Below are 229652 nucleotides of genomic sequence, written 5' to 3' on the forward strand. Positions count from 1 at the left end.
TTGGTAACGCTGGCACAGGTTCACCACTTGCAGAAACGCCTGGTGCAAATGGAACTCGGCATCAGGTCGGGCAGCCCAGGCAGGCTCACGAAACTGAACCAGGGCCGGGCCTTGTTGCAGAGCTTGTTCCAGTTGTTCCAGATAGGCGGGTAAGCGGGCTGGCTCGTCGATGTTGCTAATCAGATAGCGTTCGGGCAGTTGCAGCCATTTCAGCGGCGGTTCGGTAGCAGGCAGTACAGGGCCGACTTCCAATGGACCTTTAGGGTTGACCCAGGCAAGCTCCTGGCCTTCCAGGCACTGTGGTTCGCCTTCCCATTCCCGCACCAGACAGAAAGAGAGTTTGACGAAGTTCTTGGGGTATTCGTGTGTATAGGTGACCCAGGGGTGTGCGTGGGTCGTTTCAATGCCGAGTTCTTCGCGCAGTTCCCGTACCAGTGCCTGTACGACGCTCTCGCCCGCTTCAATCTTGCCGCCAGGCAATTCCCACCAGCCTGGCCAGGGTTTATCGGCTGGGCGTTTTCCCAGTAGCACTTGGCCGTGTTGGTTCAGTAAAACGCCAACGGCCACTTCCAACGTGGGTTTAGACATGTCTAGCGGTCCAATCTCTAGCAAATTGACGTGCTACCCGGCCGGAGCGCGAGCCACGTTCCAGAGCCCATTGCAAGGCTTCCGTACGCGAGCTTTCGATGTGTTCTGCAGGGCAACCCAATGCGCCCAGCCAGTAATACACAATGTCCAGATAGTCGTCTTGTTTAAAGGGGTAAAACGACAACCATAGTCCAAAGCGCTCAGATAGGGATACCTTTTCTTCAACGGCCTCACCGGGGTGGATCTCGCCGTCTGCGGAAGTGGAGGTGCTCAGGTTCTCCTTCATGTATTCAGGCATCAGGTGACGTCGGTTGGACGTGGCGTAGATCAGTACATTGTCGCCAGGGGAGGCCAGTGAGCCGTCCAGCACGGATTTGAGCGCCTTGTAACCGGCTTCGCCTTCTTCAAAAGACAGGTCGTCGCTGAAGATGATGAAGTGTTCGGGGCGCTTGCTGATCAGGTCAATGATGTAACCCAGATCGCCTAGATCGGACTTGTCCACCTCGATCAGGCGCAGGCCCTGGTCGGCAAATTTGGCCAGCATGGCTTTGACCAGCGAGCTTTTTCCGGTCCCGCGCGCACCGGTCATCAAGACGTTATTGGCGGGTTTGCCTGCCAGAAAATGGCGGGTGTTGCGCTCAATAATGCTTTTTTGGCGTTCGATATGGTGCAGATCGTCCGGTTGGATGGTGGCGACGTGCGAGACACCTTCCAACCAGCCACGCGTACCATTGGTGCGCCAGCGAAATGCCACGCAATCCCAGTTGACAGGAGGGGGAGCAGGGGGGAGCCAGGCTTCCAATTGAGCGAGAACCCGCTCGGCCCGGCTGATCAGGGTACTCAGGTCTTGCGAGCTCAAGACGGTCTCCGTTTCAGGTTGAAACGCTTATTATCGCTAATTTGGCACCTTTTTCTGCGATCACTGTTGTGCTGGACGCGTAACAATGGGCCCAAAGCGATTCAAGATCGTATAATCACTCAGTTATGGTTGGCCGCTACGGGCCCCCTCCCTTACTCGTCCGGAATTCTGTTTTGAACCTGTCCACCCTGATTGAACCTATTGCCGACGACATGAAGGCTCTTGATGTCGTCATTCGTGAGCGCTTGAATTCGGATGTGGTGCTGATACGCACAATCGGCGAATACATCGTTAGTGCGGGTGGCAAACGTATGCGTCCCGCGCTTTTGTTGCTGGTAGCCCGCGCACTGGCTTATCAGGGGAACACGCATCATTTGCTGGCTGGCGTTGTGGAGTTCATCCACACGGCCACCTTGCTGCACGACGATGTCGTTGATGAATCCGATATGCGTCGCGGTCGCCACACGGCCAATGCCGTCTATGGCAATGCAGCCAGTGTGTTGGTGGGCGACTACCTGTACTCGCGCTCTTTCGAGATGATGGTGCAGTCGAACTCCATGCCTGCCATGGCTGTGTTGTCAGCAGCCACCACGGTGATCGCTGAAGGCGAGGTCTTGCAACTGCTGAACGTACACGACCCGGACGTTTCTCTAGAGCGTTACCTGCAAGTCGTGCGCTACAAGACAGCCAAACTGTTTGAGGCGGCCGCGCAAGTTGGCGCGATTGTGGCCGGAGCTTCGCCCGAGATGGAAGAGGCCATGGCTGCGTATGGTCGTCACCTGGGTACGGCCTTTCAACTGGTTGATGATGTGCTCGATTACACCGGTGATGCCCAGGCATTGGGCAAGAACGTGGGTGACGATCTGCGCGAAGGCAAGCCCACTATGCCACTGATCCGTGTCATGGAAGTGGGGACACCCGAACAAGTCCAGTTGATCAAGTCCGCCATTGAAACCGGTGATGCGGATTTTGCGGCAGTGGCCCAGGCCATTGAGCAAACTGACGCGTTGGCGTACACCCGCGAAGCGGCCAAGGCGGAAGCCCAATTGGCGGTGCAGGCTCTGGCGGATGTGCCTGAGAGCGAATTCAAGCAGGTATTGCTCAGCTTGTGCGCGTTTTCCATCGAACGCGATCGCTAAGCATCACCTTTTCCCCAACCCGCCGGCAGGCGGGTTTTTTTGTAATAAGGCGGGCCGATTAACGGAAATAGGCGTCATTAGGCGTCTGTTCATGTTATTTTTCTCGGTTTTGCTACGCTGTTGGTGGTCATGCCTTTGTCCCACAAGGACGAAGTAGCAACGATAGACACGCCTATTTGAACAAACTGGTTTGAAGCCTCTGTCAGACACATAGGTGCAGGCCCCTTATTCCAAAGATGTAAGGAACGGATAGATGAATATTCAGCTCGATATAGCGCAAACGGTCGGTTTAGCGGCTGTTTTTCTCGTGCTGGGAGAATATATAAAGAATCGCGTTGCTGTGCTGGCCCGCTATTTCATTCCCAGCCCCATTATTGGCGGTTTGGTTTTTGCATTGATTGCCCTGGTGGGTCACGAGACGGGTTCGTTTCACTTCTCTTTCAACGACGATATACGCAACTTCTTGTTGATGGCCTTTTTTACCACCATTGGCTTTTCAGCAAGTTTCGAGCTGTTGAAAAAGGGGGGGCTGGCAGTGGCCCTGTTTTTGGGCTGTGCGGTTGTCCTGATTATTCTGCAAAACGTGATGGGTGTCACCCTGGCCGCTTTGATGGATGCCAATCCCTTGCTGGGCCTGGCGGCCGGTTCGGTCGCCATGACAGGAGGTCACGGGACCTCCGCCGCTTTTGGCCCCTTGCTGGAGAACGCAGGTGCTGTGGGGGCCTTGCCCGCTGCCATTGCCGCGTCGACCTGGGGGCTGGTGATGGGGTGTGTCATTGGTGGTCCTTTGGGCCGACGCCTGATGAAAAAACACAAGATTGACGGCCCTGCACCACACCGTCGTCATCGTCGCCAGCATGAAGGTGCAAACGTACCCCATGCTATGCAAGCCCAGGTTAAAGAAACCGTTCAGCTTGATGACGGTGGCTTTGAAATGCCGGTCTACGCGGTCGTTCTGCTGTCCATTGCGATTGGGGTGGGCAGTGTCATCATCGAATGGTTGGGTGAGCGCGGCATCGTGCTGCCTGCCTACCTGGGGTCCATGCTGGTGGCAGCCGTTATCCGTAATGTGATTGATTGGCGTCGTTACCGCTTGCCGGAAAAAGAGTTTGAAATTATCGGCAATGTGTCGCTGGCTTTCTTCCTGGTCATGGCATTGATGGTGATGAAGTTGTGGGAACTGGCTCAAGTGGCCGGTCCCTTGCTGGTGATTCTGATTGCCCAGACCGTGATGATGTACTTCTTTGCCCGATATGTGACCTTCAATGTCATGGGCAAGGACTATGACGCTGTTGTGATGTCGGCCGGGCATTGTGGTTTCGGCATGGGGGCAACGCCGAACGCCATGGCCAATATGCAGGCTTTTACGGAAGATAATGGCCCCTCGCGCAAGGCCTTTTTTGTGATTCCCTTGGTGGGCTCCTTGTTCATCGATTTTTTCAACGCCGTGATTATCACCGGCTTTGTAAACTTTCTGACGTAAGCGCGCAAGGCTCAGGCCGCGCCGAACGGCGCGGCAGTGTCTCGTGGCCGGACGCTTGGGCGTCACGGACAGGGGGTGTGGGGATTTTGCTCGGGACGGCTTGGGCCAAGGCGATGCCCGAACCTTAGCGTCCGCCGTTTTTTGATGGGCAAGATGGCAAAACCACCTCTGTAAACGATCCGTTCAGGCTTTGTTAAGCACATTCCTTAAGGCCTCGGACAGTTCAGGGTGACGCCAACTGAAACCCGCTTGCTGGGCGCGTTGCGGAATCAGTCGTTGTCCGCCCAGCAGCAGAACAGACATCTCTCCCAATGCCAGCCGTAGCACCCAGGCCGGGGCATGAAACAGGGCTGGCTTGCCCAGCTCTTGCGCCAGGATGCGGGTGAACTCCGCATTGCGCACAGGCTGCGGCGCACACGCGTTATAGGGGCCTTCACAGCTTTGATTGTGCAAAAGGTAGTCGATGAGAGCGACCTGGTCTTCAATGTGTATCCATGGCATCCACTGCTGACCATCACCTAGTCTGGCACCCAATCCCAGCTTGAACGAGGGCAGGAGTCGAGCCAATATTCCTGCATTGTTGGCCAAGACGGGTGCGGTGCGTAGCAAGACCACGCGTACCCCCCATTGGCGTGCCTGTTCGGCCTCTTGCTCCCAGGCCACACAAAGTTGGCTGCCGAAGTCTTTGTGGCTTGGTGCACTGTCTTCGGATAAAGGCTGTTGCCCACCGTCTCCGTACCAGCCTGTGGCTGAGCCCGAGATCAATATGGGCGGCACCGACGCTTGCTGCCCCATCCAGTCTACCAGGCGGCGAGTCAGATCCACACGACTACGCCACAGAAGCTGGCGGCGTGAATCAGTCCAGCGTTGATTGGCAATCGGGGCCCCAGCCAGGTTGATGACGGCGTCAAATGGCGCGTTGCCATTTAGCTCTTCAAGAGTGGCTACGCCTTTTGCGCCCGGGCATAACTGGGGAACTTGCTGCGGGGTGCGGCTCCATACCCAGAGTTCATGGCCCTGAGCTTGCCATTGTTGGCAAAGGGCCTGTCCAATGAGGCCGGTGCCCCCGGTCAGAAGGATGCGCATCGGATTCTCCGTGTTTAACAGTGAGCCGCCGGTGAAATTACATGCCGGTGACACGGCGTACCGCCCAGAAATACCAGCTATCTGGCAAGCATCGCATGAGTTTGACCCAGCCAGTGAAACGGCGAGGAAAGTTCATTTCAAACTGTCCCTGTTTCCAGCCGTGCAAGATATGCTGCGCCGCTTCTTCGGGGGTGATCAGTGCGGGCATCTTGAAACTGTTTTGTGCAGTTAATGGGGTGTCCACAAACCCCGGGTTGATAATGGAAACACCCAGCCCTAAAGGGTGCAGGTCCAGGTAGAGGTTTTCGGCCAGGTTGTTCAGCGCCGCTTTGGTGGGGCCGTAGGCCAGGGACATCGGCAGCCCTCGATAGCCGGCCACGCTGCCGACTAAAGCCAGGTGACCGCGTCCGGCTGCAAGCAACATCGGCAGAACCGTGTCCAGCAGGTGCAGTGCGCCGACATAGTTAACGGCCAGATGTCGCTGCATTTCAAGCAGATCGAAGTGCGTCGCTCGTTGAGGCTGGTATCTGCCAGCGCAATACAGCACCAGGTCCGGGGCCTTGTCCGCGTAGGCTTGAACCATTGTCTTGGCCGCCACCATGGAGTCGAGTTGGGTGACATCCAGCGGTACGGCCAGAAAGCCATCTCGGCCATCAGCCAGGGTGTGCAGTGCATCGGCATCTCTGGCCGAGATGATGACACGTGCCCCTTGGGCATGGAGTGCTTGTGCGGTGGCTTTGCCTATGCCCGATGAGGCGCCGACAATCCAGGCGCATTTGCCTTGCCATTGACTGATCGGCGGGTTGAGTTTTGTGTGCAGCATTGCCATCACACTTACTCCTTAGTGAAGGACAAGGTTACGTCACCAAGATGAAAACCAAATTTGCTCATGGCGGCGCGGTTGAGCATGGTGCGACCATCCATCAAATACATCCAGTCGTCCATGTTGACGTTCCAGACTTTGCCGTCCACGGGCAGTGCCAGCACATAATTCCAATGGAAGGCGTTGCCCGCGGTCTGCCCTTGTGCTTGTCCCACCACGTCGTCCGCGCGCCCGGTGTAATGGCCGTCACCCAGATATTTCAAATGCCAGATCCGTTGCTGTGTGGTGCCATCACTGTAGACAAAGTGCTCATCGAGCACGCCTTCATCGCCATTCCAGGTGCCTGTCATGCGCACGGTGAAGCGTTTGACCACTTTGCCGGAGCGGTCTGTGAACAAGCCGTGGGCGGTCAAGGGCCCGTTGAAATACTGACGCAGGTCCAGTTCGGGACGCTCCTGGGCATAGTCCTGTACGGTGGGCCCTACACACCCGGCCAGCAATCCGGTGAGTGTCAGTCCCAGAATGGCGCGCCGCCAGGGCAGGGTCGAGACACGGCATGTTGTCAATTTCATATCAGTCTCCAGGAGGTGTGCAGGTGCTCAGCGCGCCATAGGCATGCCCACGCCAGCAGTTTGAACAGGCAGGGAAGGCCACCATAGGTCCAGGCCAGTGCCTGCAGGCCTGCCGGGTCGGTCGTGCCGCTGTGGTAACCCAGAAAGGCGAGCAGCGGCAGACACAGCCCGGCGGCTAAAGCCAGATTGAGCTTGGTGGCACAAGCCCACCAGCCCAGATATCGTCCTTCGCCCGAGCCACCGTGACCGGACTCATGGATGACACCGGTCAGCAAAGCGCCTGGCAGTGCCAGATCCGCGCCAAGGGCAAGCCCGCTTGCCAGGCAGATAAGGATGAAGACCTTGCCGTCACCAGCATCAAGCCAGGGTGTTAGCGAAAAGGCGATGATGCTTGCCAGCATGCCAGCGCGCCAACTGGGGGCGAGGCCCCAGCGCGAAACGGCCTTGATCCACAGTGGCAGCCCGGCCGCCGCAGCACCGAAATAACACAAGAGGAAAAGTGGTTGCATATCGGCTGCCTGCAGACGGTCCGTTACGAAAAACGGGAGCAGGGTGGCGGGTATGGCAGCGGCCACACCGTTGAGCATGAAGACTGATAACAGCCGGCGGAAACTGGCATCTGCCCAGGGGGAGGCGGCCTGAGCAGGTCTGATGTGACGATGTCCGTAACGTGTTGGGCTTGCTGTGAATCGTTGCAGGCTATGCAGTCCGAGCAAGCCTAGGGCAAGAGCCAGAAAAAGCACGATACTGGTCACGTCAAAGCCCAGCCAGGTAGGCAAGATGCTGGCCAGCAGGACACCGGCAAGCGTGGCGCCTTCTCGCCATGCCGTCACGCGTGCGCGCCAATGGGGGTCACCTCCCCAACGGGTACCCCAGGCCTGATGCAGTATGCTCACGGCGCTATAGGCCAGGGTGCATACCAGTAGGCTGACCGCCAGCCAGATTAGCGCCGCCTCTTGAACAGCCAGGGGAGGATGCCACAAGGCGGCAAACCCCAAGACCATGATGACACTGCCCAGCACGGCTGCCAGCCAGGCTTGACGTTGTCCTCGATGCAAAAGGCGATCGGCCAGGCGTCCCAATGCGGGATCGAGCACCGCGTCAATGGCTCGAGTGGCAAGCAGTACGGCACCCAGACTGGCCAGAGGCACGCCCGCCACCGCTGCATAGTAATGAGGCAGGTTGACGTATAAAGGCAGCGACACAAAAGCCAGCGGTAGGCCAAGACTCCCGTAAGAGAGCCCTGTACGCCAGTGCAGCGGTGTGGAGGGGCCAAGGTCTTGGGAGGGCATGGTGTCGTGCCTTTCTTAGCGTTTGCTCAGCAATGCCGCGCGCAGACCGGGCGCCGACGTTTGCTCAGACAACCAGATTCCAAAAAACAGGCGCGCGTACTCTGCGTCCTGAATACGTGCTGTCTCGCGTCCATTGTGGAAAAAACGTACATCGCCGGCCCCGTCGGTTACCCCCAGCAGCCGATCCTGAGCCAGCACATCAGGAAAGGCTTTTGTCATCAGGAGCAACCATTGGCGTGCCTGTTGTTCAGAGAAGCTGCCGACGCGTCGCATTTCGGCTATTGAGCGCTCGGCAATCGCCTCTCCTTCCAGCTTGCGGTCGTAGATCAGTTCCAGCGCGAAAGGCTGGCGTGCATACTGTGCTGGCTCGAAGTCCGGCAGCGCCCACAGGCGCGCCTCGTAAACCCGCAGTCCAAAAAAGCGCATGGGGCCGCTGCCAAGCAAATGGGCAGCGGGCAGGGTGGAGCGCAGCTCCTGGGGGGCAGCCGGTGTGGCCGCCAAGACAGTATTAGTCATGGTAGTAAGGGTAGGAGCGAGAAGACTGATGCCCCAGATCAGGGTTTTGCGTCGTCGAAGATCAGGCATGGTCGGGCCTTCTCAATGTGAACTGGACCACATCGGTGTTGCCCATATCAAAGGCAGCCTCGCAGTAGGCCAGATAAAATCGCCAGATGCGTACAAAGCGTTCGTCAAAGCCCTGGCTTCGTACAGCATCGAGCTTGTGCTCGAAAGCCTGACGCCAGCGCCTGAGCGTTTCGGCATAGTCCTTGCCAAAGCTCATCTTCTTGACTATTTCCAGGCCTGCTCGTTGCGCCTCGCGCTCGAAGGCCGTGACACTGGGCAACAGTCCTCCCGGAAAAATGAACTGCTGAATGAAGTCGGAAGAGTGCAAATAGCGCTCAAAAAGGTCTTCGCGCAGGGTGATCGATTGCAGGCAAGCATGGCCCCCCGGTTTGAGGCAGTCATGTAAGGTCTGGAAGTAGGTGCGCCAGTATTCATGTCCGACCGCTTCAAACATTTCAATGGACACAATGGCGTCGAATGGCTGCGCCGCGTGTTCGGCAGCTAAGTCCCGGTAGTCCTGATAACGCAGATCCACCTGTGTTTGCAGGCCTGCTTGGGTGATGCGCTGCGTGGCCCAGTGAAGTTGTTCACGCGACAAGGTCACACCGCTGACCTGTGCGCCGAACTCTGTGGCCGCTGTCTGGGCAAGTGCCCCCCAACCGCAGCCGATTTCCAGCAGGCGTTGACCTGGTTGCAGCCTTGTCTCGCGCAACGCACGTCGTATTTTGTTCTGCTGGGCCTGCTCCAGATCTGCCTCTTGCAAGGCGCTGCCGCTGAGACCTTCAAACCACGCAGAGCTGTAACTCATGGTCGGATCCAGCCACAGCTGATAAAAATCGTTGCCCAGATCGTAGTGGGCATGGATGTTTTTGGCGCTGCCTGCCCGTGTGTTGCGGCGAAGCATATGCCGTAGCCTGAAGCCCAGACGGCCCCACCAGTGACCATATACCAGTTGCTCCAGGTGGTCGCGGTTGTCGATGCACAGGCGCAAGAGTCCGCTAAGGTCGTCACTGTCCCATAGGCCGTCTATATAACCTTCGGCAAAACCAATATCGCCCGAGCTTAGAACGCGCTCCAGCGCTTCCCAGTGCTTGATTGTGCAGCGTGCGTCTGCATCCGGGGCGCTCTGTTTGGGGCAATGCCGCAGTTGCCCATCGGGCAATTGAAGCTCCAATTGGCCATGAGGCAGATGCGTCAACAGCTTCAGGACGCGGTTCGCGCTAGGTGGCAAGACGCGTTTTGCATCGGCGGACTTGCGCAAGAGGGTGGCGGTGCTTGTATTCATCGTGTGACAGAGCGCTTGGGCGCTGGTGGTTTGCGATGGAAAGGAAGCCGCTTTGCCCACAGGCGCAGTGCTTGCCAGTGGATGCGGAAAATGACCCCAAGGGTCATGAGCGGCGTGCCAAAAAAGGCCCGGCGCACGGTCGTGGTGCTCAAGGGATGCAACACTCCTTGAACGCCCGTACGCAGCACGGGGCCTGCGTCGTCGTAAAGATCAATGAGTGCCAGGTTGGCGCGGTCACTGCGTTTGAAGCGGAAGCGATACTCTCCCTGAGTCTCGCAAAATGGAGACACATGAAATTGCTTGCTGGCCACTTGCTCACAGTCCCAGTCCAGATCCGGTCCGGCAAGAAGATAGGCATGGCGCTCACCAAAGGTGTTGTTGACCTCAGCCAGAATCGCCGCCAGCGAGCCGTCTGCCCGATGTGCGTACCAAAAGCTGACGGGCTTGAAGACATAGCCCAGGACACGGGGGAAGGTATGCAACCAGATTTCCCCATCGGCGTCCTGTATGCCTTCTTCTTGCAGCAAGGCCTCGAACCAGGCCAGAGCGTCATTGCTGCCGTCGCCGTGATCACTATCGTGAAAACTGATCCAGCCGCGCCGATTGCGACGTAGCACAGCAACGGGGTGCTCACGCAGGCTGCGCATGGGAAGCAGCAGGAAATAACCGGGGTAACGAAAGGCGTGATCGACCGGCCGTAGCCGGCGGTGCCAAATATGGCCAAAGCCAATAAGAGGGACGGTGCTCATACCGTTTCCTCCTCGTTGATCTCGATGGGGGGCGCTGGCTGTTTGTGCTCAAGAGACAGCAGGACCTTGTCGGCCGCATTCAGGCCAGAGCGCAAGCCGTCCTCATGGAACCCGTAGCCACACCAGGCGCCGCAAAACCAGGTGCGGCGTTGGCCTTGCAGTTGCTCGACAAGCGGTTGTGCCTGGATGGCGGCCTGGTCAAAGACCGGATGGTGGTAGCCAATACGGGCATGCACCTTGTCCGGGTCTATTGGGCGGGCTGGATTCAGGGAAACCAGCACGGCTTGTTGCCAGGGCAGGGGTTGCAATCGGTTGATCAGGTAGTGGAGACAAACCCCTGCCTCTTCTGAATTCACGCAGGAGGCGCGCTCGTAGTTCCATGCCGCCCAAGCCGCTGTGCGTTGTGGCAAGACGGAGGTATCGGTATGCAAAACCGCTTCATTGGCCTGATAGCGGATGCTGCCCAGTACGGCTTGTTCCTGTTGTGTCGCGTCTTTGCCAAGCAAGCGCAATGCCTGGTCACTATGGCAGGCCAGTACGATGGCATCGAACTGTTCCGACCCGTGGGGCATTTCTACTAAAACCCCCTGTGGCAGGCGTTTGAGGCTGAGCACCGGGGTATTCAAGCGTGTTTCATGGCGACCGTCTTGTTGCAGCCGTTCAATCATGCGACGCACATACTGTTGCGATCCCCCTCGAACGGTGTGCCACTGAGGCCGATTAGTGATCTGTATCAGCCCATGATTGTGGCAAAAGCGAATCAAGGTAGTAACGGGAAAACGCAGCATTTGATCTGTCGGGCAAGACCAGATACTGCCAATCATGGGTAGTAGATAGTGGTGGCGAAAGGCGCTGCTAAAGCCGTGCTGATCAAGAAAGGTTTCTATCGAGGCACTGAGCTGCGACTCGACCTGGCGCTGGGCAATGTCCGTGGTCAGACGATTGAAACGCATGATCTCGAGCAGCATGCCAATGAAGCGTGGGCGCAGCAAATTTTTGCGTTGTGCAAAAACCCCGTTCAAGGAGCTGCCGCTCCATTCCATACCCGGTCTGCCGTGGGCGTCGGGCACCTGCACTGAAAAAGACATTTCGGACGGTGCCGTTTCCACATCCAGCTCTTTGAACAGTTGCGTGAGCATGGGGTAGGTGCGGTGATTGAATACGAGAAACCCGGTATCTACACCATGACAAATTCCGTCCAGGCTTAGTTGGACGGTATTGGCATGTCCGCCGAAATAGCTGTTTGCCTCGATCAAGCACACGCGATGAGAGGTCTGCGTGCTGGCCAGACGAAAGGCAGCGGCCAGACCGGAAATGCCCGAACCTATGACAGCGATACGACGCATGGCAGCTCCTTGAGTATTGCTATAGTGCTCAATAGACCATAAGGATTAAAATGTGAACTGCTTAGTTCAAACTATAAACCCTAAATATTATTTTTGCACTATCTAGTGTTCAAGATAGTCCCATTCGTCCTAAAATGTGATGTATGAACGCTCGATCCTCAATCAAACAACAAATCCAGCGGGTGCGCGAAGAAGCTATCGTGACCGCTGTGAATCGGCTATTGGCTACCAAGGGCTACGACGCCATGACGGTCGACGAAGTTGCCGCCGAGGCGGGCATGGCCAAGGCCAGCCTGTATAAGTTATTCACGTCAAAGGAAGAACTTGCTGCGGCCGCAATGGTTGGTGTCTTGGATCGCGCCTTGGCTTTTGTGGACGAGTTGCGTAGACAGGCCAAGAGCGCGGCTGACTTGGGTGCGCCGATTGCAGCAATCGATCAGCTCAAATCAGTGGTGCGCTGGACAATGCACACCCAATTGCAAGGGGAAATGCCGTCGTTGCCCGCGCAGAACTCGAACCTTAGCACCTCGCTCCAATCGAATGACGAGTATATGGATCGTCTGATCGCCTTGAGTAATCGTCTGAGCACCTGGATTATCGAGGCACAGACAGCAGGCGGCCTCCAAACGGGTCTGCCCGTTGAGCTTGTGCTCTATACCCTATTTGCGCGCGCGTGCGATCCTGTGGTGGGTTTGCTCAAGGAGTCCGGCCAGTACACCCATGAGCAAATCATTGAATGGGTGACCAGCACCACGTTTGATGGTTTGGCAGGATCTGGCCTGAAGCCCCCCACTCCGTAGGGTGATCTCCAAACGCAAGCAGGGGCTTGTGTGTGTTCCGATTGCTTGTTGTCTCAAGAGGTAGCAAGCTTGCGTCGCAGCCAGCGCATCAATACGCCCAGTAGCGGCAGTTTTGCGTAAAGCTCCTCGGCCGCATCCCAATAATCGCGATGATGAGACACCCGTCCCTGTTCATCAAAGGACAGGAACGAAGCCCCCTTGATGCATTGTTCAACGTCCGGCTTCCACCGACGGAGTCGAAAACGGAACTCCCATTCCAGAAAGGCCCGGTGATCCTGGACGATCTGCTGCGTAATGACAAATCGTGGTGCTTGTAGCGCCGTAAACATATGTTCGAAGATGCGTCGAATGGCCGGCACGCCACGCACTTCGTTAAAGGGGTCCTTGAAATAGGCATCAGGCGCGTAACAGGCCTCAAGCTCGGAGAGCCGGTCTGGTGCCAGCTCTTGATAGAGCTGGACGATTCGGCGCACTGCCGCCGCACTATCATCGGAACCTGCGGGCAAGTCAGTCTTCATGGGTGTCAGCCTGAGGATTCAAGGGACGATGAGGAAACAACAAGTATAAGGCTCAAGCAACAGGCCAAAGAGCGGGTTGGATAATTTGACTTCTTGTAGACGCTGGTTGCCTTGGAGCAAGGACGCAATGTTCTCGCTACGTTTCAATGGTGATTGTCTCTAGGGAGTTCATAATGCGAAGCCATGTAGTGGGATCCGTGCTGTTAGTGGCCATATTGGCCGGATGTTCGGCTGGCGAGTCCAGCAATCCGTCCGCTTTGCCCGAGCTGGTGGAAGTGGCTGGCCCGGCACGTGAGCTCATGCAGGCTGGCGAGTACTTGCTCGATGGCCGCCTGGTCGCGTCCGATACGGTGATGTATGCCCCGGCCCCGACCCTGAAAGCGATGAAATATCAAGTCAGCCAGTACGAGTACGATCAGTGCGTTCGTGCAGAACGTTGCAAGGCTGCAGACGCAGTGGGTCGAGGGCAGGCCAAGAATATGCCGGTTGTCGGGGTGAGCTGGCAGGATGGACAGGATTACGCTGCCTGGTTAAGCGAGCGTACAGGCAAGACATTCCGTTTGCCGCAGTATCTGGAATGGAGCTATTTCGCCGATCAGAAAGTACCCGAATCGGCGCAGGGTGGGCTGGATGAGAATGAGCAGGCCGCTTTGTGGCTGCAGGAATATCAGGAAAGCTACAAGCGCAAACAGGAGCAAGAGGTGCCCTTAGCGCCCTTGGGCCAGGGCGTGGCCAATGCTTATGGGGTATTTGATGCCGGTGGGCAGGTGGCCGAATGGACCAATACCTGCCACGTACGGGTACACCGCATCAGCATGCCTCGTGCAGAATCACGCCTGGAAAACTGCGGTGTACGCACCTTGGGGGGCGAGCATATTGCGGTGATGCCCGACTTTATCCGCGATCCTAAAACCGGGGCGTGTTCGGTTGGTGTGCCACCGCGTTATCTGGGGCTGCGTCTGGTCACTGACGATTAGGCTGGCACTTAGCCACGCTCCAGAACGGCTTGTGCAAACTTGTCCAGGTCTGCAATCGTAATTTGTTTGCGGCCTGCCAGAATCAAGCCCTGGTGATCCCAGCTACTGACGACACGGCTGGCCGTGTACAAGGTGGTCCCGGCCAGGTCAGCCAGATCTTGCCGGGTCACCGGAATGCTCAAGGATGTGCCTTGTGCGCCGCTTTGGCCCACTTGGCGAATCAAACGCAGCAGGCTGTGAGCAAGCCGCTGCTCCACTTCCAGACTATGAATTTCCAACAGGCGATCATCCGCATCGCTGAGTCGTTGTGCGACGGTATCTTGCGCAGAATTGAGCAGGCACGGAAAGCGTTGCGTCAGGCTGTCCCAGGATTTCTCCGGCCAGGCCAATGCCGCGCTGGTGGTCACGCTGATAGCGGTAGCCGGGTAGTTGCGGCGGCGCAGTGCTGGGGCAATGCCAATCACATCGCCCGGTAAGGCAAAACGTACCAGCAGTTGCGAGCCATTGGGCATGGTGCGCACGACTTTGATCAGGCCTTGGAGCAGGACGAAAAAATGGTCGCTGCTTTGTTCCTGGCGAAAGACCTGGCTGTCCTTGTCGTAGTGGATCAGGCGTCCTTCTTGCCACAGCTCATCGATGCCGCTTGCGTCCAGCGTGGAGAAAACGGGCAGGTTGGCTAACAAGGAGGGGTAGGAGATGTCAGTCATCACTTAAGCTTTCTGAGCGGGTTTTTAGCCCTAGTTTGCTGGCCAGCTTGTGTAGATTGCTGGGGTCTATGCCTAGCTGCCGGGCAGCCTGGCTCCAGTTACCGGTGGTATCCTCCAAAGCCTGTCGGATCAGTTGGCTCTGTAGTTGCTCAACGGACTGACGCAAGGATTGGCGGGGGGGATCAATCGCCATACTGGTCGCTGCGACAGGCTGGTGGATAGAAGGTAACAAATTGAGATTATCAGCGCTAAGTGTAAATATTTGGTTACGTTCTGGCGTGTCGACCAGCAGGCGGATAGTTGCCCGACTGATCAAATGTTCCAATTCACGAACATTACCCGGCCAATGATAAGCCAGTAAAGCGGCTTCTGCGTCGGGAGATAAGCGAATTCCGCGTAATCCCAAACGGGATCGGTTGATTTCCAAAAAATGGCCTGCCAGCAGCAAGATGTCCTGATGGCGCTCGCGCAGGGCAGGGATGGTAAGTGGAAAAACCGACAAGCGGTGAAACAGGTCCGCCCGGAAACCGCCTTGGGCGATCTGCTGACTCAGGTCACGGTTGGTGGCGGCAACCAGACGCACATTCAGCTTGATGGGGTGGTCCGCCCCCAAGCGTTGAATCTCGCCATTTTGCAAGGTACGCAGCAGCTTGGCCTGAATCGTCAAAGACAACTCACCGATTTCATCCAGAAACAGGGTGCCGCCCTGGGCCGCTTCAAAGCGCCCGGCGCGATTTTCATGCGCCCCGGAAAAGGCCCCCTTTACATGTCCAAATAATTCGCTTTCCGCCAAAGACTCGGGCAGGGCAGCGCAGTTCACGTAGATCAAGGGACTGTTGTGACGTGGTGAGCGTTGATGCAGGCGCTGTGCAAACAGCTCTTTCCCTACCCCCGTCTCGCCCAGTAAAAGTACAGGCAGCTCTGAGGAGGCCACCGTGTCCAGCAACTGAATGACTTCCTGCAGCGGTTTGCTGTTGCCAATGATGGCGGCCGAGTTATGGCGTGACAAATAATCGGGCGGCAAGGTGGAGAGCAGTCGTAGACTGCGGTTCTCTTCTTCCAGTTCGCTGATGCGGATCGCGCTCTCCAGCACCAGGCACCAGTGCTTCAGTTCTATCAGCATGGAGGTTGAAAACGTCCCTGGCCGCAAGGCATCCAGCGTCAGAATGCCCCAGGGTGTGCCCTGGGCTTGCAAGGTAATCCCTACGCAATCGTGTACCGGCAAAGGCTGGCCCAGTTTGTCATCAAGCAAGCCGTCGTAAGGGTCGGGCAGGCCACAGTGGGGTTCAAAGCGGGTCAGGTTGGATGAGCTCAAAATTCGGTTCAAACGGGGGTGGTCTGCAATCACGAAGTGACGCCCCAGGGTGTCATGGCCCAAGCCGCTGGCTGCAACAATACGCAATACGGTGTCATCCAGTTTCAGCAAACCCGCTGCATCACAGCCAAAGTGCCTAGCCAGCAAATGCACCATGCGCTGTAGACGTAAGGGCCCGGGAATCTCGGTGGCAAGGTCGGCAATCAAAAGATCTAGCATGGGTGGAAAATACCCTTATGGTGAAAAATACCCAGTTTTGTTGGGGTAGTTTATACCTAGGATGGTGACAAACCATTGATCTATGTCGTCTTGGACTTGGCACGGTCTTTGCTTTAGAGGTCTTGTCATACATTTTTAAGGACTATGACATGACCCCCGACTTAGCAGAACATCGCTACAAGGCGTGTACTTCGGTCCGTCCCCCGTTCCGGGGCCGTACCCAAACAGGTTTTGACCAGGTAACTGGGTCCTGCCAGGACCTGTTTGGATTGGGTCGTTTGATTCATCAGCGAGACGGAGAAGAAAATGCGTAGCTATAAAAAACTATGGTGGTCCCTGGTGGCAGTCACCATGGTCACCTTTGCCATCCTGGGATGGACAGGTGTGGAGGTGTATCGTCAGGCACCCCCCATGCCGGTCAAGGTAGTCACACCGGATGGCCGTGAATTTACCTCACAGGAACAGATACATCGTGGCCAGTCCGCCTGGCAAAGTACCGGCGGTATGCAACTGGGCTCGATCTGGGGGCACGGGGCCTACCAGGCACCGGACTGGAGTGCCGACTGGTTGCACCGCGAGGCTCTGGCCTGGCTGGATTTGGCTGCCCAGCAAACCTACTCGCTGAACTATGATCAGCTGACATCCAGTCAGCAGGCCACCTTGCGGCAGGAACTGCAGGACGAATACCGTCCTAACCGCATTGATGAAGCGACGGGCGTGCTGCAGATCAGTGAACGTCGCGCCAAGGCCATCGACACTACCGCCCAGTACTACATTGACCTGTTTGGTGACGCGCCCGAGCTGAAATCCAGCCGCGAGAGCTTTGCCATGAAGGACAACACCTTGCCAGAGCTGCAGCGCCGTCAGGACATGACCCGCTTTTTCTTCTGGCTGTCCTGGGCCACGGTAACTGATCGTCCTGGCACCACCGTCAGCTATACCAACAACTGGCCGCACGAGCCCTTGGTGGATAACTATCCTTCCACGGCCAATATCGTCTGGTCCATCGTCAGTATCGTGCTCTTGCTGGCCGGTATTGGCCTGCTGGTCTGGATCTGGGCCTTTACGCACAAAGAAGAGGAAGCCCCTGTTGCCCCGGCTACCGACCCGGTTCTGGCTTTCCGCCTGACCCCTTCACAGCGTGCCCTGAAAAAATATGCCTTCCTGACGGTTGCCCTGTTTGTCATCCAGGTTTTCCTGGGTGGCTTTACCGCACACTACACGGTTGAAGGCCAGATGTTCTATGGCATAGACGTGTCGCAGTGGTTCCCTTATTCCCTGACCCGTACCTGGCATATTCAGGCAGCTCTCTTGTGGATTGCCAGTGGTTTTCTGACCGCCGGCTTGTTCCTGGTGCCCTTGATTAACGGGGGCGAGGATCCCAAGTTCCAGCGCCTGGGTGTGGACGTCCTGTTCGGTGCTCTGGTTGTGCTCTTTATTGGTTCTTTTGCCGGTAACTTCCTGACTATCAAAAACATCCTGCCTCCCGAGCTGAACTTCTGGTTTGGTCACCAGGGCTACGAATACCTGGATCTGGGGCGTTTCTGGCAGATCATCAAGTTCATTGGTCTGGCTTTCTGGCTGTTGCTGATGCTGCGTGGCATGTGGCCTGCCTTGCGTCGAGACAAGGGCGACAACCACTTGCTGGTCCTGCTGACCATCTCTACCGTGGCCATTGGCCTGTTCTACGGGACTGGCCTGTTCTACGGCGAGCACACCAATATCACCATCATGGAGTACTGGCGCTGGTGGGTGGTTCACCTGTGGGTTGAAGGTTTCTTTGAGGTCTTTGCCACGGTTGCCATGGGCTTTATCTTCCTGACCTTGGGTCTGGTTTCCAAGCGCAGTGCCACCATTGCTGGTCTGGCTGCCGCCTCGCTGTTCCTGGTTGGCGGGGTGCCGGGTACTTTGCATCACATGTACTTCTCGGGTACGACCACTCCGATCATGGCCATTGGTGCTTCTTTCAGTGCGTTGGAAGTGGTGCCTTTGATCATGTTGGGTTACGAAGCCTTCCATAACTGGAAAATGCAGAAACAAGCCGGCTGGATGAGCGATTTGCGTTGGCCCGTCATGTTCTTTGTGGCCGTGGCCTTCTGGAACATGCTCGGTGCTGGTGTGTTTGGTTTCCTGATCAACCCACCCATCTCGCTGTACTACATTCAGGGTCTGAACACGACACCACTGCATGCACACGCTGCCTTGTTTGGTGTGTATGGCTTTCTGTCTCTGGGCTTTGTCTTGCTGGTGGTACGTTATATCTCGCCCGAGGTTCGCTATAACGACCGTGTGATGAGCTGGGGCTTCTGGGCACTGAACGGTGGTCTGGTGCTGATGATGTTCGTCAGCTTGCTGCCTGCCGGGATTATTCAGGCTTGGGCCAGCATTTCGGAAGGCATGTGGTACGCCCGCAGTGAAGAGTTCATGCAGCAGCCCATCCTGCAATCTCTGCGTTGGTGGCGCACCTTGGGTGACGTCGTCTTTATTGCCGGTGCCTTGATCGTGTTCCAGCAGGTTTGGGTACGTATCTCTGCACGGCGTCGGATAACGCCGGCCAATGCAGTCGGTGCCATCAAAACATCCTGATTTTTTTTACTGGCGCTCTCTTTTTCTATGAGAGCGCATCGACAAGAAAACCGCCTTCGGGCGGTTTTTTTTATGTTGGAGGGACTGGTGTGCTCCGAGTACGAACGCCAAGCTGGTGGCCGTTTTGTCAGGCTGTGTGGATTGTGTTTGCGAGCACCTAGGGTTAACGCTGTATTGTGATGATCAATAATAGTTATTTATCATAATAATTATTGATTCAAATTAATTGGATAGAGATCCAGTTTCACAAGAGCAAGGAAGGCTGATGAATATTGAACGCACAGAAGAGCAAACCGTGTCTTGTACGGTAGAGAACCGTATCGCCTGGGTGAAATTCAATCGACCCGAAAAACGCAATGCCATGAGTCCGCAACTGAATCGTCAGATGATGCGTGTACTCGATGAGCTGGAGTTCCGTGAGGACGTGGGTGTCGTGGTGCTCAGTGGCGAGGGCTCGGCTTGGACTGCCGGCATGGACTTGAAAGAGTATTTCCGGGAGACCGAGGCCACAGGCCTGGAAGGGACGCGCAAGGCGCAACGTGAAAGTTACGGTTGGTGGCGCCGGTTGCGTTGGTTTCAGAAACCGACGATTGCGATGGTCAATGGCTGGTGCTTTGGTGGAGGCTACGGCCCCTTGTTTGCCTGCGACCTGGCGTTTGCCGCTGATGAGGCCACGTTTGGCCTGTCTGAAATCAACTGGGGTATTTTGCCCGGTGGTGGTGCCTCGAAGGTTGCGGTCGAGCTTTTGTCGTTCCGTAATGCGATGTATCACGCCATGATGGGTGAGAACATCGACGGGCGTACGGCAGCCCAGTGGGGGCTGGTCAATGAGTCCTTGCCCTTGGAGAGCTTGCAAGAGCGCGTGACGCAGGTTGCGCAAACCTTGCTGCAAAAGAACCCGATTGCCTTGAAGGCCACCAAAGATGCCATTCGTCGTGTGCGGGAAATGACTTACGACAATGCTGAAGATTATCTGGTGCGAGTTCAGGAAGCAGCCAACAGTTTCGATAACGAAGGCCGCAAAGAGGGTATGCGTCAGTTCCTGGACGATAAAACATACAAGCCTGGCCTGGGAACCTACGACCTTTCCAAACAAAAAGCCTGATAAACGGCACAGCAGGGGAGGCAGCCTCCTTGGTCTGAAGGAGAGCTGACATCACCCAATGGGAGACAACAGTGATAAGGACACAGAGGGTGGCCGCTCAGCGGCCGGATATCGGACGGCTGTTAAAGCCCGGTTCCATTGCTATTGTGGGCGCGTCTGCCACACCCGGCGCACTGGGTGCATCGGTACTGGGTAATCTGGAACGCAACGGTTTTGCCGGTGAGATTTACTTGATCAATCCCAAGCGCGCCCAGATAGCAGGCCGCCCTTGCCTGGCATCCGTTGAACAGCTTCCTGACGGCGTGGATGTGGCTGTCTTGGCGATTCCACAAACGGCCGTCCTGGATACCATTCGTGCGCTGGCCAAGCGGCGTGTCGGTGCGGCGATCATTTTCTCGGCAGGTTTTGCCGAGGCCGGAGAGCAGGGCCAAGCCGAGCAAAGCGAGATTGCTCGAATCGCGGCTGAGGCTGGCATGGTGATTGAAGGGCCTAACTGTTTGGGGAGCATCAATTATCAGCAAGGTGTGCCACTGACGTTTGTGCAAGTGGATATTCGCGACAAGACCTGCGCGTCGCAACCGTGCATCGGGGTGGTGTCGCAAAGCGGTGCCATGATGACGGTGCTGTGCACCACCTTGTCCAGCCGTCACTTGCCCTTGTCCTACGCCGTCTCAACGGGTAATGAGGCGGCCAGTGTTGCGGAAGATTATGTGGAGTTCTTGCTGGAACAAAGCCATACCCGCGTTATTGCGATGATTGTCGAGCAATTTCGTCATCCAGAGCGCATGCTGGCAGCCGTGGCCCAGGCACGTCGTCAGGGCAAGACGCTTGTCCTGCTTCATCCAGGCAAAAGCAGTGCGGCTCGCGCTTCTGCGGCCACACATACCGGGGTTCTGGCTGGCGACTACTCCTTGATGCGCACCAAGATGGAGCGTGCGGGTGCTGTTTTTGCAGAAACACTGGAAGAGCTAGGTGATATCGCCGAGATTGCCATTCGTTGTCCGGCCTTGCCGGCTGCGGGCGTAGCGGTTCTGGGAGAGTCAGGCGCCTTCAAAGCCTTGACCCTGGATTGGGCCGAGGCCTTGCAACTGGATCTGCCGGTGATCAGTGACCAGGACTCGCCGCAGCTAAGGGCGGTGTTGCCCGGTTTTGTGGGTGTGAGCAATCCCTTGGACCTGACGGCACAAGGTTTGGTCGATCCGGACCTCTATTACCGTACCTTGACGGCGTTGCTGGAGGACGAACGCTTCTCCACCCTTGTCATTGGTCTGATTCAGGGCGATGCGGTGACCTGCGGCATCAAAATGCCCCCGGTGCTGCGAGCCATACACGATTTGCGTCCCCGTAAAGCCGTGGTGCTGGCCGGATTGGATGAGGGGGCGGCTGTCCCACCCGAGTTCATTGAGCAACTGCGCAGCCTGGGCGTTCCGTATTTCCCCAGTACCGAGCGGGCCTTGCGTGCCGTGCAACGGTTGACAGCGTTGCAAGCACGCCGTTTTGAAAGCAGTCACAGTGAACCCAAAGCCTTAGCTTTGCCGGCAGATCGCACCGTTGTGCCTGAATATCAGGCCAAGCAAATCCTGGCCCAAGCGGGCATACCATTTGCTCGTGGAGAACTGGCTACTAGCCTGGAGCAGGCGGTAGAGACCGCCCAGGCGCTGGGTTGGCCTGTTGCGCTCAAGGCTCAGTCTGCGCAGTTAAGCCACAAGAGTGATGCAGGCGGTGTCATTCTTAACGTTGGCGATAGGCCATCTTTAGAGCAAGCCTGGATGCGTCTGCATGCCAATGTGGCCAACTACGACGGCAATATTGTCCTGGATGGTGTGCTGGTAGAGGCCATGGGACGGCGTGGCCTGGAGATGATTGTAGGGGCGCGTCAGGACCCGCAATGGGGGCCGGTCATTTTGGTAGGTATGGGAGGAGTTACGGCGGAAATCATGCGTGATGTTCGTCTGCTGGATGCTGATCTGTCCGTAAGGCAGGTATTGCATGAGCTCGATCAGTTGCAGGCAGCGGCCTTGTTGCATGGCTATCGAGGCTCCCCCAGGCTTGATCGGGAGGCATTGGCCGAGCTGATCGTCCGCCTCGGGCAGGTGTTGCGTGGCACGCCTGCTATTCGTGAAATAGACCTTAATCCGGTGATTGTGTTGCCCGAAGCTCAAGGTGTGCTTGCATTAGATGCCTTGATGCTGATTCAGGGTCAAAGCGGCTGAGGTCCACCAGGGCTGGCTGTTCATGCCAGCCCATTTAATTCCTTTCTCCATCCTTCACAGGAGCTTGCCTTGAGCCTGCCTTATTTGCCGGGCCGTGTACGCGTGCCCGCTTCCACCGAGCCTTCGACCTTGGGCTATGCGTATTACGTCACGATTGTCTTATTGCTGGCCTATACGCTGTCCTTTGTGGATCGCCAGATCTTGGGCCTGTTGGTGCAGCCCATCAAAAAGGATCTGCATCTGTCAGATTGGATGTTCAGTATTGTTCACGGTTTTGCGTTTGCCATTTTCTATACCTTTGTTGGGATTTTTCTGGGCCGCTTGGCAGACAGTTGGAATCGCCGCAACCTGATTGTGATCGGAATGGTGGTGTGGGTGTTGGCCACTGCTGCAGGGGGCTATGTGACTGGTTTCGCATCGCTTTTTGTCGCCCGCATGTTCGTGGGCATTGGCGAGGCCGCCCTGTCTCCGGCCGCCTATTCTATGTTGGCCGATTACTTTGCGCCCGAGCGCCGGGCCCGTGCCATGAGTATTTATACATCGGGGGTCTATATAGGATCGGCGACTGCCTTCATTGTGGGTGGGCTGGTCATTGAGGCGACCAGCCAGTCAGGGACGCTGGTGTTTCCGCTGCTGGGCAGCTTCAAACCCTGGCAGGCGGCCTTCATCTTTGTGGCCTTGCCCGGTATCCCCCTTGTTCTGCTGATGCTAACGGTGCGGGAGCCGGTGCGGCGGGGCCTGAAAGAGGCCAGCCCAACCGCGCGTGCCGGATCGACTTGCGCCCCGGATTGGCGCTATGTGCTGCGTCATAAACGGGCCTACTTTCCACTGCTGCTGGCTCCGGGGCTGACCGCCATGATCACGTTTGGCGTCACGGCCTGGCTGCCCGCTACCTTTATCCGCCAGTGGGGCTGGACTCCGGGTGAAATTGGCCCAGCTTACGGGGTCATTATTTTGACATTTGGGATTGGGGGCATGCTGGTCAGTGGCTTTCTGGCTGATCATCTGACCGCACGCGGCAAGCTGGTAGGCTCGATCCTTATTTCCTTGATCGCCACCAGCGTTCTGATCGTGACTGGCGTGACGCTGGCCTTTGCCCCTTCTGCTGAGTTTGCGTTGGTAGCGGTGGCAGCAACGACCTTCTTTCTGGGGATGCCCGTTGCCTTGGCTCCTCCTATCTTGCAGGCGATTACGCCCAATCAATTGCGGGGGCAGGTCACGTCGATTTATCTGCTTCTGATCAATTTGATTGGCTTGGGCATGGGCCCGTTTCTGGTCGCTTTTTTCACGGACTTTATTTTTTATGACGAGCAGAAAGTAGGGTTGTCATTGGGTTTGGTCTCAGCCTTGGCGGCCTTGCTGTCAGTCGTGTGCCTGGCCCGGGCGATTGGCCCTTATCGTCAATTGGTCGCCGGTTTGGCGCAGCAAGAGAGGATTTAAGTATGCAAGCATCACATTATCAGCCCCCCTTGGAGGATTTCCGGTTTGTGCAGCAGTATTGCTTACAGGCGGAAAAAGAGTGGTGCCGTTTGTCGGCGCACCAGGGGCTGGATCAGGAAACGGCAGATAGGGTGCTCGAGGCGGCCGGACGCTTCTGTGCTGACGTATTGGCCCCGCTCAATGGGCCAGCGGACTTGCAAGGCTGTCGTCTGGAGCACGGACGGGTCTTGACGCCAGACGGGTTTGCTAAAGCCTATGCCGATTTTGTGGAAGCGGGCTGGCCTGCTTTGGCCTGCGATCCCAGCGTGGGCGGCCAGGGTCTGCCTCAGTTGCTGGATACGGCCTTGCATGAAATGCTGGCATCGGCCAATCACGGCTGGGCCATGTATCCGGGAATTTTGCATGGTGCGTACGCCTGCTTGCATGCTCATGGTGATGATTACATCCGCCGCACCTATCTGCCGCCTATCGTTAGCGGGCGTTGGTTGGCCACGATGTGCCTGACAGAACCACAAGCCGGTTCCGATTTGGGTTTGTTACGTACCCAGGCACTGCCCGAACAAGATGGTTCCTACCGCTTGCATGGCAACAAGATTTTCATCTCTGGTGGCGATCAGGATATGAGCGAGAACATCGTTCATCTGGTGCTGGCACGTCTGCCCGATGCCCCTGCCGGTACACGGGGGCTGTCCTTGTTCCTGGCCCCACGCCTGATTCCCCAGGAACAGGGATTGGTTCCCAATACGATTTATTGCGATGGTATTGAGAAGAAAATGGGTATCAAGGGCAGTGCTACTTGTACGATGCGTTTCGAGGCTGCCCAGGCCTGGTTGCTTGGCAAGCCGCATCAAGGTCTGGCTGCCATGTTTGTCATGATGAATTCGGCTCGTTTGCATGTTGGCTTGCAAGGCTTGGGCCATGCAGAAGCTGCGTGGCAATTGGCACGCACTTATGCTCACGAACGTCATCAGATGCGGGTGCAACCTCGCCCGGCAACGGCCGAGGGAGCAGCGGACCCTATTGCCCATCATCCTGCCATGCAACGCATCCTTGCCGACTTACGCGTCTGGACGGAGGGTATGCGGGTGATGGCGGCGTGGATAGCGCATCAGCTTGATTTGGCGCAGAGCCTGCCAGAGGGCGACGAGCAGGCTCAGGCGCTGAGTCTGGCCTCTTTGCTGACACCGGTCGTCAAGTCGTTCTTTACAGAGCGGGGCTTTGCCCTGGCCAGCGACGCACTACAAGTTTTTGGCGGCTATGGGTACGTGCATGAGTATCGTATTGAGCAAACGCTTCGGGATGTGCGTATTGCCATGATTTATGAAGGAACCAACCAGATCCAGGCGCTGGATCTGCTGCAGCGCAAGATTGCCGCCGTCGGCCCCGAGGCCTTGCAGCCTTTGCTCCAGACCTGGCGCGGGGAGGCGGATGCTTGCCTGAGTGCGATGGCGGACTGTCCGTGGGGCAAAGCGTTAAGGCAGTGGAGCGACCATCTGCACGAAGTGACGACCCATTTGTGCTCCCGTGCTCAACACGATACGCAAGTGCTGGCGTGGTGCGCGGAGGATTATCTGCGCTTGGTCGGTACCGTGTGTATGGCATTTGCCTGGGCACGGGCAGGGCGGGTCAGTCGCTTGCAGGCCGATACCAGCTTGTGTGAGCGTAAGGTGGCCAGTGCTGATTATTTCTTTGATCATGGCTTGCTGGACGCCCGCTATTATTTGAGCAGGATAGAGGCGACAGCGGCAAGCACAGTGCCTATGCAAAAGCTCGTCTGAGACGGTTTACGGGTCTATGTTCTATGATTGATGTCTGCACCGATCAACGGTGTGCCGCTCAGGATAGTGTCGATAGTATGTCGACACTGTCTTGCTGGCGTTTTTCTCTTTTTAGTCAGACACCAACTCATGGACAGTGCTCTCGAATCCGCTGTTGACCAGTCGCGCCTTCTGCGCTTTCTGGGCTATCGCCTCACGCGTACGGAAATTCATATTCATAAGCTGTTTGCGCATCGTGTTGCCGAGCATGATCTCAAGCCCAGCGAGTTTTCTATTTTGATTTTGCTCGATGCCAATCCGGGAATCTATTTACGCCAATTGGGTGAAACGCTGGATATCTCGCCGTCCAATCTGGTGCCGGTGGTCGAGCGTCTGGTCAAGCGTGGTTTGATCCAACGCCATTCAGACCCGCGTGATCGACGTTTGCAGCAATTGCATCTGACTGCTCAAGGCCAGACTTTGCTCTTGCCTGCTGAAGAGCAGGTCGGAAAATTGGAGGAGGAATTGGAACAGATTCTCACCGCTACCGAGCGGCGCCATTTGTTCTCGGCCCTGGACAAACTGATGGCCGTCCAAGAGAGTCGCGAAAGCTGATCAGTTGCAGAATGGCTGAGCAGACGATCCTTGCGGATCGGGTTGCGGCGTATCGTTAACAGGTATTTTTTAAAACCGCCTTTGAGGCGGTTTTTTTTGTGCGCATCGCCAATGCTTGCGCTGCAACAAAGATGGCGTAGATTAAGTGCGTTCAAATACATCCTGTAACTGTTAGAGCAATCAACTATTTAATCAGCAGGCATTACGCCTGGATCAAACCGGAGGTAGTATGGAACGTCGTCATTTCTTGAAAAGTGCTGGCCTAGGTGTGGCCGCAGGAACCACTTTGTTGGCGGCGCAAGTACAAGCCCGCGAAACAGCCGCCCCCAAAAAGAATGCGCCCTGGCTGGCTGCACGTACAGAAGAGCAGATCGCCAAGCTGGAACGGGTCAAGGTGGATCTGGTTGCGCCTCCCATGGTCCATAAACACGAGCAAAAAGTGGGTCCCGAGCCGCGTGTCGTGGAATTTCGCATGACCATCTCCGAGCGCGAAATCGAGGTTGACCGTGACGGCACCACCATGCACGCCATGATGTTCGACGATTCCATGCCCGGTCCTACCATGGTGGTTCATGAAGGCGACTACCTGGAGCTGACCCTGGTGAACCCGGCCACCAACACCATGCCGCATAATATCGACTTTCATGCCTCGACCGGTGCGCTGGGCGGTGCCAAGCTGACCAACGTGAACCCTGGGGAGCAAGCCACACTGCGTTTCAAGGCCGACCGCAGCGGTACCTTCATTTACCACTGCGCACCAGAAGGCTCGGTTGCCTGGCACGTGGTTCAGGGCATGCACGGTACCGTCATGGTGCTGCCACGCGACGGCCTGAAAGACTCGGCTGGTAACCCCTTGCATTACGACCGTGTCTACAGCATTGGTGAGTTTGACCTCTACATCCCTCGTGATGAAAAGGGTAACTTTAAAAAGTATGGTTCATCGGCGGAAAGCTACGGTGATACCTTGGAAGCCATGCGTGGCCTGATCCCCAGCCATGTGGTGTTCAACGGTAAGGTCGGTGCCTTGATGGGTGACGGTGCCATGAAGGCCAAAGTGGGTGAAACCGTGCTGTTCATTCACTCGCAGGCCAACCGCGATACGCGACCACACCTGATCGGGGGGCACGGTGACTGGGTTTGGGAACTGGGTAAATTTGATGACCCACCCGCCAAGAACCTGGAAACCTGGTTCATTCGTGGCGGTTCGGCCGGTGTGGCGCTCTACACCTTCAAGCAGCCTGGAGTGTACGCCTACGTGAACCACAACCTGATCGAAGCCATGGAGCTGGGCGCCGCAGGTCACGTCCTGGTCGAAGGCGACTGGAACGATGACTTGATGAAACAAGTCAGCCCTCCCGGCCCGATCAAGGCTTAAGGCAGGAGTTGGTGCCCGGAGCGTGGAATTGAGGAACAGGAGTACGAATCAATTCCGTCCGGGCTTGCAGGCAGTATCGTAAACAAGCCAAGAACAAGCAGGGGGTATGGACTTTGAAAACCAGGTCCCTTGTTCTGCAAACGAAGTATCAGCCGGGCATGCGTTCATGCCGACTGTTTAAAGGGTAAAACCATGAGAATCTATAGCCCCGCCACCATGATGTCATCTGCAATGGCCGCTTTACTCTTGTTGGCCGCTGTTCCTGCAGCACATGCCGATTCCGACGAAGCCCTCAAACTATATAAATCGTCGTGTATGGTCTGCCACGCATCCGGTATGGCCAATGCGCCCCGTCTGGGTGATAAGGCTCGTTGGGCGCCCTTGATTGCTCAAGGCGAAGACGCCCTGATGGAAGTGGTTATCAATGGCAAGGGCGCCATGCCACCGCGTGGTGCTGCCCCCAAAGCCACGGACGAGCAATTGCGTAGTGTGGTGCGCTACATGATTGAGAAGGGCAGCTAAGGCGCTGACCTTCTCAGACTGGGCTTACAAGCTCCAGTCGTAATCAACCGTCAAGGGCGCATGGTCACTGAAACGCTCTTCTTTATAGACTGTGGCATGACGCGCCTTGGCAGCAATACCTGGGGTGGCAATTTGATAATCAATGCGCCACCCCACATTTTTGGCCCAAGCCTGGCCGCGGTTGCTCCACCAGGTGTAGCACTCGTCGGTGGTATCGGGATGCAGGCTGCGATACACGTCTACCCAGGACAGCTCGTCCAGCACTTTTGTCATCCAGGCACGTTCTTCAGGTAGAAAGCCGCTGTTTTTCAGATTGCCTTTCCAGTTTTTCAGATCGGCTTCGTGGTGTGCAATATTCCAGTCACCACAAATGATGAATTCGCGGCCAGTATCACGGTGCTCCTGCATCAAGCCATTAATCCACTGCTCAAAATGATCCAGAAAGCGGTACTTGGCCGTTTGACGCTCGTCGCCCGACGAACCGGAGGGTAGGTAGGCGCTGATGACACTCAGGTCATGCCAGTCGGCGCGAATGATACGGCCTTCGGCATCAAACTCCTCGCAGGCCATCCCTTCGACCACATTTTCCGCTTTGTGATTCAGATACAGGCCTACGCCGCTATAGCCTTTTTTCTGCGCGTGGTGGAAATGCCCGTGATACTGACCGGGGTGGGTCAGATCGGGGGTCAGATCAGGCTCGCTGATCTTGATTTCCTGCATGCAGACAATATGAGGTTTCTGGGCTTCCAGCCAGGCGGGCAGGCCTTTACGAAAAGCAGCCCGAATACCGTTGACGTTTAACGAGGTGACGCGTAACACGTGGCAATTCTCCTTATAGCGTCAGCACTGTAACCCGTAACCTGCCTGTATGTCAGTGGCCGTCAGAGCTTGTTACGTGGCCGAGCCAAAGCGGTAGCTGGACACGGTCAAGCCACCAAAGGCGTGTGTTTCATGGTGAAAGCGATGCGCGGTATCGCCACGTGCGGCCCCGGCAGCCACCATGACGGGGACCAGGTGATCCTCGCGCGGATGGGCAATACGTGCCGCCGGAGCTTGTTCCCAATCCATCAAGGCCTGACGGCGAACAGTGGGATCCTCCAGGCTTAGGCTCTGGTGTAGCCAGGCATCAAACTGGGCCGAGGGCTCCACACCACCGGGTCCCATATTGCGCAGGTTGTGGTAGCTCAGGCCGCTGCCAATAATCAGCACATCCTCGTCCCGCAAGGGGGCCAGGGCTTGACCCATGGCGTAGTGCAGGGCCGGGTCATAGTTGGCGTGAATGGACAACTGAACCATGGGCACTTTGGCCTGCGGGTAGATGACATAAGCCGGTACGAAGGCGCCGTGGTCAAAGCCGCGTTGCATATCCAGATGAGTGGGCAGGCCAGCGCCTTCCAGCAGGTTACAGACCTGCTGGGCCAATGCAGGATCGCCCGGTGCAGGGTAATGGATCTCGTAGGTATGGGGTGGAAAGCCATAGTAGTCGTACACCATGCTCGGTTGTGCTGCGGCTGCGACCAGCAAATGTGCCTGTTGGGCTTCCCAGTGGGCGGAGACCATCACGATTGCTTTGGGCGTGCGGCCCAGTTGGCGTGGAATGTCCTGCAAGGCAGTACGCAGCGGGGCGTACATGGTTTGTGCCTCGGAGATCCAGGGCCAGGGTCCGCCACCGTGCGAAATGAAATAGGTGGGCATTGTCATGATGATCTCCTGCCCCCCGCCAGATAGAGGCAGGGGTTAAGGGGTTGAGTGGGGCAATCAGTCTTTGCTGCGACCTGCGTCAATGCTCCAGGGGCCCGGGCCAGCAAAAGCCAGATAGAGGAACACAAAGCAGAACAGAACCGCCGCTTCGCCGCCGTTGAGAATTGGAGTGGCAAAGGTACTGGAGGTGGCGTGACCAATAAAATAAGCAAACGCGCACAGGCCCGATGCAACAAAGGCTGCAAAGCGAGAAAACAGCCCAAGCACCAGCAAGCCGCCCAGAACGAGTTCCAGGATGCCTGCAACCCCATACAGAGAGGTGATCTGCAGGTTGGCAAACATGTCTACTTTGGGGAAACCGAGGATCTTGGCAGTACCGTGTGTCAGCAGTAAATAGCCTGTGACAAAGCGCAGCAGGCTAAGGATGCGAGGAGTCCAGCTGGAAGTAAGGGCGCTCATGTGTTTTCCTTTGGAAAGTTGACAGTATCGGTAAAACAGCACCTGACCCGGGGAAGTGACATCGTTTCGATGTCAGCCTGGAGCTGGTCCCGCCCGTTCAAGGTCCAGACAGGCATCGGGTTGGCACTTTTTTTAGATTAATCAATTACTATCAGGAAATAAACAGGCCTATTTTCATTAGTTACTTTCTTATTAGGAAAGCATGGATACGATTCAGAGTTTGCGGGTGTTCAGAGAGATCGTGGTGGCGGGCAGTTTTGCCGCGGCGGCGCAACGTCTGGACATGTCAGCGCCTATGGTCAGCAAACACCTGGCCAATCTGGAAAAACAGCTAGGCACCCGCTTGCTCCATCGCAGCAGCCGTCGTTTGAGTCTGACAGAATTGGGGCAGACTTACTTTGACTATTGCCTGCAGGCGCTCGATACCCTGGAACGCGGGCAGCAGGCTTTGTCGGGTTCAGGGCATCAGCCGCAAGGGGCCTTGCGGGTGACGGCTCCGGTGTGGTTTGCAAATCGCAAAGTGGCGCAGTTGTTGCACGATTACCAAACACGCTTTCCGGAAGTGACTCTGGACATGAGCCTGAGCAATCACAAAGTGGATTTGGTGGCGGAAGGTTTTGATCTGGCTCTGCGGGTGATGCGTGAGCCTGCCCCGCATCAGATTGCGCGTCTTATTTGCCCCATGCCTTTTCATCTGGTGGCCAGCCCGGCGTTTGTGGCCCAGCACGGCATGCCGCGCAACTGTGCTGAGGTGATGCGTTTGCCTGCTATCAGTCCCAGTTATTTGCAGCAGCCCAGCTTCGAGCTGTTAGGGCCGGACGGGCCGGAGTCCTTGCGCCTGAATCCTTTTATGCGCTCGGACAACACGAACCTGACCTATTACAGCGCCTTGGGCGGAGCAGGGTTGGCCTATTTGCCCCAGTGGCTGGTCATGGATGATCTGAACAGTGGTCGTTTGGTTCGCTTGCTACCTGATTACACCGAAGAGCGGCAACAACTGCACGCTGTCTATGCCAGTCGTCGCTATTTGACACCTAAAGTGCGCAGTTTTATCGACTTCTTGTTAGAAGAACTGGCCGAACCTGCCAAGTGATGGCGCACAACACGCTAAAATGCTGTTCGTCTCTATCTTTTTCATACTCTGTCATGTCGGCTACTAACGATAATCGTCGCAATTTTGTGCGCTTTTCCCTGGAACAGGGAGTGCTGCGCTTTGGGGAATTCAAGGTCAAGTCTGGCCGTTTGAGTCCTTACTTCTTCAATGCCGGCCTGTTCAATACGGGACGTAGTGTGGGTCAACTGGCCCGTTTCTATGCCCAGGCTTTACTGGATTCGGGCGTGTCGTTTGACATGCTGTTCGGGCCTGCCTACAAAGGGATTCCTTTGGCTGCCGCGACCTCGATTGCCCTGGCTGAGCATCCTCAAATTGGTGATCGTGACGTGCCCTTTGCCTTCAACCGCAAAGAAGCCAAAGACCACGGCGAAGGCGGTACCCTGGTGGGAGCACCCTTGCAAGGCAAGGTCGTGATTATTGATGATGTGATCACAGCGGGTACGTCCGTGCGTGAATCCATGCAGATCATCAAGGCGGCGGGTGCAGAACCTGCAGCGGTGCTGATTGCTCTGGATCGCATGGAACGCGCTGGTAATGACCAGGAACTGTCCGCGCATTCTGCTGTGCAGGAAGTGGAACAGACTTACGGTATTCCCGTGATCAGCATTGCCTCGCTGGCTGACATCATGGCGGTATTGGCAGACGATACGACCTTGGCCGCTCATGCTCCCCAGGTGAAAGCCTACCGTGATCGCTACGGCGTCTGATCTCCCGCGTTTGTTAAGCAGGATTCAGTAGTAAAAAAAACACCAGGCCAAGGCCTGGTGTTTTTGTATCCGCTAAGCGCAGAGTCCGGACTTAAGCGTCCAGCTTTTGCTTGAGCATTTCATTGATTTGCTGCGGATTGGCCTTGCCCTTGGCAACCTTCATCACCTGACCGACCAAAGCGTTGAAGGCCTTGGGTTTACCGGCACGGTGTTGTTCGACGATGCTGGGGTTGGCGGCCAGTACTTCGTCCACCATGGCCTCAATGGCACCCACATCGTTGATCTGCTTCAAGCCACGGGCGTCGATAATGGCATCTACATCGCCATTGAGCTCGCCATCCCACTGCGCCGCAAAGACATCGCGGGCAATCTTGTTGGAGATGGTGCCGTCAGCAATACGGGCAATCAGCTGAGCCAATTGTGCCGGGCTGACTTTGGACTGTTCGATGCTGATTTCTTCACGGTTCAAGGCAGCCGACAGCTCGCCCAGCACCCAGTTGGCAGCCAGTTTGGCATTGGCGCTGGAACCTGCTTGCAAGATGGCTTCAAAGAAGTCGGAAGTGGCGCGGTCTACCGTCAGTTGCGAGGCGTCGTAACGGCTCAGTTCAAACTCTTGCTCGAAGCGGGCCTGTTTCTGGGCGGGCAGTTCAGGCATGTTCTGACGAACCTGCTCGATCCATTCTTCACTGATAAACAGAGGTGGCAGGTCAGGGTCGGGGAAGTAGCGGTAATCGTGTGCATCTTCCTTGCTGCGCATGCTGCGGGTCTCATCGCGATCCGAGTCGTACAGGCGGGTTTCCTGAATGACCTTGCCACCATCTTCGATCAGTTCGATCTGGCGACGTGCTTCGTATTGAATGGCACGTTCCAGGAAGCGGAAGGAGTTGATGTTTTTCAGTTCGCAACGGGTGCCAAATTCTTTCTGGCCTTTGGGGCGCACCGATACGTTGGCATCGACGCGGAACGAGCCTTCCTGCATATTGCCGTCGCAAATACCCAGCCAGACTACCAGGCTGTGCAAGGCGCGGGCATAACCCACGGCTTCAGCAGCCGAGCGCATTTCAGGTTCGGACACGATCTCCAGCAGCGGAGTGCCTGCTCGGTTCAAGTCGATCCCGGTGCTGGACTCGCCGTAAGGACCACGGAAGTTTTCATGCAGGGATTTACCGGCATCTTCTTCCAGGTGGGCGCGTGTCAGATTGATGGTTTTTTCTTCGCCATCCAGCATGAAGCTGACTGTGCCGCCGCTGACGACGGGGATTTCCATCTGGCTGATCTGGTAGTTCTTGGGTAGATCAGGGTAGAAGTAGTTTTTGCGCTCGAACACGGAACGTGGCGCAATGTGGCCACCAACGGCCAGACCCAGACGGATCGCCCGTTCGGCAGCACCACGGTTAAAGACGGGCAGCGCGCCAGGCAGGGCCATATCGACTTCGTTGGCTTGCGTGTTGGGCAAGGCTCCAAAGCGGGTGCTGCTGCTGGAGAAGATTTTGGATTCGGTCGAGAGCTGGGTATGGGTTTCCAGCCCGATCACAATTTCCCATTCCATTATTGTTGTCCTGGTTGACGTTGATGCCAGTCGGTGACTTGCTGGAAGCGGTCGGCAAAGGCCAGCAATTGGCCTTCACGGAAGTAGTTGCCAATGATTTGCAGGCCGATGGGCAAGGGGCGCTCATCGTTACTGAAGCCGCAAGGAATGGACATGGCGGGCAGGCCAGCCAGACTGACGCCCAGCGTGTAGACATCGCCCAGCCAGTCGGTAGTGGGGTCCTCGATGGTGGCACCCAGCTTGCGGCCCAGGGCCGGTGTGACGGGGCCAAGGATCAGGTCGCACTGTTCAAAGGCTTTTTGGAAGTCGTCCACAATCATGCGGCGTACGCGTTGGGCTTGCAGATAGTAGGCGTCGTAGTAGCCGTGCGAGAGCACGTAAGTGCCAACCAGAATGCGGCGCACCACCTCAGGGCCAAAACCTTCCGAGCGCGAACGCGAGATCATGCTGTTCAGGTCGGTGTACTGGCTGGCGCGGTGGCCAAAGCGTACACCGTCAAAGCGTGACAGGTTGGTTGAGGCCTCAGCGGGGCTGATGACGTAATACGTAGGGACAGACAGCTCGGTCAGGGGCAGTTGCACGGTGACACGTTCTGCACCCAGGCTTTCGTAGGTTTTCAGGGCGGCTTCGATGGCGTCGGCAACGACCGGGTCCAGGCCGGGGCCAAAGAACTGGGCGGGCACACCAATACGCAGGCCTTTCAGTGGCTGACTGCCTTGGGCTTCTTGCTGCGACTGTTGCTGTTCAAATTGCTGACGAATCCGCGCGCCGTTATTGGGCTGATCGTCGCAAAATTCCAGGCTGGTAGCATCTTGGGGGTCGAAACCGCACATGGTCTCCAGCAGATCGAGCAAGTCGCGGGCATTACGGGCGATAGGGCCGGCCTGATCCAGGCTGGAGCCGTAAGCAATGATGCCAAAGCGGGAAATCGTGCCGTAGGTGGGCTTGATGCCGCTGACACCGCACAGGGCGGCAGGCTGGCGAATCGAGCCGCCGGTATCGGTTGCGCTTGCACCAGCTACCAGACCAGCGGCCACCGCAGCGGCGGAACCACCTGACGAACCACCGGGCACCATGGTGTGATCCCAGGGGTTACGTACGGGACCGAATACCGAGCTTTCGTTGCGCGAACCCATGGCGAACTCGTCACAGTTCAGTTTGCCCAGCGAGACAGCACCGGCTGCCTGCAGCTTGGTCACCACCGTCGCGTCAAAGGGGCTGACATAGCCTTTCAGCATTTTGCTGCAGGCGGTGGTCTGCCAATCCTTGGTGACAAACAAATCTTTGTGGGCGATCGGGATGCCGGTCAGTGGACCGGCCTTGCCTTGGGCAATCAGGGCATCGGCGGCATCGGCCTGTGCCAGGGTCAGGGCGGCGTCTTGCTGAACAAAGGCATTGAGCTCTTTTTGACGGGCGCTGTTGTCCAGGGCTTGCTGGGCCAGCTCGCGGGCACTGACGGTTTTGTTTTGCAGAGCTAGTCGCAGCGCTGCAATAGTCGCGAATTCAGGGGTAAAAGACATGGTTTTGCTTTATTCGATGACCGTGGGCACCAGAAACAGGCCATCCTGCTCGGCGGGGGCGTTGCGCATCATGGCCTGGCGGCTTTCTACCGTTCCGCAAGGCAGGGCCTTGTCCTCGCGCAGACGCAGACTGATCTGCTGGCGGGCGGACAAAGGGTGGGCCATCGGCTCAACGCCTTGAGTATCAACGGTTTGCAAGGTCTGGATCAGGCCCAGGATGCGCGTCAAATCGTGCTCGACCTGGGAGGCTTGTTCAGCAGAAAGATCAAGGCGCGCCAGTTGCGCTATACGGGCAACATCCTGTTCAGTGATAGACATGTGGGTGGGTACTGGAAAATAAGTAATAAAAAAAAGCGGAAATCTGTCAGTTAAGGACAGTTTGGCACTTTTACAGCAAATGCGGGGGTTACAGAACTTAACTGACCATTAAAACAGTCCTAATGTAGTGCAATTATAAGTTATCATTGATCGTTTTCTTTCCAGGTATTTTTGAATTCGTTGCCTGGTTCTTGTGCCTGTCGTTTTACGCTTGAGTTCCGCGCCGAATTTACCTGTCTTTTCCCCCAAACACTTTACACTTTGCGCGCCCATGTTCGGATTCCTACGCAGTTACTTTTCCAGCGATATGGCAATCGACCTCGGTACGGCCAATACCCTTATTTATGTACGCGGCAAGGGTATCGTACTGGATGAACCGTCCGTTGTAGCCATCCGCCATGAAGGTGGACCTAATGGTAAAAAAATCATTCAGGCCGTTGGGCAGGAGGCCAAGCAAATGCTGGGTCGGGTGCCTGGCAATATTGAAGCCATCCGGCCCATGAAGGATGGTGTGATCGCGGACTTTACTGTGACCGAGCAAATGCTCAAGCAGTTTATCCGCATGGTTCACCCCCGCAGCATGTTTGCCCCCAGCCCACGTATTATCGTGTGTGTGCCTTGTGGCTCTACCCAGGTAGAACGCCGCGCCATCAAAGAATCTGCATTAGGCGCGGGCGCCAGCAAGGTCTACCTGATTGAAGAGCCCATGGCGGCAGCAATCGGTGCCGGTCTGGCCGTGTCCGATGCCAGTGGTTCCATGGTGGTGGATATTGGTGGTGGTACTACCGAGGTGGCTGTGATCTCTTTAGGCGGCATGGTCTATAAAGGATCGGTGCGCGTTGGTGGCGACAAGTTCGACGAAGCCATTATTAATTACATCCGTCGCAATTACGGCATGCTGATCGGTGAGCCCACCGCTGAATTGATCAAAAAAGAGATTGGCTCCGCATTTCCTGGCACTGAAATTCGTGAAATTGAAGTCAAGGGTCGCAATTTGTCCGAAGGGGTGCCACGTAGTTTCACGGTTTCGTCCAACGAGATCCTGGAATCGCTGACCGATCCCTTGAATCAGATCGTCTCTGCGGTTAAAACCGCTTTGGAACAAACTCCTCCTGAACTGGGTGCGGATATCACCGACAAGGGCATTGTCCTGACCGGGGGTGGTGCGCTGGTTCATGATCTGGACCGTCTATTGCAAGAAGAGACCGGTTTGCCCGTTGTGGTGGCCGAAGATCCTCTGACGTGCGTGGTACGGGGTTGCGGCGAGGCTCTGGAGCATTTGGAGCGTCTGGAGTCCGTATTCATTTACGATTGATCCTTGCTTGGCCCCTACGGCAATGCCTGTTCGTTGGGACAAGTGATCGAGTGTTTGAGTAATGCGAGAACAAGGCTCCATCCGGCTATTTAGGCGTGGCTCATCTGCTGAGCTGCGTTTGGCCGCTCTTTTGGTGCTGACAGTGGGCCTGTTGATCACTGATGCTCGTTACTCTGTGCTTGAGCCTGTACGTCAGGCGATTGCCACTGTGCTCTACCCCTTTCAGCGCGTCATGCTCGCGCCGCGTGATCTGGTTACGTACTTCAGTAGCTGGACGGATGCGGCCTCGACCGCCCGTTCTGAAAAAGAGGCCTTGCAACGCCAGCGCATCGAGCTGGCTCAGCTCTCTACCCATGCCGCTCAGCTTTCTGCTGAAAACGAACAATTGCGTCGTTTGTTGCAAGTGGCCGATACCGTCACCCAGCCCTCTGTAGCGGTTGAAGTTCTGTACGAACCGCCCAATGGGTATGCGCGTCACCTGATTTTCAACAAGGGCTCGGCAAGTGGCATTCGTCCCGGTATGCCCGTTATTGACGAAGGCGGGGTTGTGGGGCAGGTGGTGCGTGTCACGCGTTTTACCTCGGAGGCCGCGCTTATTACTGACGACAAAGTCTCGGTGCCGGTACAGGTGCTGCGTAATGGCCTGCGTTTGATTGCCTTTGGTGGCAACCCCGGTGGCAAGGTAGAGGTGCGTTTTCTGACCAGTGACGTGGATCTGGAGCCAGACGATACCTTGATCACGAGTGGTATCGGCGGCTTGTTCCCCGCTGGTTTGCCGGTCGGGACGGTCAGCAGTATCGAACGCGATGATGCCTCCGGTTTTGCGCTGGCTTTGGTGACGCCCTTATCGCACCCCGAGCGTTACCGTCATTTTCTCATTTTGCTGGTGCCCGAGAGCGAACGCTCTCTTGAACAGGACGATGCTGATGACGCGACACGCTGAGTCCTCGGACACCCCTAGCCGCAAAGTCCGGTCTTCATCTCTGGGCAGTTTGCAGCCTATTGATAGCAGCCCGTTTTCGCGTGCTTCCAGCCCGTGGCTGGTGTGGGGCTCAGTTCTTTTGATGTGGCTGGGGTCCATGTTGCCCTGGCGCCTGCTGCCCTTTGCGCCGGACCTGTTGATGCTGGTACTGGGCTTTTGGGCCGTGCATGAGCCACGCCGTGTTCCCATGTCCCTGGCTTTCGTGCTGGGTATTTTGGTGGATGTGCATGATGGCAGTCTCCTGGGCGAGCATGCCCTGGCCTACGTGCTGGTCGTGTATGGTGCCTTGCTTTTGCGCAAGCGCATCTTGAACTTCGGTATGTGGATTCACTTTCTACACATGGCAGTCGTCATGTTGCTGGCACAGTTGATCGTGCAGGTGTTGCACGCCTGGCTGGTGGGGGAGTGGTCTGGCTGGGAGTGGGCGGCTGGCACCTTGCTGACAGCCGCTTTGTGGCCGCTGGCCGATAGTGTGCTGTTCTTGCCGCAGCGACGTCTGGACGAATCCGACTCCGGTTCGTCCTGATTGGTAGGGCGGCCATGTTTGAATTCAAAAAAACCTCACACCAGTTGCGCCAACGCATTTTTTTTCGTGTTCTGGTGGCCGCCGTTCTGGCCTGCGTGCTGCTAGGAATTTTGGGCGTGCGCTTGTGGTACTTGCAAGTGGTGCGCTACGAAGGCTTTGCCGCTCGAGCTGATCAAAACCGTATTGCTGTCATCCCGATTACTCCCCGACGAGGCGAGATTCTGGACCGCAATGGCGAGGTTTTAGCTCGTAATTATCGGGACTACACGCTGTCGGTGGTGCCCGCCAGTCTGGGCGAGCCCGTAGACGATATGCTGGATCGCGTGGGTGAATTGGTGGAGCTAAGTCCACGCGATCGTCGCCGATTCAAGCAGAACGCCGCCCAAAACAGCCGATATTCCGAGATTTTACTGCGCAATAACCTAAGTGATGATGAAGCGGCCTGGTTTGCTGCCCATGCTTTCAAATTCCCCGGAGTGACCTTACAGGCCCGCTGGGTGCGCGAGTACCCGCACGGCGAGTCAGCGGCGCACGTGCTGGGGTATGTAGGCCGTATTTCCGAAGGCGACCAGCAGCGTCTGGAAGAAACCGGGCAAACCGGTAACTACCGAGGCACGCAGGTGATTGGCAAAAAAGGGATTGAGAAAACCTGGGAAAAGACCCTGCACGGACGCACGGGTATTGAAGAGGTGGAAGTGGCCGCTTCAGGTCGTCCTGTGCGTACCTTGAGTCGCGTGGACCCTGTACCGGGTGCCAGCCTGCGCCTGTCGCTGGATATTGGCCTGCAAAAGATGGCCGAAGGTTTGTTTGCCGGGAGACGTGGTGCGTTGGTGGCGATTGAACCCAGCACGGGGGAAGTGCTGGCGTTTGTGTCCGCACCGTCCTTTGACCCGAACTTGTTTATCGACGGTATCGACGTAGAGAACTGGCGCAAGTTAAATGACTCGCCCGATCATCCGCTGATTAATCGTCCCCTGTACGGTACATATCCGATTGGTTCGACCTACAAGCCCTTCGTGGCGTTGGCGGCTTTGGAGACCGGCAAGCGCAAGGCGACCGATCGTATTTCCGATCCTGGCTATTTTGAGTTTGGTGGTCAGCGTTTCCGTAACGCGGGTGGGGCGGTTTACGGGTCTACCGATATGCACCGTGCCTTGGTGGTGTCCTCGGATACGTACTTCTATTCCTTAGGCCCGGAAATCGGCGTCGATAATCTGCACGACTTCATGAAGCAGTTTGGCTTTGGCCAGCATACTGGCATTGACCTGGATGGTGAACGCCAAGGCATTTTGCCTTCTACCGAGTGGAAACGTAAGGCTTATCGCAAACCGGCGCAACAGCGCTGGTATGCCGGGGAGAGTATCTCCGTGGCGGTAGGCCAGGGCTATAACTCTTTTACCGTGTTGCAACTGGCTCATGCCACGGCTGTGCTGGCGAGCAATGGCATTGTGCGGCCTCCGCACCTGGTCACCCAGACGCTAAGTCCCCACGACCCGGAAATTGAGCAGCCCGTGCGTATTGATGCCAAGCTGATCCCCTTGAAGCAGGCTAATGTGGATGTGGTCAAACAGGCTTTGGTTGATGTGGTGCGCCAAGGCACGGCACGGCGCGCTTTTGCGGGAGCAGCCTATCAGGCTGCTGGCAAGACAGGGACCGCACAGGTCTTTAGCCTGCGCGGTGCCAAGTACAATGCGAACGCCATTGACGAACGGTTGCGTGATCACGCCTTGTTCATGTCTTACGCCCCGGCAGAAAACCCTAAAATTGCAGTTGCCCTGATTGTGGAAAACGCAGGATGGGGTGGTTCGGTTGCAGCACCGATTGTGCGCAAGGTCTTTGATTACTGGTTGGTAGAGCGAGGGCAGATGCAATGAAGCGACTTTTGCAACTGGGCCTGAAAGCTGTCACTGCCTTTGACTGGCCCTTGCTGCTGTTGCTGGTGCTGATGGCTGCGCTGGGCATGACGATCATGCATTCAGCCGTCGGGGGGACGGACTGGCGCTTTGCTGACCAGGTTCGCAATTTCCTGCTGGCCTTTGGTGTGATGTGGGTTGCGGCCTTGATTCCACCGGCGATGTGGATGAAGTTGGCCCCAGTCGTTTATTCGGTTGGGGTGGTACTGCTTTTGGGGGTGGAGTTCTTTGGCGAGACCAGCAAAGGCGCGACGCGTTGGCTGGATCTGGGGGTGGCGCGTATTCAGCCCTCGGAAATGCTTAAGATTTCTGTGCCCTTGATGCTGGCCTGGTATTTTCACCGCTATCAGCGGCCCAAGATGAGCCTGCTGGATTTTGTGGTGGCGGGTATTTTGCTGATGATTCCGTTCCTGCTGATTGTGCGTCAGCCGGATTTGGGTACCGCCTTGCTGGTGTTTGCTGCTGGCTTTTGCGTTATTTATTTTGCAGGCCTGTCCTTCAAGCTGATTGTGCCGATTGTGGTCGTGCTGGTGCTGGGCATCAGTGCTTTGCTTTACTACGAAGACTATATCTGCGTGCCTGACCTGGATTGGGTGGTGCTGCACGATTATCAGAAACACCGGGTCTGCACGCTGCTGAATCCGGGTAGCGACCGTCTGGGCAGGGGCTTTCACACCATTCAGTCCATGATTGCGATTGGCTCGGGCGGGGTTTACGGCAAAGGCTATATGATGGGTACCCAGTCTCATCTGGACTTTGTTCCCGAACGTACCACCGACTTTATTTTTGCGGTGTTTGCCGAGGAATTCGGTTTGTATGGCGGCATCATGCTGCTGGTGCTGTATGCCTTGCTGATTCTGCGCGGCTTGTCGATTGCCGCTGTGGCTCATACCCAGTTCAGCCGTCTGCTGGCCGGTTCCATGTCCATGATGCTGTTTGTCTATGTGTTCGTGAACATAGGCATGGTAACGGGGATTTTGCCCGTGGTAGGCGTGCCTTTGCCATTTCTAAGCTACGGCGGCACGGCCTTGATGACGCTGGGTGTGGCCTGCGGAATGCTGATGAGCATCAGCAACGATAAGCCCGCGCGACCTTCATAGTGCTTGACCTTGGGTGCTCCTGGCTTGGTGCTGCGCGTAGCCAGGGGCTGTCTCGCTTACCCCGGATGATACCGGGGGTCTTGGCATCAAGGTAGAAGCAGTTGTTCACTATCTTGGTTTTGATACAAACCCAGCAGTAGCTTGCGTATAGGTGCAGGTAAAGCGGTTTGCTCCAGAGCTTCATGATCCTGCCATTGCTGGCCTGCCATTGGCTCGGCCAGGGTAGATTCGTCCACTTGCAGCAGCCACGGTGTGATGTGTAGCTTGAAGTGTGAGAACACGTGCTGGAAAGAGGCCAGCGCAATCGCTTCTTCATGAGACCAGTGCAGTGCCGCCGTTTGCAGGCTGACGGCATCGTCAAACTGGGGCAGAGTGAGCAGGCCACCCCAAATACCTTTGTCAGGCCGTTGCTCCAGCAAGACCTGACCGTTCAGCTCCAGAATCAGCACATGCGCATAGCGCTCATCCTGGCGGATACGCTCTTTGGGGCTGGGTAGTTCGGACTGGGCCTGATGGGTATGGGCATAGCAGTTGCTTTGCAGCGGGCATAGGCTACAGGTGGGCTTGCTGCGCGTACAGCATTGCGAGCCCAGGTCCATTAGCCCTTGGGTGTAGGCCGCCATATCCAGGCTTGCCGGAGCAAGCTCGACGACTTCATCCGCCTTGGCCCACAAGGTGTTTTCCACGGCCTTTTTCTGCGTGGGCCCATAAATTCCGAAATAGCGCGTAAACACACGTTTTACGTTGCCGTCCATGATGGGGCTGCGTTCGCCAAAACAGAAGGCGGCGATGGCACAGGCGGTGGAGCGACCTATGCCGGGCAAGGTCGCCAGATCCGTGGCATTGCCCGGGAAACGGCCGCCCCATTTTTCCATGACCTCTTGGGCACAGCGATGCAGGTTACGGGCGCGAGCGTAATAGCCCAAACCGGCCCAGTAGGGCATGACCTCGTCTTGCTCGGCAGCGGCCAGATCCTTGACGGTAGGAAAGCGTTCCAGAAAGCGCTCGTAATAACCCAGGACAGTGGCGACCTGGGTTTGCTGCAACATGATTTCGGAAAGCCAGACGCGGTAAGGGTCTTGCGTGTTCTGCCAGGGGAGGTGGTGGCGGCCGGAGGTTCTTTGCCAGGCCACCACTTTTTCGGCCAGATTTTGGGGACAGGGTTCAGGAAGCGACATCAATATTGGGTACTACGGGTAACAGACCAGCGAGCCGCCAGTGCGCCCAAAATGGCGACCAATATAGCAGCTGTCAGCAAAAGAGAAAATTCCGGCAGCTTGAGCGCTAGCTGGACGCCATAGCTTTGGGCCAGACTGGATAGGGCCTTGTTCAGCGGAGTCAGGGCCAAGAGAGCCAGGCCACATGCCAGTGCGCTGGCAAGCAGGCCGGTTAGCGCACCCATGTACAGAAAAGGGCGGCGTACAAAGGCTTCGGTCGCGCCGACCAAACGGGCCACGGCAATTTCTTCACGCTGGTTCAGGGCTTGCAGGCGCACGGTATTGAACACGGTGGCAATCACCACCACGCCCACACCTGCCATCAATATCCATAAGCCAATGCGGATAAAACTCAGGATCGCGGCCAGACGCTGCACCCATTCGCTATCGAGCAGCACGCTATCCACGTCTTGGCGACCTTGCAGGGTTTTGGCTAAGGTATCGGCCCGCGTGACCAGATCTGGTGTTTCATGCAGGGTCAGCACAATGGCGTGGGGCAAGGGGTTGCTGGGCAAGGCGCCCAAAGCCTCTGTCCAACTGGGGTTGCTCTGCAATTGCTTGAGCGCCTGCTCCTTGCTGACCAGCCTGATATTGGCCAGTTCAGTTTGAAACTCTTTGCCCACGGCCTGGCTGAAGGCCTGGGCTTGCTCCAGCGTGCTGTTCTGTTTCATGAACACGGTCATTTCGGGCGAGGTAGGGATTTCGCGCACGACAGGCTGGGCGGCCAGCAAGATACTGGCTCCCAGCACAGGTACTGCCAGAGTCAGGGCAATGACCAGCAGATTGGACAGGGAGGAGAAGGGTTGCACTTTCAGACGGCGCAAAGCCACCAGGAAAGCATATTGGTGATGACGCAGCCAGGTTCTCATGCCAGCACTCCTGGATGATCGGAAAAGCGGCCGTCCTGAATCAGCAGGGTGCGACGCGCATAGCGTGCCATCAAATTCAGATCGTGCGAGGCAATCAGGGTGGTGACACCCACCCGGTTAAAGTCCATCAAAACATCCATGATGCGCTTGGCGTTATCGGCGTCCAGATTGGCGGTAGGCTCGTCCGCAATCAAAATAGCCGGACGATTGACAATTGCACGGGCAATGGCCAGCCGTTGCTGCTCACCACCGGACATTTCCACCGGCTTTAAATCTTCTTTGCCGCGTAGCCCCACTTTTTCCATGGCGGCGCGGGCACGTGCCTGGGCTGTGCCGGGCTCCAGGCCTACGACTGCCAGAGGCAGGAGCACATTGGCCAGGGCGCTGCGGTCTTGCAGCAAGTGTGTATCTTGTAAAACCACGCCCACAGCGCGTCGCAGATAGGGGCGTGCGCGGGCGGGCAGCTTGTCCAGCCTGTGTCCGTTGACCTGGACCGAGCCACGGCTAGGCAGCTCCAGCCCCCCGATCAGACGCAATAAAGTGGATTTACCTGCTCCCGATGGGCCGGACACAAAAATGAATTCGCCGTCATCAATGCGAAAATTAATGTCGGCTAGAATATTTTTACTGCGGCCATACGATTTAAAAACGTGTTGGAACTCGATCATCGCGACGCACAATTAAAGAGGAGTCTGCTTGAAAAGCCCCTAGGGAATGGCTATGGGGGCCTGCTTGAAAGTGTCGACGTAGGTAAAAGTATTCGTCAGATTGTTAGAGGGAAACCCCCGATGCGTGTTTGCACAGTCTGGCTCTACGATTGGACACCACAGCTTAGCTGCAATTGTAATCTGCATCCATTTACCAAAAGTAAACAGGAGGTGATATTCCATGACCTTAGTGAAAACCATTGCATGTAGTGTTGCGTTGATGGCCCTGGCCGCTAATGCACAAGCAGGTGAAACCCTGGACTCGGTCAAGAAAAAGGGCTTTGTCCAGTGTGGTGTCTCAACAGGTATTGCAGGATTCTCGCTGGCCGATAGTAAGGGAGCCTGGTCTGGTATTGATGTGGACATGTGCAGTGCGATCGCCGCTGCTGTTTTTGGGGATGCTAAAAAATACAAGGTGACGCCCTTGACCACCCAGCAGCGCTTTACCGCCCTGCAATCGGGGGAAGTGGATGTGCTAACCCGCAACACCACTGCGACGATCTCGCGCGACACGACCTTGGGCTTGGTCAGCGCTGGCATCAACTACTATGACAGCCAAGGCGTGATGGTGAAAAAATCCCTGGGTGTCAAAAGTGCCAAAGAGCTGGATGGAGCTGCTGTGTGTGTACAGCCTGGCACGACAACCGAGTTGAATCTGGCGGACTGGTTCCGGGGCCAGGGTATCAAATTCAACCCTGTGGTGATCAACAATCCTGAAGAGGCGATGCGCTCCTTTACCTCCGGTCGTTGCGACGGCTTTACCAGCGATAAATCCCAGCTGGCTGCCATGCGTGCTGCCCAGACGACACCGGACGAGTTCGATATCCTGCCTGAGGACTTCTCCAAAGAGCCGCTGGGCCCGTTCGTGCGTCAGGGTGACGATGACTGGTTCACGCTGGTGCGATGGACTCTGAATGCCATGCTGGAAGCGGAGGAATATGGCATTACCAGCGCTAACGTGGATGAAATGACCAAGAGCAATAACCCCAATATTCAGCGCATTCTGGGCGTGTCCGGAGAGCTGGGTAAAGGTCTGAAGTTGGATAACAAGTGGGCCTACAACATCATCAAACAGGTTGGCAATTACGGAGAAAGCTTCGAGCGTAATCTGGGTAAATCGACAGCACTGAAGCTCGATCGCGGTTTGAACGCACAATGGCGTGACGGTGGGGTGATGTACGGCTGGCCAGTGCGGTAAGATTTCGGTCTTCGCTGTTTGTTTTTGCGTCTGGCTTCGGCCAGACGTGCGCCACCTCGCAGGGCTACGCGTAGTGCTGCATCCATGGGTTTTACGCTATGGCACAAAATACACCTGCCGTGCCAGCGCCCCCTAAACGGCGCCTGTCCTGGAATGATCCGTTCACACGCGGCATTATCTACCAGGTGCTGATTTTGGGTGTGCTCGGTTTTTGTGTGTGGTATCTGGTTTCCAATACCTTGCACAACTTGGCTGTCCGCAATATTTCTACAGGCTTTGATTTCCTGGACCGAGAGGCAGGCTTTGCCATTGGCGAGTCGGCTCTGGCGTATACGCCCTCGGACACGTATGGGCGGGCCATTCTGGTCGGCCTGGTCAATACGCTGAAAGTGGCGGTGATCGGCATTATTGCCGCCACCGTGTTTGGCACCTTGCTGGGCATTGCACGCCTGTCCAAGAACTGGCTGGTTTCCCGTTTGGCGGGCTTGTACGTGGAAGTGATGCGTAACGTGCCACTACTGCTGCAACTGTTCTTCTGGTACGCCCTGATTACCGAGACCTTGCCCGGACCCCGGCAGGCTTTGAACCCGATCAGTGGCGTATTTCTATCGAATCGCGGTTTGAAGCTGCCGACCTTGCAGGGCGATGGCATGGACTGGATCTTCATGGGTCTGGGTCTGGCCGTGGTGTTGTGGGTTCTGATGGCGCATTGGGCGCGTCGTCGTCTGGAAAATACGGGCCGTCCTTTTCCCACCCTCCGTTTTGGCATTTTGCTGCTTGTTGTGCTGCCGGTTCTGGCCTTATTGCTCAGTCCCGAGCCCTTGGCGTTGGATATGCCCCGCCTACAAGGTTTCAACTTTGTCGGGGGCGCGACCTTATCGCCTGAATTTGCCGCCTTGCTGGCCGGTTTGGTCACCTATACTTCGGCCTTTGTTGCCGAAGTGGTGCGCTCCGGTATTCAGGCAGTGGGTAAAGGACAGTGGGAGGCGGCGCAGGCGCTGGGTCTGTCTCGTGGCCGCATGATGCGTCTGGTGGTTCTGCCTCAGGCATTGCGTGTGATTGTGCCGCCCATGACCAGCCAATACCTGAACCTGACTAAAAACAGCTCTTTGGCCGTGGCCATTGGCTATCCCGATATTGTGTCTGTGGTGAACACCACCTTGAACCAGACAGGGCAAGCGATTGAAGGCATTTTGATCATCATGGCGGCCTACCTGACGGTCAGCCTGTCGATTTCGGTTTTCATGAACTGGTACAACAACCGCATTGCTTTGGTGGAGCGATAAATGAGCCATACGCCTACATCCACCGTAAGCGGGCCACCGCCGCTGCAGCGGGGCACATTGGGTTGGCTGCGCCAGAACCTGTTTTCTTCCCCCTTGAACGCCATTTTGACGGCGCTGTCGGCCTGGTTGTTGTTGATGACCGTACCAGCGATGATCGATTGGTTGTTCATCAAGGCCAATTTCGATGCACAAACCGCACAGGACTGTCGGGCCAGTGCCGGGGCGTGCTGGGCTTTCATTCGTGAAAAGCACCGCCTGATCCTGTTTGGCATCTATCCCTATGACGAGCAATGGCGGCCCTTGCTGGCCTCTATCTTGCTGACCCTGCTGATTGTGTGCAGTTGCGTGCGCTGGTTTTGGAAACCGTGGCTGCCTTTGCTATGGCTGGTCGGCCTGATCGTCGTGGGTATTTTGATGTGGGGCGGCGTGCTGGGTTTGAGCTATGTAGAAAACAGCCTGTGGGGCGGCTTGCCGCTGACCTTGATTCTGGCTACCTTCGGCATCGCTTTCGCCTTTCCTTTGGGCTTGCTGCTGGCCCTGGGGCGTACCTCGCGCTTGCCGGCCGTCAAGGCGGTGTGCGTGGTCTACATCGAACTGATTCGTGGCGTACCACTGATCAGTTTGCTGTTCATGTCCTCGGTGATGCTGCCGTTGTTCATGCCCGAGGGCTTTAACATCGACAAACTGCTGCGTGCCCAGATCGCGATTATTTTGTTTGCGGCGGCCTACATTGCGGAAACTGTGCGGGGTGGTTTGCAGGCTATTCCCAAAGGACAGTATGAAGGGGCCGCCTCGCTGGGTTTGAGCTACTGGCGCACCATGCGCCAGATCATTTTGCCGCAGGCTCTCAAGATCGTGATTCCGCCATTGGTAGGTATCTTTATTTCCTTGTTCAAGGACACCTCCCTGGTCGTGATTATCGGTATCTTCGATTTGACCCAGGCCGCCAAAGTCGCTCTGGCCGATGCGGCCTGGCGCGGCTTTAGCCGGGAAGCCTATCTGTTCATCGCACTGATTTATTTTGTGTTCTGCTACTCCATCTCTCGCTACAGTCGTTCGCTGGAGCGACGTTTGCAAACGGGTTATGAACGCTGACACAGGTGGCAAAGCCTTGGGTAGCACCGGGGCTTTGCTGGCCAGACAAGGAGTTTTGCATGGCAGACGCCATTATTCAGCTAAAGAACGTCAATAAATGGTATGGGCAGTTTCATGTGCTGCGCGACATTACCTTGGATGTGGCCCCAGGCGAGCGCATCGTTATTTGTGGACCCTCTGGCTCGGGAAAATCCACCCTTATTCGGTGTATCAACCGCTTGGAGGAGCATCAGCAAGGGCAGATTATTGTGGCCGGTGAGGAACTCACCAACGATGTGCGTCAGGTTGAGGCCATTCGGCGTGATGTGGGCATGGTGTTTCAGCACTTCAACCTGTTTCCTCACCTGACTGTGATGGAAAATCTGACTTTGGGGCCGATGTGGGTACGTCGCAAGACCAAGGCCCAGGCTCAGGAACTGGCCATGCAATACCTTGAGCGTGTGCGTATTCCAGAGCAGGCCAACAAGTATCCTGGACAGCTTTCCGGTGGGCAGCAACAGCGCGTGGCGATTGCCCGTTCCTTGTGCATGGAGCCAAAGATCATGCTGTTTGACGAGCCGACCTCGGCGCTGGACCCGGAAATGGTCAAGGAAGTGTTGGAGGTAATGGTCGAGCTGGCGCATACCGGTATGACGATGCTGTGTGTGACCCACGAGATGGGTTTTGCACGTAAAGTGGCAGATCGGGTCATTTTTATGGATCAGGGCGAAATCATCGAGCAAAATACGCCTGATGAGTTCTTTGACTCGCCACGCAGTGAAAGAACACGCGAGTTCTTAAGCCAGATCATCCATTAAGGGTCAGTGGTTGCTCTGTACGGGCTGCTTTACGCAGCCCATATGCATTTTTATTTCAAGGAAAAAAGTGATGTTTCGTGTCTGTAAGTGGCTGCTGGCGGTCTCTGGTGTTGCGGCTGTCATGGCTGCCCCGGCTGTCATGGCAGAGGATTCCTATCCTTCCAAACCGATCCAGTTCGTGGTGCCGTACCCGCCGGGTGGCCCCTTGGATAGCATGGCGCGCTTGCTGGCTGAACGTGTCAAAGACGATCTGGGTACGGTCGTGGTGGAGAACAAATCAGGAGCAGGTGGCAATATCGGTGCCAGCATCGTGGCCAAGGCTGCGCCAGACGGCTACACCTTGATGATGGGTGCGGTGGCGATCAACGCCATCAACCCCTGGTTGTACAAGGCGATACCGTTTGACCCAGTCGAAAGCTTTGCGCCCATCGCGCTGGTTGCCTCGGTGCCTAACATCTTGATCGTAAACAAAGAGTTTGCCGAGCAAAACAAGATTGCTTCGGTGCAGGACCTGATCAACTACGCTAAAGAGCATCCTGGTCAAATGAACTTTGCCTCGGGCGGTAATGGCAGTGCAGGCCATCTGGCCGGTGAGGTTCTGAATACCCGTGCCCAGATCAATTCCGTGCACGTCCCTTACGCGGGTGCCAATCCTGCCAAGACAGCATTGCTGGCTGGCCAAGTGCATTTCATGTTTGACAACCTGGCTTCGGCCGCGCCGTTGATCAAGGCCGATACCGTAAAAGCCTTGGCTGTGACGACTCTGGATCGTTCCACTTTCTTGCCTGAGGTTCCCACTATGGAACAGGCTGGCGTGAAACCATTCGACCTGGGCACTTGGTTCGGTGTGTTCGCCACCGGCGGTACACCTCAGCCCGTTCTGGACAAGTTGCATGCCGCTTACGCCAAGGCTTTGATGGATCCCGCTGTACGTGAAGCCCTGGCTACCATGGGCTCGGATGTTGAGCCTGGCACCATGGCCGAGTTCAGCGAGCTTGTCAGCAATGATCTTAAGAAGTACAAAGAAGTCGTTGCTGACTCGGGTGCAGAGTTGTTTTAAGTATTCAAGGGCGTAGCCCCCAAGGCAATGGGTGACTGAAGTTGGCATGGTCGCTGGCAAGATCAAGAATTGTTAAACAAGGCAGTGAAGTCTGTTTTGAAGTACCTGCTTGGTGTGCCTCTTGCTAGTATTAGAGGCATTCAAGCGGTCTTGGTACTTAACTTAAGATTACGGAGCCAATAATGACAATTTCCATTCGTTCTGCAAAATTAGCAGCATGTGCGGGTGCTCTTTCCCTTTTGGCCGCTTGCGGCACTATGGACAATATGAGCACAGGCGGTCGTACCGCAATGGGTGCCGGCGGCGGTGCTGCTGTGGGGGCGGGTATTGGGGCCTTGATCGGAGATAGCAGCAAGGCAGCCATGATCGGTGCAGGTATCGGCGCCCTGGCTGGTGGTATTGCTGCGTATAACTGGTCTGGCATCAAAAAGGATGTTCAGCAGTCTGGGGCAACTGGGCTGGGTGTGGATGTGACCGAAATGGCTGATGGCAGCTTGCGGGTCAATATTCCTAGCAGTGTGTCTTTTGATACGGGTCGCTATCAGTTGAAACCCGCTTTGCTGCCTGTGCTCGACAGTGTTGCTCGTGCGATGAATCAGCATCCCGAGTTGCGTGCTAAGGCTGTTGGTCATACCGATAGCACCGGTTCGGCGCAAACCAACCAGACTTTGTCGGTCAACCGTGCCAGTGCGGTAACCAACTACCTGACACAGCAAGGTGTGGGGCAAGGTCGTCTGATGGTGGAAGGCCGTGGTCCGAATGCTCCTATTGGCGATAATGCCACGGCTGAAGGCCGCGCCATGAACCGCCGTGTGGAGTTGTATTTGTACGCTCCGCAGAAGTAAGTCTCTGCTTGCCGGCTTAAGGCGTGCTGACAAAAGGCCCGGTTTTTTAACCGGGCTTTTTTTGTGCTCGATCGGGGAGTAATGGGGTTTTAGGGCAGGGTCCTCTGCTTGTTGCTTGTTGTTAGCTGTGAGCTGCCAATTGGTGCTTATCTGTTGTCGCTGATGGCGTCACCGTTGCTTTGGGGGTAAGGCTGATTATTGAGTAGAACCCAGTAATGAGCACGCCCTTGGGGGCGGTGGGGACCCGGAGGGGCTTGAGCACTTGCCGGTGCTGCGCACCGGTCCCCTTGTCGAGGTTCTCATCCGGGCGCACTCTGAACTCGCGGGGTGGTTCGTCCCCCGGACGAACCACAAGCGTCCCGCTCAAACAGCAGAGTGCTTGCATCCCGGATGATGCCCCCGCCTGCGGCAAGTACTCTGAATCGCCCCTCCGGGTCCCCACCTCCCCCAAGGACTTATACCGTGGCTATTCACGTAATCATGTATTGAGGATCTGGGATCTGGGATCTGGGTCTAAGATCTGAGGTCTGAGGTCTGAGGTCTGAGGTCTGAGGTCTGAGGTCTGAGGTCTGAGGTCTGAGGTCTGAGGTCTGAGGTCTGAGGTAAGAGGTGAGAGGTAAGAGCAAGAGGTCTGAGGTGATATGTCATAGATTCGACGCAGGCCAGGAAAGTGTCATACACCATCCAAGCATGCGGTTTGAACTGTCCAGAAAAAAACGATTGTGAGCCAGTTGAGCCTAGCTTCAGGGTGTCCGGTCGGTTTAGAGGGTTTGCCGCAGGCGGGAGATAGCGTAGGGGTGCAAGCATCCTGCTGTTTGAGCCGGACGCTTGTACTTGGTCCGGGGGACCAAGTACCCGGTGAGTTCAGGATGTGCCCGTAGCTATCTTCCGACAAGGGCACCGGTGCGCAGCACCGGCAAACTCTCAGGCCGGATACCCTGAAGCTAGGCTCAATTGGCGTCTTCTGCAACGATCTCTTTTGCCTGACAAGCTTCGCGTTCCTACAAATGAAGCAATAAATGAAGCAACGAACCCCGCAAAAAAAGCCCCAGGCAGAAAAAATCCACCCAGGGCTTTAACCCATCAAGGCCTGATCAAACAACGATCATGTTCACACCAGGCCCGTCTTCAATAAAGCTTCAAGCCTCCTGATACAGCTTGCTGCCCTGCTGAACGAACTGTACTGACATCTCCTTCATCCCCTGATCCACAGCGGACTGCTCATCTAGGCCGTTAGCTTTGGCATAGTCACGTACATCCTGCGAGATCTTCATGCTGCAGAACTTGGGCCCACACATGGAGCAAAAGTGCGCCACTTTCATCGAGTCTTTAGGCAAAGTCTCGTCGTGGAACTCACGCGCGGTATCCGGGTCCAGCCCCAGATTGAACTGATCATCCCAACGGAATTCAAAGCGCGCCTTGGACAAGGCATTGTCCCGGAATGCCGCCGAAGGATGCCCCTTGGCCAAGTCCGCGGCATGTGCCGCGATCTTGTACGTGATGATGCCGTCCTTCACGTCTTTCTTGTTCGGCAAGCCCAGATGCTCCTTGGGTGTCACATAGCACAACATCGCCGTGCCTTGCCAGGCAATCATCGCCGCGCCCAAACCGGAAGTGATGTGATCGTAGCCCGGTGCAATGTCGGTTGCCAAAGGCCCCAAGGTATAGAAGGGGGCCTCATGACAGTGCTCCAGCTGCAACTGCATGTTCTCTGGAATCAGATGCAAAGGCACATGACCTGGGCCTTCAATCATGACCTGAACATCATGCTTCCACGCAACCTGAGTCAACTCGCCCAAAGTACGCAGTTCCGCGAATTGCGCCTGATCATTGGCGTCATAGCCCGAACCGGGGCGCAAGCCGTCACCCAGTGAGAAAGCCACGTCGTACTGCTTCATGATCTCGCAGATGTCCTCGAAATGCTCGTACAGGAAGCTTTCGCGGTGATGCGCCAGACACCACTTCGCCATGATGGAACCACCACGCGACACAATGCCTGTCATGCGACTGGCTGTCATGGGAATGAAGGGTAAACGCACACCAGCGTGAATGGTGAAATAATCCACACCTTGCTCGGCTTGCTCAATCAGGGTGTCGCGGAAAATATCCCAGGTCAGATCCTCGGCAATGCCGCCGACCTTTTCCAGTGCCTGGTAAATAGGCACGGTGCCCACCGGAACGGGTGAGTTGCGAATAATCCATTCGCGCGTCTCATGGATATTCTTGCCCGTGGACAAATCCATGATGGTGTCTGCACCCCAGCGAATCGCCCAGGTCATTTTCTCGACCTCTTCGCCAATGGTGGAGCCCAGGGCCGAGTTACCGATATTGGCGTTGATCTTCACCAGGAAATTGCGGCCAATAATCATGGGCTCGGTTTCCGGGTGGTTGATATTGGCGGGCAAAATGGCTCGGCCACGCGCAATCTCATCGCGCACAAACTCGGGTGTTACCGTGGTGGGCAAGCTGGCTCCGAAGCCCTGACCGGGGTGTACCTTGGTCAGGCGGCGGGCCATCTCTTCACCTTGTGGGCCACTGGCGCGCAAACTTTCAATGTATTGCTCGCGCCGCAGATTTTCCCGAATCGCCACAAACTCCATTTCAGGGGTGATGATGCCGCGCCGTGCGTAATGCATTTGCGTGACATTGGCACCCGAAGTACTGCGTCGGGGTTGACGCTTCAGTTCAAAGCGCAAGGTGTCCAGCTCCGGATCAGCCTGGCGGGCCTGACCGTACTGGCTATTGAGTCCTGCCATCAACTCGGTGTCATTGCGCTCGCTAATCCAGGCTTGGCGCAGTGCAGGCAGACCTTTGCGAATATCGATCTGTACCGAGGGGTCTGTGTAAGGACCGCTGGTGTCATAAACGCTTAAGGGAGGGTTTGGCTCGGCGCCAAAGTGGCTGGGCGTATCAGCCAGAGAGATTTCCCGAAAAGGCACACGCAGATCAGGCCGTGAGCCGGTTTGATAGGTCTTTCGGGAGTTGGGTAAGGGCTGGATCGCAGCCGGGTCTACGCTGGCCGCAGTGGCCGTAAAAGAAGGGGTTTTGCTTGTCATTGCAGCTCCAAGGAAATGGTGGAGCCGATATAGGAAGAAGTGCCGTGCAGGCATTGCACCTGTGGCACACGCTCCCAGCATCGGCATTATCCGTACTGGTACGAGGGTTTATCTCAACCCGCCAAATGGCGAGTACCCCTGCGTGCCGACAAGTATAGGTACTTTAGAGCTGCTTGTGGACGTATAAGGCTTATTTTCTTTTCATGCCGTTGAGCAGGTGACGGATGGTTTGATCCAGATGGTCACGCTCTTTGGGGGGTAAAGCCACAATCTCGTCCACGGAAAAGCGGTTGAAGGGCCAGGTCACAATGGGCGGGCCTTCGCCGGAGTCTTGCAAGGTGGCCGCATGGCTTGTGCTTAACTCCATATTGCCCAGCCCGTTCTTGAGCCATTGGGCGCTGATGTTCAGGGCTTTGGCCAGATCCAGAATCTCGCGCGCGTCACGCCGCGTGCCACTCTCATAATTGGAGATGGCGCTTTGGCTAAGGTTACACAGGCGGGCCAGTTCGGCTTGGGAAAAGCCGCGTTGCAGGCGGGCGTGACGGAGGCGATCAGAGAAGTGTTTCACACTACAGATTGTTCATGGAACGCCCTGCACGATGGTTTTCAAGAAAAACCCCGTATGTGATAAAACGATCCGGCCCCATCTGCTTCGCTAGGCAAAGAGAAGGTTAGGATAGGTGTGGGCGCAGTCTGGTATCACGCTGTGTGTACTACCAGCCACTGAGTAGAGTGCGACGCTTGGCGACAGCAGGTAGGGGGCAGAAACGAGTAGTGTCTAGCGCTTTTTCATGCCGTCCAGCAAATGACGCAAAGTGCGATCGAGCAAATCCCGTTCGCTATCGGCTAGCGCAACCACCTCATTGACGGAGAACAGACGGAACGGCCAGGAGACAATCGGAGCGCCTTCCTGAGGTTCGGACAAGGTATATCTGTCGTCCAAGAACTCCATCTGGCCGACACCTTTGCGCAGCCATACCGCGCTGACATTCAAGGCTCTGGACAGCTCCAGTATTTCGCGGGCATCTCGACGAGTACCGTTTTCGTAGTTGGAGATGGCGCTTTGAGTCAATCCGCATAGACGTGCCAAATCCGCCTGAGAAAGACCGCGGTATTGACGTGCATGGCGAAGGCGTTCGGAGAAATGTTTCACACAACAGATTGTTGATGTAACTGCCAGCACGATGGTTTTGATAAAAAATCACAGTCGTGATTTATACTGTCCGACATAGTCATCAGATGTCATTATAGTTAAGGTTTCAACTATGTCGGTTGCAAATGAAATTGCTGGCGGTCCTGTTGTGCTCTACCTGGCCACGGCTATCCCTGATCGGAATTTACTAGAACAAAAAATTCAGGCACTGGCTGAACGTGGTTATCGTCTTATTTTTTGTCCGGATGTAACGGCTTTATTGCAGTTGGCTCAAACGCGCGGGCGTCATGCCGGTTCACTATGTATTGCCTGGCTGGGAGGCACTTTGGCAGAGATTTGCTCTGCAGCCGTGCGCTTACGGATGCTGTGTCCGCAAATCGGGATCTTGATGCAGTCCGACGCCACGGACTCGGCCATGTTGCAAGCCTTGCACAGTGGCGGCGATCAGTTTTGTCCCAAGGATGCGTCTTTGGAGTTGCTGGCGGCCAGTTTGCAGAGTCTGCAACGGCGTTTGATGCAGATACCCATTATTCCTGAACCCTCCTTGATTCAGGAGTGGGTGCTGGATCAGGAAGGCTGGACCTTGATATCACCGGTTGGCATGTCATTTAGTCTGACCAGCACGGAGCGCGCCTTTATGGTCCGTTTGCTGCGAGAGGAGGATCGCCGGGCTAGCCATTACGAGCTGATGCGGGCTGTTGCCAGTAAAACAGATGTCATCAGCAATCCGCCTGGCGCCTTGCATATCAATCGCCTGGGTGTGTTGGTCAGCCGTATGCGGCGCAAATTCAGCCAGGGTGGGACGGTTTTACCGATACGCTCTATCCATAACTGGGGCTATATGTTTGCGGCCAATTGCCAGTTGCTGGCCGAACCGGCGCGCCATTAGGGCAGGGGAGTTGAAAAAGGCTTTGCCGGTTAAACCCGGCAAAGCCTTTGTTGATGCTCTAGAGCAGGGGCTTAGTAGTAACGCTGCACCGACAAGTCGTCAGCACGGATTGCAGGCTCTTTGTTGCTGATCAGATCAGCCAGCAATTGCGCACTGCCGGTAGCCAAGGTCCATCCCAGTGTGCCGTGGCCGGTGTTCAGGAATAGGTTGGAGTAACGGCTACGGCCCACGATCGGGGTGCTGTCCGGTGTCTTGGGACGCAGGCCGGTCCAGAAGTGCAGGTCCGCATCGCTTTGGTAGCTGCCGGGGAACAGGTCATTCAAGACCATCAGCAAAGTCTGTTCACGGCGTGGATTCAGGCGCTTGTTAAAACCCACCACCTCGGCCATGCCACCCACACGAATACGATTGTCAAAGCGTGTCAGGGCGATCTTGTAGCTTTCATCCAGCAGGGTGGATTGGGGCGCACGGGAGGCGTCCGCAATCGTGGCGGTAATGGAGTAGCCCTTCAATGGGTAGACCGGAATGGCTTGCAGGTCTTTCATCAGACCCGTAGACCAAGAGCCCAGGGCTACCACATAGGCATCGGCGGTCAGCAAGCCGTCGGAGCTTTGCACGCCGCTGATCTCTGTGCCATTGCTGTGAATACGCTGAATATTCTGATTCCAGCGAAACTCCACGCCTTCCTGCTCAGCTAATTCGCTAAGACGGCGGGTGAACATCTGACAGTCGCCGGTTTCATCTTCAGGGAAACGCAGGCCACCGCTCAATTTGTGCTCTACATGCCGCAGCGCCGGTTCAATCGTGTGCAGCTCGGACGCTGACAGCAGCTCGTAAGGGACACCTGCTTCTTTCAGCACCTCGATGTCGGCAGCAATGCCATCCAGTTGCTTTTGCGTACGGAAAACCTGCAAGGTGCCTTGGGAGCGGTGCTCGAACTGAATATCGGTCTGGGCGCGCAACTCGGCCATGCAATGGCGACTGTATTCAGCTAGACGCACCATGCGTTCTTTATTGGTGGCGTAGCGATCTGCCGTGCAGTTGCGCCACATGGCCAGCAGCCATTTGATTTGTGTCAGCGTGCCATCGGGGCGAATCGTCAGGGCAGGGTGCTCGTCGAACATCCATTTGATGGCCTTGCGCGGGATACCCGGCGCGGCCCAGGGGCAGGCATAGCCAAAGGAGAGTTGACCAGCATTGGCAAAACTGGTTTCCAGAGCGGGCCCAGCCATGCGGTCAATGACCGTTACGCTGTGTCCTTGGCGGGCAAGATAATAAGCGCTGGTTACGCCTTCTACGCCAGCACCTAACACGAGGATCTTCATACGGTTCCTTGGGCGCATCGCCCGAAAGGGGAAGTGTTGCGATCAGGCGCGGACAGTTCGCACGGACCGTCGCAATTCGATACGTTTTATCCGTCTATTTCAACAGGCGGGCAGGGCAGGGGTCAAGGCTTAGTCCTGATCTGGCCCACTGCGCGGGAACACCATATTGTTGCGGTGGATCAGCTCCGTATCGTGTTCGCTACCCAGCAACTCATTGATCAGGTGGCTAGGCTGGCCCATGATGCGGCGGGTGTCGTCCGAGGAGTAATTGACCAAGCCACGGGCGTACTCCACACCGTGTTTGTCCACGCAGGCAACGACATCGCCACGGTCGAATTCGCCCTCGACATGGGTGACACCTACGGGCAGCAGGCTCTTGTGGCCGTCTACCAGGGCACGTACTGCGCCTTCGTCCAGCGACACGCGACCACGCACACGTAGTTGGTCGACCAGCCAACGTTGACGGGCCGAACGTACAGGCAGGGTGGCACGCAACTCTGTGCCTATGCGCTCACCTTGTGCCAGACGCGACAGGACTTGTTGTTCCCGACCCGAGGCAATGATGGTGTGGCCACCGCTTTGTGCGGCGCGCTTGGCGGCCAGAATCTTGGTGATCATGCCGCCGGTGCCGATATTGCTGCCCGAGCCGCCTGCCATGGCTTCCAGCGTCGGATCGCCCGCTTGTCCCAGCGAGATGAATTGCGCATCGGGATTGCTGCGCGGGTCGGCGCTATACAGGCCAGCTTGATCGGTCAGAATAATCAGTGTTTCGGCTTCGATCAGATTAGTGACCAGAGCGCCCAGAGTATCGTTATCGCCCACACGGATTTCATCCGTGACCACCGTGTCGTTCTCGTTCACGATGGGTACCACCCCCAGATCCAACAAGGTGTTGATAGTGCCGCGTGCGTTCAGGTAGCGATGGCGGTCTGCCAGGTCTTCATGGGTCAACAAAATCTGGGCGGTGCGTACACCGTGGCGAGCAAAAGCCACCTCATAGGCTTGAATCAAACCCATCTGGCCTACGGCGGCCGCTGCCTGCAACTCATTCATGGCCTTCGGTCGACGCGGCCAGCCCAGGCGGGCCATGCCTTCGGCAATGGCACCGCTGGAGACCAGCACCAATTGCTTGCCTTGGGCATGCAGTTGAGCAATCTGGGTAGCCCATTGCTCTACGGCATCCAGGTCAATCCCTTTGCCCTCGTTGGTGACCAGGGACGAACCTACTTTAATAACCAATCGGCGCGATTGTGCAACGGCCGATTCAGAATGAGAAGAGTGCTGCATGACGAGTTCAGAAATCCATCGCTTGGCGTGTAAATAGAGAAAATGCCAGGAGTAGGGCGGCTGGTTTAACCGCGTCTTCCGGGCATTTTGGGGTTCGGTCCTGGAGTCTAAGCCCGGGACCTATGTAGCACGATCAGTCTGGGGCAAACCTCTCGTCGTAAATATGGGTGCCGTCGGCAATATCTTGCTCGATATGCTCTTTGCGGCTTTCTTCGTCCAACCAGGATTGCAGCTGATACACCAGATCTTGCGTGCCCACACCGGTTAGAGCGGAGATGCCGAATACCGGGCCTTCCCATTTCAGCTCTTTGAGCAGGCGGGCTTTCAGGTCTTCAGGATCAGACACCATGTCCAGCTTGTTCAGCACCAGCCAGCGTGGCTTGGCGTACAACTCCTCGCTGTACAGACGCAGTTCTTCAACAATGGCACGGGCTTCCGCAGCTACTTTGGCCACAATATCCTCGTCCGGATCCAGGCTGGATACGTCCAGAAGATGCAGCAAAATACGGGTGCGAGTCAGGTGACGCAAAAACAAGTGGCCCAGGCCAGCACCTTCAGAGGCACCTTCGATCAGGCCAGGAATATCGGCAACCACAAAGCTGTGTGCTTCGGACGAACGCACCACACCCAGGTTAGGATGCAAGGTGGTAAAGGGATAGTCCGCAATGCGAGGCTTGGCGTTGGAAATGCGGGTGATCAGCGTGGATTTACCGGCATTGGGCATGCCCAGCAGACCGACATCGGCCAGTACCTTCAGTTCCAGGCGCAGCTTGCGATGCTCGCCTTCCTTGCCATAAGTAAATTGACGTGGGGCTCGGTTCACACTGGATTTGAAGTGCAGGTTACCCAAACCACCGGCGCCGCCTTGGGCCAGGGTGATTTTCTCGCCATGGCGCTTCATGTCAAACAGCTGCTCGCCGGTTTCCGCGTCAAAAATCATGGTGCCTACCGGCACACGCAGGGTGATGTCCTCACCACCCGCGCCGTACTGGTCGGAGCCACGGCCATTTTCGCCGTTGCGAGCGCGGTGCAGGCGGGCGTAGCGGTAGTCGATCAAGGTGTTGACGTTGCGATCGGCCTGAGCATAAATGCTGCCACCGCGTCCGCCGTCGCCGCCATTGGGGCCACCTTTTTCAATAAATTTTTCTCGGCGGAAACTGGCAGCGCCGTTTCCACCTTTGCCTGCGACCACTTCAATGGTCGCTTCGTCTACGAATTTCATGGTGATGAGTGCTGTATAGGTCCAGGGGCCGCAGAACCGTACGGGCTGCTGGTCTGGGAGCAGACCATTTTAAACAAAAACCCCAATTGCTTAGTGTATAGGAGATTGGCTTAGCTGCCGGTATGTGCCGTGATAGTGGCCGATTTTTAATCTCTTGCTGTGGCCGTAGGGAGACTGGCTAAGCCGGGTGGGCGGGTTTTCAGGATGGCACAGGGGCCATGCATAAAAAAAGCCCTGCCTAGGGCGGCAGGGCTTTTTCGCAGCGAGTACGCTTGGATCGGGTGGCTTATTCGCCAGCAACGACCGAAACGGTACGCTTGTTCAGAGCACCAGTGACGGAAAATTTGACTTTGCCATCGACCAGGGAGAACAGGGTGTGGTCTTTACCAATACCCACGTTCACGCCGGGGTGAAACTGAGTGCCGCGCTGACGAACAATGATGCCGCCAGCCGAAATTACCTGACCGCCGTAGACTTTAACGCCCAGACGTTTGGCCTGTGAGTCACGGCCGTTCCGCGTAGAGCCGCCGCCTTTCTTCTGTGCCATTTCTTTAGCTCCTAGATGAAGAAAATACCAAATTCGCTTTTAGCAACAACTTAGGCGTTGATCGCTTCGATGCGGATTTCGGTGTAGTTTTGACGATGGCCTTGCGTTTTGCGGTAGTGCTTGCGACGGCGCATTTTGAAAATCTTGATTTTGTCGTGACGGCCTTGCGCAAGAACGGTAGCCTTGACCACAGCACCAGCAACGAAAGGAGCACCGATTTGCAGTGCTTCACCTTCGCCGACGGACAGAACCTGGTCAAGCGAAATTTCTTGCCCAATGTCTGCCGGTATCTGTTCTATTTTGAGTTTTTGGCCAGCAGTAATGCGATATTGCTTACCGCCGGTTTTTATAACCGCGTACATAGGGAATCCCTTAAAGAGTCAAACAGGCATCGCTTAAAAGGCCAATAACAAATAACAGCCCGCTGTAATGCCATCTAACATAAAAAAATCTTGACACGCAAAATGCCAAGCAAAAAATAATAGAGTAAAAAGGCTTTGCTGTCAATGGCTTGGGCCTTCTCCTGTCAGTATTTTGCATCCAATCCTTTCGTCTCCCCTAGGCTGTAGAGGGTTGGGCAAGGACGCAGACTGTGTAAGGCAGGTCAGAGCGGGAGATTCCCCCGATCAGGGCAGAAGCGCTAACTTGTTACATTTCCCCTCAATCTGTGGCCTTTGTTTTGCCGTCCTTCCGTTACGGTAGAGGTGTTGCGTTCACAGAAGCGTAAGTCATTTATTTTTCGAACCTGACTAGGGGAAACGTATGAATAAGGACACGATCGAAGGCAAATGGAAACAATTGGCGGGTAAGGCTCGCAGCGTCTGGGGTGAGATCACCGATGATGATTGGGCCAAAATCAAGGGCGATGCCACTCAGTTGGCTGGTTTGGTGCAAGAGCGCTATGGTCGTACCCGCGAAGAGGCAGAGCGCGAAGTAAAGGATTTCTACGACAAGTATGACCGTTAGTGAGGCGGGAGCAGTTTTTTGTCTGATGCTTGTTTCTTGAGCCGTAAAAAAACGGCCCGCCAGACAAAGCCATGGTCCTGTACATACTGATAATGAGGAGAATCGTATGCTTTACTACGCCGTCATCTTTTTTATTGTTGCTATTGTGGCCGCTGTGTTGGGCTTTGGCGGTATTGCCGCTGGTGCCGCGTCCATTGCCAAAATACTATTTGTTGTGTTCTTGATTCTTGCGGTGCTCTCGCTGGTTAAGGGCATGGGCAAGAAATAGAACAGGCCCGCAAAGAGGCGGGCCTGTCTGAACTGCAAAACCGTCTCCACCCATTGGGTGGAGGCGGTTTTTTTATTACGAGCGGTAGTCAGCGTTGATGGTGACGTACTCGTGCGAGAAGTCGCAGGTGTAGACCGTTTCGCTGTGTTGACCACGACCCAGGGACACACGCACCAGAATCTCGGCTTCCTGCATGACGCGCTGGCCGTCCTCTTCCTGGTAGTCCGGATTGCGACCGCCGTTCACGGCGACCAGCACATCACCCAGCCACAGACGCAGCTTGTTGACGTCCAGATCGCTAATGCCTGCGTAGCCGATGGCGCACAGAATACGGCCCAGGTTCGGGTCGGAGGCAAAGAATGCGGTCTTGACCAACGGCGAATGGGCGATCGCGTAAGCCACTTTCAGGGCTTCTTCGCTGGAACCGGCGTCATCAACCTGAATGGTCATGAACTTGGTGGCACCTTCAGCGTCCCGCACGATTTTCTGGGCCAGTTCGCGAGAGGCGTCGACCAGGGCGTCCAGCAAGGTGTTGTAGTTCGGGTCTGCAATCGATTCCACCGTGACACCGCTTTGGCCGGTTGCCATGATGATGAAAGAGTCATTGGTGGAGGTGTCGCCATCAACCGTAATGCGGTTGAAGGAGCGATCCGCCGCCAGATGGCACATATCACGCAGCAGTTCGGGAGCGATACCGGCGTCAGTAGCCAGGTAACCCAGCATGGTGGCCATATTGGGGCGAATCATGCCCGCGCCTTTGCTGATACCGGTCAAGGTCACCGTTTTACCCGATAGCTGGATTTGACGAGACACGATTTTGGGTTGCGTGTCGGTGGTCATGATGCTGTGAGCAGCATTGAACCAGTTGTTGTCGGACAGATCGCTGACCGCTGCGGGCAGAGCGCCCAACAGGCGATCCATAGGCAGCGGTTCCAGAATCACGCCGGTAGAAAAAGGCAGCACTTGCTGGGGCAGGATGTTTAGCAGGCTTGCGGTTGCTGTACACGTTTGCTGGGCTTTTTCCAGGCCAAGTTGACCTGTGCCGGCGTTGGCATTGCCGGTATTGATAACCAGGGCGCGGATGCCATCGTGAGTAGCCAAGTGCGCTTCGCACACTTGCACCGGCGCGGCGCGGAAACGGTTGGTGGTGAACACACCGGCCACGCTGGTGCCCGGGGCCAATTCAAACACGGTCAGGTCGCGTCGGTTGGCCTTGCGAATACCGGCTTCGGCAATACCGATTTTGACACCGGCAACGGGGTGAATATCAGATTCAGAGGGGATGAACAGATTGACGGCCATGACGCGATCCGAAAAACAATGTTAAAGGCGGCTCAAAGCAATCATGATACTTGCTTTGAGCCGCCTGAGCATAGCTTTGGTCGCGCGGCGTTGTTAGCTTTCGCGAGCCGCCATGGCGACGTTGTTGCGAGTGATCAGTTTGAGTTCGCCCAGGGCTTCAAACAGGTTGACCCGTGCCTTTTCCGACAGGTTGGCAAACATCTCCTGCAACCACTGTTCGTGGGAGGCAGCCATTTTCTTGAACTGGCGCTTGCCCTTGGGTGTCAGGCGGATCAGGGAGCTGCGACGATCGGTGAGCACCTTGATGCGCTCGACCAGGCCTTCTTTTTCCAACTGGTCCGTAATGCCGGTGATATTGCCGTTGGTGACCATCAGGTGGCGGGACAGCTCGCTCATTTTCATGCCGGCGGGCTGACGTTGCAATTGCGCCATCAAGTCAAAACGGGGCAGGGTGGTGGTGTGTTCGGTACGCAGACGGCTGCGAATTTCGCCCTCAACCAGATTGGTGCAAGCCATCAAGCGCAACCACAGTCGGGTGTCGAAGTGGTCGTCGCTGTGGGCACGGCTTTCCAAGTCGGGAGCGGCATCGGCGACGGCGGAAGCGGGGATATCGTTCATGATCATAGATAGCTTGCCTTAATGGTGCATGTCCAAAATATTTAGCTTTGAAGGACGCAGACCGCAGCCATGAGCAAGCTGGGTTAGCTTGGAAGGTATCTTAGGGGCTGGTTCGAAGTTTGACATTGCGACAGATCAAAGTAAATTCGTTTTTAAGCTTAAATTAATCAACTTGATAGAAAGCACTGGCAAGGGTGACAAAGCATTGAGTAAAAAAATGCAAACACTTGTCTGCTATTTACTTTTGTAACCGTAGCTTTGATTACGCTGTAGACCGTGCTTTTACTTTGGTTCGATGCGCTAAGCTGTCTGACTGCAAGTGATTATTTAGTTGAAGTATAAGGCATTTGCTTCTGTATCGTCCGTTTGCTTAATCATTTTTCTGCTATTTACGATGTTTTTTTGGGTTTTGGGAATAATGCTTGGGGTGATTTTTCTTAATTGAAAAATTATCAGGCTACGGATTGATTTATTTCTTATATCTTGAAATTTTTTATTAAATTTTACGATGTGCGGGTAAGGCTTTACGGATTTTCAAGCTAGTCTGGGGTGCCATCTGAAAACGACGAGTAATGACGCGCTACTGCGGATAACCCGTAGTTGGGTTTGCGGATATTGAGGCGTTTTTTTTGCTAATATCCTTTAGAACTAAACAATATAGACCTTGCCAATTTGGCTGGCGCCTTGGATGGCACAGGGTCTACGCCTGAGTGGGGCGTAATCTACGCAGGAGATAAGGATGGAACGTTCAGCGCACCTTGATACCTTTGCACGCGACAATCTGCCACCCATCGAGTGGTGGCCAGAGATGTTGCTGGAAGGAAATCCGGATGTGGATTATCCCGCTCGTCTCAATTGCGCCGTGGCGCTGTTGGGTGAGCAGGTAGCAGCGGGGCATGGTGATCGCGTGGCTTTACAGTGGGCACAGGGCGATGAGAATCGCAGCCTGACCTACAAGCAGCTGGATGTGCTGACCAACCGTATCGCTCATGTTCTGGTTGAGGACATGAAGTTGGTGCCCGGGAACCGGGTTTTACTGCGAGGCCCCAATAACCCCATGATGGCCGCTTGCTGGTTGGCCAGCATCAAGGCCGGTTTGGTGACTGTTCCCACCATGCCATTGTTGCGTGCCGTGGAGCTAAAGACGATTCTGGACAAGGCCGAAATCCATGCTGCCTTATGTGACGAGCGCCTGCGTGAAGAATTGGAACACTGCATGGATTGCGCGCATGACTCTTATACGCCGGCTCTCAAGCAACTGCTGTGCTTTAACGATGAAAGCGCTCAGGGTTTGGAAGCCCTGCTGGCTGGCAAACCCGAGGACTTCACAGCCTGCGATACGGCGGCCGATGATGTTTGCCTGATCGCCTTCACCAGTGGCACGACCGGACAGCCTAAAGGTTGTATGCATTTTCACCGCGATGTACTGGCCATGTGCGATACCTTCTCGCGTCATGTGTTGCGGTTAACGCCTGATGATGTGGTTTGCGGTACCCCTCCTTTGGCCTTTACCTTTGGCTTGGGTGGTTTGTTGTGCTTCCCGTTGCGTGCGGGGGCATCCACGGTATTGCTGGAGCGTCTGACGCCTTCGGATCTGCTGGGCATGATCGATCGCTTCAAGGTGACCATGAGCTTTACTGCGCCCACCTTCTATCGTCAGATGGCCGGTTTGGTGGATCGGTACTCCTTGGCCAGCTTGCGTGCCACTGTGTCGGCAGGTGAGGCCTTGCCGGACGCTACACGTCAGCTTTGGAAGCAGGCCAGCGGCATCGAGATGACGGACGGCATTGGTGGCACGGAAATGATTCACGTGTATGTATCCAGCCCACCAGAAAAAGTACGTGCCGGTGCGATTGGCCAAGTGGTACCCGGTTATGTCGCCATGATTTTGGACGATGATCTGAATCCGGTGCCCGTTGGTACAGTGGGTCGTTTGGCAGTGAAAGGCCCAACGGGCTGCAAGTATTTGAACGACGAACGCCAGAAGCAATTTGTTCAGGGTGGCTGGAACTTCCCTGGCGACACTTTCAAGATGGACGAGGACGGCTACCTGTATTACCAGGCCCGTAACGACGACATGATCGTTTCCTCGGGCTACAACATTGCCGGTCCAGAGGTGGAAGGCACCTTGCTCAAGCACGAGGCTGTTGCCGAGTGTGGCGTGGTGGGCGCCGCCGATGAAGAGCGGGGCCAGATTGTGCAGGCTTTTATTGTGCTTAAACCCGGCTTTACCGGTAGCGACGAGCTCAAGAAAAAGCTGCAGGATTTTGTGAAGGAGAATGCCGCGCCTTACAAATACCCGCGTGCCATCGAGTTCGTGGCGTCTTTGCCACGTACCGAAACTGGCAAGCTGCAGCGCTTTGTGCTGCGTCAGATGGCACAGGGCTGACTCATCAGACAATAAAAAAGCGGGCTTAGGCCCGCTTTTTTGTGTCCGGCGCGTTTAGTTTTTAAAGTTGGCAAAAACCTCGCGGGCCGCTTGCACGGTTGCGTCGGTAATGTCGGAGGTGTGCTGTACCGACACAAAACCGGCTTCAAAGGCTGACGGTGCAAAGTACACACCCTTATCCAGCATGGCGTGGAAGAACTGCTTGAAGCGTTCGATGTCGCCTGCGGAGACTTCGGCCAGGGAAGTGGGGACGTTCTCGCTGAAGTAGATACCGAACAGGCCGCCCTGGTGGTCGGCGGTGAAGGGGACACCGGCTTCTTGCGCTGCGGCTTTCAGGCCCTGAATCAAGTTGGCGGTGTTGGCGGTCAGGGTGTCGTAGAAGCCGGGTTGAGCCAGTTTCTTCAAGGTGGCCAGACCCGCAGCCACAGCGACAGGGTTACCTGACAGTGTGCCTGCCTGGTAAACGCCACCGACAGGAGCCACGCATTGCATGATATCGTGGCGGCCACCGAACGCACCGACGGGCATGCCGCCACCAATCACCTTGGCCAATGTGGTCAGGTCGGGGCGAATGCCGGTCAGGCCTTGCACGCCTTGGGGGCCAACACGGAAGCCGGTCATGACTTCGTCAAAAATCAGCACGGCGCCGTATTCGGTACACAGCTCGCGTAAACCTTCCAGGAAACCGGGGGCTGGGCGAACCAGGTTCATATTGCCGGCAAAGGGCTCAACGATAATGCAGGCGATTTCGTCGCCCTTTTGTTTGAAGGCGTCGCGTACGGCATCCAGATTGTTGTAGTCCAGTACCAGGGTGTGGGCTACGAATTCGGCCGGTACACCTGCGGAGGTGGGATTGCCAAAGGTCAGCAGGCCGGAACCGGCTTTGACCAGCAGACTGTCAGCATGGCCGTGGTAGCAGCCTTCAAATTTGATGATGGTATTGCGGCCGGTAAAGCCACGTGCCAGGCGGATGGCGCTCATGGTGGCTTCGGTGCCGGAGCTGACCAAACGCACTTGCTCGATGGATGGCAGCATTTGGGTCAGGGTTTCAGCCAGAACGACTTCGCCTTCGGTAGGCGCGCCGTAGGACAGGCCATGAACGGCTGCTTCTTGTACGGCCTTGATGACGTCCGGATCGGAGTGGCCCAAAATGGCCGGGCCCCAGGAACCGACGTAGTCTGTGTATTGCTGGCCGTCTGCATCCCAGATGTAAGGGCCTTGGGCGCGCTCGACAAAGCAAGGTGTACCGCCCACGGAACCGAAGGCACGGACGGGCGAGTTGACGCCGCCGGGGATGACTTTGCAGGCACGTTCAAAAAGTTCGGAGTTACGGGACATGAGGCAAAAATCCAGATGTGAAAAGGTCAAGGCCAGGCTAGATAAATCAGCGCACGAAAAGCGATCAGTCCTGGGCGTGAAAGTAGTCGGTAAAGCGTTGCGCCGTGGCGCGTATATCGCTGGTCTCAAACAGGCTGCTAATAACGGCAACGCTATCGACCCCTGCTTGCAGCAGTTCGGGCATTTTCTCGGGTGTGATGCCGCCAATCGCAACAATGGCAGCACGCCGTCCCTCGTGTTCTTGTTCTTGGCAAAGCAGTCGAGCTTGTCGCAAGGTGTTCAGTTCAGCCGGTGGTGCTTCGGGTTTGATGCTGGACGGGTACATGGCCCCAAAGGCAATGTAGTCTGCATCGTCCGCCAAGGCCTGGCGAGCCAGATCCAGACTGTTGTAGCAGGAGCGTCCCAGCAGGGCTTGCGGCCCCAGTGCCTGACGGGCCTGGGTCAGCTCGCCATCGCTTTTGCCCAGGTGTGCGCCTTGCACGTCAAACTCTTGCGCCCAGCTCCAGTGATCGTTCACCAATAGCGGCAGATCCAAAGACAGGCATAACTTGATCAACTCTTTGAGCTGTTGTTGGCGGATTGGTTCCGGGCCATTCTTGCGACGAAATTGCAGCACCTGCAAACCCCCTTCGTGAGCAGCACGTACGGCGTTCAGCAAGCGGGCAGTGTCGTCCCATTCGGGAGTAATGCCGTAGAGACCGGCAGGAAAGCGCAGGGTGGCGGCGTTAGTCATTTTGGGGGGTAACAGGGTTGAACAGGCGGTGGCCCATACCGGGCTGGAAGGTGTCGGTGGCGCGTGCCTGTAGATGCAGCAAGGCTGATTCTACCGCGTTATCCAGCTCGTGACCTTGAGCCAGAAAGCTCAGGCAGGCGGTAGCCAGCAAACTGTCTATGTCCTGCTGACGCAGGCCGCCATCAAGCGGCATGCTGTAGTCCAGACGGCCATGATGTCCCTGAAACCGTGTGTGCCAGTGCCCGGCAGCCCCTGGCACGCCTGTCACCAGCACAGCATTGGCACCGTTGTTCAGCAGAGTTTCTACAGCGTCCGGGGTATCGCCCAGTAGCTCGTCGGCTTGCCAGCGCTCCAGGCTTGGGTGGTCGATCAATAATAAGGAGCTCAGAGGCAGGAGCAGGCGTAAACTGGCATCAAGAGCGTCGTCCGCATCCTGCTCGTCCAGTCCGGTGGGCATGGCGCTCAGATGCAGCACCAAAGGCAGCTCGGGATAGTCGGAACAAAGCTCGGCCACCATGCTGGCGATTTCCGGGCTGTAGACGGGGCCACACTTGATGGCCTGAATGTTCATGTCTTCCAGCAAGCAGCGTGCCTGATCGTCGGCAATGTCTTCGGCCAGAGTTTGGATGTTTTCTTGCTGGGCACTGTCGCGTACCAGCAAGGCAGTGGGTACGCTGACGATATGGCAGCCCAGATGGGCGCCATTAATGGCATCGGCAGGCAGGTGGGCGCCACCGCTTGGGTCATAAGGAGCCAGCACGAGCGCCAGGGCAGGACTTGAATTTTTGATTTCAGCAGCCATCTTGTCTTGGATACACCTGCAGGGCCAGCAAGGCTCTGGATGTCACAGGTTGAGTAATTTAGTAATATGAACCCCATTTTAATGGATTGCCCCGATTTGCACGCGGATCGGACTATGTTTACAAATACAGTAGGAATACTATGCGTACGTGGATGTGCCTGATTTGCGGCTGGATTTATGATGAAGAAGCTGGTTTGCCTGAGGAAGGCATTGCACCGGGCACACTCTGGGAAGATGTCCCTCCGAACTGGGTCTGTCCCGAATGCGGCGCTCGTAAGGAAGACTTCGAAATGATCCAAGTGTGATCATCTCAAGTTCCAAGGTGGTTTGTTTTGACGGGAGGTGTGTATGAGTGCCACTAGCCAGTCCCCGCTAATCCAAGAAAGCGCTGACCTAACGCACCACCTGTTACTTGCCATGCCCGGTGTGGTATCGGGCAGCTTGGCCGACACGGTGATTTATGTCTGTGAACATAATGAACAAGGTGCTTTGGGCCTGGTCATTAATCGACCAACGGATCTTAGCTTGGTTGAATTGTTGTCGCGCATTGAAGTGGACGTGGAAAACCGGGCTGATCTGGCCGGGACTTCGGTCTACTTCGGTGGGCCCGTGCAAACGGATCGCGGCTTTGTTCTCCATGACTCCGACAAAACCTATACCTCCAGCCTGGGGGTGGGTGATCTGACCCTGACAACCTCCCGCGATGTGCTGCAGGATGTGGCTCAAGGCCAGGGACCGGTGCATATGCTGGTCACGCTGGGCTATGCCGGTTGGGGCGCCGGTCAGCTGGAAAGCGAGATGGCCGACAATGCCTGGCTGAGCATCAAGGCTACTCATGAAATCTTGTTTTCTACTCCGGTTGGTGAGCGCTACGATCGCGCCCTGGCTTTGCTGGGAATCAGTCCTTTTACCCTGACAGGTGCTGCGGGCCATGCCTGAACATGAAACACCGTCAATGGTCAGCTCGGCGCAAACCTTGCTGGCCTTTGACTATGGCTTGAAAAAAATTGGCGTGGCGCTGGGCAATACCTTGACGCGCCAGGCCCGTCCTTATACGATTTTGCGGCCCGTTACACGGGAACAGCGCTTTGCGGCTATCGAGGCTTTGCTCAAGGAGTGGCAGCCCGATCGCGTCGTGGTAGGTTTGCCTTTGACCCTGGATGGCGGCGAGCAGTATGCTTCGCTGCGGTGTCGGCGTTTTGCCAACCAACTGCACGGTCGCTACGGTGTTGTAGTAGACCTGGTCGATGAGCGGGGCTCCAGCATGGAGGCTCAAGAATTGCTGGGCAATAATGACGATGATGATGCCATGGCAGCTTGCGTGATCCTGCAGCGATATCTGGACAGCCTGCCATCGGCCTGAGCCCTCTATAAGGTTGCAGCCTTTTGATTAGTTTATTTCGTTTTAGTTGGCGCGCTGTCGTTCTGATTGTGTGGGTCGTGGTCGGCTTGTTAAGCGTCGGTCTGCTTTTTCCGGTATTGCGTCCAGGTGGACGTCGCGTCATGGTGCTGCGCATGTCGCGCCTCTTGATGTGTATCTGCGGGGTGCGTGTTATTGCGCATGGTCAGGCGGTTCAGGATCGCGCTGTACTGTACGTATCCAACCATGTGTCCTGGCTGGATATCTTCGTCATCAATAGTGTGCGCTGCACGTCTTTTATTGCCAAAAGCGATATTCGACGCTGGCCTGTCATCGGCTGGCTGGTTGCCGGTGCAGGGACCGTGTTTATCGAGCGTGGTCAGCGTCGTGCCATTCAGGTTGTCAGCCAGCAAATGGCAAGCTGCTTTGAGCGTGGCGATGCTGTAGGGCTTTTTCCTGAAGGCACTACCTCCACAGGAATGGATGTCCGGCCTTTCCACGCCAGTTTGTTTGAGGCTGCCATTGCCTTGAATGTCGATATTCAACCGATGGCTTTGTTGTTTGAGCAAGCTGGGCAACGCAGTGAGCGTTTTGCCTTTGTGGGGGAGCAATCCCTGGTAGCTAACATCTGGGTGTTGCTAAGCGCCCGCAAGGTGTCGGTGCATTGCCATTTTCTTGACCTGATCCCAGCCCAGTCCTGTACGGAGTGGGGGCGCTCACAAACGGCACAAAATGCCCGTGAACAGATTCGCGCCGTCGTTTGTCCCGAAGCTGTCACCGTCGAGGCCTGAGAGGCTCAGCCCGGTTTTTTGCTTTCCGGGCAGTGAATCTGAACCAGGTGTCGGTCTTGCAGACGCACAGCGCTAAGCTGACGACCCCAGACGCAGCCGGTATCCAGACTGATCACCGTAGGCGTGTTCAGCAAGCCCAGCGTAGACCAATGACCAAAAATAATAGGCACCTGGGCACAGGCGCGATTTGGCAATTCAAACCACGCCAGTAAACCCGATTCGGCATCCGGTGCCCCTTTGTGCTTGAAGTCCATGCGGCCATTCACATCACACATACGCATGCGCGTTAGGGTGCTGACAAGGGCACGCAGGCGGTCATAGCCTTGCAGTCCGGCATCCCAACGATCCGGGTTGTTGCCGAACAATTCGATAATTTTGTCTTGCCAGTCATCCGCACGCAGCAGTGCCTCCAGCTCGTGGGCGTATTCCAGCGTTTGTTGTGGGCTCCAGTCGGGATGCACGCCAGCATGCACCATCAAATGACCATGTTCGTAGTGGGCGAGCGGCTGGTGTCGTAACCAGTCCAGCAGTTCTGCTGCGTCAGGGGCAGCCAGCAATTGTTGCAAGGTGTCTTGCTTGCCGGATTTGCGCACTCCGGCCGCTACGGCCAGACAGTGGATGTCGTGGTTACCCAGCACGCAGACGGCGCGATCCCCCAGGGAGCGAATCAGGCGCAGCGCACCGAGCGAGTCCGGGCCACGGTTGACCAGGTCGCCTGCGAACCAGAACTTGGCCTGGTTATCGGCTGCGACATCAGGGTGGCTGAGCAAGCTGTCCAGGGGGCGGCAGCAGCCTTGAATATCACCAATCGCCCAGATGGCAGGGGAAGTAGCTAAGGACATGATTTAGTTAGTCGTACTGGAGTTTCGGCGACGCCGATTGTGCCGGTTTTCCATCATGATAAGGGCACTCAAGGCCATGGCCATGGCAATCAGGTTTGGAACCAGTGCGGTGACCCACGGCGCCAGGTTACTGAGCATGGCTACGTTCAAGGCCAACTGGTTGATCATGAAAAAGCCTACGCCCAGCAAGATACCTGTAAAGACTTTTGTTCCTACACCGCCGTGGCGGGTCTGCATAAAGCCGATAGGTGCGGCAATGGTAATCATGACCAGCAAGGTGAAGGGGTAGGCAACTTTGCGCCACAAGGCGACAACCTGGCGTTTGGTTTGCAGCTTGTTCGCATCCAGATAGCCAATGTAATCCTTCAAATCCAGAATGGACATGCGTTCGGGTGTGACCACTCGGGCAATCAGACGATCAGGTGTCAGTGTGGTGGTCAGTGACAGGTCTGGACGTTTTTCTATGCGAACCAGAGGCTGGTCCGGCGCCTTGTCTTGGGCCAAGGCCTCGTGGGATTGCTCGCTGACGTAGGTTTCGGTCACGTCCTGCAAGTCCAGCTGGTTTTTGTGGAATTGACCCGTTGGCGCTTGTGTCATTGAGCTCAGGCGTTGTCCGTCCGAGAAGTCAAACACGCTGACATCGCTGACTTTGCCATCGCCTTGCAGATTGGCAATATTGATGATGCGCACCCCACCACTATCGTTGCTTTCCTTGAACCAGTAGCCGCTGTCCAGGCGCCCGCCACCAGAGCGGCCCAGTAAGGCCATGCCTTGCTCGCTGGATTTGATCTCGGCCATAGGGGTGACGTACTCGGACAGGACAAAAGCACCAGCCACCAAGGGCAAGGTAATGGTCCAGAGCATCAGCATCATATGCAGGCCGCTGACGCCTGAGGCGCGCAAAATCACGAGCTCATTGCGTTGTGCCAGGCTGGCCAGGGCCAGGGTGGCACCAATCAGCAGGCCGATGGGGAGCAGATCGTACAAACGGGTGGGTAGCTCCAGGGCCTGGATGTAAAAAAGATTCATCAGGGTGAATTTGGAGCCTACGTTGTCCAGCTCTTCGATCAGGGCAAAAAAGCTGAACAGGCCAAGCAAGGCAATCAGCACCACAGCGCTGGAGCGATAGATTTCGGAAGCGAGATAGCGGCGAGCGGTGCGCATGAAAATAGGGCCCAGGAAAGACGTGGCTAGCTTAACAAAAATGCAGATTGCAGTCAGGGAATAGCGACTTGTCGCATACGTTGACTGATGGTGCGTGTGCGCGATTGTAAGTAGGAGCTGTTACGGTTTTTGTCATAGTAGGCCGGATTGGGCAACATGCTTGCCAGACGGGCCGATTGCATGGCACTGAGTTTGGCCGCATCGACTTTGAAGTAGTGGCGTGCTGCCGCCTGGGCACCAAATACACCTTCTCCCCATTGAGCCACGTTCAGGTACAGCTCCAGGATACGCTCCTTGCTCATGACGGTTTCAATCATATAGGTCAAAATCAGTTCCTGACCTTTGCGCAAATAGCTTCGGGACTCTGACAGAAACAGATTCTTGGCCAATTGTTGGGAAATGGTAGAGCCGCCGCGACGGCGGGCAGAGCCTTTTTCTGACTGGCGGCGGTTGTATTCCCATGCTTGACGAATGGCATCCCATTCGACACCGGAGTGGTTCAGGAAGTTTGAGTCTTCGGAGGCAATCACGGCACGTTTCAAGTTGACGCTGATCCTGTCGTAGGGGACCCACTGGTAGTGCAGTTCGGCGTCTGCATTGGCGCTGCGTAACTGGCCCTGTTCTGCCGCCATGAAGGTTGTCATGCGTGGTGGCATCACGCTGTACCAGAGCACCATTACAAACAGGGCGATCTGATAGATCAGGACACCGGCAGCCACGGCCAAGGCGGCTAGGCCCGCCAGTTTCCAGGGGTGGACCAGTAGGCGACGCACGTCAGACTTGCCCGATTTCCTGGCGCAGCTTGGCCAGTACAGGTTCGACATCGGCCTTCACACCGTGCCAGATTTGAAAGCTGGCGGCCGCTTGGCCGACCAGCATGCCCAGGCCATCTATGCTCTGTGTGGCACCGGCTTGCTCGGCGGCGCGCATGAAAGCGGTGGGCTCACTGGCGTAGAACATATCGTAAGCCAGGGAATTGCTGCGGTACCGCGCGTTGGGCAGTTCGGGCAGGTTTTGGTTCAGGCTGGCCGAGGTGGCATTGATCACAATATCCCAGTCGCCGCAATGGTCATCCAGACCGCCTGCGCTCAGGCGGCGGGAGGCATCCGGGTCTAGCGCGACGACCTGTTCACGAATGTCGTAGGCTTTGGCACTGGTGCGATTGATGATGTGCAGCATCTCGCAACCGGCCTCCAGCAAAGGGAACACCACCCCACGTGAAGCACCCCCTGCACCGATCAGCAAGATACGTTTGCCTTCCGGCTTGTGGCCGATACGCAGCAGGTCCGAGCACAGGCCCACGCCATCGGTATTGCATCCATGTAGTTGGCCGTCTTCCAGCCATAAGGTATTGACGGCTCCGGCCATGCGGGCCCGACGACTCAGACGTGGGCCGACCAGATCATAAGCCTGCTCTTTGAAAGGCAGAGTGACGTTCAGGCCGCTGCCGTTCTTGAAAAACTCCTCCACGGTGGCGGCAAAGCCATCCAGCGGCGCCAGGATACGCTCGTAGCTCAGGGCCAGGTTGAATTGGCTGGCAAACTGCGTATGAATGTGTGGGGAGCGGCTGTGCTCGATAGGGTGGCCAATAACGCCGTAGCGCTTGGCGGGGGTCGTGTCGGGCATGGTTAGGCGATGCGTGTCTTGTTGTGAGGACTCAGCACTCAGGCTGAAAGCAGGTATTTTACCCTAGGGGCTGCTCTTGCTTGGGCTTGCTGTGGACAATACGCTCTTACTGCGTACCCCCGCCTTGCATACTGAGTTTGTCATGCGTAAAGCTCCAACTGCGGGTAATGACGAGTACATCCGCGCCGAGGGCCACGTGCTCAGGTAGGGGGGCGAAGGGGGCGGCCAGCTCAACAATACGTCGTGCAGCCAGATTCAGGGCGGCCTGGTCCGAGGGTTCAGTAATCTGGGCGCGCAGCAAGCTGCCATCGCGTCGGATGTAAACCGTCATTTGCAACTGACCGTATAGCTGTTTGCCATCCTGTTTCGGGTAGTGACGCGTGCCGGTTTGCTCAATTTTTTGACGCCACTGGTCTAGATACTGGGCCTGCTCGCTGGCTTTGGCGCTGGGGCCTACATAGTGATAGCGTGGTTGGCGTTGCTGTTCACGGATTTGCTCGCGCAAAATAGCTAGCTGGCTATTTTGAATGTGCGGGTCCAGATCATGGTCGTCCGGGCCGGGCTCAATGGAAGCTCCAATATATTCAGGGTTGGGTGTGGAAGGCGGGGCTTTGTCCCGGCTTTCCAGCTCACCGAGCAGGCGCTGCTGTTCAGCTTCCAGGCTTTGCTGGCGGGCACGCAAGGCTTCCAGCACCAACTGATTGGGTAGATTAGGATCCGTCAGTGGCAAAGGGTTGCTGGCCTGTCCTTGCTGATGCTCTCCACCTCCATCCAGATTCAGTTGCGCCAAGAGTTGCGGGCTTAAGGGCACCGAATCGGTACTGAAATTGACCAGTGCTACATCCAGATGATTGGCTGGCGCTGGTGAGGGAGGGCGGCTGGGCCAGAAGATCAGCAAAAGGTGAATCAGTGCTGAAAGGGCGACCGCCAGCCACAGATAATCTTTGGGCGCGTGGCGGCGGTCGGGTTTGACCATGGTCGTCAGTCCGCCGTGGCGACCGAGCGCAAGCGGGCTTCTACCGTCAAAGCCAGTTCGTCGAAAGACAACAGATCCAGCGTGACTTCCTGGCCACGTTCCAGCGCGGGCAGGCCAGGTACGTGAAGCACGAGTGGCGCATTGGTCAGGCGCACCAGATCTTCCTTGATGAAGCTGGCCTGGACCTGTTTGATGTCGTTTTGTTGCAGCCAGCGCAGGCACCAGAAGCGCTCCAGAGAGGACTGGTAGTCCGACCACTGGGTGTATTGCGATTCAAAGGCCCCAATGATGGCGTACAAATCCGCATCTTTGGGCTGAAAGGGGGCCGCCAGACGTGCAGAGATCCCGTGCTCGGCAGCCGCCAGAATCTGGCCCTGGTTGATCAGGTCCACATAACGGCGCAGGGGCGAGGTGGACCAGATGTATTGCGGCACACCAATGGATTCGTGCGGGCCGGGCGTGGTGGACATGCGGGTACGCATGAACTGCTGGGAGCGATAGATGCCAGGTACATTGTGCTCGGCCAGCAAGCCGCCCCACAATTGATTGGCCAGAATCATGTATTCAGCAATCAACAGGCTTAGCGGCGCATTGCGCACACGAGGCACCAGGCGAATGATGGAGTTGGGATCGTCGTGCGGGCCATCCAGCTCGAAGCTGTACTCGACCCGGTTATTGTTTTCTGGCTTGCCCCTTACCGCTTCACGCTGAGCCGATAATTGGCGTGAGAAGTTCCACAGGGGGCGCAGCCATTGTTCGTAAGGCAGCTCGGCGTTTTCGTCGGCCAGGGCTGCTTCGCTGATCAGTGGGTCCAGTTCATGCTGACGCAAGTTGCCCGCCACAGTAATGCGTTCCAGACGGGTCTGATGTGACAGGATTTCGCCGGTGCTGATATCGGCGTCTACATACAGCGACAGGGTGGGGCGAGTTTGGCCTTGATCCAGCGAGAAACGCGCGATCAGTTCGGGCGGCAGCATGGGAATCTTATGGCCTGGCGTGTACACCGTAGCCATGCGATTGCGGGCAATTTGGTCGATCTCGTTGCCGCGTGTCATGGCCAGTGAAGGCACAGCGATGTGAACCCCGACACGCAGGCGCCCCGGTTCTGGATGCTGGACGGACAGGGCATCGTCAATTTCAATCGTATTGGCGTCGTCCACTGAATAAGCGGTGACATTGGCCTCGGGCAGATCCTGTCCCCAGTCTTGTAGGGAAATATGGGGAAAGCCCGTGCCTTTGGGGAAATGCGCGGCCAGAAAGCGATGTTGATGCAAGGTCAGCGGATTGGACCAGGCACCCAGCGATAGCAGCAGCTTTTCCGTGCTGACACCCAATTCTTTCTGGGCCTGGTCAAAGGCTTTCCATTCCAGTGTGTTCTTGTCTGGCTGGGTCAGAAAGGTGCTGGCCTTCTGAGCGATTTCAGGCGGCAGTTCGCCCTTGATCATCTGTTCGGCCCAGGTCTGGATTTGCTCTTGCTGCAGGCGCTTTTTCTCAATGGCAGCCAGGGCAGCTTGCAAAATTTCCGGAGGGGCGGGGCGATACAGTCCCTTGCCACGACGGTGGAAGTAGGCGGGCGCACTATGTAAGGCAAAGAGGGTGCCGGTCTTTTCGATAGCGTTGGGTGCGTGGCCAAAATACTCCTGTGCCAGCGTGGAGGCCTCAAATTCGTCCTGAGGGGCGCATTCCCACAAAAAGTTGATATCCAGGGATTCGGCCAGTGCCTGGGCTTTTTCCAGCAGTTCTGCCGGGCCGGGCTGCTCGAAGGTAAATAGAACGCTGTTTTTCTTGATTTTGCTGCGTTTGCCAGACGCGGATTCCACCTGCATGGTGGTATCGCTGTCAGAAAAGATTTTTTCTGCTTTGAAATTACCGCTGTCTTCAAAAAGGACGTACATGATTTTCCATCTGGATGGGACTGGCCATCCGGTAAAGATAGTTAAGGTTGTGGCAGGGCAAAGCGCAAAATTTCGTCGATCCAAGGATCAAAGTCGGTCAGGCCGTGATCTCCGCCCTCCAGAATGTGTCCTTGGCTGCCTTTGTACCAGTCCGCCATTTCGCGCCAGCTCAGGACTTCATCTCCTTTGGCAGCCAGCAGGTAAAAGCGCTGGGGATCGCTGGGGCGCGGTACGTGAATGTCGTTAAGCTCATCTACATGGTCGGGCAGGAAATGGAAGGGATCGGGCGAGTGATAGCAGACGTGTTCGCCCACTTGGGTTGCCAGATCCCGTCCTGCGTAGACCACCGGGTTAAGCAGCACGGCGCGGCTGTGATAGTGCTGTGCCAGGTGGCTGGCATAGTAACCGCCCAGCGAGGAGCCGATTACACATAATTGATCGGCGTCCATGCCCGCCTGCATTTGTGTGTCCACAATACGCTTGCACATGGCAATGGCCTGGGCCGGGCTGGCGGGCAACTGCGGGCAGCGCCACAGGTGCAGCAAGCCCCTGTCTTGCAGGGCTTGTTTCAGGCGCTGCGCTTTATAGGACGAAGGCGAGGAACGAAAGCCGTGTAGATAGAGGATCATGGGGGCACCTGCTATATAGATAAGAGGGTCAGCGTGACAGTTGATCCAGCAGACGCTGATGAATGCCACCAAAGCTGCCGTTACTCATGACGACAATGGCATCGCCGGGCTGGCTGGCCTGAACAATGGCCTGAACCATTTTATCCAAATCAGTCCACGCTGTGGCGCGATCGCCTAATGGCGCCAGTACCTGGGCTGCGTCCCAGCCCAGTGCGTGTTTGCCCTGGGTCTGGCCATAGCAAAACACCAGGTCGGCATCTTCCAGTGAACCGGGCAGGCGAGCCGCCATGGCACCCAGCTTCATGGTGTTGGAGCGTGGCTCCAGTACGGCCAGAATTCGGGAGGCCTTGCCGGTTTGGCCACGCAGACCCGCCAGGGTGGTGGCAATAGCAGTGGGGTGGTGGGCAAAATCGTCGTAGACGGTAATGTCCTTGACCACGCCACGTACTTCCATGCGGCGCTTGATACCGGCGAACTGGCTCAGCGCAGCGCAAGCTTGTGCGGGCTTGACGCCAACATGGTAGGCAGCGGCGATAGCGGCCAGGGCGTTCAGACGATTGTGTTCGCCCGTCAGTGTCCACTGGACGGTGCCCTGAGTCTGGCCTTTGAAAATCACTTCAAACGAGGTGGGGCTGATTGCTCGACTGTCCCAGTCGCCTTCGGGGCCAAACTGTTCGACCGGCGTCCAGCAACCTCGGGCCAGGGTTTCGTCCAGACTTGGGGTGTGGGTGGGGCGCAGAATTAGCCCGGTGGAGGGGATGGTGCGTACCAGATGGTGAAATTGTGTCTGGATAGCGTACAGATCAGGGAAAATATCAGCGTGATCGTATTCCAGATTGTTCAGAATGGCTGTGCGGGGGCGGTAGTGAACAAATTTGGAGCGTTTGTCGAAAAAAGCGGTGTCGTATTCGTCGGCCTCGATCACAAACAAGGATTGCTCAGGATTGAAACGGGCCGACACGCCCAGGCCTGGAGCCACGCCACCGATCAGAAAGTTGGGGGACAGCTCGGCCTGTTCCAGAATCCAGCCCAGCATGGAGCTGGTGGAGGTTTTACCGTGCGTGCCGGCCACGGCCAGAACGTGTTGCTTGTGCAGGATGTTCTCGCCCAGCCACTGCGGGCCGGAGGTGTAGGGCAGGCCCTGATCCAGAATGGCTTCCATCAGAGGATTGCCGCGCGTGACCACATTGCCCACTATATAGAGATCAGGGGCCAGCTCGGTCTGTTCTGCGCCAAAGCCTTCGATGAGCTCGATGCCTTGTTCTTCCAGCTGCGTGCTCATGGGGGGGTAGACCCCGGCGTCGCAACCTGTGACTGTATGGCCAGCCGAACGGGCAATCAGGGCCAGACCACCCATGAATGTGCCGCAAATGCCTAGTATATGTATGTGCATGACAATCCTCCGGCCTGTATTCTAGACGACTGTTTGATCTGATGCGTGAGCTTTGGTGAGGGCCGGTGCTATCATCCCCGGATGACATTTTTCAGGTGTGAGCCGGTATGCGTAGGCGTCTTTTTTTGCAGAAATCGCTAGTGTGTGCAAGTCTTTTAGCCTTGCATCCCGCTCCTTGGGCCAGTTTGCTGCCTTCAGACCCTTTCCTGGCGCAAAGTTTCAAGGACCTTCAGGGCGAAGATCACGCGCTCTCTACTTATATAGGTAAGCCACTGGTGGTCAACTTCTGGGCTACCTGGTGCGCACCGTGCGTCAAGGAGATGCCGGATCTGCAGGAGCTGCACAAACGCTATCCGGATGTGAACTTTGTGGGCATTGCGGTGGACTCGCTGGATAACGTAACGGAGTTTCTGCAGCGCGTGCCGGTCAGCTACGACATTTTGCTGGCTGGCTCGGGTGGTTTGAAACAAATGCGCAGCGTGGGTAATAAAAAGGGTGGATTGCCCTTTACCGTGGTGTTCGGCAGCAATGGCCGGATCAGTGAACGCATTTTGGGCCAGATAGATCCCGAAAAGTTGGACGAAGTTATTAAAGCTCAACGCTAACTGGCCGACTTTTTCGCTTAATTTCGTCAAATTGCAGACCTGGTGCGTCCCTGTTTAAAACGGCATTGAACCAATGCTAACTATTTGTAAGCCAAGCAGGTTTATGGACAAATGACGTTATTTAGCGTAAAAAGGCGGTCTGTCTTGACGAAAAATCCGCTATGGCGAAACATGTCCTGGTCCTTAACGGGCCTAACCTCAACCTGCTGGGTACCCGGGAACCCGATGTCTATGGACATCAGACTCTCGACGATATCAATAGCGGTTTACAGGTGCTGGCCGACCAGCATGGTGCGCAGTGTCATTTTTTTCAAAGCAATCACGAAGGCGGGCTCGTTGATCGAATTCATCAAGCCCGTACCGAGGGCGTCGATTTCATCCTGATCAATGCTGGGGCCTATACCCATACCAGCGTAGCGATACGGGATGCACTTGCCGGTGTCGGTATTGCGTTTATTGAAGTTCATCTGTCCAATGTTCACCGTCGTGAGCCGTTCCGTCACCACTCCTATCTCTCTGACATCGCTAGCGGTGTCATTGTTGGTTTGGGGGCGTATGGTTATGAAGCCGCCCTGCGGTTCGCTTTGAATAGTTAAGCGGTTCATTTCGTTTTTTTGACCAATATTTTTTAATGCCGTCCTGACCCAGTCAGTGGCTAGTGCGGCGTTGCGGGAAGTACGCATGGATCTTAGAAAACTCAAAACCCTGATCGATCTGGTCGCCGAGTCTGGCATTGCCGAGCTGGAAATCACTGAAGGCGATGACAAGGTTCGCATTGTTAAATTTTCGCAAAGCTCGGCTGCTCCCGTGGTCTATGCACCCGAGGCTCCGGTAGCCCAGGTGGTAGCCCCTGCCGCTGGCGCTCCTGCCGCCGCTCCCGCTGCACCCGCCGCTCCTGAAGGCCACGCCGTCAAGGCTCCTATGGTTGGCACCTTCTACCGTGCTCCTAGCCCAGGCGCTTCTCCTTTTGTGGAAGTGGGCCAAACGGTCAAGGAAGGCGAGCCTTTGTGCATTATCGAAGCCATGAAGCTGCTCAACGAGATCGAAGCCGACAAGTCCGGCGTGATCAAAGAAATTCTGGTTGAAAATGGCGGGCCGGTGGAATACGGCCAGACTTTGTTCGTCATCGGTTGATGATATGTTTGAAAAAATCCTAATCGCCAATCGGGGCGAAATTGCCTTGCGTATCCAGCGCGCTTGCCGCGAGATGGGTATCAAGACAGTCGTCGTTTATTCTGAAGCAGATCGTGATGCCAAGTACGTGCGGCTGGCTGATGAGGCCGTGTGTATTGGCCCCGCCCAGGCTCGTGACAGCTACCTGAGCATGCCTGCCATTATCTCGGCAGCAGAAGTGACCGATGCGGAGGCCATTCACCCTGGCTACGGCTTCATGGCTGAAAACGCGGACTTCGCTGATCGTGTTGAAAAGAGCGGTTTTGTCTTTATTGGCCCACGTCCCGAGAGCATCCGTACGATGGGCGATAAGGTCATGGCCAAAAAGGCCATGATCGAGGCCGGTGTGCCTGTGGTTCCTGGTTCGGATGGCGCCTTGCCGGACGACCCGGCTGAAATCATTCGCATCGGGCGTGAAGTAGGCTACCCAGTCATCATTAAAGCCTCTGGCGGTGGTGGTGGCCGTGGCATGCGCGTGGTCTACACCGAAGCGGCTTTGCTGACTGCGGTTGCCACGACCAAGACTGAAGCGGCTTCGGCGTTCAACAATCCCGAGGTCTACATGGAAAAGTACCTCGAGAATCCACGCCATATCGAAATTCAGGTATTGGCTGACGGTGAACGCAATGCTATTTGGCTGGGCGAGCGCGATTGCTCCATGCAGCGTCGTCACCAGAAAGTGATTGAAGAAGCACCGGCCCCTGGTATTGCCCGTCGCCTGATCGAGCGTATTGGCGAGCGCTGTGCTGATGCCTGCCGCAAGATGCGTTACCGCGGCGCAGGTACCTTCGAGTTTCTGTACGAAAACGGCGAGTTCTTCTTTATTGAGATGAACACCCGTATTCAGGTTGAGCACACCATCACTGAAATGATCACCGGCATTGATCTGGTTCAAGAGCAGATCAAAGTGGCTGCGGGCGAGAAGTTCGTGCTGCGCCAGCGTGACATTGAGTTTGAAGGTCACTCGATCGAGTGCCGTATCAACGCAGAAGATCCGTTCAATTTCGTACCCAGCCCAGGTTTGGTCAGCAAGTGGCACACCCCTGGCGGCCCTGGCGTGCGTATCGACTCGCATGTCTTTACCGGTTATACCGTGCCCCCGTACTACGATTCGATGATTGCCAAGCTGATTACCTATGGTAAAACGCGTGAGCAAGCCATCGCCCGTATGGACATTGCCTTGTCCGAAATGGTGGTGGAAGGGATCAAGACGAACGTGGAGCTGCACCGGGAGTTGATGCAGGATGCCAGCTTCAAGGCTGGCGGCACCAGTATTCACTACCTGGAACAAAAGCTGGCCCAACGTAACAAGTAAGGGCAGCAACAGGTCAGGCCACAGGCCTGACCTGATAAGAATAATGATTACGTAAAACAGGGGCAAGCCCCCTGTTTTGCTTTATGGAAACTATGTATGCGTGAACTCTTACTGAGCTGTCAGGAACACGAGGCCGAGCGCTTGTCCGATGCCTTGCTTGAAGCAGGCGCCTTGTCGGTGTCGGTGGAAGATGCCGACGGTGATACCGATCAGGAAAAGCCCCTGTTTGGCGAACCCGGTATCGAGCCGGATGTGCTGGCCTGGGACCGCAATCGGGTCGTTGCTTTGCTGCCCGAGGAGCTGGAGCCTGAAGAGTTGCTACAACCGCTTTTTGACGCCGGTGTACTGGAGCCTGAAAAGGCTCAATGGAGCGTGCGCGAAGTGCCCGATGAGGATTGGGTACGTTTGACGCAGTCGCAGTTTGGCCCCATCCCGGTGGGCGATCGTATCCTGATCGTGCCTAGCTGGCACAAGGATGACGAGGATCTGCCCGTCGCTCAGGAAGGTGATGATGGCTTGGTTCGTATTGAACTGGATCCTGGCCTGGCGTTTGGTACCGGTAGCCACCCCACGACGCACCTGTGTCTGGATTGGTTGGCCCATCATGTGCGGTCTGGCCAGACTGTGCTGGACTACGGTTGCGGCTCCGGCATTTTGGCGATTGCGGCTCGCAAGCTGGGCGCCGGCCATACTGTGGGTGTGGACATTGACGAGCAGGCCGTGATTGCCACGCGCTACAATGCGCAAGTCAATCAGGTCGAGGTTGAAGGCTTGCTGCCCGATGCCATGCCCGCCGGGCAAACCGATCTGGTGGTCGCCAATATTCTGGCCAATCCCCTGCGTATGCTGGCCCCTATGCTGGCCAACCGTGTCAAACCGGGAGGGCACCTGATTCTGTCCGGCATTTACGATTGGCAGGCGGAGGAAATGATCGAGGTCTATTCCGCCTACCTACCCTTGTCGGTCTGGCAAGAGCGTGATGGCTGGGTGTGTTTGGCTGGTCAACGCCTCTTGTAAGACGGTAGAACCTAAGGTGAGTTCATGGAGCTAAAGACTCGCTGCCCCCGTTGCGGGACATCGTTTGCAGCCAGCGTAGAAACGCTGCAGCGCCGCCGAGGCTATATACGCTGTATTCAATGTGCGCATATCTTCGATGGCTTTGAAGAGGTCATTGATGATCAAGCTCCTGAGCCTTCTTATCGTTCCCCGCTTGTACCGGTTCAGACCGAGCCGCGTCTGGGGCCTGAACCATTGGCCTCACACCGGCAAGAGCAGGTGCAGACAGTGGACTTGCAAAGCCCTATTCCAGGGCCGCGCTTTGTAGAGCATTCCCGTCACGCACCACCGCGTGATGAAGGCACTGCCCACGACTCCTTGCAGGTACGCAAATTTCCCGACTCCATTCTGGCACAGGCGCCGCTTACGCCGGCAGCGTCTTCTGTTAATGCTGCGGAGCCTTTTGTGCGGCTGGCAGAACCGTCTGTTGAGTCTATAGAGCCCTCTTTGCGGCCGTCAGAACCTTCTGTCATCCGCGCCCGCTCTCGAGCCGAGCCTGTAACCAGGGGGGATCAAGACGCTGCTTTTTTTGTATCGGCCAGCACAGCCGCTGAACCAGAGGGTGGACACCATATTGGTCAGGCCCCCTGGTCGGCTGCCGAACCCCAATTCAGTGTGGGGGATCGTGCCAGTGCTTTGCGTGCGTCTTTCCCCTCACGGCAGGCTGACGGCACCCACGATGATGATGGGGACCACGTCCAGCAAGGTTGGGTGATTGATCCCAACCCCGCCTTGCAACGCGAGACGCGTTACGAGGGCGAGACCAGTTTTGGCCAGCGTGTGGGTTCGCTGATCTGGACCAGCTTGTGTGTCCTTGGCATTGTCGTGTTCGTATTGCAGCTTATGTACGTGTATCGCGTGCAGATTGTCAGCCAGATACCGATGCTGCGGCCCGTGTTTGAGCGTACTTGCCAGACCTTGTCGTGCAAGGTGCCCTACGAGCGTCGTCTGGACCAGATCCGTGTACAGGCTTCGGCTTTGCATAAAGCGCCGAATCAGCCAGGGCAATCTACGTTGGGCTTTACGCTGCGCAACGAGTTTGAGCGGCCCCAGGAGTGGCCGACACTGGTTCTGGACTTGAAAGATTTTTCCGGAGCCTTGATCGCCCGGCGCAATATCGCGCCCGATCAGTATCTGGCTCCCGAGCGACGCGAGCCCGCGTTTGCAGCGCGCAGTGAAATTATGGTGCGTCTGCCTTTGAATACCGGGCCGCTCCAGGTTAATGGCTACCAGATTAGCCCTTTTTTTCCATAAGGTAATTTATGACCGAGCGAGTGCTGGTATGTGGTTCGATCGCGTTTGATACGATCGCGGTTTTCGAGGGGTACTTCAAAGATCACATCTTGCCCGATAGCATCAAAACCCTGAGTGTGTCCTTTTTTGTGCCCAGTTTGCGTAAAGAGTGGGGTGGCTGTGCTGGCAACATGGCCTACACATTAAATATGTTGGGTGGCCGTCCTGTGCCCGTGGGGGCGGTAGGTAGTGATGGTGTGGATTATGTGCAGCGTCTGCAGAATCTGGGTATTGATACCAGCATGGTGCGCGTGATGCCTGATATGTTCACCCCTCAGTGCTTTATCACTACAGACTTGGCTGCCAGCCAGATTACCTCTTTCCACCCGGGTGCCATGATCAGTTCGGCCCAAATTGATCTGTCCGGTCAAGAAGCGGCGTGGGGCATTGTGGCTCCGGACTCCAAAGATGGTATGTTTGCGCATGCTCGTCGCCTGAACGCACAAGGCACGCCGTTCATTTTCGACTTGGGCCAAGCCATGCCTTTGTTTACGGGCGAAGATCTGCTGGAAATGTTGGAACTGTGTCAAGTTCTTACGGCGAACGAATATGAAGCCGAAGTCATTGAGCAACGTACCGCCAAGAGCATGGCCGAGATCGCACAGGGTTTGCAGGCCGCTATTGTGACGCGTGGGGAGTATGGAAGCACGCTTTACCACAACGGGCAGGCTTATGACATTGCCCCTGTGCCAGTGGACCATGTGGTTGATCCTACCGGCTGTGGCGATGCCCATCGCGCAGGTTTGTTATATGGACTTACAAAAGGTTGGAGCTGGCAGGAGGCTTGCTGCTTGGGCAACTTGATGGGCAGTATTAAAATCCAGGTCGATGGCCCGCAAAATCATGAATTTAAACGGTCAGATATCTCGGCCATGCTAAAACAGCACTATGGGATTGAGCGCAGTCTGTAAGATAGCGTTCTACCATTTTTTATGGTTCGGCCAGCTACGTTTTTTGGAGTAAACCGTATGTACGTCTCTTTTTTTGATCGACCCAAAGTGCGTCTGCTGGTAGTGGCAAGCTTGGCGGCCCCGGTGTTTTTGTTGGCCGGTTGTGCCAATAAATCAGCATCCAGCTCGGTGTACAGCTACGGTCAGGCTCAGCGAGAGCAAATCGTGCGTTTGGGTACCGTTGTTTCGGTACGCGCTGTCACTATTCAGGAAGATCAGAACTCCGGCGTGGGCACCGTCGGTGGCGCGGCCTTGGGTGGAGTGGCCGCCAGCAGCATTGGTGGTGGCCGTGGCAGCATCCTGGCAAGTATTGGTGGTGCTATTTTGGGTGGTCTGGTTGGTAATGCGGTTGAAAACCGCATGGGCAAGACCCAGGGGCTGGAGATCACGGTGCAATTGGATAATGGCGAAACCCGTGTGGTGGCTCAGGAAGCCGACGTTCCTCTGTCCGTAGGTCAGCGTGTCCGTATGCTTAGCGGTAACGGCCCAACTCGTGTGGTGCCGATGTAATCAAGGCCTCAGGGCTTTGCGCACACAAAACCCGGCCATTGGCCGGGTTTTTCATGTCTGCTAAAAAGTCGTGCCTCTATTGTGCGCGTTCACGCTCCAGCAAGGTTTTCTTGCGCTCCAGTCCCCAGCGATAGCCGGCCAGATCACCGCTTTGTCGCAAGACTCGATGGCAGGGGATGGCAATGGCCAGAATATTGCTGGCACAGGCTCGTGCGACTGCACGGGCTCCATTGGGCATATTCAAGCGTTTGGCAAGCTCGGTATAGCTTAAGGTCTGGCCTGCCGGGATCTGACGCAGAAACTCCCAGACACGCTGTTGAAAGGCGGTGCCTTGAATGTCCAGGGGCAGATCCAAGCCTTGGGTCGGTTCTTCTACCATAGCCAGTACTTGAGCGACCCGCTGATTGAATAGGGAATCTGCACCAATCAGTTCGGCAGTCTTGAAGCGATCCTGCAACTGTGCCAGCAAGATGTTGGGATCATCGCCTAAAGCAATGGCACAAATCCCGCGCTCGCTTTCTGCGACCATCAGTGCCCCCAAGCTGGATTGGGTAATTGCAAAACGAATTGGCTTGCCTGGGCCTTGTGGGCGAGGCGTTTTGGCCTGCAGGCGTTGACTTCGATGTACCTTGTTTGGGGCAGGAGCCGCTACGGGTGTGTGTTTGGGCATACGCCACAAATACCATGATGCGACGCTGCGATAGGGGGCCCAGGCTTGGCCAATGTCACGTAAAGCTCGGGCTGAGGGGGCTTTGTCCAGGCGCTTTAAATGGCGATAGCCCTCCCGCACCCCAAAGTCGTCTGCAGGCAAAATGTCCTCGTGTTCCAGTGTGTACATCATCATCATTTCCACCGTCCAGCGGCCTATGCCGCGTAGCGTGGTCAATTGCTTGATCAGTTCTTCATCAGGCATTTGCAAAGCGGTGGCCTGATCGGGAATGATGCCATCCAAACGCGCCTGAGCCAGCCCCAAAATACTGTTGGCCTTGGCGCCGGACAAGCCACAAGCACGCAAGGTTTCATAGGGAGTGGCCAGCACCTGTTCAGGTGTTGGGCAGTGGCCGTGCGGATAAATATCAATCAGGCGTTGCAGGATGCGTTCAGCCGCACGGGTGTGCAATTGCTGATACACCACCGAGCGGATCAGGGCCTCGTAGGGGTCGCGCTCGGGGCGCGGTTGATGGATGCAAGGGCCCACATGGGTGACCAAGGCTTGCCAGTCCGGGTCCAGTGCGGCCAGGAATTGTTCGGCCTCGCGGTAGCGGTGGGCCCGGTCCTGTTTTGATGGAAGACGAGTCATGGAAGTGGTGTACTGATTGGCGATGAGACCAGTATAAAGTCCGCCTTGGGACAAGACACCCTGGTTCTTGCTCTTGAATTCGGGGCAGGAAAGGAAGGTTTTTTCCAGACTTTGGAGGAGATCAGCCTAATTCAGAATGAGTTTGTTTGCTTGAATATGGCTGCGGGTTGCGTGTTCTAGAGGATGACTCTGATGCGGTTCAGAAAGTTGGCAAATATCAAGCATGGCGACGCATCAAAGTAAAAAACCTGGGCGTGGCCCAGGTTTTTTTAAGCGTGCAGCGTGTCGTGCTTAGATTGGCACCAGGCTGAAAGCCGTGCGCGTGATAACCATATTAAGCACTTGGGTCAGCAGCAAGATGACCAGCGGCGACAGATCCAGGCCACCCAAGTCGGGCAGGACACGGCGTATCGGGTCCAGCAAGGGGGCAGTAATCGAGCGCAGCAAAGGCATGCTGGGTGATTGTGGCTGAATCCAGGATAGCAGGGCTTGCAGCAGCACAACCCAGAAGATCAGGCTCAAGGCCCAGCGCAGCAAGGTAAAGACGGCTGCCAGCAAGAACATGGGGAAGTTCGAGAGCATGGACATGGATCCGGTCAGCACCATCGCACTGAGGACCAGGTAGACCAGTGCGCTTAGCCAGGCTGCGACCAAGGAGGTCCAGTCCCAACGGTTGCCGCTTTTGATCACGCGCCGCAAAGGCATGACCAGCCAGTCCGTGACTTTGAACATGGCTTGCGAATAAGGGTTGAAGGGATGGATTCTGAGCGCATAAACCCAGGCACGCAGTAGCAAAATCGTGCCCAGCAGCGACAGAACAATATGGATTAGGAAGAGGGCGACTTCACTGAACATAGTTGCTTGGTATGAATTGATGGGAGAGGGAATTGTCGCATGCAAGTGCTACAAACCAAAGAGCCACCCTGACCAGGGTGGCTCTTTGGGGAAAAATATAAAAGCGGCGTGTGATTAAGGACGCTTGCCAGTTGGGAAGGGCCAGGAGCCAGCGGGGTTGACGTCGTCGCGCAGCGGTTCGGCTGGTGATGCTGCCGTTTTGCTCGCTTTGCGGGCTGCGGTTTTATTACCTACCTTAGCGGTGGTTTTAGGCGTTGTGCTGGTCTTTGGGGTCTTGGTTTCTGCGGTCACGGATTTAACTTCTTTCTTCTTTGGAGCTACGGGTTTCTTGGCACTGGCAGCAGGACTGGCTTTTTTTGCCGCGGTCTTTACTGCTGCTTTGGTGCCGGCTTTAGTGGCAGGTTTTGCTGCCGCCTTGCTGGGAGTGGCTTTTTTGGCCACGGGTTTGCTTGCCTTGGTGCTGGCCGTTTTTTTTGCGGCAGCGGGGGCAGCAGGTTTTTTAGGAGCAGATTTAGCGCTGGATGCTTTGGGCGCAGTCGCTTTCTTAGCTACTGTTTTTTTAGCGACGGCCTTTTTGGCCACGGCTTTTTTAGCGACCGTTTTTTTCGCTGCTGTTTTTTTGGCTACGGTTTTTACGGCGGCTGTTTTGGTCGCGGTAGCTTTGACCGTCGTGTTCTTTGCCGCAGTGGTTTTCTTCACCGCTGCTTTTTTCGCAACCGTTTTCTTGGCCGGTGCGCTGGTTGCAGACTTGGCAGGCGCTTTTACAGCAGCCTTGCTGGTCTTGGTCGCAGTGGTTTTAGTGGGGGACTTTTGGGCAGCGGTTTTGCTGCTGGGACTGGTCTTGGTAGCGGAAGCTTTTACTGGTGCTGTAGCGGGCTTGGCTGGCGTTGCTTTTTTGGGGCTAGCTGTTTTGGTGCTTGCTGCTTTTGCTGCGCCTTTCTTGGCTGTTGCCATGATCATGCTCCTTGAGAACAAGTCTTTAGTTTGTCCACACCCATTTGACCTGGCCTGGAAAACTGCAATGGCCTTTTTCAAATGACGCAGGCGTCTAAGGTTAATACCTTATACGCTTAGCAGTCTAACGCAAGCCCTTACACAGTCAAGTAATAATCATGTAGCACAAGCATATGGCTTTGTTAATCCCCGCTTGCTGTCTCCAATAAGTTGCGTTCTGTACCTGTGCAATCAATTCCCCCAAAAAAAAGCCCCGCATAGGCAGGGCTGAAAGGGCAGGTTAATGGTTGCGACAGTCGTAGCGGGCAAGGCTTAGGCGGGAACCGCCTGAATTGTCAGACCTGTGTTTTTCAATTGCTGCGTCAACTCCGCGAACCGGGCTTCGTATTGCTTGGCTGACTCCATTTTCACGGGACCGAAGCCGCGCAATTGTTGGGGCAGTTCGGCCAGTTCCAATGCCGTGGCGTAGTTGGTCTGATCCAGATTCTTGCTCAAGCTGTTGAGCAGGCTCTGGTATTCGCGCCAGAAGCGACGCTCCATACGGCGCTCATGGGTGTAGCCAAAGGGATCTAGCGGTGTGTTGCGCAGACCTTTGCCTTTGGCCATCCAGCGCAGCAAGGTGGCCGTGCGGGGGCCCAAGGTGATCTTGCGTGGGCGACCTGTGGCCGGATCACGGCGTGCCAGTAAAGGCGGTGCGAAGTGAAAGCGCAAGGAGAAGTCGCCTTCAAATTGCTGTTCCAGATCCTGGCGGAACGCGGGCGAGCTAAATAGGCGAGCCACTTCGTACTCATCCTTGTAGGCCATTAGCTTGTACAAGCTGCGCGCGGCTTTTTCAGTCAAGACGGGACGCTGGCCAGGACGCAGTTTTTGTTCGGCTTCACGCAGTGCATGGATGGTGCTGGAAAAGCGCTGGGCATAGGCGGTGTTCTGGTATTGCTCCAAGCTACTGGTGCAGCGCTGCATGATTTGTTCCAACGTTTCACGACGCTGCAAGGTTACGACTTGAGCGGCTGGAGCCAAAAGGCTGGCCAATGCTTTTTCGTCGTGAGCCAGTACGCGCCCCAAATGGAAGGCATCCAGGTTGGCTTGAATAGCCACACCATTGAGGCGGATGGCCTGTTCAATCGCCGCGCTGCTGACGGGCAGGGAGCCTTGCTGCCACGCCATGCCCATCAGGAGCATGTTGGACAGCAGGCTATCGCCAAACAGCAGGGTGGCGGCCTGGTGAGCATTGAAAGAACGTACCTGGTTCTCGCCAGCGGTGGCCTTCAATTGACTCAGCAAGTGCTGTGCATCCAGCGGGGCATCGGGGTTGCGGGTGAACTCGGCGGTAGGGGCCAGGTATTCGTTGATGATGGCGTGAGTATGTCCAGGACGCAGGCAAGACAGGGCATTGGGGTGGGCGGCTGCCACCACGTCGCACAAAATGGCCAGGTCGGCCTGGCCGGGATCTACTCGCACGGCACCTGTGTTCTCTTTGTTGGCTGACAGACGAATGTGGCTGATGACTGTGCCGCCTTTTTGCGCCAGACCTGTCATGTCCAGCACGGAGCTGGAGCGACCTTCCAGGTGCACGGCCATGGAGAGCACCGCACCAATGGTAATCACACCCGTCCCCCCCACGCCGGCCACAATCACATTGCAGTTGCGAGCTTGAATGGCAGCTTGCGGCAGCGTGTCCAGCTTGGCCAGCAACTGGGCCTTCATATCGGCCTGACCGTTTTGATCACCACGGCGCAGGGCTCCGCCCATCACCGACACAAAGCTGGGGCAGAAACCGTCCACGCAGGAGTAGTCCTTGTTACAGCTGGACTGGTCGATCTGACGCTTGCGACCCTCGGGCGTTTCAGCAGGCACAAGAGACAGGCAGTTCGATTGCACACCGCAATCCCCACAGCCTTCGCAGACCGCCTTATTAATAAAGAGGCGACGGGCAGGGTCGGGGTACTCGTTCTTTTTACGACGACGGCGCTTTTCAGCCGCACAGGTCTGGTCGTGAATCAAAATGGTGACGCCTGGGATTTCGCGCAGTTCGCGCTGTAAGCGGTCCAGCTCGCGACGATGATGAACGTCCACACCGGCAGGCAGGCTGACACCGCGATAGCGCTCGGGCTCATCGGTGGTGATGACCACACGACGCGCACCTTCCCCAATGGTTTGCTGGCAAATGCGGGGCACAGAGATCGGGCCGTCAACGGGCTGACCGCCCGTCATGGCGACGGCATCGTTGAACAGAATCTTGTAGGTAATGTTGGCATTGGCGGCAATGGCCTGCCGAATCGCCAGATAGCCAGAGTGGAAGTAGGTGCCTTCACCCATGTTCTGGAACATGTGGCCCGTTTGGATAAAGGGGGACAGGCCCACCCAGTCCGTGCCTTCACCACCCATTTGAGTCAGACCACGGGTTTTGCGGTCCATCCAGGTCGCCATGTAATGACAACCCACACCGGCCATGGCCTGGCTGCCTTCGGGCACTTTGGTGGAGGTATTGTGCGGGCAGCCTGAACAGAAGTAGGGGCGGCGGGTCAGGCCATTGGTGTCAATCGGTGCCAGGTTTTGCACCGTACAGGCAGGCAATTGCACATTGGCGTGATGGCCCAGCCAGCGACGCAGACCCACGGCCACACGGGCAGGGCTGAGCTGACCATCAGCAGGAATCAGTACTTCATTTTCAATATCGCGCTTGCCCGACACAGTGGGGCGCTGGGCACGGTTAAAGAGCAGGTTCTTTAACTGGTCTTCAATGATCGGGCCTTTTTCTTCAATGACCAGAACGTGGTCCAGACCTTCAATAAAATCGTTCAGCGATTGCGGGTTAACTGGCCAGCTCAAACCGATTTTCAGATGGCGAATGGCGGGCAGATCCTCCAGGCTGCTGAGCTGTTGCAGTGCGTCCAGCGTGTCCAGTGTGGCTTTGCCGGTGGACACAATACCGATACGCGCATCAGGTGCCGCTTCAAGGATGCGGTCCAGGCTGTACTTGTGGGCAAACTCGCGCACGCTATCCAGGCGGGCATCCAGAGTGCCTTCCATGGATGGCGTCAGGAATTTGCTGGGGTCGTAGGGGTGTTTGCCGCCTTGCTTGTCGGCCAAGGCCGGGGCCAGATCATCCAAAGGGGTGATCTCGAAAGAGCGGCCGCTTTCCACGGTTTCGGTAATGGCTTTGAAGGCTACCCAGGAACCGGAGTAACGCGACAAGGCCCAAGCCCAAATGCCAAAGCGCTCGTATTCTTCAACAGAGCTGGGGTTGACCACCGGGATGCCCCAGGCGATCAGGGATTGTTCGCTGGCGTGAGGGATGGACGAGGACGAGGCCACGTGGTCATCACCCACAATCATCAGGACGCCGCCGTGCTGGGACGCACCGGCTGCATGGCCGTGGTGCAAGGCATCGCCCGCGCGGTCTACACCGGGGCCCTTGCCATACCACATGGAGAACACGCCATCGACAGTGCGGTCGTCACGCTCGCCCGCTTGCTGGGTGCCCATAATCATGGAAGCAGCCAGGTCCTCATTAATAGCAGGTTGGAAACGGACCTTGGCCTGGTCCAGATGCTTCTGGGCCTTCCACATGATCATGTCCACGCCACCCAGTGGCGAACCACGGTAGCCGGAAACAAAACCGGCGGTGTTCAAACCGTGCTCTTTATCCAGGCGAGCCTGGGTCAGCAACATGCGCACCAGGGCCTGTGTGCCAGTTAAAAAGATGCGTCCTGATCGGGCGGTCAGGTTGTCGCTTAGCTTGTATTGAGTGTCGACGGACTGCGTCATGATGAAACCTCCAGATAGAGATCATGATAGAGAGTCTGTCCTCGCTTTTTTTTGCGTTATAGTTGCGTGTATTCCCTATTCTTTGAAATGTTCATTTCGTAAATGTTTAAATATGGATAAAACTGACTTAAAAATCCTGGATGCCTTGCAGCTGGATGGTCGAGCCTCGGCTCAGCAGGTCTCCGAGCAGGTGGGTTTGTCCACTGCGCCCGTATGGCGGCGCATCAAGAACCTGGAAAAAAACAAGGTCATCCAGGGCTATTATGCGCGCGTGGATCGGCGTCAGGTGGGCCTGCAAAGCTGCATGTTTACCCAGATCAGTCTGGACCGTCATTCGGGTGAAATTGTCGATAACTTCATCCGTGCCGTACGCGATGCGCCCGAGATTCTGGAATGCCACGCCGTGACCGGTGATGCGGATTTTTTGCTGAAGATCATGGTGCCCAGCGCCGAGTCCTACGACGATTTCCTGCACCGCTTCTTGTTCAATATGCCGGGTGTGCGCCAAACCCGCACGATTGTGGCCATGCGCGAGATCAAGAATGTGACCCGCCTGCCTTTGCCACTTTGAAGCATCTTGTTATGGGGTAATACAAGCGCCTTCGGGTAGAATAAACAGGATTCGCCGACCTGCGGTGGGTCGGTATAAAAGCATGAAAGACGGGGTTTTATGACGAAGGCGAATATCTTGCGACGCACTTGCTGGGTTGCTGTGCTGGCGACCGTTTTTTTGAGCGCCTGCGCGGTAAAGGCGCCAGCTCCCGAGCCTGCTGCACAAACTGTTCCTGCCAAACCTGTTCATCCAGCATGTCAGCCCGCTGCGGCTGGAGATCAACTGGCTGGTAACTGGTTAAGTAAGCACCGCCAAAAAGGCGTGGTTGGTGAGCTGCGTACCTTGTTCACCCTGCAGGCCGATGGGTCCATGGCGTACACCGAACAGGTCAAACGCCCCAACAAGCCGTCGCAAGGTTTGAACGAAAGCGGTTGCTGGGTACGCAAGGGCAATGACTTGCAGATCCACACGCAAGAATCCAATGGGGTCATCACCGAGCCGGGCGACCCGATTTACGAAAACCACTACAACATCGTCACCCTGACAGCCCGCAATCTGGTGCTGCGTGATCAAAGTGGTACGACTTATCGCCTGACCAGAATGTCGCCTGGCTACCGCCTGCCATTCTGATTGCGGCGGTTTGAATGATTCCTGGCCGTCCTGGGGGCGGCCAGTTTTTTGTCTGTTTCTTTTGCTGGATGCTCCATGGCTCTGCGCGCAACGATTTATAAAGCTGAACTTAATGTGGCCGATAACGATCGGGCCTACTACGGCAGTCATACCCTGACGCTGGCCCGTCACCCCTCCGAGACCGAAGAGCGGCTGATGGTGCGTTTGCTGGCTTACGGTTTGTATGCGCAAGCGGATGACGCCTTGAGTTTCTCACGCGGGCTAAGCGACTCGGATGAACCCGCCCTGTGGGAGCATGATCTGGGCGGCAATCTGTTGCATTGGCTGGAAGTGGGCCTGCCGGACGATAGACGTCTGATCAAAGCCAGTGGCCGTGCTGAAAAAGTGACGGTATTGGCCTATGGCCGCAATGTGTCCGTCTGGTGGAGTGGTATCAAGGACAAGATCAGCCGCGCTCGCAATATACAGGTTTATGCGCTGGATGCCGCGGGGACCGATGCTTTAGCCGCTCTGGCCGAGCGTGGCATGACCATCAATCTGAATGTTCAGGACGGCACGGTCTGGGCCAGCAGTGACAAAGGTGAAGCCACGGTTGAAGTCAGCCACTTGAATGCGCCTGTTTGAGTGCTTCCCATAGCCTTGGGGCGAGGGCAAGTGTATGGGGCATCATTTCAATGGTTTTACTGTGTGGGCGGCTGGCCCCCAACAAGGGGGAGTGTGAATCCGGTAGCTGTCTTGCATTTTCTGGCGATACGGACCGAACGATAAAAAGCGATAAAAACAAAAAGGGCACCTCGAATGAGATGCCCTTCAAGCACTTGGCGATAATGTTTACAGCCCAGCCAAACGCCCCAAAACCTTATCGCGTCCAACCAGAGCCAGCACCGCATCTACCGCAGGCGTTTGTTTCTGTCCTGTCACAGCGACACGCAAAGGAATTGCCAGCTTGGGCATTTTTACCTCGTGATCGGCCAGAACCTGCTTGATCAAAGCAGCCAGATTCTCCGTATTCCACTGTGGCAAGCTGATTGCCTTGCTGGCAAAATCACGCAGCAAGACACGCGCTTCCGGCGTCAACACCTCGGCCAGCAGCTCATCACTGGCAGGCTCGAAAGGACGGCAGAATAACAGGGCACCTTCAGCTAGTTGATTCAAGGTCTCGGCGCGGTCTTTTAACAAACCCATGATGCCAGGCAAATCCTGCCCGTCGGTCTTGCCTCCCAAGGCTTCAATACGGGGAGCCACGCGCTCGGCCAGATCCGCATTGTCGCTGGCCTTGATGTAGTGGGCATTTACCCAGTTCAACTTCTTGGGATCCCACTGCGAAGCCGACTTGCTCAGGCTGCGCGTATCAAACCATTCCACCAACTGCTCGCGGGTGAACAGCTCGTCATCGCCGTGGCTCCAGCCCAAACGAGCCAGATAGTTGACCATGGCTTCAGGCAAATAGCCGTCCTTGTCGTAATCCATGATGCTGACCGCACCATGGCGCTTGGACAGTTTCTCGCCATCGGGGCCCAGAATCATGGGCACATGACCGTACTCGGGCAAAGTCGCGCCCAAGGCCTGTAAAATCACAATTTGACGTGGCGTGTTGTTCACGTGGTCATCACCACGAATCACATGAGTGATTGCCATGTCCCAATCGTCCACCACCACGCAGAAGTTGTACGTAGGGGTACCGTCAGGACGGGCAATGACCAGATCGTCCAGCTCGCTGTTATCAAAGCTGATGCGACCCTTGACCATATCGTCCCAACTGGTTGCGCCGGACTGCGGGCTCTTGAAACGAACCACAGGCTTGCGGTCCGCCGGGATGGCAGGCAATTGCTTGCCGGCCTCAGGACGCCAGGTGCCGTCATAACGAGGCTTCAAACCCTGAACACGCGCTTTCTCGCGCATGGCTTCCACTTCCTCGGGGCTGCTGTAGCAGTAATAAGCATGGCCGTCTTTCAGCAACTGGGCGATGACCTCGCGGTAACGATCCATGCGCTGCATCTGGTAGAACGGACCTTCGTCCGCATCCAGGCCCAACCATTGCATACCATCCAGAATGCCTTGCACCGCCTCGGGGGTAGAGCGCTCCAGATCCGTATCCTCAATGCGCAGCACAAAAGAGCCTTGATGATGACGGGCAAAAGCCCAGGAAAACAGTGCGGTGCGCGCGCCGCCCAGGTGCAGATAACCAGTGGGCGAGGGGGCAAAACGGGTACGGATGACGTTGGAAGTAGACGTGCTCATAACTTGTGTGTGGCCTTGACCTTGGGAAGCCCGCATACGGGACCGAATCTGCGTATTTTAACCCAGCGCGTCAACTAAGAAAGAATCACCGCGCAGAAGTGTCCTACTGGCCTGTTTCCGTATTGAGCTGATCGAACTGGCGCACCAGCTCCGCCAGCGAAGCGGCCTGCATTTTTTGCATGACGCGGGCACGTCGCACTTTGACTGTGACCTCCTTCACATCCAGCTCGGCAGCGATCTGCTTGTTCAGCAGGCCTTGCACCACGCGTACAAACACATCACGTTCGCCCGCGTTCAGGCTGTCCCAGCGTTGCTGCAAGCTCATCTGGGATTTGGCCTGTTCCTTGCGTTGCGCATCCGCGGCCAGAGCCGATTGCACGGCGTCAATCAGGGCCTGATCCCCGAAAGGTTTGGTCAGAAAATCCCAGGCCCCGTGTTTGATGGCTTTGACCGCCATATGAATATCGCCGTGGCCCGTAATAAAGATGACCGGCATGTGCAGCCCGCGCGACTCCATCTGTAAATGAAAGTCCGTGCCGCTTTGCTCGGGCATGCGCACATCCAGCACCAGACAGGCGGGGGCGTCAGATAAGGGATGCGCCAGAAAATCCCGCGTAGAGGCAAAGCTCAGTGCGTTCACCCCCACGCTGGCCAGCAAGTCGTCCAGGGCGGCGCGAATGGAGGGGTCATCATCAATGATGTAGACCGTGGGCGTGTTCAGAGAAGAGTCCAGATGATCTGTCATGGCGCCAAAGGTAAGGTGAAATGAAAGGCAGCACCGCCATCAGCTTGGTCAGTGGCCCAGATATGGCCGTTATTGGCATCAATAATGCTGCGGCTGATGGTCAGGCCCAGGCCCAGACCGGTAGCCTTGGTGGTCCAGAACGTATCAAACAATTGGGGTAACTGCGTGTCCGACAAGCCGGGGCCATTGTCTTTAATGGAAAACAGCACCTGGTTGGTTTGCGGTTTATCGCCGGGCAAGAGGCGGGTTTCTATCGTGATACGAGCCGCATGAAAGTCCGAGGCGGGTGACAGGGCCTCGATGGCATTGAGCAGCAAATTGGCCATTACTTGCTGAATCTGAACCCGATCGGCAAAGACCTGGGGCAGATCGGATTGCAAGGCCAGGCGTAGATCAATATGCTGACGCCGCATCTCGCCATCTGACAGCTTGAGTAGTTCCGTCAAGGCCAGGTTCAAATCAAAAGCGCTGCTGGTTGGGGCTTCGTTGCGGGTAATGCTGCGCACCCGGTCCAGTACATCTTTGGCACGTTGGGCGTCGTCCGCAATCCGCTGTGCGGCAGCCTGTGCCTTCTCTATATTTGGCGGCGAGGCTTGCAGCCAGCGCTGGCAGGCACCGGTGCTGCTGTTGATGGCTGCCAGGGGCTGGCTGACCTCATGGGCAATGGAGGTACTGAGCTGGCCCAGCGTGGTCAAACGGGATAAGCGCAGCAAATGTTCGCGCGTTTCATGTGCGGCTGCCTGCACGGATTTGAGCTTGAGTCCCAGATACGTGGTGATGGCGATGGCAACCAGGCTGATTCCGGTATTGATCAGACCCACCTCGTAGTCGCCCGCACGGGTTAACAGGACGCTGACCACGGTCAGCACCATACTGAAACTTGCCAGGGTAATGACTTGTCGGGCCGACAGAAAACGAATCGCTATCAGCAGCAGCGGAGTATGAAAGACCGCAGCGGCGATAGCGTAGTTGGTGATGGTATCGGCAATAAAGACCAACGCCATCAAGATGCAAATGCCGGTCAGGGCCAAGGCGCGGTAGGTTTTGCTCGACAAGACGCTAAAAGGTGGTTTCATGTCTTTCGTGTGGGGGCAGGCAGCAGGATCGTATCTTTCGTGTCGTCATCATATACCTGGACTTGTATCTGATTGCCTATCCAGGTCTGGGCTCCCGACAGGACGGGTGGGAGCCCAGACCTGTCAGGTTTAGAACCACTGGCCAAAGCGGCGGATGTACAGCATTTTCATACCCTGTGCGACCAGGCAGTACGCCAGCAAGGTGCCGACCAGCCAAGGGAAGTACTCCCAAGGCAAAGGCTGCAGGCCAACCATGGCCCCCACACCGGAAAAGGGCAGGTAAATGCCGACAGCGGCAATCAGGAAGGTCATCAGCATCACAGGCAGGGCCGCCGTGCTTTGGATGAAGGGGATTTTTTGTGTACGCAGCATGTGAACAACCAGCGTCTGCGAGAGCAAGCCTTCGATAAACCAGCCGGACTGGAACAGCGATTGCAGTTCAGACGTATTCGCCCCAAACACGTACCACATCAAGACAAAGGTAGTGATGTCAAAAATGGACGAGGTCGGGCCAATCCAGATCATGAAGCGGCCAATATTTTTGGCATCCCATTTGCGGGGTTTGCGCAGAAAGTCCTTGTCCATGCGGTCCCAGGGCAAAGCCAGTTGGGAGATATCGTAGAGCAGGTTTTGAATCAGCAAGTGGATGGCCAACATGGGCAGGAAGGGAATGAAAGCACTGGCCACCAGCACCGAGAATACATTGCCAAAGTTAGAGCTGGCTGTCATGTTCAGGTACTTGATGATGTTGCCAAAGGTCTCGCGGCCTTTGATCACGCCTTCTTCCAGAACCAGCAGGTTCTTTTCCAGCAAGATGATGTCTGCCGATTCCTTGGCAATATCCGTGCCGCTATCAACCGAGATCCCCACGTCGGCATCGCGCAGGGCGGGGGCGTCGTTGATGCCGTCACCCAGAAAACCGACGGTATGCCCATTGGCCTGCAGCGCTTTGAGGACACGCGATTTTTGCAGCGGAGTGAGCTTGGCAAAAACCGAGTGACGCTCGACAGCGCAACGCAGATCGGGGTCTTGCATCAGCTCGATTTCAGGCCCCAGCAAAGGCTTGCCGGGTGCCAGGCCCACTTCACGGCAGATTTTCGCGGTAATGATTTCGTTGTCGCCGGTCAGGACTTTCACGGCCACACCGTGCTCGGTCAGGGCGGCAATCGCTTGGGCAGCACTTTCCTTTGGGGGGTCCAGGAAGGTCAGCAAGCCTTGCACGGTCATCTCGCGTTCGTCCTGGGCTTCGTAACGGTTTTTGGCCTGTTCGAGGGGAATACGGCGAGTGGCAATCAGCAAGACACGGAAGCCGTCCGAGTTGTAGCGGTAGGCCATTTTCAGCAGACGGGCGCGCTGCTCGGTATCCAGTGGCAAACGCTGATCGCCCTCTTGCACGTGGGTGGCAATGCTAAGCATTTCTTCCACCGCCCCTTTGCAGACCATGAACTGTTCGCCCTGCGGATTCTGTACGACAACCGACAGGCGGCGACGTACAAAGTCAAAAGGCAGTTCGTCGATCTTGCGGTAGGAACCAATAGCTTGCAAGGCAGAGGGGGTTTGCTTTGCAAAGCGCAGCACCGCCTGATCCATCAGGTTTTTCACGCCGCTTTGGTGCAGGCTGTTGAGCAGGGCCAGTTCCAGAATGCGTGGGCTGTTGCGATCATCCAGGCCTAGATGGTGTTCCAGAATGATGCGGTCTTGTGTCAGGGTGCCGGTCTTGTCGGTACACAGCACGTCCATGGCACCAAAGTTCTGGATTGCGTTCAGACGTTTGACCACCACTTTGTTCTTGGCCATGGCGACTGCACCTTTGGCCAGGTTGGAGGACACAATCATGGGCAGCATTTCAGGGGTCAAGCCGACGGCAACGGCCAGCGCGAACAGGAATGCTTCGGTCCAGTCGCCTTTGGAGAAACCGTTGATCAGCAGCACGATGGGTACCATGACCAGCATGAAGCGAATCAGCAGCCAGCTAACACTGTTTACGCCCCGGTCAAACGAGGTCTCGGCGCGCGAACCCACAATGGCTTTGGCCAGCGAACCAAAATAGGTCTTGGCGCCGGTGGCTACAACCACAGCCGTGGCCGTACCGCTGACCACGTTGGTGCCCATAAAGCACATATTATTCTGTTCCAGCACACCGGCCTGGGAGCTGGAAGCAGAGGCGCTCTTGCTGCTGACGGCGCTAAAGACATCGTACTTTTCAACAGGCAGGGCTTCTCCTGTCAGGGCAGCCTGGCTGACGAATAAGTCGCGGGACTCGATCAGGCGCAGGTCTGCCGGGATCATGTCGCCAGCCGACAGGCGCACAATATCGCCGGGCACGATCTGGCTCATGGGGATTTCGCGTATGACCGTGGCACTGGACACGGTAGCGCGTCGTTGTACGCTGGCGGTGGTGCGCACCATCGCTTTCAGGGTCTGGGCGGCTTTGCCGGAACGGTACTCTTGCCAGAAACGCAGCAGGCCGCTCAAGGTGACCATGACCACAATAATCAGCACGCCGGTGTAGTCCACCTCTTCGCCTGAGCGTATGGGCAGGATGATGTCAGTGACGGCGCTGACCGCAGCCAGCACCATCAGCACTGCAATAAAGGGGTTCTTGAAGGCCAGGGCCAATTGAACCAGGGCGTGGGCAGGCTTGTCCCGGGCGACCTCATTAGGGCCGTATTCGGTCAGGCGGCTCAAGGCCTGGGCGTCGGTCAGGCCGTTCAGATTGGCTTGCACAGCGGCCAGGGTTGTCTCCAGGCTAAGCCCGGTTTCGGTGGCCGTACGCAGCTTGGCGTCGTTGTCCACTGAACGCAGTGGCGAACGGTGTTGTTGAATGCTCATGGTAATGCTCCTGGGGTACAGGCGTGACTGTGCCGTCCATCCCAAGAGATGGACGCAGCAGATCCTGCCGACCGGTTTGAGGGTCGGCAGACTACAGGTAAGAACAAGCGGATTTAGTTGGCGTCAGGCCGTGTTGTTACGCCAGGCAAGAGCGGGGCGATGGCTGGGGACAGCGCGCTCGGTATGGCACGGTGTAGCAAGTGGCGATCGGCAAGGCGCAAAGGCCCGGATCGGTTCTGTATGAATAATGCGGTGCATGGTTGACTCCTGATCGTGCTGCGCAAGCCCTATCAGCAGACAACCGAGCGGATCAGGTGTGTCTGAGGGGCCTGTGCAGCCTGTTTCTTCGACTGTCGTCGTTGGACATAGTGTGTTTTTCCTGTCAGAGGAAATGAACGTTCCTGCTTTCCGAACGAATGTTATTTTACGGTTTGCAAGCCGCTTTGCGACTGGCTTTGAGCCGTTTTTCCCCAGGCATTGGCGTATGGTTTCTATACGAAAGTATATGAACGGCCTGCTCCAGGGTAAAAACTGACGGCATGATGCAAGACAGAGATAGCTGGCCTAGTCTCTTTTATTTGTAGACAGCTGTGCTTAAGATGAGGGGATTCATTATTTTGGTGTGTGGTTTTCTTATGGCGGAACAATCATGGCAGCCCTAAGGCATCGTCTGACAGCATTGTTTGAGCCCCGTTCGGTGTTGGTCGTCTCCACCTTGCCTATGCCTCTGTTCAAAGAGGTGCCAGCCCGATTGGCTGGACGGATCACGCAGGCTCGTATAACCGCCACGCAAGTGCAAGTGCCGGATCGTCTGGAAGGATTGACGGAGACACAGCGCCTGGATCTGGCGCTGGTTTGTATTGAGCCGGTGCGTTTGCCGCAGGCTCTGGATGCGATCCGGGTACACAAACCCCGTGTGGTCCTGCTCCTGCCCTCGAACCTGGCCTCCCGCGATCCCATGGAAGACATGGTGTATGCGCGCTCCTGGGCCCGCATTAATAATTGTCTGATATTGGGGCCACGTGCCTTTGGAATACAGCGGCCGCATCTGGGCATCAATTTAAGCCACGAGCCACAAATGGCACTGGCGGGCCGTGTGGCTCTGGTATCTCAGTCGCGTTCCATTACCTCGGCCTTGATGGACTGGGCCGAAGATGTCAGCCTGGGTTTCTCTGCGATTGTGTCGGTGGGGGACGAGGCCGTTATCGATGTGCCCGAGGTGCTGGAATATCTGGCCATGGACCCGCGCACGGACAGTATTGCGCTGTATTTGGAACATACGCCCGCGTCTCGCCGTTTCACCAGTGCCTTGCACGCGGTGGCGGCGGTCAAACCGGTGGTGGTCTTGAAGGTAGGCGGCCAGCGTCAGCAAGGCGAGGCCCACGAGGCGGTATTCAATGCCTTGATGCGACGTGTAGGGGCAGTGCGCATTCGTTACTTCGTGCAGTTGTTCTCGGCTCTGAAAGTGCTGGTTTATACCCGTCGGCCCAAAGGGCGGCGTATTGCTTTGTTTTCCAATGGGAACGGTGCGGCGCAGATGGCCCTGGATGTTCTGGGTTCGGATGCGGCAGTGACTTGCCCAGAGCTCTCGCCCTCGACCCAGCGGGCGCTGGACAACCTGCTGGCCCCTGGCGATCAGGTTCAGAATCCAGTGGTGACCTATGTACCACTGACGCCCATGCGTATCGACTCGGTCATTTCCACCTTGCTGGACGATAAGGATATTGACGGGGTGCTGGTCTTGTTGACCCCGGACCCTTTGGCCGATATGCCGGCGGTATCGCGTGAGTTGGCCATGTTGTCGGCCAGTGCTCGCAAGCCCATCATCACGTGTTTGATTGGGGATGCGGATATGCGGCCCTTGCGTCATTTGCTCGATGGGGTGGGGACGCCGGCTTTCCGGACTCCGGATACCGCAGCCAATGCGTTCGACTTGCTGGCCCGCTATCACTACAACCAGCACTTGTCGCAGCAGACCTTGCCGCCTTTGCCGCTGGGCACCTTGCCGGAAGTAGAACCTGCCCGTGAATTGGTGCGCCAGATTCAAAGCGAGCGCCGCGAGGCCAGCGAGCAGGAGTGTCGCGATTTGCTGCGCTACTTTCACGTGCCGGTTGTCGACTTGCGTGTGACACACGATCAGGGTGAACCTGATCCCGATGTTCCGCCCATGGGCCTGCGCTTTGAAACCGATGACAAGTTGGGCCCTTATGCGGTCTTTGGTGGGGCCGATCACGCGGATTGGCTTTCTTCGTCCTATCCGGCGGTGGAACTGCCACCCTTGAACCGTTATCTGGCGCGCCAATTGGTCGAGCGTAGTCCCTTGTGGCGCAAGAGCCTTTCCTCGCAATTGACGCCCTTGGTATTGACGCAGTTGTTGCAGGTGCTGGAGCGTTTGTCGGACTTGATGAGTGAGCTGCCCGGCGTGCGTCGTGTGGTGCTCGATCCCATTATGGCGGGTGAGAACAGCCTGTACATCAAGAGTATCTCGATCTCCTTGAGCAAGCAGTCCATGCTGGTGCTGCCTGAGACAGCCGGCTATCGTCACATGGCGATTCATCCTTATCCGCGCAACATGATTGAACGGCGTCAGTTCAAGGACGGACAGCGCTGGACCTTGCGCCCCATCCGCCCCGAGGATGCCGAGGCCCTGCAGACCTTTATGCGCGGCCTGTCGGATGAAAGCCGCTACATGCGCTTTGTGTCCATGCTGCGTGAACTGACACCACGCATGCTGTCCCGCTACACCCGCATCGACTACGACCGGGAACTGGCGCTGATTGCTACCGTGCGTTCGCCCAATCCTGATAACCGTAACCATCCCCGTGACGAGATTATTGGCTTTGCCCACTATCTTCGTAATGGCGATGGCCGGGGGGCGGAATATGCCCTGGTGATAGGGGATGCCTGGCAGCGGCGCGGTCTGGGCGTGATCTTGATGGAGGCGCTGATCCAGGCCGCTGCCGAGCAAGGGTTGACCTACATCGATGGCTATGTGCTGGCTTCCAACTCGCCTATGCAAGCCTTGATGAAGCGCTTGGGTTTTCAGAACGATGCGGATCCGGAGGACCCCAGTATGCGGCGTGTCTGGTTGGACCTGGGTGAGACGCGTCGATCGGATTAAGCACAGACAGCTCAATCCGTTTGTCAGGGAAATACCCGTTTAATTGTGCCCCTAATGTCCCGACTCACTCAACGGTGTCGGGACTATGATGCGCTCGTGATGGCAGGCAGCACAGCGTTTGAGCGCGGCTGCCGCCACATCAATGGATGGTGCTCAACACCGACGGCACTTTATACCGGGGACACAATGATGCGATTGAATCTGGCTGCTGTGCAGCGATGGCTGCTTGGTTTGTTCTTGATTGGCGGTCTGCTGGCTTGTTCCGGGCAGACAACGATGTCGTCAGAAAAAAACCATTACGAGTTCTCCCTGGAGAACGACAGCTTGGAAATGCGGGATGGCGTGCGCCTGGCGGTGACGTATTACCGACCGTTGGCCAAAGCACCGGGAGAAACCTTCCCAGTCATTCTGGAAATGCTGCCCTATCGCAAGGACGATTTTTTTGCGCTGGGTGACTACGAGTATGGCTCTTATTTTGCCAAGCGGGGATATGTGGTGGCGCGGGTCGACGTGCGTGGCACGGGAGGTAGTACTGGCCCGGTCCCTGTCAGCGAATATTCCGCTGCCGAGATTGCAGATGCCCAGGAGCTGATTGATCAACTGTCCCGCCAGAGCTGGTCCAACGGCAAGGTGGGTATGTATGGCTTGTCCTGGAGTGCGTTCAATTCCTTGATGACAGCACACAGAAAACCGCCTGCACTCAAGGCCATTATTGCGGCACACGGTTCTACCGATCTGTTCTACAACGACGTTCACTATATTGATGGTGCCTTGCATATCGACTCCTATGCGCACCAGATTGATACCGATAACGCCATGCCGCAAAGCCCGGAGTATCGGATTGATCAGGAGTACTTCAAGAACCGTTTTGACCGCGAGCCCTGGATTTTTACCTGGCTGCGTCAACAGCAGGACGGAGATTTCTGGCGCGCCGAGTCTCTGGCCTTCAAGAAGCAGCCTTTGGAAGTGCCGGCCTATTTGATTGGTGGCTTGCTGGATGGTTATCGCGATTTTGCGCTGGATGTCAGTCGAACCTCGAAAGCCCCTGTGATTGTGGAGATGGGACCCTGGAACCATGCCTGGCCGGAGTATGGTGTACCTGGCCCGAATTATGAGTGGCGCGAGAAGGCGGTGCGCTGGTGGGACTACTGGCTTAAAGATATAGATACCGGGATTTTGGATGAACCCCGCCGGATGGCCTTTATGCGTACCGGCCATGCTCCGGCTACAGATCGGCAAACCGTGCCTGGTTATTGGCGCTGCGATTCGCAATGGCCCGTGGAGGGCGCGAGGACTGAACGCCTGCATCCTCAAGCCGGGCACCAACTGGAGGCTATTGCTCCTGCCTCAGGCTTGGCCCAGACCTTACCTTACAAGGCCGGAGCGGGTTTGGCGGGGGGCGGCTGGTGGGGCGAGCAGACGGGGGACATGTCAGCCGACGATGCCCATAGCCTGGTTTATGATTCCGCACCTTTGAGCCAGGCCATGGAAATCATGGGCATGCCCAAGGTAAGCCTGAAGGTAGCGGCTGATGCGCCTTTTTATCAATGGACGGTACGGCTGGAAGATGTGGCCCCCGATGGGCAGGTTTCTTTGGTCAGCGGGGCAATCATCAATCCCTCTCAGCGTGTTTCGCGTCTGGAGCCTCAGGCCTTGGTGCCGGGTGAGGCGACCAACCTGGAGACCTCCATTCACTTCACCACATGGCGTTTCAAGCCAGGCCATCGCATTCGTTTGGCGGTAAGCAATGCGCAGTTTCCCATGGTCTGGCCCAGCCCGACGGCGGGTGTCACCAGTCTGTTTCCGGGGGTTGATACCTGGGTGGATTTGCCGGTGGTGCCTGTGCGGGAGCAGGGCACGCAGGCTTGCATCATGTCGCCACCCCAGGCTAGCGAAGCGGCTCCCTTTGGTCGCACTATCGACGGCGACGGTCCTGTATTCAGCAGCGTTCGTAACGAAGAGACGGGTGATGCGATCTTTACGACCAGCAACGAGCTTAGCTGGGTGTTGCATGACAATTTATACCGTTCCGAGGAAATGTATCGTTGGGAGGTCAACGACGCTGCACCCGCCAAGGCGCGCTATCAGGGCGATCGGCGCAATGTGTTTAGCATCCAGGGGCGGGAGATCGATATGTCCGCCCAAGCCCGGATCGAGTCCGATGAGTCTTATTTCTACCTGACATTTACGCGGGTGCTAAAGGAGGATGGGGTGCTGGTTCGGGAAAAGAGATGGCAGGAGCGTATCGCTCGGGTGTATCAATAAAAAGCTGAATCAAGAAAAAACGCCGCTGTGATTGCAGCGGCGTTTTTTTCTTGTGAGCTGATTAGCGCAGTACCTGCTTCAGAAAGTGACCAATCGCACTGATTTCTTCCGGGCAAACCGCGTGGGGCATGGGGTAGACATTCCATTGCACCTGATAGCCCATGGCCTCCAGCTGCTGACGGCTGGCTTCGGCACGGGTCAGCGGTACAACTGGGTCCATGTTGCCATGCGCCATGAAAATAGGTGTGTTTTGATTGGCCTGATGGCGCTCGTTTTCTACTGCTGCGGCCAAAGGCAGGTAACCGGACAGACAGAGCATGCCGGCCAGACGTTCGGGCAAGCGTAGTCCTGTTTGCAAGGTCATGGCACAGCCTTGCGAGAAACCGGCCAGCACAATGTTTTCGGTAGGAATGCCACGGGCATTTTCGCGTGCAATCAGGTTTTGCACCTCGATCTGAGATTTACGCAGTCCGCTTTCATCCTCGTGACGTACCAGGTCAGCTACATAAATGTCGTACCAGGAACGCATGGCCATGCCGCCGTTGATGGTGACGGGCTGGATGGGGGCGTGCGGGAAAATGAAACGGATAGCGGGGGCGTTTTGCAGGCCCAGCTCTGGCACGATAGGGGCAAAATCGTGGCCGTCGGCACCTAAACCATGTAGCCAGATAACGGCATGCTGGGGATTGGCACCGGTTTCAATTTCAATCGACTCAAGCAGCGGGTTCATGCGGACTCCGAAAGATCTACCAAGGTCTTGATGTACTGGTACAGGGCGCGGTAGTGTTTGCGCTGTGGATCCTGGCCTTGTACCAGTGTGGCATTTTTCTCCGCCTCTTTGCGTGCGGCACGAATCAGGGTGCGCAATTGCTGGACATCGGCGCCGGAAAATTCATTCATGAATTCAGTCAGAGCGTCGTCATCACGCAACAACAGGTCGCGCAGCGCTTCCAGCCTGTGCATGGCACGGGTGTCTTCCTTGGAGCCGTTTTCCCAGACGTCCAGTTGTTTTAGGATCGGTTCGGGATCCACATTGCGCATCAGCTTGCCCACATAGTGGATTTGACGGCGGCGTCCTTCACGGGCCGTCGGGCTGATGCGCTTGGCATCCTTGATGGCGGCCATTAAGGACTCGCCCAGATCAAGTTGTTTGAGTCGGTCGTCCGAGAGCTCGATCAGGCGTTTGCCTAGGTCAAGCAGAGCGTGCATTTCGCGTTTTACCTGCGATTTGCTGGGGCGGTCGTAACCGTTTTCATCGATTTCAGTGCGTGGACGGGCCATAGAAGTGAAATAGCAAAGATTGTCGCCAATTGGCTATGATAACTGCCTAACCCTCAAAGAGTAGCAATGAGTCATCCAACTATTTCCCAATTGTCGATCAGTGCCAATCAGTTCCAGTTTTGCGAATTGGTAGACGAGGCGCTGCGGCATGCCAAAAAACTGGGCGCCAGTGATGCTGCCGTCGATATTTCAGAAAACAAAGGTCTGGCCGTCTCGGTGCGCCAGATGGAACTGGAAACGGTAGAGCAGACGCAAGACCGCTCCTTGGGTGTGACGGTGTTCGCAGGCCAGCGCAGTGGTTCGGCCTCGACCTCGGACTTTTCAGTCAAGGCGCTGCGTGAAACGGTGGAAGCGGCCTGGCATATTGCCCGCTATACCGCTGAAGATCCGTTCGCCGGTCTGCCTGAAAAAGACATGTTGGCCCAGAGCTATCCCGATCTGCACTTGCATCACCCCTGGATGCTGGATGCCGATCAGGCGACCAAGCTGGCGATCCGTGCCGAGCAAGCCGCGCTGGAGCTAAGCCCACTGATCAGCAATTCCGAAGGTGCATCGGTCGATACGCTGGAAGGGCACTTTGTGATGGGCAACAGCCGCGGCTTTTTGGGTGGCTATCCCTACAGCCGTCATTCGCTCAGTGTCAGCCCCATTGCCGGCAAGGGTGATCATATGCACCGCGATTACTGGTACAGCAGCTCGCGTGATCCTTCCCGTCTGGCCAGTCCCGAGTCGGTTGGCCGTTACGCGGCCGAGCGTACCTTGTCGCGTCTGTCGGCCCGCCGTATTCCTACTGGCCGCTATCCGGTTTTGTTTGAAGCTCCGCTGGCGGTAGGCTTGATTGGTTCCCTGGTGCAGGCCACCAGCGGGTCGGCCCTGTATCGCAAGACCAGTTTCTTGTTGGACTCGCTGGGCAAGTCTGTCATGGCCAAACACATTGATGTGCTGGAGCGCCCGCATTTGGCGGCCGCTATGGGCAGTGCGCCGTTTGACTCGGAAGGGGTACGTACGTGCGACCGCGATGTTGTGCGTGGCGGAGAGCTGAAAGGGTATTTCTTGTCCTCCTACGCAGGTCGTAAATTGGGTATGCCCTCTACGGGGAACGCCGGTGGTTCGCACAACTTGCTGCTTAGCTCGCGTCTGACCCGTCCCGAGGACGATTTGGAGGCCATGTTGAAGAAAATGGGCCGTGGTTTATTGGTTACCGAGCTGATCGGCCAGGGCATTAATTACCTGACAGGCGATTACTCGCGGGGTGCCTTTGGCTACTGGGTGGAGAATGGCCGTATTCAGCATGCGGTCGAGGAAGTCACGATTGCGGGCAATCTGGCCGAGATGTTCGCGCAGATTGTGGCTGTGGGTGCCGATACCTTTGCCGCCGGTTCCAAGCGCACGGGTTCCATCTTGATTGAACAGATGTCGGTGGCCGGTTCCTGATAGCTGCTGTCTGGAGTACCTGGCCAGATTGTGATGTCTTGGCTCAGGCAAGCGGCCCGTCAGCGACAAGAGGATGATGGCCTGAATTCGGAGTTATTTGTGGTTCAGGCCGTGTTGCAGGCAGTGTCTGGCATAGGCTCCAGGTCAAAGGCCCGGCAAGATAAGGCCGAATTTGCGGGATAATCCGGGCTTTCACCGCACCCCATTCGGGGCGCGCCAGTGTACTATCCATAGCATAAAAATATTTCCCCATTTTCGTCGAATACCCACAAGGAGGTTATTCATGCAGCGTCGCTCGTTTCTGAAAAAGGCAGGTCTTGGCGCCGTAGCCAGTACCGCCGCTGTTGCTGCCCCTGCTATTGCCCAAAGCAATCCCAAGATTAACTGGAAGCTGACCTCGACTTACGGTCCCGCTACCCCGGCTCTGTTTTCGACTGCCCAGGCGTTTTGCAAGATGGTTGAGGAAGCCTCCGATGGCAACTTCAATATCCGTCTGTACCCTGCGGGTGAAATCGTCCCCGGTTTTGGTGTGATGGACGCTGTTAGCAATGGCACGGTCGAATGTGGTCAGACGGCCTCATATTACTACTACGGTAAAGATCCTTCTTTCAGCTTTGACACAGCGGTGCCATTTGGCCTGAACGCTCGTCAGATGAATGCCTGGATGCAGGAAGGCAATGGCACCAAGCTGCTGCGTGAACTGTTCGCCACCCGTAACATCATCAACTTTGCTTTCGGTAATACCGGCACCCAGATGGGGGGGTGGTACCGCAAGGAAATCAATTCCCTGGAAGACCTGAAAGGTCTGAAGATGCGTACCGCCGGTTTTGCCGGTGAAGTGCTGGCCCGCATGGGTGTGGTGCCTCAGCAAGTGCCGCCAGGCGATATTTACCCATCGCTGGAAAAAGGCACACTGGACGCCGTGGAATTCGTCGGTCCCGTGGACGATGAAAAGCTGGGCTTCCAGAAAGTGGCCAAGTACTACTACTACCCCGGTTGGTGGGAAGGTTCCGCCCAGGTGTCGCTGTACGTGAACGATGCCGCTTTCCAGGCACTGCCCAAGCAATACCAGTCCCTGATTGAAACGGCGTCGCGTGCAGCTGGCGAACGCATGATTTGTCAGTATGACGCGCAAAGCCCGGCTGCATTGCGTCGTCTGATTGCCAGCGGTGCCGTACTGAAAGCCTTCCCGCGTGACGTGATGGACGAGGCTTTCAAGACCTCTAACATCCTGTACAAGGAGTTCTGCGATAAGGACCCCATGTTCAAGAAGATTCACGACGACTACATGGGCTTCCGTGACGCGATCGTGCCTTGGTTCCGTGTCGCTGAAGGTTCCTACGACAACTACCTGGGTATCGCTCTGGCGAACCGGAAAAAAGGCTGATCCCAGAACCTGGGTCCGGGCAGAGCAATCTGTGCGGATTCGACAGGCCGGCCTTGTTAACCCCTGTTTTCCAGTTGGAAGCAGGGGTTTTTTGATGGTTGGTGTTCTGGAGCAAAGGTTTGGCCGGATTATTAAGAGCTAAAGAGGTAGGCGGCAGGCGAAACTTTTTGGGGGCTGGGGAGGTTTCTGGTGTAAATCCGGCAAAGACTCCCAATGCTGCTGAAGGAGTGTGCAGATCCCAAAATGCGTTTTCCCTCTATGAGAGCGCCCTCGGATGTGGCAAAAAACCTGTGTTTTTGTACAAAACCCTAGTGTTATCCACTATTTATGTTATTATGGCGAGCTATTTGGCATAAATGCACGGGCGGAATATAACGTCTTGGCAGGGTCAAATGGAGCTGCCTGGCTTGAGAAAGCGGGTGGATTGTATGGGCCAGGCATGTTGCTTTGACCCAGAATTTTAATATTTAGGAACCATCATGAAGACCTTCGTGGCCAAGCCGCTTGAAGTCAAACGTGACTGGTTTGTGATTGACGCTAAAGGCAAAGTCCTTGGTCGTGTGGCCAGCGAAGTCGCACGCCGTTTGCGTGGTAAGCACAAACCCGAATACACCCCTCACGTTGATACTGGCGATTACATCATTATCATCAACGCTGCTGACATTGCCGTGACCGGTAACAAGGCACAGGATAAGAAGTACTATCGTCACTCGAATTACCCAGGCGGTATTTACGAAACCAACTTCCAAACCATGCAAGAGCGCTTCCCTGGCCGTGCCGTTGAAAAGGCCGTCAAGGGTATGTTGCCTAAGGGCCCTCTGGGCTACGCCATGGCCAAGAAACTGAAGGTTTACGCTGGTGCCGAGCATCCTCATAGTGCTCAACAGCCTAAAACTCTGGACATCTAAGGATAGGTCATGATCGGTAACTGGAATTACGGTACGGGCCGTCGCAAGACCTCCGTCGCTCGTGTCTTCATCAAGAAGGGTTCGGGCCAAATCGTAGTCAACGGCAAGCCTGTTGACGAATACTTTGCTCGCGAAACGGGTCGCATGATTGTGCGTCAGCCACTGGTGCTGACCAACCATGTTGAATCGTTCGACATCAAGATCAACGTGCATGGCGGCGGTGAAAGCGGCCAAGCCGGTGCTGCCCGTCACGGCATCACCCGCGCTCTGATCGACTACGACGCAACACTGAAGACAGAACTGAAACAAGCTGGCTTGGTGACTCGTGACGCTCGTGAAGTTGAGCGTAAGAAAGTCGGTCTGCACAAAGCACGTCGCCGCAAACAGTTCAGCAAGCGTTAATTCGCCTCGCGACCTGTTTATGGTGCTCAAAAACCCCGGACCTGTCCGGGGTTTTTGTTTGCTGGCTACATTTGTCCTGCTTCGCCCGGTAAGGTGCTTCAGAACAGGCAGGACTACGTTAAGATAGAATTTTTGCTCGTCTCTCTTTCAGGAAAGTTCATGGCTACACATAGCGATACCCGGATCAAGGTAGGGATTGTTGGCGGTACAGGTTACACCGGGGTCGAGCTGCTGCGTCTGTTAAGTCAGCACCCCCAGGTGGAACTGGTCGCCATTACTTCGCGTAAAGAGGATGGTGTGCCGGTCTCGGATATGTATCCGAACTTGCGTGGCCATGTGGATCTGAAGTTCTCTACCCCTGAAAACGCCAATCTGGAACAGTGCGACGTGGTGTTTTTTGCCACTCCGCATGGTGTGGCCATGAGTCAGGTCGAACGTCTGCTGGAAGCGGGTGTACGTGTTATTGACCTGGCTGCGGACTTCCGCCTGCAAGATACGGACGTGTTCCAGAAGTGGTACAAGATGGAGCACAGTTGCCCGGACATCCTGAGTCAATCGGCTTATGGTTTGCCAGAGCTGCTGCGCGACAAGATTGCTCAAGCCAAGGTTATTGGTAACCCTGGTTGCTACCCCACTACTGTGCTGCTGGGCCTGGCCCCCTTGTTGGAAGGCGCGCTGGTTGATACCCAACATCTGATTGCAGACTGCAAATCCGGTGTGTCCGGTGCTGGTAAAGGGGCTTCGGTTCCCAATCTGTTTGCCGAAGCCAGTGATAACTTCAAGGCATATGGCGTGTCGGGTCACCGTCACCATCCGGAAATTGTGGAACAGTTGCAGCGCCTTGCTGGTGGTCCGGTCGGTCTGACCTTTGTGCCCCACTTGGTGCCTATGATTCGTGGCATGTTCTCCACGATCTATGCGCGCATCAAGCCCGAAGCCATGGATACAGACTTCCAGGCCTTGTACGAGCAGCGCTATGCCAAAGAGGCTTTTGTGGACGTGCTGCCTGCCGGTACCCTGCCAGAAACCCGCTCGGTGCGTGCTTCTAACCAGCTACGTATTTCCGTGCAACGTCCTGGCAATGGCGATCAACTGATCATTCTGGTGGTGCAGGACAACCTGGTTAAGGGTGCGTCGGGTCAGGCTGTGCAGAATATGAATATCTTGTTCGGCCTGCCCGAGCAAACCGGCTTGAAGCACGTTGCTATTTTGCCTTAAGGGGAACTTGGCCTTGGTGAATAGGTCAAATATTTATGGCTGAATCACCGCAAACCCATTCTCATACACTCGCTCCTCCCCGTTCGCGGGGTGGGGTGGTGACGATTGGGCTGGCCGTTTTACTGGGAGTGCTTCTGGGCGGCGGTGGGCTGTGGCTTTACCGCAGTCTGACTCAAGCTGGTGACCAGTCCGAACAAATTCAGCTGGCGATGCAGAATCTGGCGCGTAGTCAGCAATCCCTGCAGCAGATCCAAACCGAGTTTGAGGTGCTGCGCGGGCAATTGGTGCTGGAAGAGAGTACACGTAAGGGGCTGGAAAAGTCCTTGTCGTCTACTCAGGCTGAGCTGGCGCAGACACGTGAGCAGTTGGCCTTTTACGAGCAGTTGCTCCCGCCCGGTCCCAGTGGTTCTGTTACTGTTCGGGCTATGGATGTTGTCCAAAGGGGTGATTTGCTGGAGTACAAGGTGTTGCTGCAGCGTAACGCCCCAGAAGGAAAGACTTTTTCAGGTCGCCTGCAGTTTCAGCTGACTGGGCGGCAAGACGGAAAAAACGTTAAAATCGATTTATCACCCAGTTCCGGGCCGGACTCGGTACTGACAGAGTCGTCTGTAGAACAGATCGATCCTTTGGTTTTAAACTTCAACCAGTTTCAGCGCGCTATGGGTTGGCTGGCTTTGCCGCCAGGATTTGAACCCACCGCCTTGACGCTGAACGTCCTGGAAGGAAGCGTTATCCGTGCTTCTCGCCAGGAAAAAATCGCCCCGCCAGACTAATCACCTTACCCGCGGGTGGTCATGTGCAAGGCGATCACATGATAATTATTCATGCCGGCGGGGGCCGGCAGGAGAACCACATGAGCACTCTTACCGAATCCGTTGATCTGCAAGCCCCTCCTTCCCCACTGATTTTTACCGATTCAGCGGTTGAGAAGGTCCGTGAGCTTCTGATTGAAGAAGGCAGCCCCGAACTGAAGCTGCGCGTCTTCGTGCAAGGTGGCGGCTGTTCCGGCTTCCAGTACGGCTTCACCTTTGATGAGCTGGTTAACGACGACGACACCATTATTGATAAAGACGGCGTGCAATTACTGGTTGACGCCATGAGCTTCCAATACTTGGTGGGCGCAGAAATTGATTACAAAGACGACCTGGATGGTGCTCAGTTCGTTATCCGTAATCCTAATGCGACAACCACTTGTGGCTGCGGCTCGTCCTTCACGATGTAAGAAGGCAAGGCTGGCGCTGATTGAGGAGGCCCCGACCTTTTGGATGATGGGGTCATTATGAGCCAGTAAAATGAGTTTCCTGTAAATGTGTTTTGGCGTAGGGCTTGGTGGTGTGTGTTGTCGTTAGGTCTGTTTCGCCAAAGTTCGGTTGGATGCCGGTGGTGCTGTTGGGCTGGGTCGAGTTCAGTTGTATCGACATTGAGGTGGCATAATCACCAGCGAATTGATGGAGGTGCTGGAGCGAGAGAGCAAGGAGCTGCGCTGTGCCAATGAGGTTTTGATGTTAGTCAACATTTTTCGCTTAGGCGGAGTTCGGCCGTGAGTTGGGTAAGTAAATGCCTGCATTGATCGAAGCCGGTGTGCCTAGGGGGGGCAACAGGTCTATCTCTGTGCTAATTCTTAGCCGATGTACGCCGTACTTTCATCAAATTTCCTCCTCGAAATGCAGGGTAATTCACAAGGCCGCTGGTTTTTTTGGAAGTTGTGATTTTATTGGGAATGGTTAATGGATACGTCCCTGCTGGAGCTTTTGGGGGAGGTAATATTCATTCCGTATTTTGTATGGTGAGTAGTGCATTTGACTAAAAATCGTAGCACAAGCCAGGCTGTTCTATGTGTCCACAGCATCGTGGAGTTTATGGGGGGGTGGATACCTAGAGGCATGGTGACCATAAAGCTTATTTTGTTGTAAAAGAGCCGTCTTGGGTGCTATGGAGTGGATGAATGATGCGCTGTTTTTGGATTGTCCTGTTGTCTTGAAGAAAGTTGTTTGAAATTGCTGCCATACTTTCTCTGCGTTGTAGTGCCCTTTAATACTGATGTCGTTGCGAGTAGCATCTAGGTGGGGTATCAGTAGGGCAGTTTAATATTCAGTTCTGTATAGAGTTTTGGGTTATCGCTTCACGAGTGAGTCTGGTTAGAGACCGCTCCCGTTTGCCTTAAAGAGGGAGTTAGCAAGACTGTTAATTAAATGCTGAAGTATCACTTTTGCCCTAGTGCTCTCCATCGTGTGTGACTTATCAGCTGTAGACGAATAGGTAACAGCCCCAGAAAATATAAAAATGAGTATCAGAAAAACCGTGGGTGAAAATGTGCGGCGCATACGTGTGGGGAAAGGATGGTCGCAGGAAAGTCTTTCAGAAAAGTCTGACCTTCATCGTACCTATATCAGCGGCGTTGAGAGAGGAGTTCGAAACCCTACTATTGAGATAGTGGAGCAGATCGCATTTGCTCTAGGGGTGCCTGTCACTGAACTTTTCAATGAGGTTTTTGAGGGATGACTATTTTTTCTACAGAAGAACAATTAGAGCAAATAGCTAAATATTTGCAGGCGTACGCGCGAATCCCCCATTTCCAGGGTGATACGGTCCCTGGAGATATAATGGAAAAAATAATAGCTCTCGTTCGCGGTGGTATTCAGCTGCCAACGTATGACTACGTAGATGTGTGCATTAGGGGGAGTGTGGGGTGGCAAGTCAAGTCAACTAAAAATTCGACGCCATTGACTTGGAAGCGAGCTAAAGTACCGAATGCTCCATCACTTATAGAGGCTTCAAAAGCTGGGCGAGCCGAGGCAAAAGTCCTTGGCGACGCTATCATCGAGTTTTGTAATAGGCATGCGGCTCATAGCCTTGCACGCTATGATTTGAAAGAGATAGGCTATGCACGGCTTATTATGTTTCCAGATGGTGGCGCAATTTATTTTGAAAGATCAATTTGCGTTGCGGCCGAACCTTGGGTATTCAATAAGGATGAATATACTTGGCATTGGACTGATCAGAAAGTAAGTGCAGTTAAAGAGCAGCTACCCTCGTTTACAGGAACTAATCTACGTACGGGTAGGAAAAGCTTCGCTTGGCATGGTCTCGGTGAAAACCAACTTCACTTTCCAGGTGAAAAGGAATGGTGGCCGGATGTCACGATCCCTACAGCGCCCGGAGAGATAAACTTTTCAGCTGATGGTCATGCCATAGCATTCAGACTTGCTAAAGATAAAGTATGCTGGGATGCCCTAACATCGTTTCTAACTGAGGCTACTTGATTTTGCATATGGTTCGCCACTAATGTGGCCAGTAAAGGAGGTACAGCGTTCCCAAGTTGTCCCGCTTGATCGGTATAACTGCCTATAAATTTATAGTGATCTGGGAAGCTTTGTATGCGTGCAATCTCCCGAATAGTCAATGTCCGTATGTCGACGGGATGCCCCCATCTACCCGACCCAGGGTGAAACACCCAGCGTGTAATCGTAGGTGCGATCATGTCCTTTGTGAGCCTACCGTAAGCTCCACTATAACCGCCTTTGGTTTGCAAGTGTTTTGGTAGATCTTTCAAGCCCTGGCCTGGCTGAATCGACGCAAGACGCTCATACTGAAGACTGGCTAAACGTCTAGCTACATGGTTTGTTGTTGCGGTGAGTGTTCCTCGCATTCTTTTTTGATATTCGTTTTGAGGTAGTGAGGCGTACTTGGTTAGAGCCTCGCCCTCACCGTGCCTGACACTAGGTAAGTCTCCTATGGCTTCCCAAACCGATATGTGTTTTTTTTGGGCAAAAAGATCATGGGTGGTATCATCAGATTTCGTGCGGGGGTAATTAGTTGGGGGAGGCGGTGAAAGCTTGATGTCAAATCGGTTCGCCATAAAGAAAGCTCGTTTTCGACGTTGCGGCACGCCGTAGTCTGCGGCGTTCAGTATGGCCGTTGTAACCGTGTATCCTTCATCCTCTAAACGCGAAATAATCTCTTGGGAGTACGCCTCTTCAAAACCATTTTTCATTTCTGCCACGTTTTCCATGAGGACCATTTTTGGTTGTAGTGTTTCGCAATAGTCCAAAAATGATTTAACTAGCAGATTTTTTGGGTCTTCCAAAAAACGGTTGCGACGGGGTACATTCTTCGAGAAACCTTGACAGGGAGGTCCCCCCGCTAACAAGTCGAGTTCGCCTGGTGAGATTCCCACCTCAACCATAAAGTCGTTCGGCGAAACAGCGGTAATATCTGTAAGCAGTGCTTTTGCATCTGGAAAATTGTGCTCAAAGCTAGCAATATATTTCTTTTCCACATCAATTCCCGCCACGATTTCGAAGCCGGCCTGTTGTAGTCCGACTGAAATGCCGCCACAGCCACAAAACAAATCTATTGCCCGCAATTTTCCTGAAAACACCATAAATCCATTCCTTAGAATCGAACGCAATGTTACTTATAGTATGCAAATTGCGCTAAGTTTGCAACCGGTCTATCAATGAGACAAGCTCCGTGCTGCCGGCAAGTCTGGCTGAAGCCGGTTTTGCTAACGTAACGATTAATGCAGCATCATAGTCGTAGACGCCCATAAAGGGCCAATAAGCATGTTATCAGCGTTATTCAGACTCAGGATACACGACTTTTATTCGGTTGCAGTGGGCAAAAAGGTCACCGCAGTTGCGACGAGCAGCGGGTTTAACTGGAGAAAGCTGTATCGTTGGATGCCATAGGGACAAAATCTTGGATGAGAAAGCGCTGGTATAACGGAGAATTGCTTATAGGGATAGCACAGTTTTTTGATCAGAGCTACTCCTTGATCTAGAGGGTTTTTTATACGCCCAATGTTAGGGTGTCGTTCTTTCGCCTGGCTCGGGCGACCGGCGAACGAGAAGAGGTCTCGTGAAGTCTGATTGCGGTTCACGTGATATGCTCAATTGCCCTAGGGATTAAGCGGTAGCTGTCCATAATCAGTCGGGACGCTGATCGTAACAGAGGCACGCCCGGCTGTGGTTCGCCAATATTCTTTACTGTTAAGCCGGATAGCAGGCACCCAGAACCGTCGCGCGCCGTGCGCCTGTTACAGCGGGCAGTCCGGCAGGAATACGCTCGATATGCGCGTAGGCCAGCCAGGCAAAGGCCAGTGCTTCGATGGATTGCGGATCCATGCCCAGTTCCGCGCTGGAACGGATTGGTATCGCCACCAGATCGCCCAGGCGTTTCAGCATGGCGGGGTTGGCTGCGCCACCGCCGCACACAATCAAGTCCTGAATATGATCTGAGTAAGGCTGAATGGCCTGCGCAACGCTGTGTACGGTCAGATCCATCAGAGTGGATTGCACCACAGCAGGCTGAAGCTCGCCTTTCGGATCAATACGATCCAGATGCTCCTGCAGCCATCCCAAGTTAAATAGATCACGGCCTGTTGATTTAGGCGCAGGCAAAGCAAACCAGGGTTCGCTCAGCAGGCTGGCAAGCAAGGCAGGGTCAGAGGCGGCGCTATTGGCCCATTGCCCGTCTTTGTCGTAGGACTGGCCTTGATGTTTGTTCACCCAGGCATCCAGCAGCATATTCGCCGGACCAGTATCAAAACCAAAAACATCACAGCCAGGCAGTAGCAGGGAAATATTCGCAATCCCGCCCAGATTCAGAATGACGCGCCCGTGTTCGTGACGGAACAGCGCCTCATGAACAATAGGCACCAAGGGTGCGCCTTGGCCGCCAGCAGCAATATCTCGGCTGCGGAAATCTGCAATCACATCTATTCCGCAGCGCTCGGCCAGCAGGGCAGGGGCATTCAATTGCAGGGTGTAGCCCTGGTCGGGCGCATGGCGGATAGTTTGCCCGTGTACACCAATCGCCCGGATCAGATCTTTCTCTGGGCCTTGGGTCCAGGGCTGGCAAGCCTGGGCGTAGAGCTCTGTCAACTGCAGGGCGGCAACACTGGCGCGGGCCAGTTCATTGTGCCCGGGATGCTGCAAAGCCAGCAGCTCGTCTCGCAGAGCGGCTGGCATGGGCAGGCTATGGGTTTGGTGTACTTGCGCCCCCTGCGGACCGAAGGATGCCAGTACGGCATCCACACCGTCCATGCTGGTACCGGACATCAGTCCGATAAACAGGGGGGCTTGCATGGTTTAGCGGCTGGCCAGCTGTACGGGTTCAGCATCTGTGTGCAGCAAGGCAAAGTTGCTCTGGTAGGAAGCCAGGGTCTGCTGGAACTGTTTGCGCTGCGGCGCATCCAGGACGCGGGCTACTGGCAGGTCTACCGACAGAGGGTCAACGGCTTTTTGGGCAATTCGGAATTCGTAATGTAGGTGCGGACCTGTTGCCCAGCCGGTCGAGCCAACATACCCAATCAGTTGACCCTGTTCTACGCGGTCTCCTTTGCGCAGACCAGCGGCAAAGCGACTTTGGTGGGCGTACAGCGTGGTGAACTGACCGTGATGCTTAAGAATGATGGTGTTGCCGTAACCGTTCTGGCGACCTATGAATTCCACTGTGCCATCTGCCGTGGCATGGATGGGGGTGCCAGAGGGTGCTGCATAGTCTACGCCTTTGTGGTTACGCCAGCCGCCATGCACCGGATGGCGGCGACCACCAAAAGTCGAGCTGATACGGGTGAACTTCAAGGCCGTACGCAGAAAAGCACCTTTGAGGCTTTGGCCGCTGAAATCGTAATAGCCACCAGAGCCGTTTTCGGGCTGGAACCAAGCAGCTTCATGGGTTTTGCCCTGATTATTGAACTCCACTGCCAGCAAGCGGCCTGAACCTACGTCCTGGCCTTCATGGCCGTAGGATTCGTAGACCACGCGGAAGCTGTCGCCTTTGCGCAGGTCTTTCAGAAAGTCGATTTTGCTGCCCATCACATCCGCCATTTGCAGGGTGATGTTGTCGGGGATACCGGCCTGATCACTGGCGCCAAACAGCGAGCTGTTGATGGTGGCCTGGGCCACTCGTACTCGGGTTTGGGCCAGATCGCTCTGTTCCTGGGCGATAAAGCCGTTATTGCCATCAGGGCGCACTTCCAGCCAGCGGGCTTGGCCTTGGCCGGATTGCTCGGAATAGGGGGTATGACGGTAGCGCAGCCACTGCAAATTGCCGTTGGCATCCAGTGCGGCTTGTATGGCTCGACCTGGGTACAGCTTGTAGATCGAACGCGCCTTTTTATCATGCGTCAGAAATTGCAATAGCCCTTCTTCACTGACTTCCATGCGCTGGAGCAGGGCGGACAAGGTGTCGCCGCGGCGGATACGGGTTTCAGTAATGTAGGCTTGCTGGTCCTGAGCCTGTAGCACCGTCAGCTCCGAAGGCAGGGTCAAGGCAGTGCGGGCTTGGTAAATCTGGGGTTCCGGGCTGCTGGGCATGACCACGGCAAGCGCACCCGCAGCGACAAAGGAGCCAAGGGCAAGCGCGATTAAACCGGTGCGGATAACTAGGGCTCGGGCGAACCGAGGCTGGTGGATGTCGAGGTGGGAGCAGGAGCGTTTCCCTTTGCTGAACATAAAACCAGAACCTTGTTGGATGTACGGTTTACTGTCCGCTTGGCTGGCAAGCGGAGGTCAGTTGTACTGGGCGGACAGAACATTCCTGCCCTGGCAATCTGACCTGCGCGGGAATGATAAAATGGTTTGTTTACGAAACCTTGCTCATTTATTAAGCACGTCTCGCAATAGCAGGCTATCCTAGCGCATTAGGCTTAATTTTTCGAGCATTTTTACTCATTAGTTTGTCACCAGATTTGTTATGTCATCCCCCTCAGAGCCCCTTTCTCCAGAAGTCCTGGCTGATTTAGCCATCGTTAAACGCGGCTGCGACGAATTGCTCGTCGAATCCGAGTTTGCTCGCAAACTGGCGCGCAGCCATGCAACGGGGCAACCCTTGCGTATCAAGCTGGGGCTGGACCCCACGGCTCCTGACATTCACCTGGGGCACACGGTGGTGCTCAACAAGATGCGCCAACTGCAGGATTTGGGGCATACCGTCATTTTTTTGATTGGTGATTTCACCTCGACCATTGGCGATCCTAGCGGGCGCAACACGACTCGCCCGCCTTTGACGCCGGAACAGGTTATTGCCAACGCCAAGACCTATTACGATCAGGCTGCACTGGTTCTGGACCCGGCCCGTACCGAAGTTCGCTATAACTCGGAATGGTGCGATAAGCTCGGTTCGCGCGGCATGATTCAGTTGGCCTCGCGTTATACCGTAGCCCGCATGATGGAGCGTGATGACTTCACCAAACGCTTTAAAGCGAATCAACCTATTTCGGTGCACGAGTTTTTGTACCCCTTATTGCAGGGCTACGACTCCGTTCAATTGAAAGCCGATGTTGAATTGGGCGGCACCGATCAGAAATTCAATTTGCTGGTTGGTCGTGAATTGCAAAAAGAATATGGTCAGGAACAGCAATGTATTTTGACCATGCCATTGCTGGTGGGTTTGGACGGCGTAGAAAAAATGTCCAAATCCAAAGGCAATTACATTGGTATCAGTGAAACGCCGGATTCCATGTTCGGCAAATTGATGTCCATCTCCGACACCTTGATGTGGCGTTACTTCGAGCTGTTGTCTTTCCGTAGTCTGGAAGATATTGCCGGTCTGCAAAAGCAGATCGAAGAAGGCCGTAACCCACGTGAAGTCAAAGTGGAGCTGGCACAGGAGATCGTCACACGTTTCCATAGCGCCCAAGCAGCCGCGCAGGCACTGGAAACGTTCGATGCCCGTTTCCGCCGTGGCGAAATGCCCGAAGATATGCCCGAGGTGACCGTGGCCGGTGAATTGGCCTTGCTGCGTGTCTTGCGCGAAGCGGGTCTGGTTGCTTCCGGTAGCGAGGCCCAGCGCAACGTGGAGCAGGGCGGCGTGCGCATCAATGGCGAACGTGTGGACGATAAAGGTTTACAACTGGAGCCGGGCAGCTATGTGCTGCAAGTGGGCAAGCGCAAGTTTGCGCGAGTCACTTTGACCGGCTGATTGATTGTGGAGGTCTGCAATGAAACTGCGTAGTGATTCTTTTCAAGATCAGAGCGTGATTCCCGAGCGTCTGGCATTTTGCCGTTACGACGCACAATCGAGAGTCGCCTTGGCCGGTAACGCCAATCCGCATTTGGAATGGTCCGATGTTCCCGAGCAGACCCAATCTTTCGTGGTTATTTGCCACGACCCCGATGTCCCTAGTAAGCCGGACGATGTGAATCAGGACGGGCGTGAGGTACCGGCGGATTTGCCTCGGGTGGATTTCTTTCATTGGGTCTTGATTAACGTCTCGCCCGAGCTGCGTAGCCTGGCAGAAGGCTCTTATTCCAAGGGCATCACGCCACGTGGTAAAGCCGGCCCACTGGCTCTGGACGATACGCGCCAGGGCGTCAATGACTTTACCAATTGGTTTGCCAGCGACCGCGACATGAACGGTGATTACTTTGGCTACGATGGCCCGTGCCCGCCGTGGAACGATGCCTTGCCGCACCGTTATGTCTTTACGGTCTATGCCCTGGATATCGCCGAGCTTCCTTTGGAAGGGCGCTTTACGGGTCAGGATGTGTTGCGCGCCATGGAAGGCCATATTCTGGGCCGTGCATCCCTGACCGGCCTATATACCGTGAATCCCCGTTTGATTCAGCAGCCCTGATTGCCCTGGGCGGACTATTTGAGTTTTTTTCATATTCTTTTGAGTCCGCCCGCTGCCGCCTTACTTATTTCCGCATTTTTTGGGGTTTCTGCCACCGGAGACGTTTGTCTGGGTGGTTTGATGCGCTTCCGCGCTAAAATATTGCTTTCTTAGTTTGCTACCTACTTTATCCTTAGGAACCCTCATGTTTGACCGTTCTGCGACTCTTGACAAAGTTGATCCCGATCTTTGGGCTGCGATCCAAAGCGAAGATGTGCGCCAGGAGCAGCACATCGAGCTGATCGCCTCGGAAAACTACACCAGCCCCGCCGTGATGCAGGCCCAGGGCACACAACTGACCAACAAATACGCGGAAGGTTATCCTGGCAAGCGCTACTACGGCGGTTGCGAGTTCGTGGATGTGGTCGAGCAATTGGCTATCGACCGTCTGAAAGAGCTGTTTGGTGCTGAAGCGGCCAATGTGCAGCCCAACTCCGGTTCGCAAGCCAACCAGGGCGTGTACATGGCTGTACTCAAGCCCGGTGATACCGTTCTGGGCATGAGCCTGGCTGAAGGCGGTCACTTGACCCACGGTTCCCCCGTGAATGCCTCGGGCAAGCTGTACAACTTCGTGTCCTACGGTCTGGACGAGAACGAAGAGCTGGACTACGACGAGTTGGAGCGTCTGGCCAAAGAGCACAAGCCCAAGCTGATCGTCGGTGGTGCTTCGGCTTACGCCCTGCGCATCGACTTTGAACGCATGGCTCGTATTGCTCATGAGAACGGCGCCTTGTTCATGGTGGACATTGCTCACTACGCTGGTCTGGTGGCTGGTGGTGCTTACCCCAACCCTGTGCCTTACGCTGACTTCGTGACTTCTACGACTCACAAGTCCCTGCGCGGTCCTCGTGGTGGCGTCATTATGATGAAGGCCGAGCACGAAAAGGCCGTCAATTCGGCTATTTTCCCCGGTATCCAAGGTGGCCCACTGATTCACGTGATCGCCGGTAAGGCCGTTGCTTTTAAAGAAGCCTTGGCTCCTGAGTTCAAGGATTATGCCGCTCAGGTCGTAAAGAACGCCGACGTGCTGGCCCGCACTCTGGTTGAGCGTGGTCTGCGTATCGTGTCCGGTCGCACAGAAAGTCACGTGATGCTGGTGGACCTGCGTCCCAAGGGCATCACGGGTAAGGTGGCCGAAGAAGCGCTGGGCAAGGCTCACATCACGGTCAACAAGAACGCCATTCCTAACGACCCTGAAAAGCCCTTTGTCACCAGCGGTGTGCGTTTGGGTACGCCTGCCATGACCACTCGCGGTTTCAAGGAAGCCGAAGCGGAATTGACGGCGCATCTGATTGCTGATGTACTGGACAACCCTCACGACGAAGCCGTTTTGGCGGACGTTCGTCGCCGTGTACACGAGCTGACTGCCAAGTTGCCCGTTTACTCCTCCAAGTAATCCAGCCGGAGCGGGCCGCAAGGCCCGCGATCTTGAATGAAGTGTCCGTTCTGCCACCATGCCGATACCCAGGTGATCGACTCTCGAATCACCGAAGAAGGCGACGCCATACGGCGACGTCGCAAATGCTCGGCCTGTGAACGGCGCTTCACGACTTACGAGCGTGCTGAGCTGAGCCTGCCCGTCGTGGCCAAGCGCAATGGCACTCGTATGGATTTTGATCCCGCACGTCTGCGGGCGAGCATGGGTGTTGCACTGCGCAAGCGCTCTATCCCCATGGCTCAGGTCGATGCCGCTGTGCAGCGCATCGAAGAAAAACTTCAACTGACTGGCGAGCGCGAAGTCTCTTCCGAGACCATAGGCGAGCTGGTCATGGCCGAGCTCAAGCAATTGGATCAGGTGGCCTATGTGCGCTTTGCCTCGGTCTACAAGAGCTTCAAGGACATCCGCGAGTTCGTACAGGCGATCGACGAAATGAACGATCCCGACCGCGGCTAAGGCGATGGTCGAGCAAGAAGACGTCATCTGGATGCGGCAAGCCCTGGAGCTGGCCGAAAAATCCCTGTATATCAGTGCTCCCAATCCACGAGTCGCCTGCCTGATTGTGCGCGATGGCCAATTGCTGGCTTCAGGTTCCACGCAGCAGGCGGGTGGGCCTCACGCTGAAGTGATGGCCTTGCGCCAAGCCAAAGAGCGCGGCGTCAATGTGGCCGGGGCTACTTTCTACGTCACCCTGGAGCCTTGCAGTCACCACGGGCGTACGCCTCCCTGTGCCGACGCCCTGATTAAAGCAGGTGCCGGGCGAGTCGTCTTTTCCATGTACGACCCCAACCCCTTGGTGGCAGGCAATGGTGTTTCGCGCCTGCGTCAGGCGGGAATTACGGTAGATGGCCCTTTGTGCGTCGAGCAGGCGCTGGCGATCAACGCTGGTTTCTTTGCCCGCATGACACGTGGACGCCCCTGGTTGTGGATGAAAATGGCCGCCTCGCTGGATGGCCGCAGTGCCTTGCCCGATGGCAGCTCTCAATGGATTACCGGGCCGCAGGCGCGTGACGATGGTCATCATTGGCGCGCTCGCAGTTGTGTCGTGTTGACGGGCATAGGTACGGTTAACGCGGACAATCCGCTAATGAATGTACGGGCGGTTTCTACGCCACGTCCACCCATCAAAGCCGTGCTGGACACGCATTTGCGTCTGACCCCCAATGCTGCCTTGCTGGATGGCTCGCCTTGCTGGGTATTTAGCCATCGTCGGGATCCCGAACGCGAAGCCGAGTTGGCAGATCGCAATGCACAAGTCATTCCCATGCCTTTGCACGAAGGTCAGGTGGATGTGCGCGCCGTTCTGGACTGGATGACAGATCAGCAGATCAACGAAGTCCACGCAGAAGCAGGGGCGCGTCTTTCTGGTGCCTTGATTGATGCAGGTGTGGTTGACCAATTGCTGATGTACCTGGCCCCCAAGATTCTGGGGCAGGGACGAGGCGTGGCCGATATTACCGAGCTGGCCGGGCTGGACGATGTAGAGCCGTTCGAGTTTACCGATGTGCGCTTGCTAGGTGCCGATCTGCGTGTTCTGGCACGCCAACGCGATCATTGGGAAGCCTTGCTGCGAGCCGTCGGTGGGGCGTATCCGCCGGACTCGGAATAAGTCAGGTATTGCTGTTCGGTCTGGCGGCCAGATACTGCAAAGAGCATGCCTTCAAGCCTGTGAATTTGAGCCTACCGTTTTGCTGACCCTATCACCTTGACTGTGGCCTTGAGGCAAATGCCGATGGTCGTTTGATTAAGTCTGCCGAGCAGTATCAATCGTCTCTTTAGAAGCAGGCCAAGAGTCCGAACTCACGATACATTGAGACCAGGCTTATCCTACGGTTCAGCAGTCAGTAACCACTCAGCAACAAGGCTTAGCCCAAAAAAATTTCAGCACTTGCCTTATAAGGATAAGTGCTGCTATTATTATGGACTTGGCATTAGCAGCTTCAAATTGCTTGGCCAGAAAAAATAAGTAGGACAGGTGGCCGAGTGGTTGAAGGCGCACGCCTGGAAAGCGTGTATACGTTTATAGCGTATCGGGGGTTCGAATCCCCCTCTGTCCGCCAGAATTCAAAAGCCCCCGCACAGCAATGTGCGGGGGCTTTTTGTTGGGTGTTTTTTACAGGATTGGTGAAATTAATAATTCATTTTCAGGCCGATTCTGTGTCGTCACTACAAAACAAAATGATCGCTGACTGGGGGTAGAACAAGATCAGCGCGGGTCTGGACAGTGTTGCCTTTGCTTCTCCCTCCATTTGGACGGAGGCAGTGTTTCGTGTTGCCGCCAGGCGGCGCGAAATGATTGCAGGCTGGCGAAACCGCAATGCTCGGTAATTCGCTCAATAGACCAGTCGGTATCCATAAATAATTGGCGCGATCGGTCCAGTCGCATGATTTGTTGGTATTGCTTCAGACTGATGCCGCATTCTTTCATGAACAGACGGCTCAGATGCCTGTAGCTGACTGAAAACTGTGCTGATAAGGATTCCTTGAGCGGGGTCTGGACCGTCGTCTGCTGTGCCAACCAGTCTTGCACGGCATGAATCAAGGGGTGCTGGTGATTGCGATAGCTCAGATGGACACTTAACTGCGGGTCTGCTTCCAGACGCCGAAATTGAATCAGATTTTCGCGCGCGATGCGTGCGCTGATGGCGCTGCCGAAATACTGAGTGATCAAGTGCAATGCCAGATCGATGCCCGCAGAAACGCCAGCCGAGGTGTAGATCGGGCCATCCTGCACAAGGATGCGTTTGTTGATAACCCGCGCTTGTGGCGCAAGTTGTTGCAGCATTTTGAGGTGATTGTGATGCGTCGTGCAGAGGCGGCCATCCAGCAGCCCTGCTTGTGCCAGCTGTATAGCACCCGTGCACACGCTGGCGATCAAGACTCCCGGCGGCAGCCTCCCTCCGATCTCACTGAGCCATCGCGTCACTTTTTGCTGGGCTGAGGTAGCGGGGAGTTCGGCCTGGATTTTGCTTCCGACTACGACAATGACATCTCCTTCGATCAGACGTTTCGGGAGGGGCGCGATCGCGTTCAGACAAAGCCCTTGGTAGCTTTGTATGTGGGACTCCGGTCCCACACACTGGATTTTTATGTCGGCTATATCCAGCTCTGTTAGAGAGGCAAAGATCTGCATGGGCCCTCCCAGATCCAGGATGTGCATCTGGGGAAGGATTACAAAGAAAATCCGCTTCATGGCTTATTCGGATGAATCATTGATTTGATTGACTCATGTTATCGCCTTTTATTCTTTTTCTTTAATGGTGTTTTTTTTCTATTTATGTCCTGAAACAGTCTGGAGCTTGGTCAGTCGAAAAACTACGCTAAGCAAGAACTTTTTACATGGAAAGGATTTGTCCTTGTGGCGGAAGAATCAAGAGTCATTGAGCTGCATTGGAATCCTGCTTTTATGGGATCAACCGGCTCCGGGGTGCTAGAGCTGATCAATAAGACTGTCGCTGATAACGGCACGCTGGGGTTTGCCTCCGAGCTTTCGGGAGAGCAGGCGCACATGTTCCTGGACGCTCTGAATCGCAGGGTTGCAGACGGTGATACGCAAGCCTTGTATGCGACCTATGCAGGTCAGCCCGCTTTCTTTGTGATGATGAATTTGAGTGGCATGCCCAATTGCCGACATAGTGCCGAGTTAGCCAAGGCTGTCGTGGCTCCGGGGTTTCGTGGACAGGGTTTGCCAAAACAGGCGCTGCGAGCCTTGATCTGCCGAGCTCGGGAGTTGGGCATCGAGCAGTTTGTTTTAGATGTGCGCGAGGGGTCTCGGGCACATCGTTTATGGACTCGATATGGTTTTCAGACCTGGGGGATTTTACCGGACTATGCCCGTGTGGCCGGACAGGTTTTTGCGGGTCACTACATGTCGCAATCCATAGAAGTGCTGGCCCAACGCATGGGAATTTAGGAATTCTTAAAAAGGATCTTGTAAATGTTGAGTAAGTCAGAATTTAAAAATGAGCTTGAAAGTACATTGCATGGCCATCTTACTTTGGCTCATCCTATCTTTATTGAATTGCTCAATACGCAGCAGCCTAATAAGAAATTGTTGAAGCAAGTGGCTTTGCAAGGTTATCAATTGACCAAGCATTTTCTGCATTATGTGGAGCACCTTTTCTTCTATTGCCCGGTCCCAAAATTCAAGCGGGCTTTGCTGGTTAATGTGTATGAAGAAGAGACGGGCCGCCTCTCCCAGACAGACAATCACGTCGTTTTGATGCAGAACTTTATTCGCGCCCTGGGAGTTAGTGATGAAGAGCGCGACGCCGCAACTCCGCTACCCGCCACGCAAGAGCTGATTGATTATCGACTGAGAGCGGTCGAGGATCCGCAGCGCTACCACGTGGGTGCGGCAGCCGTCATGATTGCCAGCGAAGGCCAAAACCTGGAGACCAAGGCCGGGGAGGCGCGCCACACCTTGCTGGGAGAAGTTTACGGCTTGCAGGAAAAAGATCTTTTGTTCTTTTCCGTGCACCAGGAAGAGGATGTTGGCCATGTCATGCAAGGGCTGAGTTTGGTGACCGAGCTCTGTAATACTGAAAAATTGCAGAAAGAAGCCTTGGAGGCCGTGGACCATACCTGCAAGTTGTTCTGGAATATGTATGACAACCTGCATCGAGAGTATTGCCAGCCCAGCACCATTCGTCTGAGTTGATTGGGTGCGCCACTAAAAAACTGGGGTAGATGCTGCTTCATGCAAAACAAGAATGTGATCCGCTCTCTGGTCGGGTTGGGATTTTTGGCCATGTTCCTCTCTAGCGCGTTCAAAGGGGTTTTCCAGGTCTATTTCAATGACCTGGCTCTCTCTTTTGAACGCGGCCGATCAGACTTTGGTTTTGTTGGCGGGGTATTCCTTTTGGTATCCGGGCTGGTATCGCCGATGGTCGGCGCCTTGTCTGATCGTTTTGGGCCTATTTGGACCGTATTGATCGGCAGTGTGCTTGGAGGAGCCGCCTTCCTTTTGCTTGGCCTCATGCCTCATCAATATTGGCTTTTTGTCATCCTGTATGGGCTGCTGGCCGCGTTTTCTCTTGCGGCGATGACGTTTGTGCCCATGGGGATATTGGTTGATCGATTGTTCGACCAGAGACATAAAAGTTTTGCTTATGCCTTGATCACCAATGGCACGGCCATTGGATTCATTGTTCTTTCCCCATTCTGGTTGTGGTTGCAAGCCCATTTCGACTGGCAGCAGGTATTTTCTGTGGTCGGTCTGCTGTTTCTGGGGCCCTTGGCGGTGCTGTTCTGGTTAGGTGCGCGTGTACCCTTGCCTGCGAAAGAGCCTGCTGGAAATGCCCCCGAGAAGCGCGTTGGCACCTGGCCTGTCGTGTTGCGTGACCCTGGCTTTTATGTCCTTGCCTTTGGTTTCTTCGGATGTGGAGCGTCGATGGCCTTCATTGACGTGCATCTGGTGCCTTTATGGCGGGACGCCGGGGTCAGCCGCTCCAGCATGGGGATGAGCCTGAGCCTGTTTGGCGTGTTGGAAATGATTAGCGGTTTGGCCGCTGGCTGGTTGGCAGTGCGTTTTGCCCAGCACCGACTACTGGCGGCTTTCTACGTACTACGTTGTCTAGCCATGACTTTGTTATTGGCTCCCTCCGGAATAGTGACGACCTACGTGTTTGCCGCCGTATTTGGGGCCAGTTATCTCGGAACTGTCATATTGACCTCAGCGATTTGTCTGGATCGCTATGGAGGCGCCGTCAAGGGGCAGGTATTTGGCATGCTTTTTCTGGTTCACCAGATAGGCGCTTTTGGATCCGCTCAATTAGGTGCTTATGGCTATGACCGTCTGGGCAGTTATCAGGCGACGGTGATGGTCCTGGCAATGCTCACTGCGATCGCTGGTGTTTCTTCACTCTTTCTATCGTCTGTTGTGTTTCGACGGACTCAATCTGAATTCAGCTGAGATATCTATCATGTTCAATGACCAACGTGCTACCCAAATGCTCAGGATTGGACAGGATGCCGATTTTTCCGACAGCTTTTGTGAGCCGCTTGCGCTGACGTCTGCCTATTCTTTCAGCTCAGCGAGGGAGGCGGCCGCTCGTTTTGGAGGGACGGAACCGGGCAATGTCTATAGTCGATTTACCAATCCGACAGTCAACACGTTCGAGCAGCGGGTTGCCTTCCTGGAGGAGGCCGAAGCGGCGGTGGCGTTTGCATCCGGCATGGCGGCACTGTCAGCGGTGGTGATGGCGTTTGCAGCGAGTGGTAGCAATATCGTATGCGCACGTGATGTGTTTGGCACGACCCTGATCATGCTGCGCCAGCATTTTGCCCGTTATGGCATTGAAGTGCGTGTCGTCGGCATGCTGGATTACGATGCCTGGGAAAAGGCGATCGACAGTGATACATGCCTGGTTATTGTGGAAACCCCAGCGAATCCGATGCAGCATGTCGCCGATATTGCCCGGCTGTCACGCATGGCTCATGCCCATGGGGCATTGCTGCTGGTAGACAGCACCATGCTGACCCCTATTTTGCAGCGGCCATTGCGACAAGGCGCAGATCTGGTATTGCATTCCGCCGGTAAATATATGGATGGTCACGGTCGGTGCATTGCCGGTGTGGTGTGTGGGGTCGATACATTGATGCAGCCGCTGCGGGCGGTGTTGCGTTCGCAGGGAGCGTGCTTGAGTCCGATGAATGCATGGTTACTGCTCAAGAGCCTGGAGACGCTTGAGTTGCGTATGCAGCGCATCAGTGCCAACACACTGTCGATGGCGCGCTGGCTGGATAAGCATCCGAAGGTAGGTTCGGTGTTTTACTCGGGCTTGGAGTCGCACCCCTGCCATGAAATTGCCTGCGCGCAGCAGGCCGGTTTTGGTGGGGTAGTCAGCTTTGAAGTGGGTATGAGCCAAAAAGAGGCTTGGGCTTGTATGGATGCTTTGCAGTTGATTTCAATCGCGACCAATATTGGAGACACACGCAGCATGGTCACGCACCCAGCATCGACGACTCATGGGCGTTGGTCACCAGAGGATCGTATGAGCTGCGGGATTGGGGATAATCTGCTGCGCTTGTCCGTAGGTTTGGAATCGCTTGCCGATTTGCAGCAGGACATTGATGTGGCACTCAAGATTGCTCTTGAGCAGAAGAGTCAGAGTTTGCAGGGATGCTCCTTGCTTGAGACGCTGGAATGAGGGGGGCAGATGTTTTTGACACTGTTATTTTCAGCCGTACTGACTTTCCATGTGCTGGTGCTGTCACAGGGTGGGCGGCGCCGAAAGCAATGGTTTTGGTATGTTTTTATTGGCTTGTTCGCTTTGTTGCTCAGCTTGCAGATTGACTTCGCCGTTCTGAGCGACCGCCGGATTGACGGTCTCGCCTTTGGTGGTTTATGCGGTTGATGGCTTTTGGCAAGTGCTTGAAAGGCGGATAGGTCATTATCACGGTGACGGTTGACTGGGACCCTGTTACCGGATAAGCCAATTGGTTTGAGCTCATCCGGCACCAGTTTCATTGGGACACCTGACTAGGCAAGCTTAAGGCAGCAGACTCAGGCGATCGACTTCAAACTCCGTCTTGCGCAGGCCTTTGTCGAATTCCCCAGTCAGTTCCACTTTTTGCTCAGCACTGATGCTCTGGCCAGCCGGGAAGTCTTCGTTGTCGATCTCCACGGTTATACGGCCGGTGGCATCTTCAAAAATGTAGCGTTCATCGCCTTCAAACGAGACCAGACGACCTTGTAAACGTGCGATTTGGTCGTCGCGGCCGGTCTCCAGCAACTGCTTGACGGTCATTAGTGGCACATTGTTGGGGCCGGAATAAGAGCCAGCGGCGCTGCTCGCCTGGGGGGCATTGTTTGGGCCGGTGTAGCTGGCGGGTTGTGCGATAGCAGCGCTGGCGCTCAGGGCAAGGACGGCGGCGAGGGTAGGTAAAGTGAATCGCATGATTGGGTTTCCTGTATCGGGTTATCGGGTCAATGTTCCGCCGATTGCGGAATAGTGTTAGTAGAACTCCTGAACCTGAAGGCAATCTTAAGACTCTTAACGGGGTGGAAAATCCAGTATGACACTCAGGCCCTGGCCGTCCAGCCCTTCTTCAAAGGATAGTTTGGCATCGTGCAAGGCCGCGATGCGGGCCACGATAGACAAGCCCAGGCCGTTGCCGGCTTGGCCGGTGCCCAGTACGCGAAAAAACCGTTCTCCCAGTCTGGCCCGTTGTTCGAGGGGAACACCAGGCCCCTTGTCCCGGACCGCAAGGCGTACACCGCCATCGTGTCTGCGTGTCGTTTCGATCTGTACCCGGACGCCTGCGCCGCCGTAGCGAATGGCATTGCCAATCAGGTTGCGTAAGGCGCTGCTTAACAATACCGGCGCAGCCTGCAAGCTTGTCACGGCCAAGGCTCTTTCCATGTTCACTGACACCGAGGGCAGGGATGGGCTAAGGTTGTCCAGGATTTGATTCAGGTCTACGGTTTCACGTTTCAGAGGTTCTGCCTGTGGTTCCAGTCTTGTCAGGGCGAGCAGACTTTCTACCAGGGCGGTGCAGCGATCCAGATCAGCGCGTAATTGCTGTAGATGGGCATCAGGTAGTTGCAGTTCGCGTTCAATTAATTGAACGCGCATGCGCAGCCCAGCCAAAGGGGTACGCAGTTCGTGGGCGGCATCGGCGGTAAAGCGCCGCTCACTTTCCAGTGCTGTGGATAGACGTGCCATCAAGGTGTTGAGGGCATCGAGCATGGCCTGCAGTTCACGGGGCGGATGGCCACCCTGCACGGGCGTGAGGTCATCGGGGGATTTGGCGTTGATGCGTTTGACGGTATCTTCCAAAGGACGCATCAGGCGTCGGATCAGGAACCAGCTTGACAGGCCCAGCAGCGCCAGCAGTCCCAACACGGGCCAGGCTAGATTTTCTGCCATATCCTCCAGCAGTTCCAGACGTTCTTCCATAGGTTGGGCGACCTGGGCGGTCACGCCTGCCGACCCAGGGCGCACGTAAACCCGCCAGAGTTCATCATCGACCCGGACGGTGGTGGTTTGCTTGCTGTGTGCCTGCGGTAAAAAAGCCGTTTCAGGTGTGTCGTCGCCGCGCAGCAGCACACGGCCATCTGCCGCGACCAACTGGTAGTACATGCGCAGTTTGAGCGCCTCGTCACGGTTCAGGCCTGTGCCCGTTGTATTGGATCCGGGCGAAGTCTCCTGCGGGTCCAGCATCAAGACCAGACGGGCACCTTCTTCCAGTGCGTCATCAAGAACATCACCGGTAGCGTGCCAGGCGACACTGACCACAATGGAAAGGCTGACCAGCCACAGGCCAATACTGGTTCCCATTACGGTCAGCAGCAGACGACGCCGTAGGGACCAGCCTTGCGGGCGTGATGCCGAAGCATTGGGGCTGGAGCGGGTACGCGTCAGTTTACGGAGCAGATGTTTCATGCGGGGGCCAGCACATAGCCTTGATTGCGTACAGTGACAATGAAGTCACTGCCCAGTTTCTTGCGCAGATTGTAAATATGGACTTCGATCGCGTTGCTCTCCACTTCCTCGCTCCAGCCATAGAGGGCTTCTTCAAGCTGAGCGCGGCTCAAAATATGGGTGGGGTGGTGCATCAAGGCCTGCAGAACAGCAAATTCGCGTGCGGTTACAGCCACAGGCTGATCGTTCAATGTGACACGCTTGGCTGTCGGGTCAATAGCGACGGGGCCGTGACGCCATTCGGAGCTGGCCTGTGCCGCGCTGCGACGCAAGGCCGCGCGTACTCGTGCGGATAGCTCTTCCAGGTCAAACGGCTTGACCAGATAGTCGTCTGCTCCCAGATCCAGGCCCTGCACTCGGTCTGCCAAGGTATCGCGGGCGGTGATCACAATGACGGGAACGTGGGCATGAGGGCTACCGGCTCCTCGCAAGCTACGCAAAACGGCATCGCCGTCCAGGCCGGGCAGGCCCCGATCCAGCAGGATGCATTGATAGGTATGGGTTGCCAAGGCCGTGGCAACTTGATCGCCGCGTTGTAACCAGTCCACAGCATAGCCGTCCATATGTAGCCAGGACTGCAAGGAACTGCCCAGCGAGGAATCGTCTTCGATTAAGAGAATACGCATATGCACAGCCTGGCAGGGAAAGATGAAGGGAATCTGATGCTAGTGTGAGGCATGGCGCAAAGCAGCCGCAAGCGCAGAAGGGCTTGTACGGCTGCTTTGTATTGTAAAAGCAGGCAGACTCTGTGTTTCCCGCCCTGATCAGGCTGCTAGATGCTGCGCTGTTGCACCCGCGCTGACAGTTCCTGTGCCGTCTCCTTGCGTTCGCTGTATCTATCGACCAGATAATCCGCACAGTCGCGTGTCAGCAAGGTGAATTTGATCAGTTCTTCCATTACATCGACCACCCTATCGTAGTAGGGGGAGGGTTTCATGCGGCCTTGGTCGTCAAACTCCAGAAAGGCTTTGGCAACGGAGGACTGGTTGGGAATGGTGATCAGGCGCATCCAGCGGCCCAGGACGCGCATCTGGTTCAAGGCGTTAAAGGACTGGGACCCGCCAGAGACTTGCATGAGCGCCAGTGTTTTGCCTTGCGTTGGGCGTACGGAGCCGATGCTTAACGGAATCCAGTCAATTTGTGCTTTCAGGACACTGCTCATGGCACCGTGTCGCTCGGGCGAAGTCCAGACCATGCCCTCGGCCCACTGTACACATTGACGCAGTTCCTGCACTTTGGGGTGCTCATCTGTTGCGCCATCGGGCAAAGGCAACTGGTGTGGGTCAAAGATCTTGGTTTCGGCACCCATTGCGTTCAGCAGTCGCGCCGCCTCTTGCGTCAACAATCGGCTATAGGAGCGTTCCCTCAAAGAGCCGTACAAAAGCAGAATTCGAGGTGCATGCGTAGCCCGCCTTGGAGGCGGCAACTCTGACAGTGTCGGGCTCGTAAAAGCGTGCTCGTCCAGATTGGCTAAGTCAGGCTGGCTCAATTCTTTGTCCTTTTTCATCAATGACGGCTTGGCCGTCCTCTTTCCGGAATGCGCCTTGCTGCGGCTGGGGCAGTATTTCAAGCACCTGTTCCGAAGGGCGGCACAAGCGTGTGCCCAGCGGTGTGACCACAATGGGACGGTTGATCAGAATGGGGTGCAGCAACATGAAATCAATCAGTTGTTCATCACTCCATTTGGGGTCGCCCAGTTGCAGCTCCTCATAAGGTGTTCCTTTTTGGCGCAGGACTTCGCGCACGCTCAGGCCGCAGTCTGTTATCAGCCTGATCAGTGTGGCGCGGTCTGGTGGTGTTTGCAGGTACTCGATGATGGTGGGCTCTTGACCACTATTGCGGATCAGGCCCAGGGTATTGCGCGAGGTGCCGCAGGCGGGGTTGTGATAGATGGTGATGTTGCTCATGGCCTTGTGCTCGATGTCAGGGGGTTAGTGGGCGATACCTAGCCGTAGGGCCAAGGCCGCCAGAGTGATCAGCAAGACGGGGGTGGTCAGGATGGCTCCTACCTTGAAGTAGTAGCCCCAGCTGATTTTTGTGCCTTTCTGGGCCAGCACGTGCAGCCAGAGCAAGGTGGCCAGACTGCCTATGGGTGTGAATTTGGGCCCCAGGTCACTGCCGATGACATTGGCGTAGATCATGGCTTCTTTGACGGCGCCCTGGGCGCTGGAAGCATCAATTGACAGGGCCGTGACCAGGACCGTGGGCATATTGTTCATGACCGAGGACAACAGGGCAGACAGGACGCCTGTGCCCATGGCGGCTCCCCACACGCCAGCCTGGGCGAACTCATCGAGCAGCAGGGCCAGATGGTTGGTCAGCCCGGCATTACGTAGGCCATACACCACCAGATACATGCCCAGCGAGAACACGACGATTTGCCAGGGCGCACCGCGCAGCACTTTCCTTGTGCTGATGACTGTGCCACGAGCGGCAACCGTCAGCACAATGATGGCTCCGGCAGCGGCAACGACACTGACGGGAATCCCCAAGGGCTCCAGTGCGAAAAAACCTGTCAGCAGTAAAGCCAGCACGATCCAGCCTGCCTTGAAGGTCGCCATGTCCGTAATGGCTTGTGCGGGTGGTTTCAACTGCTCAAGGCGATATTGGGCAGGAATGTCACGTCGGAAATACAAGATCAAGACGAGCAGGCTGGCCAGCACGGACACGATATTGACGGGCACCATGATGGCGGCGTAGTCCGTGAAGCCCAGTTTGAAATAGTCGGCCGAGACAATGTTGACCAGGTTGGAGACGACCAGTGGCAAGCTGGCCGTGTCGGCAATAAACCCTGCCGCCATGACAAAGGCCAAGGTCGCGGCGGGCGAGAAGCCCAAGGCCAGTAACATGGCCATGACAATAGGCGTCAGAATCAGGGCAGCGCCATCGTTGGCAAACAGGGCAGACACGGCAGCGCCCAGAATCACGATAAATGCAAAAAGCCTGCGTCCACTGCCTGCCCCCCAACGGGCAACGTGCAGTGCGGCCCATTCAAAGAAACCGGCTTCATCCAGCACCAGGCTGATGATAATGATTGCTATAAAAGTAGCGGTTGCATTCCAGACGATACCCCACACCACATCCAGATCGCTCCACTGCACCACACCTGAAAGTAGGGCCGCGGCCGCGCCCAGAGAGGCGCTCCAGCCTATGCCCAAGCCTTTGGGCTGCCAGATGACCAAGATCAGGGTGGCAAGGAAAATCAGGACAGATGTGAGCATGGCAAATTTTGTCGTCAGGGGCAGGCGGTCAGGCCTTGGGTATTAGGCCAACAAGCGGTTGGTTGATTTGAATCGGTGTTAGTTGGCTTTTTTAGGGGCGTTGGCACAAGTTGGGCGCTGTAAGGCAGTGTTCACCCTGACAGCAGTTCTCAGTCAGGTAGGCCAGTAGATCGTTCATGGCGGGAAAGGTGGCGCTGTAGAGCAGGTTGCGGCCTTGGCGCTCGCTATGAATCAAGCCGGCATTACTGAGTTCTTTCAAATGAAAGGACAGGGCATTGGGAGCGATGCTTAACTGTTCGGCCAAGGTGCCGGGTGTCAGCCCGGACGCACCGGCTACAACCAGTGCGCGAAATACCCGCAGGCGGGCTTCGTGGGCCAAGGCGGCCAGGGAGCGGATAACGTGAGATTCTTCCATGGGCATATAATACAATAATTCAACAATTATTGAATAGTTGATTTGTGTACTGGTGGTTTTTTCAGACTATTTGTCTACGCGGATGGCAAAGGCAAAGCCATGATTGTGTTTTGGGAGGGCACCGTAAGGTGTCTGGTGCTGTCTGTGAGTAGGGCTATGTCGCCATCTGCTCGCTCAACCAGTCAGCAAAGACTTCTGCACGTGGGTTTTGATCCAGAGCCTGCGGGGAGAGCAGATAGTACGCCGAGCCGTCGGGGATAAAACCCTGCGGGGCGATAAGCTGGCCGCTTTGCAATTCGTCCTCCACCATCAGATGCGACACGATCGCCATGCCTTGCCCGGACAAGGCCGCCTGAATACACAAATAAAAATGTTCCAGTTCCAGCTTGTTGGCAGCGCGTATGGGCTGGCCACTAAGTCGCGCCCAAGTGGCCCAGGCCTGGGGTCGAGAACTGCTCTGTATCAGCACCTGTTGGGCCGTGTCCTGCGTGTGAGGGTATTGCGCTTGGCAGACAGGCCCTATTCGCTCCTCGCATAACTTCAGGCCGCAGACCGAGTCCGCCCAATGAAAGTCGTCGGGGCGTATGGCCAGATCCACCCCCATTTGCGCGAAGTTCACCGGCCCTCCGGCTGTAATCAGATGCACGGTGATATTGGGGTGCAAGGCCTGGAACCCCCCCAGACGCGGAATCAGCCACTTCATGGCAATAGTGGGCTCGCAGGAGACGGCCAAGGCATGTTCGCGCTGGCTTTGTTGCAGTTGGTGAACAACATCTTCCAGGCGTTCAAACATAGGGGCGGTGACATGCAAGAGCTGGCGACCTGCAGGCGTCAGAAATACGGCCCGATTGCGCCTTTCAAACAGCTCGACTCCCAGCGATTCTTCCAGTGCACGAATTTGTCGGCTGACAGCGCCGTGCGTGACATGGAGTACTTGCGCTGCCTGCACAAAACTGCCTGCCTGAGCCGCCGTATCAAAGTAGCGAAAAGCCGTGAGGTTGGGAATTTGCATAGTCGATGAAAACTCACAGAAATGATGCAGTAATTATCGTTTTTAAATTAGCACAGGATTATCAATAATGACATCCTGTGATGGCGAGATTGGGGCGAAATAAATAAATTTTTTGGCTAATGAATTTTCTGGGTTTGACGAAATATTCGTTGTTGGATCAGGAGTAAAAAATAACTTGAAAGTTAGATGGAGCCATAAATTATCTGAAAATATTCTCTGTTTCTGAGAGAAATCTGTTTTTCGACAGTGAGGTCCTGTGGGCAGAGATTTTTCCATTAGTAGGAGTGTAGGACTGATACTGCATTCTGGCTGTATGAACAGTCGTTCATAACGCCGATTTCATCAAACTTAGGCTTGTTAAATATGCATGAACTGTTGGCGGTTGCCACCATTACTATCCTGGCTGTGATCAGCCCAGGCCCAGACTTTGCCATGGTCACTCGTAATGGCTATTCCTTTGGTCGCAAGACTGGTCTGATTTCAGCCTTGGGCATTGCGGCCGGCGTGCAAGTGCACGTGGTTTACACGGCGTTGGGGGTAGCGATTCTGATTACTCAATCTCCCACTCTGTTTTGGATGATGAAGGTGGTGGGGGCGGCGTACTTGATGTACCTGGGCTATCAGTCTTTCAGTAACCGCGCTGTGCCTGATACCGATGGTCAAGCAGTTTGTGTGCCCACCGCCTGGCAGGCGTTTGGTATGGGTTTTTTAACCAATGCCTTGAATCCTAAAACCATGTTGTTTGTGGTGGCGACTTTTACTCAGTTGGTACAGCCGGATGCACCATTCTGGCTGAATTTTGCCTATGGTTTCTGGATGTCCTTTGCTCATTGGGTCTGGTTCAGCGTGGTGGCTCTGGTGTTTTCAGATAAACGCTTGCGGGCCGCCATGCTGGCTCGGCAAAGATGGCTGGACAAGGGAATTGGTGCAGCCTTGCTGGGTCTGGGTGCATCACTGCTATTTGCCAATTCTGTCTCCTAGGGGCGGCTTGCTTGATGGCGTTGAGTTGGATAGCCAAGCGGTGTGAGTAGCCTGATTGTTCAGGTTTTAATAAGTTGTTGTTAATTGTTTTTTGAAATTATGGTTGGGTTTTTTTGTTATTGTGGTGATCTTTTTTGTATGGCAATTAATATTGAAAATTTAAATAGATAGAAAATAATATAAATAAAGTTTAAAAAAGAATATCTGTTATTTTTTGCTATTTATGGATGAGTGTGTCGGTATTATCGACAAGTTGCAGTATCAGGCTTTGCACACGACTTGTAGATAGGGAGACACGAATGACTTGTCATCATATAAACGCAAAAACAGTAGCGGGTTACGGTCTGATTTTATTGGCTGCCTTGCAGGGCCATGCTGTGGCCCAAAGCCCGGAACCCACGCTGGATACCAGCCAGCTTTATGCGGACGTACATTTCCATGCATCCAACTATGCCATGCAGGGGATTCCTTTAAAGGAATATGCAGAAAGGTATATGGGCGGCAATTTGCAGCAGATTGTGCGCTCGACCATCATGCCTATTCCTTTGCAGCAGCGTTGGGATGGGTTTGAGCTCTATCAGGCTCAGGGCCCTGGCAATCAGATGTATGGGCCCAATTACTATATTGGCCCTAAGGCCGACCTGTATTACTACTCCTTTGTCGATGCCATGTTTGCCCGCGAGTACGAGCGGCTGCCACCCCAGTATCAGGAAAAACTGGATGTCATGATCACGGCGTTCAATCCAATGGACGTCTATGCCTCGCAACATATCAAGCGTGCGGTGCTTAGTTTTCCAGGCGTGTTTGCCGGGGTGGGCGAATTCACCATTCACAAGGAGCTGGTGTCCAGCAAACTAGCCGGTGAAACGGTAGAGCAAACCAAGGTGCCCTCCGTGCCCTTGCCTCCGGACGCGGGTGATGGCAGCAAGGTGTCGCTCTATTCCGAATCCCTGGAGTATCTGTTCAAAACGATCGAGGAAATTGGCCTGGTCGCGATTTTGCACAACGATATGTACCGGGTAGAGGTCAATTATCAGGGTGAGCTGGAGCATGCCTATCCCAATCAGGACTATGTGGAGGGATTGAAACATGTGTGCGGACATGCACCCAAGGCCAGAGTGGTATGGGCGCATACTGGATTGGGGCGTTTTGTGAAGCCGACTCAGGATCACATTACGCGCGTAAAGAAAGTGTTGGATGCTTGCCCAAGCTGGTCTACCGATATTTCCTGGGATCTGGTGCAGGACTATATGCTTCACCCCGAACCCGGAATGCCCAGCCGCCAGGATTGGCTGAATTTCTTCAAGGAATACCAAAACCGGATTCTGTGGGGCTCGGATGTGGTGATTTTCACGCGTAACCGCTTTGAATCGACCCCTCCCACGTCTGTGACGCCGGGTGGCTTGATGTCGCCAGAGCAGTATCACGCGGACTTGTCCAAGATGCGGGACTTCCTGGGAGAACTGCCTGTGGAAGTCGGTAACAAGATTCGCTATGAAAACTATCTGGGCCTGTTCAACCGTGCCAAGTTCTCTGTAAGGGCGTGGGAGCGTGAGAACGCGGGCCTGAATATCTGGGACATTCCTACTCCTGTTCATCCTTGAAAAGACCCTGCTGTTGAGGCTGGCCATCAGCAGCTTGAGTGCAGCGGGTAATTTGCAGGAAAGACGTGGGTTAGCAGCAGCAAGCGCAGCAGTCTGAGTCTTCCATTTGCACAAAAATGAATTATGTTCAGGCTGCTGCTAAAGCGGTGTTCTTCACAAAAGCCTTGCTATTTCAGTGCTAAGTGCCTTGAAACTGAGCGACCATAGCCATAGCCATAGCCATAGCCAGAACCCAAGTCTATGTCTCTGATCCTGGCAAAAGCCAAGGTAAAGGTAAAAGCAAAAAAACTGCCCCCCGAAAGTTGGATAACTATCCACACCTTCGGAGGGCAGCTTGCTATCGCACTTCAAGGCCGCCTAGATTGGCTCCTTGATTGTGCTGTCTGACGCTGGGTTTGATGCCTGCCTAGGCGTCGCTTAAACCACCTTGTTTTGCGTAGCCAGTTTGTCCAGATCTTCTTGAATCAGCTTGCGAATAGCGGTTTTCAAGAGTTTGCCGGTTGCCGTGTGGGGCAGTTCATCTACCACGATCAGCTCGTCAGGAATGCTCCATTTGGAGACTTGTTCTGTAAACAGATCAATCATGTCCTGCTTGGTGAAGGTGGCATCGTCTTGCAATTGCACCACCAGAACCGGGCGCTCGCCCCAGCGCTCGTCAGGCTTGGCCACCACGGCGGCTTCCTTGATTGCCGGGTGAGCCTGAGCAATGTTTTCCAGCTCGATCGAGCTGATCCATTCACCACCGGATTTCACCACGTCTTTCGTGCGGTCCACGATCTGGATAAATCCGTCTTTATCGATGGTGACCACATCGCCTGTATTGAACCAGCCATCTTTTGTGTGGGCGGAACTGTCCTGATTGTTGAAGTAAGCGCTGGCAATCCAGGGGCCGCGCACCATCATGGCACCAAACATTTTGCCGTCGCGCGCAATGGGCTGGCCATCGTCGCCATCTACCCGGAACTCGACGCCAAAGAGCGGACGCCCTTGTTTGGCCAGCAGTTTGAGTTTTTCGTTCTCAGGCAAGGATTCGTGCTGGGGCAGCAAGGCGGCGGCCAGACCGACGGGGCTGGTTTCAGTCATGCCCCAGGCGTGGCGCACTTTTACGCCCAGCTTCTGGAAGCGGGTAATCATGACGGGTGGTGCAGATGAACCGCCAATGACCAGACGTTGCAGGCTGCTGAAGGTTTTGCCATTGGCCTGCATCCAGTCCAGCAGGCCTAGCCAGACGGTAGGTACACCGGCCGTCATGGTGACGCCTTCATTTTCAAACAAGGTGTGCAGGCTGGCGCCGTCCAGTTTTGGACCGGGCAAGACCAGTTTGGCGCCCACCATCAAGGCAGCGTAAGGCAGGCCCCAGGCGTTGACGTGGAACATGGGCACAATCGGGGTAATGGTATCGGAGGCCGACAGGCACAGGGCATCGGGCATGCTCAAGGCAAAGGCATGCAAGATGGTGGAGCGATGGCTGTAGAGCACGCCTTTGGGGTTGCCCGTGGTGCCGGAGGTGTAGCACAGGCCCGATGCCGTGTTCTCGTCAAACACCGGCCAGTCGAATTCGTCTGGTTCGTTGGCAATCAGAGTTTCGTAGCAGGTCAGATTGGGTAGCAATTCTGACTTGGGCATGTGCTCTTCGTCCGTCATGATGACCACGGCTTTGAGCTTGGATAAGGGCTCGGCCAGAGCCTCCAAAATCGGCAGGAAGCTCAGGTCAGCAAACAGGACGCTGTCGCCAGCGTGTTCAATGATGTAGCCGATTTGATCCTGAAACAGACGCGGGTTGATGGTATGACATACCAGCCCGGAGCCTGAGACGCCGTAATACAGCTCCAGGTGACGATAGCCGTTCCAGGCCAGGGTGCCTACGCGGTCTCCTTGCTGCAAGCCCATTTTCTGAAGCGCATTGGCCAGTTTTTGGCTGCGCTTGGACAGGTCTGCATAGGTGTAGCGGTGGATATGGCCTTCTACCGTTTGTGAGACAACTTCGCGGTCTGCATGGTAGTTGGCCGCATGACGCAGTATGGATGACACTAACAGCGGGGTATTCATCATCATGCCAAGCATGGTTTTCGTCCTCCCTGGGGGTCAATCAAACAGAACTGACGGGCCTTCAGACGGTGAGTCTACGCGCAGAAAATGGACGAAACACATCGCTGACTGTCATGGCCTTCTTATGCACAGTAGCCGAAAGCTCACAAATACGTCTATGTCGGCGTTTGTATTTGCTTGCGTAATCCCAAAGCCTCAGTGAAAAATTGTGTGATCATTCGGCTCTCCCGGCGTTCGGTCAGGCAATACAAATAGGTGTCGGTGCGCACGGGATCGCCTTGAATACGAACCGCTTTGAAACGATGGTCCGGGATGAACTCTGCCTCGGACACTGTCCCCACGCCCAGTCCCCGGGCGACGGCTTCACGCAAGGCTTCCCGGCTGCCAATTTCCATGACGGCGCGGGGCCGGATATTTTCTTTTTCCAGTGCTGCTTCCAGGCAGGCGCGTGTGGTCGAGCCCGATTCCCGCTGCAGCAAGGGAGCGTCCTGTAAGGCAGCTAAAGGCACACTGTCGTGTTGGGCCAAAGGATGCGACAAGGGGGCGAACAAAATGACAGCATGGCTGGCGTAGTGTTCGGTGTGAAAGGCCGGGTCCTCGCTGGCTCCGGCCAGCACGGCAATGTCGGTGGCGTAGTCGGCCAGATCGGCCAGCACCTGTGCCGAGTTTCCCATATGAATAGAGATGTCCACGCCGGGAAACAGTCGGTGATAGGCCTCCACCATTTCAATGACATGAAAAGGGCCGACTGCGCCAATACGCAGTCGGCCTACATGCAGTTTCCCACTGTCATGCAGCAGGTTGAAGGCATCGACCTCCAGCGCGCCCAGTTGTTGCGCGACCGGCAGCAGCGCCATCCCCACCTGGGTCAGTTGGACACCTCTGCCCCGGCGATGAAACAACTCCACATCATGTTGCTGTTCCAGCCCCTGTACTTGCTTGGTCACGGTGGGTTGGGCCAATCCCAGGGCGCGGGCCCCGGCGCTGAAACTGCCATGTCGGGCAACAGCCAGAAAGGCACGTAGGCGTGCGGCAGACATATAGACTCCATCTATAGATAACTGATGTTTTGAATCTTAAATCCATAATATGAAGGCAATGTGATCTTTCTACTATGTCGGTATTCCTCCCAGCAACCTTTAGGACGACTGCCATGAACAAGAACGTATTTCAGACAGCCCGCCGCTCTTTTATCGCGGCAAGTGCCGCCACCATTGTCTTTTCGGTGTTTGGAACTGCCGCCCAGGCCGCCCAGGACACCTTGACGATTGGTCTTATTCCTGCCGAAGACTCGCAGGCCATGATCGAATCGAGCAAGCAGGTGATTGAACAACTGGAGCGCGAGTCTGGCATGAAGGTCGAGCCTTTTGTGGCTACGGACTACAACGGCATTATCGAAGCCCTGCGTGCCAAGAAGCTGGACGTGGCTTATCTGGGTCCGTTTTCCTACGTGCTGGCCAGCTCGGTGGCGGATGTAGAAGCCTTCGCAGTCGCTGTTACCAAGAAAACAGGTAAAAGCGCCTACAAGAGCTTGATTGTGGTGCGTGCCGATAGCGGGATTGACACGGTGGATCAGTTGAAAGATCGCACCTTCGCCTTTGTAGACCCTAGCTCGACGTCCGGCCATCTGTTCCCTAAAGCCGGTCTGGAAAACGATGGTTACAAGCCTGAAGAGCTGTTCTCCCGTGTGGTGTTCTCCGGTTCGCACGATGCCAGCTTGCTGGCGGTAGCCAACAAGAAAGTGGATGCTGCTGCTGTGGCCGACCGCATTTACGCCAGCGCGATTTCCAAGGGCCAATTGGCTCAGAATGATTTGAAAGTGGTGTGGTCTTCCAACGATATTCCCGAGTCGCCCATGGTCTGGCGCAAGGATCTGGACCCCAGTGTGAAAGAGAAAGTGGCCAAGGCCTTGGCCAACATCAAAGATGTACCTTGGGGTGATCAGGGCATGTTGAATGGTTTTCAGGCGACTGACGATGCTGCTTACAACGTAGTGCGTGATACCGCCAAGGTGCTGAACCTGGATCTGCGGAGCATGAAATGATCCGTTTGCGTGGCCTGAACAAAAGCTATGGCTCCAATGATGTCCTGTGCGGTGTGGACATGGATGCACAAGCCGGTGAGTTTCTGGTTGTGCTGGGTCAGTCCGGAGCGGGCAAGTCCACCTTGCTGCGCTGCATGAATCGGTTGGCGCAGGCCGATACAGGAGAGATGTCGGTGGCTGGTATTGATGCCATGTCGGCTCAGGATACTCGGGCCTTGCGTCGCCAGGTTGCCATGATTTTCCAGCATCACGATGTGGTGCCTCGTTTGTCAGTGCTGCGCAATGTATTGACCGGGCGTTTGGGGGCGGTTCCCGTGTGGAGCTCGATCCTGCAACTGTTCAGCCGTGCTGATATTGCCTTGGCCAAAGAATGTCTGGAGCGGGTGGGGCTGGCGCATAAAGCCCAGGCCCGCACGGATTCCTTGTCGGGTGGCCAGCGTCAGCGTGTGGGCATTGCCCGTGCCCTGGCGCAGCGTCCCCGCATCATTCTGGCTGATGAACCGGTTGCCAGCCTGGACCCTAAAACAGCCCGTCTGGTGATGCGTTATTTGCACGACGCCAGTCGGGAACTGGGTATTACCGTGGTGTGCAACCTGCATCAGGTCGATTACGCCCGTGAGTTTGCCGACCGTATTGTGGGCCTGGCCCATGGTCAGGTGGTTTATAACGGCGCTCCTGATCTGATGACGGAAGATGATCTGACCCGTATCTATCCTGGCCCGGAGCCAGGGCAGGGCGGTGCGCACTCCCAAGAGGCAAATGAGGCCGCGGCCTCCTTCCTGAACGAACCACTGGCCATTGCGACCAAGGGAGCCTGATCATGGAACATAAATATTCCTGGGTCATGTCCACGCCTACGAGTGTTAAAAGCTGGGTCACTACGGCTGTGTTGGTCGCGGCGATTGTCGTGGGGCTGCAATGGAGTGCGCAAGGCGCACAGTTAAGCGCCGCCGAGTTTGCGGCTGGCCTGCCGCAGATTGCTGACTTTTTAAGCCGCACCTTCCCGCCTGACTGGAGTATTTTGGGCAGTCTGGTCCCGCCTGCTATCGAGACGATTCAGATCGCAATTTGGGGCACGGTACTAGGTGTGCTGGGAGCCGTTCCGGTGTCGTTTCTGGCGGCCCGTAACTTGAATGTCAACCGTTATCTGTACAGTTTTACCCGTCAAAGCCTGAACGTGATACGCAGTATCAACGAACTTATCCTGGCTTTGGTGTTTGTGGCTGCGGTGGGGCTTGGTCCTTTCCCGGGTGTGCTGGCTCTGGCTGTCCACGGTGTGGGGATGCTGGGCAAGTTTTTTGCGGAAAGCATAGAAGAGATTGACCAAGGTCCGCTGGATGCCTTGCGCGCTACTGGTGCCCGTCCCTTGCAAGTGATTGTGTTCGGGGTGTTGCCTCAGGTGATTACGGCCTGGATTGCGGTGATTCTGTATCGTTTTGAGGTCAATCTGCGTTCGGCCACCGTGCTGGGCATGGTGGGGGCCGGTGGTTTGGGCTTTGAGCTGGTCAGCAGCCTGAAACTGTTCAAGTATCAGGAAACCGCAACCTGCATCGTGGTCATTACGGTGATGGTAGTAGTGGCTGACCTGATTTCCAATCGCCTGCGCGAGGCTATTCGCAACAACGGCCGCGATTGATCGCCGTTTTTATTCGAGATTCTTATGTGGCATTTTTTCAATCCCGTTCAGATTGATGCTGGCAATGGTGCGTTCGAGCGTTTGCCTGAACGCTTGGGCGGCCGCCGGGCCATTCTGATTGCCTTTCCGCAGGCTCGGGAGCTGGGGCAGTGCGAGCGCCTGCAAGCCTTGTTGGGTGAGCAACTGGTTGCGATTGAAACCGATATTCAACCGAATCCGGATGTGTCCTGGTTGGCGCCGTTGTACGAGCGTCTGTGGCGTGACTACCCTGAGGCCGAGTGCATTATCGCCTTGGGAGGCGGCAGTGTGATTGATTGCGCCAAAGCCATGTTGACCAGCACCCCTTCGGGAACGTTTGCCGAACTGCTCGACTGCTTGTCGGGCAACACCAGCCTGAGCCAGCCTCCAGGGCGGGTGCGCAGCCTGATTGCCGTGCCCACCACGGCAGGAACCGGGAGCGAAGTAACCCCCTGGGCAACCATTTGGGATAAGGGGCAGGGGCGCAAGTACTCCCTGCATCTGCCCTGGACCTGGCCTCAGGCCGCGATTATTGATCCGGCCTTGATGTGCAGCCTGCCCGCTGGCGCTACTTTGGCCAGTGGTCTGGATGCCTTGTCGCATGCGCTGGAGTCCTTATGGAACGTGAATCGCAATCCCGTGTCGGCCAGCCTGGCGGTATCGGCAGCACGACAAGTGATCAGCAGTTTGCCTTTGTTGATGCAGGATCTGTCCAACCTGGAGCTGCGTGCTCAACTGGCTGTGGCAGCAGCGATGGCGGGCCTGGCTTTTTCCAATACCAAGACAGCTCTGGCGCACTCCCTGTCCTATGACCTGACTCTGGAGCAAGGCTTGCCACACGGCATTGCATGCTCCTTTAGCTTGCCGCACGTCATGCAGATGGCCTTGGGCCAGGATGAACAGCTGGATCAGTTTTTATTGTCGATTTTTGACGCTCGCAACGGACCACAAGCCGTCTCGGCCTTGAGTGGTTTTTTGCAAAGTCTGGGGGTCAGCATTGATCCGGCCAGCTACGGGGTATCGCCCGAACAGTGGCAACAGCGCATTGCCCAGGCACTGCAAGGACCACGCGGACGTAATTTTATTGGTGCACATGCTCTGGATGCGGTGCAGGTATAAATCGGTTTTTAAGCCGGCTTGTTTTTAGGACTGAAGGTTGCAAACAATGACTCAGAATTTCAATGCGCTCAATACGCTGATGTCGGACAAGGTCGAAGCTGTCATTTTTGACTGGGCAGGCACGCTGGTCGATTTCAGCTCCTTGGCACCGACGCAGATTTTTGTAGATGCCTTTGCCACATTTGGCATTCAAATCAGCCTGGAGCAGGCCCGTGGTCCGATGGGTTTGTCCAAGCGTGATCACATCCGTACCTTGCTGGCCACCGAGTCGATTCAGAATCAGTGGTTGGCTCAGTTCGATCGTGCGTCTACCGATGCCGACATTGACGCTATCTATGAGCGTTTTATGCCTATGCAGATCGAGAAGGTAGCGGAATACTCGGCCCCGATTGAAGGTGCGGCTGCTGTGCTGGAAGAGTTACGTGCCAAGGGTATCAAAATTGGCTCTTGCTCCGGCTATCCGCGTCAGGTGCTGGATGTCTTGTTGCCCGCCGCTGCCAGCCAAGGCATTGCGCCGGACTGCATTATTGCCGGTGATGAGTTGCCTGCTGGTGGCCGACCTGGCCCCTTCATGGCACTGGCCAATGTGCTGGTTTTGGGTGTGGGCGATGTGCGTCGCTGTATCAAAGTGGACGATACCGTACCGGGTATTGAAGAAGGCCGCCGTGCCGGAATGTGGACGGTAGGGTTGAGCTTGTCGGGCAATGAAGTGGGACTGTCCCTGGAGGAACTGGCTCAAACGGATCCGGCAGAGGTACAAGCGCGGGTGGAGCGTGCCAGTGAACGTTTGCGTCAGTCGGGTGCTCATTACGTAATTGAAACCGTGGCCGATTTCCCGGCTGTGGTATTGGCGATCCAGGCACGTCTGGCACAAGGCGAGACACCCTGATTCTGTGGGGGCATTGAATCAGGCCTGATAAGAAGGGCGGGGCGACAAGCCCCGCCCTTTTTGTTGTCTGCTTGTTGTTCAGGCAGCGGTACTGGCGACGGGCAGGGCGCTTTGATGATGAGCGATTGCATCAAAAAAGGCAGCGACCAAACGAGATTCCCGACGCTCGTGCAAACAGCAGACGTGGATCTGCGTCCAGACCGGCTCGTTTTGAATACGCACCACACGCAAGCGCGGGTCTGGCACGTATTCGGATTCGGAGACCGTGCCCACTCCCAGGCCGCGAATAACCGATTCGCGCAGGGCTTCGCGGCTGCCTATTTCCATGGCCACATCTACCTTGATCTTGCGTTCGTGTAAGGCGTCTTCCAGTGCCTTGCGCGTTGTTGAGCCTTCTTCGCGCATCAGCAAGGGCTCACCGGCCAGCTCCTCCAGTGCAATGTTATTGCGTCGGGCGAAAGGGTGGTCTTGGCGCACAAAGGCGATGACCGGGTAGCGAGCGTAAGGTTGCATGTAATAGCGGCGCTGTGGCTGGCAACTGGCAACCACGCCAACATCGCAGATGTATTGATCCAGATCGTCCAGTACCAATTCCGAGTTGCCCAGTTTGACGGACTGCTTGATGCGCGGATATACCGCATGAAAGGATGCGATCAGCTCGGTGACGTGATAGGGGCTGACGGCACCCAGCTTCAAGGTGCCGTAATGCAGTTTGCCACTGCCATCGAGCATCTGGCGCATGTCGGATTCCAACGAGATCATGCGTCTGGCCATGGGCAGCATTTCCAGCCCCAGGGTAGAGAGCTCGACGCGTCGGCCGCGGCGGTGAAACAGCTCGGCCCCATAGTCGCGTTCAATGATTTGAATTTGTGAACTAAGCGTGGTGTGGCTCATGTTCAAGGCCCGCGCGGCGGCTGAAAAGCCGCCGTGCTGGGCCACCATGACGAAGGCCCGTAATTGGTTGAGCGTCATCGTACTTCTCTAACAGTGCTTTCCGGAACGGACCTTGACATTGTGCCTGGGCAGTATGACTAGCGTGCGACACCCATGGCCGGATCGCTGATGCCATCCCGGCCAGTTTCCAGGCGACCGGCAAAGCGGCGCTCGAAGGACTCACCCATGGTGGCGGTGAAGTCGTACCAGTTGCCCGAGACTTCCAGCGACCAGCGCGCATCCATTTGCATGCCCGGATCAACGGTGTAGACCCAGGGGCCATCCTCGCGATAGGCGTTGGCGCTCACCGTGACGGTCGCGGCCTGATCCCCCATATTCATGATGGTCAAGGACACGGCATTGGCCTGGGGCTCGTAGCACACACGCACTTCTGGTTTGGGGCCTTGGCGCAGCGCGTGGATGTTGCCCTTGAAGTGGCGATGGTAGCCGTTTGGCCCCAACACCCACAGGCTGTAGTTGCCCTTGTGATCCGCATGGACGGTCCAGGCGTCCGAGATGATCTTGTTGGCCTCCACCGTAAAGCGTCGTGGATAGTCCGAGAGTTGCAGCTCGTCGTACACATGGAACACGGTGCCTTGCGTGCCGGTATTGCTGAACGTTAACCAGACCTGCTCTTTGTCCAGGTCCACATTGGCGCTGGTGTGCAATTGGTAGGGCAGGGCGCGTGAAGGGCGCAGCATTAAGTCCTGGCTGGGCATGGGCTCTGTGCCCACAGGGGGCATGGGCACCTTGCCTGCACCGGCTTGCTGGCTCAAGGTTGCGTCTGCCTGTTCGCGCGTCGGTGCTGGACTCAAGGCGGGTTTGGAGGCATTGGGCGATTTGAAATCAAAGCAGGAACGCATATCGCCGAATACGGCGCGGCGCCAGGGGCTGATATTGGGTTCTTGCACACCAAAGCGTTGCTCCAGAAAGCGCAGTACCGAGGTGTGGTCAAACTGTTGGGAATTGACCCAGCCACCCACGCTCCACGGGGAAATAATCAGGGTGGGCAGACGTGGGCCGGCCCCGAAAGGGCGGCCATCGGGTGCTACCTTGCGCGAGTCCCCGTCAGGGGCAGGCATGGTGTAGTACTCATTGGAGACATCTACCGTGGACTTGCCTTCCAATGAGCCATCTCGATTGCGCCACGGAGGGGCAGGAGGGGGCATGTGGTCAAAGAAGCAGTCGTTCTCGTCGTAGTTCACGATCAGGACGGTCTTGCTCCAGATCTCGGGCTTTTCGGTCAGAATGTTCAGCAGTCGCTCCAGATACCAGGCGCCCTGGCCGGGCACACCCATGCTGGGGTGTTCACTGTAGGGGCCGGGGGCCACAATCCAACTGACCTGTGGCAATTGGCCCATGTTGATGTCATCGGCAATGGCTTGCAAAAACCCGCCGTCAGGCATGGTGTTGCCAAAACCCTTGTACAAGGGGGAGAGAGCTTCCATTTGAGGGGAGTATTCGGCATCAGGAGAGCCTAGTGCGGCCAGGTCTTCATTCACCTTGCGGTAGGACGCAAAGGCCACGAGCTGGTTGTTATTGCTGTTGTTGCCGGGGCGGTTGTACACCTTCCAGCGCACGCCGGCCTCTTGCAGCCGCTCTGGGTACGTCGTCCAATCCAGACCATCGTCGGACGGGCCCAGGCGACCCCAGTTGGAGTTGGTCACGCAGGCGCGATCAATCAGATTGGCCCCGTTACTGCCACTCCACAAGAACATGCGGTTGGTGAAGGTGCCGGTATTGATAGAGGTGTGGTAGGCGTCGCAAATAGTAAAGGCATTAGCCAGTGACCAATGAAAGGGCAAGTCGGACTCTTTCAGGTAGCCCATAGCGACGTTGGTGTACTTGGCTTTGGGCCAGTTTGCCATGCGACCGCCATCCCAGGCCTCCTGCTGGTCGTTCCAGTCGTGTGCGCCGCCAACACGCAAGGCATTGCCTTTGGTCGCATCCAGGTAGTAGGGCTGCACCATGCCATTGGTGCCTTGCTGACGCCAGACCGATTCGCCCGATGCCATCGGGATGGTGATACGGTCGCTGAAACCGCGCACGCCTGGCATGGTGCCGTAGTAGTGATCAAAAGAGCGGTTTTCCTGCATCAGGATAATGACGTGCTCGACGTCATTAATGGTTCCCGTGGCGTTATTGGCGGGGATAGCCAGCGCCTTTTGAATAGCAGGCGGAAAGGGGCCCAAAGCGGCCGCACTGGCAGCCAGTCGCAGAAAATTACGGCGATTGATGTGAGTCATGGGGAAAGCCTTGTCGATAAGTGGTTGGAGTGGAGCCAGGCAAGGACATCTGTCGTGCCGGGCTGCCATGCGCTTAAGGTGCGCAGTCCAATTGCGAGTTCGGGGTGGGCGGCGTGCCAAGGTCCGTGCCTTGCTCCCCTTGAGAGCCCGTGGCCGGGGGCGTCACAATAGGCACCTGCTCGCTGCTCGAGCCTCCTGTGCCGGGCGGGGGTTCGGCAGCGCTGGAGCCTCCGTCACTGCAGGCGCTCAATAGCAAAGCAGTCATGCCGATGGCCAGGGCACTGCGTACAGCGCGTAAATCAAGAACGTTCATGGTGGCCTCGCTTAGTGTGTGCTCAGGCTGGACAGGGGTTTCTTGGACCAGTAGATCGAGCTCAGCTCCTGATCGCTCAGAACACGGTTCCACATGGCCAGGTCACCAAACATTTGCTGGGTGGGCGGAGCAACAGAGCATTTGCCTACGGTATAGGGAGGCGTGACCGAGCCATTGCATTTGTTCATCAGGAACGTGCCGGTGCCATCATCGCCAATGCCCCATTGCGGGAAGGGCGAGAGCTTGGAGACATCCACTGCACCCGTGGATTTGTTGGTAGCCACGCGCGTAACCTGCTCGGTAGAGGGATCAAACACGCGCATGTTCATGGTCTTGGCAACACCGTCCACCGAAAAAGCAAGGTGTACCCACTTACCTACTGGAATCTGGGTGTAGGGATTGGTTGGGCCGTCGGCACGTACTCCACCCGAGCCAATATTGAAGGCAATGCCGCACTGGTTTTGGATGCCACTGTTGAACAAGCCAATGGCGACACCGGCATTGGCACCACTGACGTAGTTCTTGTTGGATAGGACCGTGACGTTGTTGCGATCGATGCACTTGGGCACCTGATACCAAAAGCCAATGGTGAATTGCGGGTTGCTGCCCGTGGAGATGTCAAAGCCTTGAGCTGGCGTCATGCGATAGCCTTCCAGACCTTCTTCGGTGACATAGTTGGTGTCAACCAGCAAGCCATGCGTGCCGGTAAAGGGACCGGGCACGACCAGACCGGCCGCATTGGGCAGGTCGTTGGAGGCCGGTGCCATGGTGCTGTTTTTCTGCGCGTCCACAGGTGGCAGGTTGGCGCTAAAGGGATAGTAGGAGACCAGACCATTGAGCAGGGAGGCTTCCAGAGGGACGGGAGGCAAATACGAGATGGGCGGGCTAAACAGACTGCGCCAGGCGGCATCGGTGCCTGAACCGGCCTGCACGGTGTAGTCAAACTGGTAGGTGCCTCGGTCAGACAGACCAGCGGTGGCCTGGTTGTCGGTATAGCTTTGTGTGCCAGCCGGTAGGCGTGACGCGATTACCTGGCCGTCCCGCAAAATATCGATAGAGGCATCGGCGGGGGCTTTCCAGTCCAGTTTGATTGCAACGGCAGAGGAGTGGTTGTCCAGCACCGTGGCTTGCAGACTCGTGACCGCTTGTGGGCCTAGCAGGCTGCTGCCATCGAGCTTGTAGTCGGCAGCCGGGGGCAGCTTGTCCAGATACCGCATGATGGTAGGGGCCACATCCACCAGGCTGTTGTACTGATACAGCTCGGGCAGCGTAGCAGGTACGCTGGCGCCAATGCCCTGTTCTCCTGTGTTGACGGCCTGATTGATGGCCAGGAAGGTGGTGGATTGGGGCAGCAAAGGCAAGCCATTATCCTGGCCGTGTTCGCTCAGGCCATGGCTGCCGGTCACGATCACCAGCCACTCGCGGTCTTTTTGCTTGGCAGCAGCGTCCAGCAAGGTGCCGATTTCCTTGTCCAGCTTGCTTAAGGTAGCGTTGTAGCCCGGTGATTCAATGCCGAAGTCCAGCGCAGCATCTTTGGCAGCGCGATACTGAACCAGAACCTTGCGGTAGTCCCCTTTGATCATCGTCAGGGCCTGGCTGGAGACGCAGGACAGGGTAACGGTTTGCGTGGAACAGTCGGCCAGCTCATGCAGACGCTCGGCATCGTGGTCGGCCTTGAGCAAGTGTGCCAAGCCTTTGGATGCCACGGCTGCAGCATTCTGTTCGTTTTGCGCGGAGTGGAACAGGCTGTTTTGGCGCAGCACTTGATCCGGTGCAGTAGACACCACGCCATGGCGGTTGGCCCAGGTTCCGGTCAGTAGGCTGGCCCAGCTGGGCATATCCAGATTGGCTTGTTGGCTGGGGGTGCCGGCGACGCCACCGCTGTAGGCCAGTTGTACGTGCAGCTTGGCCAGATTGGGCAGGCTGCCATCGGCAATGCCTTGCTGCACGGCCTGGTAGGTTGCCCCATCCAAATTGATGATCAGGGCGTGGCGGGTGCTAGGGGTATCCGGCTTGTCCGGGTTGACGGGTGTTTCGGGCTCCGCTTCCTGGCCGTTGCCTGTGCCGGACCCGCCGCAAGCGGCCAAGGTAGCCGATAGGGTGGCCACCGCGAGGGCTTTGAGCAGACCGGGTTTACCAAAGACAGGCCGGGACAGGCCTTGGAATGGCAACGCATGGCTGCTCGGATGGGAATTTTCAGAGGGATAAGGAAAGCCGGGCCGCTGGGAGGCGGAGCGGGCCGTGTGCGCATGTCTCATGATTCGATAGCCTTGTCACTGATGTTGGGGAAAGGGTCGATCGAATTAGAGCAAGGCAGGATGACGGCCTTGGGTCGATATCCTAGACGTTCATCGTCGTTCCTGTGTGCTTTTTCGGCAGATGGGGCGACTGCTCCCAGCGTTCCAGGCGTTCCTGCATGAACTGATGCAGCTGGCGCAGCAAGGGGGTAATTTGCTGCCGTCCGGCAGCCAGCAAATACAGGGGGGTGCTCTCGCCCAGCCAGTCCTCGCAGATAGTGCGCAAGCGGCCATTGGCAAGGTCCTGGGCCACGTCGAAGTAGGATTTGTAGGCGATACCTTTGCCCAGCAAGGCCCAGCGCCGGACGACATCTCCGTCGTTGGAAACATTGACTGCCCGGACTCGGACAAAGGTAGCCGCTTGACCAGTACGCTCAAATTTCCAGCGATCATGAACATCGTCTCCCAGCATGAAGCACAGACAGTCGTGCTCCTGCAGTTCCAGAGGGGAGGTGGGGGTGCCGTGCTGCTTCAAGTAGGAGGGGGCGGCGCACAGTACCCGGCGGTGTGTCGGCGCTAAAGGCATCGCCACCAGATTGGAGTCTGCTGGATGGCCATAGCGAAAGGCGGCGTCAATGGGTTCGCTGTACACGTTGGCCAGCCGGTCGGACAGATGCAGGCGTATGTCTATGCCCGGATTGGCATCCTGAAATTCGTTTAACCAAGGCAACAGCACGTTGCGTCCCAGGTCAGACGGTGCGGCCAGCTTCAGTTGGCCACGGGAGCCGGGGCCACCGCTGGCCAGTTGCAGGCTGGCCTGTTGCAGGGCGGACAGGGCGGGACGGCATTGAGCCAGGAACACTTCGCCTTCAGAGGTCAGCCGCAAATGGCGGGTGGAGCGCAGGAAAAGCTGTACGCCCACTTCCGCCTCCAGGCGCTTGAGTGCCGCGCTGGCCGCTGCCGGTGTAATGCCCAACCCTCGCGCTGTGGCCGATAGGCTGGCAGTGTCTGCGGTGCGAACAAAAATTTCCAGATCCTGCAGTGCTTTCATGGCGTGTCTCGCTGGGCTGAGTTCAACGTGTTTATGCTGAAAAGTGAACTAATGGGATTAATTATGATGCGATTTTCAAAATATTTTTGAAAATCGTTTCAAGCAAAGGCCTGTTTTTCTAAAGAGTCTGAAAAGGCACACTGTGATCCACACTTCCACTTTCTTGATGAGGGTTGCAAATCATGGCTTTAGAGACATCTGTTTTGTTTTCGGCGTTAAACGTGGGCAGCTTGCAGCTACCGAACCGTATCGTGATGGCTCCCATGACGCGTAGCCGTACCGATCAGCCGGGGGATATTCCGAATGCGTTGATGGCCCAGTATTACGCTCAGCGTGCCAGTGCGGGTTTATTGATCAGCGAAGCCACGCAAATTTCTCGGCAAGGGCAAGGCTATAGCTTCACTCCCGGTATTTACACTCAGCAGCAGGTGCAGGGCTGGCGTCTGGTAACGGATGCCGTGCACCAGGCCGGTGGTCGGATTGTCTTGCAACTGTGGCATGTAGGCCGGATGTCTCATGCCAGCTTTCATGCCGATGGGCAGACTGTGGCTCCCTCGGCCTTATCGCCTCAGGCCCAGGTTTGGGTCGTGGGGGAGGATGGGGTGGGGCGGATGCTGGATTGCCCCGTGCCGCGTGCTCTGACCGAGCAAGAGATTGCCGCCGTGATTGAGGACTATCGCCAGGCCGCCGCCAAGGCGATACAAGCCGGTTTTGATGGCGTGGAAATCCATGGGGCCAATGGTTACCTGATTGATCAGTTCCTGCGTACCACCTCTAACCATCGTGAAGATGCGTATGGCGGCAGTGTGGAAAATCGTGTTCGCTTTGCCAGAGAAGTGGTCGAAGCGGTAGCGGGCGAGATCGGGGCAGAACGCACCGGTATCCGTTTGGCTCCCTTTATTACGCAGCGCGCCATGAACTGCCCCGAAATCATCCCCACCATTTTGCATTTGGCGAAGGTATTGGACGGCAAGGGTTTGGCCTATATCCACTTGTCAGAGGCGGATTGGGAGGATGCGCCTGAGATTCCTGATGATTTTCGTCACGCCTTGCGTGCCCATTTCTCGGGCCGAATTATCGTTGCGGGCAAATACGACGCACACAGAGCCGAGCAGATTGTAAAGAGTGGCCTGGCGGATCTGGTGGCATTTGGCCGCCCCTTTATTGCCAATCCAGATTTGCCAGCACGCTTGCGTCATCAGCTTCCCTTAGCCAGCTTCGACCCCCACACCTTGTTTGGAGGTGGCGCACACGGCTACACCGATTATCCGAGCATGGCCTAAGACAGACGACTGATTTTAAAAAGGAAAAAAGATGAAAGCGATTGCCTACAAAGTCCCTCAAGCGATTGAGCAGCCCGAGTCCCTGTTGGATGTTGAGTTGCCCGACCCGGTGGCCACAGGCCGTGATCTGTTGGTGCACGTACAGGCGGTGTCGGTTAATCCGGTCGATACCAAGGTTCGGGAATCGGCTCAACCTGCGGAGGGTGAACAATACAAGGTGCTGGGTTGGGATGCCTGCGGGATTGTGCAGGCGGTAGGACCACAAGTGAGCTTGTTTCAGCCTGGTGATCGCGTCTGGTATGCCGGTTCCATTGCGCGCCCTGGCACCAATAGCCAACTGCATTTGGTGGACGAGCGTATTGTGGCGCATGCGCCCAAAACGCTGAATTCTGCGGCGGCGGCTGCCTTGCCCCTGACCACCATTACGGCCTGGGAGATGCTGTTTGACCGCTTGGGCGTAGCCCCAGGAAAGGCTCCTGCTGGCAAGACTTTACTGATTGTGGGGGCGTCTGGTGGTGTGGGTTCTATTTTGACGCAGTTGGCTTCCCGCTTGACTGCTTTGACCGTCATTGGCACTGCTTCCCGCCCTGAAACCCAAGCTTGGGTGAAGGAGCTGGGCGCGCATCATGTCATTGACCACAGCCAGCCTTTGGCAGCGCAACTGGAGCGCATCGGGCATCCGGAAGTGGATTATGTCGTCAGCCTGACGCATACCGATCAGCATTTTGACCAGCTCGTGCAGGTCATTGCCCCGCAGGGGAAATTCGGTTTGATTGATGACCCGGCCAGTCTTGATGTGGGCAAGCTCAAACGCAAATCTGTGTCTTTGCATTGGGAATTCATGTTTACCCGTTCCTTGTTTGGCACGGACGATATGCAGGCCCAGCACCGTTTGTTAAGCGAAGTCGCAGCCCTTATTGATGCGGGCTTGATACGTACTACCATGACGGAGCGTTTTGGCAGTATCAATGCCAGCAATATGAAGAAAGCCCATGCCTTGATCGAGTCGGGCAAGGCAAGGGGCAAACTGGTTCTGGAGGGGTGGGGCCAGTAGCACCAAGCTGTGTTCTAGCCTTTAGCAGGCTGTAGGCTTACTGCTGTTCAGGCGTGGAGCTAGTTGATAAGGGCCGGCCGCATGGCCTTGGGTGGCTTTGCAGGTTTTGTGAGGGCAATCGTGTCAGGTGGCCGATTCAGGCTGCCTGACGGCTACTCTCGAACCAGTTCCACAGTGCCTGGCGCTCTGGCGCCAGCTCCACGGCCAGCCCACCCGTAAACTCACGCCAGGCAGGCAAATAGGTGTGGGCGACCACGGTCAACACCGGGTAGCCTTGGTCGATCAAGGCCATGATTTCATTGTTAAAACCCTGGCCGTCTGCTTCCATGATGCCAAAGCGATTCACAATCACCAGATCGGCAGGGCTTTCCAGCGCCTGCCGCAGCACTTCGCTGGCTTCCAGCAAGGCGCCAATATCCAGACAGCAAGCCGTGGATTCCGAACCCAGGTTCTGGGTGATGGGATAGAGCGTGCCCTTGTCCAGATCCTGCACGGTGCGCAGGCTATGACCTTCCTTCTGGATTTCCGGGCCTTGCACCAGACCACAGACGCGGTAGTTTTTCGCGCGCAACTCCTGCACGAATTCCAGCAGCAAGGCGTCGGCACTGCCTTTGCCTGCATGCACGATGGCCGCAAGGGCAAAGGGCGTAGAAGGGGTGTCCATCGGGGTTGGGCTCCAGGCGACTGTTGAGTTTATGGATTAAAGACACGTTGTACACGCTTTTAGTAATCGCTGGGAAGCGGCAAGTGGGCCTGGGTTTGCTGCCGCACAGCATGGGCCTAGACGGGTATTCAGACTGAAGTACGTTCAACACTGATGATCCTGATACCTGAATATCATGACCTGTTCAGGCTGGTGTTCGCCCATGTCAGGGGCACTGAAGAATAAGTAGGGCCAGGGCTGCTTGCTTGTTTCGATTTTGAATCAGTCTTGTCACCACCAAGGGCCTAGGCCCGGTTCCATGAGACAATTCATGCACTTTTAGTGATTGATGGGATATTCGATTGGACAAGACTTTTGTTAAGGGCCTGGTGCTCCTGGAAGCCCTGGCCAAGCACGAACGAGGCTCGGGTGTGACCGAGCTGGCCAATCAACTGATGCTCAATAAAAGCAATGTGCATCGACTGTTGCAGGCGCTGGTTCACCAGGGCTTTGCGCGCAAGAACGAAGACACCGGGCGCTACGAGCTGACCATGAAACTGTGGGAGTTGGGCTCGGGCTTGGCCAATCGGCTGGATGTACGCGTGGAGGCTTTGCCCTTCATGAAAGAGCTGGCCGAGCAAACCCAGGAAACAGTGCATTTGTCGCTGCTTGATGGGGTCGAGGTGCTGTATATCGAAAAGATCGACAGCCCGCAGCCTGTGCGTGCCTACACCACTGTGGGCGGACGCTCGCCTGCGCAATGTGTGGCAACGGGCAAAGCGATGTTGGCCTGGGCCAGTGAAGATACCTTGAATCTGATCAAGAACCGTCTCAAACCTTATACGCCGCGTAGCCTGGTCAAGTTTGGTGATTTGCGCCGTGAACTGGAACAAGTGCGCGAACAGGGGTATGCGATTAACCGGGGCGAGTGGCGTGAGCAGGTCGTGGGTGCGGCTGCACCTATTTACGACAGTCGGGCAATGGTGGTGGCGGCGTTGGGCATTTCCGGGCCTGCCGAGCGCCTGGAAGAAGCGCGACTGATTCAGGCCGGTAAAACCTTGATGACGGCTGCGGCGCAGATCTCGCGCCGCTTGGGTTATAGCGGTCGCTAAACCGTTATAGAAGAGAGGTTCCGGGCTGGATGAAACAGCCCGGATTGGAACTGCTGTTAAAACTTGGATGGCTTCGCCCATGTTTTGTCGCCGGGCCGCCCCAAGACAAAAACTCCCCCTTGGGGGGCAGCAAGCCGAAGGCGTAGCGTGGGGGCTTTTTTTGTCGCCGGGCCGCCCCAAGACAAGAACTCCCCCTCGGGGGGCAGCAAGCCGAAGGCGTAGCGTGGGGGCTTTTTTTGTCGCCGGGCCGCCCCAAGACAAAAACTCACCCTCGGGGGCAGCAAGCCGAAGGTGCAGCGTGGAGGCTTTTTTTGTCGCCGGGCCGCCCCAAGGCAAAACCCCCCCCCTCGGGGGGCAGCAAGCCGAAGGCGTAGCGTGGGGGCTTTTTTTGTCGCCGGGCCGCCCCAAGACAAAACCCCCCCCTTGGGGGGCAGTAAGCCGAAGGCGCAGCGTGGGGGCTTTTTTTTGGGCCGTTCAATATTAGCGTTCAAGACTTTGCGGCCTGCCTGAAGGCCGCGATTCTTTCCTTGATGCCGGGTGCGGAAGCCGAGCGCACCAAGGCTGCCATATCCCGATCAGCCTGTTGTGGGCAACCCGTTAACTGATGCAGATAGGTGCGACTGCTCGCGTCCAGCAAGCCCGCGGTTTCTTGAGCTTGCTCGATGACCGCAGGCCACGCGTCGGACTCTTGCGTGTCGTCAATAAATCCCAGTTGTTTTGCTGTGGCAGCATCAAAAACCTGGCTTCCTGCCAAAAGTTGATGAGCCTGCTGACCGCCGATCAGGGCCGCCAGTCTGCCAGTTCCCAAGGCTAGCCCAAACTGCAGTCCAGGCATGCGAAAGCGCGCGTCCGCGCTGGCCACGCGCTGACGGCAGACAGCAATCAAATCCACGCCTGCGCCGAAGTTTTGCCCATGCGCCAGGGCCAGAGTGGCGCACGGTGTGTGGGCCAGCCTCTGCAAGAGGGTTTCGATGCGGATAAAGCGCAGCACCAGATCCCCCTCGCTTTGCTGCTCGTAGTCGCTGAAGTCAAAACCGGCACTGAAGTTACGGCCTTCACCGCGCAAGATCAGCAGATCGGCCTGGGCCTGTTCTGCGGCCTGCACGGCCGCGATCAGGGCTTCGACTAGCTCGGCCGACAAGGCATTGCGTTTGTCGGGCCGGTTTAGCGTCAGGGTCCAGACTTTGCCCGCGCAGTCCACGTTCAGGCTGGGGCTGCGGCTGCAATACGGCGCTGTCATGGGGTGACTCCGTGCAAGATGCTGTCGTTATGTTCGCCCAGCGCGGGGGGGGGCAGACGGACGGGCAAGCCCACCCCATTAATACGCAGGGGCGAGATAAAGCTGCGGGTGTCCGTATCCGTACCCGGCAGGCGAATGTTTTGCACCCATTCCATATGTTCGACCTGCGGGTCGCGCAAGACGTCGGAATAGCGGTTGATGGGGCTGCAGGGTACGCCTTGGGCACGGAATTGGGCCAGCCAATGTTCGCAGTCGTGCTGCACAAAAATGGCTTCCAGCAATTCACGCAAGGCGTCTTGATGTTTGGCGCGCAGGGTGGTGCTGGTAAAGCGTTCATCCTCGGTCAGATCCGGGCGTTCAACAACCTGACAGACAGAGCGCCACAGCGCGTCGTTGCCTGCGGCCATGGCGAAGTAGCCGCCTTTGCACTGGAAGGCCTGGTAGGGCGCATTGCGTGGATGGGCGGAGCCCAGCTTGTCCGGGTCGCGGCCACTGCCGAAATACTCCGAGGTTTGCAATGCAGCGATGGCTAGTGTGGTCCCCAGCATGGGTACGTCTATATGCGCGCCCTGGCCGGTGGCACGAGCTTGTGGCAAGGCGGCGCTGATGGCAAAAGCCGCATATAAACCGGCAGCAAAATCGGCCAATGGGACCCCGCATTTAACCGGGGCACCGCCTGCCTCGCCAGTGACGCTCATCACCCCGCTCATGGCCTGAATCGTCAGATCGAAACCGCCTTCTTGCGAGCGTGGGCCGCTTTGTCCATAGGCGGAAATGGAGCAGTACAGCAGTCTGGGGTTAATAGCTTTCAGACTCTCGTAGTCCAGTCCTAAACGTTGCATGACGCCGGGCCGGTTGTTCTCCAGCAAGACATCGGCATTCAGCACCAGTTGGCGTGCCTTGGCCACATCGTCAGGGTTTTTCAGATCCAGCGTCACCGAGCGCTTGTTGCGGTTTAGCGAAGCAAAGTTCTCGCTGTAGCCCTGGTTGATGGGCGGCCAGCTTCGTAAGGTGTCTCCCCCTTTTGGGTGTTCGATTTTGATGACGTCAGCCCCCATATCGGCCAACAACATACCGCAGTACGGGCCAGCGGCCACATTGCAAAATTCCAGTATCCGAACCCCGTTCAGGGGCAATGTCGTATCCATGAATCAGCTCCAGAGCGTGATATAGGTAGATGGGGGCCGACAGGGCCTTAGGCGTTCACATCAACCACGATGCGGCCGCGTACTTTGCCCTCCAGTAGCTGACTGGCCTGATCAATGGCTTGGGAAAGCGTGATGGTGCTGGCACCGATGCGCTCCAGGGCCTCGATGGACAAATGCTTGGCCAGTAAATCCCAGGCCGCCAGACGCTCGGGTTTGGGGCAATGGACGCTGTCCACACCGATCAATTGCACGCCGCGCAGAATGAAGGGGGCCACAGAAGCGGGGAAGTCCATGCCCTGGGCCAGACCGCAGGCGGCCACTGCGCCCAGGTATTGCGTGCCTGCGCAGACATTGGCCAGGGTGTGGCTGCCCACGCTGTCAATGGCGCCGGCCCAACGTTCCTTGCCCAGCGGTTTGCCCGGTTCGCTTAAGGTATTGCGGTCCACAATCTCGTTGGCGCCCAGGGCCTTCAGATAGCTTTCTTCCTGAGGACGGCCCGTGCTGGCCATCACGGTGTAGCCCAAGGCATGCAGCAGGGCTACGCTGACACTGCCTACGCCACCGGCGGCACCCGTCACCAGAATGGGGCCTTTGTCGGGTGTCACGCCTTGGCGTTGCAAGGCACGCACGCACAGGGCAGCGGTGTAGCCGGCGGTACCAATCATCATGGCTTGCTGGGTGGAGAAGGCTTCGGGCAGCGGAATCAGCCAATCGCCTTTCACGCGGGCCAACTGTGCCAGACCGCCCCAATGCACTTCGCCCACGCCCCAGCCGTTCAGCACCACTTTTTGGCCGGCGTTGAAATTCGGATCGCTGCTGTCGGTGACCGTACCGGCAAAGTCGATGCCGGGCACCATGGGGAACTGGCGCACCACGGGGGACTTACCCGTCATGGCCAGGCCGTCTTTGAAGTTCAAGGTGGAGTAGTCGATGCGAACCGTGACCGAGCCGTCGGGTAGAGCAGATTCGTCCAGGGATTGCAGGCTGGCCTTGTATTGGCCGTCGGTTTTGTCGATGACGATGGCAGAGAACATGAATGAATTCCTTCGATCAGTTAAAGGGTTGTGTTCTGATATTTGGAACGGCGTTCTTAAAAATGACGTAAAAAATCGGTGTTTTCATTGTATCTAGAAGTGCGTTGCGGTCAAGCCCAACGCGACATGATGATTGAACTGGGGAAATCCCGGAGGGGATTAATAGTTGACACTTGAAATCAAATCTCCCACTATTTGAACCGTTGTCCTCAGTTGCTTGTGTTGTTGCTGTCTGTTGTACTCGCGCCGTTTTCACGGCATTTTTAAGATCAAAAACAAGAACAGCGTTCTATATAATGGAACAATAAGAGAGAAAAACTCTCACACAGGAGGCAAGGATCATGTCTAATTCTTTTTTTTCGCGTACAGGGTTTTTACGCACAATGCTGGTTTCGGGACTGGTGGCAGTGAGCAGCTTTTCTGCCCCGGCGGCCATCGCGGCCGATACCTATCCCAGCCGTGAAGTCACTTTTGTGGTTCCCTATCCCCCCGGCGGCAATAGCGACAATCTGGCGCGCGTGTTTGCCGACCGTTTGCGCGTCAAGCTAGGCGTTCCCATCGTCATTGAGAATCGACCCGGTGGCACGACGTCGATTGGGACTTCCATCGTAGGTCGTGCCAAACCTGATGGCTATACCTTGTTGCTGGCCACCAGCACGGCTTTTACGGTGCTGCCCTATATACGCGATGTGCCGTATGACCCTGTCCAGGGCTTTGAGTTTATCGGCAGCCTGGCGGGTTATCTGCCCATCATGACGGTCCGTAATGACTTGCCTGTCTCCAATCTGAAAGAGTTTGTTGAGTTGGCGCGCAAAGAGCCTGGAACCTTGACCTTTGGCTCTGCAGGCATTGCGTCGGGAGGTCATTTGGCCGGCGAGATCTTGAAAAATTCGCAGAAACTGGATCTATTGCACGTCCCCTTCAAGGGTTCAGCGGACACCATGACGGCCTTGCTGGGCAAGCATGTTGATTTTTTTATTGATGGTGTCGGGCTGGAACTGGTGAAAAGTGGTAAAGCCAAGGCCTTGGTCACGTATGCCAGTGTGCGCCACCCCGAATTGCCAGATGTGCCCACTCCCGGTGAAGAAGGTTTTGAGCTCGCTTTGCCTTTTGAAGGCTTCTGGGGGCTGGCTGCGCCCGCCGGCACGCCCGAGCCGGTCATACAGAAATTGGCCAAAGCCACGGAAGAAATCCTGGCCGAGCCGCAAACCCAGGAGCGTTTTCATCGCATCAGTGTCAGCGCCAGCTGGAAAGATGGGCAAGCCTATGCCAAAGATCTGGAAAAAAGCCGCGCCTATTACCGCGAGCTTCTTAAGACCATCAAGATGAGCGATGAGTAAACGCTCACATAACCCCCAACAGGAGAAACATGGGATGGAGACCGTCACTTGCGTCAGCGCACTGGACGCGTTGCTGGACCCGGCATCCATAGCCTTGGTCGGCGCCTCGGAGGATCAGTCCAAGTTTGGTGGGCGACTGTTTCGCATGTTGCTCAAGCACGGTTATGGCGGCAAGGTCCTACCCATCAATCCCAGCCGCAGCAGTCTGTTTGGTTTGTCTGCTGTGCCCGGTCTGGCTGCGCTGGACAGTGCTCCGGATCTGGCCGTGTTTACGGTGGGAGCCGATACCGTTCTGGAGCAGGCACAGATTGCGGCCCAAATGGGGGTGCGCGGTCTGCTGGTGATCTCTGCAGGCTTTGCCGATGCAGGCGAGCGAGGGCTGGAGCGTGAGCAAGCCTTGCTGCGTATCTGTCGTGACTCGGGCATGCGCCTGATCGGCCCTAATTGTTTGGGCATGATCAGCCCCAGCCGCAATCTGGTGCTGTGTTCTTCGCCGGTGCTGGACAGAGACAGTCTGCCGGAGCGGCCTATTGGTTTTGTCAGCCAAAGCGGTGCCTTGATGACCACGTATTTTGATCGGGCATGGGCGATGGGCGGCGGCTTTACCTATGGCTTCTCGGTGGGCAATCAGGCGGACCTGGACCTGTGCGACTTTGTGGACTTCCTGATTGATGATCCCCAGACGCAGGTGATCTGTACCTATATAGAGGGCATTAAAGATACCCAGGCTTTGCGTCGTACGGCTCGCCGGGCTCAAGCCGCAGGCAAGCCCTGGCTGGCCGTCAAGGCCGGGCGTTCCAGTGCGGGCAAGGCGGCCGCCTTTTCGCATACCGCCAGCGTAGCGGGGGACCATGATGTGTTTGCCAGTGTCTGCCGCGATGAAGGCATCAGCCTGATGGACGATATGGGAGCCATGCTTTTGTTGGCAAACAGCATGGTGCGCTTTACCAGCAACAAGATTTCCAAGGTCGCGATTGTGACACCGTCAGGTGGTGGAGGGGCCTTGGCTGCCGATGCCTTGGCAGACCACGGCGTGGAGCTGTCCAACTTTTCTGCTTCTACCAAGCATGCTTTGGCCGCCCACTACCCGGCCGGGCAGGCGGATAACCCGGTGGATTTGGGAGCGCGTCTGACTCAGGACTCCACCGAGGTAGCCCGCGCCACCTTGGATGCCTTGATGCAGGATCAGCAAAGCGATGCGGTATTGATTACGGCCTCCATGTGTCCGCAGGAATGGATGGCGGCTCTGATTGAAAAAATCATCCATCCCGAACCGCACTGGGCCAAGCCCGTCATGGTGGCCTTTGATGCCGGTGCAACGTCCGAGCCTTTGCGGCAGAAGCTGGCCCAGCACGGCCATGCGTATGCCAGCTCCAGTCTGGAGGCGGCCTTGGCCTTGTCGGCCTGGAAACGTCATGGGCAGTTTGTGCCGCGTCAGGCGGCTTTGCGCCCCAGCGCTTGCCAGGCTCCTACCGTGATGCCGCGTGGTGTCCTTAATGAAGACCAGTCCAAGCGTTTGCTGGCGCATTACGGTTTGCCGGTGAATCTGGGTCAGGTATGCGAGGACGTGGAGCAGGCCGTGGCGCAAGCGGAGCAGATGGGCTATCCGGTGGTGATGAAGATCGTCTCTCCCGACATCGTCCATAAAACCGAAGCGGGCGGGGTGGCGCTGGATGTGGCCGACGAGGCCAGCTTGCGACGTGATTTTGCCCGGCTCTACGCGAATGCCAAAGCCTATAAAGCGGATGCCCGTCTGGAAGGTGTTTTGGTGCAGGCCATGGCCAAGGGCGATGTGGAATTGCTGATCGGCGCGCGCCAGGATGCGCAGTTTGGCCCGGTGGTGGTGTTTGGTGCGGGCGGCATTCTGGTGGAAATGTTGTCAGACCGGGTCATTGCGGCCGCACCGCTAACCTTGGCTGATGCGGACCGGCTCTTGTCCACCTTGATGATCGACAAATTGTTGAAGGGGTACCGGGGGCGCATGCTGGATCGGGCCGGTGTGCTCGATGCGATTGTGCGTGTCAGCTTTCTGGCCCACGACTTGCGCGATACCGAGTTTGAACTGGATATCAACCCATTGATCGTGGCGGCCACCCGTTGTCATGCTGTCGATGCCCGCCTGTCCATAGGCACATAAAACCAATACTTATTCTTTGAAAAATACCCAGGAGGAGTCAACCATGTCGGATTATCAGTGCATTCTTGTAGAAAACCACGATGACGGTGTTTCCATCTTTACGATCAATCGACCTGATCGCCGCAATGCCTTGAGCGCCACCGTGGTCAAGGAATTACAGCAGGCTTTTCTGGCCTTTGATGAAGATCCCACACGCCGCGTAGCCGTGCTGACCGGGGCAGGTAACGATGCCTTTTCAGCCGGTGCTGACGTCAATGAGTGGCCCGAATTGTGGCGTGCTATTCCCACGGTAGGCTTTGAAACCGACAAGCCCATTATTGCGGCCGTCAGTGGCTGGTGCGTGGGTGGGGCCTTGGTGATGGCCATGATGACGGACTTGCTGGTAGCTTCCGAGAGTGCCAAGTTTTCTTACCCTGAAGCCAAGCTGGGCTTCACGGGGGGCATCATTTCCGGGCTGGCCTCGCGCATTGCCCATCACGCTGCCATGGAAGTGATCTTGTTGTGTCGCACTCTGGAAGCCCGTCGTGCCTACGATCTGGGCTTTGCCAATGAGGTGGTGCCGGTCGGGGAGCACGTCCAGGCGGCGGTGCGCATGGCGCAGGATCTGGCCAAGATGTCGCCGCGCGTGCTGCAAACCTTGAAGCGCTTTATCAATAATGAGGTGCTCACGCGTGGTCCGTCTGAGCAAATGGCGCGTACCATGCGACACCTGAAAGCAATCGAGGATAGTTATGATGCCAAGGAAGGGATGAACGCGTTCAAAGAAAAACGCGCCCCGGTGTATCTGAACAAATAAGAATTGATTCACGCATTGGGCCGCAAGGCCCAGTCAACGATGGAGACATCCCCGTATGCACCCCCGTTTTGAGCGCTTTATCCAAGGGATGAATGAACTGACGGCCCGCCCTGCGGTGGGCGAGGCGGATATCTTGCGTGATGGCCGCGTTTTGCTGGGCGAGCTGGTGGCCCAGGACGACTGGCTGGCCCCGGAGTACACCCAGCCCCATCCGCAGTTCTATCAGCAGTACTTGCTGTATTGCTGTCCGCAGGAACGCTTTTCCGTGGTCAGCTTTGTGTGGGGCCCCGGCCAGAAAACGCCTATCCACGACCATACGGTGTGGGGCTTGATTGGCATGTTGCGTGGCGCCGAACGTTCCCGGCCTTTTGACCGTGATCCTGATACCGGCCATATGACAGAAGAAGAGACACAGATTCTGGAGCCGGGCGTGGTGGAAGTGGTGTCACCCACGGTGGGCGATATACACGAGGTCTCCAATGTGTATGACGACCAGGTGTCCATCAGCATTCACGTTTATGGCGCCGATATCGGCAAGGTACGCCGCCATGTGTTTGACCCGCAGACCGGGCAGGCCAAGGAGTTTATCTCCGGCTATGCCAACCGGCCTGCATAAGTCTAGGTCCTGCCCAGGGGCTTGCCCCCTCAGGATGCCTGTTCAAGCATGACAGGTGGCTGGGTCACATCAATCCATTGTGCGCTGGTCAGCTCGGCCAGGCGTTGTGGGGTGATGCGTACCGCAGAATTAATAGAACCTGCTGCAGGCAGCACTGTGTCGTAGTCCTGCAAGGACAGGTCGCAGTAGATCTCCAGCGGGGTGGCCAGACCAAAGGGGCAGACCCCGCCGACCGGGTGGCCCGTCAAGGCTTCGGTGCTTTCCAGGTCCAGCATTTTCACACGCGTACCAAAGGCATTGCGCAGCTTCTTGTTGTCCAGGCGGGCATCACCGCGAGCGACCAGCAAGACCACTTTATCGCCTGCTTTCAGACTCAGTGTTTTGGCAATCTGCCCAGGTTCGACTTGGTGCACTTGCGCGGCCAGCACCACGGTGGCGGTGCTTTCGGTGGTTTCAATCACCTGCAGATCGGCAGCGTGTTCGTTAAAGAACTGTTTGACGGAATCAAGACTCATAGCGGATCGGGAAGGATTAGTGTGTTTTGTTAAACTTTTTTGCGAGTGCCTAGTCTTAGCCAAGTGCATCAGAGTGTCAACCAGAGCGCCGTGGCGCTGCAAAACAGGAATGTAATTGTGATTAAACCTTTATTGTTGACGGCCAGTTTGATGGTCTTTAGTTCCGTGGCATTGGCGCAGGGTCCCGCTATTACGATGTACCAGGATCCGAACTGTGGTTGTTGTGGGGGGTGGGCACAGCACATGCGCGATGAGGGCTTTGAGGTCAAAGAGGTCAAGGTCGTGAAGATTCAAGACGTGAAGCGGCTTTTTAAAGTCCCGGAGAACCTGGCGTCTTGCCATACAGCGATGATTGAGGAGACGGGCCAACTGATTGAAGGCCATGTGCCCGCCAAGGTTGTCAAACGCATGATGAACGATGGCAGTGTGCGTGGAGTGGCCGCGCCTGGCATGCCTGTCAATTCACCCGGCATGGGCCAGATGGATGGCAATTTAGTTACCGTGGACTTTGACGGGCGTCCTTACTCGCGCGACTGAAAACTGTAACGGGACAGGTGGCATGCAGATACACGAAACTACATAGCGAAACTTGTAAGCGGCCGCCGCACTTGTCATGATGACCATTCATTGACTCTGTTCAGGAGGTTCTATCCATGCAGCCCTCAATTAAAGCTTTTCTTGCTGCTACCGCAGTCGCATTTGGCATGTACAGCCCTTTTGCGATGGCCCAGGGCAATGCGGCTCCGGCCAACTCGGCAGCCCCTGCGGCTACCCAGATCGTTAAACCTACGGATTCTCAACTGGAGCAATATGCGCGCACCTACAAGAAGGTAGCCCAGACCGCTTCGGAATATCAGCCGCGTCTGGATGCGGCCAAAAGTGATGCAGAGCGCCAATCCATCGTGCAGGAGGCCGACCAGCGTTTGGTGGGTGTGGTGACTGCCAATGGTATGGATCTGGCCGATTACAACGGGATCAGTCTGGCTATTCAACAGGACCCGGCCTTGCGCCAGCGAGTTGAAGGGATGATCAAGTAAGGTTTTTGATCCTCGGGTTTGACAGAGCACCGAGTGTCATTGTGTAGTGACCGTAGTGGGTAAATGTAAACCCCCAGGCCCTGAAAAGGCTTGGGGGTTTTTTTTGACCGTCCCCAGCGTGGGTGCCGGGCTCAGTCTAGGCATCTGGCTTATGGAAAATCCGCTTGGGCGCGTGGAATAGGGACGCCGGCATCAATGCGTTTGGCCCATTCTTGTAATGGCAGCGGCGGGACCGGCTCCCAGATACGGCGCAAAACGGGTTTGAGCAACGCGATATCGTGGCCACTGGCCCAGCGATATGGAATCACCGGCAGCCAGGTATCGTTGGCAATGCGTTCAGCGACGACAAAGCGAAAACTATATTGGCCAGGGCCCATGCTCATGCGTATATCGCTGACCACCAGCAGGTCATCGATGATGTCATAGCGCAGCCAATTGTCAGAGAACCAGCGCAGTTGCTCCAACTGCTTCAAGGGTGGGAACAACAGGGTGTAGTCGCTGTGGACGGGCAGGCACAGGGATTCGTACTGATGGCCTTTGGGGGCACGCAGGCGATCCAGCAAACCCACAACGACTTCGCATTCCCGGTCTTGCGTATCGCGTACCAGTACACGCCAGAGCAGGATGTTCATGGGTTGAGCGGCTGAATACACCCGCTCAATGTCTACCTGCTGTTGTTTGAGTTGCTCTGTTGCCTGCTGCTCGGCCCAGAACTTGGCGCCGACTGAGGCAGCCAGATACAGGCTACTCAAGAGCAAGGCCCAGGTGCAGGCCCGCACCGTGGCAGGCACTGGACCGCGTATCAGGCCTATGACTGTGGCAATGAACAAGGCAAGGGTGTAGAGCGGGTCAATAATGAAGACGCTGGACCAGGTTGCCGGTGTGGCGGCCAATGGCCACAGCAGCTGTGTTCCGTAACTGGTAAAGGCATCGAGCAGAGGATGGGTAATCAAGGTCAGCCAGATTGCCAGTCCCAGCCGCCCGGCGCTGGCGCGTGCTTGTGGAAACAGCAGTCGCCACAAAATAGTGACCAGTATGGCTGCCGCGCTCAGCACGAATAACGAGTGCGAGAAACCGCGATGGCTGACCATCGCGGTAATGGGGTCGCCATATTGAATGAAGACATCCAGATCAGGCAGGGTGGCGATGATGGCACCGGATAGGACCGCCTTGCGGCCATACTGCCGCCCCAGTAGGGAGCCGCAGATGCTGGCACCGAGGACTGCTTGTGTTACGGAATCCATAGCTCTCGTGCAAAGTAAAACAGATACCGGGGCCAGATGCGGCCTGACGGCTTTAGCGTTATGATTTTAAAGTTGAATCCCCGGCGTGCCCCGTTTTTTTTGACAGGCGTCAAAGGTCCAAGGGGTATCAGTCGCGTATAGTGTACGACGGCCTACGTTATCCTTGCGCCTGCGGGCTACGCCACCGCTTCTATCCAGAGAATTCGTTTACCTATGTCTACCTACCTGATCGCGGCTTTATATAAGTTCGTGGAATTGCCCGATTTCGCCCAAATGCGCGACCCCTTGTTTGCTTTTTGTGAGCAGCACGAGGTCAAAGGCACGCTGTTGCTGGCGCGCGAAGGGATTAACGGCACTATTGCCGGCCCTCAGGAGGGTATCCGTGCCGTCTTGGCGTATCTGAACTCCGATCCACGCATTGCTGGCCTGGTGCATAAAGAATCCTATGCCGACAAGGCACCGTTTTACCGCCTCAAGGTGAAGCTGAAAAAAGAGATTGTCACCTTGGGTGTGCCAGATCTGAAAACCGCCGAAATGGTGGGCGAGTATGTTGCCCCCGAGGACTGGAATGCCCTGATCAGCGATCCGGATGTAGTGGTGGTGGATACGCGTAACGATTACGAAGTGGGCATTGGCACCTTTAACCGCGCCATCAACCCCAAGACCCAAAGCTTTACCGAGTTTCCGCAGTGGGTAGCCGAACAGTCCAAGGAAGGGGGGGTTTTGCATGGCAAACCTCGCGTGGCCATGTTCTGTACGGGCGGCATCCGCTGTGAAAAATCCACGGCCTTCATGCGCTCGCAAGGCTTTGATCAGGTTTATCACCTGCAAGGCGGCATTCTGAAATATCTGGAAGACATTCCAGCCGCAGAAAGCCTGTGGGACGGTGACTGCTTCGTGTTCGATGAGCGCGTCTCGGTACGTCACGGTCTGGAACCCGGCGATTACGATTTCTGCCGTGCCTGCCGCATGCCCATCAACGAAGCAGAAAAAGCCTCACCCCAGTTCGAGGAGGGCGTCAGTTGCCCTTACTGCCATGGCCATAGCTCTCCCGAGCAGGTCGAGCGTTTTCGTGAGCGCCAAAAGCAAGTGGCCCTGGCACGTGAGCGTGAAGAGCGGCACATCGGCGTCAGCATGGACGAGCTGACCGAGCGCCGCGAAGCCGCCCGTCGCAAGGCCGAAGAGCAACGCCTGCTGGCTCAGCAAGGCAAGGACGCCTAGCCCTGATCGGGCAGCTGTGTTACCTCTACTAGCTTGATTCTGACGCTGCGTCGTTTATAGTCCGCCCTTCTGCTGAAGAAGGGCGCTTTGCATGAACGCTAGCGTGTTAAGTCCGTGCCCGCAGCACGGCTTTCTAATGGTATCGAGCATGTCCTTATCTGATCTGCCCATTTTGTATTCCTTTCGCCGTTGCCCCTATGCCATGCGGGCACGCTTGGCCATTGCAGCCAGCGGCGTTAGCTGCCAGTTGCGCGAAGTTGTACTGCGTGACAAACCCGAGGCCCTGCGTCTAGCCTCTCCCAAAGCCACCGTCCCCGTGCTGGTCTTGCCCGATGGTAAGGTCATTGATGAAAGCCTGGACATTATGCGTTGGGCTTTGAGCACTCACGATCCCAAACAGTATTTGCAGCCTGAGCAGGGCGATGCCCAGCAAATGTTGGCTCTGATTGCGGTCAATGATGGTCCATTCAAACGGCACCTGGATTGTTATAAATACCCGGATCGCCACACCGAGGACGAGCAATTTACGGATGCCGCCAGTTTCTCAGTCCTGCATCGGGGGCAGGCCAGTGAATGGCTGATGGACCTGAATGCCCGCATTGAGCAGCAGGCTTACCTGATGGGGCCGCGCCCTTGTCTGGCAGATGTGGCGATTGCGCCTTTTGTGCGGCAATTCGCACAAGTGGACAGGGCCTGGTTTGATGCGCAGCCTTGGACGGCACTCTCGACCTGGTTATTGAACTTTCAGTCCAGCCCCTTGTTCCTGAGTATTATGGATAAGTATCCTGCCTGGACGCCAGAAAGTGAGGTGGTGCGTTTTCCTGCTGTCTGACCATGCTCTTCATCAGCCCGTTCAGTGCTGGTTTGAGCGTGTGATGGCGATTGACTGGATGGCTGATCGAGTCATCGATGGTTGCGTTCAACGATTCAGGGCTAGACGCTCAGTGAAGATGAAAGGGCAGGGAAAGTGACGTGAAACGGCTAAAGCAGGCAAGAATGAGCCTGTCAGAACAGTCAGCAGGAAGCCGTTTGTAAGAGCGGACAAACAAGAAAGGCCGGTTTTCAATTGAAAACCGGCCTTTTTTATTGATGTGCCCGGATCAGGCCGTAGCAGTAGCGCGTGGCTCGCTGGCCTCGTGTGCGGGAATCCCCACCTCACCATGTTGATGCAAGGTGACACTGGTATCCAGCGGAGGCAGTTCGCCATTCATGGCGCTGTTGAGCTGATCGGTATCCAGTTCGCCTTCCCAACGGGCAACCACAATGGTGGCAACGGCATTGCCTACCAGATTGGTCAGCGCACGGCATTCGGACATGAAGCGGTCAATGCCCAGGATCAGGGTCATACCGGCAATCGGTACCGAAGGCACCACGGACAGGGTGGCTGCCAGGGTAATGAAACCGGCCCCGGTTACACCGGCTGCTCCTTTGGAGCTGAGCATGGCAACCAGCAAGAGCAGAATCTGCTGCTGCAAGCTTAGTGGAATATCACATGCCTGGGCGATAAACAGGGCCGCCATGGTCATATAGATGTTGGTGCCGTCCAGATTGAAGGAGTAGCCGGTTGGCACAACCAGGCCCACCACCGACTTGGCACACCCGGCGCGCTCCATCTTCTGCATCAAGGTGGGCAACGCTGCTTCCGAGGAACTGGTGCCCAGCACCAGCAGCAATTCTTCGCGGATGTAGCGAATCAGCTTGGTAATGGAAAAGCCGTTGTAGCGGGCAACCGCGCCCAGAATGATCAGCACAAAGAGCACGGAGGTGACGTAGAAGGTCACCACTAGCAGCGCCAGGCTGGAAACGGATTCAATGCCGTACTTGCCAATGGTGAAGGAGATGGCCCCGAAGGCGCCGATGGGGGCGGCTTTCATCAGGATGGACACCAGTTTGAAAATGGGTGTCATCAAGGCTTGCAGCAGTTTCAGCACGGGTTTGCCGTGATCGCCTACCGCCGCCAAGGCAATACCGAACAAGATCGCCACAAACAGCACCTGCAAGATGTCGCCGCCGGTAAAGGGGCTGATCAGGGTGGCCGGGATGATGTTCATCAAAAAGCCCGTCAATGTGCTGTCGTGGGCTTGCTGCACGTAGCCCTGAATGGAGCTGGGGTCCAGGGTGCTGGGATCAATGTGCATGCCACTGCCGGGCTGCACGATATTGCTGACCACCAAGCCTACAATCAGGGCCAGCGTGGAGAAGGTCAGAAAATAAATCATGGCCTTGCCCACCACACGACCGACTTTTTGCAAATCTGTCATGGCGGCAATGCCGGTGGCCACCGTCAGGAAAATAACGGGCGCAATAATCATCTTGACCAGCTTGATGAAGGCATCGCCCAAGGGCTTCATGCTCTCGCCCAGCGAGGGGTAGAAATGACCCAGCAAAATCCCGATAGTGATGGCGATGATGACCTGCACGTACAAAATCCGATACCACTTGATTTTGATGATCTGCGGTACCGGACGGTCTCCTGTGCTTATATCCATCATGATGTCGTCTCCGTGACTTGATGTTGCCGACCTGGCAGTCGGCGGCTGGCCTGCTTGGAATTGTGTGTAGGCAGGCGGTTTACGCTCGCCGGAATCTTTGTTCCGGCCCATAAGCTCATGACTAAAGCAACATCCGTGCCAATCTGTGCCCAGCGGGGAAGTCAGCAAGCAAGCGGCTTGCAGGCAGGAGATTTGCCCGCTTGCTGCTTATGTGTGCGAAAATCCGCACAACCATTATTTTTTTTGGCGATATTTCGCACAAATTTCATGAATTCCAATCCAGTTTCTTCGGGCATGCGGCGGCGCTTCAGGCTTGAATGGTTGCTGTTGTTGAGCTTGGCCGTGGTGCTGGGACTGTTTGCCTTCTGGCGTTCGGCCGATTTGGGTACGGCCCGCCTGCTGACACAAAGCGAACAGCGACTGGATTCCTTGATGCGCGGGAACGCGGGCTGGATCAGGACGATTCGCGATAAGTTCCGTACCTTGTCCTTTGCCCTGGCCCAGGACGAGGCCCTGCGCCAATATCTGATGGGCAATCCTGCTTATGGAGATGCCCAGGCGTTGAACCGCAAGTTCGAGCAGTTGGCTGAAGATACGGGTGCTCCCGTTCTGTACTTGCTGGATACGCACTCGCAGACGTTGGTGTCCAGTAACTGGCAGGCGCCCGACAGCTTTGTGGGGAATCATTACGGCTTTCGGCCTTACTTCACCAAAGCCTTGGAGCAAGGGCACGCCGAATATTTCGCCTTGGGGACTTCCAGCGGCAAGGCGGGTTTGTATATCTCCCGCATGGTGCCGGGCCAGGACGGCAAAGCCGTTGGCGTCGTTGTGATCAAGCTGGTGTTCGATCTGCTGGAAAAAGAATGGGAAGGTTATGGGGATCGCATGTTTGTCAGCGATCCAAACGGTGTGATCTTGTTAAGTGGTGAACCGGGCTGGCGTTTGCATAGCCTGGATCAAACCTCGGCCGAGCACTTGGCCAAGCTTCGGGCTAGCCAGCAGTTTGGTGATGAGCCGTTGAGGCCGGTGGGTTTGAGCATGTCGGATTCTGGCGAACGGGCCTCTTTCTGGAAACTGGGGCAGGAACGCTTCTTGCATGTGCAACAGCCGGTGGTGGGCAGCGATTGGACCTTGCACGCGATGGCACCGATGGATGCCGCCTTGCAGACGCAGGCGGTTCAATCTCGTTTGATGGTGATGGGGCTGTTATGTGCGGCGCTGGTTCTGGCGGCACTGGCGCTGCAACGCAATCAACAGCGACGCGAAGCTCAGGCACGCCAGGAGTTACTTCGTGATGCCCTGGAAGAAGCGGTGGAGTCTCGTACGGCCCAGTTGCAGGTGGCGCGTCGTCGCCTGGAGCAGGAGATGCAGGCCCTGCAAGAGGCGCGCTCGCGTGCCCGCGATCTGCGCGAACAATTGGAGCAGGCCGAGAAATTGTCCTTTCTGGGGCAGGTGACCGCCGGGGTCGCCCACGAGATCAATCAGCCCGTGGCGGCAATTGAGGTCTACGCCGACAACACCTTGCGTTTGCTGGAGCAGGGCCAGACGGAAACAGCACGTCAAAATCTGTCCCGCATCCAGACGCTGACTCAGCGCATAGGCAGTATCACCTCTCAGCTGTGTCATTACGCCCGCAAGCCGCAAGAGCAGGAAGGTCCGGTACAGGTGCGCTCGGCCGTGGACAGTGCCTGGCAATTGCTGGAGCACCGGGCACGGGCCCAAGGGGTAGACCTGGAGCTGGAAGGTGTGAACGAATCTGTCCGTGTCTGGGCTCTGCCCGTACGCTTAGAGCAGGTTCTGGTGAATTTATTGCGTAATGCGCTCGATGCTCTGGAAGGGAGCCGTCAGGGGCGCATTCGTATTGAAGTCATGAGCGAGCAGCAGCATGTGCGCATTGTGGTTTCCGACAACGGCCCCGGCCTGAGTCCGGACATCCGCCAGCGTCTGTTTACCCCCTTTAGTTCCAGCCGTCGGCAAGGCCTGGGCTTGGGGCTGGTGATCGCGCACGATATTGTTGCGGCCCTGGGTGGCCGTTTGGAAGAGGGGCCTTCGCGCCTGGGGGGAGCCACATTTCATATCGTGCTGCACAATGCCGATAGCAAGCTGGACCAGGGAGAGAGATAAGAATGGAAGTCGCATTTGTCGATGATGATGCGGATCTGCGTGCTGCGGTCGTGCAAAGTCTGGAACTGGCGGGTCTGAAGGTGGTGGCCTGTGCCAGCGGGCAGGAGGCCCTGAGCCGCCTGCCCAAGGACTATCCCGGCGTGGTGGTAACGGATATTCGCATGCCGGGTATGGATGGGTTGGCGCTGATGCAGGCTTTGCATGCTCGCGATCCTGAGCAGCCCGTTGTGCTGATTACCGGCCACGGGGATATTGATATGGCCGTGCAAGCCATGCGCGATGGCGCCTTTGATTTTCTGACCAAGCCTTACCAAGCCGAACGCTTGCTGACGGTGATACGCCATGCCGCCATGCAGCGCAGCCTGGTTTTGCAAAACCGTGCCTTGCGTCAGGAGTTGGACGAGGACGGCCAAGGCCCGGCGCTCTTGGGGAATTCAGAGGTCATGGTCAATTTACGAACCACTTTGCGGCATTTGGCTCAGTCCGATGTGGACGTGCTGGTGGAAGGGGAAACCGGCACAGGAAAGGAAGTCGTGGCCATGTTGCTGCACCGCTGGAGCGCCCGAGCACAGCATCATTTTGTGGCGCTGAACTGTGGTGCCTTGCCCGAAACCATTATTGAAAGCGAGCTGTTCGGTCACGAAGCCGGGGCGTTCACCGGCGCGCAGCGCAAACGTGTGGGCAGTGTCGAACATGCGCATCAGGGCACACTGTTTCTGGATGAAATCGAAAGCATGCCCATGATTGCGCAGGTGCGCTTGCTGCGCGTGTTGGAAACGCGTTGTGTCACTCCCCTGGGCTCCAACGAAGAGCACCCGGTAGATATCCGCGTTGTGGCCGCCAGTAAGGTGGATTTGTCCGACCCCGCCCAGCGCGCGAACTTCCGCGCCGATTTGTATTACCGGCTAAATGTGGTCACCTTGCGCCTGCCACCCTTACGGGAGCGCAAGGAGGATATCCCCATGCTGTTCGCCCATTTTGCGGCGCTGGCCGCCAAGAAGTACGGCATGCCTCAGAAGATGCCCGATGCGCGTAGTCTGGCCTATATGCAGTCTCATCACTGGCCGGGCAATGTGCGCGAATTGGCACACTTTGCCCAACGTGAAGTGCTGGGCGTGCAGCATCCGCAGATCAAGGAATTGGAAAGCGAGGATTTGAGTTTGCCTGCCCGTGTGGAGCAATTCGAGTCCCAACAGATACGTCAGGCTCTGGCGCGTCATCGTGGCGATATCAAGGCGACCTTGCAGGATCTGCGTATTCCGCGCAAAACCTTTTACGACAAGCTGCAACGGCATGGCATTTTGCGTAGCGATTTTGTGCAAGAAGGGGGGCAGGGCGATTAAATCCTGAGCGTTTCAGAGGATTTTTTGTCTGTCCTGTCGGGTTTGGCGGTGTCTGGGTTCTACTCCCAGCGACACACAGTAAGCTGCGTAGGGTCTGCAAAAGTACGTAAGCAATAAAAATAGCGGCCTTAGCCGCTATTTTTATTGCTACCAAGGCGTGAAGCCTTATTCCTGCATACCCGGAACGATGCAGTTAAAGCCGGCGTCAACGTGCGTGATCTCGCCCGTGATACCGCTGGCCAATTCGGACATCAGGAAGGAGGCCACATTGCCCACTTCTTCGATAGTGACGTTGCGCTGCAAGGGAGCGTGCGTCTCGACGAATTTCAGGATAGTGGAGAAATCCTTGATGCCGCTGGCAGCCAGGGTTTTGATGGGACCGGCCGAGATGGCGTTGGCACGAATGCCGTATTCGCCCAGCGCCACAGCCAGGTAGCGCACGGAGGCTTCCAAGGCAGCTTTGGCCACGCCCATGGTGTTGTAGTTGGGGATGGCTTTTTCAGCGCCCAGGTAAGTCAGGGTCAGCACCGAGCTCTTGCGGCCTTTGAGCAAAGGCAGAGCAGCCTTGGCCAGCGCGGGGAAGCTGTAGGCGGAAATGTCGTGAGCAACACGGAACGATTCGCGCGACAGGCCTTCCAGGAAGTTGCCTGCAATGGCTTCACGAGGCGCAAAGCCGATGGAGTGAACCAGGCCGTCCAGACCATCCCAGCGCTCGCCCAGCGAAGCCATGGCTTGTTCGATCTGATCGTCTTCGGACACGTCACAGGGCAGGACGATATCCGTGCCCAGTTCTTGAGCAAAGCCTTCAACACGTTCTTTAAAACGCTCGCCCACATAAGTCAGGGCAATATCAGCACCTTGTTGGCGACATGCTTGCGCAATCCCGTAAGCAATAGAGCGATTCGAGAGGACGCCTGTGACCAGGATGCGTTTTCCTTGCAGGAAACCCATGCTGAAAATCCTTTATGTAATTAGTGGGTGGACTTAACCACGAATATTGGAACCGGGAACACGCAAACGTGTACCCCTGGAAAGAGTGCTGCCTTTGATATTGTTCAAGCGTCGCAGCTCAGCCACCGACGTGTCGTACCGTTTGGCCAAGGCGTAGAGTGTATCGCCTCGTCGAACGGTATGGGTACGCACGTTGGCGCCACGACGCAAAACAACGGTATCGTTTTTGCGGTTGACGCTGGCCGTTTGCGTACGCGCCCGGCGTGTGCTTTGCGCGACCGGCGCGGCCGGTGTGTTGGTCAGGGAAGCCAGTTGCAGGCTGCCTTCACCCAGGGTGGTGCTGGGCACCAGCAGCGTCTGGGCAACGGCTTTGGTGCTCTTGCGGCTCAAACCATTGATGGAGCGCAGTTGCGATACGGTAATGCCGTGGCGCTGAGCAATGGATAGGTAGCTTTCACCGCGCTTGGACTGGTAGGCCTTCCAGTTGCTGAGCTTGCCCTGATAGGCAGCCAGATTGGCATTGAAAATATCAACCTTGTTGGCAGGCAACAGCAAGGTGCCGCGATCTGCCGGGATGGTGGGGCGATTGTGGGCGGCATTCAAGGCTTTGAATTCGTCCACAGAGATTTCGGCCAGCTCGGCAGCCAGGGCAACGTCAATGTCCTTGTTCTTGCGCACAGCAGTGAAATACGGGGTGTTGCTGACCGGGGGCAGGGTAATGCCGTAACGCTCCGGGTTGGCCACAATATTCTTGATCGCTTGCAGTTTGGGGACGTAATTGCGCGTTTCGTCCGGCATCTTCAGGGATAAGTAGTCAACGCCCAAATCAGCCTGTTCGTTGCGTTCCATGGCGCGGCGCACGGAGCCTTCCCCCCAATTGTAGGAAGCCAGAGCCAAATACCAGTCGCCCTGGAATTCGTACAGGTAAGACAGGTAGTCCAAGGCAGCGCGGGTGGATTCGACTGGGTCGCGTCGCTGGTCTACCCACCAGTTCTGCTCCAGCTTGTACTGCGTGCCGGTGCTGGGGATGAATTGCCACAGGCCCGCTGCATGGGCGCGGGAATAGGCTCCCGGGTTATAGGCACTTTCTACAAAAGGCAGCAAGGCCAGTTCGGAGGGCAGGCCGCGCGCATCGAGCTCGTCCATGATGTGGTACAGATAGCGCGAGGCGCGCTGGCTCATGGTACGGATGGATTCGGGGTGCGACGCGTAGTAATTGGTCCAGTAATCAACCAGATCGGTATGCAGGTTGGGGATGGAGAAACCCCGGCGCATCCGGTCCCACGCGTCTTTGGGTGGGTGGGTCAGATCAATGGTGCGAGACGTATCGGCGGCAATGCTGGTGGAGGTCTTGGCGGCTTTCTGGGGGCTGACCTTGGGGCCTGTGGCGCAGCCTGCCAGCACGAAAGCGCATAGCAGCGCAAAAAGTCTCATTAGGTTCATTGCGGAATCTTTAGAAATTGTTTTTCCAGTCGCGCAGGCTGGCAAATACCTCGACAGGATTATTCAGGGATTGGGCGCCATAGTGCTCGGCAGCCTGAATAACAGCAGTCGTCTCGCAACGCAGAAAGGGATTGGTAGCCAATTCTGTTTTCAAGGTGGAGGGCACCGTAGGCAAGTTTTGCTGACGTTTGAGGGTATCCTGTTCCCAACGTTGGTGCAGTTGGGGATTGTCCGGCTCTACCTGTAGAGCCCAACGTAAATTGGATAAGGTGTACTCGTGCGCACAGCAGATCAGGGTGTCCGATGGCAGTTTCGCCAACTTGCCCAGGGAATCCGTCATTTGTGCCGGGGTGCCTTCAAAGAGACGTCCGCAACCAGCAGCAAACAAGGTATCGCCACAGAAAACAAAGGGCTGTTTTACCTCATTTTGACCAAAGTACGCAACGTGTCCGGCGGTATGGCCGGGGATGTCCAGGACGTGCAGCGTCAGTTCCAGAGTAGGTAATTCGACCTTGTCGGACTGGCCGACTCGGACATCACAGGCGGGTAGAGGCTCATGGGCTGGGCCCCACACGCGGGCCGGATGCTTAGCCAGGATATCTTTGACACCACCAACATGGTCACCATGGTGGTGTGTCAGTAAAATGGCATCCAGTTGTAAGGACTCGCGCTCCAGCCAATCCAGAACCGGAGCGGCCTGGCCGGGGTCCACCACCAGGGCGTGACCGTTTCGACTTAGCGCCCATATATAGTTGTCGTTCAGGGCAGGTAGTGGAATCAGGCGAACATCGCTTGGCACAGGCCAGGTAAATGCATTCATCATGGTAGAGGGAGAAAGCGCCAGTGGAGCAGACTTTGAATGATCAATTTGCCCAGTGGTTGGAAACCGTACCGGGGCGATATGTGCGGGCTTGGGAACAAGCCGGAATCGATGCGGAGGTGGTCAACACCTTCGGGTATCATGCCATACAAATTGGATTGCCGCATTGGGACCTCCTGGCGCAAAGCCGCATCTCTTGCAAGGTATGTACGGCTCAGTCCGGCGTCTTGCCTGCCCAGCAGCAAAACCTGGTGTATGCCGAGCCCGAGCATCTGCCTTTTGATACGCAAAGCATTGATCTTTTAATTCTGCCCCATACGCTCGAGAGCGCCAGTGACCCGCATCAGGTGTTGCGAGAGGCTGAACGCGTGCTGGTGCCGGAAGGGCGCATTCTCCTGACGGGCTTTAATCCCTTGAGCTTATGGGGGGCCCATGACTGGATTCCAGGGCTGGAGCGGGGCACGCCGACCTTGCCGGGAGATGTGATGTCCCCCTCGCGTTTGCGCGACTGGTTAAAGCTCTTGTCCTTTGATGTGCAAAGCACGCAGATGGGCTGTTATGCACCGTTGTGTCGTCAGCAGGCATGGCTGGATCGCTGGTCCTGGATAGAGCAAAGCGGAGCGCGCTGGTGGAGCTTTGCAGGCGCCGTCTATATGATTAGTGCGGTCAAACGCACGCCTGCCTTACGCCTGGTCGGGCCTAAGTGGAAGAAAAACCGTCGGCGTGTGCGTCGGCCTATGGTGGTAGCAGGACGCGCTGCCGATGAAGGAATAAGCAAGACATGACAGATGTTGTTGATATTTGGACCGATGGCGCCTGCAAGGGCAATCCGGGTTTGGGTGGTTGGGGGGCGTTGCTGCGTCATGGCGGCCGAGAAAAAGCCATTTGTGGCGGCGAGGCGGATACCACCAATAATCGTATGGAATTGATGGCGGTGATCGAGGCACTCAAGGCCTTGAAGCGCCCTTGTCAGGTGCGAGTCCACACTGATTCGCAATACGTACAAAAAGGGATGAATGAATGGCTGCCCGGCTGGAAAGCGCGTGGTTGGCGTACTGCGGATAAAAAACCCGTCAAAAATGCCGATCTGTGGCAGGAACTGGAGCAACAGGCGGCCAAGCACGAGTTGACCTGGTTATGGGTGCGTGGTCACGCAGGCGACCCTGGTAATGAGCGGGCGGACCAATTGGCCAATGAAGGGGTGGAAATAGCCAGGCAGTTATAAAGGCCTGGGCGAAGGTCGAACCCGCTGATAGTACTATTAGCCACCCGTCATATTTTGTCAGATAGCTTTACCGGCCTGGCCGGTCAGGATAAGCCGCCCATGATTCTCACGCTGCGCCTCACGATTTTTTCTTTGTTCATCGTACTGTTTGCCAGTAGTACGCCCAGTTGGGCGCAGTCTGACGCCACGCGGGTGGAAGTGCTGCCAGTGCGGCAAACTGAATTGATTCGTGATGTGGCGGCGGTCGGGACCCTGGTTGCCAGAGAGTCCGTCATGTTGCGCCCCGAGATCAGTGGTCGTATTTCAGCCATCAGTTTTGAAGAGGGCCTGCCCATCAAGAAAGGGCAGGTACTGATTCAGCTGGACCCGGCCATGGCGCAGGCGCAGTTAAATCAGGCACAGGCAAATTTGAATCTGGCGAATAGCCAGCACAAGCGCTCTTCGGAGCTGAGCCGTCAGGGCTTTATCAGTCAGCAGGCAAAAGATGAGTCGGGCAGTCGTTTGGCTGTCCAGCAAGCCGAAGTGCAATTGGCGCGCGTGCACCTGGACAAGACCCGTATCCGTGCGCCGTTCGATGGTGTCACCGGCTTGCGCAATGTGTCGGTGGGTGACTATGTTGGACCCGGCACAGATCTGGTGCAGTTGGAAGCGGTTTCTACTTTGAACGTGGACTTTCGTATCCCTGAACAATATCTGGCCGATGTGAAGGCTGGCATGCTGGTCGAGCTGCGCTTTGATGCGTTCCAGGGCCAAACCCGCCAGGGTTCGGTTCTGGCGGTCAGCCCGGCAGTGGATACGGCAGGCCGTTCGATTTTATTACGCGCGCAAGTGCCCAATGAAGATGGTGTCTTGCGCCCTGGTTTGTTCAGCCGTGTACGCCTGGAGCTGTCTCGCTATCAGGCCTTGATGGTGCCTGAAACCGCCTTGGCTCCTTCGGGGCAGGATCAGTATATCTATATTGTGAAAGATGGCCGGGCAGAGCGTCGACAGGTGCAGATTGGAGTCCGCGAACAAGGCTGGGTGCACGTAACTGGCGATCTGAAAGCCGGCGACAATGTGCTGGTGGCCGGATTGCAAAAGGTGCGTGATGGCGTACCAGTCGATATCCAGGAAGTGATCGACGTCCAAACACAGCCGCAGCGCTAGGGCACAGTCATGGTTCTCTCCGATTTATGTATCCGTCGCCCGGTTTTTGCCACGGTTCTGTCTTTGGTGATTGTGCTGGTCGGTTTCATTTCCTATGAACGCCTGACCGTACGCGAATATCCTGCCATTGATGAACCGGTGGTCTCGGTCATCACCAACTATAAAGGGGCCTCACCAGAGGTGATCGAGTCCCAGGTGACCAAGCCGTTGGAAGACCAGTTGTCCGGGATTGAGGGCGTGAACGTGATGACCTCGCGCAGCCGTTCCGAGCGCAGCCTGATCAACATTAAATTCAATCTGGACCGAGCCCCCGATGCGGCCGCCGCTGACGTGCGTGACAAGGTTTCGCGCGCCCGCCGTTTCTTGCCCGATGAGGTGGACGAGCCGATTATCAACAAGGTAGAGGCGGACTCCACCCCGATTATTTATGTCGGTGTGGATACCGGCGACTACAGCATGCTGGAGGCCTCGGACTACATTAAGCGCTATATCAAAACGCGCTTATCCGTCTTGCCCGGAGCAGCAGAAGTGCGCGTATTTGGCGAGCGCCTGCCCGCCATGCGGATCGATCTGGACCGCACCCGACTGGGGGCCTATCAGTTGACCGTGCAGGACGTGGAAGATGCGTTGCGTAAGCAAAACGTGCTGATTCCGGCTGGCCGTATCGAGTCCGATGCGCGTGAGTTTTCCGTGGTGTCCTCTACCGATCTGGAAACGCCCGAGGAGTTTCGCAACATCATCATCAGTCAGGCCGCCGGTTATCCGGTGCGTATCTCCGACATTGCTCAAGTGCGTATTGGGCCTGCCGAGGAACGGGTGCTGGCCCGTTTCAATGGGCAAAACAGTTTGAATATTGGTGTGACCAAACAGTCCACTGCCAACCCGCTGGATTTGTCCAAAGCGGTGCGTGCCGAGGTGGAGCGCATCAACGAAAGCATGCCGGGCAATATGAAGCTGACCGTGTCTTACGACAGCTCCATCTTCATTCAGAAATCCATTGATTCGGTCTACACCACCATTGCCGAGGCTATCTTGCTGGTGGTGCTGGTGATCGTGTTTTTCCTGCGCAGTTTCCGTGCCAGCCTCATCCCTATCGTGACGATTCCGATCTCTCTGATCGGAGCCTTTGCCATCATGTACATGCTGGGTTTTTCCATCAACACGCTGACCTTGTTGGCCATGGTGTTGGCGATTGGTCTGGTGGTGGACGATGCGATTGTGGTGCTGGAGAACGTTTATCGCCATATTGAAGAAGGCAAAACGGCCATGCAGGCGGCCTTTTTGGGCGTGCGTGAAATTGCCTTTGCCGTGATTGCCATGACGCTGACATTGGTGGCGGTGTATGCGCCGTTGGCTTTTGCTACAGGCCGTACCGGGCGATTGTTTATCGAATTTGCCCTGACCTTGGCGGCTGCCGTACTGGTGTCCGGTTTCGTGGCCCTGACCTTGACCCCTATGATGTGCTCGCGCATGTTGCGCCCGCACGGCACCAAAGTGGGCCGTGTCAGCCAGGGGATCGAGAACTTTCTGGTCTGGCTGACGCGTGGCTATCGTCGTGTCCTGATTCGCGCTCTGCGTTGGCGCTGGCTGGTCTTGTTGATCGGTGTGGCCGTTGCCGCCACCAGTGCGCTGCTGTTTACGGTTATCAAAAGCGAGCTGGCTCCGATTGAAGACCGGGGGGTCATTTTCGGGATTGTGAATTCGCCTGAAGGCGCCACGCTGGATTACACCTTGCACAATGTGGAACGGGTGGAAGCGCTGTATCGCGGCATACCGGAGACCGAGGGTTACCAGTCCATTATTGGTTTTCCAACCGTGACCGACTCCTTTGCGATTCTGCGTTTGAAGCCTTGGGAGGAGCGCACGCGTAACCAGCAGTCCATCGCGCGTGAGCTACAGCCGCATTTCTCGGCCATTCCTGGTGCGCGTGCCTTTCCGACTAATCCGCCCTCCCTGGGGCAGCGCGCGACCTCCAAGCCGGTGGAGTTTGTGATCATGAGTCAGGCTCCTTATCCGGAGCTGGCCAAGATCGTGGACAACTTTCTGGCCGAGTTAAGAGACTACCCAGGGTTGTTGAATGTGGATACGGACTTGCGCTTGAATACGCCAGAAATCCGTATTGATGTAGACCGCGACAAGCTGGCTGATACCGGTGTTTCGGTGGATGCTGTAGGCCGCACACTGGAGTCCATGCTGGGTGGGCGTCAGGTCACACGCTACCAGAGTGACGGCGAGCAATATGATGTGATTGTGCAGGTGGATAAACAGGCTCGCTCCAGTCCGCAAAATATTCTCGATATTTACGTGCGTACCCAGGACGGTGGCATGGTGCAGGCTTCCAACTTCCTGAAAGTGCGAGAAAGCGTGTCACCGCAATCGCTGAACCACTTCAACCGTTTGCGGGCCGTGATTGTGGAAGCCTCGGTGGCACCCGGCTATGCCCTGGGTGAAGTTCTTGAACACATGAATGAGGTGGCTCGCAAGACCTTGCCTGAAACCGTGCAGACGGATCTGGACGGGCAGTCACGCGAGTTCCGGGACTCCTCGGGCAGCATTTATGTCGTGTTCCTGATGGCTCTGGCCTTTATTTATCTGGTGCTGGCCGCCCAGTTTGAAAGCTGGCGCAATCCGCTCATCATCATGCTGTCCGTGCCCTTGTCCATGACCGGGGCCTTGCTGGCCCTGTGGCTGTCGGGCGGGACTTTGTCCATTTATAGTCAGATCGGTTTGATTACCCTGGTAGGCCTGATTACCAAACACGGTATCTTGATTGTGGAATTTGCCACCCAACAACGCGAAGCGGGGGCCAGTTTGTACAATGCCGTGGTGCGCGCTTGCGAGATGCGCCTGCGTCCCATCTTGATGACAACCGGCGCGATGGTGCTGGGCGTCTTGCCGCTGGCCTATGCTTCCGGGGCAGGCGCCGAATCCCGCCAGCAAATTGGCTGGGTGCTGGTAGGCGGCTTGTCCTTGGGTACCTTGCTGACCTTGTTTGTGGTGCCCGTGGCCTACACGCTGATTGCAGGCAAGCAAGAAGGGCAGGACAAGCAACTGGAATTGATTGACAAGCCCCAGGCCTCTGTCTGAACCTGTGGTTCTGGTCTGCGGGGAAGCGGCTCGTACAGCCTCCTTGTTCAGTGCCATTACCGTGATTGAATTTGTAGGGAAAGTGAATGCGTCAAATTATTCTGGATACTGAAACCACCGGTCTGGAGCCACGCGAGGGGCACCGAATTGTTGAAGTGGGTGGGGTCGAGTTGTTCAACCGTAAATTGACGGGCCGCCATCTGCACTTGTATCTGAACCCGGATAGGGATTCTGATCCCGAGGCCTTGGCCATTCATGGTCTGACCACGGAATTTCTGTCCGGCCATCCACGGTTCAAGGATGTGGTCGATCAGGTGCTTGATTTTGTGCAGGGCGCGGAAGTCATTATTCATAACGCCTCCTTTGATACCCGCTTTCTGGACGCTGAATTGCAGAAGGTAGGCAAGGGACCGTTCTCGCAATACTGCGACAGCATTACTGACTCCTTGCTGGTGGCGCGGGAAATGCACCCCGGCAAGCGCAACTCTCTGGATGCCTTGTGCGAACGCTACGGTATTTCCAACTCTCACCGTACCTTGCACGGCGCTTTGCTGGACTCGGAATTGTTGGCCGACGTCTGGCTGGCCATGACGCGGGGTCAGGATGCGTTGTTGATGGACTTTGACGAGTCCGACAGTCAAGGTGGTGACGGCAGCGATTTGAGCCTGGGCAAGTTTGATCCTAGTGTGCTCAAAGTGCTGCGTGCGTCCGAAGCTGATCAGGCCGAGCACGAGAAATACATGGACGTGTTGGAAAAACAGAACAAGAAGCCGCCCATGTGGCGCGAGATGCTCAATCCAGCAGCAGAGTAACTGTTCAAGAAAAACAGCCGGCCCTGATCTTGTAAATCGAGCAGGGCCGTGCTATAGTTTTTTTCTTCGCAGCTTTTGCAGTTCTTAAAAGCTTCGGGCGGTTAACTCAGTGGTAGAGTGCCACCTTCACACGGTGGAAGTCACAAGTTCGAACCTTGTACCGCCCACCATCTCTTCCTTCTTCTATTTCCCCCTGCAGTTTATCTATTGCCTTTGTCTTGGGCGGTCTGTTCGCGTCTTGTCTTTGTGTTGAACGCCGCGCTGACTATGGCTACAACTTGTGCAGGCAGCGTCATTCGGCATGAAAGAGACGAGCTGGGGGGAACTTAAAACAAAATAGCTATTCTCCAGTTGATTGTTGATTGTTGATTGTTGATTGTTGATTGTTGATTGTTGATTGCTGATTGTTGATTGCTGATTGCTGATTGTTGATTGCTGATTGTTGATTGCTGATTGCAAAACGCCCAATGAATACTCATTGGGCGTTTTTTTTATAGCTAGGGAAACGGCGATGCCAGTAAAGGCATCGGCCTGCCTCTTACAACCAGGTCAAACCAATCGAAATCACGATACCCGAGACAATCAATTGAATCAGGCAAAAACCCATGATGTCTTTGGCTTTCAGACCGGCAATGGCCAGTACGGGCAAGGCCCAGAATGGCTGCAGCATATTGGTCCAGGCGTCACCCCAGGCAACGGCCATGGCCGTGCGCGCGATATCGGCATCCAGCGCTTGGGTGGCGGCAATGACAACCGGGCTTTGAACGGCCCATTGTCCGCCGCCCGAGGGCACAAAAATATTGACCAGACCGGCGCTCAAGAAAGTCCAGAAAGGCAGGGTAGTGGCAGTGGCAAAAGACACCAGCCACTCGGACAGGCTGGTCGCCAGACCGGAGTCGATCATGATGGCCATGATGCCCGCGTAAAAGGGGAACTGGATCACAATTCCGGCCCCGCCGCGAATGGCTTCATTCAGACTTTTCAGCAGACGACGAGGGGTGCCGTGCAGCAAGATGGCCAGAATCAGGAAGGTGAAGTTGATCACGTTCAGGTTCAGCGTTGCGCCACGTAGCACGAAGTAGTCAAACAAGTAAGTCAGGCCTGCCACACCAATCACAATGGAAATCAGGCGGCTGTTTTCCAGACGGTCTGCAGGACGATCTGTGGATTGGTTGACGTCATCAGGCGCCTCTTTCAAGAGCTTGGGGTCGACATAGATGCTTTCCTTGTCGCTGGGTAGCATCAAGCGGTTGACCAGCGGCACCAGGATAAACAGGGCGATCACAATGGCCAGGTTAAAGAAGGCGAAGATGGTGTCTGAGGTACTGATGATGCCGATCTTGCTCTCGGAAAAGTGGCCCGAGGTTGCAATGGTCAAAGGCACTGAACCGGCCAGGCCGCCGTGCCAGACCAGAAAGCCTGAGTAGGCACTGGCAACCAGCAAGCGGTAGTCAACACGAACCTGGCGGGCCAGCTCTTTGGCGAACAGGGCACCGACCACCAGACCGAACCCCCAGTTGATCCAGCTGGCTGCCAGCGAGACCAGGGTGACCAGAATAATGGCCGAACCGGCCGAGTGCGCCAAGGAGGCCAGGCCACGCAACCAGCTTTTTACCAAGGGGGTGCTGGCCAGCATATGACCCGTTAGCAGGACCAGCAGCATTTGCATGGCGAAGGTCAGCAGCCCCCAAAAGCCATTACCCCAAAATTGGATGACCTCCATCGGAGAGCGCTGTTCGAACGCCATGGCCGAGACACCGGCAATCAGCGTGAGCAGGATGACGAAGATATACGGATCGGGCAGATAGCGTTCAACCAGGCGGACTGAACCGCGCGTCATGGCTTTAAACATACATTGTGCTCCTGTGGATTTGCGCCAGTAATTGCGCGGGTCCTGATGTTTTGGAATTGGAGTTAATGCCCGTTTATATGGGCGTTCTTCTGGCAGCATTTTGATAAAAATGCTCAGTGCAGCCGTATTGTTGGCGAGAAGTTGCAAATTGTGAAGACGGGAAAACCTGAACCTTAAAGTTTTTGCTTGCTTGTCATCTTTCGCTATATGCTCTACTATATAGCGGTGTTTTCGAAAGAACCATCACTCATCGCTCGATGATGGGTTCTATTTATGGGCCCTTTGGGGCCCATTTTTTTTGCGCCACCGTGTAGTGTTAATTCATAAACCAATTAGAAAGATCGAATAGGGAAGTGGAATGAGACATCCGTCCAACCGCGCCACAGCAGCGCGTCAGCAGTTTGTCTGTTTAGTACCGCGCGCCTTGGTCTTGAGCATGATGGGGGCTGTGGCCCTTAACCAAGCCCATGCTCAGGACAACAAGGACCGTGTGTTTCAACTGGGCAAAGTGGTTGTTCAATCCAGCTTGGATCGAGAGGCGCCTTTGGGTGAGAGCGCAGTCAGCCAGGAAAAAATGCAGGCTTTTGACTTGCGTAATGTCGGTGCGGCTGTCAGCGTGCAAGCGGGTGTCACGGTTTCGGCAGGCGGTGCCCGTAATGAGCAAATGGTCTACGTGCGCGGCTTCGACTCGCGTCAGGTGCCCTTGTTCCTGGATGGTATTCCACAGTACGTGCCGTACGACGGCTATGTAGACTTTACTCGTTTCACCACCATGGATCTGAGTGAAATTCGCGTGGCCAAGGGTGCAGCCTCCTTACTGTATGGCCCCAATATTATGGGTGGTGCCATCAACCTGGTTACCCGCAAGCCGGTCAAAGCATTTGAGGGTGAGTTCCGTGCCGGTTACGCCACGGGCGATCAACGCTACAGCGCCTTGAACGTGGGTACCAATCAGGGTTCCTGGTACCTGCAGGCTGGTTTGTCCTGGTCGGGCGAACGTACCTTCCCCTTGGGCCGTGGCTTTGAAGATCAAAAAGCACGTCCTACCGATACGGGCGGTATGCGCAGCAATGCCTCGCAAATGGACAAGAAAGCGTCCTTCAAATTGGGTATCACTCCCAATGCGACGGATGAGTACGTGATCGGCTATGTGAATCAGAAAGGTCAGAAAGACAATCCGGTCTACACCGGCGTGAACGATGCCAAGCTGGGTAAACGCTACTGGCGCTGGCCCTACTGGGACAAGGAAAGTCTGTACTTTCTGAGCTCTACCCGGGTTGGCGAGAACAACACCATCAAGACACGTGTGTACGAGGATAAGTACAAAAATGGTCTGGATATGTATAGCGATGGCCAATACGCCACCCTGACTGGCCCGACCAGTGAATACACGGACCGCACGCGTGGCGCTGCTCTGGAGTGGGTCAATACGAGTCTGGATGATCACGAGCTGCACTTTGCCTTGCATTACAAGCAAGATCAGCACCGTGATCCCAAGTCATCGGGCACTGAACGCTACAAGGACGTGACCACTTCACTGGCCTTTGAGGATCGCATCGCTTTGGGCGATCAGTGGCAATTGCGTGTGGGCGCCAGTCATGAGCGTCGCAAAGCCAAAGAAGCGCACAATTTTGAAACTGGCGATACCGACGCCACTAACGGTTTGCTGGAGCTGGGCTACGACTGGAGCCAGGCCATGCAGGTCTACGGCAGTGTGGCCTACAAGACTCGTTTTCCTACGATTAAAGACCGTTACTCCAGTCGTATGGGTTACGCCCAACCCAACCCGGATCTGAAACCGGAGCACGCCATTCACTATGAACTGGGCTTGCGTGGTCAACCTTGGCAGGGGGCGCAACTGGAATCGGCTCTGTTCCTGAGCCAGGTGCGCGACATGATTCAAAGCACCGTTATCCAGGCACCAGGCTGCGACAAGTACCGCCCAGTGGGTTTTTGTGATCAGGCCACCAACGTGGGCAAGGCCCGTCAAATGGGTCTGGAACTGTCCTTGCAGCAGGAGTTTTCTGCTCACTGGTCCGCTGGCTTGGCCTATACGTATTTGAACCGTCGCAATCAGTCTGATCCAGACGTCAAACTGGTGGACACGCCCAATCACCGTCTGTTCGCTCACCTGAGCTGGAAGCCTAATGCACAGTGGGAAGTGATGGGTTCGGTGGAAACTGAAAGTGGCCGTTACTACTCCTACGCGAACAACAAGGGTGACCAGATTTACGAAAAAACCCCCGGCTTTGCCTTGCTGGGTTTGAAGGGGATCTGGCGTCCTAACTCGGATATCACCCTGGAAGCCGGTGTGCGTAACCTGGGTGACAAGCTGTACCAATATAAAGAAGGCTACCCCATGCCCGGACGCGTTTGGTTTGTGGGTGGAAGCTATCGTTTCTAAAGCAGTGCTGTTATTGGCAGAAAAAGGGGGAAGGCCGGGATGAAGCGTCGTGACATAGTACGTGCCTTGGCGGCACTGCCGCTTGTGGCGCCCTCTGCCCGTTTGCAGGCCCGGTCTGAGCAGGCCGGGACCAGCACCCCGATCAGTCTGCCTGTCAGCGTGGCGGGTCAACTGCCCGATCCGGCCTACGTAGGCCGAGTGGTGGCCGCCGGCCCGCCCGCTTCTGTGCTGGTGTATTGCCTGGCACCGCATACTCTTTTAGGTTGGCCTTTTCAATTGGCTCCGGCTGCGCGCAGCATGATGGATGCCGCTGGTTTTTCTTTGCCTTATCTGGGCCGTTTGGCCGGTCGGGGCAGTACCTTGTCCCTGGAAAGCCTGCTGGCCTTAAAACCCGATATGGTGCTGGATATAGGCGATGTGAATCCTTATTACGAGTCGGCTGCCAAGTCCGTGCAAGAGCAGACGGGCGTGCCTTATGTCTTGCTGGATGGTCGTTTGAACGACAGCCCGGCGCAGTTGCGTCAGGCCGGGCAGATTCTGGGGCAAGCCGAGCGCGGCCAGCAATTGGCCTTGCGCGCCCAAGCCATTTTAGACAGCGCACATCAAGCCGCCAGCTCCCGAGCCAAGGGCTTGAAAGCCTATTTGGCACGCGGTAATGATGGCCTGGAAACTGGTATGGGTCAGTCCATTCATACCGAGGTGCTGCGGCTTTGCGGCCTGACGGTAATGGGTGACGAGAAAACCGATAATCGTCTGGGCCGTATTTCCTACGAACAATTATTGGCCTGGGACCCGGACATTCTGTTTGCCCAGGACGACGTTTTCTTTGAATTGGCGCGTACCCAAGCTCCCTGGAATCAGCTCAAGGCGGTGCGAGAAGGGCGTTTGTACCGTGTGCCTGCTTTACCTTTTGGCTGGCTGGATGGCCCGCCGGGAATCAATCGCTTAGCTGGTGTGATCTGGTTGAATGCCTTGTTGGAAGGTAGTGAGGCCATACCACGCATGCTGGGAGAGTTGCAGGATTTCTACTCAGCCTTTTATGGCATGTCTTTGGACAGCGAGCAGATCAAGCGACTGGTGCAAGGGCTGGACCCTTTGGGTTCAACGCAAAATTCATGAAGCTGGGTTTGCCCTACGGGCTGTTGCTGCTTTTTCTGGGACTGATTCTGGCCGTCCTGGTGGTGTTTGCGCTGGGGCAGGGGGCTTACCCTTTGTCGGGGCCGGATGTACTGCGAGCTTTAGCGGCTGGTTTTTCAAGTGACCCGGATACCTCGCAAAGTCAGGCGGTACGCGTTGTCTGGGATTTACGCTTGCCGCGTATTGCTGCGGCTTTGCTGGTGGGGGCCGCGCTCTCGACCGCCGGCGCGGCGTATCAAACCATGTTCCGCAATCCCCTGGTGTCACCCGATATTCTGGGGGTGTCCTCGGGCGCAGGTCTGGGGGCGATTCTGGCCATCTACTTGAACTTCTCCTTGTTTGGCGTGCAGATGGCGGCCTTTGTGGGCGGTTTGCTGGCGGTGGGCATTGTCTTGAGTCTGGCACGCATGCTGCGTCATCATCCACCTGTCCTGATTTTGGTCCTGGCCGGGATGGCGGTCGGCACCTTGCTCGGCGCAGCCTTATCGCTTATCAAAATTCTGGCCGACCCTTATTCCCAATTGCCCTCCATGACCTTTTGGCTGCTGGGCGGCTTAAGCGCGGTGCGCTCCTACGAAGTCTGGCCCGCTGCGTTGATGGTATCGGCCTGCATTATCCCGGTTTGGCTTTTGCGTTGGCGTATCAATGTCCTGGCTCTGCAAGATGACGAGGCCCGTTCCCTGGGCATGCCCGTCTCTGCCTTGCGTTGTTTGCTGATTGTTTGCGCCACCTTGATGACAGCGGTATGTGTGGCCTTGGCGGGCATCATAGGCTGGGTCGGTTTGTTGATTCCGCACGCGGCTCGTTTATTGGTCGGCCCGGATTTCTCCCGTCTATTGCCTGTCTGCTTGTTAGTGGGCGCCGCCTTTCTGTTGTTAACCGATACCTTGGCGCGCAGCATAGGCACGCTGGAATTGCCCTTGGGTGTGTTGACGGCTCTGGTAGGGGCTCCCGGCTTCTTGTTGTTGCTGGCTCGTGGTGCGAGGCAGCGATGAGCGAACAAGGCTTGGAAGCAATTGAGCTGGCCGTGGGCTATGGGCGCAAGCAAGTCGCCAGCAATGTGAATCTGCGTGTACAGACCGGGCAGGTCGTCTGTTTACTCGGCCCCAATGGCAGCGGTAAGTCCACTTTGCTGCGTACCTTGCTGGGCCTGCAGCCGCCTTTAGGAGGACAGGTGAAGGTGCAGGGCAAGCCCTTGGAACAGTGGCGTGCGCGTGCCTTGGCCAGGCAACTGGCCTATGTACCGCAAGCGCAGGACTCTGCCTTTGCTTTCACGGTAGAGCAGTGGGTCTTGCTGGGCTGTGCCAGTGAGCTGGCCTGGTATAGCCAACCACGGGCAGCCGACCGGCAATGGGTGGGCGTTTGCCTGGAGCGTTTAGGTATCGGGCAACTGGCTCAAAAACGTATTGATCAGATCAGCGGAGGGGAGCGTCAACTGTGTGTGATTGCACGTGCCTTGGCGCAGCGTTCGCAGTTTCTGATTATGGACGAGCCTGCCTCCAGCCTGGACTTTGCGAATCAATTGCGCGTGCTCGATCAAGTCTCGCATTTGCGCCAGGAGGGCCTGGGTGTGCTCTTGTGTACGCATCAACCTGAACATGCGGCCCGCGTGGCGGACTGGGTGATCTTGTACCGCGATGGGGGCATATTGGCGCAGGGCCAGCCCTGCGACATGCTCAGTCAGGCCCGTTTGCGCCAGCTGTATCAACTACCAGCGCATGCTTTTGAACTACCGGATTGGTATGCGCGAGGGGGCTGATACCCCCCGAACTGGTCACATGTTTTTCAGGGCAGCACGGCCATATTGGTTGTTGTGCTCCACCACGCGGGTCAGCATGGACATAAAGGTTTGACGCTGCTTGGCGGTTAGCGGGTCCAGCAATCGTTCCTGGGCGCGGTTCATGCCACTACTGATTTCCTGCATGGCTGCCAGACCGGCTTCGGTGATGTAGGTCTGGCGAGAGCGGCGGTCGTCGGGGTTGATACGACGACCCAGCAACCCTTTTTCCTCCAGCCTGCGGATGACATCGGCCGAGGTGGTGCGATCCAGCCCCAGCTCGTAGCCGATCGTGGTTTGATCCAGCCAGGGTGAACCCATCAACACAGACAGGACACCGTGCTGAACCGGGGTCAGGTCACTTTTGCACTCCTCGTAAAACATGGCGTAGTGAATCTGGTTAAGACGGCGAACCAGAAAACCGGGCCGTGACCACAGTTTGTGTCGATACAGCTCGGCATTTTCTTCTTCCACTGGACCCAGGATGTCGGCCTCGTCGGCTTCCAGTCGTTCTTCTTGCTTTAGCTCGGCGTGATTCTTCATGGATAAGTCAGTCATCGATTGAGTGGCTTTCAGCCTGTTGCCAAAAGGGCAGCACACTGAAAGCGGGACGACCTGCAAAGGGTACGGCAGCAAGGTCGGCGTCTACAAGGAAAGCAGGGCTACGCTAGCGTGAACAGAAGCCCCGATTTCTGATTTGTAGTCTTGTCTACAGGCGCTGTCCACGCCCCAAAGTATATGTGATTTCCCGACTTGCTGAAAACAATAATAATCAGCATACTGATAGATATTGTTGGGGGGTCAAACGATTGACCTTATGTAAATCAATAATTTAGGGAAAATTTACGGTGAAACGTATTAAAAAAATAGCACTGGAGGAGCACTTCAACGCCGTTGGCTTTGAGGATTATTCCAAGGCCTTTGTCAAACACATTGACAGCGCCGACGCACGTGAACTGATGGCTCGTTTGCATGACTTCGACGCGCAGCGTCTAGAGGTAATGGACCGTGCCGGTATCGAGTACGTCGTGCTGTCGCAGACCGGCCCTGGGGTACAGGTGGAAAAAGATGTGTCCGTCGCGATCGAGCGCGCGCGTCAGAACAACGATTTCCTGGCGCAGCAAATTGCACACCATCCCGATCGCCTGGGCGGCTTTGCTACCTTGCCCATGCAGGACCCGGCTGCCGCCGCGCAGGAATTGACGCGCGCTGTGCAGGATCTGGGCTTGAAAGGCGCTTTGGTCAACGGTCACACGCATGGTGTGTACTACGATGGCCGCGAATACGATGCCTTCTGGGAAACCGTGCAGAAGCTGGATGTGCCGTTCTATCTGCATCCTTTTGATGCCTACGAAATGCCACACGCTTACACAGGCCACCCGGAGCTGGTGGGGGCGACCTGGGGCTGGGGTGTAGAAACCGGCACCCACGCGCTGCGCATGTTGTTCGGTGGTGTGTTTGACCGTTGCCCGGAAGTGAAGCTGGTGCTGGGTCATATGGGTGAAGGCCTGCCATTCCAGCGTTGGCGCTACGACAGCCGTTTTGCGGTCTACCCGCACGGTGTCACCTTAAAGCGCAAGCCGTCCGAGTACATCGGCAGCAATATTCTGATCACCACTTCGGGGGTCTGTTCCGCACCGACGCTGATGGGCGCAATTGGTGAAATGGGTGCCGAAGCCGTGTTGTTCTCGGTGGACTACCCTTATGAATCCACGGAACTGGCTGCTGATTTCATCGAAGCAGCGCCTATGGATGACAAGACACGCGAGCTGGTGTGCTACGGCAACGCGGCCCGTCTGTTCAAGCTGGACCGGAGCTAAGCATGAGCACATTTTTGTATGGCGCTCATGTGCACGCCAATGGCATTCGTCAGCATTACCTGCGCTACGGCGGTTCCAGCCAGGGCCGCGATCAGCGTCCTGCCGTCATCATCGTGCCCGGCATTACCAGCCCGGCGGTGACCTGGGGTTTTGTGGGTGAGCAGTTCGGCAAGCACTTTGACACCTACATTCAGGACGTGCGTGGCCGTGGTTTGAGTGAAGCGGCTGAAGGCATGGATTACAGCCTGGATGCGCAAGCCGATGATTTGATCGCCCTGGCTCAAGCCCTGGGTCTTAAAGACTACATCGTGGTCGGTCACTCCATGGGTGCTCGTATCGGTTTGCGTGCGGCTCACAAGAACAGCGATGGTCTGAACCGTCTGGTGATGGTTGATCCTCCCGTCTCCGGCCCGGATCGTCGTGCTTATCCTTCCAAGCTGCCCTGGTACGTGGATTCCATGGCCATGGCTCGCAAGGGCTGCACCGCAGAGGACATGCGTGCTTTTTGCCCGACCTGGACCGAAGAGCAGTTGCAATTGCGTGCCCAGTGGCTGCACACCTGCCACGAGCCTGCGATTCTGGCCAGCTTTGAAGGTTTCCACACCGACGATATCCACGTCGACTTCCCGCATTTGAAGGTGCCTGCTTTGCTGATGACCGCCGAGCGTGGCGATGTGGTGCGTGATGAGGATGTGGCCGAGATTCAGCAACTGGCGTCGGGCGTTCAGCACGTTCGTGTGCCGAACGCCGGTCACATGATTCCTTGGGACAACGAAGCAGGTTTCTACGAAGCCTTCGGTGACTTTTTGGGCCAGCGCTTGGTGTGATGTTGACGGGGCCGCTACGGTGGCCCGTCGTGATGCAGAGGTTCCGCGTCAGTGCCGGAACCTCTCACAAGGAGAGACAAAATGGCAGTGAGTGATTATCAACTTATCGAAGCATGGCAAGAGGTGCTGCGCCTGTCCAAGCTGCAAGCGGGTCAAACCGTGACCTTGCTGACCAGCTCGACCACGCACCCCCAGACCATGCAGTGCGCGCAGATTGCCGCTCAGTCCATGGGCGCGATTGTCAATCGTCTGGACTTGTTGCCGGTCAATGCGGAAAAAGCCTTGAGCCGGGACTCGCTGGCGTATTTGGGAACGACCCCGCTGACGGGTAACGAAGCGGCGATCGCCGCCTTGAAGGCCAGCGATCTGGTTTTGGACCTGATGACCCTGTTGTTCTCGCCCGAGCAGATCGACATTTTGAAGTCGGGTACCAAGATTCTGTTGGCCGTGGAGCCACCCGAAATTCTGGTTCGCACCGTGCCAACCGAAGCAGATCGCGCACGCGTGACAGCGGCGGCCGCCTTGATCAAGGCCGCCAAGGAAATGAGCATTACCTCACCTGCTGGTACTAATCTGCGTTGCCCACTGGGTGAATTCCCTGCGATTCGTGAATACGGTTTTGTAGATGAACCCGGTCGTTGGGATCACTGGCCTAGCGGCTTTGTGCTGACCTGGCCCAATGAGTTGGGCACCAACGGCACCATCGTGATCGACAAGGGCGACATTCTGTTGCCGCAGAAGAAATACTCGACCGAGCAGATCATTCTGACCGTGGAAAACGGCTACGCCACCAAGATTGAAGGTGGTATCGAAGCCGAACTGCTGGACGAATATATGAAGACCTTCAACGATCCCGAAGGTTATGCGATTTCCCATATTGGTTGGGGTTTGCAGCCACGCGCCCACTGGTCCACCTTGGGCCTGTACTCGCGTGAGAACACCATTGGCATGGATGCGCGCGCGTTCGAGGGTAACTTCCTGTTCTCCCTGGGGCCGAACAACGAGGCAGGCGGCAATCGCACGACGGCCTGCCACATTGATATTCCTTTGCGACATTGCACGGTCAGCCTGGATGGGCGCGCCGTCGTGCGTGATGGCAAAGTATTGGACGGAGGCGTTGGTGAGTACGAATGAGGGAGCGGTTTACGCTCAACAAGGGTTTGGGTCGACGCTGGAGCCTAAAGCTCCGTATGGCTTGTTGATTATTGATCTGGTGAATGGTTTTGCTGACCCGGCGGTGTTTGGTGGTGGCAATATCCCTGAAGCCATCGAGAACACGCAGACCTTGCTGGCAACGGCACGTGAACAGGGCTGGCCGGTGGCGCACACTCGTATCGTGTATGCGGACGATGGCGCTGATAACAACATCTTCAGCATCAAAGTCCCCGGCATGTTGGGTCTGACCGAAGACGCACACAACAGCCACATCGTGCCGGAGTTGGCTCCTGCACCCGGTGAATTTATTGTTCGCAAGAATGTGCCGTCGGCTTTCTTTGGTACGCCCTTGGCTGCGTGGCTGACGCAACGTGGTGTGCAAACACTGCTGGTCGCCGGTGCGGTTACCAGCGGTTGCGTACGTTCCAGCGTGGTTGATGCGATGCAATTGGGCTTCCGCCCCTTGGTGGTGTCGGACTGCGTGGGTGACCGTGCAATTGGCCCACACGAGGCTAACCTCTTCGACATGCGTCAGAAGTACGCCACCGTGGCAACGCGGGAAGAAGCGATGAAGTTGATTGGTCTTTAAAGCGATTCAAGCTCTTGAGTATTTGAGAAGAACGATGTGTTTCATCATGGCCTGGATGGGCGTCCGTGTTTGATAGACATGAGTCGTCGTTAACAAGTCTGTTTTGATAGCCTTGTGATTGAGTATCGATGGTCTGCCGCTTGGGGGCAGGCTATCGGACCTGTGCCCCTGGGAGCCGGATGGCTCTCGGGGGCTTTTTTATTTCTGGCAGTGGCGTGGGGCCGCAAGGATTGCGGTGGAACGTTTTCTTGTAGGGCCCCTGTGTGGCTTGTCTTGGCGGATCCCTTGCTCATGCCGTGCGTGGGTGCCCTTGTCAGTGCGCCGTTGCGGGCGGGCCGTGAACTCGGAGCGCGACTGCTCACCCGGACCGACCGCAGGCGTGCTCCTTAAACAGCACGCCTTTTGCATCCCGCCTCGTTAATTTGCCCGTGGCAAGAACCCTGACTCACCCGCCAAGCCGAACCTGGGCCGCACAAGAAAACAAGCAACATGGTTTAAAGCCCAAACGGCACTTGCAGAGGAGAGTGAAAAAGAGCAAAACGATGGGCGTTTAGGAAATGCAGAAGAGCAAGGAAAGAGGCCCTGTCTGTTCAAAAAGTCAGTAAGTGCTTGGTAGATAAAAAGCCATTGTGAGCCGTTCAGTCGGCCTGCTGGGGTGTAGGGGCGGATCAGAGTACTTGCCGCGGGCAGGAGATAGCGTAGGGGTGCAAGCATCCTGCTGTTTGAGCCGGACGCTTGTACTTGGCCCGGGGGACCAAGTACCCGGCGAGTTCAGGATGCGCCCGTAGCTATCTCCTGACAAGGGCACCGGTGCGCAGCACCGGCAAGTGCTCAGCCCAACACCCCAGCAGGTTGACTGAATGGCGTTTTCACAGAGACTTCCTTTACCCCCCACCCTGACTAACCTGAATTCCTCCAGGCCTTATAGGCCCCCCAAGCCTGCGCTACCAGCCCTAAGGTCTCATATCTCTGACATTGCGCCAGACATAAGCCCTCTGCCCAATAAATAAGAAAAAAAAGCACCCCTCAACAAAGAAGGGTGCTCAAAGGAATCAGAAGACCTTCTGACTCAAGTGGCTCGGAAACAGCACACAAAAAACAGTTTTAAAATCAGATGCAAACCACGGACTTATACCGGGAACACCAGATCGTTCGCCAGGATGGACGTATCAAAAATCACCTGACGCTCCTTGAGCATCAAACGACCCTCCATACGCGTGAACGTATCAAAATAATTACCCACCAGATGCACAGTAGAAGGCCCTTCCACCAAGGTCTGCATCAGCATGAAATTACCCTCGGCCTCAATGTCACCATTGTCCGCCTCGCTGATCACACGAACATCCGTGACCAGATGCAGCATGTAGCGCGGGGCATACATCTGCGTGCGGGCAATCGCCACCGCACGATCGTGCATCATGTCGCGCCCTTCGGCATAGACCAGGCCCACCGGCAAATTCAGATCCGCGTTCTCGCGTGAAGTAACCCGGTAAACCGCGTCCTCCACAAAAAACAGGGGCCAGTCCTCAACATTGCCACGATCCAACGTGGCACAGTACTCGGCATTGAAAAGCTCAATTTCCGCCTTCAACGCCAAAGCACGCTCAACAGAAACCTGGGCGGGTTTGAAAGAAAAATCCATTTTCATAAGTCAGCTCGTCTTACAGATCCATCACTTGGCGGTAGTACTGGTACATGGAGCGAATAGCCGCTTCCGAGATCAGCGTATTGGACGTACCCAGCTTGCTTTCATCCAGCTTGATGATGTTCACCTCGCTGCTGGAACGACGTACCCCTTCCTGCACAAACTTCATGGCCTCGTTGTCTTCCAGACCCAGAAAACCGGCAGGGCCCATCAGGTTGCCCTGACGCAGACGGTGACGAGTCATCTCCTCGGTATCGTCTTCATAGCCAAACATGGTCCATTGCATGATCAGGCTGTTCGGGCCATTGGGCACAATCTGACGCACACCCAAGGTATTCATCTCGCGCTGAACAATCAGGTTGGGCCAGATCGTTTGCATGGTGACCGACCAAGGCGAATCGAACTCTTTGATGTAGTCCAGGAAACGCTCATCGCGCAAACGCATATCGTCCACAAAGGAACGCATTTCCTTCTTGTTGTCCTCGCTGACCTCGGCATACTTGTCCTCGGACTTGGCCGAGGCCATATAGCCGTGACGACCGTGCACAGGGTCCACATACATTTGCGACTTGTTGCCTGCAACCAGTAAACCAAATACCACCAGGAAAGAATGCAGCAAGGTTGCGTGGTAGGGATCCTTCAGGTTCTCGTGATACATCTTCCAGTTGCAAGGCAACTCGTTACGGTAGTAACCCAGAATCTTCAGTTTTTTGCCGGGGAAAATAGCCTCGAAATCCTTCAGGATTTCAGGCGTCAGGTATTCCGTAATCGGTTCGACCTGGTCGCTGTAGGACGCAAAAATCACGCCATTGTGCGTGGTCACATGCAGTTTTTTCAGGCCATGTTCGGAGTTCTTGAAGCTGCGAGGCATGCCGCCTTCTTTATTCGCACCGCGCTTGAAAGGAATCCCTTGCAGATCACCCTTCAGGCTGTAAGACCACTGGTGATACGGGCACACAAACTCATTGGTGTTGCCCTGGTTGTGGCGGCAGAACTCGGCGCCCCGGTGTGCACATCGGTTCTCAAACACGTTGATGCTGCCATCCTCTGCACGAGCCACCACCACCGGCGTGGAACCCACATATGAGCGCTTGTAGTCGCCCGAATCGGGGATCTCCGCTTCCAGGGCGACAAAGTTCCAGGTGTCACCGTGGAAAATGCGTTCCATCTCGCGGTTGTAGATGTCGTTGCTGGTGTAGACCCAATCCGGAATGGTGTTGAGCACATCCTCGGGCCAGGTGCATTGCTCGACAGGGCGGTCTTTGGACCCGACCGTCTGGCCTATCACCGTTTGCGTCTGATACATGGGGTTCTCCTCTGATAACTCTTTAATGATTCGTGATGACGAGGCGGCGCAGGCCGCTTCTCTTTCTTAGACTTGGGCCGTACGGGCGGCTTCTTTCACGTACTGGCGCAGTTTTGTTGTCGGGTCCAGCACGATGGCCGGATCGACAGGCAGGTTCTGTTCCATGACACCGCGTAAGGCGCGTAGATCTGCACCAGCATTGACGGCAATCGCGTGGCGCAGATGCTGGCCCTCGAATGCCAGCAACATGAAACTGATGGCATCGCCCTGGCTGTCCATGACGCCGCGTACTTGATAGTGCAGATCCGGGCTGCCTTGGCCCAGCATCTGAATATTGCAACCGAGCACATCCGTCCAGAACCAGCTAATGGGTGCAGTAGGGGCATCCTGCCCGACAATGGCGTGGGCCACCTGACGGGCTTGCTCATTGGCGTTCTGCCAGGATTCGGTGCGCGTGCGCACGGCGGTGTCGGGGCAAATTTGTGTGGCGCAATCACCGGCGGCATAAATACCCGCCACACTGGTGCGACCCTGGCGATCCACAATAATCCCAGCCGTCATCTCGTCTACCGCAATGCCGCTGGCCCGGGCCAAGGCGGAGTTCGCAGTCAGACCGGCTGCCACAATAGCCAGATCGCCATTCAGGATCTGGCCATCATTCAGTTCCAACTGAACGGGATGCTCGTTCTGTGCCACAAAGTGAGCTTGGCGCACACCCTGACCCAGACGCACCGTGATGCCTTGTGACTCGAAACGCTCCAGCAACCATTGCGACAGCAGGGTAGGGGCGTTGCGCGCCAGCAGACGTTCATTCGCTTCAATGACAGTGACCTGTGCGCCGGTTTCGCTGGCGGTAGAGGCCAGTTCCAGACCCATGAAACCACCACCTATAACCAGGGTGCGCAAACCGGGATGCAGACGGGCTTGCAGGCTCAGGGCATCGTCCAGCGTGCGCAGATACAAGGCGTTGGCCTGGCTGGCGGGCAGCAGGGCCAGTTCGCGAGCCGCGCCGCCTGTGGCCAGCACGGCGTGCTCAAAGCGCCAGGTCTGGCCATTGCTCAATGTTGCCTGACGTTCGGTGCAATCCAGAGACAGCACGCGGGTGCCCAGCAAGAGTTCAATATGTTGTTCTTGATAGAACTCGGCTTTTTGCAAAAACACGCTGTCAGTGGTCGCGCTGGACTTGAGCACGTCTTTGGACAGTGGCGGACGTTCGTAGGGGAGATGAGTTTCGTCGCCTACCAAGGTAATGCTGCCGTTATAGCCCAGGCTGCGCAGTTCACGCGCCAGCACCGAAGCCGCTTGGCCAGCGCCGATGATCAATACGGAAGTGTGGTGTGCCATGATGTTGCGTCTCGTCAGCAGAAAAAAGCTCAGGCCTGGCTAAAGTCAGCCAGAATATCGCTGCCTTCAATACGCAGCGGATAGACCTTGATATCCACCGTGGCCGGGGCGTTCATGGCCTTGCCGGTTCGCAAACAGAACTTGGCCTGATGCAGGGGGCATTCCACACAACCGTCTTCCAGATAGCCGTCGGACAGCAGGGCATATTGGTGGGTACAGACGTTGTCGGTCAGGTAGAACTCGTCGTCCAGTTTGTGCAGGGCCAGTTTCTTGCCTTCCCACTCGATGGCCAGGGACTCTTCGTTGTCGATGGCATCGGTTTCGGAAATTTTTATCCAGTTCAAAGCTGTCTCCAGGTTGTGCTTTCAATTAGTCAGTATACTGTATAAATTATAAAATAAAATATCGTTTTTATAAGGGATTGCGCTAGTTTAGGTTTAAGCTATTGATGGTGCTTTCCTTTATCTCATCAAGGACATGCGTCAGTAGTTTCCCTGCTTGACCAAAAATTAATTAATCAGCACACTTACTATTATTGAGGCGGTGATTGTGAATTTTACAGCGTAGCAACACTGCTTTGAACGTCCGTCTGGCCCCTTGGGGGGACGGTTTGGCAAGGTTCAGACAGCAGTTGTCCGAGCATAAGGTCAGACTGGCGGGCAGCTACCCAGGCCCCTATCGAGCAAGGGGTGTCAATACACTAAAAAATACAAAGAGGTGAGTGATGGAGCGTCGTAGTTTTCTGCTGAAATCGGCAACGGCCGCAGGTGCAGGTCTGGCAGCGGTCGCTGCCCCTGCAATCGCACAAAGCAGCCCCACCGTGCGCTGGCGCATGTCCACCGGTTGGCCCAAAAGTCTGGACACTATTTACGGCTCGGCCGAAGCATTGTGCAAACGTGTCAGCGAACTGACCGAGGGCAAATTTGAAATTCGCGCGTTCCCCGGTGGTGAACTGGTGCCTTACGCGCAGAATATGGATGCCATCAGCAATGGCACTGTCGAATGTAACCACGTGCTCAGTACCGCTTTTGTGGGCAAGAACACCGCCGTGACCTTTGACACTGGCCTGTCTTTTGGCATGAACGCCCGTCAGCACAATTCCTGGATCCACTTCGGTGGCGGTCTGGAATTGCTGCGCGATATGTACAGCCAATACAACATCGTGAACTTTGTGGCTGGGAATGTGGGCGTGCAGATGGGGGGCTGGTTTCGTAAGGAAATCAAAGACCTGGAAAGCCTGCAAGGTCTGAAAATGCGTATTGGCGGTATTGGTGGCATGGTGCTGTCCAAACTGGGTGCCGTACCCCAGCAGATTCCCCCCAGCGATATTTACTCCTCGCTGGAAAAAGGCACGATTGATGCTGCCGAATGGATTGGCCCTTACGACGATGAAAGGCTGGGCTTGAACAAAGTCGCTCCTTTTTACTATTCCCCCGGTTGGTTTGAAGGCAGTGCATCCTTGACCTCCATGGTGAACAAAGAAGCCTGGGAGGCTCTGCCTGCCAATTTCAAGGCTGCTTTCGAGACTGCCTGTAACGAGCAGACCATGCTGAGCCTGGCCAAATACGATGCCTTGAATCCCAGTGCCTTGCGCAAGCTGGTGGCCGATGGTGCCAAGCTGCGTTACTTCCCCAAGGACGTCATGAAGGCCGCTTACGACAAGTCTCAGGAGCTGTGGAAGGAACTGTCGGAGAGCAACGCTGATTTTGCCAAGATCTATCCAGGCTGGAAAACCTTCCAGGAGCAGGAGGCCAGTTGGTTCCGGGTTGCCGAAAGCGCCCTGGACAACTTCACCTTCAGCGAGTTGGGCAAGCGCAGTTAAGCAGCACATTATTAAGGTAGTGAAATGAGTCAGCACAGTCACCCGTCACGCCCGGGTGGCCAAGGAGTGGGTGCGCGTATCCTTCGCAAGGAGGATGCGCGCCATCTCAATGGCCAGGGCAACTTCATCGGAAACATGACCATGCCGGGGCTACAGGAAGTCGCCTTCTTGCGCAGCCCCATGGCGCATGCCCGCATCCGTCAGATCAATATTGAAGACAGCGCACGCGCACAGGTCATTACCCGCGCCGATATGCCGGACTGTCAGGATATTTACGCCGCGTCCACCTTGCCCAGCTATCAGGCCTCCAGCATGCCGCCGCTGGCCTCGGGCAGCGTGCGTTATGTGGGCGAACCGGTTGCCTTGGCCTTTGGTGAGAGCCGCGCCGTGGCCGAGGACGTTCTGGAGGAGATCGAAGCCCTGTATGACGAGCTGCCGGTTTATGGCAGTGTGCCGGCCTCGCTGGCCGCGCAGGGGGATCTGTTGCATGAAGGCTGGCAGGACAATGTGTTTGTGACCTTGCGCTCGGACGTGGCCTTTGAAGAGCACGCCGCCCGTGCTGACCGCGTAATCGAGCATTCTGTCAGCCTGTCGCGGCAGTGCATGTTGCCGATGGAAGGCAAGGCGGTGTTGGCCTATTGGGATTTTCAGGCTGATCAACTGGTGGTGTATTGCGGCAGTCAGATCCCACACATGCACCGTACCGGCATTGCCCAGTTCCTGGGGATGGATCAGGCGCAGGTGCGTGTGATTTCCCCCGATGTGGGCGGCGCCTTTGGTTATAAATGCGTGCTGCATCAGGAAGAGCTGTGCGTGGCCTGGTTGGCCAAGACCTTCCGCAAACCGTTCCGTTTCATGGAAGACCGTCGCGAGCACTTGATTGCGGGCGCCAATACCCGTGAACACCAGTACCGATTGAAAGCACACATCAGCCATGAAGGCCGCCTGCTGGCGCTGGACGCTGAAATTGATATTGATGGCGGCGCGTACTCCGTCTGGCCCTTTACCGTGGGTCTGGAAGTAGGCCAGGCCCTGGGCAACTTGCCCGGTCCGTACGATTTCCGTGGCTACCGTTGCCGCACACGCGGTGTGGGCACCAACAAGCCTGGCTTTATGCCGTATCGCGGCGTTGCCCGTACGGGTGTCTGCCTGGCCATTGAACAAATGATGGATCAGATCGCGTTGGCGGTCGGCAAGCCCTCCTGGGAAATTCGCTTGATGAATCTGGTGCAAGGCGAGCAAATGCCTTACATCAACGTGGCTAATAAGCATTACGACTCGGGTGATTATCCAGAAAGTTTGCGTCGCGCTTTGGCTGCGGTGGATGTGGATGCCGTGCTGGCTCGTCAGGCCAAGGGTGAGCCCGATGGTCGTTTGATTGGTTTGGGTGTGGCGTCCTATACCGAGCAGTCCGCACACGGCACCTCCGTGTTCGCCAGTTGGGGTACAGCGGTGATTCCTGGTTTCGATCAGGCGTTTGTACGCATGACCCCGGACGGCGGTCTGGAAGTGCGTGTGGGTGTGCACTCGCACGGTCAGGGCATGGAAACGTCTTTTGCCCAGATCGCCAGCGAAATTCTGGGCATTCCCGTGGCCAAGATCAAAGTGGTGCACGGTGATACGGGCCGCACGCCCTTTTCCACCGGCACGTACGCCTCGCGCTCCTTGGTGATGTCGGGCGGTGCGGTATCCAAGGCCTGCAAAGAGCTGCTGCCACGCGTACGCAAGATTGCCGCGCATATGCTGAAAACGGATGTGGACCACATGCAGCACCAAGGCGATACCTTTAGTGCCGATGGCCGGCAGATCAGCATCGCCCAAGTGGCCGATGCCTGGTACATCAACCCGCAGCATTTGCCCGAGGATGTGGACCCGCAAGGTCTGGAACTGTCCGTCGGTTACAAGCCCAAAGTCGATACAGGCAGCTTCACCTACGCCAGCAATGCCGTGGTGGTGGCGGTTGATCCGAGTACCGGTGGCGTGGAAGTGCTCAAGTACGTGGTGGTGGAAGACTGCGGCGTCATGATCAACCCCATGATTGTGGAAGGCCAGACGATTGGCGGGATTGCCCAGGGGATTGGCACCGCCTTGTATGAAGAAATGCCTTATGACGAGTTTGGCCAGCCGTTGGCATCGACCTTGGCCGATTATGTGATGCCCGGTGCCTGCGAAGTGCCCAATATTCATATCGAACACATGGAAAGCCCTTCGCCCAATACGGAGTTTGGTGCCAAGGGCATGGGCGAGGGCGGCGCAATTGCCCCTCCCGCTGCCATCATGTCGGCCATTAACAATGCCTTGCGCTCTACGGGAGCCCAGGTCTCGCATACGCCCGTGACGCCGCATCGACTGCTAAGCGCTATTCGCGCTGCCGCACAGCCCGTCAATCAACAAGATAAACAGCCCGTGTCGGAGGTTCAGGCATGAAGGCCGCCAAGTTTGAATACGAACAGGCCCAGAGCCTGCAACAGATCCAGGATGCCTATGGCAGCGACCCTTCAGCGCTGCGCCTGATGGGCGGCAGCCAGTCCCTGGGCCCCATGTTGAATTTGCGGCTGGTGCGTCCAGGTCGTGTGCTGGATGTATCGGCCGTGCCCGAGCTGCGTCAGGTCACAGCCATTAAAGGACACGTGCGTATCGGCGCAGCCGTGACTCACGCTCAGATTGAAGATGGTATTCATGAATTGCTGCGCGGTCACATGATGCAGAAAGTGGCGGGCCGCATTGCTTACCGGGGTGTACGCAATCGCGGCACTTTGGGTGGCAGCCTGGCCCATGCGGACCCGGCGGCAGACTGGGTGCTGACCTGCGTCGCTTTGGGCGCACGCATCAATGTACGTGGAACCCAAGGTAGCCGTAGCGTTCCCATGAGCGAATTCATGTTGGCCGCCTACACCACGGTGCTGGAAGCCGGTGAGTTTATCGAGTCCGTAGATGTGCCTGCGGTGTCCGGTTCGGCCCGTTGGGGTTACTACAAATTCACCCGCAAAGTGGGTGAGTTTGCCGATGCCAGTTGTGCCTGCTATTTCGACCCGGCCACGCGCACGGCGCGAGTGGTCATTGGTGCCATGGAAGGTGCGCCGCGCTCCTTACCCGAGCTGGCCGTGAAAGTGGCTGCACAAGGGGCCGCCGTCCTGGAAGGGGACATCATTGCAGCGGCCTTGCAGCCGTATCTGGCACAGCGGGACGAGGCCCATCAGGTGCTGTTCCGTACGGTCGTAGAGCGCAGCCTGAAGCAAGCGCTGGGCGTGAAAGGGTAAGACATGGCAGAAATCTCGATTCAAGTTAATGGTCGCCAGCAAAAGCACGAGGTCGAACCGCGTACCCATCTGGGTGATTTCATCCGCGAGAAAAGCCGTTTGACCGGCACCAATCTGAGCTGTGAGCACGGTGTGTGCGGTGCATGTACGGTGCTGGTGGATGGTCGTCCGGTGCGCTCCTGCATTACCTTTGCCGGCGCTTGCGATGGGCACGAAGTCACCACCGTAGAGGGCTACGACGACGACCCGATCATGAGCCGTCTGCGTACCGCTTTTTCGGAAAAACATGCTTTGCAATGCGGCTTCTGTACGCCTGGCATGTTGGCCACCAGCCGCGATATCGTGCTGCGTTTGCCCGACGCAGACGAAGCCCGTGTGCGCATTGAACTGTCCGGCAATATTTGCCGCTGTACCGGCTATCAAGGCATTACGGCTGCCATCCTGTCCGTGCTGCAAGCCCTGCGCGATCAGCCCGATGCCCAGGTAGACGCCTTGCGCGCTGCTGTGGTGCAAAACGTGCAGCAGGACTGGAACCAGAACGGCTTTACGACGTTTGACGCTGTCCAGGAAGACGTGCAGGCACCCGCTCCGGTGGCCGCTGCAGCACCCGCCGCGTCCGGTCGTGCCGATAAGGGCAAAGGCCAAGCCATTCAAGGTGGTTTTGATGCCCGTTTCCCGGCCGATCAGGTGTGGGCTTTCATGAAGGATTTGCCCAAAGTGGCGGGCTGTCTGCCCGGCGCGATGATCGAGTCTCAGGAAGGGGCCACGGTACAAGGCAAGATCGCCATCAAGTTTGGCCCCATGTCGGCTGCCTTCAAGGGCAATGCCACGTTGGAAGAAGACAACGAACGCCGTGCCGCCGTGCTGCGCGGTGAGGGCGTGGACTCCTTGAGCCAATCGCGTGCGCGTGGCGATGTCAGCTTTCAGGTCAATCCGGATGGCCCAGAGCGCAGCCGCGTGGAAGTGGAACTGGTGTATTCGCTGCAAGGGCCACTGGCGCAGTTTTCGCGCTCCGGGCTGGTTCAGGATTTCGTGCGCCGCATGATTGCGGAGTTCGGCAAGAACGTAAACCTGCGCCTAGAAAAACCGCTGGCAGAAGGCGAGGAGCCCGTCGTGGCCGAGTTCAATCCGGTCAAGATGTTTTTCAGCATTTTGTGGGACCGCTTCAAGGGACTTTTCCGGCGCTCATAAGCGCATAGACGACGCAAGACGATCAATAGAACGGGGCAAGGAAAGAGATGACAGGGCGTATCGCTGTGGGCCGGCGTAGACGCCTGTCAATCGGGGTCGCCTGCTTGTCAAACACCTGGGCTATGAGCGGCCAAGCCCTACAAAAGTGCCCCACCCGTTTCGGTCTCAGTAGAGTCCAACAGGCCCTTATTTCAACGCAGAAAATCTGGGGGATTGATGCAATTACTACTCAAACTATCAAGGGCGATCGACAGCCTGAATCAGCTCTGTGGCCGAGTGGTCATGTGGGTGGTTCTGCTGGTTGTGGTGATCAGCTCCTATAACGCCTTTGCGCGCAAATTTTTCGATATCAGCTCCAATGCCTGGCTGGAAGTGCAATGGTATCTGTTCGGTGCGCTTTTTCTGCTGACGGGCGGCTACACCTTCTTGCGCAATGAGCATGTACGCGTCGATGTGCTGGCCTCACGCCTGTCCGAGCGCAAACAAATAGTGATCGAAGCCGTGTGTGTGGTGCTGTTCATGTTGCCTGCCTGTCTTGCCATCATGATCTTGTCCTGGCCGGTGTTCATGGACTCTTACCTGACTCAGGAAGTGTCTTCCAACTCCGGTGGCTTGATTCGCTGGCCCGCCAAATTGATTATTCCCATTGGTTTTGCCCTGATTTCGCTGCAGGGGATCTCGCATTTGATCAAGTGCATTGGTTTTTTGCGTGGCGTTTGTCCCAACCCCAACAAGAAGTTGCAGAACAAAACGTCTGAAGAATTGCTGGCTGAAGAAATTGCACGGCAAGCCCAGGCCAAGTTAGCGCATCAACACAAAGGCTGAAACCGATCATGATGGATTTATTTATCGCTAATATGGCGCCGGTGATGTTTGCATCACTGATTGTTTTCTTGCTGCTGGGCTTTCCGGTGGCCTTCGCGCTGGCTGCCAACGGGATGGTGTTCGGTCTGATCGGCGTGGAAATGGGCCTGTTCAACTGGTCCCTGTTCCAGGCGCTGCCGCTGCGGGTATTTGGGATCATGGCCAACGATACCTTGCTGGCGATTCCCTTCTTTACTTTCATGGGGCTGATTCTGGAGAGGTCGGGCATGGCGGAAGACCTGCTCGATACGATTGGTCAGCTCTTTGGCTCCATGCCGGGTGGCCTGGCCATTGCTGTGGTGTTTGTGGGGGCCATGCTGGCGGCAACCACAGGGGTGGTGTCGGCGTCGGTCATTTCCATGGGCCTGATCTCCTTGCCCATCATGCTGCGTTACGGCTACAGCCGACGATTGGCAACCGGGGTGATTGCGGCGTCAGGGACCTTGTCGCAGATCATTCCGCCCTCTCTGGTGCTGATTGTGCTGGCTGATCAGTTGGGTCGCTCGGTTGGCGATATGTACCGTGGAGCCATGGTGCCAGGCTTGGTGTTGACCTGCTCTTATCTGCTTTATGTTTTGATTCTGGCTGTCTTGCGCCCCAAGGACGTGCCTCCGATTCCTGCCGAGCATCGTACTTACTCGCAGGCCAATGGCCGTTCGGGTACACGCTCCTTGTGCGTGCTGTTGTTGATCTCGCTGGTGGCCGGTTATGTGCTGGATGAGTTTTGGGTTGATCCCAATGGTCCGGTAGACGAGAAGGTCGTTATTTGCATCTTGCTGGTGGGCGGCGTGGCCTTTGTAATGGCGCTGATCAACAAATGGCTGAAGCTGGGCCTGCTGTCGGTGTTGGCCGAACGCGTGGTGTTTGTCATGATTCCGCCCCTGGGCCTGATCTTTCTGGTGCTGGGGACCATCTTTCTGGGTATCGCAACGCCAACCGAAGGAGGGGCCATGGGCGCGGTGGGTGCGATCCTGATGGCGGTCAGCCGTCGTCGTTTGAGTATTGATCTGCTCAAGCAAGCCATGGATACCACCGCCAAGCTGTCTTGCTTTGTGATGTTCATTCTGATCGGTTCCACCATTTTCTCGCTGACCTTCCGGGGTGTCGATGGCGATCTGTGGGTGGAGCACCTGCTGCTTGACCTGCCCGGCGGTGAATACGGCTTTCTGATTCTGGTCAGTGTGCTGGTGTTTGTACTGGCTTTTTTCCTGGATTTCTTCGAGCTGGCTTTTATCATCGTGCCTTTGTTGGGGCCGGTGGCCGACAAGATGGGCATCGATTTAATCTGGTTTGGTGTGCTCTTAGCCGTTAATATGCAAACATCCTTTATGCATCCACCATTTGGCTTCTCACTATTTTATTTGCGCTCGGTGGCGCCCAAGGATGAGTACGTCGATAAAGTGACCCAGAAGAAGATCCCAGGTGTGGCCACAGGCGATATTTACTGGGGCTCCGTACCCTTTATCTGCATTCAGATTGTCATGATTGCCGTGGTGTTGCTGTTCCCAGGCATGGTGACGCATTACAAGGGAACGGGTGTGACAGTGGATCCTAGTACGGTCAAGATCGAGATGCAGGCTGAATACGGTGCGGACTTGAATCCGTTTGGTGATTCGGGTGACGGCGGCGGTATGCCGGTATTCAAGTAAACACAGGAGACACCTATGGAGAGTCTGGATGTCAGGGTATTGCGCCAGTTGCACGCGTGGCGCGCACAAGGACGTGATGCGATCCTGGTCACGGTTGTGCAGACCTGGGGCTCGTCCCCCCGTCCAGAGGGCTCCATCATGGCTCTGGAGAAGGGCGGGACGGTGGTCGGATCGGTTTCAGGCGGGTGTATCGAGGATGATCTGATCCGCGCCTATCACGACCCCGACGGGGCGGATAAACGCCTGCATGGCGATGGCCGTCCCCAGTTGCTGACGTATGGCGTCAGTGCGGATGAGGCGCATCGCTTTGGCCTGCCTTGCGGTGGGACGATCCGGCTGCTGGTGGAGTTCAATCCTTGCCCCCAAGCGCTGTCGGACCTGCTCGGTTTGTTGGAGCAACGTCATCTGGTGCAACGCCATGTGGACCTGCACACTGGCCGTGCCTGGGGCAGTGCCACCCGTGTTCCGGCGGCTTTGCAGTTAAGCCAGGATTGTCTGTCTGTGACCTTTGGGCCGTCTTATCGACTCTTGTTGATCGGCGGCGGGCAACTGTCTGAATACGTGGCGACCATTGCTTTGTTCAATGGCTTTGATGTGACGGTCTGCGATCCGCGCCGTGAGCATATTCAAGGCTGGAGCGTGGCGGGGGTACGCGTGGTCAGCGGGATGCCGGACGATGAGGTGATTGCCTGCGTGCCGGATCGGCGCACGGCTATTGTGGCCCTGACGCACGATCCCAAGCTGGACGATATGGCCTTGCTGGAGGCGCTCAAAAGCAGTGCTTTTTATGTGGGGGCGATTGGCTCACGACGTAATAACCAAAGTCGCCGTGAGCGCCTGGCCGAGTACTTTGACCTGACGGCCCAGGAGATCGACAAGCTCAAAGGCCCGATTGGTTTGTACATAGGCAGCAAGACCCCGGCGGAGATTGCTGTCAGCATCATGGCCGAGATCATTGCGGTCAAGAACGGGGTGCAGGTGCCACGCGAGTTGTCAGTAGGCTCTGTCAAGGATAGACAAGAGCAGTTGTCGGCCTAGAGACGGGCTTGCGTGACAGTTCTGCATTCAGACAATTCGCACTAAGATAAGAGAACGGGCGGCGACCCGTTCTTTTTTTGTCTCCGGGCCGCCCAGGACCTGACGCCTGCTGTTGTCAGCAGGCCGCCAGCGGGTGACAAGCCCGTGCAGCGTAGGGACGTTTTGATTTCTGTCTTTGTGAGCCCCTCATGCCCTTTGTGTCCCAGTATGGTTTTTTGCCCCTGAGTGCCCCCCCAGGAAAGGAGGCTCTGTACAACCCGGCACAGTGCGCCAGCATGGATGCGGCGGCACCGGGTTTTGGGGTATCTATCGAGCAATTGATGCAGGCCGCTGCCAGTGCAGTGGCGCGTACCGTGCAGCGACACTGGCCGCAAGGAGCCGTCCTGTTCTTGTGCGGGCCGGGCAATAACGGCGGTGATGCCTTGGTGGCCGCGCAGATTCTGCGGGAGCAAGGGCGAGTGGTTTCCGTGTTCAGCCTGGTGGACCCGTCCGTGCGACAGGGGACAGCAGCTTGGGCGCAAAGCCAGTGGCAAGGCCGCTGGGAAAGACAATGTCCGGATTTCCGACGTTTTTCCGTGGTGGTCGATGGTTTATTGGGTGCGGGTTTGGACCGCGACGTAGAAGGCGACACCGCCGCCTTGATCCAGTCCCTGGCGGCTTCCAAGGTTCCTGTTTGTGCCATTGACGTGCCTTCGGGTCTGGATGGTGCCAGCGGGCAGGTACGCGGTGTGCTCGCCCCTGCCACGGTGACGGTCAGCTTTGTCCGTTATAAGCCGGGCCATGTTCTGTATCCGGGGCGAACCCTATGCGGCAAGTTGGAATTGGCCGACATCGGTATGCCAGCGCCAGCCTTGCAACAGGCCAATACCTGGTTGAATGAACCGGCCTTGTGGCAGGCTCATCTGCCGCAGTTGGGGGCCCAGAGCCATAAGTATACGCGTGGGCATGCTTTGGTGGTCGGGGGCGAACAGATGACCGGAGCCAGCCGTCTGGCAGCGCGTGCCGCGCAACGCGCAGGGGCAGGGCTGGTCAGCATGGCCGTGCCACCTTCGGTCTGGCCGGTGTATGCCGGCGCATTGGACAGCATCATGGTGGCTCCCCTTGATGACACCTTGACCACGGACGAGCGTATTCGCGCCTGGCTGATCGGGCCGGGGGCAGGCTTGGGCGAGCAAACCCGTCGCCTGACCCTGGCCTTGCTGGCTACCGAGCGGCCTTGTGTATTGGACGCCGATGCCATCAGCAGCTTTGCAGAGCAGCCGCAGGAATTGCTCGATGCCTTGCATGAGCAGTGTGTACTGACCCCTCATGCAGGAGAGTTCGCCCGCGTCTTTGAAACTGCACCGGATCGGTTGGAGGCGGCGCGTTTGGCCGCTCGACAATGCGGTGCCGTGCTGGTTCTGAAGGGTGCGGATACTGTCATTGCTGCGCCGGATGGGCGGGCCTTGATCAATGCCTGCGCACCGCCCTGGCTGGCCACTGGGGGCAGCGGGGATGTCTTGGCAGGCCTTGTCTGCGGTCTGCTGACCCAGGGCATGCCTGCTTTTGAGGCAGCGGGTGCCGCTGTTTGGCTGCATTCACAAGCCGCCCTGGAGTTTGGTCCCGGCCTGATTCCGGAGGATTTGATCGCCGTGCTGCCGCGTGTTTGGCAGCGCCTTTTATCCAGGGCCTAAGGCTTACTTGCGTGGGGAGCGTTGGTAGGCCAGCGCCACAATCCCGCTTAGCACCACCGCTCCACCCAGCAATTGAGTGGAGTTCAAGGTCTGTTTTAAAATCAGCCAGCCCAGAATCAGGGATGCCACCGGCTCCATGTTCATGAAGGGGGCATTGCGTGTCATGTCCAGTCGGGGAGCCAGCACAAACAGGGTGACAAAGCCCGTGGTGTACAGCACACAGACCAGTGACAGGGCAATCCAGCCTGTGGCGTCATGGGGCAAGGCAGAACCACCGGGCAGCAGTCCCAGGGGGCTGAGCGCAATCAGGCAGACCAGCGTTTGGCTGATGGTACAGAAACTGCGCACCAGACCGGGCAGAGGGGCCAGTTTATTTTCTGTAACCCACAGACCCATGGCAAACGTCAGGGCCGTCAGCAGGCTGCACACCACACCCAGCACCCATTGCCCATCCAGCGTTGCGCCCTGAATCAGGCTGGGGGTGTCCAGCGCCAGCAAGAGGCCAATCAGAATGGCCACCATGATGATGGAGGTCTTGCGAGTCGGTTTGTGCCCGCCCAGTATCCAGGTCAACAAGGCCAACAGAATCGGGTACATATTGGCCACCAGCAAGGCCAGGGCCACGGGGATACGCGCGATGGAAGAGTAGATCAGCATGCACTGCATGGTGATCAGCGCGCCCAGCAACAGTTGCCAGCCCAGATATTGACGCGGCACATGCAAGGCTTGTTTGCGCCAGATGAGCAGCATGCTCAAGGCCAGAGTAGCCACGGCGGAGCGGAAAATAACCGAGATGATCAGCCCGGTACCATGGTCCAGTGCGACTTTTGCTGCAATATGGTTGGCGGCAAAGGAGCTGCCCAGCATTAACAGCAAAATAATGGCAAGGTGGCGGGGCAGTAAGGTAGGGGATGTGGCGGGGGGCATGCTGCTTATTTCAAGTTTAAAGTGCGAGGGGTTGCTTTATTGTTGTCCGCTCTGTCACTGGCTGCAAGTATTGCTTGCATATCGTGGTCAATATGCCTTGGGTGGGCGGTGCTACTATGTGGAGCGATGTCCATGACCACAGAGATGCTCCCATGAAAATCGACCCCGCCAACAAGCCGACAATACCCCGTTCTACGGGCCAGGCTCCGTCCTTTTTCTGGCGCAGCCTGATGGCGGGTGGAGCCTTGCTGGCCGGCCTGACAGGCTGCGCTCTGCCCTCGCTGGAGGGCCGTAGCCACAGCGAGGCTTTGCCGTTGGATCAGGCCCGGAACACTATGATTGGCCAGGCGGTGACTCCCATGGTTCAGCAGCATCCTGGCTTGTCCGGCATTTACCCTTTGTTTGATCCGCACGACGCGTATGCCGCCCGCGCCTTGCTGGCCTTTGCCGCCCAGAAAACGCTGGATGTGCAGTATTACATTTGGCGGGGTGATACCACTGGCACCTTGATGCTGGGCACTTTGTTGCAAGCGGCGGAGCGTGGCGTGCGCGTACGTTTGTTGATTGACGACAATGGCATTACGGGGTTGGATGATTCTTTATCTGCCTTGAATGCCCATCCCAATATCGAAGTGCGCCTGTTCAACCCCTTTGTGTTGCGCTGGCCTAAATCCCTGGGCTTCCTGATGGATTTTTCCCGTCTGAACCGGCGCATGCACAACAAGTCCTTTACCGTCGATAACCAGGTCACCATTATTGGTGGACGCAATGTGGGTGATGAGTATTTCGGCGCGACCCAGGACGTGTTGTTTGCAGACCTGGACGTGATGGCCATTGGTGCCGTGGTACAGGATGTCTCCAAGGATTTCGACCGCTACTGGGCCAGTCAGTCGGCCTATCCGGTCGATACTCTGATCAAAACAGGTGGTTCGCAAGCACTGGTGACGTTTCAGGCGCAGTTGCAAGAGGCTCAGGAGCAGCCACGCGCCAAGGATTATCAGCAGGTGCTGCGTGAATCGGATTTGGTCAGCCATCTGGTGCGCGGCGAGCTGGATTTCCAGTGGGCGCGTACCACCATGATCAGTGATGACCCGGCCAAGGCTTTGGGCCCGGTCAATCCGGAGCAGTTGATGGTCTGGCAAATGGACCATGTGCTGGGCAAACCCACCAGTCAGGTCGATCTGGTGTCCTCTTATTTTGTGCCTACGGCGGCGGGCGTACGCGCTTTTGAGGCGATGATGCAACGGCCTGGCATGAAGGTGCGTGTTTTGACCAACTCTCTGGCGGCTACGGACGTAGCTGCGGTGCATGCGGGCTATGCGAAGCGACGCAAAGCCTTGCTGGAGGCAGGGGTGCAGTTGCTGGAGCTGCGGCCCACCACGGACAAACCTACCCGTCATGGCTCGGGGCCATTTGGCAGTTCGGGCTCGGCCCTGCATGCCAAGACTTTTGCCGTGGATGGCAAACGCTTGTTTGTGGGGTCCTTTAATTTCGATCCGCGTTCGGTCAATTTGAATACGGAACTGGGCTTTATTATCGAAAGCCCTGAAATGGCGCAAGCCTTGTCCAGGAGCTTTGAGGAAGTCTTGCCTTACCGTAGCTATCGTGTCGAACTGGATGATAATGGCGACCTGGTATGGATTCAGTTAAACGAAGACGGTACTGAGCGCTTTTTTACCTCCGAGCCCAATGCCAGCATCTGGCGGCGAGCCGGAGTCGGAGTCTTGTCTGTCCTGCCGATCGAGTGGCTGCTGTAAGCCAGATTTGTTTATCGACTATTGATGTGCCATGCCCCCAAGGACAAGGCGAAGTCCTTGGGGGCATGTAAATCAGGCTGCATTTTTTGCTAACTAGACTTTGAGCCTTTGCACTGCCTGTCTGCGTGTCTGAATCCAGTCTGTGTAGCGGTGCAGGCCGTATTTTTCCATGTGTTGTTCAGCCAGATTCCATTCCTGCAAGGCTTGTGCATTTTCACCCAGCGCCATCCAGGCATCACCACGTACGCAGTGCAGCTCGGCACGCAAACTGTTTGTGTCATAGCGCAGGCCTTGAGCGGCGGCCTTGTCTAGCCAGGGCATGGCCTCATTGCTGCGTCCCAGGCGGATCATGGCGCGGGCAATTCGACACATCAGGCCATCGGTGCTGATGGGCAGCCCGTACTGTGCAGTCTGTACGCAATCGAGTAGTGATTGCAGGCTGGTTTCCCGACCATGCAGCATCACCTGGCAATAGTGCAGGTAAGAGCGGCTAAGGGCAGACCATGGCTCGGGGTTATGCGACCTTTGTAGCTCTTGCAAGGACAGCTCGGCCACTTGCTGACAGTGTTCAAGCTGTTCCATCAGATAGTGGGCCTGCATCACGAACAAATGAGTGATGGCGCGCAGGGAAAATGCGGTGTCTGAACGCAGGCTTTGCAAGGCCAGATGAGTGTGCTGCTGTGCCGCTTCCATATTGCCTTTCAAGGCCAGAGCCACACTCAGGGTGCCAAAGGTAATGGATTGCGGGAAGTGCTGGGCAATGGCTTGACGGCTGTTTTGTTCCTTCAGGTCATCAAAGACGGCCAGGCTCAGGTTCAGTGTCTGGATGGCATTGGTGACATTTCCCTTCCATAGCTCGTGCTGACCAATTGCATATAAAGCCCAACTGCGGTTTTGATCGTGGCTGGTTTCATTGGCCAGGGCCAGCAGTTGGCGCGCTTTTTGCAAAGCTTGTTCAAAATTACCTTGGGCTTGAAAGGCCGTCCAGGCTGTCCATAAACTGATCATGACCTGATCGGAGTCATGCTCGTCATGCAAGCCATGCCCCAATTCATAAGCCATGGCGGTAGACGCTGAGGCCGGGCCATACAGGGACGATTCAATGGCACCTTGCAGCATGCGGCATTCAAACTGCAGGGTTTGGCGTACCTGCAGGTCGTCGATCAGGTCGCTGCGGTTCAAGCAGCGTTGCAGATATTGGCTGGCCTGACGCAGGTCGTCTTGTGCCAAGGCTTCGCGGGCGGCACGTTGCCACCAAAATGCGGCCTCCGCGCTGTCAGCCTCGCACAGGTGCCAAGCAATTTGCTCGGGTGCATGACGACGGCGTATACCGTGCTGGGCAATGGCGTAGTGGGCCTGGCGCAACTCTTCGTGCATGGCCACGCGTTTCAGTGCCTGGGACACCAGGGGAAGACAGGATACCTGCTTGTCATGTACATCGATCAAATCCAGCGTAGCCAGCGTATCCAGGCCACCGCTCAAGGTCGTGCCCTCCAGACGCAACATCAGGGCCAGCTCGTCAATGGCGATGGGTTCCTCCTGCAAGGCAATGCTGGTCAGAATGTGGCGTGTTGCGGGCAAGAGGCTGTGGTATTGGGTACAGATCAGGTCGGTCAGGCACAAGGCATCGTTGCATTCGCTATTGAGTTCGTGGCAGCGCAGCAGCTCATGGGCGTGGCCCGGGTTGCCCGCACTTAACTTAACCAGGCGGCTGCGTTTATCACGCGCCAGTCGCTGGCCGCGCTGATTGCTCAGCAAGCTGTTGATGCTGGAGCGATCCAGCGTAGGCAAGCTCAGGTGCTCGGCACGCTCCAGACCGTGACCAGGTTTGCGGCTGGTCGTGAGTAATAGTGTCGGGTGACGGGGGGCCGTGTGTGCCAGCAAGCGGATCAGGCGTTGTGTAGGCGGGTCGGCCCATTGCACGTTTTCAATAATCAGTAAGCGACGGCGAGGCGAATTGCCTGTGCCACTGAGCAGGTTGAACAGCAAGTCCATGTGAGCGGTGGATGGCTCGTTCAGTTCTTGTTCTTCAGGGCCATGGTTTAACCATTGGTGCAGGGACTGGGCCTGTTTGGGGCTGATTTCCAGCGTTTCTTGCAAGATTTGAACGGAAAAGGGATCGTGCTGCTTGCCATTTTGCGAGGTGATGTAATCGGCAATTTGCTCGTGCAGCCAGAGGCGAATCGGGTGCCAGGCCACACGACGCTTGTCTTCACGACAAGTGAGCATAATGCAGGGGTGGGCGGTTTTTTGTACATAGTCCGCCAGAGACTGCACCAGCAGACTTTTGCCAATATGCGCGCGACCATGAATGGCGATGTGATGCAAGGTGCGATTCGAGCCGATATGTGACCAGGCTTGCACCAGATGATCGAACTCTTGTGACCGACCATAAACGCGGCTGGTCAAACGCGCGTGGTCTGTGTCGGAGGGGCTTAGGTTCAGCCACAGGGCCTCATTTTGGCGACCTGCAGAGGGTTGAATATCTTTGCTGGCCAGACGTAGGGCAGCCTGTGCGCTGATGCGTGGTGCACCGGGAGCGGCCTGCCAGCTCAAGGGCAAGACGACTTGTGCCAATTGACCCCAGGGGTCTGGGCAGGCGCTTTGCTCGTCCATGGCCAGATCGGCATGAAGGGCGATGCTCAGCGTAATGTGCTCATCCAGGCGCAGGGTCGCGGCAACGCGTGCCAATACGACCGCCTGAGTGATGGGTGACTCCAGCAATTCTGGATACCCAAAATAAGCGATCAACTGATTGGGGCCAGCTTCACAGGGCCAGGCACCATGTTGTTCGATCAAATGTCGCAACGTCTGGCGGCTTTGCTCCAGCAGTTGACCTCCCCTTTCGCGGGCGTGGCGGTGGCTGGGTTCAAAGCGCAGGCACAAACCCACTGCCGCCAAGGGACGCAACTGCAGGCTGACTTTCGTCGACAAGGATTTGACCGGGCTGGACGCCGAGCGCACGGGCAGATCCACCAAGTTGCGCGTCTGGGCGCTGGGCTCGCAGCCCAGACGGTCGGCCAGCAAGACGGAGCATTGTTCGTAAGCATGCAGGGCGGCCTCGTGCTGGCCCTCTTGTTTGAGCAGACGAATTAGTTCTTGGTGCAGTTTTTCTTCTTCAGGCCAGATCACAAGCCAGCGTTTAAGGTAGCTGATTGCTTGTGGTGTGGGCAAAGATCTCAGACCGGACTGGATATACCGGTCACGACATTGAGACAGGGTTTGCCGAATAGTGTGTTGTGTATCCTGCAACCAGTCTTGCAACTGTTCGCCATGATGCAGTTTCACTTGTCCCAGCAAGGGGCCCTGATACAGATTCAGACGCTCCAGATCGCTAAGGGCAGGCTGGCTGGGGTGTTGCAGCAGGCTGAGCACATCCACTTGGGCACGATTGGGGTCCAGGGCCAGGGTGTCGTTGGTAATGTGCAGGGCCTGGTCACACCCCTCAAAGGCGCGGCGCAAGGCATGCAGCGCGTGGCGCAAACGAGCACGGCCTACACTGATGGGGTCTTCATGCCAGATCGTTTCGGCCAGACGGCTGCGGCTGATTGGTTTTCCCTGCGCTAAAGCCAGTATGGACAATAAAATACGCGCTTTATCGTAATTAATGATTTGTGCGCGGCATTGTCCTTGAACCAGGAGTCGGTAGGAACCGAGTAGGTAAATTTGGGCCAAGTGCGAGGCAGAGGAAGGCAAAACATCCATGGGCTCGGGCTCGTATCAAGAGTTAAGCAATGATTGGGATAATGTATCCGATCCGTTTAATTTCCGTTTGCCAACTTTTGCGAAAATAAACGCCTTGCTTGTTCAAGATTAAACCTTTTTGGGATATCTCCGGCTTCTCGCCTCGCAGGCTATGATGTGAACTTGTCACTTTCCTGTGCTCGGTTGCCTTTTTGTATGGTTGATCCCACACGTTCTTCACTGCGCAAACAGTCCAAATTGCCTCTGTCGCTCAAGGTGAAATATACCTTGCGAGCGCGCCTGGAGCGTGGCGAATGGCCGGTGGGGACGCGTATTCCTACGCTGGAGGAGCTGATGCAGGAATACGGCGTCTCGCGTGCAACTGTGCGGGCGGCGCTGGACGAGCTGGAAAATGAAGGCCTGATTGAACGCACTCGTGGCAAAGGGACCTTTGTCATTGGCGATGTAGCTCAGGATCATTGGCTGATGCTACCCACCAACTGGGACGCTCTGATCGAGCATTTGACGCGTCTGGATTCGGTCATGGTGGAGCTGGGCCACGGGGCAGGGGCCTTGCCCATAGAGATTACGGGCCAGTCCTTGCCTGATGAATATTGGTGGACCAGCCGCGTCAATTACGCCGATGGTGTGGCGTACAGCTTGAATACGGTCTACGTGTTAAATACCTTGGCTCAGACACTGCAACCTGAATTGAGCCAGGAACCTGTGCTGCTGGTGTTGAATCGTCTGGCTCGTGAGCAGATTCATACGGTTCGTCAAACACTTACCGTGCGGGTAGCCGATGCCGATCTGGCGCGCCATTTGAGCATGGATATTGGTATGCCGGTCGTGCGGGTGATCCGCCTGATCATGAACCGTGCGAATCAACTGGTTTATGCGGCGCAGGTCTTTTATCCCGCTAAATATCTCAGTATCCAGACTGAACTGGCCCCTGGCTTTTAAGCCTGTCATCGCAAGCGCAACGCACCTTTACGACACTCCTAGGTAAAAACACCAAGTTATTCCGCTGAGTGGCGAGGTGTACACTTTTTCCATAAAGTCCTAAAAATAGAACTTTATGACTTTATCGAAGAGGCACTGTTCTGGTGCCGGATGTTTTTATCTGCTTGAAGGAGCTTTACGTGAAGATAACCATGCTTGGCACCGGCGCTGCGTTGCCTGATCCGGACCGTGCCCAGTCGTCCATTTTGGTGACGCTGGATAACGGCAAGAATTACCTGTTTGATTGCGGCGAAGGGTCCACGCGTCAGATGGTGAAGGCCAATATCAATCCGGCTGATGTGCCTTGGGTGTTTCTAAGTCACCTGCACTATGACCATGTCTGCGGTTTGCCGTTTTTTGTCTTGTCTAGCTGGGTTTTCAACCGCGAAGGCAGGCTGAAGGTTTTTGGCCCCAAGGGGACTCAGGACTTTGTGGATCATTCTTTCGAGAACGGGGCGTTTCGTGTGGATATTCAAGCTCGGGCAGCTTATCCGGCTCGTCAAAAAAACATGGCTGCCGTACGCCCGGAGGTCTTCGAGGTGGAGCCCGGCCTGATGTATGAGGACGAGGACGTCAAAATCTATATTGATGTGGTGGATCACATTCCTACCGAAATTACGGATTGTTTTGGTATTCGTATGGAGGCCGAAGGCAAGGTTGTGGCGTTCAGTGGCGATACGGCTCCTTGCGAGTCCATGATACGGCTGGCGCAGGATGCCGATTTGCTGATACATGAATGCACCTTTCCCGAGTCTTTCCTGAAGCATCGTGAGGAATCAGGGGTAGGAACGTTTGCGCATACCAGCCCTTTGCAGTTGGGTGAAATCGCTTGTAAAGCCAATGTGAAGAGTTTAGTGGCCACTCATTTTGGGCATTATGACTCCACCAGTCCGGTGATTAAACGTGCGGCGGGTAATCATTTGCCGGTTGATTTAATGGGGCCTGAGCGCCTGGACGAAGTAGCTCGGGATATTCGCAAAAGCTACAAAGGCGATTTGCGCTTGGCAACGGATTTGATGCGCATAGACCTGTAAAAGGCGCGTGGAGGGAGACAAGATGCAAGTAATTAAGAAAACTGTGGCGTGCCTTGCGGCGGCACTTGGCCTGGCGACGGTAGGGCCGACTTGGGCGGATTATCCCGAGCAACCTGTAAAGGTAGTGATTCCTTACCCTCCAGGAGCGGCGGGTGACATTATTTTCCGTATCTTGCAGCCTGAGCTGTCTCGGGAGTTGGGACAGACGGTGATTACGGATTACAAGACTGGCGCAGGTGGCAATATCGGCACGCAAATGGTGGCGCGCTCCAAGCCGGATGGCTACACCTTGCTGTTTTCGGCGACCAATAATTTTGTGATCAATCAGTTCTTGTACAAGAACATGGGCTATGACCCATTCAAGGATTTGTATGTGATCAATAAGGTGGCGGATGCGGCGGCGTTTGTTTATGTGAATGGAGAGTTGCCCGTCAAGAATATGGCTGAATTCCGGGATTATGTTCAGCAGCGCAAAGGGCAAGTGAACTACGGGACGCCGGGGGCAGGCACGACGCCCGAGCTATCGGCCTGGAAGTTGTCTGCGGTTCTGGAAGGCGATATGTTGGGGATTCATTACCGAGGCTCGGCACCGGGGATCCAGGCTTTGTTGAGCAATGAAGTGCAGATGTTTGTCAGCAGCTATGGTTTGGGGGCAGCTTTTCTGCCGCAGGGGAGGTTGAAGGCTTTGGCTGTTGCCCTGCCGGAGCGTTTCCCGGCCTTGCCTGATGTCCCCACGATGGAGGAACTGGGCTACAAGGATGTGGTGATCAGCAACTGGTGGGCTTTGGCTGTGCCTGCCGGGACGGATACAGAGATCGTTGCCAAGATTGAAGGGGCTTTGGAGAAAGTGCTGGCTGATCCCGAGATTCGTAAGAAGTTACTGGATCAGGGGTATTTGCTGTCCAAGGTGTCGGCCGAGGAGTTTCGGAAAGGGCTGCCTGCGGAGGCGGATTACTGGCATGACATTGTGACTCGGGCGGGGATCAGCCTGGATTAAGGCTGGCTTCTGGTTCTGCTGTTGCTGTTGGTTCACAAGGGCGTCATTACCTTGATGAGCTAAAAGGCGGCGGCATGGCAGAACTTAGGTGACTGGGGCTGTGGCGATGCAGCGGCTTTCTTCTGATCGTGCTGTTTGGGCTATGCGGGGGAGCGAGAGGGTTTTCTTGTGGGGCCCGTGTCCGGCTTGTCTTGGCGGGCCCCTTGCCCACGCTGCGCGTGGGTTCCCTTGTCAGTGTGACGGGGCGGGCGGGTCGTGAACTCGGAGCGCGATTTGTCCCCCGTACAAACCGCAAGCGTGCTCCTCAAACAGCACGACCCTTGCATCCCGCCCCGTCACACTGCCCGCGGCAAGAGTCCTGACTCGCCCGACAAGCCGGACACGGGCCCCACAAGAAAACAAGCTACATCGTGTACATAGCCCAAACAGCACTGGAGAGGAGAAAAGGTTTGGATTTGTTGAACGGTGATTTCGTGTTTTTTGGGATGCTTCAGGCAGGCCTTGAGCTTGGTTTGAATACGTGAGTGATAGGCGAGGTGATTGGAGTTGAAGAAAAAGTGGGTGGGGGTTAAGTAGCTTTTTTATGATGCCGGAGGGGGCTTTAAGTTTTTTGGGCGCTACTCTTTTTGGCTTTGGCTTTGGCTTTGGCTTTGGTATTTGTTGTTGTTGTTGTTGTTGTTGTTGTTGTTGTTGTTGTTGTTGTTGTTGTTGTTGTTGTTGTTGTTGTTGTTGTTGTTGTTGTCGGTCACTTCTGGCGCCATTGACCTCGCACTATCAACGGGACATAAAAACAGTAAATCTCATACCGCACTAAGCCATTCAGTTGGCTCTTAAAAAGAAGGGAACAGAGTAGTGTGAGTCTGCCGGTTGGTGCAGGTGTAGCAGTGGTCGGGCGGATCAGAGTACTTGCCGCGGTCAGGAGATAGCGTAGGGGTGCAAGCATCCTGCTGTTTGAGCGGGGCGCTTGTGGATCGTCCGGGGGACGAACCACCCCGCCAGTTCAGGATGCGCCCGTAGCTATCTCCTGACAAGGGCACCGGTGCGCAGCACCGGCAAGTGCTCAGCCCGACCACTGCTACACCTGCACTAACCGGCTCCCTGCTCCTGCTCCCTTCTTTTTGCGAGCTGCCTCGCCATCAAGCATTGAGCCTGCCCTCAGCAACACCTACGCAGCCCCAAAAAAAACAGCCCCTGAAACCAGGGGCTGTAATTCCAACAATTACTGATCAGAGCGAATATTGTTATCCCGCACAATCTGCTCCCAGCGCGCATTCCGCTGCTGCACCCATTGTGCTGGAGAAACCTTGGACGAATCGTAGGCTTGAATATCCAGCATCCGCAAAGTCTCGGCGGTAGAGGGACGTTTCACGATATCGCTCAGCAAGTCGTTCCATGCTTTGATTTTCTCTGGAGGCGAACCCTTGGTGGTGAAAACCAGGTACGAGAAGCTCTCGTTAAAGTTTTCCAGGCCTGGTAACTTTGCTTCGGCCAATGTAGGGACTGCAGGCAATAAAGGATTGCGTTTGCCGCCAGAAGTCGCCAATGGCGTGAGCAAACCTTCCTTGATCGGCCCCAAAACACCGGCAATCGTCAGAAAACCGCTGTCCAGACGCTCGCCATACATATCATTGACCACAGCGCTATTGCTGCGATATGGAATGTGATCCAGCTTGATCCCGCTATCTTGTGTCAAGGCCGACATCATCAAATGCCCTGGCGAGCCCATGCCGGCAGAGCCGTAATTCATGGGTTTGGCGCGGGCACGCTCCAGAAACTCGGCAGGTGTTGTGATACCAGTCTTGCTGGGAACCACCAGAACCTGGTCAAAGGTGCCCAGCAAAGACACCAGGTCCAGAGACTCCCCAACCTTGAATTTGCTGTTGACGTAAATATGCGGATTGGCCGTGGCAACGGTGTCCAGCGTCAGCAACAAGGTATTGCCGTCGGGTTTGGCCCGGCCCACCGCCTCGGCTGCAATCATGCCTGCTGCGCCCGCGCGGTTCTCTACCACAATCGTTTGCCCGGTGGTTGCCGTGGCTTCGCGGGCCAACATGCGACCCAGGACATCCAGCGGGCCGCCTGCAGCGGAGCTGACAACAAGTGTGGCCACCTCGGCACTTTGGACTGGCGTAGCCAAAGGTAAGATCAGCGCACAAATGCTTACGTTGCGCAGCAAGGAAAAGATGGGCATAGAGGTCTCCAGATAGGGGTAGGTAACAGTGTCTATCTCACGCTATCGCCAAAGGCAGGGGGCTGGTTTCGCTGTGAGCCATCATGGTGTCGATCAATTGACACAAAAGCGTTGTTTTTAACGTTTGCGCGTCAGGTTCATTCCACAAATTATGTTGTTCCAGTGGATCGGCTTGCAGATCGTACAGCTCTCCGATTTGACCGCCCTCGTACAGACTTAGACGATGCTGCTGTGTGACCAGCGAGCGCAGCTTGGTGCGAATAGGCGTATTGAACAGCTTGCGCTGGTTTTCTTCCTCAATCAATACGCCTATTCGCCAATCCACGGCTTCGTTCTGTATCACTTTCAGCAAGGAACGACCCTGAATACCGTTGTAGGGTAACTGGCCTGCACGTTGCAGAACCGTAGGCGCGACGTCAATGGTAGAACAGACCATCGTGCTTGTGCCTTGAGATTTCGCATCCTTTGGGTCAAACCAGATAAAGGGGCTGCGAATAATGCTTTGGTAATGCACAGGGCCTTTCAACAGGAGTTGATGGTCGCCCATGAAGTCGCCATGATCACTCATGAACATGACGATGGTGTTCTCCGCCTGGCCGGTGCGCTCCAGATGGTCCAGAATGCGCCCGATCTCGGCATCGATATGCGTGATGGAACCGTAGTTCAAGGCAATCGCCTCGCGGGCTTCGCGTTCGGAGCAGGCAAACAGTGTGGGAGTGTGTTTAATCGCTTTGCCGTCATCGCGCAACTGGTGCAGCAATTGCAGGTGTGCGGGCAGGGGATGGGGGCTTAGGTGGAAGGAGTCGGGCAGGCTGACTTCTTCAGGCTTGTACATATCCCAGTATTGACCGTGCGGCGTGTAGGGGTGATGGGGGTCGGGAAAGGAGCACTGAATAAAGAAAGGCTGTTGTTCCTGGGCATATTTATCCAGCACAGCGCGGGTGCGCTCACCAATCCAGGCCGTGGTGCTGTACTCTTCTGGCACACGGGTACGCCAGGCTTGGCCAATGCGGCTTAGCGCGTAGTCGGGAGTCGGGATGGCATTTTCATGGCCGGACAGGGCGGCAATTTCAGGATGTTCATTTTGCAGCCAGCGACCATAGTCGCCCCAGACCTGGTCGCCGTGGTCAATGGCCAAGTCCACGTGCTCGTAGCCGTAAAAGGGGAGCTGCACACTGTGATCTGCGCGATCGCGCCACCATTGCCCACATTCCTGGCCGTAATCGTTGGTTGGCAGGGGGGGGCGGGCTTCACCCTTGGTCGGCGGATCATCCGGGCGTGGGTAGAGCGGGGGGGTATCCGTTATATTTTGCAGATGTGCCTTGCCCACTAACGCAGTGCGCCAGCCTGCCTGACGCAGTACATCGACAAAAGTGGTGGAGTCCAGTGGTAGGGGAACGCCGTTGTGACGCGCACCGTGTACCGAAGGCATGCGGCCTGTCATCAGGGAAGCCCGGTTGGGCATGCAGATCGGCGTGGCGACGTAAAATCGCTCAGCACTCCAACCACGAGCGGCCAAGGCATCCAGATTGGGCGTTTTTATGTCTTTATTGCCGTAACACGCCAAATGGTCCGCACGGAGTTGATCCGCAATGATTAATAAAAAATTGGGTACTGACTGAGACATGACGTGCCTATTTTGTAGCTTCGGGTATACCCATTATGGAAGCAGTAGCCATAATGTTAAATTGAATAACTTGCAGGTATATATACTTCTTTCATATAGGTAAGCCATGAGCTGGAGTGAACGCATTCGCTTAAAGCATCTGCAGGTTTTAATTCGTTTGTGCGAACAGAAAAGCATGAGCGATGTGGCCCGGCAGTCCAATATGACCCAGCCCGCTTTGTCAAAATGGCTCAAGGACTTTGAAGACAGTATCGGTATGCCTTTATTCGAGCGCCATGCCCGCGGTATTGAGCCTTTGCCGGCAGCCTTGGCGCTGGTCTCCCAGGCCCAAGGGGTGCTCAACCGCCTTGATCGCATGAACGCGACGCTGGAGCAATACAGGCAGGGATTTCGCCAGCAATTTACCTTGGGTATATCGCCTATGGTGGCTGCAGTTTATTTGCCGCAACTGTTGGTGTATCTGTACGAGCGCGATCCGCAATGCCATATCCGGATTCAGGAAGGCACGCTGGATGTGTTAAGTCGCAATCTGGAGCAGGGTGAGCTGGATCTGGTCATTGGCCGTGTGGACGAAGCCGGTCGCAACCCGGCGATGGCGTATTTGCCCTTGGGGATGGTGCCTTTGGGGGTGGCCGCTTGCCGCAATCACCCTTTGGCCCGGCAAAATGAAGTGACCTGGGAGCAGACGCTGGAGTATCCCTGGATATTGCCCCCCAAAAACAGTCCCATGCGGCGCAGTTTCGAGCTGAGCCTGGATGCCAAAGGCCTGTCGTATCCCACTTGTGCGATCGAGTCTGCCTACGCGCATACCAATGCGCGTGTAGCCGTGGGCAGTGATTTCTTAGTGCCCATGACGCGCAGCATGGTGCCGGTCTACCCGGAGCTGTGTATCTTGGAGCTGGACTGGAGCGACCCGCGTTTGCATGGTCAGCTCGGTTTGTTGTGGCGCCCCCAGGATTCGGGTGAACCGATGTTGGAGGAGGTCATTAGCTGGATGAGCAAGCAGCCTCACACGGTGTGATGGTAAGCCGGGGTCAGCATGGGCTGACCCTGAAAGAACTGACAGCTTGTTTTTTAAATGCATGTAACTAAAAATTGCCATCATGCTATTTTGTTTCTTCTTGGCGAATTGATTGATGGGAACTGTTCTGGAAGGTTGGAAAAACTTGCAAGCGATCAGTATCAGCTCGGTGCGCGACACACTGAGCGGGAAATACCATTCTCGTGACTTCATTCATGCCCGAATGGAATATTTACGCAGCCGTGTCGTATTAGTTGGCTTGCTATTTGCCTTGCTGACTCCCCTTTGGACTTTGATGGATTGGCTGGTTTTGCCCGGCTGGCCTACACATTTAATGGCGGTGCGTGTGTTAAGCCTGGGGGGACTGATCGCGTGTGTATGGCTAGCGTTTAATGGCCATCAGCGCATTACCCGTATTTATGTGTTGAGTGGCCTGGTCTTTATTTTGCCAGCCTCTTTTTACGCGTATATGCTGCTGACGCTCTCGGGGGCTGGGCATTACGTGGTTCTGGGTTACGGCTTTATCCCTTTCCTGTTGGTCGCGACCTTAAGTATTTTTCCCTTTACCTTGCTGGAATCTGCGTTGGTAGGGGGCGCGTTGATTGCCTTGCAAATTTTGGCCAGCGTCAGCTCGGGAACCTGGATGACCGCGAAAGGTTTGCAGGATCTTTGGCTGTTGAGTGCCTTGCTGGTTGTTGCCCTGACCGCCAATTATTTTCATCTGGGGCTTTTGTTGCGTTTATATCGACAAGCTACCCACGATACCTTGACCGGCTTGCTGAACCGGGGCGCGGTCAGTCGTCAGTTGGGGCAGGGGCCAGTCCAGGAAAAACTGCATGTGTTGATGGTGGATCTGGATCATTTCAAGCAGATCAACGATACCCACGGCCATTCGGTAGGGGATGATGTCTTGACGCGTACCGCGTCTTTATTCAAGGCGCATCTGGGACCCCATGACTTGGCGGCCCGTTATGGTGGCGAGGAGTTCGTGTTGATTCTGGCCGGGCGTAGTGATGAGCAGGCGTTGCGCTTTGCGGATTTGCTCTTGCGTCAGGTGCAGGAACAAACCTTTTACAACCATGACCGCGAGTCTTTCCAGATTACGGCCAGTATGGGCTTGGCGGTGTGCCAACCCGGTCAGGTCATTGAAGAGGCGCTGGTGCAGGCTGACCAGCGCTTGTATGACGCCAAGCGCGCTGGTCGCAATCAGGTGGTGACGAAGGATTAGGCGTGCCGGACTGCGTAAAAAGAAACGGGGCCTGGAGCGGCAAATGCTCCAGG

General features: G+C 56.1%; 205 protein-coding genes and 2 tRNA genes (1 of these 207 only partly in view). 116 read left to right on the forward strand and 91 right to left on the reverse strand.

Annotation, left to right across the window (positions count from 1 at the left end; all coding sequences use genetic code 11):
- Positions 1 to 588 carry the 5' portion of a Nudix family hydrolase gene (locus AC6I6N_RS16720; RefSeq protein ID WP_497943678.1) on the reverse strand. Its footprint begins 414 nt before the window's first position, so only the first 588 of its 1002 coding nucleotides appear in the window; the start codon lies at positions 586 to 588; its stop codon lies beyond the left edge, outside the window.
- Positions 581 to 1447 carry an ATP-binding protein gene (locus AC6I6N_RS16725; RefSeq protein WP_094197805.1) on the reverse strand — a complete coding sequence of 289 codons (867 nt, stop codon included), beginning with the start codon at positions 1445 to 1447 and terminating at the stop codon, positions 581 to 583. Before AC6I6N_RS16725 ends, AC6I6N_RS16720 begins: the two co-directional genes overlap by 8 nt.
- Positions 1448 to 1620: 173 nt before the next feature.
- Here AC6I6N_RS16725 and ispB point away from each other — a divergent pair, with 173 nt between their 5' ends.
- Both ispB and gltS read left to right on the forward strand, forming a co-directional pair.
- Positions 1621 to 2586, forward strand: a complete 966-nt coding sequence (gene ispB / locus AC6I6N_RS16730; RefSeq protein WP_094197804.1) for an octaprenyl diphosphate synthase — start codon at positions 1621 to 1623, stop codon at positions 2584 to 2586.
- 253 nt (positions 2587 to 2839) lie between these two features.
- A complete protein-coding gene (gltS, locus tag AC6I6N_RS16735; RefSeq protein WP_121739656.1) occupies positions 2840 to 4069 on the forward strand; it encodes a sodium/glutamate symporter in 1230 nt (409 codons plus the stop codon).
- Between the two features lie 183 nt (positions 4070 to 4252).
- Here the strand turns inward: gltS and AC6I6N_RS16740 are convergent, their stop codons facing one another.
- From AC6I6N_RS16740 to AC6I6N_RS16775, 8 genes are read right to left on the reverse strand one after another with little or no spacing between them, the layout of a single operon-like run.
- Entirely contained in the window at positions 4253 to 5155 is a 903-nt protein-coding gene (locus tag AC6I6N_RS16740; RefSeq protein WP_497943679.1) for a TIGR01777 family oxidoreductase, read from the reverse strand.
- A 37-nt stretch (positions 5156 to 5192) separates the two neighbouring features.
- Positions 5193 to 5984, reverse strand: a complete 792-nt coding sequence (locus AC6I6N_RS16745; RefSeq protein WP_497943680.1) for an SDR family NAD(P)-dependent oxidoreductase — start codon at positions 5982 to 5984, stop codon at positions 5193 to 5195.
- Positions 5985 to 5989: 5 nt separating this feature from the next.
- Positions 5990 to 6550 (reverse strand): DUF3833 domain-containing protein, encoded by a 561-nt coding sequence (locus tag AC6I6N_RS16750; protein ID WP_094197800.1) that lies wholly within the window; start codon positions 6548 to 6550, stop codon positions 5990 to 5992.
- Complete coding sequence (locus AC6I6N_RS16755) at positions 6547 to 7842, reverse strand: MFS transporter (RefSeq protein WP_497943681.1); 1296 nt, start codon at positions 7840 to 7842, stop codon at positions 6547 to 6549. Before AC6I6N_RS16755 ends, AC6I6N_RS16750 begins: the two co-directional genes overlap by 4 nt.
- 15 nt (positions 7843 to 7857) lie before the next feature.
- The gene (locus AC6I6N_RS16760) at positions 7858 to 8427 is read right to left on the reverse strand and encodes a chalcone isomerase family protein (RefSeq protein WP_321268728.1); all 570 of its coding nucleotides are present in this window, start codon (positions 8425 to 8427) and stop codon (positions 7858 to 7860) included.
- Positions 8420 to 9691 carry an SAM-dependent methyltransferase gene (locus tag AC6I6N_RS16765; protein WP_094197797.1) on the reverse strand — a complete coding sequence of 424 codons (1272 nt, stop codon included), beginning with the start codon at positions 9689 to 9691 and terminating at the stop codon, positions 8420 to 8422. Before AC6I6N_RS16765 ends, AC6I6N_RS16760 begins: the two co-directional genes overlap by 8 nt.
- The gene (locus tag AC6I6N_RS16770) at positions 9688 to 10440 is read right to left on the reverse strand and encodes a DUF1365 domain-containing protein (RefSeq protein ID WP_094197796.1); all 753 of its coding nucleotides are present in this window, start codon (positions 10438 to 10440) and stop codon (positions 9688 to 9690) included. The genes AC6I6N_RS16765 and AC6I6N_RS16770 overlap by 4 nt, the downstream gene beginning before the upstream one ends.
- A complete protein-coding gene (locus AC6I6N_RS16775; RefSeq protein WP_497943682.1) occupies positions 10437 to 11786 on the reverse strand; it encodes an NAD(P)/FAD-dependent oxidoreductase in 1350 nt (449 codons plus the stop codon). The genes AC6I6N_RS16770 and AC6I6N_RS16775 overlap by 4 nt, the downstream gene beginning before the upstream one ends.
- Positions 11787 to 11929: 143 nt before the next feature.
- Between AC6I6N_RS16775 and AC6I6N_RS16780 the strand changes: the two genes are divergently transcribed.
- Positions 11930 to 12586, forward strand: coding sequence for a TetR/AcrR family transcriptional regulator (locus AC6I6N_RS16780; RefSeq protein WP_094197794.1), 657 nt, complete (start codon positions 11930 to 11932; stop codon positions 12584 to 12586).
- Between the two features lie 53 nt (positions 12587 to 12639).
- On the opposite strand, the gene AC6I6N_RS16785 is transcribed toward AC6I6N_RS16780, so the two are convergent.
- Positions 12640 to 13104, reverse strand: a complete 465-nt coding sequence (locus tag AC6I6N_RS16785; protein WP_094197793.1) for a nuclear transport factor 2 family protein — start codon at positions 13102 to 13104, stop codon at positions 12640 to 12642.
- A gap of 173 nt (positions 13105 to 13277) precedes the next feature.
- On the opposite strand from AC6I6N_RS16785, the gene AC6I6N_RS16790 reads away from it, so the two are divergent.
- Positions 13278 to 14081 (forward strand): formylglycine-generating enzyme family protein, encoded by an 804-nt coding sequence (locus tag AC6I6N_RS16790; RefSeq protein WP_159063954.1) that lies wholly within the window; start codon positions 13278 to 13280, stop codon positions 14079 to 14081.
- Between the two features lie 8 nt (positions 14082 to 14089).
- Here the strand turns inward: AC6I6N_RS16790 and AC6I6N_RS16795 are convergent, their stop codons facing one another.
- Entirely contained in the window at positions 14090 to 14788 is a 699-nt protein-coding gene (locus AC6I6N_RS16795) for a Crp/Fnr family transcriptional regulator (protein WP_094197791.1), read from the reverse strand.
- Entirely contained in the window at positions 14781 to 16322 is a 1542-nt protein-coding gene (gene norR, locus AC6I6N_RS16800) for a nitric oxide reductase transcriptional regulator NorR (protein WP_094197790.1), read from the reverse strand. Before norR ends, AC6I6N_RS16795 begins: the two co-directional genes overlap by 8 nt.
- 306 nt (positions 16323 to 16628) lie before the next feature.
- Between norR and AC6I6N_RS16805 the strand changes: the two genes are divergently transcribed.
- From AC6I6N_RS16805 to AC6I6N_RS16840, 8 genes are all read left to right on the forward strand, one after another.
- Positions 16629 to 18908, forward strand: a complete 2280-nt coding sequence (locus AC6I6N_RS16805) for a nitric-oxide reductase large subunit (protein WP_497943683.1) — start codon at positions 16629 to 16631, stop codon at positions 18906 to 18908.
- Between the two features lie 265 nt (positions 18909 to 19173).
- Entirely contained in the window at positions 19174 to 20013 is an 840-nt protein-coding gene (locus tag AC6I6N_RS16810; RefSeq protein WP_094197787.1) for a p-hydroxycinnamoyl CoA hydratase/lyase, read from the forward strand.
- Positions 20014 to 20102: 89 nt separating this feature from the next.
- Positions 20103 to 22226, forward strand: a complete 2124-nt coding sequence (locus AC6I6N_RS16815) for an acetate--CoA ligase family protein (protein WP_257503598.1) — start codon at positions 20103 to 20105, stop codon at positions 22224 to 22226.
- A gap of 69 nt (positions 22227 to 22295) precedes the next feature.
- Positions 22296 to 23666, forward strand: a complete 1371-nt coding sequence (locus AC6I6N_RS16820; protein WP_497943684.1) for a spinster family MFS transporter — start codon at positions 22296 to 22298, stop codon at positions 23664 to 23666.
- Positions 23667 to 23668: 2 nt separating this feature from the next.
- On the forward strand, positions 23669 to 25444 hold the full coding sequence (locus tag AC6I6N_RS16825) for an acyl-CoA dehydrogenase family protein (RefSeq protein WP_497943685.1): 1776 nt from the start codon (positions 23669 to 23671) through the stop codon (positions 25442 to 25444).
- Positions 25445 to 25573: 129 nt separating this feature from the next.
- Positions 25574 to 26038, forward strand: a complete 465-nt coding sequence (locus tag AC6I6N_RS16830) for a MarR family winged helix-turn-helix transcriptional regulator (RefSeq protein ID WP_094197783.1) — start codon at positions 25574 to 25576, stop codon at positions 26036 to 26038.
- A gap of 229 nt (positions 26039 to 26267) precedes the next feature.
- The gene (gene nirK, locus AC6I6N_RS16835; RefSeq protein ID WP_094197782.1) at positions 26268 to 27413 is read left to right on the forward strand and encodes a copper-containing nitrite reductase; all 1146 of its coding nucleotides are present in this window, start codon (positions 26268 to 26270) and stop codon (positions 27411 to 27413) included.
- Between the two features lie 192 nt (positions 27414 to 27605).
- The gene (locus tag AC6I6N_RS16840; RefSeq protein WP_094197781.1) at positions 27606 to 27935 is read left to right on the forward strand and encodes a c-type cytochrome; all 330 of its coding nucleotides are present in this window, start codon (positions 27606 to 27608) and stop codon (positions 27933 to 27935) included.
- A gap of 24 nt (positions 27936 to 27959) precedes the next feature.
- On the opposite strand, the gene AC6I6N_RS16845 is transcribed toward AC6I6N_RS16840, so the two are convergent.
- From AC6I6N_RS16845 to AC6I6N_RS16855, 3 genes are all read right to left on the reverse strand, one after another.
- Entirely contained in the window at positions 27960 to 28754 is a 795-nt protein-coding gene (locus AC6I6N_RS16845) for an exodeoxyribonuclease III (RefSeq protein WP_094197780.1), read from the reverse strand.
- Between the two features lie 72 nt (positions 28755 to 28826).
- Positions 28827 to 29636 (reverse strand): DODA-type extradiol aromatic ring-opening family dioxygenase, encoded by an 810-nt coding sequence (locus AC6I6N_RS16850; protein WP_264672060.1) that lies wholly within the window; start codon positions 29634 to 29636, stop codon positions 28827 to 28829.
- 57 nt (positions 29637 to 29693) lie between these two features.
- Positions 29694 to 30095 carry a DoxX family protein gene (locus AC6I6N_RS16855; protein WP_094197778.1) on the reverse strand — a complete coding sequence of 134 codons (402 nt, stop codon included), beginning with the start codon at positions 30093 to 30095 and terminating at the stop codon, positions 29694 to 29696.
- Positions 30096 to 30297: 202 nt separating this feature from the next.
- On the opposite strand from AC6I6N_RS16855, the gene AC6I6N_RS16860 reads away from it, so the two are divergent.
- Together AC6I6N_RS16860 and pyrE are read left to right on the forward strand one after the other, a co-directional pair.
- Positions 30298 to 31188 carry a LysR family transcriptional regulator gene (locus AC6I6N_RS16860; protein ID WP_094197777.1) on the forward strand — a complete coding sequence of 297 codons (891 nt, stop codon included), beginning with the start codon at positions 30298 to 30300 and terminating at the stop codon, positions 31186 to 31188.
- A gap of 53 nt (positions 31189 to 31241) precedes the next feature.
- On the forward strand, positions 31242 to 31916 hold the full coding sequence (gene pyrE / locus AC6I6N_RS16865) for an orotate phosphoribosyltransferase (RefSeq protein WP_094197776.1): 675 nt from the start codon (positions 31242 to 31244) through the stop codon (positions 31914 to 31916).
- Between the two features lie 91 nt (positions 31917 to 32007).
- Here the strand turns inward: pyrE and gatB are convergent, their stop codons facing one another.
- The 3 genes from gatB to gatC are packed head-to-tail and all read right to left on the reverse strand — an operon-like array spanning position 32008 to position 35303.
- Positions 32008 to 33465: an Asp-tRNA(Asn)/Glu-tRNA(Gln) amidotransferase subunit GatB gene (gatB, locus tag AC6I6N_RS16870; RefSeq protein WP_108728527.1), complete on the reverse strand. Its 1458-nt coding sequence runs from the start codon at positions 33463 to 33465 to the stop codon at positions 32008 to 32010.
- Positions 33465 to 34985, reverse strand: coding sequence for an Asp-tRNA(Asn)/Glu-tRNA(Gln) amidotransferase subunit GatA (gatA, locus tag AC6I6N_RS16875; RefSeq protein WP_108728528.1), 1521 nt, complete (start codon positions 34983 to 34985; stop codon positions 33465 to 33467). Before gatA ends, gatB begins: the two co-directional genes overlap by 1 nt.
- 9 nt (positions 34986 to 34994) lie before the next feature.
- The gene (gatC, locus tag AC6I6N_RS16880; protein ID WP_108728529.1) at positions 34995 to 35303 is read right to left on the reverse strand and encodes an Asp-tRNA(Asn)/Glu-tRNA(Gln) amidotransferase subunit GatC; all 309 of its coding nucleotides are present in this window, start codon (positions 35301 to 35303) and stop codon (positions 34995 to 34997) included.
- 271 nt (positions 35304 to 35574) lie between these two features.
- Between gatC and AC6I6N_RS16885 the strand changes: the two genes are divergently transcribed.
- The 5 genes from AC6I6N_RS16885 (at position 35575) to rodA (ending at position 41139) form a co-directional block, all read left to right on the forward strand.
- On the forward strand, positions 35575 to 36618 hold the full coding sequence (locus AC6I6N_RS16885; protein ID WP_003801946.1) for a rod shape-determining protein: 1044 nt from the start codon (positions 35575 to 35577) through the stop codon (positions 36616 to 36618).
- A 61-nt stretch (positions 36619 to 36679) separates the two neighbouring features.
- Complete coding sequence (gene mreC, locus AC6I6N_RS16890) at positions 36680 to 37561, forward strand: rod shape-determining protein MreC (RefSeq protein ID WP_108728530.1); 882 nt, start codon at positions 36680 to 36682, stop codon at positions 37559 to 37561.
- Positions 37545 to 38126 carry a rod shape-determining protein MreD gene (gene mreD / locus AC6I6N_RS16895; protein WP_264672059.1) on the forward strand — a complete coding sequence of 194 codons (582 nt, stop codon included), beginning with the start codon at positions 37545 to 37547 and terminating at the stop codon, positions 38124 to 38126. The genes mreC and mreD overlap by 17 nt, the downstream gene beginning before the upstream one ends.
- Positions 38127 to 38140: 14 nt before the next feature.
- On the forward strand, positions 38141 to 40000 hold the full coding sequence (gene mrdA, locus AC6I6N_RS16900; RefSeq protein WP_094197771.1) for a penicillin-binding protein 2: 1860 nt from the start codon (positions 38141 to 38143) through the stop codon (positions 39998 to 40000).
- The gene (gene rodA / locus AC6I6N_RS16905; RefSeq protein WP_094197770.1) at positions 39997 to 41139 is read left to right on the forward strand and encodes a rod shape-determining protein RodA; all 1143 of its coding nucleotides are present in this window, start codon (positions 39997 to 39999) and stop codon (positions 41137 to 41139) included. Before mrdA ends, rodA begins: the two co-directional genes overlap by 4 nt.
- Before the next feature lie 86 nt (positions 41140 to 41225).
- Here the strand turns inward: rodA and mutY are convergent, their stop codons facing one another.
- The 3 genes from mutY to AC6I6N_RS16920 are packed head-to-tail and all read right to left on the reverse strand — an operon-like array spanning position 41226 to position 43893.
- Positions 41226 to 42317 carry an A/G-specific adenine glycosylase gene (gene mutY / locus AC6I6N_RS16910; protein WP_264672058.1) on the reverse strand — a complete coding sequence of 364 codons (1092 nt, stop codon included), beginning with the start codon at positions 42315 to 42317 and terminating at the stop codon, positions 41226 to 41228.
- Positions 42317 to 43225 carry a cell division protein FtsX gene (locus AC6I6N_RS16915; RefSeq protein ID WP_108728532.1) on the reverse strand — a complete coding sequence of 303 codons (909 nt, stop codon included), beginning with the start codon at positions 43223 to 43225 and terminating at the stop codon, positions 42317 to 42319. Before AC6I6N_RS16915 ends, mutY begins: the two co-directional genes overlap by 1 nt.
- Entirely contained in the window at positions 43222 to 43893 is a 672-nt protein-coding gene (locus AC6I6N_RS16920) for a cell division ATP-binding protein FtsE (RefSeq protein ID WP_094197767.1), read from the reverse strand. Before AC6I6N_RS16920 ends, AC6I6N_RS16915 begins: the two co-directional genes overlap by 4 nt.
- A 220-nt stretch (positions 43894 to 44113) precedes the next feature.
- Here AC6I6N_RS16920 and AC6I6N_RS16925 point away from each other — a divergent pair, with 220 nt between their 5' ends.
- From AC6I6N_RS16925 to AC6I6N_RS16950, 6 genes are all read left to right on the forward strand, one after another.
- Entirely contained in the window at positions 44114 to 45130 is a 1017-nt protein-coding gene (locus AC6I6N_RS16925) for an amino acid ABC transporter substrate-binding protein (RefSeq protein ID WP_094197766.1), read from the forward strand.
- Between the two features lie 98 nt (positions 45131 to 45228).
- Positions 45229 to 46416 carry an amino acid ABC transporter permease gene (locus AC6I6N_RS16930; protein ID WP_125277810.1) on the forward strand — a complete coding sequence of 396 codons (1188 nt, stop codon included), beginning with the start codon at positions 45229 to 45231 and terminating at the stop codon, positions 46414 to 46416.
- Positions 46417 to 47511, forward strand: a complete 1095-nt coding sequence (locus AC6I6N_RS16935; RefSeq protein ID WP_108728534.1) for an amino acid ABC transporter permease — start codon at positions 46417 to 46419, stop codon at positions 47509 to 47511.
- 59 nt (positions 47512 to 47570) lie between these two features.
- The gene (locus tag AC6I6N_RS16940) at positions 47571 to 48308 is read left to right on the forward strand and encodes an amino acid ABC transporter ATP-binding protein (RefSeq protein WP_094197763.1); all 738 of its coding nucleotides are present in this window, start codon (positions 47571 to 47573) and stop codon (positions 48306 to 48308) included.
- Between the two features lie 70 nt (positions 48309 to 48378).
- Positions 48379 to 49368, forward strand: coding sequence for a Bug family tripartite tricarboxylate transporter substrate binding protein (locus AC6I6N_RS16945; RefSeq protein ID WP_094197762.1), 990 nt, complete (start codon positions 48379 to 48381; stop codon positions 49366 to 49368).
- A 182-nt stretch (positions 49369 to 49550) separates the two neighbouring features.
- The gene (locus AC6I6N_RS16950) at positions 49551 to 50213 is read left to right on the forward strand and encodes a YiaD family glycine zipper/OmpA-like lipoprotein (protein WP_478209766.1); all 663 of its coding nucleotides are present in this window, start codon (positions 49551 to 49553) and stop codon (positions 50211 to 50213) included.
- A 1139-nt stretch (positions 50214 to 51352) separates the two neighbouring features.
- On the opposite strand, the gene thiC is transcribed toward AC6I6N_RS16950, so the two are convergent.
- From thiC to AC6I6N_RS16965, 3 genes are all read right to left on the reverse strand, one after another.
- Positions 51353 to 53269, reverse strand: coding sequence for a phosphomethylpyrimidine synthase ThiC (gene thiC / locus AC6I6N_RS16955; RefSeq protein WP_108728535.1), 1917 nt, complete (start codon positions 53267 to 53269; stop codon positions 51353 to 51355).
- A gap of 190 nt (positions 53270 to 53459) precedes the next feature.
- On the reverse strand, positions 53460 to 53837 hold the full coding sequence (locus tag AC6I6N_RS16960; RefSeq protein ID WP_094197760.1) for a helix-turn-helix domain-containing protein: 378 nt from the start codon (positions 53835 to 53837) through the stop codon (positions 53460 to 53462).
- Positions 53838 to 54047: 210 nt separating this feature from the next.
- Positions 54048 to 54422 (reverse strand): helix-turn-helix domain-containing protein, encoded by a 375-nt coding sequence (locus tag AC6I6N_RS16965; RefSeq protein ID WP_497943686.1) that lies wholly within the window; start codon positions 54420 to 54422, stop codon positions 54048 to 54050.
- A 112-nt stretch (positions 54423 to 54534) separates the two neighbouring features.
- Between AC6I6N_RS16965 and AC6I6N_RS16970 the strand changes: the two genes are divergently transcribed.
- Positions 54535 to 55311 carry a response regulator transcription factor gene (locus AC6I6N_RS16970; RefSeq protein ID WP_125277813.1) on the forward strand — a complete coding sequence of 259 codons (777 nt, stop codon included), beginning with the start codon at positions 54535 to 54537 and terminating at the stop codon, positions 55309 to 55311.
- A 71-nt stretch (positions 55312 to 55382) separates the two neighbouring features.
- Here the strand turns inward: AC6I6N_RS16970 and AC6I6N_RS16975 are convergent, their stop codons facing one another.
- The 5 genes from AC6I6N_RS16975 to rplU all read right to left on the reverse strand — a co-directional run bounded on the left by AC6I6N_RS16975 (position 55383) and on the right by rplU (position 60054).
- Positions 55383 to 56636: a D-amino acid dehydrogenase gene (locus AC6I6N_RS16975; RefSeq protein WP_094197757.1), complete on the reverse strand. Its 1254-nt coding sequence runs from the start codon at positions 56634 to 56636 to the stop codon at positions 55383 to 55385.
- A 129-nt stretch (positions 56637 to 56765) separates the two neighbouring features.
- Positions 56766 to 57923 carry a glutamate 5-kinase gene (proB, locus tag AC6I6N_RS16980; RefSeq protein WP_094197756.1) on the reverse strand — a complete coding sequence of 386 codons (1158 nt, stop codon included), beginning with the start codon at positions 57921 to 57923 and terminating at the stop codon, positions 56766 to 56768.
- 133 nt (positions 57924 to 58056) lie between these two features.
- Positions 58057 to 59145 (reverse strand): GTPase ObgE, encoded by a 1089-nt coding sequence (obgE, locus tag AC6I6N_RS16985; RefSeq protein ID WP_094197755.1) that lies wholly within the window; start codon positions 59143 to 59145, stop codon positions 58057 to 58059.
- A 286-nt stretch (positions 59146 to 59431) separates the two neighbouring features.
- Positions 59432 to 59692, reverse strand: coding sequence for a 50S ribosomal protein L27 (gene rpmA / locus AC6I6N_RS16990; RefSeq protein WP_094197754.1), 261 nt, complete (start codon positions 59690 to 59692; stop codon positions 59432 to 59434).
- 50 nt (positions 59693 to 59742) lie between these two features.
- On the reverse strand, positions 59743 to 60054 hold the full coding sequence (rplU, locus tag AC6I6N_RS16995; protein ID WP_003801901.1) for a 50S ribosomal protein L21: 312 nt from the start codon (positions 60052 to 60054) through the stop codon (positions 59743 to 59745).
- A 400-nt stretch (positions 60055 to 60454) separates the two neighbouring features.
- Here rplU and AC6I6N_RS17000 point away from each other — a divergent pair, with 400 nt between their 5' ends.
- Together AC6I6N_RS17000 and AC6I6N_RS17005 are read left to right on the forward strand one after the other, a co-directional pair.
- Complete coding sequence (locus AC6I6N_RS17000) at positions 60455 to 60658, forward strand: CsbD family protein (protein ID WP_094197753.1); 204 nt, start codon at positions 60455 to 60457, stop codon at positions 60656 to 60658.
- A 106-nt stretch (positions 60659 to 60764) separates the two neighbouring features.
- Positions 60765 to 60926 (forward strand): DUF1328 domain-containing protein, encoded by a 162-nt coding sequence (locus AC6I6N_RS17005; protein ID WP_009460570.1) that lies wholly within the window; start codon positions 60765 to 60767, stop codon positions 60924 to 60926.
- Positions 60927 to 61001: 75 nt separating this feature from the next.
- On the opposite strand, the gene argJ is transcribed toward AC6I6N_RS17005, so the two are convergent.
- Complete coding sequence (gene argJ, locus AC6I6N_RS17010; RefSeq protein ID WP_497943687.1) at positions 61002 to 62228, reverse strand: bifunctional glutamate N-acetyltransferase/amino-acid acetyltransferase ArgJ; 1227 nt, start codon at positions 62226 to 62228, stop codon at positions 61002 to 61004.
- A gap of 93 nt (positions 62229 to 62321) precedes the next feature.
- Positions 62322 to 62852, reverse strand: a complete 531-nt coding sequence (locus AC6I6N_RS17015; RefSeq protein ID WP_009460574.1) for a MarR family winged helix-turn-helix transcriptional regulator — start codon at positions 62850 to 62852, stop codon at positions 62322 to 62324.
- Between the two features lie 733 nt (positions 62853 to 63585).
- Here AC6I6N_RS17015 and AC6I6N_RS17020 point away from each other — a divergent pair.
- Positions 63586 to 65235 (forward strand): AMP-binding protein, encoded by a 1650-nt coding sequence (locus AC6I6N_RS17020; protein WP_121739612.1) that lies wholly within the window; start codon positions 63586 to 63588, stop codon positions 65233 to 65235.
- 54 nt (positions 65236 to 65289) lie between these two features.
- Here AC6I6N_RS17020 and hemL read toward each other — a convergent pair whose 3' ends face one another.
- From hemL to thiD, 3 genes are all read right to left on the reverse strand, one after another.
- Positions 65290 to 66573, reverse strand: a complete 1284-nt coding sequence (gene hemL / locus AC6I6N_RS17025) for a glutamate-1-semialdehyde 2,1-aminomutase (RefSeq protein ID WP_497943688.1) — start codon at positions 66571 to 66573, stop codon at positions 65290 to 65292.
- A 64-nt stretch (positions 66574 to 66637) separates the two neighbouring features.
- Positions 66638 to 67306, reverse strand: a complete 669-nt coding sequence (gene thiE, locus AC6I6N_RS17030; protein WP_321268739.1) for a thiamine phosphate synthase — start codon at positions 67304 to 67306, stop codon at positions 66638 to 66640.
- Positions 67299 to 68108 (reverse strand): bifunctional hydroxymethylpyrimidine kinase/phosphomethylpyrimidine kinase, encoded by an 810-nt coding sequence (gene thiD, locus AC6I6N_RS17035; RefSeq protein WP_094197748.1) that lies wholly within the window; start codon positions 68106 to 68108, stop codon positions 67299 to 67301. The genes thiE and thiD overlap by 8 nt, the downstream gene beginning before the upstream one ends.
- Positions 68109 to 68248: 140 nt before the next feature.
- Here thiD and AC6I6N_RS17040 point away from each other — a divergent pair, with 140 nt between their 5' ends.
- The 4 genes from AC6I6N_RS17040 to AC6I6N_RS17055 all read left to right on the forward strand — a co-directional run bounded on the left by AC6I6N_RS17040 (position 68249) and on the right by AC6I6N_RS17055 (position 70259).
- Complete coding sequence (locus AC6I6N_RS17040) at positions 68249 to 68413, forward strand: rubredoxin (RefSeq protein WP_009460582.1); 165 nt, start codon at positions 68249 to 68251, stop codon at positions 68411 to 68413.
- Between the two features lie 112 nt (positions 68414 to 68525).
- The gene (locus AC6I6N_RS17045) at positions 68526 to 69047 is read left to right on the forward strand and encodes a YqgE/AlgH family protein (RefSeq protein WP_376914154.1); all 522 of its coding nucleotides are present in this window, start codon (positions 68526 to 68528) and stop codon (positions 69045 to 69047) included.
- A 16-nt stretch (positions 69048 to 69063) separates the two neighbouring features.
- Positions 69064 to 69471: a Holliday junction resolvase RuvX gene (gene ruvX / locus AC6I6N_RS17050; protein WP_094197746.1), complete on the forward strand. Its 408-nt coding sequence runs from the start codon at positions 69064 to 69066 to the stop codon at positions 69469 to 69471.
- 23 nt (positions 69472 to 69494) lie between these two features.
- The gene (locus tag AC6I6N_RS17055) at positions 69495 to 70259 is read left to right on the forward strand and encodes a lysophospholipid acyltransferase family protein (RefSeq protein ID WP_094197745.1); all 765 of its coding nucleotides are present in this window, start codon (positions 69495 to 69497) and stop codon (positions 70257 to 70259) included.
- A 5-nt stretch (positions 70260 to 70264) separates the two neighbouring features.
- On the opposite strand, the gene AC6I6N_RS17060 is transcribed toward AC6I6N_RS17055, so the two are convergent.
- From AC6I6N_RS17060 to mpl, 8 genes are all read right to left on the reverse strand, one after another.
- Entirely contained in the window at positions 70265 to 71101 is an 837-nt protein-coding gene (locus tag AC6I6N_RS17060) for a symmetrical bis(5'-nucleosyl)-tetraphosphatase (protein ID WP_125277689.1), read from the reverse strand.
- 3 nt (positions 71102 to 71104) lie between these two features.
- The gene (lptG, locus tag AC6I6N_RS17065) at positions 71105 to 72265 is read right to left on the reverse strand and encodes an LPS export ABC transporter permease LptG (protein WP_094197743.1); all 1161 of its coding nucleotides are present in this window, start codon (positions 72263 to 72265) and stop codon (positions 71105 to 71107) included.
- A 53-nt stretch (positions 72266 to 72318) separates the two neighbouring features.
- Positions 72319 to 73089, reverse strand: a complete 771-nt coding sequence (gene mtgA, locus AC6I6N_RS17070; RefSeq protein ID WP_321268741.1) for a monofunctional biosynthetic peptidoglycan transglycosylase — start codon at positions 73087 to 73089, stop codon at positions 72319 to 72321.
- Positions 73040 to 73891, reverse strand: a complete 852-nt coding sequence (gene aroE / locus AC6I6N_RS17075; protein WP_094197741.1) for a shikimate dehydrogenase — start codon at positions 73889 to 73891, stop codon at positions 73040 to 73042. Before aroE ends, mtgA begins: the two co-directional genes overlap by 50 nt.
- 106 nt (positions 73892 to 73997) lie before the next feature.
- A complete protein-coding gene (locus AC6I6N_RS17080) occupies positions 73998 to 74867 on the reverse strand; it encodes an energy transducer TonB (RefSeq protein WP_321268742.1) in 870 nt (289 codons plus the stop codon).
- 5 nt (positions 74868 to 74872) lie between these two features.
- A complete protein-coding gene (locus tag AC6I6N_RS17085) occupies positions 74873 to 76762 on the reverse strand; it encodes a ribonuclease catalytic domain-containing protein (protein ID WP_321268743.1) in 1890 nt (629 codons plus the stop codon).
- 41 nt (positions 76763 to 76803) lie between these two features.
- Complete coding sequence (locus tag AC6I6N_RS17090; RefSeq protein WP_094197738.1) at positions 76804 to 77391, reverse strand: YqiA/YcfP family alpha/beta fold hydrolase; 588 nt, start codon at positions 77389 to 77391, stop codon at positions 76804 to 76806.
- Between the two features lie 28 nt (positions 77392 to 77419).
- Positions 77420 to 78784: a UDP-N-acetylmuramate:L-alanyl-gamma-D-glutamyl-meso-diaminopimelate ligase gene (gene mpl / locus AC6I6N_RS17095; protein WP_094197737.1), complete on the reverse strand. Its 1365-nt coding sequence runs from the start codon at positions 78782 to 78784 to the stop codon at positions 77420 to 77422.
- A 107-nt stretch (positions 78785 to 78891) separates the two neighbouring features.
- Between mpl and AC6I6N_RS17100 the strand changes: the two genes are divergently transcribed.
- From AC6I6N_RS17100 to AC6I6N_RS17135, 8 genes are all read left to right on the forward strand, one after another.
- Complete coding sequence (locus tag AC6I6N_RS17100; RefSeq protein ID WP_094197736.1) at positions 78892 to 79389, forward strand: TlpA family protein disulfide reductase; 498 nt, start codon at positions 78892 to 78894, stop codon at positions 79387 to 79389.
- 161 nt (positions 79390 to 79550) lie between these two features.
- Positions 79551 to 79985 carry a type II 3-dehydroquinate dehydratase gene (gene aroQ / locus AC6I6N_RS17105; RefSeq protein WP_094197735.1) on the forward strand — a complete coding sequence of 145 codons (435 nt, stop codon included), beginning with the start codon at positions 79551 to 79553 and terminating at the stop codon, positions 79983 to 79985.
- An 85-nt stretch (positions 79986 to 80070) separates the two neighbouring features.
- Complete coding sequence (gene accB / locus AC6I6N_RS17110; RefSeq protein ID WP_094197734.1) at positions 80071 to 80523, forward strand: acetyl-CoA carboxylase biotin carboxyl carrier protein; 453 nt, start codon at positions 80071 to 80073, stop codon at positions 80521 to 80523.
- Positions 80524 to 80527: 4 nt separating this feature from the next.
- On the forward strand, positions 80528 to 81877 hold the full coding sequence (accC, locus tag AC6I6N_RS17115) for an acetyl-CoA carboxylase biotin carboxylase subunit (protein ID WP_094197733.1): 1350 nt from the start codon (positions 80528 to 80530) through the stop codon (positions 81875 to 81877).
- A gap of 96 nt (positions 81878 to 81973) precedes the next feature.
- The gene (gene prmA, locus AC6I6N_RS17120; protein WP_321268744.1) at positions 81974 to 82894 is read left to right on the forward strand and encodes a 50S ribosomal protein L11 methyltransferase; all 921 of its coding nucleotides are present in this window, start codon (positions 81974 to 81976) and stop codon (positions 82892 to 82894) included.
- 24 nt (positions 82895 to 82918) lie between these two features.
- Positions 82919 to 84187 (forward strand): zinc-ribbon and DUF3426 domain-containing protein, encoded by a 1269-nt coding sequence (locus AC6I6N_RS17125; protein ID WP_321268745.1) that lies wholly within the window; start codon positions 82919 to 82921, stop codon positions 84185 to 84187.
- Positions 84188 to 84195: 8 nt separating this feature from the next.
- Positions 84196 to 85137: a carbohydrate kinase family protein gene (locus AC6I6N_RS17130; protein ID WP_108728548.1), complete on the forward strand. Its 942-nt coding sequence runs from the start codon at positions 84196 to 84198 to the stop codon at positions 85135 to 85137.
- A gap of 57 nt (positions 85138 to 85194) precedes the next feature.
- Positions 85195 to 85686, forward strand: a complete 492-nt coding sequence (locus AC6I6N_RS17135; RefSeq protein WP_003801873.1) for an outer membrane lipoprotein — start codon at positions 85195 to 85197, stop codon at positions 85684 to 85686.
- A gap of 76 nt (positions 85687 to 85762) precedes the next feature.
- Here the strand turns inward: AC6I6N_RS17135 and AC6I6N_RS17140 are convergent, their stop codons facing one another.
- Together AC6I6N_RS17140 and AC6I6N_RS17145 are read right to left on the reverse strand one after the other, a co-directional pair.
- A complete protein-coding gene (locus tag AC6I6N_RS17140; protein ID WP_125277692.1) occupies positions 85763 to 86986 on the reverse strand; it encodes a methylated-DNA--[protein]-cysteine S-methyltransferase in 1224 nt (407 codons plus the stop codon).
- Positions 86987 to 87277: 291 nt separating this feature from the next.
- Positions 87278 to 87841, reverse strand: coding sequence for a YggT family protein (locus tag AC6I6N_RS17145; protein ID WP_094197728.1), 564 nt, complete (start codon positions 87839 to 87841; stop codon positions 87278 to 87280).
- Positions 87842 to 88040: 199 nt separating this feature from the next.
- Between AC6I6N_RS17145 and AC6I6N_RS17150 the strand changes: the two genes are divergently transcribed.
- Positions 88041 to 88880 (forward strand): hypothetical protein, encoded by an 840-nt coding sequence (locus AC6I6N_RS17150; RefSeq protein WP_203226726.1) that lies wholly within the window; start codon positions 88041 to 88043, stop codon positions 88878 to 88880.
- Between the two features lie 227 nt (positions 88881 to 89107).
- Here the strand turns inward: AC6I6N_RS17150 and AC6I6N_RS17155 are convergent, their stop codons facing one another.
- A complete protein-coding gene (locus AC6I6N_RS17155; RefSeq protein WP_321268747.1) occupies positions 89108 to 92566 on the reverse strand; it encodes an indolepyruvate ferredoxin oxidoreductase family protein in 3459 nt (1152 codons plus the stop codon).
- 112 nt (positions 92567 to 92678) lie between these two features.
- Here AC6I6N_RS17155 and AC6I6N_RS17160 point away from each other — a divergent pair, with 112 nt between their 5' ends.
- The 3 genes from AC6I6N_RS17160 to AC6I6N_RS17170 all read left to right on the forward strand — a co-directional run bounded on the left by AC6I6N_RS17160 (position 92679) and on the right by AC6I6N_RS17170 (position 94373).
- Positions 92679 to 93137 (forward strand): Lrp/AsnC family transcriptional regulator, encoded by a 459-nt coding sequence (locus AC6I6N_RS17160; RefSeq protein ID WP_009460635.1) that lies wholly within the window; start codon positions 92679 to 92681, stop codon positions 93135 to 93137.
- A gap of 99 nt (positions 93138 to 93236) precedes the next feature.
- Positions 93237 to 93749 carry a hypothetical protein gene (locus AC6I6N_RS17165; protein ID WP_108728553.1) on the forward strand — a complete coding sequence of 171 codons (513 nt, stop codon included), beginning with the start codon at positions 93237 to 93239 and terminating at the stop codon, positions 93747 to 93749.
- Positions 93750 to 93824: 75 nt separating this feature from the next.
- Positions 93825 to 94373 carry a YaeQ family protein gene (locus AC6I6N_RS17170; RefSeq protein ID WP_094197724.1) on the forward strand — a complete coding sequence of 183 codons (549 nt, stop codon included), beginning with the start codon at positions 93825 to 93827 and terminating at the stop codon, positions 94371 to 94373.
- A gap of 207 nt (positions 94374 to 94580) precedes the next feature.
- Here the strand turns inward: AC6I6N_RS17170 and gltX are convergent, their stop codons facing one another.
- The 4 genes from gltX to mgtA all read right to left on the reverse strand — a co-directional run bounded on the left by gltX (position 94581) and on the right by mgtA (position 100643).
- Entirely contained in the window at positions 94581 to 95990 is a 1410-nt protein-coding gene (gene gltX, locus AC6I6N_RS17175) for a glutamate--tRNA ligase (RefSeq protein ID WP_094197723.1), read from the reverse strand.
- Between the two features lie 103 nt (positions 95991 to 96093).
- Positions 96094 to 96735 (reverse strand): response regulator, encoded by a 642-nt coding sequence (locus AC6I6N_RS17180; protein ID WP_321268748.1) that lies wholly within the window; start codon positions 96733 to 96735, stop codon positions 96094 to 96096.
- Complete coding sequence (locus tag AC6I6N_RS17185) at positions 96732 to 97811, reverse strand: ATP-binding protein (protein ID WP_321268750.1); 1080 nt, start codon at positions 97809 to 97811, stop codon at positions 96732 to 96734. Before AC6I6N_RS17185 ends, AC6I6N_RS17180 begins: the two co-directional genes overlap by 4 nt.
- 129 nt (positions 97812 to 97940) lie before the next feature.
- Positions 97941 to 100643 carry a magnesium-translocating P-type ATPase gene (mgtA, locus tag AC6I6N_RS17190; RefSeq protein WP_497943689.1) on the reverse strand — a complete coding sequence of 901 codons (2703 nt, stop codon included), beginning with the start codon at positions 100641 to 100643 and terminating at the stop codon, positions 97941 to 97943.
- A gap of 649 nt (positions 100644 to 101292) precedes the next feature.
- On the opposite strand from mgtA, the gene AC6I6N_RS17195 reads away from it, so the two are divergent.
- Both AC6I6N_RS17195 and AC6I6N_RS17200 read left to right on the forward strand, forming a co-directional pair.
- Positions 101293 to 103764, forward strand: a complete 2472-nt coding sequence (locus tag AC6I6N_RS17195) for a bifunctional acetate--CoA ligase family protein/GNAT family N-acetyltransferase (protein WP_094197720.1) — start codon at positions 101293 to 101295, stop codon at positions 103762 to 103764.
- A gap of 186 nt (positions 103765 to 103950) precedes the next feature.
- On the forward strand, positions 103951 to 106029 hold the full coding sequence (locus tag AC6I6N_RS17200) for a CocE/NonD family hydrolase (protein WP_264672050.1): 2079 nt from the start codon (positions 103951 to 103953) through the stop codon (positions 106027 to 106029).
- Between the two features lie 61 nt (positions 106030 to 106090).
- Here the strand turns inward: AC6I6N_RS17200 and AC6I6N_RS17205 are convergent, their stop codons facing one another.
- Together AC6I6N_RS17205 and yjgA are read right to left on the reverse strand one after the other, a co-directional pair.
- Complete coding sequence (locus tag AC6I6N_RS17205) at positions 106091 to 106759, reverse strand: alpha/beta hydrolase (protein ID WP_094197719.1); 669 nt, start codon at positions 106757 to 106759, stop codon at positions 106091 to 106093.
- The gene (yjgA, locus tag AC6I6N_RS17210) at positions 106756 to 107310 is read right to left on the reverse strand and encodes a ribosome biogenesis factor YjgA (protein ID WP_497943690.1); all 555 of its coding nucleotides are present in this window, start codon (positions 107308 to 107310) and stop codon (positions 106756 to 106758) included. Before yjgA ends, AC6I6N_RS17205 begins: the two co-directional genes overlap by 4 nt.
- A 66-nt stretch (positions 107311 to 107376) precedes the next feature.
- On the opposite strand from yjgA, the gene pmbA reads away from it, so the two are divergent.
- The 9 genes from pmbA (at position 107377) to AC6I6N_RS17255 (ending at position 115922) form a co-directional block, all read left to right on the forward strand.
- Positions 107377 to 108744, forward strand: a complete 1368-nt coding sequence (gene pmbA, locus AC6I6N_RS17215; protein ID WP_121739586.1) for a metalloprotease PmbA — start codon at positions 107377 to 107379, stop codon at positions 108742 to 108744.
- A 283-nt stretch (positions 108745 to 109027) separates the two neighbouring features.
- Positions 109028 to 110131, forward strand: coding sequence for a TRAP transporter substrate-binding protein DctP (locus AC6I6N_RS17220; protein WP_321268758.1), 1104 nt, complete (start codon positions 109028 to 109030; stop codon positions 110129 to 110131).
- 479 nt (positions 110132 to 110610) lie between these two features.
- On the forward strand, positions 110611 to 111039 hold the full coding sequence (gene rplM / locus AC6I6N_RS17225; RefSeq protein WP_094197715.1) for a 50S ribosomal protein L13: 429 nt from the start codon (positions 110611 to 110613) through the stop codon (positions 111037 to 111039).
- Positions 111040 to 111048: 9 nt separating this feature from the next.
- Positions 111049 to 111441, forward strand: a complete 393-nt coding sequence (rpsI, locus tag AC6I6N_RS17230; protein ID WP_094197714.1) for a 30S ribosomal protein S9 — start codon at positions 111049 to 111051, stop codon at positions 111439 to 111441.
- Positions 111442 to 111600: 159 nt separating this feature from the next.
- Positions 111601 to 112659, forward strand: a complete 1059-nt coding sequence (gene argC / locus AC6I6N_RS17235; RefSeq protein WP_094197713.1) for an N-acetyl-gamma-glutamyl-phosphate reductase — start codon at positions 111601 to 111603, stop codon at positions 112657 to 112659.
- 35 nt (positions 112660 to 112694) lie between these two features.
- Entirely contained in the window at positions 112695 to 113432 is a 738-nt protein-coding gene (locus tag AC6I6N_RS17240) for a DUF6776 family protein (protein WP_249460202.1), read from the forward strand.
- A gap of 80 nt (positions 113433 to 113512) precedes the next feature.
- The gene (gene erpA, locus AC6I6N_RS17245; RefSeq protein ID WP_003801826.1) at positions 113513 to 113881 is read left to right on the forward strand and encodes an iron-sulfur cluster insertion protein ErpA; all 369 of its coding nucleotides are present in this window, start codon (positions 113513 to 113515) and stop codon (positions 113879 to 113881) included.
- A gap of 1061 nt (positions 113882 to 114942) precedes the next feature.
- Positions 114943 to 115161 carry a helix-turn-helix domain-containing protein gene (locus AC6I6N_RS17250; RefSeq protein WP_321268764.1) on the forward strand — a complete coding sequence of 73 codons (219 nt, stop codon included), beginning with the start codon at positions 114943 to 114945 and terminating at the stop codon, positions 115159 to 115161.
- Positions 115158 to 115922, forward strand: a complete 765-nt coding sequence (locus tag AC6I6N_RS17255) for a hypothetical protein (protein WP_321268765.1) — start codon at positions 115158 to 115160, stop codon at positions 115920 to 115922. Before AC6I6N_RS17250 ends, AC6I6N_RS17255 begins: the two co-directional genes overlap by 4 nt.
- On the opposite strand, the gene AC6I6N_RS17260 is transcribed toward AC6I6N_RS17255, so the two are convergent.
- From AC6I6N_RS17260 to AC6I6N_RS17270, 3 genes are all read right to left on the reverse strand, one after another.
- A complete protein-coding gene (locus tag AC6I6N_RS17260; protein WP_321268767.1) occupies positions 115844 to 117043 on the reverse strand; it encodes a DNA (cytosine-5-)-methyltransferase in 1200 nt (399 codons plus the stop codon). The genes AC6I6N_RS17255 and AC6I6N_RS17260 overlap by 79 nt on opposite strands.
- 607 nt (positions 117044 to 117650) lie before the next feature.
- Positions 117651 to 118748, reverse strand: a complete 1098-nt coding sequence (locus AC6I6N_RS17265; RefSeq protein WP_321268769.1) for an anhydro-N-acetylmuramic acid kinase — start codon at positions 118746 to 118748, stop codon at positions 117651 to 117653.
- A 3-nt stretch (positions 118749 to 118751) separates the two neighbouring features.
- Positions 118752 to 119981 (reverse strand): M23 family metallopeptidase, encoded by a 1230-nt coding sequence (locus AC6I6N_RS17270; RefSeq protein WP_497943691.1) that lies wholly within the window; start codon positions 119979 to 119981, stop codon positions 118752 to 118754.
- Positions 119982 to 120360: 379 nt separating this feature from the next.
- Here AC6I6N_RS17270 and tyrS point away from each other — a divergent pair, with 379 nt between their 5' ends.
- The 6 genes from tyrS (at position 120361) to AC6I6N_RS17300 (ending at position 125779) form a co-directional block, all read left to right on the forward strand.
- Complete coding sequence (gene tyrS / locus AC6I6N_RS17275) at positions 120361 to 121587, forward strand: tyrosine--tRNA ligase (protein ID WP_063689900.1); 1227 nt, start codon at positions 120361 to 120363, stop codon at positions 121585 to 121587.
- A gap of 19 nt (positions 121588 to 121606) precedes the next feature.
- Positions 121607 to 122242, forward strand: a complete 636-nt coding sequence (locus AC6I6N_RS17280; RefSeq protein WP_094197706.1) for a YbhB/YbcL family Raf kinase inhibitor-like protein — start codon at positions 121607 to 121609, stop codon at positions 122240 to 122242.
- Positions 122243 to 122426: 184 nt separating this feature from the next.
- Positions 122427 to 123677: a serine hydroxymethyltransferase gene (gene glyA, locus AC6I6N_RS17285; RefSeq protein ID WP_094197705.1), complete on the forward strand. Its 1251-nt coding sequence runs from the start codon at positions 122427 to 122429 to the stop codon at positions 123675 to 123677.
- 36 nt (positions 123678 to 123713) lie between these two features.
- Positions 123714 to 124175 (forward strand): transcriptional regulator NrdR, encoded by a 462-nt coding sequence (gene nrdR, locus AC6I6N_RS17290; protein ID WP_094197704.1) that lies wholly within the window; start codon positions 123714 to 123716, stop codon positions 124173 to 124175.
- A gap of 4 nt (positions 124176 to 124179) precedes the next feature.
- On the forward strand, positions 124180 to 125328 hold the full coding sequence (gene ribD, locus AC6I6N_RS17295; protein WP_108728560.1) for a bifunctional diaminohydroxyphosphoribosylaminopyrimidine deaminase/5-amino-6-(5-phosphoribosylamino)uracil reductase RibD: 1149 nt from the start codon (positions 124180 to 124182) through the stop codon (positions 125326 to 125328).
- A gap of 360 nt (positions 125329 to 125688) precedes the next feature.
- Positions 125689 to 125779, forward strand: a tRNA-Ser gene (locus tag AC6I6N_RS17300).
- Positions 125780 to 125925: 146 nt separating this feature from the next.
- Here AC6I6N_RS17300 and AC6I6N_RS17305 read toward each other — a convergent pair.
- Positions 125926 to 126912 (reverse strand): GlxA family transcriptional regulator, encoded by a 987-nt coding sequence (locus tag AC6I6N_RS17305; protein WP_321268779.1) that lies wholly within the window; start codon positions 126910 to 126912, stop codon positions 125926 to 125928.
- A 213-nt stretch (positions 126913 to 127125) separates the two neighbouring features.
- On the opposite strand from AC6I6N_RS17305, the gene AC6I6N_RS17310 reads away from it, so the two are divergent.
- The 5 genes from AC6I6N_RS17310 (at position 127126) to AC6I6N_RS17330 (ending at position 131077) form a co-directional block, all read left to right on the forward strand.
- Entirely contained in the window at positions 127126 to 127632 is a 507-nt protein-coding gene (locus tag AC6I6N_RS17310) for a GNAT family N-acetyltransferase (protein ID WP_094197701.1), read from the forward strand.
- Positions 127633 to 127716: 84 nt separating this feature from the next.
- Positions 127717 to 128379, forward strand: a complete 663-nt coding sequence (locus AC6I6N_RS17315) for an iron-containing redox enzyme family protein (protein WP_406611533.1) — start codon at positions 127717 to 127719, stop codon at positions 128377 to 128379.
- 39 nt (positions 128380 to 128418) lie between these two features.
- The gene (locus tag AC6I6N_RS17320) at positions 128419 to 129633 is read left to right on the forward strand and encodes an MFS transporter (RefSeq protein ID WP_123050209.1); all 1215 of its coding nucleotides are present in this window, start codon (positions 128419 to 128421) and stop codon (positions 129631 to 129633) included.
- A 10-nt stretch (positions 129634 to 129643) separates the two neighbouring features.
- The gene (locus tag AC6I6N_RS17325) at positions 129644 to 130870 is read left to right on the forward strand and encodes an aminotransferase class I/II-fold pyridoxal phosphate-dependent enzyme (RefSeq protein ID WP_321268783.1); all 1227 of its coding nucleotides are present in this window, start codon (positions 129644 to 129646) and stop codon (positions 130868 to 130870) included.
- 15 nt (positions 130871 to 130885) lie between these two features.
- Complete coding sequence (locus AC6I6N_RS17330) at positions 130886 to 131077, forward strand: hypothetical protein (RefSeq protein WP_321268785.1); 192 nt, start codon at positions 130886 to 130888, stop codon at positions 131075 to 131077.
- Positions 131078 to 131212: 135 nt separating this feature from the next.
- Here AC6I6N_RS17330 and AC6I6N_RS17335 read toward each other — a convergent pair whose 3' ends face one another.
- The 8 genes from AC6I6N_RS17335 to AC6I6N_RS17370 form a co-directional block, all read right to left on the reverse strand.
- Positions 131213 to 131620, reverse strand: coding sequence for a NirD/YgiW/YdeI family stress tolerance protein (locus tag AC6I6N_RS17335; RefSeq protein ID WP_321268787.1), 408 nt, complete (start codon positions 131618 to 131620; stop codon positions 131213 to 131215).
- A gap of 96 nt (positions 131621 to 131716) precedes the next feature.
- Positions 131717 to 133108, reverse strand: coding sequence for an ATP-binding protein (locus AC6I6N_RS17340; protein ID WP_321268789.1), 1392 nt, complete (start codon positions 133106 to 133108; stop codon positions 131717 to 131719).
- The gene (locus tag AC6I6N_RS17345) at positions 133105 to 133773 is read right to left on the reverse strand and encodes a response regulator transcription factor (protein ID WP_094197695.1); all 669 of its coding nucleotides are present in this window, start codon (positions 133771 to 133773) and stop codon (positions 133105 to 133107) included. The genes AC6I6N_RS17340 and AC6I6N_RS17345 overlap by 4 nt, the downstream gene beginning before the upstream one ends.
- 146 nt (positions 133774 to 133919) lie before the next feature.
- The gene (arsH, locus tag AC6I6N_RS17350) at positions 133920 to 134654 is read right to left on the reverse strand and encodes an arsenical resistance protein ArsH (protein WP_164461388.1); all 735 of its coding nucleotides are present in this window, start codon (positions 134652 to 134654) and stop codon (positions 133920 to 133922) included.
- A complete protein-coding gene (gene arsC, locus AC6I6N_RS17355) occupies positions 134623 to 135054 on the reverse strand; it encodes an arsenate reductase (glutaredoxin) (protein WP_094197694.1) in 432 nt (143 codons plus the stop codon). The genes arsH and arsC overlap by 32 nt, the downstream gene beginning before the upstream one ends.
- A gap of 24 nt (positions 135055 to 135078) precedes the next feature.
- Positions 135079 to 136368, reverse strand: a complete 1290-nt coding sequence (locus AC6I6N_RS17360) for an arsenic transporter (protein WP_108728563.1) — start codon at positions 136366 to 136368, stop codon at positions 135079 to 135081.
- Between the two features lie 91 nt (positions 136369 to 136459).
- Positions 136460 to 136783, reverse strand: a complete 324-nt coding sequence (locus AC6I6N_RS17365) for an ArsR/SmtB family transcription factor (RefSeq protein ID WP_230019266.1) — start codon at positions 136781 to 136783, stop codon at positions 136460 to 136462.
- A gap of 154 nt (positions 136784 to 136937) precedes the next feature.
- Positions 136938 to 137795 (reverse strand): LysR substrate-binding domain-containing protein, encoded by an 858-nt coding sequence (locus AC6I6N_RS17370; protein WP_321268796.1) that lies wholly within the window; start codon positions 137793 to 137795, stop codon positions 136938 to 136940.
- A gap of 363 nt (positions 137796 to 138158) precedes the next feature.
- Here AC6I6N_RS17370 and AC6I6N_RS17375 point away from each other — a divergent pair, with 363 nt between their 5' ends.
- Both AC6I6N_RS17375 and AC6I6N_RS17380 read left to right on the forward strand, forming a co-directional pair.
- Positions 138159 to 138776, forward strand: a complete 618-nt coding sequence (locus AC6I6N_RS17375; RefSeq protein WP_497943692.1) for a LysE family translocator — start codon at positions 138159 to 138161, stop codon at positions 138774 to 138776.
- A 299-nt stretch (positions 138777 to 139075) separates the two neighbouring features.
- The gene (locus tag AC6I6N_RS17380; protein ID WP_497943693.1) at positions 139076 to 140380 is read left to right on the forward strand and encodes a hypothetical protein; all 1305 of its coding nucleotides are present in this window, start codon (positions 139076 to 139078) and stop codon (positions 140378 to 140380) included.
- A gap of 417 nt (positions 140381 to 140797) precedes the next feature.
- On the opposite strand, the gene AC6I6N_RS17385 is transcribed toward AC6I6N_RS17380, so the two are convergent.
- On the reverse strand, positions 140798 to 142444 hold the full coding sequence (locus AC6I6N_RS17385; RefSeq protein ID WP_094197688.1) for a long-chain-fatty-acid--CoA ligase: 1647 nt from the start codon (positions 142442 to 142444) through the stop codon (positions 140798 to 140800).
- A gap of 140 nt (positions 142445 to 142584) precedes the next feature.
- On the reverse strand, positions 142585 to 143469 hold the full coding sequence (locus AC6I6N_RS17390) for a LysR substrate-binding domain-containing protein (protein ID WP_094197687.1): 885 nt from the start codon (positions 143467 to 143469) through the stop codon (positions 142585 to 142587).
- Positions 143470 to 143582: 113 nt separating this feature from the next.
- On the opposite strand from AC6I6N_RS17390, the gene phnD reads away from it, so the two are divergent.
- The 5 genes from phnD to phnX are packed head-to-tail and all read left to right on the forward strand — an operon-like array spanning position 143583 to position 148135.
- Positions 143583 to 144473, forward strand: coding sequence for a phosphonate ABC transporter substrate-binding protein (phnD, locus tag AC6I6N_RS17395; protein WP_321268805.1), 891 nt, complete (start codon positions 143583 to 143585; stop codon positions 144471 to 144473).
- A complete protein-coding gene (gene phnC, locus AC6I6N_RS17400; RefSeq protein WP_230019262.1) occupies positions 144470 to 145291 on the forward strand; it encodes a phosphonate ABC transporter ATP-binding protein in 822 nt (273 codons plus the stop codon). Before phnD ends, phnC begins: the two co-directional genes overlap by 4 nt.
- 26 nt (positions 145292 to 145317) lie before the next feature.
- A complete protein-coding gene (gene phnE / locus AC6I6N_RS17405; RefSeq protein WP_395013916.1) occupies positions 145318 to 146109 on the forward strand; it encodes a phosphonate ABC transporter, permease protein PhnE in 792 nt (263 codons plus the stop codon).
- Between the two features lie 24 nt (positions 146110 to 146133).
- A complete protein-coding gene (gene psrA / locus AC6I6N_RS17410) occupies positions 146134 to 147246 on the forward strand; it encodes an iron-containing alcohol dehydrogenase PsrA (RefSeq protein ID WP_094197683.1) in 1113 nt (370 codons plus the stop codon).
- A 46-nt stretch (positions 147247 to 147292) separates the two neighbouring features.
- Positions 147293 to 148135, forward strand: coding sequence for a phosphonoacetaldehyde hydrolase (phnX, locus tag AC6I6N_RS17415; RefSeq protein WP_321268810.1), 843 nt, complete (start codon positions 147293 to 147295; stop codon positions 148133 to 148135).
- Between the two features lie 78 nt (positions 148136 to 148213).
- Here phnX and AC6I6N_RS17420 read toward each other — a convergent pair whose 3' ends face one another.
- The 5 genes from AC6I6N_RS17420 to AC6I6N_RS17440 form a co-directional block, all read right to left on the reverse strand.
- Positions 148214 to 149107 (reverse strand): LysR substrate-binding domain-containing protein, encoded by an 894-nt coding sequence (locus AC6I6N_RS17420; RefSeq protein ID WP_249460179.1) that lies wholly within the window; start codon positions 149105 to 149107, stop codon positions 148214 to 148216.
- A gap of 59 nt (positions 149108 to 149166) precedes the next feature.
- Positions 149167 to 151314, reverse strand: coding sequence for a phosphocholine-specific phospholipase C (locus AC6I6N_RS17425; protein WP_321268812.1), 2148 nt, complete (start codon positions 151312 to 151314; stop codon positions 149167 to 149169).
- A gap of 73 nt (positions 151315 to 151387) precedes the next feature.
- The gene (locus tag AC6I6N_RS17430; protein WP_108728573.1) at positions 151388 to 151627 is read right to left on the reverse strand and encodes a hypothetical protein; all 240 of its coding nucleotides are present in this window, start codon (positions 151625 to 151627) and stop codon (positions 151388 to 151390) included.
- A gap of 11 nt (positions 151628 to 151638) precedes the next feature.
- Positions 151639 to 153885, reverse strand: a complete 2247-nt coding sequence (locus AC6I6N_RS17435; protein ID WP_321268815.1) for an alkaline phosphatase family protein — start codon at positions 153883 to 153885, stop codon at positions 151639 to 151641.
- Between the two features lie 82 nt (positions 153886 to 153967).
- Entirely contained in the window at positions 153968 to 154915 is a 948-nt protein-coding gene (locus AC6I6N_RS17440) for a LysR family transcriptional regulator (protein WP_094197677.1), read from the reverse strand.
- Positions 154916 to 155097: 182 nt separating this feature from the next.
- Here AC6I6N_RS17440 and AC6I6N_RS17445 point away from each other — a divergent pair, with 182 nt between their 5' ends.
- Both AC6I6N_RS17445 and AC6I6N_RS17450 read left to right on the forward strand, forming a co-directional pair.
- Positions 155098 to 156198, forward strand: a complete 1101-nt coding sequence (locus AC6I6N_RS17445) for an alkene reductase (RefSeq protein ID WP_125277707.1) — start codon at positions 155098 to 155100, stop codon at positions 156196 to 156198.
- A 31-nt stretch (positions 156199 to 156229) separates the two neighbouring features.
- Positions 156230 to 157252 (forward strand): zinc-binding alcohol dehydrogenase family protein, encoded by a 1023-nt coding sequence (locus AC6I6N_RS17450; RefSeq protein WP_108728582.1) that lies wholly within the window; start codon positions 156230 to 156232, stop codon positions 157250 to 157252.
- Between the two features lie 136 nt (positions 157253 to 157388).
- On the opposite strand, the gene AC6I6N_RS17455 is transcribed toward AC6I6N_RS17450, so the two are convergent.
- A complete protein-coding gene (locus AC6I6N_RS17455) occupies positions 157389 to 157916 on the reverse strand; it encodes a DUF2478 domain-containing protein (protein ID WP_108728583.1) in 528 nt (175 codons plus the stop codon).
- 341 nt (positions 157917 to 158257) lie between these two features.
- Between AC6I6N_RS17455 and AC6I6N_RS17460 the strand changes: the two genes are divergently transcribed.
- Positions 158258 to 159007 carry an IclR family transcriptional regulator gene (locus AC6I6N_RS17460; RefSeq protein WP_094197673.1) on the forward strand — a complete coding sequence of 250 codons (750 nt, stop codon included), beginning with the start codon at positions 158258 to 158260 and terminating at the stop codon, positions 159005 to 159007.
- 487 nt (positions 159008 to 159494) lie between these two features.
- On the opposite strand, the gene AC6I6N_RS17465 is transcribed toward AC6I6N_RS17460, so the two are convergent.
- The 3 genes from AC6I6N_RS17465 to acuI are packed head-to-tail and all read right to left on the reverse strand — an operon-like array spanning position 159495 to position 162429.
- Positions 159495 to 160247 carry an enoyl-CoA hydratase/isomerase family protein gene (locus AC6I6N_RS17465; RefSeq protein WP_249460168.1) on the reverse strand — a complete coding sequence of 251 codons (753 nt, stop codon included), beginning with the start codon at positions 160245 to 160247 and terminating at the stop codon, positions 159495 to 159497.
- Positions 160244 to 161395, reverse strand: coding sequence for a CaiB/BaiF CoA transferase family protein (locus AC6I6N_RS17470; protein ID WP_094197671.1), 1152 nt, complete (start codon positions 161393 to 161395; stop codon positions 160244 to 160246). Before AC6I6N_RS17470 ends, AC6I6N_RS17465 begins: the two co-directional genes overlap by 4 nt.
- A 47-nt stretch (positions 161396 to 161442) precedes the next feature.
- Positions 161443 to 162429, reverse strand: coding sequence for an acrylyl-CoA reductase (NADPH) (acuI, locus tag AC6I6N_RS17475; RefSeq protein WP_321268821.1), 987 nt, complete (start codon positions 162427 to 162429; stop codon positions 161443 to 161445).
- A gap of 341 nt (positions 162430 to 162770) precedes the next feature.
- Between acuI and AC6I6N_RS17480 the strand changes: the two genes are divergently transcribed.
- From AC6I6N_RS17480 to AC6I6N_RS17495, 4 genes are read left to right on the forward strand one after another with little or no spacing between them, the layout of a single operon-like run.
- Positions 162771 to 163769, forward strand: coding sequence for a Bug family tripartite tricarboxylate transporter substrate binding protein (locus AC6I6N_RS17480; protein ID WP_108728586.1), 999 nt, complete (start codon positions 162771 to 162773; stop codon positions 163767 to 163769).
- Between the two features lie 34 nt (positions 163770 to 163803).
- Positions 163804 to 165906, forward strand: a complete 2103-nt coding sequence (locus tag AC6I6N_RS17485; protein ID WP_321268823.1) for an acetate--CoA ligase family protein — start codon at positions 163804 to 163806, stop codon at positions 165904 to 165906.
- Between the two features lie 43 nt (positions 165907 to 165949).
- Positions 165950 to 166702 carry an enoyl-CoA hydratase/isomerase family protein gene (locus AC6I6N_RS17490; RefSeq protein ID WP_123050191.1) on the forward strand — a complete coding sequence of 251 codons (753 nt, stop codon included), beginning with the start codon at positions 165950 to 165952 and terminating at the stop codon, positions 166700 to 166702.
- A 55-nt stretch (positions 166703 to 166757) separates the two neighbouring features.
- Entirely contained in the window at positions 166758 to 167318 is a 561-nt protein-coding gene (locus AC6I6N_RS17495) for a cysteine dioxygenase family protein (RefSeq protein ID WP_230019253.1), read from the forward strand.
- Between the two features lie 29 nt (positions 167319 to 167347).
- On the opposite strand, the gene AC6I6N_RS17500 is transcribed toward AC6I6N_RS17495, so the two are convergent.
- Complete coding sequence (locus AC6I6N_RS17500) at positions 167348 to 167833, reverse strand: YbaK/EbsC family protein (protein WP_094197665.1); 486 nt, start codon at positions 167831 to 167833, stop codon at positions 167348 to 167350.
- A gap of 117 nt (positions 167834 to 167950) precedes the next feature.
- Between AC6I6N_RS17500 and AC6I6N_RS17505 the strand changes: the two genes are divergently transcribed.
- Both AC6I6N_RS17505 and AC6I6N_RS17510 read left to right on the forward strand, forming a co-directional pair.
- A complete protein-coding gene (locus AC6I6N_RS17505) occupies positions 167951 to 168370 on the forward strand; it encodes a DUF411 domain-containing protein (RefSeq protein WP_321268828.1) in 420 nt (139 codons plus the stop codon).
- Between the two features lie 116 nt (positions 168371 to 168486).
- A complete protein-coding gene (locus tag AC6I6N_RS17510; RefSeq protein ID WP_230019252.1) occupies positions 168487 to 168870 on the forward strand; it encodes a DUF4168 domain-containing protein in 384 nt (127 codons plus the stop codon).
- A 149-nt stretch (positions 168871 to 169019) separates the two neighbouring features.
- Here the strand turns inward: AC6I6N_RS17510 and AC6I6N_RS17515 are convergent, their stop codons facing one another.
- Complete coding sequence (locus AC6I6N_RS17515; RefSeq protein WP_094197663.1) at positions 169020 to 170114, reverse strand: metal-dependent hydrolase; 1095 nt, start codon at positions 170112 to 170114, stop codon at positions 169020 to 169022.
- 213 nt (positions 170115 to 170327) lie between these two features.
- Between AC6I6N_RS17515 and trhO the strand changes: the two genes are divergently transcribed.
- Both trhO and AC6I6N_RS17525 read left to right on the forward strand, forming a co-directional pair.
- On the forward strand, positions 170328 to 171335 hold the full coding sequence (gene trhO, locus AC6I6N_RS17520; RefSeq protein ID WP_094198427.1) for an oxygen-dependent tRNA uridine(34) hydroxylase TrhO: 1008 nt from the start codon (positions 170328 to 170330) through the stop codon (positions 171333 to 171335).
- A gap of 148 nt (positions 171336 to 171483) precedes the next feature.
- Entirely contained in the window at positions 171484 to 172167 is a 684-nt protein-coding gene (locus AC6I6N_RS17525) for a glutathione S-transferase (RefSeq protein ID WP_094197662.1), read from the forward strand.
- A gap of 268 nt (positions 172168 to 172435) precedes the next feature.
- Here the strand turns inward: AC6I6N_RS17525 and AC6I6N_RS17530 are convergent, their stop codons facing one another.
- Positions 172436 to 173827 carry a C4-dicarboxylate transporter DctA gene (locus AC6I6N_RS17530; RefSeq protein WP_321268832.1) on the reverse strand — a complete coding sequence of 464 codons (1392 nt, stop codon included), beginning with the start codon at positions 173825 to 173827 and terminating at the stop codon, positions 172436 to 172438.
- 267 nt (positions 173828 to 174094) lie between these two features.
- On the opposite strand from AC6I6N_RS17530, the gene AC6I6N_RS17535 reads away from it, so the two are divergent.
- On the forward strand, positions 174095 to 175951 hold the full coding sequence (locus AC6I6N_RS17535) for a sensor histidine kinase (RefSeq protein WP_497943694.1): 1857 nt from the start codon (positions 174095 to 174097) through the stop codon (positions 175949 to 175951).
- A gap of 2 nt (positions 175952 to 175953) precedes the next feature.
- The gene (locus AC6I6N_RS17540; RefSeq protein WP_094197659.1) at positions 175954 to 177294 is read left to right on the forward strand and encodes a sigma-54-dependent transcriptional regulator; all 1341 of its coding nucleotides are present in this window, start codon (positions 175954 to 175956) and stop codon (positions 177292 to 177294) included.
- A gap of 165 nt (positions 177295 to 177459) precedes the next feature.
- Here the strand turns inward: AC6I6N_RS17540 and fabI are convergent, their stop codons facing one another.
- From fabI to gloB, 3 genes are read right to left on the reverse strand one after another with little or no spacing between them, the layout of a single operon-like run.
- Positions 177460 to 178245 (reverse strand): enoyl-ACP reductase FabI, encoded by a 786-nt coding sequence (fabI, locus tag AC6I6N_RS17545; RefSeq protein WP_108728595.1) that lies wholly within the window; start codon positions 178243 to 178245, stop codon positions 177460 to 177462.
- A 33-nt stretch (positions 178246 to 178278) separates the two neighbouring features.
- A complete protein-coding gene (locus AC6I6N_RS17550) occupies positions 178279 to 179688 on the reverse strand; it encodes a transglycosylase SLT domain-containing protein (protein ID WP_199827837.1) in 1410 nt (469 codons plus the stop codon).
- A 10-nt stretch (positions 179689 to 179698) separates the two neighbouring features.
- The gene (gene gloB, locus AC6I6N_RS17555; RefSeq protein WP_406612131.1) at positions 179699 to 180508 is read right to left on the reverse strand and encodes a hydroxyacylglutathione hydrolase; all 810 of its coding nucleotides are present in this window, start codon (positions 180506 to 180508) and stop codon (positions 179699 to 179701) included.
- 23 nt (positions 180509 to 180531) lie between these two features.
- Here gloB and AC6I6N_RS17560 point away from each other — a divergent pair, with 23 nt between their 5' ends.
- From AC6I6N_RS17560 to AC6I6N_RS17585, 6 genes are all read left to right on the forward strand, one after another.
- Complete coding sequence (locus tag AC6I6N_RS17560; protein ID WP_094197655.1) at positions 180532 to 181293, forward strand: class I SAM-dependent methyltransferase; 762 nt, start codon at positions 180532 to 180534, stop codon at positions 181291 to 181293.
- The gene (rnhA, locus tag AC6I6N_RS17565; RefSeq protein ID WP_042486244.1) at positions 181290 to 181733 is read left to right on the forward strand and encodes a ribonuclease HI; all 444 of its coding nucleotides are present in this window, start codon (positions 181290 to 181292) and stop codon (positions 181731 to 181733) included. Before AC6I6N_RS17560 ends, rnhA begins: the two co-directional genes overlap by 4 nt.
- A 99-nt stretch (positions 181734 to 181832) precedes the next feature.
- On the forward strand, positions 181833 to 182879 hold the full coding sequence (locus AC6I6N_RS17570; RefSeq protein WP_249460158.1) for an efflux RND transporter periplasmic adaptor subunit: 1047 nt from the start codon (positions 181833 to 181835) through the stop codon (positions 182877 to 182879).
- Positions 182880 to 182888: 9 nt separating this feature from the next.
- Complete coding sequence (locus AC6I6N_RS17575; protein ID WP_249460156.1) at positions 182889 to 185966, forward strand: efflux RND transporter permease subunit; 3078 nt, start codon at positions 182889 to 182891, stop codon at positions 185964 to 185966.
- 86 nt (positions 185967 to 186052) lie between these two features.
- Positions 186053 to 186778 carry a DNA polymerase III subunit epsilon gene (dnaQ, locus tag AC6I6N_RS17580; RefSeq protein WP_321278544.1) on the forward strand — a complete coding sequence of 242 codons (726 nt, stop codon included), beginning with the start codon at positions 186053 to 186055 and terminating at the stop codon, positions 186776 to 186778.
- 95 nt (positions 186779 to 186873) lie between these two features.
- A tRNA-Val gene (locus AC6I6N_RS17585) sits at positions 186874 to 186948 on the forward strand.
- A 368-nt stretch (positions 186949 to 187316) separates the two neighbouring features.
- Here the strand turns inward: AC6I6N_RS17585 and AC6I6N_RS17590 are convergent.
- Complete coding sequence (locus AC6I6N_RS17590) at positions 187317 to 188630, reverse strand: short-chain fatty acid transporter (protein ID WP_094197650.1); 1314 nt, start codon at positions 188628 to 188630, stop codon at positions 187317 to 187319.
- A 358-nt stretch (positions 188631 to 188988) separates the two neighbouring features.
- On the opposite strand from AC6I6N_RS17590, the gene AC6I6N_RS17595 reads away from it, so the two are divergent.
- From AC6I6N_RS17595 to AC6I6N_RS17610, 4 genes are read left to right on the forward strand one after another with little or no spacing between them, the layout of a single operon-like run.
- Positions 188989 to 191034 carry a TonB-dependent receptor plug domain-containing protein gene (locus AC6I6N_RS17595; RefSeq protein WP_230019244.1) on the forward strand — a complete coding sequence of 682 codons (2046 nt, stop codon included), beginning with the start codon at positions 188989 to 188991 and terminating at the stop codon, positions 191032 to 191034.
- A gap of 39 nt (positions 191035 to 191073) precedes the next feature.
- Complete coding sequence (locus tag AC6I6N_RS17600; RefSeq protein WP_346548974.1) at positions 191074 to 192153, forward strand: ABC transporter substrate-binding protein; 1080 nt, start codon at positions 191074 to 191076, stop codon at positions 192151 to 192153.
- Positions 192150 to 193166 (forward strand): FecCD family ABC transporter permease, encoded by a 1017-nt coding sequence (locus AC6I6N_RS17605; RefSeq protein ID WP_094197648.1) that lies wholly within the window; start codon positions 192150 to 192152, stop codon positions 193164 to 193166. The genes AC6I6N_RS17600 and AC6I6N_RS17605 overlap by 4 nt, the downstream gene beginning before the upstream one ends.
- Positions 193163 to 193930 (forward strand): ABC transporter ATP-binding protein, encoded by a 768-nt coding sequence (locus tag AC6I6N_RS17610; protein ID WP_121739538.1) that lies wholly within the window; start codon positions 193163 to 193165, stop codon positions 193928 to 193930. Before AC6I6N_RS17605 ends, AC6I6N_RS17610 begins: the two co-directional genes overlap by 4 nt.
- A gap of 15 nt (positions 193931 to 193945) precedes the next feature.
- On the opposite strand, the gene AC6I6N_RS17615 is transcribed toward AC6I6N_RS17610, so the two are convergent.
- Positions 193946 to 194506: a MarR family winged helix-turn-helix transcriptional regulator gene (locus tag AC6I6N_RS17615; RefSeq protein WP_094197646.1), complete on the reverse strand. Its 561-nt coding sequence runs from the start codon at positions 194504 to 194506 to the stop codon at positions 193946 to 193948.
- Between the two features lie 290 nt (positions 194507 to 194796).
- Between AC6I6N_RS17615 and AC6I6N_RS17620 the strand changes: the two genes are divergently transcribed.
- From AC6I6N_RS17620 to AC6I6N_RS17635, 4 genes are all read left to right on the forward strand, one after another.
- Complete coding sequence (locus AC6I6N_RS17620; RefSeq protein WP_094197645.1) at positions 194797 to 195768, forward strand: amidohydrolase family protein; 972 nt, start codon at positions 194797 to 194799, stop codon at positions 195766 to 195768.
- A 2-nt stretch (positions 195769 to 195770) separates the two neighbouring features.
- Positions 195771 to 196595, forward strand: coding sequence for an alpha/beta fold hydrolase (locus AC6I6N_RS17625; protein ID WP_094197644.1), 825 nt, complete (start codon positions 195771 to 195773; stop codon positions 196593 to 196595).
- Positions 196596 to 196676: 81 nt separating this feature from the next.
- Complete coding sequence (locus tag AC6I6N_RS17630) at positions 196677 to 197729, forward strand: 2,5-dihydroxypyridine 5,6-dioxygenase NicX family protein (RefSeq protein ID WP_121739521.1); 1053 nt, start codon at positions 196677 to 196679, stop codon at positions 197727 to 197729.
- Positions 197716 to 198339, forward strand: a complete 624-nt coding sequence (locus AC6I6N_RS17635; RefSeq protein WP_230019240.1) for an N-carbamoylsarcosine amidohydrolase — start codon at positions 197716 to 197718, stop codon at positions 198337 to 198339. Before AC6I6N_RS17630 ends, AC6I6N_RS17635 begins: the two co-directional genes overlap by 14 nt.
- Before the next feature lie 1129 nt (positions 198340 to 199468).
- On the opposite strand, the gene AC6I6N_RS17640 is transcribed toward AC6I6N_RS17635, so the two are convergent.
- From AC6I6N_RS17640 to AC6I6N_RS17655, 4 genes are all read right to left on the reverse strand, one after another.
- Complete coding sequence (locus AC6I6N_RS17640) at positions 199469 to 199987, reverse strand: aromatic-ring-hydroxylating dioxygenase subunit beta (protein ID WP_249460144.1); 519 nt, start codon at positions 199985 to 199987, stop codon at positions 199469 to 199471.
- Positions 199988 to 200000: 13 nt separating this feature from the next.
- Complete coding sequence (locus tag AC6I6N_RS17645) at positions 200001 to 201290, reverse strand: aromatic ring-hydroxylating dioxygenase subunit alpha (protein WP_094197640.1); 1290 nt, start codon at positions 201288 to 201290, stop codon at positions 200001 to 200003.
- 66 nt (positions 201291 to 201356) lie between these two features.
- Entirely contained in the window at positions 201357 to 202634 is a 1278-nt protein-coding gene (locus AC6I6N_RS17650; RefSeq protein WP_094197639.1) for an NAD(P)/FAD-dependent oxidoreductase, read from the reverse strand.
- 29 nt (positions 202635 to 202663) lie between these two features.
- Positions 202664 to 202978 (reverse strand): non-heme iron oxygenase ferredoxin subunit, encoded by a 315-nt coding sequence (locus AC6I6N_RS17655; RefSeq protein WP_094197638.1) that lies wholly within the window; start codon positions 202976 to 202978, stop codon positions 202664 to 202666.
- 380 nt (positions 202979 to 203358) lie between these two features.
- Here AC6I6N_RS17655 and AC6I6N_RS17660 point away from each other — a divergent pair, with 380 nt between their 5' ends.
- The 8 genes from AC6I6N_RS17660 (at position 203359) to AC6I6N_RS17695 (ending at position 214131) form a co-directional block, all read left to right on the forward strand.
- On the forward strand, positions 203359 to 204456 hold the full coding sequence (locus AC6I6N_RS17660) for a TRAP transporter substrate-binding protein (protein WP_395029611.1): 1098 nt from the start codon (positions 203359 to 203361) through the stop codon (positions 204454 to 204456).
- 24 nt (positions 204457 to 204480) lie between these two features.
- Entirely contained in the window at positions 204481 to 206883 is a 2403-nt protein-coding gene (locus AC6I6N_RS17665; protein WP_395029610.1) for a xanthine dehydrogenase family protein molybdopterin-binding subunit, read from the forward strand.
- Entirely contained in the window at positions 206880 to 207716 is an 837-nt protein-coding gene (locus AC6I6N_RS17670; RefSeq protein ID WP_395029608.1) for an FAD binding domain-containing protein, read from the forward strand. The genes AC6I6N_RS17665 and AC6I6N_RS17670 overlap by 4 nt, the downstream gene beginning before the upstream one ends.
- A 3-nt stretch (positions 207717 to 207719) precedes the next feature.
- Positions 207720 to 208907 (forward strand): xanthine dehydrogenase family Fe-S subunit, encoded by a 1188-nt coding sequence (locus AC6I6N_RS17675; protein WP_395029607.1) that lies wholly within the window; start codon positions 207720 to 207722, stop codon positions 208905 to 208907.
- A 216-nt stretch (positions 208908 to 209123) separates the two neighbouring features.
- On the forward strand, positions 209124 to 209732 hold the full coding sequence (locus tag AC6I6N_RS17680) for a TRAP transporter small permease subunit (RefSeq protein WP_395029605.1): 609 nt from the start codon (positions 209124 to 209126) through the stop codon (positions 209730 to 209732).
- Positions 209733 to 209743: 11 nt separating this feature from the next.
- Positions 209744 to 211420, forward strand: a complete 1677-nt coding sequence (locus tag AC6I6N_RS17685) for a TRAP transporter large permease (protein ID WP_094198425.1) — start codon at positions 209744 to 209746, stop codon at positions 211418 to 211420.
- 15 nt (positions 211421 to 211435) lie between these two features.
- Positions 211436 to 212458: an XdhC family protein gene (locus AC6I6N_RS17690; RefSeq protein ID WP_125278105.1), complete on the forward strand. Its 1023-nt coding sequence runs from the start codon at positions 211436 to 211438 to the stop codon at positions 212456 to 212458.
- Between the two features lie 188 nt (positions 212459 to 212646).
- The gene (locus AC6I6N_RS17695) at positions 212647 to 214131 is read left to right on the forward strand and encodes an NAD(P)H-hydrate dehydratase (RefSeq protein ID WP_108728610.1); all 1485 of its coding nucleotides are present in this window, start codon (positions 212647 to 212649) and stop codon (positions 214129 to 214131) included.
- Positions 214132 to 214134: 3 nt separating this feature from the next.
- On the opposite strand, the gene AC6I6N_RS17700 is transcribed toward AC6I6N_RS17695, so the two are convergent.
- Entirely contained in the window at positions 214135 to 215058 is a 924-nt protein-coding gene (locus tag AC6I6N_RS17700; protein WP_094197630.1) for an EamA family transporter, read from the reverse strand.
- 152 nt (positions 215059 to 215210) lie between these two features.
- Between AC6I6N_RS17700 and AC6I6N_RS17705 the strand changes: the two genes are divergently transcribed.
- On the forward strand, positions 215211 to 216815 hold the full coding sequence (locus tag AC6I6N_RS17705) for a phospholipase D family protein (protein WP_108728611.1): 1605 nt from the start codon (positions 215211 to 215213) through the stop codon (positions 216813 to 216815).
- Between the two features lie 93 nt (positions 216816 to 216908).
- Here the strand turns inward: AC6I6N_RS17705 and AC6I6N_RS17710 are convergent, their stop codons facing one another.
- Entirely contained in the window at positions 216909 to 220520 is a 3612-nt protein-coding gene (locus AC6I6N_RS17710) for an ATP-binding protein (protein WP_395029603.1), read from the reverse strand.
- A gap of 195 nt (positions 220521 to 220715) precedes the next feature.
- Between AC6I6N_RS17710 and AC6I6N_RS17715 the strand changes: the two genes are divergently transcribed.
- The 4 genes from AC6I6N_RS17715 to AC6I6N_RS17730 all read left to right on the forward strand — a co-directional run bounded on the left by AC6I6N_RS17715 (position 220716) and on the right by AC6I6N_RS17730 (position 224296).
- Positions 220716 to 221462 carry a GntR family transcriptional regulator gene (locus tag AC6I6N_RS17715; protein WP_094197627.1) on the forward strand — a complete coding sequence of 249 codons (747 nt, stop codon included), beginning with the start codon at positions 220716 to 220718 and terminating at the stop codon, positions 221460 to 221462.
- Between the two features lie 179 nt (positions 221463 to 221641).
- Complete coding sequence (locus AC6I6N_RS17720) at positions 221642 to 222535, forward strand: MBL fold metallo-hydrolase (RefSeq protein WP_094197626.1); 894 nt, start codon at positions 221642 to 221644, stop codon at positions 222533 to 222535.
- 22 nt (positions 222536 to 222557) lie between these two features.
- Positions 222558 to 223532 carry a Bug family tripartite tricarboxylate transporter substrate binding protein gene (locus tag AC6I6N_RS17725; RefSeq protein ID WP_094197625.1) on the forward strand — a complete coding sequence of 325 codons (975 nt, stop codon included), beginning with the start codon at positions 222558 to 222560 and terminating at the stop codon, positions 223530 to 223532.
- A gap of 626 nt (positions 223533 to 224158) precedes the next feature.
- Positions 224159 to 224296, forward strand: a complete 138-nt coding sequence (locus tag AC6I6N_RS17730; protein ID WP_497943695.1) for a hypothetical protein — start codon at positions 224159 to 224161, stop codon at positions 224294 to 224296.
- A 455-nt stretch (positions 224297 to 224751) separates the two neighbouring features.
- Here AC6I6N_RS17730 and AC6I6N_RS17735 read toward each other — a convergent pair whose 3' ends face one another.
- Both AC6I6N_RS17735 and AC6I6N_RS17740 read right to left on the reverse strand, forming a co-directional pair.
- A complete protein-coding gene (locus tag AC6I6N_RS17735; RefSeq protein ID WP_094197624.1) occupies positions 224752 to 225723 on the reverse strand; it encodes a Bug family tripartite tricarboxylate transporter substrate binding protein in 972 nt (323 codons plus the stop codon).
- Positions 225724 to 225760: 37 nt separating this feature from the next.
- A complete protein-coding gene (locus tag AC6I6N_RS17740) occupies positions 225761 to 227350 on the reverse strand; it encodes a sulfatase family protein (RefSeq protein WP_497943696.1) in 1590 nt (529 codons plus the stop codon).
- Between the two features lie 106 nt (positions 227351 to 227456).
- On the opposite strand from AC6I6N_RS17740, the gene AC6I6N_RS17745 reads away from it, so the two are divergent.
- Together AC6I6N_RS17745 and AC6I6N_RS17750 are read left to right on the forward strand one after the other, a co-directional pair.
- Positions 227457 to 228371 (forward strand): LysR family transcriptional regulator, encoded by a 915-nt coding sequence (locus tag AC6I6N_RS17745; RefSeq protein WP_094197622.1) that lies wholly within the window; start codon positions 227457 to 227459, stop codon positions 228369 to 228371.
- A gap of 115 nt (positions 228372 to 228486) precedes the next feature.
- Positions 228487 to 229599 carry a GGDEF domain-containing protein gene (locus tag AC6I6N_RS17750; RefSeq protein ID WP_230019459.1) on the forward strand — a complete coding sequence of 371 codons (1113 nt, stop codon included), beginning with the start codon at positions 228487 to 228489 and terminating at the stop codon, positions 229597 to 229599.
- Positions 229600 to 229652: the final 53 nt, after the last annotated feature.

It is taken from the genome of Alcaligenes sp. LTN-3 (assembly GCF_059735605.1).

Coding starts and splice junctions, on each gene's coding strand:
- AC6I6N_RS17185 (WP_321268750.1), bottom strand. CDS start 97,811: ATGAAACCACCTTTTAGCGTCTTGTCGAGCAAAACCTACCGCGCCTTG.
- AC6I6N_RS17500 (WP_094197665.1), bottom strand. CDS start 167,833: ATGAGTCTTGATTCCGTCAAACAGTTCTTTAACGAACACGCTGCCGAT.
- trhO (WP_094198427.1), top strand. CDS start 170,328: ATGTCTACCTACCTGATCGCGGCTTTATATAAGTTCGTGGAATTGCCC.
- AC6I6N_RS17600 (WP_346548974.1), top strand. CDS start 191,074: ATGAAGCGTCGTGACATAGTACGTGCCTTGGCGGCACTGCCGCTTGTG.
- AC6I6N_RS17480 (WP_108728586.1), top strand. CDS start 162,771: ATGTCTAATTCTTTTTTTTCGCGTACAGGGTTTTTACGCACAATGCTG.
- AC6I6N_RS16790 (WP_159063954.1), top strand. CDS start 13,278: ATGCGAAGCCATGTAGTGGGATCCGTGCTGTTAGTGGCCATATTGGCC.
- AC6I6N_RS16860 (WP_094197777.1), top strand. CDS start 30,298: ATGGATACGATTCAGAGTTTGCGGGTGTTCAGAGAGATCGTGGTGGCG.
- AC6I6N_RS16750 (WP_094197800.1), bottom strand. CDS start 6,550: ATGAAATTGACAACATGCCGTGTCTCGACCCTGCCCTGGCGGCGCGCC.
- AC6I6N_RS17270 (WP_497943691.1), bottom strand. CDS start 119,981: ATGCCCAGCAGCCCGGAACCCCAGATTTACCAAGCCCGCACTGCCTTG.
- AC6I6N_RS16830 (WP_094197783.1), top strand. CDS start 25,574: ATGGACAGTGCTCTCGAATCCGCTGTTGACCAGTCGCGCCTTCTGCGC.
- gloB (WP_406612131.1), bottom strand. CDS start 180,508: ATGAATGCATTTACCTGGCCTGTGCCAAGCGATGTTCGCCTGATTCCA.
- AC6I6N_RS16930 (WP_125277810.1), top strand. CDS start 45,229: ATGGCACAAAATACACCTGCCGTGCCAGCGCCCCCTAAACGGCGCCTG.
- AC6I6N_RS17510 (WP_230019252.1), top strand. CDS start 168,487: ATGCAGCCCTCAATTAAAGCTTTTCTTGCTGCTACCGCAGTCGCATTT.
- rpmA (WP_094197754.1), bottom strand. CDS start 59,692: ATGGCACAGAAGAAAGGCGGCGGCTCTACGCGGAACGGCCGTGACTCA.
- tyrS (WP_063689900.1), top strand. CDS start 120,361: ATGTCATCCCCCTCAGAGCCCCTTTCTCCAGAAGTCCTGGCTGATTTA.
- AC6I6N_RS17575 (WP_249460156.1), top strand. CDS start 182,889: ATGGTTCTCTCCGATTTATGTATCCGTCGCCCGGTTTTTGCCACGGTT.
- AC6I6N_RS17180 (WP_321268748.1), bottom strand. CDS start 96,735: ATGACAGATCATCTGGACTCTTCTCTGAACACGCCCACGGTCTACATC.
- AC6I6N_RS17745 (WP_094197622.1), top strand. CDS start 227,457: ATGAGCTGGAGTGAACGCATTCGCTTAAAGCATCTGCAGGTTTTAATT.
- AC6I6N_RS17265 (WP_321268769.1), bottom strand. CDS start 118,748: ATGCAAGCCCCCCTGTTTATCGGACTGATGTCCGGTACCAGCATGGAC.
- AC6I6N_RS17735 (WP_094197624.1), bottom strand. CDS start 225,723: ATGCCCATCTTTTCCTTGCTGCGCAACGTAAGCATTTGTGCGCTGATC.
- AC6I6N_RS17165 (WP_108728553.1), top strand. CDS start 93,237: ATGACGAAGGCGAATATCTTGCGACGCACTTGCTGGGTTGCTGTGCTG.
- AC6I6N_RS17040 (WP_009460582.1), top strand. CDS start 68,249: ATGCGTACGTGGATGTGCCTGATTTGCGGCTGGATTTATGATGAAGAA.
- phnX (WP_321268810.1), top strand. CDS start 147,293: ATGACTCAGAATTTCAATGCGCTCAATACGCTGATGTCGGACAAGGTC.
- mutY (WP_264672058.1), bottom strand. CDS start 42,317: ATGTCGCTTCCTGAACCCTGTCCCCAAAATCTGGCCGAAAAAGTGGTG.
- AC6I6N_RS17195 (WP_094197720.1), top strand. CDS start 101,293: ATGGCAGCCCTAAGGCATCGTCTGACAGCATTGTTTGAGCCCCGTTCG.
- mrdA (WP_094197771.1), top strand. CDS start 38,141: ATGTTTGAATTCAAAAAAACCTCACACCAGTTGCGCCAACGCATTTTT.
- AC6I6N_RS17525 (WP_094197662.1), top strand. CDS start 171,484: ATGTCCTTATCTGATCTGCCCATTTTGTATTCCTTTCGCCGTTGCCCC.
- dnaQ (WP_321278544.1), top strand. CDS start 186,053: ATGCGTCAAATTATTCTGGATACTGAAACCACCGGTCTGGAGCCACGC.
- AC6I6N_RS17340 (WP_321268789.1), bottom strand. CDS start 133,108: ATGAAACATCTGCTCCGTAAACTGACGCGTACCCGCTCCAGCCCCAAT.
- AC6I6N_RS17445 (WP_125277707.1), top strand. CDS start 155,098: ATGGCTTTAGAGACATCTGTTTTGTTTTCGGCGTTAAACGTGGGCAGC.
- prmA (WP_321268744.1), top strand. CDS start 81,974: ATGCGTGAACTCTTACTGAGCTGTCAGGAACACGAGGCCGAGCGCTTG.
- nirK (WP_094197782.1), top strand. CDS start 26,268: ATGGAACGTCGTCATTTCTTGAAAAGTGCTGGCCTAGGTGTGGCCGCA.
- AC6I6N_RS17715 (WP_094197627.1), top strand. CDS start 220,716: ATGGTTGATCCCACACGTTCTTCACTGCGCAAACAGTCCAAATTGCCT.
- AC6I6N_RS16755 (WP_497943681.1), bottom strand. CDS start 7,842: ATGCCCTCCCAAGACCTTGGCCCCTCCACACCGCTGCACTGGCGTACA.
- AC6I6N_RS16940 (WP_094197763.1), top strand. CDS start 47,571: ATGGCAGACGCCATTATTCAGCTAAAGAACGTCAATAAATGGTATGGG.
- phnC (WP_230019262.1), top strand. CDS start 144,470: ATGATCCGTTTGCGTGGCCTGAACAAAAGCTATGGCTCCAATGATGTC.
- AC6I6N_RS17280 (WP_094197706.1), top strand. CDS start 121,607: ATGAAACTGCGTAGTGATTCTTTTCAAGATCAGAGCGTGATTCCCGAG.
- AC6I6N_RS17710 (WP_395029603.1), bottom strand. CDS start 220,520: ATGGATGTTTTGCCTTCCTCTGCCTCGCACTTGGCCCAAATTTACCTA.
- AC6I6N_RS16780 (WP_094197794.1), top strand. CDS start 11,930: ATGAACGCTCGATCCTCAATCAAACAACAAATCCAGCGGGTGCGCGAA.
- nrdR (WP_094197704.1), top strand. CDS start 123,714: ATGAAGTGTCCGTTCTGCCACCATGCCGATACCCAGGTGATCGACTCT.
- AC6I6N_RS17135 (WP_003801873.1), top strand. CDS start 85,195: ATGTACGTCTCTTTTTTTGATCGACCCAAAGTGCGTCTGCTGGTAGTG.
- AC6I6N_RS17590 (WP_094197650.1), bottom strand. CDS start 188,630: ATGTTTAAAGCCATGACGCGCGGTTCAGTCCGCCTGGTTGAACGCTAT.
- AC6I6N_RS16760 (WP_321268728.1), bottom strand. CDS start 8,427: ATGCCTGATCTTCGACGACGCAAAACCCTGATCTGGGGCATCAGTCTT.
- AC6I6N_RS17495 (WP_230019253.1), top strand. CDS start 166,758: ATGCACCCCCGTTTTGAGCGCTTTATCCAAGGGATGAATGAACTGACG.
- AC6I6N_RS17375 (WP_497943692.1), top strand. CDS start 138,159: ATGCATGAACTGTTGGCGGTTGCCACCATTACTATCCTGGCTGTGATC.
- AC6I6N_RS16740 (WP_497943679.1), bottom strand. CDS start 5,155: ATGCGCATCCTTCTGACCGGGGGCACCGGCCTCATTGGACAGGCCCTT.
- mtgA (WP_321268741.1), bottom strand. CDS start 73,089: ATGTCGAACCTGTACTGGCCAAGCTGCGCCAGGAAATCGGGCAAGTCT.
- AC6I6N_RS17100 (WP_094197736.1), top strand. CDS start 78,892: ATGCGTAGGCGTCTTTTTTTGCAGAAATCGCTAGTGTGTGCAAGTCTT.
- mreC (WP_108728530.1), top strand. CDS start 36,680: ATGCGAGAACAAGGCTCCATCCGGCTATTTAGGCGTGGCTCATCTGCT.
- AC6I6N_RS16775 (WP_497943682.1), bottom strand. CDS start 11,786: ATGCGTCGTATCGCTGTCATAGGTTCGGGCATTTCCGGTCTGGCCGCT.
- argJ (WP_497943687.1), bottom strand. CDS start 62,228: ATGGCCGTCAATCTGTTCATCCCCTCTGAATCTGATATTCACCCCGTT.
- proB (WP_094197756.1), bottom strand. CDS start 57,923: ATGCAGCACTCTTCTCATTCTGAATCGGCCGTTGCACAATCGCGCCGA.
- AC6I6N_RS17365 (WP_230019266.1), bottom strand. CDS start 136,783: ATGGAAGAATCTCACGTTATCCGCTCCCTGGCCGCCTTGGCCCACGAA.
- pyrE (WP_094197776.1), top strand. CDS start 31,242: ATGTCGGCTACTAACGATAATCGTCGCAATTTTGTGCGCTTTTCCCTG.
- AC6I6N_RS16970 (WP_125277813.1), top strand. CDS start 54,535: ATGTCGGTTGCAAATGAAATTGCTGGCGGTCCTGTTGTGCTCTACCTG.
- erpA (WP_003801826.1), top strand. CDS start 113,513: ATGAGCACTCTTACCGAATCCGTTGATCTGCAAGCCCCTCCTTCCCCA.
- hemL (WP_497943688.1), bottom strand. CDS start 66,573: ATGTCCCGTAACTCCGAACTTTTTGAACGTGCCTGCAAAGTCATCCCC.
- gatB (WP_108728527.1), bottom strand. CDS start 33,465: ATGGAATGGGAAATTGTGATCGGGCTGGAAACCCATACCCAGCTCTCG.
- arsH (WP_164461388.1), bottom strand. CDS start 134,654: ATGAAAAAGGACAAAGAATTGAGCCAGCCTGACTTAGCCAATCTGGAC.
- aroE (WP_094197741.1), bottom strand. CDS start 73,891: ATGCCCGACACGACCCCCGCCAAGCGCTACGGCGTTATTGGCCACCCT.
- lptG (WP_094197743.1), bottom strand. CDS start 72,265: ATGCGCACCGCTCGCCGCTATCTCGCTTCCGAAATCTATCGCTCCAGC.
- AC6I6N_RS17335 (WP_321268787.1), bottom strand. CDS start 131,620: ATGCGATTCACTTTACCTACCCTCGCCGCCGTCCTTGCCCTGAGCGCC.
- fabI (WP_108728595.1), bottom strand. CDS start 178,245: ATGGGTTTCCTGCAAGGAAAACGCATCCTGGTCACAGGCGTCCTCTCG.
- yjgA (WP_497943690.1), bottom strand. CDS start 107,310: ATGGCCCGTCCACGCACTGAAATCGATGAAAACGGTTACGACCGCCCC.
- AC6I6N_RS17605 (WP_094197648.1), top strand. CDS start 192,150: ATGAAGCTGGGTTTGCCCTACGGGCTGTTGCTGCTTTTTCTGGGACTG.
- AC6I6N_RS17740 (WP_497943696.1), bottom strand. CDS start 227,350: ATGTCTCAGTCAGTACCCAATTTTTTATTAATCATTGCGGATCAACTC.
- AC6I6N_RS17570 (WP_249460158.1), top strand. CDS start 181,833: ATGATTCTCACGCTGCGCCTCACGATTTTTTCTTTGTTCATCGTACTG.
- AC6I6N_RS16770 (WP_094197796.1), bottom strand. CDS start 10,440: ATGAGCACCGTCCCTCTTATTGGCTTTGGCCATATTTGGCACCGCCGG.
- mgtA (WP_497943689.1), bottom strand. CDS start 100,643: ATGAGCATTCAACAACACCGTTCGCCACTGCGTTCAGTGGACAACGAC.
- AC6I6N_RS17685 (WP_094198425.1), top strand. CDS start 209,744: ATGGATTTATTTATCGCTAATATGGCGCCGGTGATGTTTGCATCACTG.
- AC6I6N_RS17130 (WP_108728548.1), top strand. CDS start 84,196: ATGACCGAGCGAGTGCTGGTATGTGGTTCGATCGCGTTTGATACGATC.
- AC6I6N_RS17540 (WP_094197659.1), top strand. CDS start 175,954: ATGGAAGTCGCATTTGTCGATGATGATGCGGATCTGCGTGCTGCGGTC.
- rodA (WP_094197770.1), top strand. CDS start 39,997: ATGAAGCGACTTTTGCAACTGGGCCTGAAAGCTGTCACTGCCTTTGAC.
- AC6I6N_RS17240 (WP_249460202.1), top strand. CDS start 112,695: ATGGCTGAATCACCGCAAACCCATTCTCATACACTCGCTCCTCCCCGT.
- AC6I6N_RS17435 (WP_321268815.1), bottom strand. CDS start 153,885: ATGAGACATGCGCACACGGCCCGCTCCGCCTCCCAGCGGCCCGGCTTT.
- rnhA (WP_042486244.1), top strand. CDS start 181,290: ATGACAGATGTTGTTGATATTTGGACCGATGGCGCCTGCAAGGGCAAT.
- AC6I6N_RS16795 (WP_094197791.1), bottom strand. CDS start 14,788: ATGACTGACATCTCCTACCCCTCCTTGTTAGCCAACCTGCCCGTTTTC.
- AC6I6N_RS17725 (WP_094197625.1), top strand. CDS start 222,558: ATGCAAGTAATTAAGAAAACTGTGGCGTGCCTTGCGGCGGCACTTGGC.
- AC6I6N_RS17750 (WP_230019459.1), top strand. CDS start 228,487: ATGGGAACTGTTCTGGAAGGTTGGAAAAACTTGCAAGCGATCAGTATC.
- mpl (WP_094197737.1), bottom strand. CDS start 78,784: ATGCACATACATATACTAGGCATTTGCGGCACATTCATGGGTGGTCTG.
- AC6I6N_RS17085 (WP_321268743.1), bottom strand. CDS start 76,762: ATGTACGTCCTTTTTGAAGACAGCGGTAATTTCAAAGCAGAAAAAATC.
- phnD (WP_321268805.1), top strand. CDS start 143,583: ATGAACAAGAACGTATTTCAGACAGCCCGCCGCTCTTTTATCGCGGCA.
- AC6I6N_RS17470 (WP_094197671.1), bottom strand. CDS start 161,395: ATGGATACGACATTGCCCCTGAACGGGGTTCGGATACTGGAATTTTGC.
- AC6I6N_RS17220 (WP_321268758.1), top strand. CDS start 109,028: ATGCAGCGTCGCTCGTTTCTGAAAAAGGCAGGTCTTGGCGCCGTAGCC.
- AC6I6N_RS16950 (WP_478209766.1), top strand. CDS start 49,551: ATGACAATTTCCATTCGTTCTGCAAAATTAGCAGCATGTGCGGGTGCT.
- AC6I6N_RS16825 (WP_497943685.1), top strand. CDS start 23,669: ATGCAAGCATCACATTATCAGCCCCCCTTGGAGGATTTCCGGTTTGTG.
- ruvX (WP_094197746.1), top strand. CDS start 69,064: ATGGTCAGCTCGGCGCAAACCTTGCTGGCCTTTGACTATGGCTTGAAA.
- acuI (WP_321268821.1), bottom strand. CDS start 162,429: ATGTTCTCTGCCATCGTCATCGACAAAACCGACGGCCAATACAAGGCC.
- AC6I6N_RS17485 (WP_321268823.1), top strand. CDS start 163,804: ATGGAGACCGTCACTTGCGTCAGCGCACTGGACGCGTTGCTGGACCCG.
- AC6I6N_RS17255 (WP_321268765.1), top strand. CDS start 115,158: ATGACTATTTTTTCTACAGAAGAACAATTAGAGCAAATAGCTAAATAT.
- AC6I6N_RS17465 (WP_249460168.1), bottom strand. CDS start 160,247: ATGACAGCGCCGTATTGCAGCCGCAGCCCCAGCCTGAACGTGGACTGC.
- AC6I6N_RS17385 (WP_094197688.1), bottom strand. CDS start 142,444: ATGCTTGGCATGATGATGAATACCCCGCTGTTAGTGTCATCCATACTG.
- AC6I6N_RS17080 (WP_321268742.1), bottom strand. CDS start 74,867: ATGGTCAAACCCGACCGCCGCCACGCGCCCAAAGATTATCTGTGGCTG.
- AC6I6N_RS17170 (WP_094197724.1), top strand. CDS start 93,825: ATGGCTCTGCGCGCAACGATTTATAAAGCTGAACTTAATGTGGCCGAT.
- AC6I6N_RS17360 (WP_108728563.1), bottom strand. CDS start 136,368: ATGCTCACATCTGTCCTGATTTTCCTTGCCACCCTGATCTTGGTCATC.
- AC6I6N_RS17125 (WP_321268745.1), top strand. CDS start 82,919: ATGGAGCTAAAGACTCGCTGCCCCCGTTGCGGGACATCGTTTGCAGCC.
- AC6I6N_RS17625 (WP_094197644.1), top strand. CDS start 195,771: ATGAGCACATTTTTGTATGGCGCTCATGTGCACGCCAATGGCATTCGT.
- AC6I6N_RS17390 (WP_094197687.1), bottom strand. CDS start 143,469: ATGTCTGCCGCACGCCTACGTGCCTTTCTGGCTGTTGCCCGACATGGC.
- psrA (WP_094197683.1), top strand. CDS start 146,134: ATGTGGCATTTTTTCAATCCCGTTCAGATTGATGCTGGCAATGGTGCG.
- mreD (WP_264672059.1), top strand. CDS start 37,545: ATGACGCGACACGCTGAGTCCTCGGACACCCCTAGCCGCAAAGTCCGG.
- AC6I6N_RS17670 (WP_395029608.1), top strand. CDS start 206,880: ATGAAGGCCGCCAAGTTTGAATACGAACAGGCCCAGAGCCTGCAACAG.
- AC6I6N_RS17645 (WP_094197640.1), bottom strand. CDS start 201,290: ATGTATCAGACGCAAACGGTGATAGGCCAGACGGTCGGGTCCAAAGAC.
- thiD (WP_094197748.1), bottom strand. CDS start 68,108: ATGGCTGCTGAAATCAAAAATTCAAGTCCTGCCCTGGCGCTCGTGCTG.
- AC6I6N_RS17490 (WP_123050191.1), top strand. CDS start 165,950: ATGTCGGATTATCAGTGCATTCTTGTAGAAAACCACGATGACGGTGTT.
- AC6I6N_RS17455 (WP_108728583.1), bottom strand. CDS start 157,916: ATGGACACCCCTTCTACGCCCTTTGCCCTTGCGGCCATCGTGCATGCA.
- AC6I6N_RS17705 (WP_108728611.1), top strand. CDS start 215,211: ATGAAAATCGACCCCGCCAACAAGCCGACAATACCCCGTTCTACGGGC.
- AC6I6N_RS16975 (WP_094197757.1), bottom strand. CDS start 56,636: ATGAAGATCCTCGTGTTAGGTGCTGGCGTAGAAGGCGTAACCAGCGCT.
- AC6I6N_RS17160 (WP_009460635.1), top strand. CDS start 92,679: ATGGATAAAACTGACTTAAAAATCCTGGATGCCTTGCAGCTGGATGGT.
- pmbA (WP_121739586.1), top strand. CDS start 107,377: ATGAGTCATCCAACTATTTCCCAATTGTCGATCAGTGCCAATCAGTTC.
- AC6I6N_RS17305 (WP_321268779.1), bottom strand. CDS start 126,912: ATGAAGCGGATTTTCTTTGTAATCCTTCCCCAGATGCACATCCTGGAT.
- AC6I6N_RS16745 (WP_497943680.1), bottom strand. CDS start 5,984: ATGGCAATGCTGCACACAAAACTCAACCCGCCGATCAGTCAATGGCAA.
- rpsI (WP_094197714.1), top strand. CDS start 111,049: ATGATCGGTAACTGGAATTACGGTACGGGCCGTCGCAAGACCTCCGTC.
- AC6I6N_RS17205 (WP_094197719.1), bottom strand. CDS start 106,759: ATGAACCCGCTGCTTGAGTCGATTGAAATTGAAACCGGTGCCAATCCC.
- glyA (WP_094197705.1), top strand. CDS start 122,427: ATGTTTGACCGTTCTGCGACTCTTGACAAAGTTGATCCCGATCTTTGG.
- AC6I6N_RS16925 (WP_094197766.1), top strand. CDS start 44,114: ATGACCTTAGTGAAAACCATTGCATGTAGTGTTGCGTTGATGGCCCTG.
- AC6I6N_RS17250 (WP_321268764.1), top strand. CDS start 114,943: ATGAGTATCAGAAAAACCGTGGGTGAAAATGTGCGGCGCATACGTGTG.
- AC6I6N_RS17060 (WP_125277689.1), bottom strand. CDS start 71,101: ATGTCCTTAGCTACTTCCCCTGCCATCTGGGCGATTGGTGATATTCAA.
- accC (WP_094197733.1), top strand. CDS start 80,528: ATGTTTGAAAAAATCCTAATCGCCAATCGGGGCGAAATTGCCTTGCGT.
- ribD (WP_108728560.1), top strand. CDS start 124,180: ATGGTCGAGCAAGAAGACGTCATCTGGATGCGGCAAGCCCTGGAGCTG.
- phnE (WP_395013916.1), top strand. CDS start 145,318: ATGTCCACGCCTACGAGTGTTAAAAGCTGGGTCACTACGGCTGTGTTG.
- norR (WP_094197790.1), bottom strand. CDS start 16,322: ATGCTAGATCTTTTGATTGCCGACCTTGCCACCGAGATTCCCGGGCCC.
- AC6I6N_RS16945 (WP_094197762.1), top strand. CDS start 48,379: ATGTTTCGTGTCTGTAAGTGGCTGCTGGCGGTCTCTGGTGTTGCGGCT.
- AC6I6N_RS17550 (WP_199827837.1), bottom strand. CDS start 179,688: ATGAACCTAATGAGACTTTTTGCGCTGCTATGCGCTTTCGTGCTGGCA.
- AC6I6N_RS17145 (WP_094197728.1), bottom strand. CDS start 87,841: ATGTTCAGTGAAGTCGCCCTCTTCCTAATCCATATTGTTCTGTCGCTG.
- AC6I6N_RS17260 (WP_321268767.1), bottom strand. CDS start 117,043: ATGGTGTTTTCAGGAAAATTGCGGGCAATAGATTTGTTTTGTGGCTGT.
- AC6I6N_RS17695 (WP_108728610.1), top strand. CDS start 212,647: ATGCCCTTTGTGTCCCAGTATGGTTTTTTGCCCCTGAGTGCCCCCCCA.
- aroQ (WP_094197735.1), top strand. CDS start 79,551: ATGGCGAAACATGTCCTGGTCCTTAACGGGCCTAACCTCAACCTGCTG.
- rplU (WP_003801901.1), bottom strand. CDS start 60,054: ATGTACGCGGTTATAAAAACCGGCGGTAAGCAATATCGCATTACTGCT.
- AC6I6N_RS17320 (WP_123050209.1), top strand. CDS start 128,419: ATGCAAAACAAGAATGTGATCCGCTCTCTGGTCGGGTTGGGATTTTTG.
- AC6I6N_RS16935 (WP_108728534.1), top strand. CDS start 46,417: ATGAGCCATACGCCTACATCCACCGTAAGCGGGCCACCGCCGCTGCAG.
- obgE (WP_094197755.1), bottom strand. CDS start 59,145: ATGAAATTCGTAGACGAAGCGACCATTGAAGTGGTCGCAGGCAAAGGT.
- AC6I6N_RS16850 (WP_264672060.1), bottom strand. CDS start 29,636: ATGACAATGCCCACCTATTTCATTTCGCACGGTGGCGGACCCTGGCCC.
- AC6I6N_RS17630 (WP_121739521.1), top strand. CDS start 196,677: ATGGCAGTGAGTGATTATCAACTTATCGAAGCATGGCAAGAGGTGCTG.
- AC6I6N_RS17000 (WP_094197753.1), top strand. CDS start 60,455: ATGAATAAGGACACGATCGAAGGCAAATGGAAACAATTGGCGGGTAAG.
- AC6I6N_RS17020 (WP_121739612.1), top strand. CDS start 63,586: ATGGAACGTTCAGCGCACCTTGATACCTTTGCACGCGACAATCTGCCA.
- gltX (WP_094197723.1), bottom strand. CDS start 95,990: ATGAGCACGTCTACTTCCAACGTCATCCGTACCCGTTTTGCCCCCTCG.
- gatC (WP_108728529.1), bottom strand. CDS start 35,303: ATGTCTATCACTGAACAGGATGTTGCCCGTATAGCGCAACTGGCGCGC.
- AC6I6N_RS16920 (WP_094197767.1), bottom strand. CDS start 43,893: ATGATCGAGTTCCAACACGTTTTTAAATCGTATGGCCGCAGTAAAAAT.
- AC6I6N_RS17675 (WP_395029607.1), top strand. CDS start 207,720: ATGGCAGAAATCTCGATTCAAGTTAATGGTCGCCAGCAAAAGCACGAG.
- AC6I6N_RS17045 (WP_376914154.1), top strand. CDS start 68,526: ATGCCCGGTGTGGTATCGGGCAGCTTGGCCGACACGGTGATTTATGTC.
- AC6I6N_RS16805 (WP_497943683.1), top strand. CDS start 16,629: ATGCGTAGCTATAAAAAACTATGGTGGTCCCTGGTGGCAGTCACCATG.
- AC6I6N_RS16855 (WP_094197778.1), bottom strand. CDS start 30,095: ATGAGCGCCCTTACTTCCAGCTGGACTCCTCGCATCCTTAGCCTGCTG.
- AC6I6N_RS17005 (WP_009460570.1), top strand. CDS start 60,765: ATGCTTTACTACGCCGTCATCTTTTTTATTGTTGCTATTGTGGCCGCT.
- AC6I6N_RS17660 (WP_395029611.1), top strand. CDS start 203,359: ATGGAGCGTCGTAGTTTTCTGCTGAAATCGGCAACGGCCGCAGGTGCA.
- AC6I6N_RS17515 (WP_094197663.1), bottom strand. CDS start 170,114: ATGGATTCCGTAACACAAGCAGTCCTCGGTGCCAGCATCTGCGGCTCC.
- AC6I6N_RS17665 (WP_395029610.1), top strand. CDS start 204,481: ATGAGTCAGCACAGTCACCCGTCACGCCCGGGTGGCCAAGGAGTGGGT.
- AC6I6N_RS17700 (WP_094197630.1), bottom strand. CDS start 215,058: ATGCCCCCCGCCACATCCCCTACCTTACTGCCCCGCCACCTTGCCATT.
- accB (WP_094197734.1), top strand. CDS start 80,071: ATGGATCTTAGAAAACTCAAAACCCTGATCGATCTGGTCGCCGAGTCT.
- AC6I6N_RS17090 (WP_094197738.1), bottom strand. CDS start 77,391: ATGATCCTCTATCTACACGGCTTTCGTTCCTCGCCTTCGTCCTATAAA.
- AC6I6N_RS16885 (WP_003801946.1), top strand. CDS start 35,575: ATGTTCGGATTCCTACGCAGTTACTTTTCCAGCGATATGGCAATCGAC.
- thiE (WP_321268739.1), bottom strand. CDS start 67,306: ATGACTAACGCCGCCACCCTGCGCTTTCCTGCCGGTCTCTACGGCATT.
- argC (WP_094197713.1), top strand. CDS start 111,601: ATGGCTACACATAGCGATACCCGGATCAAGGTAGGGATTGTTGGCGGT.
- AC6I6N_RS17015 (WP_009460574.1), bottom strand. CDS start 62,852: ATGATCATGAACGATATCCCCGCTTCCGCCGTCGCCGATGCCGCTCCC.
- gatA (WP_108728528.1), bottom strand. CDS start 34,985: ATGTCTTTTACCCCTGAATTCGCGACTATTGCAGCGCTGCGACTAGCT.
- AC6I6N_RS17310 (WP_094197701.1), top strand. CDS start 127,126: ATGGGATCAACCGGCTCCGGGGTGCTAGAGCTGATCAATAAGACTGTC.
- AC6I6N_RS17380 (WP_497943693.1), top strand. CDS start 139,076: ATGACTTGTCATCATATAAACGCAAAAACAGTAGCGGGTTACGGTCTG.
- AC6I6N_RS16915 (WP_108728532.1), bottom strand. CDS start 43,225: ATGAGAACCTGGCTGCGTCATCACCAATATGCTTTCCTGGTGGCTTTG.
- AC6I6N_RS17200 (WP_264672050.1), top strand. CDS start 103,951: ATGATGCGATTGAATCTGGCTGCTGTGCAGCGATGGCTGCTTGGTTTG.
- AC6I6N_RS17420 (WP_249460179.1), bottom strand. CDS start 149,107: ATGACGCTCAACCAATTACGGGCCTTCGTCATGGTGGCCCAGCACGGC.
- AC6I6N_RS17430 (WP_108728573.1), bottom strand. CDS start 151,627: ATGAACGTTCTTGATTTACGCGCTGTACGCAGTGCCCTGGCCATCGGC.
- AC6I6N_RS16810 (WP_094197787.1), top strand. CDS start 19,174: ATGAATATTGAACGCACAGAAGAGCAAACCGTGTCTTGTACGGTAGAG.
- AC6I6N_RS16840 (WP_094197781.1), top strand. CDS start 27,606: ATGAGAATCTATAGCCCCGCCACCATGATGTCATCTGCAATGGCCGCT.
- AC6I6N_RS17140 (WP_125277692.1), bottom strand. CDS start 86,986: ATGACTCGTCTTCCATCAAAACAGGACCGGGCCCACCGCTACCGCGAG.
- AC6I6N_RS17440 (WP_094197677.1), bottom strand. CDS start 154,915: ATGAAAGCACTGCAGGATCTGGAAATTTTTGTTCGCACCGCAGACACT.
- AC6I6N_RS17535 (WP_497943694.1), top strand. CDS start 174,095: ATGAATTCCAATCCAGTTTCTTCGGGCATGCGGCGGCGCTTCAGGCTT.
- AC6I6N_RS17450 (WP_108728582.1), top strand. CDS start 156,230: ATGAAAGCGATTGCCTACAAAGTCCCTCAAGCGATTGAGCAGCCCGAG.
- arsC (WP_094197694.1), bottom strand. CDS start 135,054: ATGAGCAACATCACCATCTATCACAACCCCGCCTGCGGCACCTCGCGC.
- AC6I6N_RS17530 (WP_321268832.1), bottom strand. CDS start 173,827: ATGATGGATATAAGCACAGGAGACCGTCCGGTACCGCAGATCATCAAA.
- AC6I6N_RS17615 (WP_094197646.1), bottom strand. CDS start 194,506: ATGACTGACTTATCCATGAAGAATCACGCCGAGCTAAAGCAAGAAGAA.
- AC6I6N_RS17650 (WP_094197639.1), bottom strand. CDS start 202,634: ATGGCACACCACACTTCCGTATTGATCATCGGCGCTGGCCAAGCGGCT.
- AC6I6N_RS17425 (WP_321268812.1), bottom strand. CDS start 151,314: ATGACTCACATCAATCGCCGTAATTTTCTGCGACTGGCTGCCAGTGCG.
- AC6I6N_RS17690 (WP_125278105.1), top strand. CDS start 211,436: ATGGAGAGTCTGGATGTCAGGGTATTGCGCCAGTTGCACGCGTGGCGC.
- AC6I6N_RS16765 (WP_094197797.1), bottom strand. CDS start 9,691: ATGAATACAAGCACCGCCACCCTCTTGCGCAAGTCCGCCGATGCAAAA.
- AC6I6N_RS17680 (WP_395029605.1), top strand. CDS start 209,124: ATGCAATTACTACTCAAACTATCAAGGGCGATCGACAGCCTGAATCAG.
- AC6I6N_RS17595 (WP_230019244.1), top strand. CDS start 188,989: ATGAGACATCCGTCCAACCGCGCCACAGCAGCGCGTCAGCAGTTTGTC.
- AC6I6N_RS17155 (WP_321268747.1), bottom strand. CDS start 92,566: ATGACGCAGTCCGTCGACACTCAATACAAGCTAAGCGACAACCTGACC.
- AC6I6N_RS17610 (WP_121739538.1), top strand. CDS start 193,163: ATGAGCGAACAAGGCTTGGAAGCAATTGAGCTGGCCGTGGGCTATGGG.
- AC6I6N_RS17345 (WP_094197695.1), bottom strand. CDS start 133,773: ATGCGTATTCTCTTAATCGAAGACGATTCCTCGCTGGGCAGTTCCTTG.
- rplM (WP_094197715.1), top strand. CDS start 110,611: ATGAAGACCTTCGTGGCCAAGCCGCTTGAAGTCAAACGTGACTGGTTT.
- AC6I6N_RS16785 (WP_094197793.1), bottom strand. CDS start 13,104: ATGAAGACTGACTTGCCCGCAGGTTCCGATGATAGTGCGGCGGCAGTG.
- AC6I6N_RS17640 (WP_249460144.1), bottom strand. CDS start 199,987: ATGAAAATGGATTTTTCTTTCAAACCCGCCCAGGTTTCTGTTGAGCGT.
- AC6I6N_RS17370 (WP_321268796.1), bottom strand. CDS start 137,795: ATGCAAATTCCCAACCTCACGGCTTTTCGCTACTTTGATACGGCGGCT.
- thiC (WP_108728535.1), bottom strand. CDS start 53,269: ATGACAAGCAAAACCCCTTCTTTTACGGCCACTGCGGCCAGCGTAGAC.
- gltS (WP_121739656.1), top strand. CDS start 2,840: ATGAATATTCAGCTCGATATAGCGCAAACGGTCGGTTTAGCGGCTGTT.
- AC6I6N_RS17325 (WP_321268783.1), top strand. CDS start 129,644: ATGTTCAATGACCAACGTGCTACCCAAATGCTCAGGATTGGACAGGAT.